Source organism: Pedobacter sp. SAFR-022, from assembly GCF_051965375.1.
Lineage (GTDB): Bacteria > Bacteroidota > Bacteroidia > Sphingobacteriales > Sphingobacteriaceae > Pedobacter.
Map to the genome: position 1 here is coordinate 229,837 of NZ_JBQCME010000004.1, position 225,342 is coordinate 455,178.

Below are 225,342 nucleotides of genomic sequence, written 5' to 3' on the forward strand. Positions count from 1 at the left end.
TGTTTTTCCTTAACTTCAATCAATCCTAAGCTCATGGCAACAAAAAAGATCATTACCATATTCGGTGCAACCGGCGGGCAAGGCGGCGGACTAGCACAAGCTATCCTTAACGATCCAAATAGCGAATTTGTAGTGCGGGCAATTACAAGGAATGCGGATGCCGAGAAAGTTAAAGCGCTCGCTGCACAGGGGGCTGAGATCGTTATCGCAGACATTGATGATCCAGGCAGTCTAGCGAAAGCGTTCCAGGGCGCTTACGGTGCCTATTGTGTGACCTTTTACTGGGACCACTTTTCTCCGGAAAAAGAGCTTGATCAAGCCAGATCAATGGCAAATGCTGCCAAGGAACATGGGTTAGAACATGTAATCTGGTCCACTTTGGAGGATACACGAAAGTTTGTGCCTTTAACAGACAATCGTATGCCTACACTGATGGAGAACTATAAGGTGCCGCACTTCGATGCTAAGGGCGAAGCCAACAAGTTTTTTATTGAAGCAGCTGTACCAACTACTTTTCTACTCACTTGCTTTTATTGGGATAACTTCATAAGCCTGGGTATGGGACCTAAAAAAGGAAAAGATGGTACATTGGTTTTCTCCTTACCGATGGGTGAAAAACCGCTCAGCGGGATAGCCGTTGAAGACATTGGTAAATGTGCATATGGCATATTCAAGAAAGGATCGGAGCTTACCGGTAAAACGATAGGCCTGGCAGGTGGGCATCTCAGTGGGGCTGAAATGGCGCAGGCATTTGGAAAAGCCCTGAAGCAGGATGTTACTTACCAAAGCATGCCCTTTGATAATTATCGGGCGCTTGACTTTCCTGGAGCGGATGATCTTGGTAATATGTTTCAATTCTATCACGACTTTGCCGATGAGTTTCAGCAAAGACGCAATATTGAATATGTCAGAACACTAAATCCTGATCTACAGTCGTTTGAAGTCTGGCTTCAACGAAACGCAGCTAAGATACCAATGGAATAAATCGCCAGATCTAATTCAGCTTCCATTCCGGTCTTTCAAAATGACAGGTGTAGCCGTACGGGTTTTTCTGTAAATATGCCTGATGTTCTTCTTCGGCATCCCAGAAATCGCCAGCAGGTACAACCTCGGTAACAATCTTACCCGGCCAAATGCCAGAAGCATCCATCTCCTGGATCAGTTGCTCCGCTACTTTTTTCTGTTCTTCGTTTAAAAAGAATATTGCGGAACGGTAAGAAGCACCAATATCATTCCCTTGCCTGTTTCTTGTAGTGGGATTGTGAATCTGGAAGAAATATTCCAATAGTTTACGGTAGGATAACTGTTTAGGGTCAAAAGTTATCGCAATCGCTTCAGCGTGTGTACCGTGGTTTCGGTAAGTGGCATTCGGAACATCTCCACCAGTGTATCCAACTACTGTTGAAAGAACGCCAGGATATTGACGGATCAATTCTTCCACACCCCAAAAACATCCGCCCGCTAAAATCGCTTTTTCAGTTTCCATATTCATTTTTCTGTAACACAAAAATACAAGTTATCGAGCTAACAACATTTAAGATCCGATTGTTCGGACTGGTTTCTGGACCAGATGTCATCTAAATTGACAAAGCGTCCAGAATCCTTCCTGCTGCTTTGTAGTGTTTCATCGTTAGCGGTGCTGGGAATAAGCGGGGAATGCGAATTTTCCTTATCTTGTTTTAAGAACTGCAACGTACAATGCTGGTAAAATGATTTATACGGCTACCAATTTTTTAAAACTTACAATTATGGAGCAAAACTACATCTTCAAAGAACAGCAAAGATTCAGACAATGGTGGCTCTGGTTAATCATCATTGGAATCGATAGCCTGTTGATTTATGGTTTCGTTCAACAGGTGATGCTTGGAAAACCTTTTGGTGACCAACCAATGAGTGACAGCGCCTTAACCCTTGCTGCTGTGCTGAGCCTGGCAGTCACCTTATTTTCTTTATCCATTCGCCTGGAAACACGAATAACCAGGGATGGCGTTGCCGTACGGTTTTTTCCTTTACACTTTAAATATAAGCAGTATGCCTGGGAGACTTTCAGTAAATCCTATGTACGTAAATATGCGCCACTGTCCGAATATGGTGGTTGGGGCTTAAGGTTCGGTATGTCTGGTCAAGGAAGGGCATACAATGTGTCGGGGAACAAAGGACTTCAACTCGAATTTACAAATCAGAAGAAATTATTGATAGGAACCAGGAAGCCTGAAGAACTTTCATTGGTTTTGGATGAAATTGGACAATTGAAAACCTGATGATTATTTAACCATCAATCCAATAAAGCAGTTAAAAAGGCGTTGGAATTTCCCGGGTTCTTACCTATCTTTTGGGATTAATAACCTAATAATCCTGAGCCCTACTTTGAAACCATACGCTAAGTCAATCAAAATCTTCGCAAGCGCCACACTTATAGTTACTTCGCTGTTTTCTAGCCAAAGCATTTCTGCACAGGTCATCATCCCGGTGGAAACGAAGAACACCGCTTTAGTACTGCAAAGTGATGCCAAAAACAATCTTGGTTTAATTTACTTTGGGCGAAAACTTAGCCAGCCTACTGAATATAACGCAATCTCCGCCATGTACAAACAGACGGAAGACTATACAGGTGTAGCTAATGCCGCATATACCAGTTCTGGATCCCGGAACCTTTTCGAGCCTGCCATCACGGTTCGCCATGCCGACGGCAACAACTCTTTGGATCTAAGATATCTGCGGCATACTGTGGAGAAACTTGACAGCAACGTATCACTTATAACCGTCTTCTTAAAAGATCCGGTATATGCATTCGACGTAAACTTATTCTATAAAGTTTATTTTAATGAGGATGTTGTAGAGCAATGGAGTTCCATTAAGAACAACGAAAAGGGTAATGTTGTCCTGAAGAAGTTTGCTTCAGCGAACTTATACTTCAAAGGAGAGGGCTTCTGGCTAAATCAGTACCATGGCGACTGGGCGAAAGAAATGCGGCCGGAAGAGTCCAAGCTCACCCATGGTATCAAAACCCTTGACACAAAGCTGGGCACCCGTGCAAATCTCTTTCAGCCCTCTGTATTTATGATATCGATGGATAAGCCGGCAACAGAGGATGAAGGCACGGTATTATATGGCGCATTAGAGTGGAGCGGTAATTTCCGAACCGATCTGGAACTCGATAACCAGGATAACCTCAGGATCATCTCCGGTATCAACAACTACGCTTCTGATTATACGCTCAAAGCAAAGGAGCGCTTTACCACACCTGCCTTTCTCTATACTTTATCGACCGCCGGTAAAGGTCTGGCCAGCAGGAATCTGCACAATTGGGCAAGGAACTATAAATTGCTCGACGGAAAAGGGGACCGGTTAACCTTGCTGAACAATTGGGAAGCGACCTACTTTGACTTCAATGAAAATAAGCTTTTCGAGCTGATTAAAGATACCAAAAAGCTTGGCGTAGACTTATTTCTTTTAGACGACGGTTGGTTCGCAAATAAATATCCTCGTAATGGTGATGGGGCAGGTTTGGGTGACTGGCAGGAGAATAAACAGAAATTGCCGAATGGTATTGCATCGCTGGTTAAGGAAGCGGATAAAAACGGCGTTAAGTTCGGCATTTGGATAGAGCCTGAAATGGTAAATCCAAAAAGTGAGTTGTATGAAAAACATCCGGACTGGATTGTAAAGCAGCCCAAAAGGGAGGAGTATTATTTCAGAAATCAGCTGGAGTTGGATTTAACCAATCCTGAGGTACAGGACTTCGTCTTTGATGTTGTCGATGGCCTGTTTACGAAGAATCCTAATTTATCTTACATCAAGTGGGACTGCAATGCTGTAGTTTATAACGCATACTCCGCAACGCTAAAGGATCAATCGCATTTCTACATTGAGTATGTGCGTGGTTTGTATAATGTATTGAAGCGGATTCGGACGAAATATCCTACGGTGCCGATGATGCTATGTTCTGGCGGCGGGGGTAGAGTAGATTATGCGGCACTGCAATATTTCACCGAATACTGGCCAAGCGACAACACGGATCCTATGGAGCGCATCTTTATTCAATGGGAGTATTCCTATTTCTATCCTGCTATCGCGAGCTCGAACCATGTTACCGACTGGGGAAAGCAGCCGATCAAATTTCGTACTGATGTAGCAATGATGGGTAAACTGGGTTTCGATATCGTTGTAAGTGAATTAGGCGATGCTGATCTTAAATTCTGTCAGGATGCGATTAAAACATACAACAGCCTGAAACCTGTAATCTTCCATGGTGATCAATACCGGCTTTCTGACCCTAAGACTTCCGCCGTGGCATCCATCTCCTATATTGATGCAAATAAGTCCTCGGGTGTGATCTTTAATTATTTGGTGAATAACCGATATGGAGAAAACAGCAAGTTACCGATCCGCTTGAAAGGTCTTGATGCAACAAAAAGCTATAGACTAACGGAGCTTAATCTGTATCCTAGTTCAAAGTCGTCCATTGATTCATCTAAGACATATACTGGGGATTTCCTGATGAAAATTGGCTTTAATCCGGATGTTCGTGCTTCCAGGACCAGTGTTATCTTGAAAGTTGACGCGATATAAGGGTTGTGTTTAGATTTAAGGATTATACGCACCCCAAAATGCAGGGTAGGTACATGACCTGCTCTACATCAAATTTAGTAATGGTGTGGTGGTACAGAATCCACAGTAAGAAATATCGAGTAAAAAGAAAGGCATCCCGGAAATGGGATGCCTTTTCAGTTATATAGTTGTTGGTCGGTTATTTCGCCAGTGCGTACCTGATGTTAGAGATCGCTAATCCCTGCAGTTCTGGTTTATAGTTCTCCAGGTAAATGGTTACTTTTTTAAAAGGCGTCTCTGATTTCACGGCAATCAATCTTGCACCTGAAGGTGAGCTTATGGTCTGATTGACGCTGAACAACTCATTTTCTACGCTTGATTCCTCCTCCTGATAACCTACAGAAACATTAAGGTTGATGCCAGTGGCATTTGGTGCGACTTCAAAGCCAAAGGTGGTTACTTTCTTACTAAAGTTTAGCACAAGAAAGTTTGACACATAGCCGTCTTCTCCTTCAGAAAAAAGCACGTTAGGGTACTCAGACGCTGTGTACGGGCTATAGTTCCAGTGGGTCCACCAGCCTTTAGGGCCGTTGTTTAATTTCTTGAAACCTGTAGTGGAGGATACCGTGATTTTTTTGTCTTTAATGTCGTATGCAAATTCACCATCCTTTAGTTTAGAAAGGTCAAGCTTGGTTGTACCTTTTACATATTCCTCGCACACCGAGTCGATCACCTTTACCTTAACATCGTAATAGTTGGTTAGTCTGGAAGCTGGTAAATCTCTGCGTGGCAGGATGCTGGTAGACATCTCATTCCCCTCTAATGGGAATACCTTTTCGGAGATGATGCCGGTCTTTTTGTCAGATAGTTTTTCGAGATCTGCGACTTTTTTTTCGCAAGAGGAGAGGGTTGCTGCGAACAGGGCAGCAAGTAAGGTCGTTCGGTAAAATGCCTTCATAGGAACTGATTGAATTTTGAGATGTGGCGCTAAATTAAGGCATTAACGTAGAAGCGCTGAGGGAACTTTCAAAACGGGAAATTTCGTATAATTCTATACAGGACTTGAGAAATGAAATGAGTATTTACGTCGTCTTTGCCTTGATTTCCACAATGGGACGCGGCTTAGCGGTAATTTCCTGGATAGAATTTGTAATTTGGGCTTCAATTCAGATACGATGAAAAGAACAATATCCAGCGAAGAAGCAATTGCCCTTGAAGATAAATATGGCGCCCACAATTATCATCCACTGCCAGTAGTGCTGGACAGGGGACAGGGTGTTTATGTATGGGATCCGGAGGGTAAACGGTACTTTGATTTTCTTTCCGCTTATAGTGCGGTGAACCAGGGGCACTGCCACCCCAGGATTATTGCTGCCCTGACGGCACAAGCTAGTCAGCTGACGCTAACCTCACGTGCCTTCTACAGCTCCAAGCTTGGCGAGTGCGAGCAATATATCACAAGCTACTTTGGCTACGAAAAAGTTTTAATGATGAACTCGGGCGCTGAAGCTGTGGAAACTGCAATTAAGCTTGCCAGAAGATGGGGTTATGTTAAAAAGGGCATTCCGGACCAGAAAGCAACGATTATCGTTGCAGATGAAAACTTTCACGGCCGTACTACGGGTATCATTTCCTTTTCTTCCGACCCAAGTGCTACGAACAACTTCGGACCGTATATGTCGGGCTACGTTTCCGTGCCGCACAACAACCTGGAGGCTTTGGAGCAGCAGTTGCGCAATCCCGATGTTTGTGCGTTTCTGGTTGAACCAATCCAGGGAGAGGCGGGTATAAAGCTGCCGGATGATGGCTATTTGGCTAAAGCCCAAGCGCTGTGTAAACAACATGATGTGCTGTTCATCGCTGATGAAATTCAAACCGGGATCGCCCGTACAGGGAAACTTCTGGCCTGTGATTATGATGAGGTACGCCCTGACGTGTTGATTTTAGGGAAAGCTTTGTCGGGCGGTGTACTTCCGGTATCGGCTGTTCTGGCAGATGATGAGATTATGTTGACGATAAAACCAGGTGAACATGGCTCAACTTTCGGGGGTAATCCACTTGCCTGCGCGGTGGCCATGGCAGCGTTGGAAGTTGTAAAGGAAGAAGATCTGGCAGGGAATGCAGCTGCAATGGGTGGGTTATTCAGGGCAGGCTTGCAAAAGCTGCAGGAGCAGTTTCCGGATATTATTTCGGTTGTTCGTGGACGTGGCTTGTTAAATGCCGTGGAAATTATGGAACAGGCTGATGGGCGAAGTGCCTGGGATCTATGTGTGGCCTTGAAAGATATGGGGCTGCTTGCCAAGCCTACGCATGGGCATATTATCCGCTTTGCACCGCCATTGATCATTACAGAAACACAGATGCAAGAAAGCCTGGAAATTATTCGGCGAACTTTGGAAGGTTTTAGAACGACTTAGCGCCACCACTATGAGAAATCTTTTCAAATCCATATTTATGATGATGCTGATGGCTTCTTTCAGCGAGTGTGTTCCGCCCGAAAATAGTTCAAATAATCGGCCTAAGGATTCCCTCACACAAGCTACAGCTCCGAACGCAGTAGACACGATCAGTGAACCATCGTCGGATGTAGCGCCGGAAATACCAAATGAAGAACCTGAACCCATTCGGCCATCAGAGAGGGCTAAAAGCAATTCCGTAGCTGAGGTGAAGCCGGTGCCAAGCTTGGAAACCAAACCCTCAACATCGCCGAATACAGTACCAGCATCACGATCTCGTGTTTCCAAGAAAGAGCTCAAGAATGTACTGCCCTTTAAACTCGGAGCCGCTGTGAAGGCTTCTGGTATGTTAAGGGACAAGTCGCACAAAGCAGTTTTTTATAAATACTTCAACAGCATTACGCTTGAAAATGCAATGAAGATGGGTCAGTTGCAGCCTCGGAAAGGCTACTTTGATTTTAAAACTGCTGACGCTATTGTTAATGATGCACTTAAAAAAGGCGTGCGCGTACATGGCCATTGTCTGGTCTGGCGTAATGTTCCTGCTTGGGTAAAGAACTTTAAAGGTGATAAAGCCGACTGGGAGAATTTGCTAGAGACGCATATCAAAACTGTGGTTAAGCATTTTAAAGGTAGGGTAACATCCTGGGATGTTGTGAATGAATTTTTCAAAAAGGGCGGTGGTCTTGAGGCTGCCAATAGGAACATCTGGATTGAGAAGATCGGTGAAGATGTGATCAACAAAGCTTTCATTTGGGCGCATGAGGCTGATCCGGATGCATTACTTTTTTATAATGACTTTGATCTTCAGTATACCAACAAAAAGACACAATCTTGCTACGATTGGGCGAAAAGCTGTAAAGCTAAGGGTATTCCGCTTCATGGAATTGGCAATCAGATGCACACCGATGTTAACCTAAATTTAGGAGAGTTCGAGCGAAACACGAGACGGTTTGCCAATTTAGGTTTACTAATCCACCTATCTGAACTTGACGTACGGGCGGGCGCTGCAACACTTAACCCTGCACAAGAGCAAAAAAAGGCTAAAACCTATTCTGAGATTTTTCGGATATATAGTAAGGTAGTTAAGCCAAAGCAACGATATGGAATTACGACCTGGGGCGTAGGAAAAGCTGACTGGTATTTGAATGCCGATGCAGGTAAAGGCAAATCGGTTGACGATCCGCTGCTACTGAGTGACAAAATGGAAGAAACGCCAGCATACATGAAACTTCTTAAGGATTTCGGTAACTGACATGTTCTTGCTTTCGGCAGGGCTGGAAGCGGCTACAACGTGCTTCGTAATTGTCGTTCATTAAACATTCTTTAGATGAATCATCGTTGATGTAGATAGGCCAGAACACTAACTAGATATATTCTCATCGACTTACGAAGTCCAGTTAAAAAAAAAGACACCCGTTTTGCGAGTGTCTTTTTTCCGTGAGTCTTGTGGAGCCGAAGGGGTTCGAACCCTTGTCCAGTTGTGTGATAAATTATGCCTTCTACATGCTTATTTTCCATTTTCTTGTCGGGATCAGACGGGCCGGAAACCTACCTTGCCTTTCTCCTTAGGTACTTTATCTCACGGCTGCCCCGTACCTGGCAGTCGCCAGCATTGTTATTTCGATGCTCCTGATTCTAACCTAACAATGCAGCAGTTAGAGGAACAAAAGCTAGCGTAATTCTAAATTAGGCAGCTAAGGCGTAGTTATTTTCGCCAATTATAGTTTGAACGTTCTCTTTTAAGTGCTCTCCGTACAACGCACTGCATGCTAACATACTTAGCTCCACCCTGTCAAATCCAAAACGGCCCCAGTATGTTTGTAAAGGGTAAGGTTAACTATTCCTAGCCTTTACAACTGCAAATATACCACAATTGTGCCAGAATTCTATACTACCAATTATACGCTTATTGTAAAATGAATCTGGAATTTGCAACAGTCTGTCAGCATTGCCTTGCTAGTTGTTGCCATCGTCTATATAGGAGGGCAGGAAAGAAAGCTGTTTTTCTGGCGCTTAGAAGAATATTTTGAGCTTCTCCTGCCGGGATGCAGCTTCTACAATCTCCTTGATTCTTCTTTGCCGGGTTTCCGGGCGTTTTGCAAGTACCAGCCATTGCAACATCTGTTTTCTCAGGGATTTACTTAAGCTTAGAAAGAAATCTTTTGCGCCAGATTGCATGGCGAGGGCATTGTCGAGGTCTGCCGGGACAATGAGTTCTTCAACTTCATCTAAAATTGACCAGGAGCCATTCTGTTTAGCAAGTTCAATGCATTTAAAACCAGCAGGGGTCATTAAGCCCGCGGCTGTTAACCGCGTTATCTTTTCTTTGTTTACTTTAGACCATCCACTTTGTGGCTTTCGCTTGCAGAAAAACTGCGTAAATTGATCTTCTCCAAGGGATTTACGGGTACTATCAATCCATCCGAAGCAAAGTGCCTCATCAACAGCATCGCTGTAGCTTATACTTGCTGCGTTGCTCTTTTTCTTGTAGTAGATGAGCCAGACGGCTTGCTTCGTTTGGTGGTTTTCCTCGAGCCAGGTTCTCCATTCCTTGCGACTTGCGGGGCAAAAAGTTTCTTTTTCCATCTTTAACAAAGCATCAGGTTGTTGTGAAATTCTCTGATTAAGTCTAACCGCTTGATTTCTTGCTTAGTACCTTTCAGCGCAGCTTTACGCATTTTCTACTCAGAGATCGAGGTTGTATTGCAAGATACAGCTTGTGTAACAAAACCCAGTGGTGTCGCTCTAATTTGTAAATATCTAAACGCTAAATTATGTTCGCACGCAAAGCCTCCATTGCAATAGTTACCATTTTATCATTGCCTTTGTGCCTTCTGGCGCAAAGTGTTTCTACTTCCGACAGTGTAGATCTGTTTATCAGCCGTGTTATGCAGGAGAAAAAGATTCCCGCGTTGCAGTTGGCAGTGGTCCGTGATGGAAAAGTAGTTAAGCATGCCACATACGGGATGGCTAACCTGGAGCATAATATCAAAGCAACAGAAAAGAGTATTTTCTCGATCAATTCTATTACTAAAGCTTTCACCGGCGTGGCAATTATGCAACTAGTGGAGGCTGGTAAATTGAATATCAAAGATCCCTTGTCGAAACACCTGGATAGCTTGCCGCAGGCCTGGCAACAGATTACCTTGCAGCAGGTACTGACACATACTTCGGGCTTACCCGACATGGATGGCTCTGATGGAATGATCATGGGTAAAGGAGACGAACGTTTAGCCATGGAAGAGATTACGAAACGTCCAATAGATTTTAAGCCCGGTGAAAAGTTCAGTTACAACCAGACCGGTTACGTACTATTAGGACAGATCATTACCAAATTAAGTGGAATGCACTTTACAAAGTTCATTGAAAGCAGGCAATTTGCTGTTGCAGATATGAAGTTGACGCGATTTGGTGATTCCTATGACGTTATCCCAAATAGTGCGGGTTCTTATACGCTTACGAAACAGAAGGGCGAACAGTTTGTGCGTAACGACAAACCTGGTGTAGCCTATATCCAGTTTCCGGAGTTCTACAGGACTGCCGCTGGGATATTGTCGACGGCAACGGATATGGCGAACTGGGTTATCGCACTGAAAACGGGTAAACTGTTGAAAGACAAAGCAAGCATGGAAATCATGTGGACGCCTGCAGTATTGAACAACGGGAGAATTGGTGGCTTTAACAGGCTGACTAACGGTTATGCATTGGGTTGGCCGACGGTTTCGAGAGCAGAACATCCGGCAGTTGCGCCAGTTGGTGGTGGGCGTTCTTCAGTTTTTGTATATCGCAATGATGACCTTTCCATTATTGTGCTATCTAACTTAATGGGCGGTAATCCTGACCAGTTTACGGATGAGATTGCGGGTTTTTACATCCCCGATATGAAGGCTGAAAACGGCTTTGGCTTATCACCGGGTTTGAAGAAGCTGAATGCCGCCTTGCGGAAAACGGGGTTTGAGCATACAGGTAGTGCCATGGCTAGCTTGAAAAAATTGGACCCGGCTTTTACATTGAGTGACGATGAACTTAATGGATGGGCTTATCAGCTTCTGGCTCAGAAAAGATTTAAAGAGGCACTGTCAATCTTTCAGTTGAATGTTAGCCTGCATCCTAAAAGTGCCAATGCTTTTGATAGTTTGGGTGAGATGTATGAAGTGCTGGAACAGCCGAAAGAAGCACTTGCGAGTTATAAGAAATCACTTGCTTTGAATCGGGAAAACAAGAATGCAGCGGGACGGATAAAGGCATTAACATCGAAATAGGTCCGGTGTTAACGCCGGGTGCTTCTACCTTGCGGAGGTAAATAGGAATGGGACAAAGGCAAATAAGCCTTTAATGTAGGTGGTTCATCATGAAAAAAGCCGCTGTTACTAGACTGACCTCAAATAGTATTTAACTTTGGGGGCAGTTTAGTAACAGGGGCTTTTATTGTATAATAGGATGAGCTGCTTTATGATAAGATGAGCTGGGCTTCAAAATGATGTGCGCTGCTCTGAACTTCGGCGTACTCCCTATATTGTGCGTCCTGGATATTGCTTCAAGGCAACTTCAAGGCAGTTCATGGCAGACTCCAAGTCAGCTGTATTTAATACATACGCCATACGAACTTCGTTCTTTCCAAATCCAGGGCTGGAGTAGAAGCCCGTAGCAGGAGCCATCATCACGGTTTCACCATTATGATCAAAGCTTTCCAGCATCCATTGGCAGAATGCATCTGCGTCATCGATCGGTAACCTTGCTACTACATAGAAAGCACCACCTGGATTAGGGCAGAAAACACCTTCAATGGCGTTCAATCTGCTCACCAAAGTGTCTCTTCTTAAAGTATATTCTTTATTTACTTCTTCAAAATAACTATCCGGGGTATCTACTGCAGCGGTTCCGGCAATCTGTTCCACCATGCCCGGGCTTAGTCTCGCCTGTGCAAACTTTAATGCAGATTTAATAACCTCTTTGTTTTTAGTGATCAGACAGCCAAGTCGGGCACCACATGCGCTGTAACGCTTTGAGACGGTATCCATGATCACCACATTTTCTTCTAAACCTTCCAGGTGCATTGGAGAGATGAATGTACGGCCATCATAGCAAAACTCGCGGTAAGCTTCATCGGAGAATAAAAACAAGTCGTACTTAAGGCAAAGCGCTTTTAACGCATCCAGTTCTTCTTGTGAATATAAATACCCTGTCGGGTTATTTGGATTACAGATGATGATTGCCTTGGTCTTGTCTGTAATTAATTTCTCGAATTCAGAGATCGCCGGCAAGGCAAATCCGTTCTCAATATACGAAAGGATAGGTTTCACAACTACGTTGCTCATACAAGCAAAACCATTGTAGTTGGCATAAAAAGGCTCTGGGATAATGATCTCATCGCCTTCATTTACGCAGGTCTGCATCGCAATTGTGATTGCTTCAGAACCACCTACTGTGACTAAAATGTCTTCGGGCGTAATGTTGTAACCAAGTTTGTTGTAGTATTCTGCAAGCTTGCTGCGGTAGGTAAGGGTACCTTCAGAAGAGGTATAAGCCCAAACATCGAAATCGATGTTTTTAATGGCATCCAGCATTCCGCTTGGCGTAGCGATGTCTGGCTGACCTATGTTTAGGTGGTATACTTTTTTACCCGCTCTTTTTGCCTGATCTGCAAATGGCGTTAGTTTTCTGATCGGTGAGGCGGGCATTTGAATTCCCTTTTCTGATATATTAGGCATGGTGCAAAATTAAAAAACCCCGCTAAAAAACGGGGTCTTTGTGAAATTATCTTTCAATAGTTTGGATTCGTAATTCTTTAAGCCCTGCGCTCCTCATCCAGCCTTATTTGCCAGAACCCGGCTAAGGGTGGGAAAGCGCCATCATTACTTGGCAACAGTCTCCCCTTTGATATACAAGACTTTTGTGGAGGTTTTAGCATTCGAATTAACAGTAACTATTTTACTAAACGGCAAAGGTGCTCCCGCCGGATTGAAGGTTACTTTTACAAAGCCTTTTTCTCCTTTTTTCACCGGAGTTTTAGTGTATTCAGACACCGTACATCCACAGCTTGATTCCACTTTAGTGATCTGAAGCGGTACGTCACCAGTGTTGGTATACACAAAATCAACAGAAACCGGCGTGCCTAGAGTAACTTTACCAAAGTTGTGTGATTCTTTCTCAAACTTAAATTCAGCAGGTGCTGATTGTGCATTTGCAAGAAAAGTAGCGCCGGTTAGTAAGGTGAATAGTAATAAAATCTTTTTCATATCTCCGTGTGTTTAATTCAAAAATAAGTTATTCTAATTGATTTTAAAAGGGCTGTACAGATATATTACAAAGCACGGTTAATCCGAACTTTATAAAAATTGTATCTTTGCCGGGTAATTCTATTGCTTATGACGCCAAATATGAACCTTACGACTAACCCAATCGACACTGCTGAATTAAGTTTCACTGACTTCAAGTCGATCGTAATTCAGGACTACAAAATCGCTGTCGAGAGCAGGCAAGCCAGTTTGCTCGGCCGTAAGGAGGTATTATCCGGAAAAGCCAAGTTCGGTATCTTCGGAGACGGAAAAGAAGTTCCACAGATCGCGATGGCCAAGGCTTTCAAGAAGGGCGACTGGCGGTCAGGATATTATCGGGACCAGACTTTCGCCTTTGCTACCGGCATTGCTACCATCAAAAGTTTTTTCGCACAGCTCTACGCTAATCCTGATCTGGAGGCAGATCCCGCTTCTGCCGGGCGCCAGATGAACTGTCACTTTGCCACCCGTTCTTTAAATGAGGACGGTAGCTGGAAAGATCTTACCCAGATGAAGAACAGCTCTGCTGATATTGCGCCCACCGGCGCACAGATGGCGAGGTTGGTGGGCTTGGCTTACGCTTCAAAGCTTTATAGACAAAATCCTGAGCTTGCATATCTGAAGAATTTCTCGGTAGAAGGAAATGAAGTAGCATTTGGTACAATCGGAAACGCCTCTACCTCAGAAGGTGTTTTCTTTGAAGCGATAAACGCTGCCGGCGTACTACAAGTACCAATGGCCGTTTCCGTCTGGGACGATGGTTATGGTATCTCGGTGCCTGCTAAATATCAGACCACTAAAGAAGATATATCTGAGATCTTAAAAGGCTTTCAGCGGAATGGTAGCCAGAATGGCTATGAGATCTACAAAGTGAGAGGATGGGATTACCCTGCATTATGTGAGACCTACCAGAAAGCGATAGATGTTTGCCGGGAACAGCACGTCCCTGTACTTATTCACGTTACTGAGGTTACGCAACCACAGGGCCACTCGACCTCGGGATCTCACGAACGCTACAAAGATAAAGCCCGGTTAGAATGGGAAAAAGAATACGATTGTATTCTTCAGATGCGTAAATGGATGATTGAATCGGCCATTGCCACAGAAGAGGAAATCACAAACATTGAAAATGAAGCGAAAGCTTTTGTGCGTAATGCGCAGAAAGAGGCTTGGAATGAGTTTTTAAACGTCATCAAGGAAGATAAAAAGACTGTCACGAACCTGATCAATGCCTTGGATGAACGTGATCCTGCTATCCTGCGGATTACTTCGAAGTTGTCCAGCACGCCAGATGCGCTGCGTAAAGACCTTCTTACTGCTGCAAGAAAAGCTTTGAGGATAACGATTAATAATCCTTCGCCAGCGAGACAAGCTTTACTGGAATGGGTGAATGCCAGCTTAGCAGACAATGCTGAAAAATATAACACTAAACTATTTACGGAGGGTAGGGATACCCCATCGGCGGTTGTCTCCAACCCCGTGGAATATTCTGATGATGCTAAGATGGTGGATGGACGTGAGCTCTTGAACGCCTGTTTTGATGCCAACTTTGGGCGGGATCAGCGTTTAGTGGCCTTTGGTGAAGACTTAGGAAATATCGGAGATGTGAATCAGGGCTTCGCAGGTTTACAAGCCAAATATGGTGAACTGCGAATCAGTGATACCGGGATTCGTGAAATGACCATTATCGGCCAGGGGATAGGATTAGCCATGCGTGGCTTGCGGCCAATTGCGGAAATCCAGTACCTGGATTATCTGCTTTTCGCGCTGAACATCTTAAGTGATGATCTTGCTACACTTTCCTATAGAACAAAAGCCGGTCAAAAAGCGCCAGTTATTGTGCGTACACGCGGTCACAGGCTAGAAGGTGTTTGGCACTCTGGTTCTCCGATGGGTATGATCCTTGGGTCCCTAAGGGGTTTGCATATATGCGTTCCGCGTAACATGACGCAGGCTGCCGGTATGTACAACACCCTGTTTCGTGCTGATGAACCTGCATTGGTGATCGAGTGTTTGAATGGCTATCGTTTGAAAGAGAAGATGCCAGACAATGTCGGAGCGTATACCGTTCCGCTTGGAAAAGCAGAAGTGCTTAGGTCCGGTACTGATGTTACGCTGGTTTGCTATGGTTCTACACTGAGAATTGTAGAAGAAGCAGTGGAAGAACTGGCAGCGATGAATATTTCTGTGGAAGTTATTGATCCACAAACACTATTGCCATTCGATATCGACGCACTTTGTGCGAAGTCTCTGCAAAAAACAAATAAGCTTTTAGTTGTTGATGAGGATGTTCCAGGCGGTGCAAGTGCATACATCCTGCAGCAGATCATGGAAGTTCAAAAAGGATACTATTACCTGGATTCACAGCCACGAACCCTTACCGCCAAGGCACATCGCACTCCATACGGTTCTGATGGTGATTACTTCACCAAGCCATCCGTAGATGATGTTGTTGAAACTGTGTACCAGATGATGCACGAGTATAATGCAAATAAATATCCTTCAATATATTAACCGATAACGTTCGATGGGGCTTTTGAATGTAGGAAGGTAATTACACTTACCTGTTAAAGGCACAAAGAAGACTCCGATAAAACGAACAAATAGAAACAAAAACAGCCGGTGGATTAATCCAACCGGCTGTTTTTATTTCTTAATAGCTGATCTGCGAGAACTAATGCTGCCATCGCCTCAACGATCACAACCGCCCTTGGCACCACACAAGGATCATGGCGTCCCTTGCCTTTTATTTCTGAAGCCTCACCAGCAGCATTGATCGTTTGCTGGTTGTGCATGATGGTTGCTACAGGCTTAAATGCCACCCGGAAATTGATTTCCATGCCATTTGAAATTCCGCCTTGTATACCACCAGAGAAGTTGGTCAGCGTTTTAGGTTGGTCTCCATCAGGGACGAAGATATCGTTATGCTCCGAGCCACGCATTTCACTGCCACTAAAACCAGATCCGTACTCAAAGCCATGCACGGCATTAATGCTCAGCATTGCCTTTCCAAGCTCGGCATGAAGTTTATCAAATACCGGTTCACCAAGTCCGGCAGGGCAGTTCCTGATGATACAACTCACCTTGCCACCAATGGTATCACCCTCTTTCCTCACCTCATCAATGCAGGCAATCATCTGATGTGCCGTTGCAGGATCTGCACAGCGCACGATGTTCTCTTCACGCTGCTGGTACAACTCCTGAATGCTAAGGTCAGCCAGGTTCGGCGCTTCGATGGTGCCCACAGCAGACACATGAGCAAAGACTTCAATGCCATGTTCCTTGAGCAGCAACTTTGCGATTGCACCAGCTGCTACACGCGCTGCGGTCTCCCTGGCTGAAGACCTTCCGCCTCCGCGGTAATCCCGTATACCATATTTAGCGTCATAGGTGTAGTCGGCATGAGAAGGGCGGTAGACGTCCTTGTTATGCGAATAGTCTTTGGAGCGCTGGTCCTCGTTTGGAATGAGCAGCGCGATGGGTGTTCCCGTACTCCTGCCTTCGAAGATACCGGACAGTACTTGTACCGTATCGCTTTCTTTCCGCTGTGTGGTGATCTTCGACTGCCCAGGACGCCTTAGGTCCAGCTCAGCCTGTATATATTCCAGATCTATTGGCAGGTTGGCGGGGCATCCATCGATGATAACACCAATGCCCACACCATGTGATTCTCCGAAAGTTGATATTCTAAAAAGCTGCCCGTAGGAGTTGCCTGCCATATTAATAATCCTTATTGCTGTAAATAAACAATGTTTGTTTGTATTCTTTTACGAGTATATTTTACTTCACCAAGAAGCCCGCTTTCTCCAGGTCCTTCCAGAAATCCGGATACGATTTCTCCACCACATCCATGTCCTCAATTTCAAGCGCCTTCACAAAGATGCTTAACGGCGCAAAGGCCATCGCCATCCGGTGATCGTCATAAGTCCTGATGCTTACCCGCTCAGGGAAATGCAGGTTCTGACAATTAAGCGTATAGATGAAGTTGTCTTCAACAAGCTCAACACCAATTTTTGCCAGCTCATTCTGTAAAGCTTTTACGCGGTTTGTCTCCTTGATCTTCAAGGTCTCTAATCCAGTGAAGCGCAGATTGAGCCCCTTCGCAGCGGCACACACAATGATCGTTTGTGCAAGGTCGGGACAATCTTTCAAATCAATGACGTCTGTTATGTTATCGCTATTTGATCCAGGCACTGAATTGCCGGGCATTGAACCCTCGACCAAACCTGTCTCATCCTCCAACATCGCAACCTGGTTTGCACTGGCACTTGACTGTAGCAACACGCCATTTTCTGTCCTGCTGGTTTCAACGCCCAATGGACGCATCAACTGCTGAATACGGCTATCGCCCTGCAAGCTGTGCTCTTTAAGGTTGGGAAGGGAAATGTTCGCGCCCGGAACCAGTGCTGCGATGCTGTACCAGTAAGAAGCAGCACTCCAGTCAGGCTCTACAATTAAACGACCAGGTGTGAAATCCTGATGTTCAATTTTGATGACGTTCTGAGTCCAGGTATGTTTAATGCCAGCTTCTTCCAGCATTTTTAAAGTCATACGCACATAAGGCTCGGAGGTTAGATCATCTACGATCTGCAAGCTCAAGCCTTTCTCCAGCGAGGCACCAATCATCAGCAAGGCCGAAAGATACTGGCTACTCACATCACCTTTAATCTGTACGGCATCTGTCACCTGCTTAAACCCACCAGTAATCTGCAGCGGTGGATAACCATTTTCTTCCAGGTAGGAGATGGAAGCACCTAAAGTCCATAAAGCTTCTACCAGAAGCTTTATCGGACGTTCCTTCATGCGTTTGGATCCAGTAAGTTCGAAAGAACCTCCCACAGTAGTCAGGTAAGCGGTTAAGAAGCGCATCGCTGTGCCAGCATGCCCCACGTCAATGGGCGACGCCCCAGCGGGATCTTTAGCAAGCTGCTCCAGGATACGGTTCAATGTCACCGTATCTGCAGCGTCTGATAGATTGTCTACGGCAATGACACCTTTGCTCAATGCGGCAATAATCAGTGCACGATTACTTTCACTCTTAGAACCTGTTAACCGTATGGTTGCATCAATTGTAGCCCCTTTCGGGAAACTAACCAAAGCCTCGTGTTTATTCATTTTTGTAGCTGACAAGGGTTAGGCTTGAACAGGTGGTGCAACTTCTACAATGGTTTCTGCAGTTTTATCTTTATTCATAATCAGCGTCTGCTTTCTGATCGACTCGCTGTGGATCAATTCCAGGAACTTCTCTGTGAAGTTTGGATCAAGTTTCAAGGCTGAAGCGAAGGCACCACGTCTTTTCATGATCTCATCCCAACGGTGTACCTGCAAGATCGTTACGTTATTATCACGTTTAAATTCACCGATCTTTTCCACGATAGCCATACGCTCTCCAAGTTTCTGAATAACCAGGTCATCGATCTTGTCGATCTGTCTTCTAAGGTCAGCCAACTTATCTGCAAATGCTTCATTCTGCGATTCCGGCTGACGAATAGAGAAGCGCTCCACAAGCTCTGCCAGTGCTGCAGGGGTAACCTGTTGTTTAGCATCAGTCCAGGCAACAGAAGGATCAATATGTGATTCGATCATCAAGCCTTGCATGTCAAGGTCTAGCGCTTTCTGCGCGATGTATGGGATCAGCTCACGGTTACCGCAGATGTGACTAGGGTCGTTAATAATCGGTAATTCCGGGCAGTGCGTTTTCAGTTGGATTGCAAGCTCCCACATTGGTTCGTTACGGAAAGAGCTTTTTTCGAAAGATGAAAATCCGCGGTGAATTGCACCAATTTTGGTGATGCCCGCATTGTTAATACGCTCTAATGCACCAATCCATAAGGAAAGATCCGGATTCACAGGGTTTTTAACCAGTACAGGTACATCATGACCTCTAAGTGCATCTGCAATTTCCTGTACAGAGAATGGGTTCGCAGTGGTTCTTGCACCAACCCACAGAATGTCCACGCCTGCAGCTAATGCCTCTTCAACATGTTTCGCTGTTGCAACTTCAACGGCAGTTGGCAAGCCAGTTTCCTCTTTCGCTCTTTTTAGCCACTCCAGGCCGATACTGCCGATACCTTCGAACTCTCCCGGACGGGTACGCGGCTTCCAGATTCCTGCTCTCAATACCGAAACTTTACCGGTACTCTTTAATAAATGCGCTGTAGAAAGCAGTTGCTCTTCCGTTTCTGCACTGCAGGGACCGGAGATGATCAAAGGTTCGTTGGTTACAGATATCCAGCTACTTAATGGTTGGATGTTTAAATTCAATTTCATGTTGTTTATGTTTTTGGGGGTTATTAATATTGTTAGTTGTGCAGCTCGATCGTTCAATGGAGCCTGCTGCGATTTGCTCGTTTATACCTGGTCGTTTTTTACGTACTCGCCCATGATATTAAAGTTTACGGTGTGCTTAAGTACCATCCGGAGTGCCCGGTCATACTTCTCGAGGTCGTCCCACTCAATATCTACGTAAAAGTTGTATTCATTCCTTCTGCCCAAAACAGGCATTGACTGGATCTTAGATAAGTTGATTCGTTCCTCGGCAAAGATGTTCAGCACCTTAGCGAGTGTGCCAACAGCGTTTCCAACCTGGAAACATATGGAGGCTTTGTTAAAAGATCTACTTTCTTCGGAGGCTTCACGCGTTAAAATCAGGAACCTGGTAAAGTTCTTACGGTTAGATTCTATCCTGCGCTCAATAATGTTCAAGCCATAAAGTTCAGCAGCTAAGGTGTTTGCGATGGCTACCGTGTCGGTTAATTGCTCATCACGAATTTTCTTCGCACATGCTGCCGTATCGCTGCTTTCAATCACCTGCAAATGCGGAAACTGATCAAAGAAGTCTATACATTGACGGATCGCAATAGGATGGGAGGTCACATACTTGATGTCTTCAAATTTAACCCCCGGCAGGGCCATTAGATGTAGTTGAATCGGCAGATAAACCTCACCAGCAATGGAAAAATTGTAATCCCGAAGCAAGGTGTAGTTTGGCAACAGACTTCCTGCAATGGAGTTCTCAATGGCCATGACCACGTAATCTGCTTCATCATGCTGCATGCTTTCGCAGGTTTGCTTGAAAGAATCGCATTCAACAGTTTCGATATCCTTACCGAAAAACTTAAATGCTGCTGCTTCATGAAATGAGGCTTTTGTACCTTGGATGGCAACTCTTGGTGCTTTCATTATTTGATGATTTGTCTTATTTGCGTTTTCATTTTCAACTGGCTAAAAACAAAAAAAGTCCCGGCGTATTGCCGGGACTTCTATATACAGTATATCTTATCAGATTGCATATTAGTCCCGGCTCTTACTAAAGTAGTAAAAGTAACCAAACCAATATGTGCTGTTAATTATCATTTCTTGTTCTTATATATCCAAATGTAGTAACAAAATTTAATTTGTCAAGGGTTAAATTAAAAAAATAATTAATCGTAAACGCTTTTATACTTAGCATTTCTCCAAATTTATGAACTCAGGAAATGGTCTATATTTCGCTTTAGTATAATTTGCTGATCAAATGTTCCAGCGCATCCCTGGTAAGCCCAATAAGGTTTTTTAATTTACCTGTTCTATACTCAAATTAGAACTCAACCGGTATAGACCTGATTAAAGTACTTCAAACTTTCCAGCAGATCTTCATCAGTAACTTTACAGTTGTACTCGCATTTTCCGATTTCAGCCAACAAGGAGAATAACACAAAACCATGTTCATTCTTTTTGTCGGTTTTAACCAATGCTAAGATCTCATTAAAGCTTGCTTCAGTAATGTGGTATGCGGGATAAACAGCTTTGATATAAGTTGTAATCTCTTGCAACGATTGCTCAGCCAATCCGCAGTATTTTACAGAAAGGTAAGCTTCGCAGATCATACCAATAGCTATTGCTTCACCGTGGGTAAGCGGTCGTTCATCGTTGCTTAAAGCATAACTTTCCACGGCATGGCCGATAGTATGCCCGAAGTTCAGGATCTTACGTAAACCTTTCTCCAATGGGTCTTTTGTTACGACCTCATGCTTAATTTCTACAGAACGATAGATCTGCTCCGCAGTCACGGAACGATAATCCACTAACTTCAATGCCTCGAAATAAGCTTTATCCATGATCAAACCGTGTTTGATCATCTCAGCAAATCCAGATAACAGCTCTCTTTCTGGTAAGGTCTGCAGAAAAGCAGACTCAATAAACACGGCCTGTGGCAAACTGAACGTGCCCACCATGTTTTTCACGTTATCCACGTCGATGCCCGTTTTCCCGCCAACAGAGGCATCAACCATAGACAACAGCGTTGTCGGAATATTAATGAAATCAATGCCGCGTTTATAGGTAGAAGCTACAAATCCACCAAGATCTGTAATGACGCCACCCCCAAGATTGATCATCAGGGATTTTCGATCGGCTTCAAAGTCCAGCAACGTTTTCCAGATGCCGATACAGAAATCAATGTTCTTGTTTTCCTCGCCCGGATCCGTCTCGATCAGATCAAACCCGGTATAATCGCCAAGCATGGCCTGAAAAACGGGTAAACAAACTTCAGAAGTATTGCCATCTGCAAACACGAAAACCTTGCTGTACTTTTGATCTGCTAAAAATGACTGAAGTGGTTCCAGTGCCGTGTCAAAGTAGATGCTGTGCCCATTGCTTAGAATTTCTGCCATTAGATCACCTTTATTTGTTGACCCATAAAATCAACTACATCGCCAACCCTGACCTTCAGGCGCTTACGATGGTCCACCTGTCCATTATACTTGATCAAACCGTCTTCAACAACAGTTTGGGCCTCGCCGCCACTTTGAACCAGTCCGGTTGCTTTCAGCAATTGTATGAGCGGAATAAATTCGCCTTCTAATTTAAATTCTATCATGGTTTAGCAAATTTACAATTTATTACAAAGGGATTTACCTTTCGCAGCATCTGAATTCATATTTTTGCCTCCGTTTTCCAAAACCTAAGGCAGCGCAACGAATCATAAAGCAGACTTTTGTTCATTGGAAGCAACTTGAATCTTATACACAAACGAGCTAAACACAAATAGATGGAAATTTCCCCGAAAAGAACACTGAATTTTGATGATACGGAGATTGCTTTCCGAAGTAAAAGCAATGCGGAGCTGAATGCAGCCTATTTGTTGTTTAAAGTGATCAGCAGCAATTTCCTGACTAAAGTTGGTCCCCCGATCACCAATTTCTTTTTAAACGTAGGCCTACCCATCCAGCCTGCCATCAAGGCAACGATATTCAAGCAATTCTGCGGTGGAGAAACCATTGCGGAATGCGAAGCCACGATTGCGCAGCTTGCAAACGCAAATGTTGGAACCATCCTCGACTACTCGGTAGAGGGCGAAGAAAAGGAAGAAGTTTTTGATTTTACCTGCGAAGAGATCATCCGCACCATCCTTCGTGCTGCAGGTGATCCACGTATACCGATCACCGTATTTAAAGTAACTGGTATTGCCAGATTTGCTTTGCTGGAGAAACTTGATGCTAAGCAAGCATTAAGTCCTGCGGAAACAGCAGAATTTGAGCGCGTAAAAGCCCGTTGCGAGAAGATCTGCCGTACTGCATACGAGAAAGACGTTCCGGTGATGGTTGATGCCGAGGAATCCTGGATCCAGGAAACCATTGATGAGTTGGCGATCGACATGATGCGCCTGTTCAATAAAGAAAAAGTTATCATTTATAACACCTATCAGCTATACAGACACGATAAACTGGCGGACCTGAAAGCCGATCATCTTATCGCAAGAGAGATGGGCTACCTGTTGGGCGTAAAGCTCGTACGCGGTGCCTACATGGAAAAAGAGCGCAAGCGTGCAGAAGAACGTGGCTATCAATCTCCCATCCAGCCAGATAAAAAAGCTACAGATCAGGACTACAATGCCGGTTTAAACTACTGCATCACCAACATCAAAGAAATTGGACTGGTATGCGGCACGCACAATGAAGATAGCTGCAGATTGTTAGCGCAGTTACTGGATCAGCATAATATTGCACACAACCACCCACATGTATACTTCTCCCAATTACTAGGCATGAGTGATAATTTGAGCTTTAACCTGTCGGATGCGAAGTACAACGTGGTCAAATACGTTCCTTATGGTCCAATAAAGGCGGTAATGCCCTATCTGTTCAGAAGAGCACAGGAGAACACTTCTGTTGCTGGCCAAACCAGTAGAGAACTGAACCTGATCTTAAAGGAAAAGAAACGAAGAAGACTATAATCGTTCAATGCCTCTTGAGGTTTATCCGTAAAAAGTACCATTTATAGTGGGTTTATTACCATAAACCCGCTATTTTTTTGGGTATCTTTGGATGTGAGAACAGAAATACCGATTTACGATATCAACAACTTCCGGGAATATAAAACCCAGGGGATCGTGGCAAGTAGATTCGGACACTATTCCAAAACGCATGCACATTTGCATAGTGCCCACCGGCACTCGTTTTATCACCTGGTGTTCTTTACACAGGGCAGTGGTCATCATCATATCGATTTCAAACAATTCGAGGTAAAACCTGGAAGTGTGTATTTTATGATTCCAGGACAGGTACACAGTTGGTCCTTTGATGAAGAACCAGATGGCTACATTATCAATTTTTCAAAAGATTACTTCAATTCTTTTTTAAGTAATGCTGGTTATCTTCAAAGCTTTTCCATATTCAGCGGCATTGCCGACCAGCAGGTCATCACGGTTCCCGATGATACCGCATCCGAACTGGCATACTGCTTTGAAGAGATCCTCAAAGAAGGTGCGCTAAAGGGGCCGTTCGGAGATGATCTGGTTCGCACGCTGTTATTGCAAATTTTTATCAAAGCGGAACGCTCAACTGGCCACAAAATTGAGGCAGCTGCAAGTTCTTACAATCAAACGATCTTTAGAAACTTTCAAAAGTTGATTGCAGAACATTACCGGACCTTGAAATTGCCGAAAGCATATGCAGAACTACTCTACATCACGCCAAACCACTTAAATGCTTTATGCAAGGACATCATCGGCTTATCTGCCGGTGAGTTGATCCGGGAGCAGGTGATTCTGGAAGCCAAAAGGTTGTTGATCAACCTGGATCTGAGTATCGCTGACATTGCAGACAAGCTTAATTTCAGTGATCATTCTTATTTTATTAAGTTCTTTAAAAAACATGAAGGCATAACGCCTGAAAAATTCAGAAAATCAAATATCAAGCAACATGGAAAATAACGTAGCCCACAACAACATACCTAAAGTTTCGCAATGGTCTGGACTGGTAAATTGCAAATGTCCGAGATGCCGTGTAGGCAATGTCTTTACTGGCTTCACGTACAGCCCTAAAAGCCAAAAAATGCAGGAAGTCTGCAGTGCCTGCGGACTGAAATTCGAGCGTGAGCCCGGCTATTTTTATGTTGCCATGTTCGTAAGTTATGCGCTGAACTGTGCGGAGATGATTGCGGTATGTATTGCCGCCTATATTCTCGGTCTTGAACTCACTAAAGAGCACATCTGGTACTATGTCGGATTGATCATTGCTACATCTCTGGTTTTCGCGCCATTCAATTTCCGTTATTCCCGTATGATCCTCCTTTACTGGTTATCTCCGGGACTGCATTACGAACCAAGCCGGATAAAACACATGAAATCCTAGCTGTTTTAGAGAACATACTTTATTGCCCGATATCTAACAAAACGTTCGATATCGGGCATTTTTTTATTTTCTGTAAATTGTAAACAACTAATAATCAGTAAGTTAACATTGGTATTCCTCTTGTAAAACCCAGTCCAAAAAGAATCTAATGGACCGGAGTATAGAAATAGAGGTAACAGCTACCAGAAAGAAGAGGCGACTAATCATCATTATTGCTGTCGTGCTAAGTTTGCTTTTAGCCATATGGCTGATTCGCAGCTTGCTAAAACCCTCTTTATATGCCAGTGATATCATCGTTTCTAATGTTGAGCTTGGTGCGGTAGAGAATACAATCAGCGCGACGGGTGAAGTGCTTCCGGAGTTCGAGGAGATCATTGCCAGCCCAATCCAGGCCTCCATCCAGGAAGTGCTGCTAGAACCCGGCAGGAACGTGGTCAAGGGACAATCTATCTTGCGTCTGGATAAGTCAGCAACCCAGTCTGAATATGAACGCTTGCAGTTCCAGATGGAATCTAAAGCAAACGAGATCAGTAAGCTTAAACTTACCCTGGAGAAAAGCTTCTACGATATTAAATCCAACAACAGCATCAAGGAACTTCGCATCAGCAACCTGAAGGATAATGTGTCTGCTGCACAGCGCCTGCTGAAAGCTGGTGGAGGCACCAGGGAAGATGTGGAGAAAGCTGCACTAGACCTGAAGGTGGCCCAGCTGGAGAAACAACAGCTGGAAAACGAGATCCGCAGCAAGCAGCAGACTATGAAGATCGAGATTCGCGAAGCGGAAATCGCCCTGGCCATTCAGAAGAGCGATCTGCAGGCACTTAAACGTAAACTCGATCGTGCAGAGATTGTCGCATCCCGTGAAGGTGTTGTCACTTGGGTAAACAAAAACATCGGCGCAAGCATCAACGAAGGGGAGGCCCTGGTCAGAATTGCCAACCTCAGCAGTTTCAAGGTCGCTGGAAGTATGTCCGACAATATGCTTGATCAGATCTACAATTCCATGCCAGCAGTCATCCGCATTGGTGAAAATCAACTTAAAGCGAGTATTGCCAACATATCCCCGGCCATAAACAATAACATTGTCTCTTTTGACCTTCGCCTGGATGATAAAGCGGCAAAGACGCTTAGACCAAACCAGAAAGTAGACGTATTCCTGATCACGGAAACCCGGCCAAAAGTGATGCGTGTTTCGAACGGTCCTGCATTTAACGGCGCCGGTAAGCAAGATGTTTTTGTACTGAACAAAGGCCTAGCGGAACGCAGAACCGTGGAAACCGGCTTGAGTAATTTCGACTACATCGAAATAAAAAGCGGATTAAAGCTTGGAGATCAGGTGATCACCACGGATATGACTGCCTACAAGCATTATCAGGCAATTCCAGTCCTAAGCAAATAACAATAAGATCATGATCAAATTACTATTCATCGGTTTTAGCATGTTATGGCAACCCGCTGCAAAGCAGGAGAGCGATACTTTGAAATTGAGCCTCCAGCAGGTGGTGGCGCTTGCAAAAACAAATTCTATCGCTTCCAAGCAGGCCGCAACCATCAAAGAAACCAAGTTCTGGGAATGGCGGACCTTCAAGTCAAACTACCAACCGCAGCTCGCGTTAAGCGGTATTTTGCCGGGCTATACCAAGACCTATGTACAGGTACAGCAGCCAAACGGTTCCATCTTGTTCCAACCCGTTCACAATGATAATTCTTCGCTTACGCTGGACTTTACACAAAGTATTGCTGCAACAGGTGGAACCATTTATGGCACCACACAGCTACAGCGTTTTGACGATTTCGACCGTAATAATGTGTTGTACAATGGTATACCATACGGCATCGGCTATACTCAACCCATATTGCAGTTCAATGAATTGAAATGGGACAAAAAGATAGAACCGCTGAAGTTCAATGAGAGCAAGCAGGCTTACATTGAAAGTCAGGAGAAAATTGCTGTCAACGTAACTGATTACTACTTCGACCTCCTGCTTGCGCAGGCTAACGTAGACATGGCCGAAACCAACCTGAGCAATACCCGGCGCATTCTGGCAATTGCAGAAACCAAGTTCGACCTGGGAAAAATTACTAAAAACGAAATCCTGCAGTTACAATTAGAGGTACTCAATGCCCAGAAAGCTTTAGGGAGTGCTAATCGCGATGTGGAAATCGCAACACTGAACCTGATTAGCTACGCCGGTATAGACGCCAGCAGCAAAATACTTTTGGAGATGCCTGCAGCAAATGCAAACATCGAGGTCTCCAGCGACTTGGTGCTGAAAGAAGCATTGGAAAATAGATCAGATGCCATCGCCTTTGTAAGGCGGCTTGCGGAAGCGAAACGTGATGTTGCAAAAGCAAAAGGAGAGAACGGACTTAAAGCCACCCTGCGTGCAAACCTTGGTTTCTCCAATGCAGGCACAAAAATCTGGGATGTTTACCGCTCGCCAAAAAGCCAGCAGTCTGTAGAGATCCAACTGTCCATACCTGTGCTCGACTGGGGCCGCTCTAAATCACGAACAAAGACGGCACAGGCAAACGAACAGTTCACCACCTATTCCGTGCAGCAGGATCAGCAGATCTTCCGGCAGCAGATCATCACGGAAGTGACGCTGTACAATATGATGAAGGAGCAGATCAAGCTTACCGCAGAAGCGGAGCGCATCGCGGTAGAGAAATATAAAATCGCCAGTGAACGCTATGTGTTAGGAAACCTCAGCATCACGGACCTCAGTATCGCCTTTCAGGAGAATGACCGCGCTAAAAGGGACTACGTTACCTCCATGCGCGACTTCTGGACCGCCTTTTACCAGTTACGCTATCTATCATTATATGATTTCGAGAAAAATCAAAAGATTACCTATTGATCAATACTTATTATTAAATATACATTATGATTCGCTTAGAAAACATTGAAAAGGTCTACCGTACAGACACGGTAGAAACCCTGGCCATCAACGGCATCAACCTGCACGTACAAAAAGGAGAGTTCCTCTCCATCATGGGTCCTTCCGGATGTGGTAAAAGTACACTGCTCAACATCATGGGCTTGTTGGATGAGCCTTCCAGGGGGCAGATCCGGATCGACAATCAGGATATCAGTCGCTACTCCGACAAACAGATGGCGAATTTCCGGAACGAGAAACTTGGCTTTATCTTCCAGAGCTACCATTTGATCAACGACCTGCAGGTGCTGGACAATGTGGAACTACCATTATTGTACCGCAACAGTTCTGCTCAAAGCAGGCGAAAGCTGGCAGCTGCGGCACTGGAAAAAGTCGGGCTGAGCAATCGGGTTAAGCATTTCCCTACACAGCTTTCCGGCGGACAGCGGCAGCGAGTGGCTATCGCGAGGGCCATTGTAGGCGAGCCGCAGATCATCCTCGCGGATGAGCCGACGGGAAACCTGGACAGCGCCATGGGCAATGAGATCATGGACATCCTGATCAACCTCAACAAAAATGAAGGTACCACCATTGTGATGGTTACCCACGATGAAACTATGGCGCATAAAACAGATCGGCTCGTGCGCTTATTTGACGGTTCACAAGTTCAATAATCATCGCCATGCTTAAGAACTATTTTAAAATCGCAATCGCTGTATTGAAACGAAGAAAGTTCTTCACCTTCATCAGCTTATTTGGCATCAGCTTTACCTTGATGGTGATCACGGTAGCAGCGGCCTTTCTGAACAAACTCATCAACGAAGACTATCCGGATTATAAGCGGGAACGCTCGCTGTATGTTGCTATGATGGAGATGAGAAATACCAAAGAAGGCTGGTTGAATAGAAGTGATGTCTCCTTTTATTTTCTTGATCACTACGTATCAAAATTGAAGGCGCTCGAAAAAATGGCCATCTCCACCAGAGCCGAGGCGTCCAATGCCTTCGTGAACAACAAAAAACTCGTGATCGAGTACAAGTACACGAACGCAGATTACTGGAATGTGCTGGAATACGACTTCATTGAAGGCAAGCCCTATGGTCCGCAGGAAATCGCAAACGCAAGTATGGTAGCGGTAATCTCAGAAGAAACCAGAGATGATTATTTCGGCCCGAATGTTCCGGCCGTTGGAAAGTACATTTCTGCCGACAATATCAACTATAGGGTAATCGGTGTGGTGAAGAACGTCTCAAAAACCTTGTACAACTTTGCCGGAGATATGTATATCCCTTACACCGTATCTAAGCAGGATTGGAATGAGGTTGCATTGCTGGGAAACTGTAATGCTATTTTGCTGGCACGCAGTCCGGAAGATGTCCCGAAACTGAAAAGGGAGTTTGAGTCGATGATGACTAAGGTTAAAACACCTGACAAGGAGTTTGACAAAGTCTCCTCCCATGCAGACTCTTTCTTTGAGAGCTTAACCAGGCGCAGCCCAGCTGGCGATGGGGAAAACTCCGGTGCCAGTAGCGTGATCAGGTTATTAGTTGGCCTCTTATTTCTTTTTTTACTGTTACCCACCATAAACCTGGTCAGCATCAACATTACCCGGATATTGGAGCGCTCTTCAGAGATTGGTGTGCGTAAGGCATTTGGCGCTTCATCAAGTACCCTGGTTTATCAGTTCGTTATAGAAAATCTCATTTTAACGATCATCGGTGGTATCCTCGGAATAATCCTCTCGGCACTGGCCATTTACTTTATCAATAGTGCCAACCTGATATCTAATATGCACTTGTCCTTAAGTCCGATTGTGATAGGTTACAGCCTACTGGCTTGTCTGCTTTTTGGATTGATCTCAGGGGTATACCCAGCCTGGCGCATGTCCCGACTAAATGTCGTTAGCGCCTTGAAAGCTCAATAATTTTTACCATTTCAATTTAAAGTCATGTTTAAACATCTTTTTAAACTTATGTGGAACAAGCGGAAGCAAAACTTCCTTTTACTTTCCGAGATACTGATCTCCTTCATGGTGATCTTCGCCTTATCTTCCTTTCTCGTTTATTATTTTCAAAATTACCGGAAGCCCGCCGGTGTTGATCATGAACGTGTATGGTCGGTCGTATACGACAACAGGCATTTAACCAAAAACGTGGACTCCGCTATTTTGTTCCATGATAATCTGGAGAAGTCATTGAAAGCGATGCCCCAGATTAAAGAGGTTGCTTATACCAGCCCCAATTTCCCGTATTCTGAAAGTAATATGAATACCAACCTTAACCTTGATAACCGCGAGATCTATTCTGTTAATCGATACGTGGCCGGAACGGACTATCATAAAGTATTAAATATGAAACTGGTTGAAGGGCGCTGGTTCAAACCTGAAGATAGGGTGGCTAATGCTAAACCAATCGTTATCAATGAGACACTAAAAGCGGAAGCCTTCGGTAACAAGAGTGCTGTGGGTAAGTACTTTGACAATCATGATAAAACGGACCGCCTCAAGGTCGTTGGTGTTGTTCAGGATGTAAAGGTTAACGGCGACTACCTGCCTGCAGGAAAGGCGATGTACAATCAGATGGACACCACAGACGTGAAGTGGAACAGCTTCATTCTGCTTAAGGTAAATGAAACTGCAGATGCGAATTTCGAAGGCAAGCTATATAAGTTCCTGGGACAAACATTCCATAACGCGCGGGTTGAAATCAGCTATATGGATGATCTTCGTGATGCCAAAAACGAGATGACGATCATTCCAATGATCATCTTCATGATCGTTGCTGGCTTTCTGATCATCAACGTGGCACTTGGACTTTTCGGCGTGCTTTGGTACAACATCAGCCGACGCCGGAGTGAGATTGGGCTGCGGAGGGCCATCGGTGCGAGTGGTACCTCCGTTTCCAGTCAGCTCGTGGCAGAGTCGCTCATCCTTGCCACCTTATCGATCATCGTTGGATGCTTTTTCGCCGTACAGTTCCCACTATTGAACGTCTTTGATGTTGATGCGGATGTATACCTCTATGCAATAGTGCTTTCAATGCTTTTCATCTACCTGCTGGTTATTGCCTGCTCGGTATACCCGGGGCGCCAGGCTGCCGCAATACACCCTGCAACTGCTTTACATGAAGAATAATTCAATACTTTTATAAAATGATACTGATCGTAGATGATGATATCGCGGTAAGAACCTCCATGTCCCTGCTGTTGAAAACAGCGGGGTATGTTGTTGATACTGCCGACAATGCTGAAGGTGCTTTTCAGAAGGTCATCAATGCTCATCCGCAGCTGCTTATCCTTGACCTGAACTTTTCTAACGATACCTCCGGGAAGGAGGGTATGTCGCTCCTGGAAAAGATACGTCAGGTAGATACCGGCGTACCCATTATCTTGATCACTGGATGGGCAAGTATAGAACTGGCTGTGCAAGGTATGAAAGCGGGTGCCAACGACTTTGTCAACAAACCATGGAACAACGAACATGTGCTGCAATCGGTAGAGACGCTCTTGAAACTCAAGGATCAGCGGCAGGTATCTAAAACCAGGAAAGATCTCGATCGTAAATACAATTTCCGCCAGATCATAGGGGAGGACGCGGGATTGCTCGATATTCTGGAAACCATTGGAAGGGTGGCACCCACAAACGCTTCGGTGCTCATCACCGGGGAAAGTGGAACGGGCAAGGAGCTGATCGCAGAAGCTATTCACCTGAACAGCACCCGCACCTCTAGGCCCTTTGTCAAGGTAAATCTGGGCGGTATTTCTTCTTCTCTATTCGAAAGTGAGATGTTCGGGCATGTTCGCGGTGCTTTCACCGATGCACGGGTCGACCGGATGGGTCGTTTCGAGATGGCTAACAAAGGCACAATATTTTTAGATGAAATCGGCGACCTTGAAGCCAGCAGCCAGGTGAAGCTCTTGCGCGTGCTACAGGATCGAACATATGAGGTACTCGGAAGTAGTCGCACAAAAACGGTAGATACTCGTGTAGTCTGTGCCACCAATAAAGACTTGAACCAAATGGTCTCTTCTGGCTTATTCCGGGAGGATCTGCTTTACCGGATTAACCTGATCAGTATTCATTTGCCGGCATTGCGTGATAGAAAAGAGGATATTCCTCTGCTTGTTAATTTCTTCATTGATAACCTCAAAGAAATATACAATCGACCGTTGCTGAAGGTCAACGCCGCGGCGATGCGATGGTTGAAGAACTTACCGCTACCAGGCAACATCAGACAGTTGAAAAACCTCGTTGAACGTACAGTACTGATCAGTCGCCGGGACGAGCTAGCCATTGAAGACTTTCAGTCGCAGCTGAATCCTGCACCTAAAGAAAACAGGAACAAGCTGCCCGAAGTGGGGGTCATGACGCTGGAGCAGGTAGAAGCAGAAATGGTAAGGCAGGCGATGAAGTACCACAACAACAGGATCACCCGTGCTGCAGCCTCCCTAGGCATTACCAGAAATGCTTTATATCGCCGCCTGGAGAAATACCAGATCCCTTACGATGAAAACGAATCCTAGATGAAGCTGAAGGTAAAATATATCCTGTTCATTTCAGCTCTGCTGGCCATCTGCCTGGTGTTAAGCTATTTTATCTTTGAGGAACAGAAGATGTTGTTCATCCTTTCTGAAGTGCTGATCATCGGTTGTGCAGTCCTGGCCATCAAACTTTACAAACAACTCATTCAGCCACTCACAAACCTGCAGCAAGGGATCACCGCCATTAAAGATCAGGACTTCAATGTTAAATTCCGCTCCACCGGTCAGCCGGAGGTAGATGAACTGGTGGAGGTTTATAACCGGATGATCGATGCGCTGCGGGTAGAGCGAACCATGCAGCAGGAGCAGCATTTCTTTCTTGAAAAACTGATTCAGACTTCACCAACAGCCATAATCATCATGGACTTCGATGGTAACCTAAAACAAACGAATCCTAAAGCCGCGGAAATTCTGAAATCGGCACCTGCATTGGAATCAGAACTTTCTGCGCTGGATACCGGAGCCTCCAAGGTTATCCGGATAGATGGACTTCGGACTTATAAGATCCAGAAGTCCAAGTTTATAGACACCGGATTTGAGCGCCGGTTCATTATGATGGAGGAGGTGACCGCAGAAATTTTCGAAGCAGAAAAAAATGTCTATAGTAAGGTGATCCGGATGATGGCGCATGAGGTCAATAATACGGTAGGTCCGGTGAACTCGATTATCGCTTCCGCACTTGCGAGTAAGGATATGTGGCGTAATCCGGATGCGGAACTGCTGCGACAGGCCTTACAGGTGGCTATCGATCGGAATCAGAACCTGAACCACTTCATGCGTAACTTCGCAGATCTCGTTAAGTTGCCTCCGGTTAATAAGCAACAGGTAGATATCACCGCAATCACGAAGTCGGTCGTTTCACTAGTGCAATTTACCGCCCAGGCCAGGAACATCGATTTTGAACTTGACCTTGGCGAAACACCTTGCTTAGTCCTTGCCGATGCGCAACAATTCGAACAGGCATTGATCAATGTGCTCAAGAATGCATACGAATCGATCGGTCAGGACGGGAAAATAAAGCTCGTACTTGATCCTGCAATTCCCGAGTTAAAGATCATTGATAACGGACCAGGGATTCCCGAAACAGATCGTGACTTGCTGTTCAGCCCATTCTACAGCACCAAAAAAGATGGACAGGGAATAGGACTCACCCTGGTCAGGGAAATCCTGCTGAACCACGGCTTTGACTTCTCCCTCAAAACGATTGCGCCCAATCAAACGGTATTCAGCATCAAGCTGCACTAGTGGATCTTTTATAAACAATGTCACCAGCAGGGTGTTAGCTTAAAAAAGTTAACGATGCTGCACGAAAAGACCATAGACCACCTGCTTCAAATCAAAGAGATTTATCTCGAACCCGCAGTTTACCAGATGCCGCGTGGCAAGGAGATCCTGGCCAAATATCCTGATGCTAAACACATAGAGGTAGCTTCTCATTGGAAGATCCCTGAATTGTTCGGCTTCGAAGGTTCGGTAGAGGACTGGATCAGTAATAAACGTAATGTACTGATCCTGGGCATTAAGAAGTCGCTAAGTGCCAGAGCAAATAGCAGAAGCTCACACTGGATTGCACCATCAGAGTCAAATGGCTGCACCATGTCCTGTTCGTATTGCTATGTACCCCGGCGTAAAGGCTTCGCAAACCCGATCACCATCTTTGTTAATATTGAACAGATCATCCGCTACCTGCAGCGCCATGCAGCCCGGCAGGGTCCGAAACTTCAACCCGATTTCATCGATCCGCAATATTGGGTGTATGAAATTGGCGAAAATGGTGACTGCTCTGCCGATGCCGGTATCTGCGATAACGTAAAAGATATGATCCATGCTTTCACCAAGATCCCTAATGGTAAGCTCACCTTTGCAACGAAATTCGTAAACCGCGAGCTGTTGACTTATGAGCCGCAACTAAAAACGCGTATACGTTTCAGTCTGATGCCACATCAGATGAGCAAACTCGTCGATGTACGCACTACACCGATCAGTGACCGCATTGATGTGATGAATGAATTTGTGGAAGCGGGATACGAAGTGAACGTAAACTTTTCGCCGATCATCTATTATGAAGGCTGGATAGATGATTGGGTGGTATTATTCGAAGAGCTAAACGATAAGCTAAATGAAAAAACGAAAGCGCAGCTCATTGCTGAGATCATCTTTTTGACCCACAATGAGCAGCTGCATGAAGTGAATATGAACTGGCACCCAAAAGCCGAAGAAGTATTGTGGCGGCCCGAGATCCAGGAAGTAAAATACAGTCAGACCGGGGGCCGGAATGTCCGTTATAAAAGAGGTTTCAAGAAAGACCTGGTCGATACCTTTACAGATCTGGTGGAGTTACATTTGCCATATTGCAAGATCAGGTATGCTTTCTAGGCATACCTGATCTTCGCGGGATAGACGGTTCTTCCAAATTTATATGCTGATCTTTTGCTTTTGTCCGCTTTTAACAGCAGCATAGATCGCTTCAATCACCTTTAAATCTCTGACACCCTCTTCGCCGTCAACCGGCACCACCGGCTGTTTACCCTGAAGAATAATATCTGCCATCTCGTCCATCTGTACGGTCTGGTGCGTCACAATAGGTTGGTTCAAAGGACCCTTATGCGATCGGCCCTGAATAGGACCGTAGTTTGTTGATGGCCACATCTCCACATAGCCGTCTGTGCCATTCAGGAAAAAGCGGTCCAGGTTGTTCATGTTGTAAGTAGAAAGACACGAGGCAACCGCTCCACTTGGGAAGCCAAGTTGAAATTGTATCGTTTCATCCACACCTTCTTTGAAAATTTCAGGTTTTGTTTTAGTCTCCTGTGCTGTTACCCATACCGGCTCTTCACCAACCATATATCTGGCGCCATTAATGGAGTAGATACCAATGTCCATCATAGACCCTCCGCCAGCAAGTTTCTTATCTACACGCCATATATTTGGATCATTGATGGTGAAACCCGTAAGGCCTTGAAAAAAGGTGATCTTGCCAAGTTCTCCTGCCTTTCTCATCCGGATCACTTCGAGCGTTTGTGGTTCAAAGTGCATCCGGTAACCCACCAATAACTTCACGTTTGCTTTTTTACAGGCATCCACCATTTCCTGACCCTCTTTAACACTAATGGCCATGGGCTTTTCACAGATCACGTGTTTGCCCGCACGGGCCGCTCTTATGGTGTTATCATGGTGCAATGCGTTGGGGGTAATAACATATACGGCATCAATGTCCTTGTTGTTTTTGATGCTGTCGAAGTTCTCGTAATTATAACAGTTCTTCTCTGGGATATTAAAGCGGCTTTGCCAATCCTTGATCTTCGAGGGCGTACCACTGATCACTCCAACCAGCTTGGCCTTTTTACAATCTTTCATAGCATCGGCAACACGGTTAGCATAGCCACCAAGTCCCATGATGGCCACTCTTAACACCGGTCCCTGATAAGGTTCTTCCTTTTTAACATTTGATGCCCATGCGGCCATAGGCGCAAGTTGCATGGCCAATGCGCTGCCTCCAAGTTTCTGTAAAAATAAACGACGTGAGTTCATAAGTTTTTTTTTCGGATTACTGTTTCATTTAGAACCGTTTAAGTACTGCGAATGTTTTTCAATTGTTATTGATGCACTTTATCACATCGGTTACGGTTAGTACCTGAAATTTAGCGCCATGAAAACCAACCAGCGTTAAACAGGTTTGTTAAGATAACCAGAATTTCAGTAAAAACTAAAATTTAGAACTATGGAAAGTCAACAGGAAAACCAACAAAGGGATATGGAAAATGATGGCACAACGCACGACTCTACCGGAAAAGAGTTCGGCAAAATGCCACCTGAAGATTATAACGATACCGGTTTTGCGGGTACCACAAATGCGGTAAGTGCAGGGGAGGATGGTCACGACGATAAACTGGCCATTGAGGATACCATGATCGGCTATGATGGCAATGATGAGCAAATGGATATGGACCTGAATGTAGATGATGGACCGAATGACCTGGGTGACCCAGGCGTGGATGATAATGACTAGTGATCAGCGCAGACCTGAGACACACCTCGCGCACACCTGACCCACACCTCAGCCACGTAAGCTGTGCGTTTGGTGTGTTTGAGCTGTGTCTCAGCGCATGTTGAAGTCATTATTAAACACAGACTCCATACGATCCTGTGAATGCTTAATTATTGGAAAAAGGGGACTGCTAAAAACTAAGGCAGTCCCTTTTTGTTTCTGTTATTTTTCCACATATTTGATACAAGTAGAGCAACTTAATCCCTGTAAAGTTTTGACCGACCATACCGACGAATTCTACCAGAATGCGCAGTTTCAAAGATTTTTTCAGAAGTCTGCGAATTCCCTGATTATTAAAGCGAACCCGCCGCATTTCACCATACTGGCGGTGAGTGATCAGTTTTTAAAAATTAGCAAGCGACAGCGTGCCGATATCCTGGGGAAGGATTTGTTTTCGGCCTTTCCGGATCGTTTAATTGAGGGAAGGGAGCGGGAGATGGTCATCGCCACGTTTGAGAAGACTATCGCAACAAAAGCGGGGGTGGAGTGGCCTAACTACGGCTATGAGGTTCTTAATGAGCAAACCGGACAGCTAGAAATGCAGTATTGGAGCAGCCTTCAGGAACCTTTGCTTGATGAAACCGGGCAGGTGACCCACATCATTAACACCACCTTGAACATTACAGAGGCTATTGCAAATACTGCTGAGGCTAAAACCGCCATGCAACGGCTTGTTGCCAGTGAAGCAAACATAAGGCGCATGGTGAAAGAAGCGCCGGTTGGCATGTGTATATTAAAGGGTGATCCACCCTTTGTGGAGGAAATAAACGATTATCATGTACGACTTACCGGCAAGCCATACCATGATTTAATTAGTAAATCTTACTGGGAGGTAAATCCGGAATTGGAAGCGGTGTACAAACCCATCTTTGAGGAAGTGTTCCGAACCGGTGAGGCGTATCATGCTAAAGGACGTGCCGTAAACCTGATTCGCAATGGCCGGGAAGAAACCGTTTATATAGACTTTGTCTTTCATCTGATGCCAGACTATGATGATTCTAAGAAGGTTATTCTAATTATAGCGAACGACGTAACCGACCAGTTTCAGGGCCACAAAAATCTTGAAAATGCCTTTGAGCAGCTCCGGCTTTCCAAGCAGGCAGCACAGCTCGGTACCTTTGATATGGACATGAGTAACCATGAATTGATCTGGGATGAAAGAACCAGAATCTTGTTTGGTATTGATCATTCCGGACCAGTGGAGTATGAAGCAGATTTTGTCAGGAACTTGCATGAAGATGATCGTGAGCGGGTGTTAAAAATTATTGCTCAGTTAATGAGACATCAAATGCCAGACGACCGGTATGATGTGGAATATCGGACAGTGTCGCCCAAAGATGGTACCATCCGCTGGGTGCGGGCCATCGGCAAATTATACTTTGATGATGCGGAAAGGCCCTTGCGATTCATTGGCTCTGTGCTTGATATTACCGGACAGAAGATGGATGAAGAGCGTAAGAATGACTTCATCGGTATGGTAAGCCATGAACTGAAGACCCCTTTGACGTCGATGCTTGCCTATCAGCAGATTTTACGGAAAAAACTGAAGGGTAGCACGGATGAATTTACACAATTGGCATTGGATAAATCCAATCAGCAGATCCGAAAAATGACCTCCATGATCAATGGATTTTTGAATATTTCGAATCTGGAATCCGGAAAGATTAAGCTGAAAAAAGAAACTTTCGATCTAAGGATGCTTTTGGAGGAGCTTATCGAAGACTTCCGGATGTTTACGAATACACATGAGATTATGCTACATACCTGTGAACATGCCAGATTGTATGCAGATCGTGAAAAGATATCTTCTGTGATCTCAAATCTGATAAGCAATGCGATTAAGTATTCTCCACATGGAAGAATGATCGAGGTAAGCTGCCGATCCATTGGCGCAAATATTCAGGTAAGCATCAAAGATGAGGGCATGGGTATCAAAGAAGAAGATCAGAAACGACTTTTTGAGCGTTTCTACCGGATTTCAACCTCTCACCGCGAGAACATTTCCGGTTTCGGCATTGGACTTTACCTGTCTAAGGAAATTGTGGAGCGCCATGCGGGCAAGATCTGGGTGGAAAGTGCGTCCGGTAAGGGCAGCACTTTTACATTCTCTTTGCCGGCTGCTGATTAGCTGCGAGGTCGGGATCTTTTACCTCATTTCAGAGCTGCGAGGGTGGTACACCAAAATGTTTTTTGAAAACATAGGAGAAATGTGACAGGTCTTCAAATCCGACCTCCAGATATACTGCTGATGCGGATCTTCGCTTTTTCTTAATGAGGTAGTAGGCTTGTTCCAATCGCTTTTGCATCAACCAACGACTTGGGGCTGTTTGAAAGGTACGTTCAAAATCCCGTTTGAAAGTAGAGAGGCTTCTTCCGCTGAGGTAAGCGAATCTTTTTAGTTCAACATTGAAGCGATAATGTTGAAGCATGAAAGGTTTCAGCTCAACTTTCGGCGGATTTGAAAAGTCAAAAAGGATCTGCTTCATTTCGGGATTTTCCATGAGCAATGTTATAATGGCTTCTTTCACTTTTACAATAAGCAATTCCTTTGAGTTTTCTTGTTTAAAGATTTCCTTGTAAGGCAATAAAGACCTCATGTAATTGAGCAACAAGGGACACTCCGTCAGCTTCAAAAAACTGCGCTCCGTAGTGGAATGCTGTTCGGCATGGTTGAATTCATGTGCGAAGGTTTTAAGTACGGTTTGCGGTAGTGCAATGGAGATCTCCTGGTATTTACCTGAGGGGTCTGGGTAGCTGCGCTGTTTAATGAGGCTTTTGGCGCTACAGAAACACAGATCACCGGATTGAAACCTGGTTGTTCCTTTCAGATCACTGAGCTCCAGCGTACCAGATTTAATGAGCACAATGGTGTGTTCTTCATTTTTCATTTGGCGCTAAAATTACCAAATTCTCAAGGTTGTTTGCTCAAACTAATCGCCTAAGCAACCTTAGTTCAGCAATCTGTCATTTCCAATTACCAGGATCTGAACGGGCCGTTGTGTAGGTTTCAAACTATTGTGCTGATTTTAGACTATCTTTTGAGTATCTTAACTAAAGCAACTTACCTCATTTTCTATACATCATTTAACAAAATTCAAGATGAAATTAGCTAAGCTCCTTTTAATTTTCCTATTTCCACTAGGCCTTCATGCCCAGACGGACAATGCTGAACTGCAAAAGATGTATAATGAAGACCAAAGTTCAAGAATGGAAAAGCATATTGATTGGTCCATTTTGTCAAAGCAAGATATGGAAAGGGAAAAGCGAGTATATGAGTTGATTGAAAGTGGAAAGATTGTAACTGGGAAAGACTACTACAACTCTGCCATGATCTTTCAGCACGGTAACGACACCATTGCATCTTCAATGGCCGTTAAACAGATGAAGAAAGCAATTGAATTAGATACGACAATAAACAAGTGGCTCCTTGCGGCAGCGATTGATAGAGATCTGATGAGAAGGCAGAAGCCGCAGATATACGGGACACAATATGTGAAGAACAATGGCGAAACCAAATGGAGAAGATACGAGATTGATACGACGAAGGTCACTGATGCAGAACGAAAACAATACGGCGTAGAGACACTGGCGGAACAGCTTGTGAAAGAACGGAATATGAACCTTAAATCGATCTCCGAATTTCATGCTAACGGAAACTCCATAAGCAAGACGCTCGATTTCATCAAATCTGAAAAGAAAAAAGAGGAGGACTCCGCGTATAACCTAAGTGAAGATGGGCTAAACATATTTGCTTATGAATTATTAAACGCTAAAAAGCTTAATGATGCATTGGTAATATTCAGGTTGAACACAGCGCTGTATCCAGAAGCTTATAACGCCTTTGACAGTTTAGGGGAGTGTCTGTTGCTATTAGGTAAAAAAGATGAGGGTTTTAAAGCTTACAAAAGATCACTGGAGCTGAACTTGAAAAACGAGAATGCCAGGAAGATCCTTGCAGGACCAAAAAGCAAAGGCTAGAAACCTAAAAAGGTGTTACTACTATATCGCAACAATGGGAACCTTACTAGATTCATCAACTTATCCCTACGAAAAAGGGTATTCCTCTGTTAATGGGATTAACATGTATTATGAGAAATATGGTACTGGTAAACCCCTGGTTTTAATACATGGCGGTGGATCAACAATTCAAACCACTTTTGGTACGATCATTCCCCTGCTGGTCAAGCATAGGAATGTCATCGCAATGGAGCTGCAGGCACACGGACGAAGTTCGGACCGCAATCAAGACTCGAGCTTTGAGCAAGATGCAGATGACGTCGCAGGGCTTTTGAAAAATTTGAACATTGAAAAGGCTGAGATCTTTGGCTTTAGTAATGGAGGGACAACTGCAGTTCAGATGGCAATTCGTCATCCGAAGCTCGTGGTTAAACTTGTTTTAGCCGCTGCGTTGTGTACCCGTGATGGGGTAGCGCCCAGCTTTTGGGACTTTATGAAACATGCCAGTTTGGAGAATATGCCCCAACAATTGCAAAATGCGTTCCTTGCAGTCGTGCCAGATACTGAAAAGCTAAAGATTATGCACAATCGGGACGCAAAACGCATGGTTAATTTTGAAGACATCCCGAATGAAAATATCAGCGTAATAAAGTCGCCTGCGTTGATCATCGTGGGAGACAAAGATGTTATTAAGCCAGAGCATGCAATTAAAATGTTCAGGCAAATGGAAAACGCGGAGTTAGTTATAATCCCAGGGATACATGGTGAGTATATCGGTGAGATTACGACATTGCATCTGGGCTCAAACCTCACTCCGTTGGTTGTTCCTTTGATTCTACATTTTCTAGACAAATGATCAAACAGCTTGTGTTAAATGCACATATAAAGTCCAGGTTCCCAAGCTTGGTATTTTGTTAAGGGAAACAATTTTTTATTTTCAATGGTAAATTGCATTCCCGTCTTGCTAAAATTAACCTCAAAAGTTCAATATAAAACCTGTGAAAAGGGGGAATTTCACGAAATCGCTCTGCGTAGTCTCGATGATAAGCAGGAACTGCTATTAAACTTTCCACGGGTAGCGCGAGCGGCATCTGACTTCCGTGGAGCTTACTTGTCCTTCGATCACCGTTGAGCATCCCGGTATGCCTTATACTACCTCAGTGCAAGCAAGAAAATTTACTTCAGGGCTGTAAATACTTTAGAGGAGGCTTCATTTGCAATTAAGCAGTTTTTTGAGCAGCCTGCGCTTCTACATGAAGGCTCGAAGTATGGATTCGTCTTCAAGCCCTTGACCTATTTACTGCCTAATTCATCCTTAGTGTGAAACTAAAGTTTAACTTTTCGCAATACCTGATGGTCAATGTAGAAGGTGCCAAAAGGAATCATACACGCTAGAAGCACCTTCCAGGTGGTCTCTCTAAATTTCCAATGCTGTTCAATGGCAACCATTAATGTGTTTAGAATAAACCACAGAAACAAGGCACCGTGAACAGGTCCGACTGCCTTGACGAGTGCAGGGTTCTGGCCAAAGTACTTCAAGGGTACAGCAATGAATAACAATATCAGCAAGGAGGTCCCTTCCAGATAACTTATAATTCGTAAACGCCCGAGTTGGGATTTGAAAATTGAAAACATATTCTGTCGTGTTTGATCAAATTAGCGGAATAAAGGTCTGCTTGCGAAAGGCGAAAAAGGCCAGGGAATGGCGATCAGGATCAGGATCAGCGCCACTGTATACCAGATCAGAATGGTTTTATGCTGAGCGGAAGCGGTTGAAGCCCGTTTTGCCTTTGCAGATCCTACGGTTAACACCACGATAGCAAGGAGCATGAAAGCGATATGCAGATACTTGAAAAATGCATGTTGACTCATCAGTGCCCTGCTGCTAACAGGCATAGAATACTTCAATATTGGGCTGTAAAAATATAACACCATACCGAGCATCAACTGGATGTGAGCAAATGTTGCAGTCCAGTGTCTGATGCTGTTTGCTAAAGGCGTAAAGGCCAGTTTAAGCTTCCAGCCATTGTAGGCAACATAAATACTAGTCAACATCATGAGCAGTACGAGCCATCGAAATATAGAATGAAGTGGTAGGAGAGAGGAATACATAAGAATAAATACTAGTTGGTATGTTTTTGCTGAAAAAATTATTTAAGGGTTTTCAGGTAAATTTTAAACTGCTTGAGGAACTCAACGTAGGAAGGTCTTCCGAACACTTTACCAATGTTTCGTACGCCACTATAGTTTGCTGTGATGTAAAGTGCAATTTGCTTGGGCTCAAATGCCGGGTTTAATTGCCCATTTGCCTGTGCAGTTTTAAGACTTTTTTCAATTGCCGCCTGCCATTCGACCATGATGATCATCAATGCTTTTCGGAACGATTCATTCAAAGGCGCCATTTCATCAATCAGATTAACTGCCGGACAACCATATTCTACTTTGAAAAAGGGATTGTACAAGAGTAATGCTTTGATCATGTTGTAAATGTCTTCTATAAGATCGTCTGTACGCCCCAGCACATCAATCATGTAGGGCACCAGACCTGGATACATAACTTCTTTTATCATTGCCAGGCCCATCTCTTCTTTATTCTTGAAATGATAGAAGAAGGCTCCCTTAGTTACTGCCGTGCTTGCGATGATTTCATCGATACTAGTTGCCTGATAACCTTTTAGGTAAATTAACTTAAATGCATTTTCCAGAATATGGTTTCGCGTTGCCGCTGCCTTTGACATAAAATACTATTTGGTATGTTTTTCAAAAGTAGAAAAAATTTTGGATGCAGTCCTAATGTTCATGTCAGGTCTTCGTCAAGCTATTTGGAAGGGTTAAGATTTAGCGATAACTAAAGATTAGACGAAATAAGAAAATAGTTGTAAAGTTTCCGGTTGTTCAATGACTCTGGAGCCTGTTCTTTTGTACCATGAATTAGCGTAAAAGAATTTGTATCTTAAATTAATGGCAATGAACGAGACTTTAGATGATGTTTATTACAAAGCATTGATAGAAAAGGATAGCCGATATGAGGGCAGCTTTATTGTTGGTGTAAAAACGACCGGTATATTGTGCCGTCCGACCTGCACCGCCAGGAAGCCTAAACGGGAGAATGTTGAGTTCTTCCCAACAACAAAGGAGGCCATGCTAAAGGGTTATCGACCATGTAAGATCTGCAGGCCTTTAGAGCAGTTGGGTGAGACACCTTTGGCAATCAAAAAGATTTTAGATGCTTTGACTGCTGATCCTTCCAGGAAATTTAAAGATTGGGATCTGCGTCAGCAAGGTATTGATCCAGCTATGATGCGGCGCTGGTTTTTAAAACATCACGGTATTACCTTCCATGCCTACCAGCGGGTTTATCGAATTAATTCGGCTTTTAAACGCATTAAAAATGGAGAAGGAGTAACAAGCACTGCCTTTGATGTAGGCTTCGATTCTTTAAGCGGTTTTGGGGATTCCTTTAAGGCGATCTTCGGCGTTTCCCCTAAGCTAAGTAAAGCACAGACCATCGTCGATCTTTGCCGATTGGAAACCCCTCTTGGGACCATGTTTGCCTGTGCAACGGAACAAGGTATTTGCCTGCTTGAATTTACAGATCGTAAGATGCTGGAAACCGAGTTTAAAACCCTTGCGAAAATGTTGAATGCACATATCCTTCCCGGAAACAATCCACATTTCACCGTATTGAAGCAGCAGTTGGCTGAATACTTTGCAGGATTGCGAACGGAATTTACGGTTCCAATCTTCAGTCCGGGTACGAGCTTTCAGCAGGAGGTTTGGGCTTGTTTACGAAAGATTCCTTATGGGCAGACCAGATCTTATGCACAGCAAGCTGCGGCCATCCATCAGCCTGCTGCGGTTAGAGCCGTGGCGAACGCCAATGGGATGAACCGGCTTTGTATTTTGATTCCTTGTCACCGGGTAATTGGTACCGATGGAAGTTTAACTGGATTTGGCGGCGGACTTTGGAGAAAGCGCTGGTTGCTTGATCTGGAAAGCAAGAAGACCAACCCTGGTTTATTTTAATTGGGTTGTAAAAATTAAACAATAGCGTGTTGAACTAGCTCAGCCTCAGCGACTCTTTGTAAGAAGAATATTGCATGGCTGCCATCTAGGAAGCCAGACAGCACACTTTATTCCGCTGATTTCAAACTTGGATCACCGTTTGAAAAATTTGAAAATACCGACCTTCGTAAAAAGCCCTTTCGCTATTTAGGTAATGGCAATTATGAAGGCATGTTTTTGAACGGCTTGCACACCACGCCCGCTGGTGCAGTGATCAATGGTGGGGAGGAATACAAAGATCAGCCGCTTATATTCAGGGATCAAGTTGCCAGGTTCTCTGAAGTTGGTCCTGGTAAAAAGTACGCCTCCATCGCTCAGTTAGAATCTAAGATGTCTTCGGGCGAGGAGAATACAGGCGTAAGGCCAGTGAAAGTACCAATTCCACCATTGGCGGAGAACACGTTGCGCTGGGGCGCCGATAATCCGGTAATCCGCCTTGCTGAGATCTACTACATGCTTGCGGAGTGCAAGTGGCGGGCAGGGGATCGGGCAGGCGCTGCTGATTTGGTCAATGCAGTTCGTAAACGCAACTTCCCGAACGGTGTTGATCCCAATCCAGCAACTGCTGCAAACCTGGATCAAAACCGGTTCCTGGATGAATGGAGCATCGAGTTCCTTGCTGAGGGTAGAAGAAGAACCGACCTCATTCGATGGAAGGTGTTTACTTCTGCAAACTGGTGGGATCATCAGGCATCCGGTTCAAATCATTTGAACAGGTTCCCTGTACCTACTGAAGCAATATCCGGAAATAACAACCTGGCTCAGAATCCAGGATACTAGTTGATATTCGATTCAAAAAAATAGTCTGGACTTACCTGCATTTGAACTTCCAATGAAGAACATGCAAGTAAGTTCAGACTTTTTTGTTTCTATTTGTTTTGTACAAAGATTAGTTTTAAGAAAAATTAACTCAATGAATTTGTAACCAAAAAGATTCTGAATAGGTAATGAATCAAAAAACCGCCTACGAATTTCGTTAGGCGGTTTTTTTTGTGGGCCCAGCTGGGCTCGAACCAGCGACCAAAAGATTATGAGTCTTCTACTCTAACCAACTGAGCTATAGGCCCGCGTAAAATCTATGTTGATTTTGCGAGTGCAATGTTACATATTTACATTCAATTTTGAAAACAGTTTTTATGCAAAACATTAAAAATATCATATTTGACTACGGTAATGTTATCTTCGAAATAAACTTTAAAAAAGCGCAGGAAGCTCTTGCTCAGCTAGGTATTGCGAACATTGAAGACTTTTTTGCCCACAAAACACATAATACCTTATTTGATGATTTTGAAACTGCCGCGATTTCAGAAGCACAATTCAGAGCGGGGATAAGAGCTGCCGCGAACAATCAGAATTTAACCGATAAAGAAATTGATGCGGCATGGAACAGCCTTCTTGTTGGTGTTCCTCCAACGATTCATGACACACTCCTGGAAGTCAGAGCCAAATACCGCACTTTTCTGCTAAGCAATAATAACGTTATTCATTATAAATACATCATTAGCTATCTGGATCGTGAATTCGGGATGCCGGATAACAGCAGTCTTTTTGAAAAAACATACTATTCCCAGGACATGTTCTTGAGGAAGCCGAATGTGGAAATATTTAAGAAGGTGATTACAGAAAATGATCTCGTGCCGGAGGAAACGTTGTTTATTGATGATAGTCCACAACACTTGGTTGGCGCGAAGCAAGCGGGATTTCATACGTTGTTGATGGATGTTCACCCGCGTGAACTGGGTTCGTTTCTCAAAAAACATGGAATATTATAATTCCCGGACCAAGACATTCGCGATATCGCTTAATTTTGCAATAAGTTAATATACACCTATGGAAGAGAAGAAGTACAAGACCTTAGCCGAATTTTACCCATTTTACCTTTCAGAACATCGAAATCTAACCAGCAGGGTTTTACATTTTATCGGCACTGGTCTAGTGATTCTCTGCTTTATAACCGCGATTTTATTTCATACCTATTACTTCTTGCTAGCTATGCCCGTTGTTGGGTATGGATTTGCCTGGGTGGGACATTTCTTCTTTGAAAAAAACAAGCCAGCGACTTTTAAATATCCACGCTTTAGCCTGGCTAGTGATTTCATCCTTTTTTGGGATTTGCTATCTGGCAAACAGCCCTTCCGGGTTAAATAGTCCAAATCCTTGGTCTTGATTTAGATTAGTACGCTTTTTGCTGAAAGTTTAGCAACCAATCGAATTGCTGGCCGTCCATTAGTACGATCACAATACACTAGCTAAACTTGTATGAAAAGACCCTGGATCAATAAAGAAGACTTTAACGCCCTTGGCATCAATGATGCTAAGTTACAGACGAAGTTTCAGCAGGTATGCAATGGCTTACTGAAGAAGAATGATATCTCGAAGGCAGAACTACTCTCTAAGCTTGAAGAAGTTGTAGATCATCCGCTCGTTTTCGCGGAAGAAAAGGGTAGTAAGTTTCGGTTCCTTGCAGAACTATTACTCGCGAAAAAAAGGCAGGAGGCAGCACCACAGACCGATGCTAAGGCTTACGATCTTAAAGAGCAAGTACCGGACTTTCCAATTTATGGCGCAGAAAACATTGACGAGAAGGCCATTGGGCAAATGAATGCCGCGATGCGTCTTCCGATTTCCCTTGCTGGCGCATTAATGCCGGACGCACATTCAGGTTACGGGCTGCCTATCGGAGGGGTGCTTGCAACAGATAGCAATACCATAATTCCATTTGCGGTAGGGGTAGACATTGCATGCAGAATGTGTCTGAGCATTTACGATATCTCGGATCGCGCCTTTGACAAGGACGGTAGTCGTTTGAAGTCGATCTTAAATGAAAACACGGTTTTTGGGATGGGCGCAAAGAGCAAAAACTACTACGATACGAGTATCTTTGACCGGCATGAGTGGTCTGCCACGAAGTTGATTAGAAGCTTAAAGGATAAAGCCTATGCGCAGCTGGGTACATCTGGAACTGGTAATCATTTCGTAGAGTGGGGCACATTTAGCATTAAGGATGGTATGCTGGATGATCTCCCAGCTGGGAATTACCTGGCGCTACTTTCGCATTCCGGTTCACGGGGCTTCGGAGCCAGTATTGCTAACTATTATTCAAAGCTTGCAATGGAAAAAACGATCCTGCCCAGAGAAGCAAAGGAACTTGCATGGCTTGACCTGGATAGCGCCGAGGGGCAGGAATATTGGATTTCTATGAATTTGGCTGGCGACTATGCATCTGCAAATCACCATGAGATACATAATAAGATTTCAACCAAGTTACAGGCGCAGCCAATCATGCGCATTGAAAACCACCACAACTTCGCTTGGCAAGAACGATTGCCTGATGGAAGATCGGTGATGGTGCACCGGAAAGGTGCAACACCCGCAGGGGAAGGTGTACTTGGTATAATACCGGGGTCAATGGCAACGCCCGGATTTTTGGTTCGCGGCAAGGGCAGTCCAGCTTCTATTGATTCCGCATCTCATGGCGCCGGCCGGTTAATGAGTAGAAATCGTGCATTCAAGGAGATTAAGCACGACGCTGTGCAAGAACTTCTTAAACAGCATGGTATTAGCCTGCTAGGCTCTGGGTTAGATGAAGCCCCAATGGTGTATAAAGATATTCACGCGGTGATGAAAGCGCAGGAAAGCCTTGTTGAGGTTTTAGGATCCTTTATGCCCAGAATAGTTAAAATGGCAGATCCGCGGGAGCGCCCGGAGGATTAATCTTTTTTCTCAATCAAATAATTCAAACCTACTGATAATTTGGTTGTTATCTAATTAACTAAATATATGATTATGGAAAGAGAATATATGCTAGAAATGCTGGAGACCATTGAACATCAGGAAAGTTCGTCGATCCTGGGTGGAATGGAGCATGAGTATGAGGAATTGGAGCGCCTGGGCTATGTGACCATACACCGGGAGCACGTTCAGCATTATGCTGTTTTAACTGCACTGGGGAAACTTAAAATCCAGCAGCTGCGAGATGAGCAGGTATAGCTTATAGGTGTGTAACCGTATTAACACTTTTATTCATGTTGTATATACTGTTAATCGAAAATTCATAAACAAAATACCTGAAACCCTGTAATATATAGCAAAAGAACCAAATTAATTAATCATCTAATCGGAGGACTAAACTATGGAATTACAAGACAATCCGCAACACAAAGAAGGACCTGTTGCAAGAACAATTGAAGAACAAACTGCTAAACTTCCATCAGACTTATTCTTATGGGCTGCATTAGGCTCTATGGGTGTTTCCTTAACACTTAAATGCCTAGGCCAGAAACATACTGCACTTTTCGTTGGACAATGGGCTGCTCCATTTTTACTTTTAGGTATTTACAATAAACTTGTGAAACTTGAGGGTCACGATAACCAGAGCTAGACAATTTCAATGATTTCTAATATCAGAATCCCAAATGCTCATTTGGGATTTTTTTATGTTTAAATATGATTGTAAACTACACAGATGCCGGTTGGCAGATCATTACACAGCGCGCACATGGACTGGTTTCGGCACAAATCTGTGCACGCTGGAAGCATGCTCTACAACCTGTTCGATGGCTGGAGACACTGATTGCTACGGCTGAACATGATGATGTTTATAATGAGTTTGATGATGGTAACTTATTGAATGCTAATGGTGGCCCTGTGAATTTCAAGATGACCGGGTTCCGCAGGGAATTTTGTGAAAGGCAATTGACCATGGCGCTCACCAAGAGCAGGTACATTGCGCTATTAATTGCAAGGCATATTCACTTTGTGCACGGACAGGATCCGGCAGCTAAGGAATTTTGTCAGGCGCTTAAAAAGATGGAAAAGACATGGCTGCTGGAGTCGGGATCTACCAGTCAGGAAGTTGATGCTGCTTATGAGCTGCTGGAATTTTGTGATGCTTTTTCACTATTGATTTGCCAGGGACTTATTCAGCCAGAACAACGTAAAATAGAGATCAGTAATGGGCCGGATGGGAGTTCCTATACTTTCTTTATGGCTGAGGATGGTGCACTCGTAGTGGAAAGCTGGCCTTTTGAACCCAACGAATTCAAGATTTTTTATGAATCCCGAACCCTTTCGCAATTGTCGTTTAAAGATGTGCGCTCTTTTAAAAAAGCTGTAGATTTGGCGAGTGTTAGCAATCATGAGCTAACCATAAGGAAGAACAATGGAAAATGATTTTAGCGCACGAATTCAATCGCTTACGGACGATGAGTTGATGGACATCATCATCGACAAAAGATTGCACTATCAAGCGAATGCTTTAGCTGCGGCAGACCGCGAAATGTATAAGCGGGTAGTGGCTAATCCTGAATTGTCACAAAGCATGCTTCAAAGGCGGGCTGCTCATGCAAATCCTCGTGCGGCCAACGCGGAAGCACTTTGGAAGTCGGCTAAATGGGGCATTTTGTCTTTCTGCATCATTCTGTTTATCTATGAACTAATTGCAAAAAACTACAGCGGTGTTGCCTTCGTAATTCTCTTGAACTTTTTTGCCGGTGGCTTTATTGTCAAGAAACTCATAGCAGAAGGCAGAACTTTCGGCCACCCTTTTGTATTTGGCTTATTCGTGTCTGCCATGCTGTTAGTGGTACGCTTTACACTTGAAATGGTCTACCAGGCTGTATCTAAATAAAGCTAACGGTAACTAATCTTGTAGATCTTACTTTTACCGGCGGCATCGTTCTGGGTAACAGTAGCTGGATAGTTGTTTGTATTGTATTGAAACTCATAGTTCAGATCTACAGCAGGTTGATCTTCGGTTTTTATTGTCTTGACATTTGCATTTGTGTTTAGCATATAGAATGCCTCATGCTCCAGAGATAGTATTTGAAGTTGTGGTACTTGTTTGAAAATTCCAGCATGCTCATCATAGGTGTAGGTTTGGCTTGACGCCTGGCTTCCGCTTGTCTTCAGCCCTGTGAATTGTGCTTTATCATTATAACTGAATGCTTTGGATTTGATCAGCATGTTCCTGAAATCGTACCAATCTACGGTTTCAATTTGTTTAGCATCGCTGTAGTTAACCTCATAAAAACCTATGGGGCTGATCAATTTGCCACCGGCCTCAACCTTATACTGTATACCTTTTGTGACCAGACCATCAGGACTCAGAACATAGTAAACATGGTATAGCAGGTCATCTTTTATATAACGCTTATATTCCTTCAGTTGGTTTTTGTCATTGTATAAGAACATCTCGCGTGTACCATTGGACTGCCGGATTTCCCTGAGATAATTTCCGGTAGTCGCATATTGGAGATCAATTTTTAAATTTTCGGTGCTGATACTTGAGGGTACGAGTGCTTTTATCTCTCCACCGGGACTTATGGGCTTTGTTGGCACCGCAGGAACTGTTTCCGGGCCTTCTGGACTAGCTGGGCTATTTTTTTTCTTACATGCGATTGCAAGAAGAAACAACAATGCAAGGAAAGGAATTAGAGTACTACTCGGCTTTTTCATTTGATTTGGTTTAGGTCGGTTTGTATCAATCTCAATTTAAACAGGAACATTATCAAGGCTTTAACTGAAATCCGACTGAAATTTGTGTTTTAAGAAAACAATTTCATCAATTTGGATATTTTGATGCATGTTTATACCTGAGAATAAATTTATCTATATTCAGACTTTAAATTGTGTTACAATGAATTCTGACATTTCGTCAAAAAAACTATTCGCCTTATTGTTGCTGCTGGTCTTTACCTTGCCTGTATTTGCTGCCAGGGTAGATACGCTTTCTACTTATAGTGGATTGATGAAAAAGAACATCAATGCGGTTGTGATTCTGCCCGAGCAATATAGTAAAGGCGGGCAGTATCCCGTGGTTTACCTGCTTCACGGTTATAGTGACCGTTATTCTAAGTGGGTGAATACAGTTCCAGCTATAAAAAATCAGGCAGACCGCTTGAACCTGATCATTGTTTGTCCTGATGGCAATTATTCGAGCTGGTATTTTGACAGTCCTGTTGATCAAAAATGGCAATACGAAAGCTATATCACGAAAGAGCTTGTACCAGAGATCGACAAGCGGTATAAGACCATCAAAGATAGAAAGGGAAGGGCAATCACAGGATTAAGTATGGGTGGGCACGGTGCTTTATACCTCGCTATTAAACATCAGGATCTTTTTGCTGCAGCAGGCAGTATGAGTGGTGGTGTAGATTTAAGGCCGTTTCCCGACAGCTGGTCGATCAAAGAACGTTTAGGATCCTATGATCAATTTCCAGACAGATGGTCGGCAAACTCGGTTATTGAGATGACACATCTCATTAAGCCTGGGAGCCTTGCTTTGGTCATCGACTGTGGTAGAGATGATTTTTTCTACCGGGTGAATGTTGCGCTCCATGATAAGTTGATGTACCAGAATGTTGCACACGATTTTATCATTCGCCCTGGGGAACATAATTGGGATTATTGGGCAAACTCCATTACCTTTCAGTTGTTATATTTTAGCAATTCTTTCAACAAAATTTAAAAGATGGAAATCATACACTTCAGTGCTGAATGTTACCCTATTGCGAAGGTCGGTGGATTAGGCGATGTAGTAGGTGCATTACCGAAGTATCAAAATAAGATCGGCCATATTGCTAAAGTTGTCATGCCTGCTTACGAGAACAAATTCCTTCATGAAAATGAGTTTGAAGGTGTTTACGATGGCTGGGTAGAAGTAGGCACCAGGAACTTTCAGGTAAGGATTCTCCGCGAGAAGACAAATAAACTAGGCTTCGATCTTTACCTCGTTCATATTCCGGGGCTACTGAACCGGCCTAAGGTTTACGGCTACGAAGACGACACCGAGCGCTTCCTGGCATTTCAGATTGCTGCATTGGACTGGATACATCAGTGGCAACACAAACCAGACGTAATGCATTGCCACGATTACCACACTGGTCTTATCCCTTTTATGGCTTCAAATTGTGCCAGATTCTGGCGCCTGAATAACGTGCCTACAGCGCTTACTATACACAACGCGCAGTACCAGGGGCAGTTTGGTTGGGACAAGCTGCACTTGATCCCTGTTTTTGACTTGCGGAACTCGGGTAAGCTGGAGTGGGATGGAGCGATCAATCCTTTGGCTTCAGCAATAAAATGTGCATGGAAGATATCCACCGTGTCGCCGAGCTACATGGAGGAAATAAGCTATAACGCGAATGGGCTTGAAACTTTATTACAACGTGAAAGGGCAAAGTCGCAGGGGATCTTAAACGGTATTGACAATGATGTCTGGGATCCTGCAATCGATCCGATGCTCCCTAAGAATTTTAACCTGCGTACGGTTGAAGCCGGAAAAAAGGCAAACAAACAGGCATTATGCGATGTTTTCAATCTGGATCCTGCTAAACCACTATTTACTTTTATCGGGCGATTGGTGGGTGAGAAGGGGGCTGACTTGCTGCCGGCGATCTTTGATAATGTACTTACACAAAGCGACGGGGCCATGAACATCCTGATTTTAGGTTCGGGAGAAAGGCATGTGGAGCAGCAGCTAGAGCAGTTGAAGGAGAAGTATAAAGGTGTATATAATACCTACATCGGGTACCATGAACAGTTGTCTCACCAAATATATGCCGGCGCAGATTTTCTGTTGATGCCGTCAAGGGTTGAACCTTGTGGCTTAAATCAGATGTACGCGCTTCGGTACGGAACAATTCCAATTGTGCGTAGGGTTGGAGGATTGAAGGATACCGTTACCGATATTGGGGATGGAGGCTTTGGACTTTGCCACGATCAGGCCACTGTTGGTGACGTTGAACATGCCGTGGGACGGGCGTATCATTTATATCATAATACAAAGGCGCTGAAAGACATTAGAAAATTTATTATGAAACTTGACCATTCCTGGGACAGATCAGCTCAGGACTACATTAATTTTTACCAAATATAAACTTAAGTATATGACCGAAAAAGTATTGGGAGTAATTCTTGGCGGGGGCCAGGGCTCCAGGTTGTCACCGCTCACTCAGACCAGATCAAAACCGGCAGTACCTATTGCGGGAAAATACCGTTTAGTTGATATTCCAATTTCGAATTGTCTAAATTCGGGCATCCATAGGATGTTTGTGCTTACACAGTTTAATTCGGCCTCATTAAACAAACACATCAAGAACACCTATCACTTCAGTCATTTTAGTGATGCTTTTGTCGATATCCTGGCTGCAGAACAAACCCCAGAAAATCCAACATGGTTTCAAGGAACGGCAGATGCGGTTCGCCAGACGATGCACCATTTGCTGAACCACGAGTTTGAATATGTGCTGATATTATCAGGAGATCAACTCTACCAAATGGATTTCAACGAAATGGTAAATGCCCATATTGAGAGTAAGGCTGAGGTGACCTTAGCGACCATTCCGGTTACAGCAAAAGATGGAACGGATTTCGGGATCTTAAAAGCAAACGAAGAAAACATCATCACTTCGTTTACCGAAAAGCCAAATTCTGAACTTATCAAAGAATGGAGCTCTGACACTGGTCCTGAAATGCAGGCAGAGGGAAGGAATTATCTGGCTTCTATGGGTATCTATATCTTCAACAGGGATCTGTTGATCCGGATCTTTGATGAAAATCCAAATGAGAAGGATTTCGGTAAAGAGATCATCCCGATGGTTTTGAACCAATTCCGGGTGCTGAGCTATCAGTATGAAGGTTACTGGACAGACATTGGTAATATATCATCTTTCTTTGAAGCCAACCTAGGCTTAACAGATGATATCCCGAAGTTTAACTTGTTTGATAGTCATCAAAGTATTTTCACGAGACCAAGGATGTTGCCGCCATCTAAGATCCTGGGAACAACATTAAATAAAGCAGTAATTGCTGAGGGTTGTATTCTGCAGGCGGAATTTATCAGCCATGCGGTTATCGGAATCAGATCGAGAATTGGTAGAGGTACAAAAATTGAAAATGCCTATATTATGGGTAGTGACCGGTACCAAACGCTGCAGCAGATACAAGAAGAAAACGACGCGGGACATCCCTTGATCGGTATCGGAGATGACTGTGAGATCTCTAACGCCATCATTGATAAGAACTGCCGGATCGGAAATAATGTTCAGATTAAAGGTGGTGAGCATCTCCCAGATGGAGATTTCGGTTTCTACGCGGTGAAAGACGGCATTGTGGTTGTTAAGAAAGGTGCTGTGGTGCCTTCAGGTACCTCGATTTAAACTAGATTGTTTGCTTATTATAAAGGTAAATGTGATCTGCTTTACAGCAGGGATCATTTACCTTTGTTATTATGAAGAAAACTTTTACTGATCAGCTTGGTGACAGCATTACGTTAGACTTTCCTCCTAAAAAGATCATTTCACTCGTTCCGTCTCAAACGGAGTTGCTATTCGATCTTGGCCTGAACAACGAGGTCGTAGGGGTGACAAAGTTTTGCGTCCATCCAGAAGAAAAGGTGCAATCGAAAACCAAGATCGGTGGCACAAAGAAGTTGGATCTGCAGAAAATACGCTCGTTAAAACCGGATCTGATCATCGGGAATAAAGAGGAGAATGAACGAGCGGACATTGAGGCACTGCAAAAGGAGTTTCCGGTTTGGATGAGCGACATCTACACGCTGGATGACGCGACGAACATGATCCACCATATTGGGGAACTTACTGACCGTTCACCGGAGGCGGCTTACCTGATCCATCTGATAAATGCCGGCTTCGGAGATTTACAAAAGCTAGCGCTCGAGCGGGGAATTTCCCAAAAGGTACTATATATGATATGGAAAAAACCATTTATGGCGGCAGGGCGCAATACCTTTATCGATGATGTGCTTAGACGGATCGGATTAGAGAATGTCTTGTCAGGCACCAGATATCCAAAGTTAGAAGTTGAGGAATTTTCGGGCTTGAAGCCAGATCTGGTGTTGCTATCGAGCGAGCCTTATCCATTTAAGCAGAAAAATATAGAAGAATTCAAGCAATTACTTCCTGATAGTAGGGTGCTCATTGTTGATGGGGAGATGTTTTCGTGGTATGGTAGCAGGTTGGTAAAGGCCATAGGATACCTTTTTGAGCTTCAGAAGCAGCTGTCGACGGGTGCACACGATTTATTGGCAAAAAAAGATTGAAATTTATTGAGCTGAAAACAAAGTAGTTATTCGAATTTTGTAAAAATATGTTGTGCAGGCTTTCCATAAGTAAAAGTAATCTCTATATTTGCAGAACAAAACAATTCCTAAATGATGCGGATGTGGCGTAATTGGTAGCCGCACCAGACTTAGGATCTGGCGCTTCACGGCGTGGGGGTTCGAGTCCCTTCATCCGCACTAATGATTCCCCCGATGTATTTCGGGGGATTTTTTTTATTAAAAAGATTGTAAATTCTGATTCTGAAAAAATGAACATTACACAGGAAAAAATCAACGACCTAAATGCTGTTATCAAGATTAGCATTGCCCCTGAGGATTATACAGAGAAGGTTGAAAAAACAATAAAAGATCAAGCTAAAAAAGCTACCCTTCCTGGTTTTCGTAAGGGAATGGTTCCAGTAGCACACATCAAAAAAATGTACGGAAGAAGCATCCTGGTTGAAGAAATCAACAAAATGCTTTCCGACACATTGAATAATTACCTTTCTGAAAATAAAGTAGAAATTTTAGGTCAGCCTCTGCCTAAAATCGATGATTCTAAAGAGTTTAAATGGGACTTTACTGACGCATTTGAATTCGAATACGAAATTGGCTTGGCACCAGCGGTAGAAGTAAACATCAGCGCTGCTGACGAGTTTAAAGCTTACCAGGTAAAAGCTGACGAGGAAACTCTTGCTTCAAGGATCAAGAACATCCGTAAAAGTTATGGCAAAATGACAAACCCGGAAGTTTCGGCAGACGAAGATGTGCTATATGCTGAATTAGCAGAGCTTTCGGCCGATGGTTCAGTTTTTGAAGGTGGCATTAACCATACTGGTTCGATCCGTTTAGATCAGGTTACTAACGAAAATGTGAAAAAATCAATGATCGGTCTAAAGAAAGATGATGTCGTTCAATTGGATCTTCAACAAGCTTTTGGCAATAATGAGAACGTTATCTCTAAGTTGTTAGATATTACTGAAGAAGCTGCAAAAGAATTAAAATCTACCTTCCAGGTAACTGTTAAGAATGTTAACCGTCTGGAAGAAGCTGATTTGAACCAGGAGTTCTTTGATAAAATATTTGGAGAAGGAGTTGTGACCGACGAAGCTGGTTTTACTGCCAAGATTACTGAAGAAATTGAAGGCATGTTTAAACAGGACGCTGATCGTAAACTTCAGAATGACATGTATACTAAGCTTACTGAAGAAATCAAAATGGAACTTCCAGACGAATTTCTACGTAAGTGGTTGAAAGCTACAAACGAGAAATTGACTGACGAGGAGTTAGCTGAAGGTTATGATGATTTTGCTAAAAATCTTAAATGGACTCTGATCGAGAACAAGATCATTAAAGACAACAACATCGAAATCAAATACGATGAGGTGTTTGCAACTGCTAAAGAGCGCTTGGATGCACAGTTTAGAATGTATAGCCCAGCGCCTATGCCGGACGATCAACTTACGCAGTATACAACAACCTTCCTTCAGGAGAGAGATAATGCAAACAGGATTTTTGAAGAGGTAAAAGCACTTAAGGTGTTTAACCACATCAAATCTGTAGCAACGATCAATGAAGAAGAAATTGCTTATAATAAATTTATAGAGATGAACTAGTTGTTTAAAAACAAAATCTCTAGTAATAATATTTATTTAAGGCGGCCTTATTCAAGGCCGCCTTACTTATATACCAGAAATCAAATTTTACATTGCAACAATTAATTTCCAATTTAGTATTAGTACTATTGGATAAGGACACATAGAAAAACTTACACATGAATATAGACAAAGATGAATTTAGAAAATATGCTGTAAAGCATCATCGTATTAACGGGTTGAATGTGGATCGTTTCATTGGCAGAACCAATAACAATCCGAAAAGCATGACACCTTATATTATCGAAGAGCGTCAGTTGAATGTAGCTCAAATGGATGTTTTCTCTCGGTTGATGATGGATCGTATTATCTTCTTAGGCGATGCTATTCACGATGGTAATGCAAACATTATTCAGGCGCAGTTGCTGTTCCTGCAATCCACAGACAACAACAGAGATATTCAGATTTACATTAACTCACCAGGCGGATCAGTTTACGCTGGGTTGGGGATCTATGATACGATGCAGTACATCAGCCCGGATGTAGCAACAATTTGTACAGGTATGGCAGCTTCAATGGGGGCGGTATTGCTTGTTGCAGGTGCTAAAGGAAAACGTGCTGCATTACCACACTCGCGTGTGATGATTCACCAGCCATCAGGTGGTGCACAAGGTGTAGCATCAGATATGGAGATCAATTTGAGAGAGATGCTTAAATTGAAAAAAGAACTATATGATATCATTTCAAACCATTCAGGCCAAACTTACGAATGGGTTGAGAAAGCCTCAGATCGTGATTACTGGATGAAAGCTGAAGAAGCGAAAGATTTTGGAATGATTGATGAGGTATTGATAGGACACAACAAATAATAAAATGGCTAAACAAACAAAAGAATCTCGTTGCTCATTTTGTGGTTCCAGTAAACAGGATACCTTAATGCTGATTGAGGGGCTTGATGCGTATATCTGCGATAAATGCGTGGTGCAGGCAAATCAGTTGGTATTACAGGAATTTGGAAACCAGAAAAGCAGGAACGTCGATGCTTCATTGAAGTTGCTTAAACCGCTTGAAATAAAGCAACATATTGACCAGTATGTTATTGGTCAGGATGATGCGAAAAAGGTTTTGTCGGTGGCGGTTTATAATCACTACAAGCGTTTAAGCCAAAAGGTGAACAAGGATGATGAGGTAGAAATTGAAAAATCGAACATCATGCTTGTTGGAGAAACTGGAACTGGCAAGACGCTTCTGGCAAAAACTATAGCAAAAATTCTCCATGTTCCATTCTGTATCTGTGATGCAACAGTTTTAACTGAAGCAGGATATGTTGGGGAAGACGTTGAAAGTATTCTTACCCGTTTGCTACAAGCAGCTGACTACGACGTGGCTTCTGCTGAACGCGGTATCGTTTATATTGATGAGGTTGACAAAGTCGCCCGCAAGAGCGATAATCCATCGATCACTCGTGATGTTTCCGGTGAAGGTGTTCAACAGGCACTGTTGAAGATCCTGGAGGGTACTGTGGTTAACGTTCCACCTCAAGGTGGGCGTAAACACCCGGATCAGAAGATGATTCCAGTAAATACCAACAATATTCTTTTCATCTGCGGTGGTGCATTCGACGGTATCGAAAGGAAAATTGCCAACCGTCTTCGTACGCAGGCTGTTGGTTACAAGGTGAAAAAAGATGAAGCGGATCTGGATCTTAAGAATCTGTATAAATACATTACACCTCAGGATTTAAAATCATTCGGATTAATCCCTGAACTGATCGGACGTGTGCCTGTATTAACGCACTTAAATCCGCTGGATAAAGCAGCACTTAGGAATATTCTTACCGAGCCGAAAAACTCTTTATTACGTCAGTATGTGAAGTTATTTGAATACGAAGGTGTAAAGCTGGTTTTCGACGACGAGGTGCTTGATTTCATCGTAGATAAAGCGATGGAGTATAAACTTGGCGCCAGAGGTTTACGTTCTATTTGCGAAGCGATCATGCTTGATGCCATGTTCGACATTCCATCAGACACGGATATAAAAGAATTGAATATCTCACTGGATTATGCGGTCGAGAAATTTGAAAAGGCGGATTTTAAAAAGCTAAAAGCTGCTTAAAAAAAGATCCCCTGAATAGGGGATTTTTTTTACACTAAACTTTTTTTAAACCATTAATAGCTTATATATATGAATGAAGAAATAGACGTAAAAAAGAATTCCGGAACGCCGAAGGTGAAAAAACCCAAGGAGGTAGAATCTCCTGTTAAGTCAGGCTTAAAATCTAAAGATCAGATCGTCAAGAACTGGCTGCCAAGATATACCGGCCGTCCGCTTGAAGATTTTGGGCAGTACATTCTCCTGACCAATTTCAGCAAATACCTCCAGATGTTTTCTGAGTGGAACGACAATGCGCCGATTATGGGTATTGACAAGCCTATGCAGAGCGTGTCTGCTGGTGGCATAACCATCATCAATTTTGGAATGGGTAGTCCCCTTGCCGCAACTATGATGGATTTACTTTCCGCGATTCAGCCAAAAGCCGTGTTGTTCCTTGGAAAGTGCGGTGGATTGAAAAAGAAGAATCAACTTGGTGACTTGATTTTGCCAATAGCCGCTATTAGAGGCGAGGGTACATCAAATGACTATCTTCCAGCTGAAGTTCCTGCATTGCCGTCGTTTGCACTGCAAAAGGCAATTTCGACCACGATCAGGGATCACTCGAGAGATTACTGGACCGGAACCTGCTATACCACAAACCGCAGGGTTTGGGAGCACGACAAGGAATTCAAAAAATATCTTAAAACACTTCGCGCAATGGCGGTAGACATGGAAACTGCTACCATCTTCACGACAGCCTTTGCCAATAAGATACCTACTGGCGCTTTACTACTGGTATCGGATCAGCCGATGATTCCGGAAGGTGTTAAAACCGCTGAAAGCGATAGCAATGTGACCAACACTTATGTGGAAACACATTTGAAGATCGGAATTGACTCCTTGAAGCAGCTGATCAATAATGGACTTACCGTTAAACACCTGAAATTCTAGGTTATCAGTAAGTCAATGATATCAACTGCGTAAGGACTGAAAGTTGATTAAACATGTTGTTTTTGTACGATCTATAGAGCAGGAGCTGCTCCAGGATAGTCAAATAACAACATGCTTCCTTGACTTTTGCTTACCAAACTCCAAGCTTCTATCTCAAAGGTAATCACCACTATCCCGCAGGTCGGCATGGTATAAACACCCTCATCGGCAAGGTATCCCGCTAATGCTGATATTTCCGGGTTGTGGCCGAAGATCGCTGCCGAGTCAGCACCATTATCCAACCCATTTACAACACTTAAAAGTGCCGGAATGCTCGCATCGTAGAGTGTTGATTTCTCCACTATGCTGTGGTGTTCCTTATCCCAAATACCAGCAAATATCTTTGCTGTTGAAATCGCCCTTATGGCCGGGCTACTTACCATCAGATCTGGTATCAACTTTCTATTTCGAAGACGAAAAGCCATTTCTTGAGCCTCATTTACCCCAACGCTGTCCAGTGTCCGATCAAAATCCATTAGTCCAAGGGTGCCGCTCCTTGCGTTTGCGTGTCGTATAAGGATAAGTTGTTTGCTCATATTTTAGGATCTTTCTATCCTAACACCAATAGCGTACCAAAATGCGCCGTTAGTTATTGATGAAGTCTGTTATCATCCCATTTGGAATGTCTTTCATGCATTTGAAGTGTCCTAGTGGACAAGCTTCACGGCCAAACTTAGAGCAGGGGCGACAGGGCAGCTCGATGCCGGCTTCGAGCGAATGTGTTATTTTATATGGAAAAACACCAAGCAATTCTGGGGCAGTACTTCCCCAGATGGAAACTAAAGGCATGTTAAATGCTTCAGCGATATGCGTAAGTCCAGTGTCAAAGCCAATGACCTTTTTAGCCTTTGAAACAATGAACACAGATTGATCCAGGTTGGTCTTACCACATGTCGAGTAAACCTTGTCCCCTAGGGCATTCTGTATAATTTTTGCATTCTCCAGCACATCATTTCCGCCCAGAAGAACAATTGGATCATGGATATCACGGCAAATTTCAATCACCTTTTCCACCGGCATACGTTTAGTGAAATGGGTAGCACCAATTATAAATGCTACGTAAGCTTCTGAATGGCTCTGGGGCAGTAGCTCTTCAATGTTGTATGACTTAGCCACACGATAGTCGATAGGTTTGTCATCGTTCTTTATACCCAGGAACTTTACTGCTTTGAGATACCGATCAACAAGGTGCTCCTTTGGATAAAAGCTGGTCCATTTGAATTTCAAGCCAAGCCATTTTCTAAGACGATCCTTCTTATAAGTAGATGCAGGTAAGCCCGTAGCCAGTTTGATGATGGTTGTGCGTAAATTGTTATGAAGATCGATAATAAGATCAAATCGTTCTGCTTTAATGTCGGATATGGTATCCTTCAACTTTGGTTTAAGCAAGTGCAGTTTATCCAGGTATGGATTGTTTTCGTAGATGTACTTAAACTGTTCCTTCGTCAAGAAGTGAATTTCCGACCCAGGAAGTTGCAACTTAAGGCAACGAACCACAGGAGTAGTATAGATGATGTCTCCCATGGAGCTGAACCTGATTACCAGAATTTTCTTGGGCTGTTTCAATCGTAGAAGTTTTGCTTAACGCAAAGTTATAAAAACATTGTCATTCCTGTTAAGGCGCCGGATACGGTAGTACTCAATCGTCCTAACCAGCTTTGATCTTTTCAATAATCGCACTAGAGGAGTAACCAGGTAAGAAGCTAAGGATTTTAACCTCAGCACCATTAGCCTGAACTTCCCTGGCGCCGGCAATCTGATGCACTTCGTAGTCGCCGCCTTTCACTAGCACATCAGGGTTTATTGATTTGATTAATTCAAGTGGAGTATCTTCTGAGAAAAGTACTACTGCGTCGATGAAAAACATACTCGCCAACATAGCAGAACGGCTGCTTTCATTATTAACCGGTCGATTTGGTCCTTTTAACTGCGATACGGAGCTGTCGCTATTTAATCCGACAATCAGGATATCGCCCAGACTTGCAGCCTCGGACAGATAGGCAATATGCCCTGCATGAAGCAAATCAAAGCATCCGTTTGTAAATACAATCTTTTTGCCTGCAGATTTCCATTCGGCCAGCTTTGCATTCAGAGATTCACCCTCTAGTATCTTGTGTTTTAAAATTTCCGCTGTGTTCATATGCTTTATACAAGTTAATAAAAAAAAGCTGGCCTGAGGTTTCAAGACGCGTTCTTGCCTCGGGTAAGCTTCATCGTTGTTGCAAACCCTTGTAGCAATTTATCGAAACAGCAATAAGGGCGGGGATGATGCTAGCTGGAAAGGGTTATATTTTAATACGCTGCATCAATAGCCTTGCAAAAAATGTGGCCGATCAGGATGTGCATTTCCTGGATTCTTGCTGTTGTATCATCCGGCACCACAATGTTCAGATCACATACATCGTTCATTTCACCACCATCTCTACCAGAGAGTCCCAGGGTAAGGCAACCATATTCTTTGGCCGTATGTAGCGCATGGATGACGTTTTTGCTATTCCCACTTGTAGAAATTGCGATAAACAGATCTCCAGGGCGAGCTAGTGCTGCTATTTGTCTCGAAAAAACATGATCATAACCGTAATCGTTTGAAATCGCCGTTAAAGCCGAAGTGTCCACGGTAAGTGCAATAGCAGGTAGGGCCTTACGTTCCTTTACGTACCGGCCGGTTAGCTCTGCCGCAATGTGTTGTGCATCAGCTGCACTGCCACCGTTTCCGGCGATAAGCACCTTTGATCCCGCTTGTAGTACCTCCGTTAACATGTCCGTGCCCTGTTGAATTGCCGGTATCAGCTGTTCTATAACACGTGTAAGGGTTTGTTGATGGCTTTGCAGTTCTTCCGCGATCATTATTTGGTGTTTTTTATTGCATTTATAATTTCTTCAATAGATGTGGTGGCACTACCAATCTGCCTGATCACAATGGAGGCAGCAAAGTTAGCATATCTACAGGCATCTTCAATGTCGAATCCTAATGACAAGCAGTAGGCAAGTGTGGCCATTACGGTATCACCTGCACCAGTAACATCATAAACCTCTGTAGCTACTACGGGTAAAATCTTCGACCCATCCGGTGTGATGATTGCGATGCCACCTTCAGAAAGCGTTACAATAAGGTACGCAGACGATGTGCATTCAAAAATCACTTCGGCAGCTTTCTCCAAGTCAATCTGAGTATTTACGCTGGCGGTCTTTGCGGCTTCGGCCAGTTCTTTGCGATTGGGTTTTATCAGGTATGCCCCTTGATATTTGCTATAATCAAGCCCTTTGGGATCCACTATAATCTTTTTACCAAAATCGTGGCAACGTGCAATAATCGCGGGCGACAAGTTATGCGTCAATAGTCCCTTGTTGTAATCAGATAAGATTACGATGTCAGCATCCTGGATCGCTTGATCTAAGCCTGATAGAAACGTTTCACTCAACGCATCAGAAATATCATGGGTATCTTCCTTGTCAATCCGTACAATCTGGTGCGTACCAGCAATAACGCGGGTTTTAACTGTGGTGCTCCTGGAATCGTCCTTTAAGATCAGCTTGGTATTGATATGCTTTTCCTGAAGAATCGTAATAATCTCTGAAGCAAAAATATCATCACCCAGCACACCAGCCAAGGTTACCTTAGCGCCAAGGTCAACCAGATTCGAAGCAACATTCGCTGCTCCACCGACTATTTTCCGCTCCCGTTGCACATTGACGACAGGAACCGGGGCCTCAGGAGAAAGGCGCGTAGCACTTCCAAATATATAATCATCGAGCATCAAGTCACCGATAACCAGGATGTTCGGTTTAGGTCTGTTTAAATGTGCCTCGTGTAGTTTCTCTGCAAGCATGCAATTTTGTTAATTTTCAAATATAGAGATTAGAAAGCTGAAAAGCATGCTAAGGTCGTGCAAACGCTACTCAGGGTGCATCCCGTAACTAAGCAGAGGCAAAAAATGCTAACAATCTAGGGCTACCATTTCATTAAAAATCCTGAAGAATATCAGTCTTCGCCTTCCTCAACTGCACCAGGCTATCTATTTCAAAGGGATAATAGGTGCATAAAAATTTAGATCATGGCCTTGCGCTTGTCGAAATATCTGGTAATCTCTTCAAGGCTGAGTGCATTGAGACAGCTTTTTGCCTCAAGTCCACCTTTTCTACCAACATAAACGCCATAATGCATATCCCTGAACTTTTCCATTCTGTGTGCATCAGGATTTATCGACAACAGCACGCCTTTTTCCAGCGCATAGCGATGCCATCTCCAATCCAGGTCCAGGCGCAGTGGATTTGCATTAATCTCAATCACGACCTTGTTTGCAGCACAGGCATCAATCACCTTTGCGTAGTCAATATCGTAGCCTTTTCTACTGAGTAGCAATCTGCCAGTAGGGTGGCCCAGGATCGTGGTATATGGATTTTCAATTGCTTTGATCAATCTGGCTGTTGCTTTCTGCTCATCCATGCGAAGGTTGCTGTGAACCGAGGCAACCACAAAATCAAACGAGCGCAATACCTCGTCACTATAGTCCAGCGACCCGTCGTTCAGGATATCGCTTTCGATCCCTTTAAAAATCTTGAAAGGTCCCAGCTTCTCGTTAAGCGCTTCAATTTCCCGGTGCTGCGCCTCTACACGGGATTCGTATAAACCTTTAGCATAGAAAGCCGACTTGGAATGGTCACAAATGCCGAGGTACTCCAAAGAAAGTTCATCCCGGCAGTATAGCGCCATTTCCTCAAGCGTGTGTACACCATCACTCCATGTCGAGTGATTGTGCAGGCTGCCTTTCAAATCCGAATAGGTGATTAAAGCTGGTAAACTTCCTTGCTGTGCACGTGTGAGCTCGTCCAGACCTTCACGCAATTCCGGCAATATATAGCTCAGGCTTGCTTTTTCATAGATCTCTTCTTCAGTCGAGAATGGCCCCTCACCAACAAGCGCTAAAACCTGGGTAACATGATTCGCTGCACCGGTCAGTGTAAAAAGCTCCAGGGCAAATGCTGCCTTGGTAACAATGTGTAGCTTTATCTTCAAACCAAAGGGGCTGTTGGCGACAAAAACGCCTTCGCTTTCCGCAGTAAAAACAAGCGGACTATATCCGCTGATCTGCTTCCAAGCCAGCCCTGGATCATCTGAACCCACTACAAACACTAGATCTTCAATGATCTCGCAGTAACGACGATAGTCGCCTGCAATATCAATAAGCGCGGCTGGTTCCAGATTACTCAGCCAGAGCGCCAGTTCTTCTTTTATCTCCGTAGCAAGTGGCTCAGCCTGAGCGTATAGAAACTTGCCCATTCCCGCCATATTGAATTCAATAAGCCTTTTTACTTCATCCTGTGTCTTTAAACCAAAGCCCTTGGCCTCAATCAAGCGGTTTTCATTACAGGCATAGTAAAGTTCACCCAGGTTTTCAATGCCTAGTTCTTTCCAAATGGTCAGAATCTTCTTCGGGCCAAGGCCTTTTAAGCTTAGCATTTCAATAATACCTTCGGGGATTTCTGCCGATAAGCGTTCAATATCCGAGAGCATACCGGTTTGTAACAGTTCCCAAACTTTCGCAGCCGTGCTTTTACCCAAACCCTCAATCTGGCTTATTTCTTCCAGCGACTTACTACTGATCGGATAGGGGAGCTTATCTATCTTAATTGCAGCATTTGCAATCGTTTTGATCTTAAAAGAATTCTCCTGCTGCAGCTCCATCAATTGTGAAAGCAGGCGGAAAGTACGAGATATGGTTTTATTTTCCATGAACCGCTAAATTAGAAAAAAAGGCATAAAAAAATCCCCATCTGCATTACAGAAGGGGATTTTCAATCATTATCAAAGCTTAATTTACTCGAATTTCGTAGGGTAATCGTGCTTGTAAACCAGAGTTTAATATTGCCTTTTTCATCTGTTGATAGATCATGTAATTATCCCCAAGCTCTTCCTTAGCAAAGTACACGCGTACTTTATCTTCAGCATTAGATAAAAACTGGTTCAAAGGCGCAATCTTGTCCGGGTATTCAATAACCCTGAAGTTCTTCAATCCCGCCTTCTTTGCAGCAGCATTAATTGCATCCTGGAAGTTGCCCAGACGATCAGCCAGTCCGATTTTCACCGCATCTGTTCCAACCCAAACGCGTCCGCCGCCAATAGAATCAACGGCAGCTTTCGACTTTTTTCTGCCAGAAGCTACGCGGCTAAGGAAAGTATCATATACATGATTGATGTCAGACTGAATCAATTGTCTTTCAGAAGGGGTAAGGGGACGGTAGGTACTCATGATGTCTGCATATTTCCCGGTTTTAACATTGTCGAATGTGATACCCAGTTTATCATTAAGCAGATTCTGGAAGTTCGGAATGATACCAAATACCCCTATAGATCCTGTAATGGTGTTAGGTTGTACAAAAATTGAATCTGCTGCAACACCCATGTAGTAGCCACCAGAAGCTGCCACATCACCAAAAGATGCGATAACGGGTTTTACTTTCTTGCTCAATTCGACCTCACGCCACATTACATCTGAGGCCAGTGCACTTCCACCGCCACTGTTGATACGCAAAACGATCCCTTTAATACTGCTATCTTGTCTGGCCTTTCTAATCTCACGGGAAATCCGTTCCGAGCCAATCGATTCATCAGAACCTTCGCCCCCAATGATGTCGCCATTAGCATAAATCACCGCAATTTTATCTTTGGTTGAGTAGTCAGCGGATGATACATTTTCTGCGTAATCGTTAATAGAAACGGTATTCAAGGTCTTTTTGCCTGCACGGCCACTTAGCTTTTTCAACTCCTCAATCACTTCATCCTTGTAACGTAAGCCATCAACCATCTTGTAAGTTAGTGCATCATCAGCAAGCTGTATTCTGTAGTCATTCGCGTAAGCATATAAGCTGTCTTTTGCAATTTTTCGCGATTCAGCAACTGCAGACAAGAATACATCATACAAACCGCCAACGTATGCATTTACCTGCTTGCGGTTGAAATCACTCATCTTTTCATTTATAAATGGCTCAACCGCACTTTTATAATTACCCACACGGATAATTTGTGCCTCCACGCCAAGTTTCTCCAGGGCGCCCTTGAAGAACATCAGTTCAGAACTGAAACCTTTAAATTCCATAGCTCCCTGTGGATTTAAATAAACCTTATCTGCTGCTGAGGCGAGGTAATAAGCATCCTGGTTATAAAGTTCGCTGTAAGCCACAATGGTTTTTTTGCTTTTACGAAAATCAAGCAATGCATCACGAACTTCCTTTAATGTTGCTTTACCGGTAGCCGGAGCAGAAACATTCAGATAGATACATTTGATGTTGTCATCTGTCTTAGCCTCTTTCAATGCCTTGATCAGGTCGTAGAAACCTATCGACTTACCCGACATGGAACCGAGGAATGGAAGATTATCGAATTTATTATCGGGAGTACGTTCTAGAATAGCCTGATCCAGGTTCAGAATGAGCACAGAATTACTGGTCGTCTCTACTTTTTTATCCTTGCTGATTGTGGACAGCATCCCCGCTAAAATGACGAAACAGAAGATAATCACTAGGACAATTGAGATAACGAATCCCACAACCGTAGCAAAAACATACTTAAAAAATTCTCTCATGTGAAGGTTTAGTATTTAATTTGTAAATATAGTAATAAGGACTTCGGTTTAATATGGTTTTAGAGTACAAAGAGGTCTATATGTTACTGGGAAGTAATTTGGGCGACCGTGAATTAATGATGAGGCAGGCAATTGAAAGGATTGAAGCAGAGATTGGTGATGTATGTTTGCGTTCATCGTTGTACGAAACCGCACCCTGGGGCAACACAGCGCAGCCCGCGTTCCTCAACATGGCAATTATGGTGCAAACTACTTTAAGCGCCTTAGAAGTTCTAGAAAAGGCTTTAAACATTGAAAAGCAACTTGGCAGGCAACGCACAGAGCGCTGGGGCTCCAGAACCATTGATATAGACCTGATCTTCTATGCATCAGCGATTGTAAGTGTTGAAGGTAAACTCACCATTCCGCATCCAGAGATGCAAAACCGCAGATTTGTGCTCGAGCCATTAGCAGAAATTGCCGCAACATACATCCATCCGGTGCTCAACAGCAAAGTAGAAGATTTGTTGCAATCTTTACATGATGATACAGCCGTTAAAAAAATATAATTTCTAATATTGCACTATGATCGATAAAGCAAAAAATGCTGAACCTTTAGATCTATCCTATTTAAGGGATATGTCGGGTGATAGTATAGAATTCATGATTGAGATGCTTGAAATGTTTAAGCAGCAAACTCCAATCTACATAGACGACCTGTCCCGGGCACTTGAAGAAAAGAACTGGCCAAAAGTTTCCAGTTGTGCGCATAAAATAAAACCCACGTTTGCTTACGTGGGTCGTGAGGATGCTAAAAATCATATGCAGCTCATGGAGGTAAATGCACGCGATCAGAAAGATCTGGAAGCATTGCCGGCCGCCCTTGAAGAACTAAACAGCTTTATTGCAATCCTCAATGTGCAAATTGATACTGCAAAGTCAGAATTAGAAAAGCAGCTTTAAACAGCTGCTATTTTAAATTCATAGCTTTCCATAATCAGGTTGGCTAATAATTGCTTACAAGCACGATCAACTTTTTCGCTCGCTTCTGCTTCACTTTCCGCCTCAACTTCCAGGCTGATGTGTTTACCTACACGCACATTGGTGATTTCGCCTAAACCAATATTTTTCATGCTACCAGTTACCGCTTTTCCCTGAGGGTCAAGAATCTCTTTTTTTGGCATTACGTCGATCTGTGCAATAAATTTCATTGGTCTATTTTTTAAATGATGTTAGTTATATGGGTTGTTTCTAAAATGAACAAAAGAACTCAAAATGTAGAGCACCAATACAAATGGTATGGCCACAAATTTAAGAAAAGCAATCAATACTGCCGATATAATCAGAAAAACGAATTTCGTTTTATTATCCGCCCAGGCCATTGTTCCAAACTTCAGGGAGAAAATCCTGATCTCAGAGATCAGCAACCAACTCACCAGTACAGTGATACCAACCAGCAGCAGGGGAGAGCCAATCAGTCCGGGGTATTGCAGCTGAATGAAGGGCAAGGATACAATAAACAGGGTGTTCATTGGCGTATTTAAACCAATAAAGTCCTCTGTTTGCCTTGTGTCGATGTTGAATTTTGCCAGACGTAATGCAGAGAATATGGTAATTAAAAATCCGAAGTAAGGTAGATACGCGATGTCACTTTGTGTTTGTTCAAGCAACTTAAACATCACAGCACCTGGTAAAAAACCAAAGCTTACCATATCCGCAAGGGAGTCGAGCTCTTTGCCAATCGGCGACTTCACATTCAGCATGCGAGCCAAATTGCCATCAAAAAAGTCGAAAATCCCTGAAATCAGCACGGCATAAGCCGCTACGTCCAGCCGGTTATTAAAAGCAAAAACAACCCCAATACAACCAGATAATAAGTTGGCACATGTTAATGCATTGGGGATATGTCTTTTTATCATTCTATTTAGCTATTCATTGAAATAAGGAACTCTTCATTGCTCTTGGTATTTCGGATCTGAGCCTGAACAAATTCCATTGCTTCCTGCGCATTCATGTCAGCTAAATGGTTACGTAAAATCCAAACACGTTGTAACGTATCTCTATCGTGTAGTAAATCGTCTCTTCTGGTACTAGAAGCGGTAATATCAATTGCAGGGAAGATACGTTTGTTCGATAACTTACGATCCAGCTGAAGTTCCATGTTACCGGTTCCTTTGAATTCTTCAAAGATCACTTCATCCATTTTAGAACCTGTTTCGGTAAGTGCCGTAGCTAAAATGGTTAATGAACCACCTTTCTCAATATTACGTGCTGCTCCGAAGAAGCGTTTTGGTTTATGAAGGGCATTTGCATCCACACCACCAGATAAGATCTTGCCTGATGCGGGTGCAGTAGTATTGTATGCCCTGGCCAGACGGGTAATGGAGTCTAACAGTATTACTACATCATGTCCGCACTCAACCAGGCGCTTTGCTTTTTCAAGCACGATATTGGCGATCTTAACGTGTCTTTCTGCAGGCTCATCAAAAGTAGAAGCAATAACTTCTGCTCTCACGCTACGTGCCATGTCAGTTACCTCTTCCGGACGCTCATCAATCAAAAGAATGATCAGGTAAACTTCAGGATGGTTTTTAGCAATTGCATTTGCAACTTCTTTTAACAGGTTCGTTTTACCTGTTTTCGGCTGCGCTACAATCAAACCACGCTGACCTTTACCAATTGGTGTAAAAAGGTCAATGATCCTGGTAGAGTAGTTGTTCGTTTCGGTGAAGAGGTTTAAGCGTTCCTGTGGGAATAACGGGGTTAGATAGTCGAAAGGAACGCGGTCCCTTACGTCTGCCGGTGTGCGACCATTGATGGTTTCCACGCGAACCAATGGGAAATATTTTTCACCTTCTTTGGGCGGGCGGATACTACCTTTTACAGTATCACCGGTTTTAAGTCCGAATAATTTTATTTGCGACTGCGATACATAAATATCATCCGGAGAGGATAGGTAGTTGTAATCTGCAGATCTTAAAAAGCCATAACCGTCGGGCATGATCTCCAATACACCTTCATTGGTGATGGTATTATCGAAATCAAGATTCGAGTAGCTATTTTCCGCTTGTTTAGTATGATTAGGGTTTTTTGGCCTGTTTTCTTCGCGGGCGGGTCTTGCCTCTTTCTGTTTCGCAGGTCTGTTCTGGTTACCGTCAACTTTGTTACGGTGCTGCCCAGGTTTTTCCTCTGTGCGGGCTGCAGCTTGTTCTGCAGGCACGGCTGTGTTTACTTCAGGCACTGCTTCCACGTTCTCTACCGGGCTAGCTGCTTCGGTTACCTGCTCTACTTCAGGCAACACTTGCACGTCATTTTCCCGGGCCAGTTCAGGGGCGAAAAGGCCAGCAGAAAGCGCATTGTCGTCTTTTGCGGCTATTCTGGTACGCTTGCGAACCGGTTTATCTAAAGTTGCAGACTTGGTTAACCGGGCTTTAGGGGCTTTTACTTCAGCCACTGCTTCGGCAGGAGCACCAAGGGTTTCCTGTTCAGCAATCTGCGATATAATTTCAACTAATTCTGGTTTGCGAAGAGTGTCTGTATTTAAAATGCCATTAGCTTTTGCAAGCTCACGCAGTTCAGCCGTAAGCTTTTCATTTAATTCTGTTTTGTTAAACATTATATGGTTGTAGAGAAATTTGTATAAAGGAAGTTTTCAATTGTATAAAGCAATTAAATGCAATTAAAAAGGTAAAATAGTACAGTTTTAAAAATCGAGATTTTCTGATTGTTCAGATGAACTATAGAGAATTATGCTGCAATTGTATGTATAACTTATCTATTCTCCAAAAAAAACTCAAATTAACAGGTACGTTTTTCTCGTTCTACCACCAATTCAGTGCCAATTTACATAGATAAATTGTCATATTTGTGCCCAAAATACCTCATATGAATAAAGATCAACTGTTTGAGCAGATAAAAATTAAGAAATCTTTTTTGTGCATTGGCCTTGATCCGGCACATGAAAAGCTTCCTAAACATTTATTAAAGTACGAAAATCCTGTACTAACGTTCAATAAAGAGATCATTGATGCTACTAAAGATTTGTGTGTAGCTTACAAGCCAAATACTGCATTTTATGAGTGTATGGGTTTAAAAGGCTGGGAAACACTGATTGAAACCTGGAAATATATTCCCCAGGATATCTTTAGTATTGCCGACGCGAAAAGAGGCGACATCGGTAACACTTCTGCCATGTATGCTGAAGCATTTTTTAATCAGGCACAATCAGGGATGAGTTTCGATGCGATTACGGTTGCTCCTTATATGGGAAAGGACTCCGTAGAACCTTTCCTAAAATTTGAAGACAAGTGGGTGATTTTGCTCGCGCTAACATCTAATAACGGTAGTAATGATTTCCAGCAACAACAGGCGGCAGAAGGGAAGCTATATGAAAATGTGCTTCGAACCGCCTCAACATGGGCCAATAGCGAACAAATGATGTACGTTGTGGGTGCAACTAAGGGTGCTGAATTTAAGAACGTGCGCAAATACGCGCCAGATAATTTCCTGCTTGTTCCTGGTGTTGGTGCACAGGGAGGAAGCTTGGATGAAGTCTGCGAAAACGGTCTTAACGATCAGTGTGGATTGCTTATAAACTCGTCCAGAGGTATTATATACGCCGGTGATGGTGAAGATTTCGCCGAAAAGGCCCGTGAGGAAGCACTAAAACTTCAAATTGAAATGGAAGCATGGCTGCGCCGTGCCAATATCCTATGATCTCTACAAAATTAGATGTCAAACTGGCATTTGCGATGCTCGGTGTTGCGGTGATTTGGGGAACTACCTACCTCGGTATCCGCATTGCCGTACACAGCATACCGCCTTGGTTTGTTACAGCGATACGCCAGAGTGCCGCTTCCATTATTTTGCTTGTCTATCTGCTGCAACGAAAGGAACTGGCCTGGATAAGCTGGGCACATGCGCGGCGACAAATGTTGCTTTCCATATTAATGATTGTCGTAGCAAATGGCTTCACAACGGTTGCGGAAAAGAACATCTCCTCGGGCCTTGCCTCACTGCTCAATTCTCTTTCACCCTTATTCGTCTTTGTCGGCAGCGTCATGGTCGGCATCCAAAAACCGTCCGCAAAGGGAATTGCAGGCGTAATACTCGGTCTTCTGGGCATTGCGTTTATTTTCCGCGATGGCTTAAAAGATCTGCTTGATCCCGATTACCGCCAAGGCATTATGATCATGGGCTTTGCGGTTACCGGCTGGTCCATTGGCACCATTTACATCAAAAAACACACGCATAAAACGCCAAATATCTTCCTGGATCTATTCTATCAATTTGCCTTCTCTGCCTTAGTTCAGCTCCTGCTTGCCTTTGTCTTTTCGGGTGATACGGATTTCCGGACCTGGGAAATACAAGGTTTAGCCGCCGTGTTATACCTGGGGGTGTTTGGCTCGGTAATCGGATTTTTCTGCTACCATTATGTTCTGAAAAGGGTAACTGCCATTCAAGCCAGCATACTCTCTTATTTTAACACCATTATTGCGATCTTCCTTGGATGGTTAATTCTAAATGAAGAGATCACCATTGATCTACTATTTGCAACAGCTTTAATCATCACCGGTGTGTTTATCACAAATTACACCAGAAGGGAAAATAATTAACCTTATAAATAATTAATTCTTTTCAGTTAAGTTTACCTTTATGGATTTAAAGGAAGACTTTCTAAGCTTTATCTGGCAGTTCAGGCAATATGTCGCACAGAACCTGGCCACAACAGCAGGTGAGCTGCTGCAGGTGTTACAGGTCGGGCAACCGAACAAACACGCTGGACCTGATTTCTTTAATGCGAAAATCATCGTGGCAGGTACCACCTGGAGCGGAAACGTGGAGATACATGTCCGATCTTCGGAGTGGAATGGCCACGGTCATGAACAGGACCAGGCCTACAATAACGTGATTTTACATGTTGTGCTTGAAAATGATCTGCCGGTAAAACGTGCCGATGGATCCTTTATGCCTACCCTCGAACTCAAATCCATCTTTCACCAGCATATTCTAGAGAACTATAATGGTTTGGTAGAGGTACGTCGTCCCTTTCCCTGTTATGCACAAATGGGATCTGTGGATCAACTTGTGATGCAAGGTGCTTTTTCTAGAGCTTTAGTAGAGCGAATGGAATTTAAGTCGCGGGAAGTTCAGGACAAATTAACACACCATAAAGGCGATTGGGAAGCGACATTCAACTTCTTTCTGGCAAGAAGTTTTGGCTTCAAAGTAAATTCGCTCCCCTTTGAATTACTGGCTACATCTTTTGATATGCAGCTTTATTCCAAATACCGCGATGCCCCGCTTCAAACCGAAGCACTAATCTTTGGACAAGCAGGATTTTTAAATCGTCCCTTCTCCGATCCATACCCGGCACAACTGCGCAGGGAGTACCTGTTTTTGAAGCAGAAACTGAATCTTCAGCCGATAGAGCAATCCCTATGGAAGTTTTTAAGAATGCGACCTACAGGTTTCCCTACGGTACGTATAGCCCAATTTGCGGCCTTAATGAACCGTTCCGAACATTTGTTTTCAAAAGTGCTGCATGGCGGCGATCTCGATTATATGAAAAGTATTTTTATCCAGCTTCCAATACATTCCTATTGGCATGGACATTATCATTTTGAAAAGCAGGCACCTGCCTTTGTGCCGCAGTTGGGTAAGGCTTCGATTGAAAGTATCATCATCAATGCAGTTTGCCTGATCATGTTCAGCTATGGTCGCCTAATGGATCAGGAACACTACATGAATAAAGCCTTGCATTTTCTGGAGCAGCTGGCACCAGAGAACAACCATATATTGCGGCAGTATAAGACTGCCGGTGTTAAAATCGAATCGGCATTCGCCTCGCAAGCCATACTTCAGCTTAATAGAAATTACTGCAGCAAGATGCGATGTTTGCAGTGTGGGATCGGCGTATCAATCTTGAAAAAGGTGTAGACCAGCAATCCTGTTATCGTGGGGTTGACAAGGGGTTAACAGGGGGTTGACAAGGGGTTGACAAGGCTAAAACCTTGTTAACCCCTTGTCAACCCCTTGTGTATACCTCGGGAATATTGAATCTTCCTATATTCGGGAATTGAGTTGGGTCGCCTGCTTAGCACCAGCGGTCAAATTGCTCAACTGGCTTGCGTTTTTCACCTCTAACACTTTAAAGGTTCTTAATCCATTAGGCATTTCCCATTGTATCTCGGCACCTGTTCTGTAGCCGAAAAGTGCTATGCCAATGGGTACATAAATTGATAGTTTCCCTTCACGCATATTCGCCTGATTTGGGTTTACCAGCTGGTAGTTGAACTCCTGTCCAGTTTCCATGTCTTTGAACCGCACTTCAGAATATAATGTGATCACATCTTCGGGCAATTCTTCAGATTTTAGGACAATGGCATTTTTCAACTCGTCTTTTAGCTTAAGCTGATTGAATGCGGATAGGTTTGTGCTTGATTTTAGGTGTGTTTTTAGAAGGTCCAGGTTTTTCCTGGAAATCATCAAAGGTTCCTTTTTCATAAGATTTTAGATTAATAATTTTCGGACAGCAGCTGCCCGGTTTGCAAATGAATATTTATGGTACAGCAAAAATTAGCCATAACAAAATGCTTGAGTATGTACCCCAAGCCAGGTTCTGTTAAGGCCGGGGTTTACTTAATAAAGTCTTTACTGCTTTTAAGAAATGAGTCACCTAAACCGTGCTTTAGGACAAGTACACGGCAGTACATAGCCAGAGCCATGCGCAGGGATCGCGCATAGTGTAAGGTATCTGGGATATGTAGCTTTTCTGGTCTCACAAATGCCAAGATAAGGGATAAAGTTTTAAAAAGCGAATTTTAAAATGGAAATGTGCTTATAATCAGCTTTATACCAAATTTCAGCGCTTGCTTATTTCCTTTTAGCTTACTTGAAAAGATAAATTTGCATGTTTGATGTTGGAATTATTTTTGTTAGATTTAAATAGACCATGCAGGCAAAAGTTAAGCATATTTAGATCACATGTTTCAAAAGCTCATCACCTTTTTTGAAAAACAAAGCTTTGGTGTTTGCACCTATCTTGCTGACAAGCTTGACATGTCAATCAGCAAAATTCGGCTATTCTTTATCTACGCCTCGTTCCTTGCTGTAGGATTTCCAATTGTTTTCTATGTGCTTGCTGCAATTGTCTTAGACATCAGGCATTATGTCAAGAAGATCAGGCTCCGGATTTGGGATCTATAGTTAATGTCCATATTAATTCCCCAGACATACAAGTATATCTTTTATATTTGTTGATCATATTACTTTTTACCTAAAATGGCGCAAAGGGCAAACCAATTTAAGTCTAATTCCTTCAAAAACGATTCTTCAAATAAGCAGTTTTCTAACCGGTTTGCTGGAGAGAAGAAGTCCCGCCTTAGTGTGCTGCCTTCACTTGATCTTCAGGATGGAAGGTTTATCAAGATCCTTGGACTGTTCTTCGTTGTGCTTTCACTATATTTTTTGATTGCCTTTACCTCGTATCTGTTTACCTGGCAGGAAGATCAAAGCTATGTCATTGATGCAAATGGCGGTTGGGGTAACTTATTCAAGACCGCGGAAGAACTGAAAGTAGCGAAAGCTGCTCCAATGGTACAGAACTGGCTTGGTAAGTTTGGCGCACTGTTGTCACACCAATTCATCTATGAGTGGTTCGGCATCGCCTCATTCCTTTTTGTGCTTGTTTTCTTTGTAATCGGCTACCGTTTGCTGTTCAAGGTTAAGATTTTCGGACTTGAAAAAACCTTTGGTTACAGCTTGTTTTTTCTGCTGTTCATATCTTTAAGCCTTGGATTTGGTCACGCTTTCTTCGGCAATGCGCCTCACTACCTGGAGGGAGAATTTGGCTTTTGGACCAACGAATTACTTTCAGCTCAAATTGGGGTGGCAGGTGTTGCAGGTTTGATAGCTTTTCTGGCTTTGTCAATTTTGATCATTGCATATAACATCGATTTCAAAATTCCGGAGCTTAAAGGTCGTGCAAGTGATAAGGACGATACTGAACCTGAGGTGCCCGAAAATATAAATCTGGAAGAAGAGCAACCTTCCAGACCTGTAGAATTCAACGTGAATACCAGTAGGGCACAGCAGACAAGAAGGGCAGAAAATGTGATCATTAACCCAGAAAAGCCCCGGCCAGCTTTTGAGCATGAGATCTTGCCCTCAGCTGCTACTGCCGCCACACTTGCTTCAAACACTTTTGCGCCCACAGCTGCTGCTGCTCCATTGGCAACAACGCTAGAGGCCAATACACCAATCGTGCTGTCTACGACTGTTGATAAGCCAGCCGCAATACGCCCAAACTTGCAATTCGATAAACCGGTGGAGGAGGAGCTTGACAAACCAGTTCCTCAACTTACGATAGAGAAAACAGAAGAGGAAAAAAAATCTGAACAGTTGGTTGAACAATTTGGCACCTATGATCCAACCTTAGACTTAGCAAGCTATAAATATCCTCACCTGGAACTATTGGAAAACTATGGCTCCAATAAGATTTCCGTTAACGCAGATGAGCTTGAAGCAAATAAGAACAAAATCGTTGAAACGCTTAACCATTACAATATCGAGATCGACAAGATAAAAGCCACCATCGGGCCGACCGTAACCTTGTACGAGATCATTCCGGCACCAGGTGTTCGTATTTCGAAGATCAAAAACCTGGAAGACGATATCGCTTTAAGTCTTGCCGCGCTTGGTATCAGGATCATCGCACCAATGCCGGGCAAAGGAACCATCGGTATTGAGGTGCCAAACATGCATCCGGAAATGGTTTCCATGAGAAGCATTCTGGCAACTGAAAAGTTTCAGACTACGACCATGGACTTGCCGATTGCTCTCGGGAAGACGATTTCCAATGAGGTATATATTGCAGATCTTTCGAAAATGCCACACTTACTGGTTGCCGGTGCTACCGGCCAAGGTAAGTCTGTGGGTATAAATGCCTTACTCGTATCTTTGCTATTTAAAAAACATCCATCCCAACTGAAGTTTGTGCTTGTGGATCCAAAGAAGGTGGAGTTGACCTTGTTTAATAAGATCGAACGTCACTTCCTTGCGAAATTGCCCGGAGAAGCGGATGCGATCATCACAGATACGAAGAAAGTAATTAATACGCTGAACTCCCTGTGTATTGAAATGGATCAGCGTTATGACTTGCTGAAAGACGCACAGGTTCGTAATCTGAAAGAATATAATGACAAGTTTATTCGTAGAAAGCTGAATCCGAATAATGCACATCGTTTCCTACCATACATTGTATTGGTGGTGGACGAGTTTGCCGATCTAATGATGACAGCAGGTAAAGAGGTGGAGACGCCCATTGCGAGGCTTGCCCAGCTTGCCCGTGCTGTAGGTATACACCTGGTGCTTGCAACACAAAGACCTTCAGTAAACATCATTACCGGAACCATCAAGGCCAACTTCCCAGCTCGACTGGCATTCAGGGTACTTTCGAAGATCGACTCACGGACCATTCTGGACAGTGGTGGTGCAGATCAGTTGATTGGTAGGGGAGACATGCTGTTATCAACCGGGAACGATCTGATCAGGCTTCAATGTGCATTTGTAGACACGCCGGAGGTAGACCGCATCTCCGAGTTCATTGGAAATCAGCGTGGATATCCGGAGGCCTATCAGCTGCCGGAATACATTGATGAAGCTGCAGAAAATTCTAAATTGGAATTCAGCGCTTCAGAACGGGATGCTATGTTTGAGGATGCTGCAAGGTTGATCGTGATGCACCAGCAAGGCTCTACATCCTTGATCCAACGGAAGCTTAAACTCGGTTACAACAGGGCGGGCCGGATCATTGATCAGTTGGAGGCTGCGGGCGTTGTCGGTCCGTTTGAAGGCAGTAAGGCCCGTGAAGTTTTACTTCCAGATGATTACGCTTTGGAACAGTTCTTGAACAACCTGGATAAAGAAAACTAATATGAAAAAACTTGTTGCGTTGCTGTTTGCCTTCAGTCTTGTAATTGGTACAGTCTATGGGCAAACAGATCCGAAGGCAAAAGCAATCCTGGCAGAAGTAAGCAAGAAATACCGCTCATACAATATCATTAAGGCTGATTTTAGCTTTAGCGTTGACAATAAACAAAACAACTTCAAGCAATCTGAAAAAGGTACTTTATACGCAAAATCTAATAGTAAAAAGTATAAAGTCACCATGACTGAGCGTGACCTGATCAGCGATGGCAAGGTACAATGGACCTATCTGAAGAACGACGATGAGGTGCAGCTGAGCAATGCCGATAACTCAGAAGATGCGCTGAATCCCGCCAATGTTTTCACCATCTTTGAAAAAGGATTCAAGTACATCTACAATGGCGAGCGCAAGGCAGGCGCAAAGGTTTACCAAATGATTGATTTGTCGCCCTTAGATGCGAAGAAGCCTTATTTTAAGATCAGACTCAGCATTGATAAAGCTGCAAAGCAGCTCGCAAACGTTGTCATTTTTGATAAGAATAGTAGCACATACACCTATACGATAACCTCTTTTACGCCGAACGCCAAGGTTCCCGAATCTACTTTCACGTTCAACGCTAAAAACTATCCTGGTGTTGAAATTGTAGATTTAAGGTAACCAGCACAGCATCGTATTTTGAAAATTACCTTTTTAGGAACAGGAACTTCACAAGGCATACCCGTTATCACCTGTAGGTGCGCCGTTTGTACTTCTAAAGATTTTAAGGATAAGCGTTTGAGAACTTCAGTTTTAATTGAAACTGATGATAAAACTATTGTCATTGATAGCGGTCCGGATTTCAGGTATCAAATGCTTCGTGCGGAGGCTACTGACCTGGATGCCATTCTCTTTACCCATGAACATAAGGATCATGTAGCAGGTATGGATGATATCAGGCCATTCAATTACATGCTACATAAGAATATCGATGTTTACGCGGCGCCTCGCGTGCAAGAAGCCTTGAAGCGCGAGTTTTCCTATATTTTTACCAACGTTCAGTATCTTGGATTGCCGAGGATCAATCTCAACACGATTACAGATGCAGCTTTTCAAATTGGTGCAAGCACCATAGTTCCACTGAAGGTTATGCACTACAAGTTACCGATTCATGGCTTCAGAATTGGTGATTTTAGCTACATCACAGATGCCAAGACCATTCCGGAAGAAACCATGAAACAGCTTCAGGGTACCCGCGTATTGGTTGTAAATGCATTGCAGCATACGGATCATATTTCTCATTTCAATCTGCAAGAAGCACTTGAGTTTGCCCGAACGGTTGGCGCTGAGCAAACGTATCTCACCCATGTGAGCCATAATTTGGGTCGGCATGAAGAAGTTGAGAAGGACCTGCCAGCCGGTGTGTCGCTCGCTTATGATACTCTAAGTATCTTTATTTAAAACAAAGAATATATTGCCACTGTTAAAAGTTTTAAAAGAAACTTACTATGGCATATTCTGAAAACAAACCCACAAGAAGTAATTGGCTGCTGATACTGATCGTATTGGTGATTGTAGCCCTGATTGCATTTTATTTCCTTAGAGGTAAAAGCAACCCCGAAGTTGTTGCTGAAGCAGCAAGTGATTCCAGCACCGTAGAAAGTGTGATCAATGCCAACTGGAGCGGTGTAGATCAGATGAACTTACCGATCGAAACCTATGATGAGCTTGAAGATGCAGATATTGAAGTACATGGAAATGCACAGTATGCAATTTATAGCATCTCCGAAGCTGTATTGTTTGACTCCGGTCAAAGTCAGCTAAAATCAGGTGCAGAAGCCAAGTTGGAAAGGGTTGCCAAATCTGCGAAAAAGCGGTATCCTGATACCGACATTAGAATCATTGGACATACTGATGCCAGTGGTGACCAGGCTTCCAATAAGCAACTTGCAGAAGCACGTGCTGAAGCCGTGAAGTCATGGCTTACCAGCGAAGGAGATGTTAAGGCAGAGCGAATCTCCATTAATCCTGTCGGCGAAGCGAAACCTGTGGCAACGAATGCGACCGCTGAAGGCAGGGAGCGAAACCGCCGGGTAGAAATTGCAATCAAGAAGAAATAAGGGATTTATCCTGGAAGGTGCTCTCGCACCACATCTAGTATAATCTTAGGCATCAGAGGCTTTTTCAGCAGTTGAACAACGTATGGATTAGCCTCTGCTCGCTGTATGTCACTAAAGTCAAGCGTTGAGGAAAGCATTGCAATGATACATACATCGATAAGATCTTTCGGCAATCTCTTGTACTGTTCCAGGAACTCAAATCCATTCATATCTGGCATCTGTATATCCAATAAGATGAAGTCAGGAAGCGATACCGGATTCGTCAGATGAGACTTCAGGTGGTTTAAAGCTTCTTCTCCGGATCTGCATACAATTATATCATCGAACAGTTTAGTGATTCGGACAACCTTTTCATTGATCTTTAAATCAATTTCATTGTCGTCAATTAGCATGACTACTTTTGGAGCGTTAATTGGTTTTACCATTAGGGATCGTGATTTTAAATGTCGTACCTACAGCTAAATCTGAAGTAACTTCGATTTTGCCATTGATCTTATTTAAGGCCTCTTTTACAATGAACAAGCCTAAACCACTTCCATGATGGTTCTTGCTTTTAAAGAACTGATTGAATATTTTTTCCAGATGTTCATTTAAGATACCAATACCATTGTCGCTGATCGTAATTTCAGCTCGTTGACCATCTACGTCAATGTCAATATTTACATATTTATTCGGCTCCGTAGATTTCTGATATTTGATCGCATTATTGATCAGATTACCTAGAATAACCTCGATACGGAAAGCATCGTTATAAAAAGGAACTGGTTGGTTGATGTTTACGTTGAACTCGGTTTCTCTATCGGAATAGGAGTATAGACTAATCAGGTCCTGCACCAGACCCCTAAATTCAACTGGACTATGCTCCGCTACGTTCTTGTTGTTCTTGTAATACTGGAGTGTCTTCTGAATATAGAAATCAAGTTTATTTGAGCAGATTTCAATAAGGTTCCAATACTCTCCGCTTGAATTATAGAGCCCTTCCATCTTTACCAGGTTTACAATTCCGATGACCGATACCAATGGTGCACGAAGCTCGTGAGAGATACTGTAGATAAACCTGTTCAGTTCGTCATTGGTCTTTTCCAGTTCAGATATCTTGTTTCTAAGATCGATCTTACTCTTGTAAGCATCATAGGCATTCTTGATGGAATTGTGCAGCTCCAGATCACTCCAGGGCTTAGTGATGTAGCGGTAAACATCGCCGTGATTGATGGCATCAGCAAGGGCTTCAATATCAGTGTAGCCTGTCAGTAAAATCCGTATTGGGTCAGGATGAGAGTCTTTTATACTCTTGAAGAATTGAACGCCGGTTGTTTCCGGCATCTTCTGGTCGGCGATGATAACATTGACTTCTATGTTTTGCAGAATCTTCAGTCCTTCAGCTGCTGAGAGGGCGGTATAGATTTCATACTGCCGCCTGAAGCTTGCTTTGAAGGCTTGTAGATTGTGTTCTTCATCATCAATGTAAAGAACCTTGACAGACGGAGTATCCATGATAAATCCTTTTTCTAATTTACAGGCAATGTAATAATAAATTCAGTACCCTCGCCAACATTCGATAAAACATCGATGTTGCCCTGATGACTTTCAATTATTCTGAAAACAATAGACAGACCCAATCCTGTGCCTTCACCGACATCTTTGGTGGTAAAGAAAGGCTCAAATATTTTCTGCTTGGTTTCTTCAGTCATTCCAGAGCCAGTGTCTTTGATGCTGACCTTAACGGTATCACCATCCTGCCAGGTCCGTACAGCTATCTGTTCCTCCTCGCGTTGTTCTGGTTTGTTTTTGATCGCATGGATACCATTGGAAATAATGTTCATGAAGACCTGGTTAATCTTACCTGGTAAACACTCCACCAATGGAATGTCGCCATATTCTTTTACGACCTTTAGATTTGAAGGAAAAGTGCTTCGAAGTAATACAAACGTCGAATCAATTCCCTCATTCAGGTTAATTGGCTTGGTATCGCTTTCATCCAACCGGCTGAAATTCTTCAGGCTTCTGATGATTTCCGCTGTTCTTTTCGCACCTTCATCAATGCCGGACAAAAGGCCTTTGATTTCCGTCTGCACAAAATCAAGGTCTATCTGTTTTTTGAACTTGTCAATACTGTCTAGTTGTTCCTTAACGTCGGCGTTCGGATCTAGTTTTTCGTATTTGGTGATAATTTCGTTGAGGTCATCAATATCGAGTTGAAGCGGTTTGATGTTGGCTGTAACGAAGTTAATTGGATTGTTGATTTCGTGGGCAATCCCCGCAGTAAGTTGACCCAGACCAGCCATCTTTTCCGATTCTACGAGTTGCGACTGCGCATCCTTCAGCTCGCTCAGGGTTTGCTCCAAAGCTTCATTAGACTGCTGCAACTCCAAGGTTCGTTCGTTCACCTTTTTCTCCAACTCAAAGTTCTGTTCTAAAATGAGTTTCTCATTTTCCAAAGATATCCTAAGTGCCTCTTCCTGTGAGGCCTCTTTCTCTTTTTTCAGGATGTTGATCTTGTCTGCTAAAGCAAAGGAGAGCAAAATCACTTCTAATGCTGAGCCGAAAGGCATCATGTTGTAAGTGACGGTATTATATGGAAGAATATTGTAATCCTTCAACACAAAGATACAAAGGCCAAGCAGGAACACTATCCAGGCCCGGATAAAGAACTTGGCAGACTTATAACCATTATTATAGGTCTTAAAGGCAATAACCAGCATGTATATCGCAATAACCATTGCCGTAATTTGCAGTAGTTGGTAGGAGTACATGAGTTCTCCCATGACCATCAGCAACAATGCGATACCATAGGGAATGTAGAATAAGCTCAGCATTCTGTTATGCTTAGGCAGGATTTCTTTTGTATGCAGAAATTTGCGCATGAACTCCAGCGCAGTCAGCGCTCCTAATGGTGTCAGGATATAAACCGCGTGGGTAGAAAGCCACATATTTCCTGGCCAGAGGTATTTGAATGGAAAACCCTGGAAGTTCGCCTGTAGGAGGCCTATAAAGAACAAATAAACAATGTAATAAAGGTAGGTCTCATCCCGTGTAGATAAGTATAGAAAAAGGTTGTAGACGAACATTACACAGATGATGCCTGCGTATACACCGAAAATGATGTAAGCATCTGAGTTCTTTTGCTGTAAACTTGCCTCTGTCGATAAGGTAAGCGGCACCTGTAGCTGCTCCGATCCCGCTATCCTGATGTAAATGGTATTGATTTCCTTAGGATTGGCATGGAAAAGGAAGGTGCTGAAAGGGTTATCAAATTCCCTGTCATAATATGGCCGCCGATCGCCGATTTTTTCTTCTTTAACGAGCTGGCCATGCTGAGCTACCTGGTAGAAGTCTACAAAGTCCAGCGTTGGAAGTCTGATCTGTAGCGCTAATTGCTTTGCGTCTGTAAGATTTTGAACATGTAATTTCAGCCAGTAAGCATTGTGGTTGATGCCAAGATTAGGCACATCTGTTTCCAGCAGTTCGAAACCGTCTTCTTTGATAACCTCTTTTATGGTTAACTGCTGTTGCGGATCGGTAAGTAGATAAACCTTCTTGCCGAAGTTGTTAAGGGTTTTATCTTCATTTAATTGGATGATCTCCTGTCCGATGGCAGACCAGAGAAGGCCTACCATCAGATAAATAAATGAAAATAATGCTTTGCTATTCATAGTTGGGTATTACTAGATGATAGTCGACTTCTAATTCACCCCTTGGTCCAAGTTCCATCGTTTTCTGCGTTGGGTTAGTACGAAGGTCGAAAATCCGGTCTCTGTCGTATTCGTCAGCTGTTTCCAATGTTTCCGCATTCATTTTCCGTAGCACGCGTGCGATATAGTTTTCATTAGGGTAAATGAACTCGCCTCCATTTCCAAGGGTATCTTCAACGATGAAGCCCACCTTTTTAACCATCGGTAGGGTATAGTCGGCACAAATGGTAAACAAAGATGATAAGTTAATTTGGTTTACAATTGCAATGCCGGCACGAACCAGTAAAATGCTCAGGCCAATTCCGGCAACACTTTTAGCGTTCCATAAGCCACAAAGCTCGCCTGTACCATGCTCCGCATATGCATTTATAACCTTCTCTACATTTGGATCCATATAACCTACTGCGGATTCCACCGGCAGTTTATGAACGCCATCAGCAATGTGCACCCTTACACCGCCTACAATTACCCCATCTTCATTTTCAGCAACCACGCCATGAACTGTAGGAAGGCTCATCCAGTCGCGATTATTGGTCGTGATATTCGTAATACCGTAGTCTACTAGTACCTGTACGTGTTCCTTTAGGTATTCTTCACAGGTTTCTGGATCATTGATGGCAGTAAAGGATCTGAATCTTATTTTTCTCATTTTAGCTAAAGTGCAAGATTTTGTTTACGGGTCTTCTAGAGGTTCTGATGGTTGCTTCATCGGCATAGGATAGTCGGAACATAAACACACCTTTGCTGGCTGAAAGGGAAGGGAAGATTGTATTGATTTGCTTTTCTAGTGCGGTTAATTCCTGTCTCATTTTTTCTGGCATACCTTCACCATTAGTGTTATTCAATATGGAGAACATGAAGAATGGTGCGGTTAGTGGCTGGAAAGATAGTCCTTGGAGGTTTGCGTCCATCCATACCCGTTGTAGGGCCTGCCCACCAATAAGATAGTTCAGCGCGGAGTATTCAGGTAATGTAATCAGGCCAATTGCTGACGATGATGCAATTGGGCCCTTTGAAATTTTTTCAAAAGCTGCCCCACCGCCCCATTTATTCAGGAGTTTAATTACCTCAGGACTGGCGGCAACACGAAGACCTACCTTATCGCTTTCTGCAAGTTCTAACGTTTTAATGTCCATACCTTCTTCCACCGGACCATCTGTTTCGGTGGTCCACTTAAGTTCTTTGGTATAGAAATCGTGATGTCCTTGTGGGAACATAAAGCGAATTCTTTCTACTGCGGAAACAATGTCTGCAATCTTTTTAATTTCCTGCTGATCCTCCAGGATCAACAGATCTGCCTGCTCGGTATAGCGTACGGTCTCTACAAGCTTGTTTAGCACCTCATCACTGATCTTTTCGCCATTACCTTTTTTCCGGTTGGTAAGACGTAGGTTCAAGGCACTTACCAGTTCTGGAAAATAGGCTTCTTCCGGTTGAGTTGTTTGGAGGTAGATAGAGGCAATCAGACGCTTATATTCGGCAGAAGGAAACAGTGTTGCATGAGCTTTCAACCCTAGCGAACCTGCTTTGACTTTCAGGTTTTCAATTGCTGCACCCAGCGCAATATAGGAGGCGTTGTTGTTATAGTTAATCCAGGAAGCCGCCTCTTTTTCGTCATGAAAGAGGTATAACATGCCATTACGATAGAGGAATCTCCAAGGTTGCGTATTTCCACCGGAAGGGGCGAAGCCTGCAGCAGTAACAATCTCGGTTACTTGATCCTGATCTAAGATGGTTAGGCTTTCGTGGTTAGCGATTGGTGTTGCACTTGCTGCGCTTTCCATTTCTTCCCTGGTCAGCTCATCTGCAGTGAGGTCAACCACGCTGTAATCATGATCTTCCTTTGGAGTTTTATCTCCAATAAGTTCTTCGATGTCTATCCAATACCTTCCAGATTCATGGTACTGATCGAGAATGATCCGCCGACAAACATCGGCACACAAGGCACCACCTAGTGTAACAGCTGATGCCAGCTGCGGCCAGGTTGTTATCGACTGACCTACCTCTATCATAGATGCTTTCAATCGGTTTGATAAGGTTTCTACACCGATCATCGCCAATAGAAAAGGTACTTTTTCTTCGTTCGTCTTCAGATATTTAACCTGTGTATGGTCCAGGTGTTCTATTAAGCCGTGCAGAATCGGGCGTTCTGGCTCCAGATCAAATCGTTCAACATCAACTGTTCCGCGATCACTGGCATCCATTACCACAGGGATTCCTAGTGCCTTCGCTTTATGGCGCAACAGAATTTTGATGTCTAAACCATCACATTCGTCTACAATCACATTAAGCTTACCGCCAGCCGTGAAAAAACGATCCATGTTTTCTTCGGTAAGCCCATCATTGAAACAGGTAACCTTCAAGAATGGATCAATCTCTTTGATCTCTCTAGCAACAATGATCACCTTTGGTAAGCCCAGGCTTTGAACGCCGGTACGGATCCGGTTTAAATTAGAAAGTTCGAGTAAGTCGAAATCTGCAAGCCTGATTTCTCCAAATCCCCTTTCCATTGCCATGGTTACAGACACAGACTGGCCTACAGATAAGCCTACCACACCTACGATTTGTTTGCCTAATATATCCCGTTCTTCCGGTGTAATCTTGTAAACATTACGGTTGGTACGCATATCAACGAACTCCTCTTCATCAAGAAGATGTACTAGACGTTCCGACCATGGATAATATACCCATACACCGTAATCTTCCATACTTAGGTCACCTAAGTGCAAAAGCTTAAGTGCCTCAAGCTGTTCTGGCGCTGGTTTTTTCTTTGGGTGCTTCGATTTGATCAACTCATCAAGCTGAGAATTCAGTTCGTCATGGATCTTGATATGCGGTTTAGCATTCAACAGTGCCTCCAGGGCATCACGATCATTGGGCTTATAAATTCTGAAGAACTGGGGCTCGTAGCTGAGATCTTTCTCTACGGAGTGGTTGGCGAGTGTTAACATTTTGACAAAAATAGATTACGGCTTGAAATTTCTAATTTATGCTTACAAAAATAGTTTAATTTAATAGAGAATTAGCAATTATAGATGTAATTACTCACTTTTGCTTCACATTAAATCACATGAACACAAAAGAGATCAATATTTTATATATAGATGATGAAGTTCACAATCTAAACGCGTTCAAAGCTTCCTTCCGCAGGACCTTTAACGTATTCACTGCCGAATCTGGTAAAGACGCGCTGCCGATCTTGGAATCTGAGGATATTCACATCATTTTGACCGACCAAAGGATGCCAAATATGACTGGAGTGGAATTCTTAGCGTCCATTTTAGATAAACATCCTGATCCGATCCGAATACTTTTAACCGGTTACTCAGATTTGACGGCAGTTGTAGATGCAATAAATAAAGGTCAGGTATACTTGTATATCACTAAACCTTGGCAAGAAGAGGAACTTAGACAGAATCTGGAAAAAGCATTTGAGGTTTTTGACCTGAGAAGGCAAAATAAACTGCTTACGGAAAACCTGCTCGTGGTAAATAGCCAACTGGAATTTATGCTACGTCAGAAATTAATATCCTAGTTAGATCCCTTCGCCAAATACTGCATGGGACTGTCCAGGTAAAAGTTTAAAATACATTCCTTACAAAATATAAAATGAGCGCCACTCCAATCAATGTTCTGTATATAGACGACGAAATACATAATCTAAATGCTTTTCGCGCAGGTTTCAGACGTTTGTTTAACATTTTTCTTGCTGAGTCTGCAGCAGAAGGTCGCAGGATTCTGGAAGCCGAACATATTCATGTGATCTTAACGGACCAGAGAATGCCTGTGATGACGGGCATTGAATTTTTAGAATCCATTCTTGATGAGTTTCCCGATCCGATACGTATCTTAATGACCGGATTTGCAGATATCAATGCGGTGATTGATGCGATCAATAAAGGAAAGGTGTATAAGTATATTCAAAAACCCTGGATGGAAGACGACTTACGGATTCATATTCAGAAAGCCTACGACATCTATTCTTTGCGGAAAGAGAAGAAAGATCTGACGCAGCGGATTCTAGAAACAAACAAAAAGATTGAAGAGCTGCTGCAGCAGGATCTTCTACCATAACAACTATGCGCAGCACCTGGCTTTTTTGCATCATTTTCATTCTCTCTTGTTTTGGATTTGCTGCAAAAGGCCAGACAACTTCTAATGAAGGCCTCGACTTCTGGGCTGTCTTTCCGACACACATCCCCACCGGGCCGAATACCTTGGCAAAAATGTCTATCTACATTACCTCCCAGCAAAATAGCTCGGGGAAGGTAACCGTAGCCGGTAACAGCGTTAACTTCGAAGTGCTCGCCAATGAGATTGTGGAGATACCGATCGAATACGCGCAAGCACACCTTGATTATAAGCTTTCGAATACCCTGATCAAGAATAAAGGTATTCACATTGAGGTCGATCCTGGTAAAGCTAAAATTGCGGTATTTGCTTTTATCTCGGCAAGTGCCCGCTCGGAGGCATACTTAGTGTTACCAAAAGACGCGATGGGCCAGCGATACTATGCAATTGGTCATCCAGGCACACCGGTACCTACCGATGCTGAAAGCGGCTACCAGGGTAAACATTATCTGATCATTACGGCAACAGAGGCAAATACTGATGTGGTAATAACCAGGCCGGACGGGTCCTTAGTTACTCAAACACTGCCGGAAGCTGGTGATATCTTTATGTTGACAGGTGATGAGGATTTCTCTGGTACGAAAGTCGAAGCGACTGGATGTTCTAAATTCGCCGTTTATTCTGGTCACTCAGGCATTGCTTTCACCCATGAAGCCCAAATCATAACATCCTTTGACCCACTGGTACAGCAATTATATCCAACCGAGAGCTGGGGCAGACGATATGGGCTAATACCCTTCTCTAAGCGTAAACATTTCTACAAGGTGATTGCTGCAGAAGATGGTACTGAGATCAATATAGATGGCACAGTGCAGGCGAGATTGAATGCAGGGGAGTCGTTTACGCCCTCAAACTTACCCTTAACGCAACCTTCCATATTGAGTGCGAACAAACCCGTGTCCGTAGCACAGTTCGCCTATATTCAGGCTGATCTGAATACCGTTCCGGGCGAGGTGGCCTTCGGCGACCCGGATATGGTGATTCTGAATCCTGAAGAATATAACATCAAAAAGATCACGCTGTTCGCCTCATTTGATCGTACACCGGAGTTTTACCTTAACGTGTTCATGAAAGCCTCGGGCACATCAAGTTTCAAGATAAATGGTGTAGCACCTGAGGGCATATGGCGAAAACTTCCTAGTGACCCCGCATATGCCTATATACAAATTTCCTTCAATCAATATACTCTTGCACAAAGCAGTCTTAGCTTAACCGCTGATGAAGGATTTAATGCCATGGCGTATGGCTTTGGAGAATTTGAGTCCTATGCTTACTCCGCGGGGACAAACCTTGCGGTAAACAACTACCTGCAGTTTACAAACCTGAACGCAAATGTGACAAGCACAAATGCATGCATTAATGAACCCCTTGCTGTTAAAGTAGTTTTGCCGGCCAGAGCCACGAGATTAAACTGGCAGTTCGAAGATGCAAACCTTAACTTTTCAGAAAGTAACCCTGTGGCCAGGAACTTTGTCAATGACGAGGGAGAAACGCAGTATGAGTATGTTTACAACAATGGCGTCGTTCGCTATAATACGCTAGGCATTCACCAGATTTCAGTGATTGCAGAACTTGACCCGGGAACTAATCCCTGCCCTGATGAAGCAGGCAATAAGATCTACACTTACAATTTCGAAATTACTCAGCCAGAATTTAGTGTGCCTGATACCGTAGAGATTCTTGCAGGAGGGACAGCAAAAATCCCGGGTATTCCGGGAACCGGCAATATCGGCTATCGTTGGACACCAGCTTTTGGTGTAAGTGATGCGAGCATCGTGAATCCTGTAGTTACCGCCGAACAGACAACCAATTATACAATTACTGCATACTCCGATCTAGGGTGTTCGATTTCCAAGCAAGTAGTGTTGAAGGTGGTCGACACATTTAATATTCCGAATACCTTTTCGCCCAACGGCGATGGTGTAAACGACGTTTGGAATCTTAAGCTTTTAAGTACATACGAGAATTCACTCGTAGAAATATTCAACCGGTATGGACAATTGGTTTATGCTAACGTCGGTTATCGGATACCATTTGATGGTTATTTTCAGAGTCAGCCTTTACCGATAGGTACCTATTATTACGTCATCTCACCAAGAAACGGGAAGAAAAATTTATCCGGTTCACTAACCATCATCAGATAATGAATTCCAGAAAGCTAATCTTCAGTTTGCTTCTGGTCATACCATTGTACGGCCGCGCCCAGCAAAAACCACAGTATACACAGTATATTTTCAATAACTATTTGCTGAATCCAGCTTTAAGTGGAATGGAGAATTATACGGATTTGAAGATTGGCCACCGACAGCAATGGCAGGGGATTAAGGGTGCGCCGACAACTACCTTCATCTCTGCAAACATGGTGCTGGGCGATAAATATCTTTGGAAGAACGCATTGTCGCTGCCCGAAAATGGGGACCCGCCTATGGGTCGTCTTTATACGCAAAATTACACGGCTTCTCCAGCACATCACGGAATTGGCTTAATTGGTATGAACGACAAAACAGGTCCGCTCTCATTTCTGGACCTTGCTCTCACGTATGCCTATCATTTGAAGTTGAACAACGCACTTAACCTTTCGTTAGGTACTGCGGTTGGTATAAGTCGGGCATCTATAAATGTAAATGAACTGAACTTGGAAAACCCTAGTGATCCTGCTTTAAGCAACGCAGGGAAGGCCCAATTGAATCCTGATCTAAGCGTTGGACTATGGCTTTATGGGGCACGTTTCTTTGCCGGGGCTTCGGTACAACAGTTATTACAACGGGAAATCGGGTTCTCTTCAGTGTCAAACGGCGGAAAAGAAGTTGCCCATTTCTTTGTGACTACCGGCTATAAGCTGTTTATTGATGATGAAATATCAGCAGTCCCTTCAGTGATGATTAAAAAAGTAGGGAATATTCCCATTTCCTATGATGCAAACCTTAAAGTTTCATTTAGGGACAGGTTCTGGGTAGGGGGAAGCTATCGTAAGCAGGACTCGTTTGCTGCACTTGCAGGCGTTAACTTCAGTAATGTCTTCAACATTACTTACGCTTATGATTACGCTACTTCAAGGTTGAGGTCTTATACAAGTGGAAGCCATGAAATCGTTCTTGGCTTCCAACTAGATAATAGATATCGGGTACGCAGTACCCAAAGGATGTGGTAATTTCTAAAGCTCTTTACGAAGCCTTGCAACCGGAATGTTCATCTGTTCACGATATTTAGCCACTGTACGGCGTGCGATGTTGTAACCTCTTTCCTTGAGGATGTCGGTAAGTTTCTCGTCAGCTAAAGGTTTACGCTTGTCTTCATTGCTAATGCAATCTTCAAGAATCTTCTTGACCTCTTTGTTGGAAACCTCTTCACCGCTTTCAGTTTGAATGGCCTCCGAGAAAAAGGATTTAAGCAGGAAAGTGCCGAATTCCGTCTGAACATATTTGGAGTTCGCAACGCGAGAAACCGTTGATATGTCCATATCAATTTTATCAGCAATGTCCTTCAGGATCATCGGGCGCATTTTCCGCTCGTCACCAGTCAGTAAATATTCATACTGATACTGCATGATTGCGTTCATGGTTTTCAGTAACGTCTGTTGTCTTTGTTTAATGGCATCAATAAACCACTTCGCAGAGTCCAGCTTCTGCTTAACGAACTGCACGGCTTCTTTCAGCTTTTTATCCTTCTGCGCAGATTTATCGTAGTGCTCAAACATATCAATATATGATCTGCTCACGCGAAGCTCCGGTGCATTTTTGGAGTTTAGGGTCAGGATCAGTACGCCATCATTATTGGTGATGTGGAAATCTGGAATGACCTGTAACTGCTTTGTTGTTACCTGATTGGAATCACCTGGCTTTGGGTTTAACCGTAGGATCTCGTTGATGACCTCCTTCAGATCTTCACTGCTCAGACCTAATGATTTCTCCAGTTTGTCGTAGTGTTTACGGGTGAACTCATCCAGGTAGTTTTCTACAATTATAATGGCTTTCTGGATAATCGGATTTGAGGCATCCTTGCGTCTAAGCTGCAAAGTAAGGCATTCCTGCAAGTCTCTCGCTGCAATGCCTGGAGGGTCAAAGCTTTGGATCACTTTAAGCATTTCGAGCACATCCTCTTCCTCAACAATCACGTTTTGAGAGAACGCAAGGTCATCTATCATGGAGGTAATCGGCCTGCGTAGGTACCCATCGTCATCCAGGCTACCAATAATCTGCTTGCCAATGATGAAGTCATTGTTAGACAAAGGCACAAGGTCTAACTGTTCCTGAAGACTTTCAAAAAAGGTGCTTTCAATTGCTATTGGAGTCTCCTTTTTTTCTTCATCATCATCACCATTACTATATGAAGTGCTGTAATCATTTACGCTGTCGTCTTGAAGGTAGTCATCAACGTTGAACTCATCCGTATTTTCTTCTTTGGCACTAGCGTCGAAGTCATCGGGGCTATCATTCAAATCATCATATTCATTTACCGGCTCATCCGCCACCATCAAACTTGGATCTTCAAGGGCCGGGTTTTCTTCAAGTTCTTCTTTTATTCGAGTATCTAATGCAACTGTAGGTACCTGCAGTAACTTTATAAATTGTATCTGTTGGGGAGATAGTTTCTGAAGTAATTTTTGTTGTAAATGTTGTTTTAGCATATTGCACAAAAGTATTTTTATACCCGTGCCAAAAATAGGCATTTGGTTTAAGATATAAACTAATTGACGGCTCCTTTATTGTGAACACCGGAATTTGTTGCCTGTTATTTAATTTTTTATTAGTAAATTATAGTTTAAATTGTCAACACACTCATCATTAAACAAAAACACTATGGGCTTTATCAAAGAATTTAAGGAATTTGCCATTAAAGGTAATGTGATCGACCTCGCTGTCGGTGTGATTATCGGAGGAGCATTCGGCAAAATTGTTAACTCAACAGTAAATGACTTGATTATGCCCCCCATTAGCATCCTGATTGGTAACAAAGGTTTCGTGAATTTATTTGTGCCGTTGAACGCGAAGGTGAGGGAATTTGTAGCTGCTCATCCGAATGCATCCCTGGAGGAAGTCCGGGCTGTAGGACCGGTATTTGCCTGGGGGAATTTTGCTACCGAGGTCATTAACTTCCTGATTCTGGCTTTCATTATTTTTCTGATGGTAAAAGCAATCAATACCATGAAGCGTAAACAGGAATCCGAACCCGTTCCGCCTGTTGTTGTTCCGCCAAGTAATGAAGAAGTATTACTGTCGGAAATTCGCGATCTGTTAAGATCAAAACCAAAACTCTAATGCATTTACCGGTAAATTATAGCTGTTTACCGGTACTTTCCTTTCATTCCTGGTCCTGCTATATATAAAACAAGTGTTCTGTTCTACATTTGATTCATATTCAAAGATCATGGAAACTTACAACAGAACACAAAACAGCAGGATCTACCGGGTAGGTGTTGGCTTACTTATTCTCGTAATCGGATTAAACTTCTTACTTAAGAACTTCGGGATTTATACATTCGATTGGCTTTTTAACTGGCACACTTTCCTATTTGTGTTAGGTTTAATAATCGGTGTAAAAAGAAACTTTAGTGGCAGTGGCTGGCTTGCGCTAGTGCTTATCGGAGGATACTTCACCTTACAGGACCTAACGGACTATGAGTTTGGCAGGTTCGCGCTTCCTGTGGGACTTACCATTTTGGGTCTTTATCTAATCTTTTCTCCTAAACATGATCGTCCCTGGCGCAGGCGTTCCAAAAATAAATTAACCGATTTTACAACGGCGAACCCGACTGATCCGAATGCTTCAAGTTTCACGGCTGCGGAGCCCACGACCTCAACGCAGGGGCAGTATATGCCGCCGAACACCGATGATCAGTACGTGATAGACTCGGTAAATGTTTTCAGCGGTGCACACCAGAATATCGTGTCCAAGAATCTTAAGGGGGGTGAGATCGTTTCTGTATTTGGGGGGTGTGACCTCAACCTGACCCAGTCCAATTTCGAAGGTACTATTGTCATTGAGGTTGTTGCCATATTCGGAGGTGTGAAGATCATTATTCCACCTACCTGGGAGGTGAAAAACGAAGTGACAGCGATTTTCGGTGGTATAGATGATAAAAGAGCACTGATGCCTTACCAGGGTGAGCCGAGGAAAGTCGTTATTCTTAAAGGTGTAGCATTATTTGGAGGTGTCGACATCAGAAACTTTTAAACATGACGACCAGGCCCTTATCACTCAAAAAGGTTCAGCAGATTGCAACCCCAGTTCTACTCGTCTGGACTGCACTGATTTTTGTATTATTTCACTATGTGCTGCACCTTAATTTGCGCCATTCAGCCATTGATGCCGCAACAACTAACGTGCTTTTGGCACTTGCATGTATCGTTATCAGCAATATTCTAGGATATTATCAACCAAAAAAGCAAGCTACGTTGTACGTGCTTTTCATTTCTCTGGTCATTACATCAGTCCTGGTAAGCCTTAACCACGTGGTGCTTGATTATCTAATACCAGATCAGAATTACCAGATCTTTCTCGCTTTATCTTTGCCGATTCGGTTCCTTGTATTTCTGGTGTTCCTTTCCTGGTGTGCGCTTGCTAATATTTTATGGTATAAATTAGAGGAACAGGCCTATATGCAGGAGCGCTTTTACCAGGTTCAGAACTTGGCCAAAGAAGCGGAACTGAATAAACTCCGTCACCAGCTGCAGCCGCACTTTCTTTTTAATAGTCTTAATTCTGTATTTGCCTTAACCATTGTTAACCCGAAAGAAGCCGGTACCATGATCACTAAACTTGCGGCTTTTCTTCGAGGTACCCTAAAACGTGACGATGATACCTGGGTTAGTGTTGAAGAGGAGATGGAGTACATCCAGCTGTACCTTGATATCGAAAAGGTACGGTTCAGCCACCGCCTGCAGATCGAAATCACCGTTGATGAAGCCAGTCTTGAGCAGAAACTTCCCGGAACCATCCTCCAGCCTGTCATTGAGAATGCCATCAAATTCGGGCTGTATAATACTTCTGAAGCCATCACCATTTCTGTTGATGTGCGTATTGCCAATCACATGTTGAAGGTTACGGTTAAGAACCCTTATGATCCGGACGTTAAAACCGATGCAGGCACTGGCTTTGGCTTGTCTGCAATTAGAAGAAGATTATATTTGCTCTTCGCAGACAATGATTTAATACAAACAGAAGCTACACCAGAGAAAATTTTTATTACGACCATTAGCATTCCTCAACATGATAAGAACCATTTTAATTGATGATGAGCCCCTTGCAAGAGATATCATTAAGTATTATCTGGCTGATCACCCTGAAATTGAAATCGTTGCTGAATGTAAGGATGGCTTTGAAGGCTTAAAAGCAATTGCGCAATATGAGCCAGATCTGATTTTTCTCGACGTACAAATGCCTAAAATCAGCGGCTTCGAGATGCTTGAGTTGGTGGAACGCCGGCCTAATGTAATCTTCACTACAGCCTTTGATGAGTTCGCCATTAAAGCCTTTGATGTCAATGCGATTGATTATCTGCTTAAACCCATCGAAAAAGAACGTTTCGACCAGGCTCTGAAAAAGCTGATATCCAAAAGCCAAACCGCTACCACAGACACCTCCGAACTACTTAACACACCCGGAAACCCGGCCCATAGCAGCCGTGTGGTCGTTAAAGTAGATCGCAGCATTAAAATTATTCCGACTTCAGATATTCAGTACATTGAAGCAGATGATGATCAGGTGAAGATCAGCACGGCTGATGGTGCCTATTTCAAGAACAAAACCATGAGTTTTTTTGAGCAAACCCTTGATGCCAACCAGTTTATCCGTGTCCACCGTTCCTACATTATAAACCTGAACCAGGTATCGAAAATTGAGCTTAAAGAGAAGGAAAACTACGTGGTGCTTCTGAAATCAGGGCTTTGGTTGCCCGTTAGTAAAAACGGATATATGAAGCTAAAGGCATCCTTAGGCATTTAAACTCCTATAAAATTTACCAGGCTTGTTAATCTATTTGCATTTAAAATAAAATCCGACTATATTTGCACTTCTTATTTAAAAAATACAGTTAAGATATCATACAGTTATGAAAAGAACATTCCAACCTTCGCAAAGAAAGAGAAGAAATAAACACGGCTTCCGCGAAAGAATGGCTACAGCAAACGGTAGAAGAGTATTAGCTTCTCGCCGCGCAAAAGGAAGAAAGAAATTATCAGTGTCTGACGAGCGTCGCCACAAAGCATAATTTGATTGCAGCACGCATAGTGTAACGCAGGTCTTTCGTATCTGTACTATCGCGATCAAAGCATGAAAACATTTATTAAAGAAGAACGGTTATGTAGCAGGAAATATTTAGACCTGCTATTTAAAAACGGTTCTTCTTTTTTATTATACCCCTTTCGTGTTTCTTATCTTTTTGTTGAGGACAAACAGGTATACCCTGTGCAGGTAGTTATCAATGTTCCCAAAAAGCGGTATAAACATGCCGTAGACCGAAACTTACTAAAACGTCGGATCAGAGAAGCCTACCGTCTACAAAAACAGGAGGGACTTTATGATCATCTTCCGCAATCCAAGGGCCTGTTACTGCTGTCACTGCAGTTTGTAGGTAAGCAGAAATACGAGTTCCCATTTATCGAAAAGAAGCTTAGCGCTGTGCTCAAGAAACTCCTCAGCAGTATAGACAATGATCAACACACTTAAAACCATCATTTCCTGGTTTTTCTTAACCCTGATCAGGATCTATCAATTGGTGATTTCTCCATTGCTTGGATCTAACTGCCGGTTTACCCCAACATGTTCCCAGTATGGAATAGAAGCAATAAAAAAACACGGACCATTTAAAGGTGGCTGGTTAACCCTTAAAAGAATAGGTCGTTGCCACCCTTGGGGTGCACATGGGCATGATCCGGTTCCATAATAAACGTACCTTTGCTTTATGATTACCATCTTACAAATTGAAACTTCTACTCAGTACTGTTCGGCAGCAGTATCCAGAAATGGTGAAACGTTAAATCTTAAGATTGCAGCTGGTCAGAATCTCCATGCCGGCTCCTTAACTTTATTTATTGACGAGGTAATGTCGCAGTCTGGACTTCAATACGCAGATCTGGATGCAGTTGCGGTGAGTAAAGGTCCAGGATCATATACCGGACTGCGTATTGGTGTTTCTACTGCTAAGGGACTTTGTTACGCAGCAGATAAGCCGCTTATTGCAGTGGATACACTTAAAATGATGGCCGATGGGTTCTTAAAAGCACATCCTGAACACAATGATCTCGTTTGTCCGATGATTGATGCCAGAAGATTAGAAGTTTATACATCCTTGTATTCTCCCTTAGGTGATGAACTCGAACCGATATCGGCACGTATCATCGATGAAAACTCCTATGCTGCGGAGCTGAGGGCTTCAAAAATAACTTTTATTGGAGATGGCGCAGCAAAATGCGAACCCATACTCAATAATCCTAATGCAACTTTTCTTACCGAAAATTTCAATACTGCAGCAAATATGTCTGCTTTAGCATATCAGCGTTTTCAGGCGGGTGCATTTGAGGATGTTGCCTATTTTGAGCCTTTCTACCTCAAAGACTTCATGATCACGGTATCAAAAAAGAAACCATTTTAAGCGCTACCGTACAAGCAGGCTGTCAGCTTCAACGCGCAGGGTTGCAGTTGTAGCAGGAGGAAGGCTAAAAAGCACATTTGACTGAAAGGTTCCCTGATCACCACTCAACTGGTAAACAAAGCTGTCAAATGCCTTCAGGCCGTTTTCCGAACGGAACTGATTGTAATACTCCGGATAGATGGTGTTGATGATGATGTTCTGGGCTTTTCTATTGTTGAGATAAAACAGAATGTTGGCGCTTAGTGGCAGTTGTTTGTAGACCTGACCATAGGTTTTATCAAGGACCAGAAGGTTATTATTCTGGTAACTGTTTCTAAAATCCAGCAGAGAACTTGGGTAAGCAGCAAAGATGATGTAGTTATTGATGATCAGGTAATAAGGCTTTTTGAAGCTTTTAAATGGCTCTCCAAAATAGTAGTAAAGCAGGTCTGGCTCCGTCAGCTCCCTGATCTCACCATCATAATCCTCGCTTAGGTCCAATAGCAGTTGTTCTACCTTTTCGCCGCTGTTTAGCTTAATAGCGGCTAGCTTCTGTTTATTCTGCAGTTGAACGGTGATGGCCTGCGAGCTCGTATACCTTAGAAATACCTCATCAAGATTTAACCTGTATTTCTCGTTTATTGCTTTTATCTTCCCTTGTACATTCTTATCCTCCTTTTTAGTGGCAAACCATTTTTGTAAGCCGGTATGAAAGGTTTTGTAATCGCCAAAGGCGAATAGAGTATAGCTTGCTGTATTTGCCGGAAGCACTTTATCCAACTCTATTTTCTCGGGTTTAAGGTTGGCAAATAAAGAAAAGTAGCTGTCGGAATTTAACACCTTAGTTTCCCCGCTAAAGAATACTTTTTCCTTACTGAAGTTGTAGGTTAGTCTAGCATAAGCATGCTGCTTATTGAGCAGCGCCAGTTCAGCCCGGTTAAAATAAGGGGTAATGGATCTCATCAAAGATCCTAGCTGTTTGAAGTTGATATACAGGTTTGCGAGGCTGTTTTTACCCAGTCTGTCGCTCTTTTGAATGAAGCTGATGAAGTCTGCTTCTGAATTGTCTTTCGGACTGGCAATTAGCTTGTCTATCACACTTGATGCACTTGCAATCAAAACCACGCGTTGCTGTATCAAAACATAATAAGTTTGATTCGCAGAAAGTTGTACCTGCTGATAGGTAGCATAGGGCTTAAGCGCTAATCCCGACCGCTTCAGGCTTTCGTTCAACAGTTTTTCGTTGGCCTCCGGACTGAGCTGAACCGCAACCATAAAATCGAGCCTTTTCTGTTCCGAAGGATAAATGCCCAGGTATACGTCTTGCCCTTCAAACAAGGGCGCCATTTCCTTGTGCTGTAATGCAGCTTGCAAGCCTTGCAGCGCCACAACCTTTTCTTCACCGACAAGATTGTTCAGCAACGCTTGTCCACTCAGGATATTTCTGACACTCTTATCATTCTGAAAGCTGAAAATAAATCCAGCGTTTTTGCTGACCAATTCCAGGCTTAAATCTGCTTGTACGCCCGCCTTATTCAAGGTTGAGAAATACATATAACTCATCCCTGAAATCAAAATTACTAGAGTTGCCAGTATAAAATATATTTTCTTCATCGGTGTGTAAGCAAATTTAATTTTAATAGTTGGAATACAGAGATACTGCCATGGTTTTCTTAATTTAGGCAGCTAATAAGCGCTATAAATGAATAAAAATATAGTTTTAACCGCTTCTGTATTTGGCGTAATGGCGGTGATTTTAGGTGCTTTCGGTGCCCATAGCCTGAAGGACAGTATCGGTGAAAATGCACTCGCCATCTGGACCAAGGGCGTAGAATACCAGTTCTATCATGTCTTCGCATTACTATTTCTGTCTAACCTTCCTGAACAAAGCCGCTTAACCAGACTGGCACACGTGTTCTTTGGTCTCGGCATTGTCCTGTTCTCGGGTTCCCTATATATACTGGCAACCCGGGAGATCCACCATCTGCAGCTCGCATCCTATATTGGCCCTGTAACACCCGTTGGTGGGCTATTCTTCATCCTGGGCTGGATGATGTTATTTTTCACAGCAGCAAAAAAGAAATAAATGGAGCAAAACTTTGATACCGCTTTTCAGGAAAGAGAAACGTTGTTTGTAGAGGTCATTCTTCCGTTATCGTTATCAAAGAATTACATCTATCGTGTACCCTTCGAAATGAATGAAGAGGTTGCACCAGGGAAGCGGGTGATCGTACAGTTTGGTAAAAATAAAATCTATACAGCCCTTATTCGTTCTATTACAACCGAGGCACCGGTGGTCTATGCCGCTAAGTACATCATCGATGTCATTGATGCCTTCCCGGTTGTAAATGCTAATCAGTTTAAATTCTGGAACTGGATGTCTACTTATTACATGTGTAATGAGGGGGAGATCATGACTGCAGCTTTGCCCGCAGGTTTAAAACTGGCAAGTGAAACCATCATCGTGCTTAAAGAAGATGCAGACCTGGAACATGCGGTGTTGAAAGATAAGGAACAGCTGATTATTGAATTCCTGAAGAAGCAGGAAAAGCTTAGCATTGCGGAAATCGCAAAGATACTCGGGCAAAAAACCGTCATCTCCCTGGTTAAGTCCTTGCTGAGCAAAGACCTGGTCTATGTCGCGGAAGAAGTGGTGGAGAAATACAAGCCCCTGCTGAAGACCTTCATTTCGCTAAACCCTGTTTACCAGAACGAAGATAAACTTAAAGAACTCTTTGAGATCCTGGAGCGGGCGCCCCGGCAATTAGATGCACTCCTGGCTTTGATCCATCTTTCTAAGTCCACAAAAGAAGTGCTGAAATCAGATATTCTGAGTAACAGTAATTGTGGCCAGGCCTCCATAAAAGCATTGATCGATAAAGACATATTTGTGCAACGTAAAAAGCCTGTAAGCCGGCTGTCGATGGACGAAACTGACGAAATCCGGAACTATGAGCTTTCTGCGGCACAAACTACCGCGATTACTGCCGTGAAGGACGCATTTCAGGAAAAAGAAGTTGTACTGCTTCATGGTGTAACGGCTTCCGGTAAGACACAGATTTACATCAAGCTCATCGAAGAAGCCATTGCCGAAGAGGGGCAAGCGCTGTTCCTGCTGCCGGAGATTGCTTTGACAACTCAGATTGTGGAGCGCATAAAACATTACTTTGGCGATGCAATAGGCGTTTATCATTCGAAGTTCAACGATTTTGAACGTGTAGAGATTTGGAATAAGGTGTTGAATGGAAGCTTCAAGATCATTCTTGGTGCACGGTCGGCGGTTTTTCTGCCATTTCAAAACCTCAGGTTCATCGTTGTGGATGAAGAGCATGAAGCTTCTTACAAGCAGCATGAACCTGCGCCGCGCTATCAGGCAAGAGATTGTGCCGTTTACCTGGCCCATTTGCATAAGGCTAAGGTGATCCTGGGATCAGCAACACCATCCATCGAGAGCTATTACAACGCTTTAACACAGAAATATGGCTTGGTAACCCTCACAGATCGGTTTAGTGGTGTCGAATTGCCAAATCATCAGGTTGTAAGTCTTGCAGAAGAGACAAAGCGAAAGAAGATGGTTTCCTATTTTTCAAGTGTGCTGATTGAAGATATACAAGCTTGCCTGGAAAACCAGGAACAGGTGATCCTCTTTCAAAACAGGAGGGGGTACGCGACTATCCTGATATGCGCGACTTGCGGCTTTGCTCCAAAATGTGTGAATTGCGATGTAAGTTTAACTTTCCATAAGAGTAGTGGGAAACTGCATTGTCACTATTGTGGTTATCATCAGAACACCTTGAACATCTGTCCTGCTTGTGGTTCTGTGCATATTGAGCAGAAAGGGTTTGGTACCGAACGCGTGGAAGAAGAATTAGCGCTGCTATTCCCTGAAGCCAAAATCGCGCGTTTAGATGTAGACAGTACCCGTACAAAGAACAGCCTGCGGAAGATCATCTCCGACTTTCAGGATGGTACCACCAATATCCTCATCGGTACGCAGATGGTCGCTAAAGGATTAGACTTCGATAATGTCAGTCTTATCGGGATCATCAATGCGGATACCTTATTGAACTATCCTGATTTTCGGGCATTTGAACGGAGCTATCAACTGCTCGCACAGGTATCCGGACGTGCCGGCAGGCGTGACAAACAGGGAAAAGTTGATATTCAGGCATACGATGATAATCATCGTATTATCCAGCAGGTTGTGGAAAACAGGTATGAGGAGATGTATGAAGACGAAATTGCCGAACGCAAGCAGTTTAATTATCCTCCTTTCTCCAGACTGATATTCCTTAACCTGAAACATAAAGATCCGGATGTATTGAATTATGCTTCGCGGATGCTGGCCAACGGCCTTCGGGCACAACTCGGCAAACGGGTACTTGGACCCGAACAGCCTTTGGTCTCCAGAGTGCGTAATTATTTTCTGATGCAGATCATCGTTAAAGCAGAGCGGGATACCGCCATTCAGAAAGTTAAAAATCTGATTACGGAAACCATCCTTCAGGTTAATGTAGACCCGGCGTTCAAAGGCGTCATCATTCAGATTGACGTAGACCCTTATTAGCGATTATTTCCGAAGTGAAACTGCAGACCCGTAAAGATCGGATTTAGCAGGAACTGTGACTGGTAATTTTTATTGATATTTCTCGCCTCGCTGCCAGCAGGTGTTATTTCCTGTTTGTTCTGGAAATAAAAGAACTCCACATTTCCTTCGGCAAAAAACGTGAGCTGTCTGAGCACATTAAGCTTCAACCCGAATCCAGGTGCAAGGGTAAAACCGTGTTTAGTAACTTTTGCAGCCGTAGCGGTGCTAATCAGCCCTTCAAATTCATGTGAACGGTAGCCAAGGTCGGTTAAAAAGTAGGGTTGTACCACACCATAGTTAAAGTTCTTTTCAAAACCCATTTTTATGGTATAATCCCGGATCGTGCCACGACCGTTATTCGATTCCATCACGTCAATGTCGTCATTTAAGTAACTGCCAGATAGGCGGTAACTGATTTGATTATCATTAAACTTTAAGGTTATCGAATTCAGGTAACTGTTAACGTAGTTATCTTTCTTGGATTCATTCTGAATTTTTGGGACCTGCATGATTCCAAATGCACGTACACTCACAGAGTTGTTAAAGCTGCCATCAATTTGTGCCATGGTTAGGTAGCTCGTCAGCATTAAGATGCATAGAATAAGTATTTTCTTCATAAATCTCGTGGCACTTAAAAATTGGTGTCCAAAAGTAGTTTTTAAACAGCTTTAATACAAGGAAATGTTTAGAACGTTGTGAAAATAATATTGATTAAGTGCAAGTTAGATATTGCTCGCTAAAATATTCATTAAAGTCTTGAAGCAGATCGAGGGGAAAGCCTTATTTTTGGAGCAAATGGCATACAAGTTTGTTGACAATTACCGGGAACGAGGCGCAAGGAAGAAGCTGGTTGAACACCTTAAATCAAGAGGTATTACTGACGTAAATGTTTTGAACGCTATTGGAAAAATTCCACGTCATTTTTTCTTTGACGAAACTTTCTGGAACCAGGCTTATAAGGACATTGCCTTTCCAATAGGTGATGGTCAGACCATATCCCAACCGTATACGGTTGCATATCAGACCGAGTTGTTACACATTACACCTGGAGATAAAGTTCTGGAAATTGGAACAGGCTCCGGCTATCAAACCTGTGTATTGATGGAGCTTGGCGCAAACGTGTACACCATCGAGCGGCAGGAAAATATTTACAAGCACACCATAAAGGTGTTACCTGGTATGGGCTATAATGCCAACTTCTTTTTTGGCGATGGTTCAATGGGAATTCCTGCACACGCACCGTATAATAAGATCATTGTAACCGCAGGGGCACCCTTTGTACCTGAAGTGTTGTTGAAGCAGCTTAAAATAGGGGGTATACTGGTTATTCCGGTCGGTAATGAACAAAGCCAGACAATGGTTACCGTAATCCGCATCAGTGAAACGGAATTTGAAAAGATTGAACTGGACCAGTTCAGATTTGTACCGCTTGTGGGCGACCAGGCTTGGTAGTTACACCTTCATTGCCCGGTCAAGTTCTCTTTTAGATTCCCTGTCTTTAATACTATCCCGTTTGTCGTATTCCTTTTTACCTTGCGCAAGTGCGATCTCGATTTTCGCAAATCCACGCTCATTGGTGTAAATTCTCAATGGAACGATGGTATAGCCTTTTTCCTCGCTCTTAGCTTTTAGCTTCCGCAGTTCCTTTTTATGTAGCAGTAATACACGGTCACGTTTGATATCGTGGTGGTGAAAAGAACTGTGGCTGTACTCAGAGATGTGCAGGTTTCTTACATAAAGGACATTTCCGATGAACATACAGAAAGCGTCCGACATGTTCGCTTTACCCTGACGAATAGCCTTGATCTCTGTTCCCAATAATGCAATCCCAGCATTGAAATTCTCCACAATGTGGTAGTCAAAGTAGGCTCTTTTATTTTTTATTTGTACGTCGTTCTTCATAATTATTAAGCGAATATCCGAATTTCTTAACTATTCATCGGGCAATAGCTGCAATATTCCTACCGTACAATCAAAACCGGAATAGAAACCTGGTGCCTCACCGAATTTACGGTAGTGCCTAGAATTAGATCTTTCACACCCTTATGGCCGTGGGCGCCCATAACAAGTAAATCCAGGTTGTTCTCTCTGCTCAGGCGTGATATTGAATTTGCCGGCTTTCCAAAGCCGATGCAAGGTGTAGCCCGGTATCCCAGCTCCCGGAGGTTGATGCAGTAGGCGTCGAGGTTATCAGCATCCGATTTGGTCTCGTGGTCCATAGCAGAGGTACCGTGGTAGGTGGCCACCGCAGTTTCCACAATATGTATGATAAAGTAGTCGGCGTCCTTGCCACCTTGTACCAGACCATGTCTGATCGTCTTTAAATCATTTTTCGAGAAATCTACTGAAATGCCAATACGCTTATACGCCAGATGTTCAATCGGACCGATTTCCAGGGCGTTACCATGGGGTACATTAGAACCAATCCGCTGATCTTTAAGGAGCGGATAGATGAAGACAAACAGCAGCAAGAATCCGACAAGGACGGCTATCGGCACAACAAGGCCATAGATCAGGAGGGTGCTGGCTGAATTTGCCCAGGAACTAATCTCCTCGATAACGAGCTTAACATTCAGGATTACGATCACCAGGGCGCTTGTCCAAGCTAATATCTTCACCCAGTTTTTTAATGCAAACTCCTTCATTTGCTTCTTGTCGGAAGTAATATGGATTAAAGGGATCACCGCAAAACCCAGCTGCAAACTGAGTACTACCTGGCTCAGGATCAGTAAACTTCCAAGGGCATCTTCTCCAAAGTAAAGAATGGTGAAAAATGCAGGCAGGATGGCCAGGATCCTCGTGATCAGACGTCTGAGCCATGGCTGTATCCGCAGGTTCAGGTGGCCTTCCATAATGATCTGTCCGGCAAGGGTACCAGTTACCGTAGAACTTTGTCCGGCTGCAATCAGCGCAATTGCGAACAATGCAGGTGCAACATTACCGAATATATTGCCCAGAAGCTTATGTGCATCCTGAATTTCAGCGACTTCATGCAGGCCGTTCTTATAAAAAGCTGCTGCGGCTAAGATCAGGATTGCAGCATTCACGAAAAATGCCAGGTTAAGTGCCACGGCGGTATCAATGAAGTTAAACTTCAAAGCTTCTTTGATGCCTTTACTATCACGTTCAAATTTTCTGGTTTGTACGAGTGAGGAATGCAGATACAGGTTATGTGGCATCACTGTGGCACCAATGATACCGATAGCGATATACAATGCTTCGCCCGAAAGTAAACTCGGTTCAAAACCCTTCGCAACTTCAATCAGGCTAGGCTCAACGATAAACATTTCAACAAGAAAGGAGATGCCGACAATGAAAACCATTGATACAATAAATGCTTCCATCTTACGCATGCCCTTGTTCATCAGAAAGAGTAACACAAAAGTATCCAGAATGGTAATGCTGATGCCATAGAGCAGAGGCAGATCAAACAGCAATTGCAAACCTATCGCCATACCGATGATCTCCGCGAGGTCGCAGGCGATAATAGCCGTCTGTGCAAGGATAAACAAAGGGATATTCACCCATTTTGGATAAGTGTTTTTCGATGCTTGCGCCAGATCAAGCCCACGAACGATTCCCAGTCGCGAGCTAAGCGACTGTAACAGCAGCGCTATTAAGTTTGACATGAGCAATACCCATATCAGCGAATAGCCAAACTTACTCCCACCGGCAAGGTCAGTTGCCCAGTTTCCAGGATCCATATAACCTACACTTACAAGATAGGCTGGTCCTATGAAACTTAAAATTCTTCGCCATCCGGTTCTTTTGTTGGTCTCTACACTTTGATGCACCTCGGCCAACGACTCACCATCTCTCCTCATTGTCTTATCCGCCTGCATATCAAGAAACCGTATCCTTGTAGTTTTTTCCCATATTATTATTTGTGCGTAATTACTCCAAATATCATACCCGTAAGTTAGCAAATATAATTTTGTACAGGCCCTTTGCACAAAAAATTGCGGCTGACAGCAGGGTTAACCGGCTGCAGCGGATAAAAGCTTAACCAGCTAAGGCTCGGTCATCAGCCCACTGGCATGTTCAACACTTCAGCTAAATCGGTTTAGTATGAACACATTTCCAATTTATTACCAGATTTAGAGCGCTGTTGTCTTCGTTAAGTACAGGCAAATCTTTTCACTTCAGGTAAAGTGCAGCCCAAAAAAGGAGGTTATTAGCAAATCTCGTTGAAAAATTTTCTATTAAAAATATGGTTTTATAAGAATTTAATTTTGTGGAGAGCGATTTCTAATTACCTTTGAAAGTAAACAACCTAACATATGGCCGCAGAATTAGATAAAATTGACTTAAAAATATTAAGACTCCTGCAGGAGAATGGAAGAATAACAAACTTGTTGTTATCTCAGGAGATCGGACTTTCGCCTGCACCGACTTTAGAGCGGGTTCGTAAACTTGAACAATCCGGATACATCAAAAGTTATCATGCACTAGTAGATGAAGAAAAACTTGGCTTAGGTATTAAAACCTTTATCCAGGTGCAACTGGATTTCCACAAGAACAACACGATCCAAACTTTTCTGGACGAAGTAAACCAAATCAAAGAAATTACGGAATGTCACCACGTTACCGGTCAGGCTGATTTTCTTTTGAAGGTTTATGTACATGACATCAAAGCCTACGAACGCCTGATCATGGAAAAGATCAGTAAAATTACCGTCGTTAAGACTTTTCAGACCATGATGATCATGTCTACCACTAAAAAAGAACCGATCATACCTTTGGAATACTAGATCTTAAGCAACTTTATAAAATCTGCCAATCGATAGGGCTCTGGCCTTGTGCCTGCAAGATGTCGTTGGTTTTAGAAAAATGGCGGCACCCTAGAAATCCGTTGTGAGCAGACAGGGGAGATGGGTGCGCCGCTTTTAACAGACTGTGTTTTGTGCCATCAATGAGCTGTGCCTTGTTCTGCGCGAATTTACCCCAAAGTAAAAATACCAGTCCCTGTTTTTCTGCCGACAAGGCGCTGATCACGTGATTGGTGAAGGTCTCCCAGCCTTTTCCCTGGTGTGAACCGGCCTGATGCGCCCGCACGGTCAAGGTAGCGTTTAACAAGAGGACGCCGTGATCGGCCCATGCCGTAAGATCCCCATGTGCCGGGATCTTAAAGCCAGGGATATCATTTGCCAGTTCTTTGTACATGTTCCGCAGTGAGGGAGGAATTGCCACGCCTTTCTGTACGGAAAAGGAGAGGCCATGAGCCTGCCCTGGACCATGGTAAGGATCTTGCCCCAACAGCACCACTTTTACGCGCTCCAAGGGGGTGTGTTTAAAAGCATTAAATACATCAGCTGATTTCGGAAAAACTAGTTGACCACTTTCCTTTTCCTGTTTTAGGAAATTTCGAAGCGACTGCATGTAGTCTTTCTCCAACTCTTTTTCAAGAATTCCCTGCCATCCAGGCTCAAACGTAGTCGCCATCAATTACTTCTTGCTTAGTAGTTCTAAGGCATCCTTTTCTAAGGTGTCTTTTGGAGACTCTACGATCCGGCCAATTTCTTTACCTTCTTTATAAAATATAAACGTTGGTACACGTTCAATATTCATGTTATCAATTAAGCCATTTTCAGCTTTCTTTTCTCCATCAACACAGATTAGCGTCATGTCTTGCTCAGTGATACCAAGCTGATCAGTGATCTTGTAGAAATGAGGTACCTGCAACTTGCTGTCACCGCACCAGGTTCCCATTACGATGGTTACCTTTACACCATCCATCAGTGGCTTCAGTGCCGTAATGGTTTCCGCATCCGGTGCATAGCTTTCGTACATGGTATCGTAAATTGTCTTAAACTCCGGGAAGTTACACACACTTTCTCTTGTGCAGTTGTTGATCATGATTTCTTTATTTCGGTAAGTATCCTGCTTTTTCTTATTTAGTTCCTGTGCACTTGCTTGAAAGCCCAGGAAAAGGACTAAAAGCGTTAATAATTTGTTCATCGATTAGGGGATAATTGTTTTATTAATTTTTGAATTTAGAAGTTTAAATCTGATTTTAAGTATATAAACACGATATTTGCACAAAATTTACAATTGATTTATGCCAAACATTTTTCGTTTAATTATAGGGTTTTCAATCCTGGGTGGTGCCATAGCACTGATGGTTTTTGGATACTGGGGCTGGGGCATTCTTGCTGTGTTAATCAGTATAATCGTACTTGCAACATATTTCTACAATGAAAACATGTTGCTGGCACAATGGTTTTTGAGAAAAGATGATATGCCGAAAGCAGAGTCTTTTCTGAAAAGAATCACCAACTATGAAACACAACTGGTAAAAATGCAGCATGGGTACTACAACCTGCTGGTAGGACTAATTGAATCCCGAAAAGCACCAATGCAATCTGAAAAGTACTTCAAGAAAGCACTTTCTTTAGGTCTGCAAATGGATCATAACATCGCTCTTGCAAAACTTAGCCTTGCAGGTATTGCTATGGGAAAACGCAACAAGCGCGAAGCCCAGATGTATTTGACGGAAGCTAAGAAAGCTGACAAGAATAAATTGCTTGCCGACCAGATCAAGCAGATGAAAGATCAGATGGTGATGTTAGACAAACAACAGATCAGATACAGGTAGATCTTTCAGAACAGATAATAAGAATTACAGAAGCGGCATCAGCAATGATGCCGCTTTTATTATGTCTCAGAATTACGGCACACCAGACAAAGACCTGAAACACATCAAACCCACACATTCCGTGGGTAAGGTGTGGGCGAGGTGTGGGTGAGGTGTGCCTGAGGTCTGGTTCATAATTGTTCGAGGAGTGCTTCAGTGGCAGCACTTTTGTTTGCTCATTGCCTTAAACCTGCGAGCTCCTAAAATGAAAAAGCCGCATTATCATTCGATAATGCGGCTTCGTTATAGATATAATCTTTATAACCTATGCAAACCAGGACATCACATCCTCTTTGCCGGGCATTGGTAAATCAAGCTTTAATTTTTTGCGCATACCACCAAGGTCATTGAACACCTTGTTCGGGTTTGCAGCTTTTAAGTCTTCAATAGTATTGATGCCCATTTTGCGGATCGCCTGTACCCATTCTGCAGGGATACCTGCGTCAACGAAATCCTGATCTTCAGTAATCTTCACTTTTTTCTCCGGACGCATTTGCGGGAAGAACAAAACTTCCTGAATCGTGGATTGGTTTGTCATTAACATCACCAAGCGGTCGATACCGACACCTAGCCCTGAGGTTGGTGGCATACCATATTCCAATGCTCTTACAAAATCCTCATCCATGGCCATTGCTTCGCTATCGCCTCTTGCAGCAAGCTTCAGTTGATCTTCAAAACGTTCCTTTTGATCAATCGGGTCATTCAACTCTGAGTACGCATTTGCAATTTCCTTTCCGTTAACGAAAAGCTCAAACCGTTCTACCAGACCTTCCTTACTGCGGTGTTTTTTCGCAAGTGGCGTCATTTCTATCGGATAGTCCGTGATGTATGTCGGTTGGATCAGATTGGCTTCCACTTTCTCCGAAAACAGTTCGTCAATCAGTTTACCGCGACCCATGCTTGCATCAATTTCAATTCCTAACTGCCTGCAGGTATCTGCAATTTCTGTTTCGCTCATCGCAGAAACGTCAATTCCCGTGTATTTTTGGATGGACTCATACATGGTAAGCTTTTCGTATGGTCCAGCAAAGTTAATTTCGTTCTTACCTACAGTAACAACTGGTTTACCGTGAATGGCAGTAGCAACACGTTCAAGGCATTCCTCAACCATAGCCATCATCCAGATATAATCCTTATAGGCTACATAGATTTCCATTGCCGTATATTCCGGGTTGTGCGTACGGTCCATACCTTCATTTCTGAACATTTTACCGAACTCATATACGCCATCAAAACCAGCAACGATCAACCTTTTAAGGTAAAGCTCATTCGCAATTCTCAGGTACAGAGGCATGTCCAGGGTGTTATGATGCGTTGCAAAGGGTCTTGCAGCTGCACCACCATGGATCGGTTGTAGGATCGGGGTTTCTACCTCCATCCAGCCTTGCTCATTGAAGTAATTGCGCATGGTGTTGATTACCTTCGAACGATTAATGAAAATCTGTTTGAAGCCAGGGTTTACGGTTAAGTCAACATAACGTTGTCTGTAACGGAGTTCAGGATCGGTGAATCCATCATAGATATTACCTTCTTCGTCACGTTTTACGATTGGAAGCGGTTTTAAGGATTTGGATAATAACTTGAACTCGGTAACATGGATAGAAATCTCGCCGGTTTGGGTGGTAAAAGCATAACCTTTGATGCCAATGTAGTCACCAAGGTCTAATAACTTTTTAAATACGGTATTATAAAGTGTTTTATCCTCGTCCGGGCAAAGTTCATCCCGTTTCAGGTAGATCTGGATCCTGCCGGTAGCATCCTGAAGCTCCACGAAAGCAGCACTTCCCATGATTCTGCGGGACATGATCCTTCCGGCAAGACTGATGCTCTTATACGCCTCTTGTTTAGCCTCAAAGTTTGCAAGGATATCTGCAGCATTGGCATTGATGTCGAAACTTTCTGCAGGATATGGATCGATACCTAATTTCCGTAGTTCGGATAACGCACTACGGCGTAATATTTCTAATTCTGATAAGCTCATATGGATATATGTTCCGGCATTTACCGGCGACGTTTTACTGAGTTAAATGACTGCAAAAATAGTAAATCTAATCTGCTTCTACGGCCATTTTGTACATCTCGTTGATAGGTTCGGCATACTTACGCTCAATCACCTTTCGTTTTAGTTTCATGCTCGGCGTCATTTCGCCTTCTTCCATGCTGAAAGGACTGCGCTTCAATTTGAAGTTCTTGATGCGCTCGAATTTCGCAAGTTCATTCGACAGCTTCCGGATGTCCTGGTTAATCCAGCTTAAAATCTCCTGATCTTCAATGAACAGCTCAGGCTGATTGAAGTATGCATCCGGCAAATTAAACTGCTCCTGGAGGGTTTCCCGGTTAGGAACAATCAGCGCTGTGAGGTATTCTCTTTTGTCTCCAATCAGGAATATGGATTCAATCTTTAAACTCTTCAGGTAGATGTTTTCTACCGGTGTAGGATAAACATTTTTCCCGTATGCATTAACGATCATGTTTTTGATCCGGTCTGTGATCTGCAGGTTGCCCTTGTAGAAACGACCAATATCACCAGTGTGGAACCAATTGTCACAATCTATCGCTTCAGCAGTCTCGGCAGGTTTGTTGAAATAGCCCTGCATCACACAATGACCACGAACTACAACTTCACCTTCTTCACATTCGAAATCTTCATTAAAGCTCTCGTGTGTTTGAATGCTGATGAAGTTTTTGGTTTCTACATCTTGTATACCCACTTCAATGCCCGGAATGATCCGGCCGACAGTCCCATAAACCTGGCGGTGATATTCCGTCACGGACATTACGGGCGAAGTTTCGGTAAGTCCGAATCCTTCTAATATTTTAATACCAAGATTTCCAAAGAACTCGCCGACATTTTTCGGAAGCGCTGCACCGCCGGAGATCATGAACTTCAACCTGCCGCCGGTCTTCTCTTTAATTTTACTGAACACCAGCTTGTCTGCAGTATTCTGTTTAAGCCCTAAAAGAATACCTGGGTTATGGCCAGCTTCTTTTTTGTTGCGATACGCTTGTCCCGTTTCCAAAGCCCACATGAAGATTTTCGCTTTCATACCACCTGCAGCAGTTCCACTTTTTATGGCTTTGTCGTGTATGCGTTCCAAAAGTCTGGGCACACAGCTCATCACCGTTGGTTTTACTTCAGCCATGTTTTTAGCGAGTAGTTCCAGGCTCTGCGCATAGGCAATGGTACAGCCTTGTGCACAGCAAACATGGTAGGTTGCTGTACGTTCGAAAACGTGCGACAGTGGAAGGAAAGATAAAAACAGGTCATCTTTATCGATAACCGGGATCTGTTGCAGGCACACTTTAACATTTTCCACGAAGTTGCTATGCGAGAGCATAACGCCTTTTGGTGTGCCGGTTGTTCCGGAGGTATATATCAAAGAGGAGAGATCTTTAGGTCTTAAAGCATTACGTAGAGCCGTGATCTGTTGTACTTCTTCTATAGTAATATTTTCAGCTGTATTCAGCACCTCATCGAAATGAATGATCTCTTTAGGGAAATCTGATGGAACGGCAATTTTATCTACGTCATTAAAGGCCGGAATCACGTATAATAACTCACGACAGTTCCTGGCGATCTTTAATATCTTTTTAAAAAGGAAAGGGCTGCCGACGAGGATGGATTTAATGCCAGAGTCATTAATGATGTATTCAACCTCATGTTCGGACAGTGTGGGATATATGGAAACATTTATTGCACCAATTTGCTGGATACCCTGATCGTAATAGACGTACTCTGGAGAGTTTTCTATGATGAGCCCCATTCGATCACCTTTATTGATCCCCTTTCTTAGAAAGAATGCGGAAACGGCATCGGCATTTTTGAGTGTAGTGCCGTAAGATATCTCTTTCCAGTCGTTGCCTTTCTTTTGCTTCAGGAAGGTGTGGTCGGGATTGTGGATGTTTTCTACTACGTTTCTTAAAAGACTGGGAACGGTAGAAAATTCATTGAAGGTTACCATATAACTGTTTGTTAATTTGGGAGAGCAATGATAGAGTTTTCGAGGTAAAAATGCAACCTGAAATTGTTGCAGACATTTTGGGTATAAAAAAAGGGGCGGATGCCCCTTTTAACACTTTAATTAATGTATTTAAACAGAAAAACTTTCTCCGCAACCACAAGAGCGGCTAGCGTTCGGGTTGTGGAAATTGAAACCTTTACCATTTAAGCCGTCTGAAAAGTCTAATTCAGTTCCAGCCAGGTAAAGGAAAGATTTCATATCCAATGCAATTTTGATCCCTTTATCTTCAAAAAACTGATCGCCGGTTTTTGTCTCATTATCGAAGTCGAGGTTGTAGGACAAGCCGGAACATCCGCCACCTTTAACAGAAACACGTAGGAAATATTCATTATCCATGTTGGCATCCTGCATCAAGTGATCAATCTTGCTTTTAGCTTTATCAGTTATTGTAATCATTGTATCTTGTTTTATATACTAACTTCATGTTCAGGGACGCTAAAGAGAACGCCCCATTTAAAAATTAGTGGTGTGATTTAGCCAGTTCAATTGGCTCCATACCATTTTTTACACGGTAATCGTTGATTGCAGATTTGATTGCATCTTCTGCCAATACGGAACAGTGAATCTTAACCGGTGGTAAAGCCAGCTCTTCAACGATGTCCATATTGTCGATAGCCAAAGCTTCGTCAACAGTTTTACCTTTTAACCATTCTGTAGCCAAAGAAGATGAAGCGATAGCAGATCCACAACCAAAGGTTTTGAATTTTGCATCGGTAATCACGTTGTTTTCATCTACTTCAATCTGAAGACGCATAACGTCACCACATTCAGGTGCGCCTACAAGTCCTGTACCTACAGATTTACTGTCTTTATTTAACGTACCAACATTTCTAGGGTTGGTATAGTGTTCCATTACTTTTTCTGAGTATGCCATTTTATTTTCCTCCCGGCCATTCAAGGCCTGTTAATATCTTTGTTATCTGACAGTGCTTAGTGCTCTGCCCATTCAATTTTACTTAAGTCAACACCTTCTTTGAACATCTCCCATAGTGGTGAAAGGTCCCGCAAATGAAGTACCGCTTTTTTAGTGTTCTCAATTGCGTAGTCGATCTCTTCTTCAGTTGTAAATCTACCTAAACCGAAACGGATAGAAGAGTGTGCAAGATCATCAGATAAACCTAAGCTCTTTAATACGTAAGATGGCTCAAGGGATGCTGATGTACATGCAGAACCTGAAGATACTGCAAGGTCCTTCATCGCCATCATTAATCCTTCACCTTCTACATATTTGAAGGAGATATTGGTTACGTGTGGCAGACGATGCTCGCGGTTACCATTTACATAACTTTCTTCAAGAACCGTTAATGCACTTTCCAGTTTGTCTCTTAAAGCAGACAATCTTGCGGCTTCAGAATCCATTTCTAATCTGCATAGTTCGCATGCTTTACCCAAGCCTACAATACCTGGAACGTTAAGTGTTCCTGAACGCATACCGCGTTCGTGACCACCACCGTCAATTTGAGCGGTAACTTTAACCCTTGGGTTTTTACGACGTACGTAAAGTACACCAACACCTTTAGGTCCGTACATTTTGTGTGCACTGAATGCCATTAAGTCAATTCCGTCAGCATTTACATCTACAGGAATTTTACCAACTGCCTGTGTAGCATCGGTCATGAATAAGGCACCGTATTTATGTGCAATAGCAGAAATTTCTTTGATTGGCTGAACAACACCGATCTCGTTGTTTCCATACATGATGGTTACCAGGATGGTTTGTTCGGTCATTGCAGCTTCCAGTTCCTGAAGATCAATCAGACCATCTTCCTTAACATTCAGGTAGGTTACTCTAGCACCAAGCTTTTCCAGGTGTTTACAGGTATCTAAAACAGCTTTGTGTTCTGTAGTTGCAGTGATGATATGATTACCACGATCCTGGTACATTTCAAACACACCTTTAATACCAAGGTTGTCTGCTTCAGTAGCACCAGAGGTGAAGATAATCTCTTTCTCTGTACAGCCAATTAACTTAGCCACCTGCTCACGTGCATAATCTACACCTTCTTCAGCAACCCAGCCAAAAGCATGGTTACGGCTCGCAGCGTTACCAAACTTGTTGGTAAAATATGGGAGCATCGCTTCTAATACCCTTGGATCAAGGGGAGTCGTTGCATTATTATCTAGATAAATAGGAAGTTCCATAAAATATTGGGTCTTGTTTTATACACAAAGATAAGAAAAAAGATTGCCAGCGTATATTTGTGGCCTTTTGTATACTGATTATTCCCGTATTTTTACAATTGTATAACCTTAAAAGAATGAATAAAATTGAACATATCGGTATCGCAGTAAAAAACATGCAAACAGCCAATCTGGTTTTCGAAAAGATTCTGGGTGTTTCTCCCTATAAAGAAGAGTCCGTACCAAGCGAACAGGTGAATACTTCCTTTTTCAAGGTTGGAGATAATAAAGTGGAGTTGCTTGAGGCCACCGGTCCGGAGAGTGCAATAGCGAAGTTCCTGGCCAAGAAAGGGGAGGGGATTCATCATATCGCTTTTGATGTAGAAGATATTGTGGCTGAAATGGCGAGATTAAAAAAGGAAGGTTTCGTCTTGTTAAATGAAGTGCCTAAGTCAGGTGCAGATAACAAGCTCGTGTGTTTTGTACACCCGAGAGAGACTAATGGTGTACTTATAGAACTATGCCAGCAAATATAAAATAGAAATTATCTGCGTATGGTCTTGTATATGTATAATTAAATTTGGATATTTGCAACCTTAAAAATAAGCGACAACTAAGTATATAAATATATTATCATGAAAAAAGATCTGCATCCATCAAACTATAGGTTCGTAGTATTTAAAGATATGTCTAACGACTATTCTTTCTTAACTAAATCTTGTGTAGATACCAAAGAGACTGTTACTTGGGAAGATGGAAACGAATACCCTCTATACAAGTTAGAGATTTCTCATACTTCACACCCTTTCTACACTGGTAAAATGAAACTTGTTGATACTGCTGGTCGTATCGATAAATTCAAAACCCGTTACGCTAAGAAGTAATTCAGAAATAAAGACTTTTATTTTAAGTCCCGTTGCGAGATGCACCGGGACTTTTTTTATTTTTGTCGCTTATGACAATCAATTTATTTGATGATGGTGCATGGAATTCGCTCCGTCCATTAACCTTTACAAGGCCAGTTGCCGATCTCAGGCTTGGCATACTAACCATCGCTGAGAAGTGGTCAAAATACTTGAATGCTGATGCAGGCTTCAAGACTCAAGCATATCTTTCCACGAAATACCCTTTAAACCAGGAGGCAGAATTATACATCAATGGTTCTATTTGTCCGGATGTACAGCTTGTTGAAGCAATTCTTGGCCTGAAAACAGGCGACGTGCTCATGAAGGATGGTATCACCATCGCCGGGAAGTTTGAACCTGCGGGGGATATAGCGCTATTTCATCCGGCAGGTGCTCCAATAGCTTACGAAGCAGACTTTATTAAAATAAACTATCCGGAGGATATCTTTAAGTTCAACGATGTTGAGCTGCGCAAAGATTTCCAGTTGTTAACTACAGGACGTACTTCAGCTAGTCTTAGTGCTACGAATACCTTGATCGGAGATCAAATTTTTGTGGAACAAGGTGCTTCTGCAGAATGTTCAACGTTTAATTCCAAGAACGGTCCGATTTATTTAGGGCGCAATGCTCAGGTATGGGAAGGCAGTAATATCCGGGGTTCATTCGCGCTGTGCCATGACTCACAGGTAAAAATGGGCGCCAAAATTTATGGTCAAACTACCATAGGACCATTTTCCCGTGTAGGTGGCGAGATCAATAATGCTGTAATATGGGGCTATTCATCCAAAGGACACGAAGGTTATCTCGGTAATTCTGTGCTTGGACAATGGTGTAACATTGGCGCTGACTCCAATAATAGCAATCTCAAAAACAACTATGCTGAAGTTCGCTTGTGGGATTATCAAAAAGAAAGTTTCCGAAGGACAGGGCTCCAATTCTGCGGACTGATCATGGCTGATCATGCCAAATGTGCCATCAACACCATGTTTAATACCGGGACGGTTGCGGGCGTAAGTGCCAACATCTTTGGTGCTGGATTTCCAAGGAACTTTATTCCTGACTTCTCCTGGGGTGGCTCCCATGGTTATGAGGTGTATACGCTAAAAAAGATGTTTGAAACGGCGACGAAGGTATTTGAAAGAAGGAACCTTCCTTTTGATGCTACAGAAAAAGAAATTTTGCAACAAGTTTTTGAATTAACTGCTGTCAACAGAAACTTTAAATAAATTGCAAGGCCTTAGGGCATTGCTTAACCTAAACTAAAAATACCTAATATCATGAGGAAAAAAATTGTAGCTGGTAACTGGAAAATGAATATGGATTATGCTGAAGGCATTTCCCTATTCTCAGAAATTGTAAACATGGTTAGAGATGAGAAAAAAGGCGATCAGCAAGCGATCATTTGTGCGCCATTTATTCATTTGAACAGCCTGGCTAAATTAGGCGGTACGACCGTTCACATTGGTGCGCAAAACTGCCATCAGAATGCGTCTGGAGCTTATACCGGAGAAATCTCAGCTAAGATGATCAAATCTGTTGGTTGCAGCTTCGTAATCATCGGTCACTCTGAACGTAGACAATACTTCGCAGAGACGGACGCCCTATTGGCTGAAAAAACAAAAGCAGCACTTGCAAATGGACTTACTCCGATTTTCTGTATAGGCGAGACATTGGATGAGCGTAACAACGGTGATTACTTTAATGTAATTAAATCACAGCTTACCAATGGTATTTTTGGCTTATCTGCTGAAGATTTTGCTAAGATCGTTATTGCTTATGAACCAGTTTGGGCTATTGGAACAGGTTTAACTGCTTCTTCTGATCAGGCGCAGGAAGTTCATGCTTTCATCAGAGCCGAGATTGCTACACAATTCGGATCGGAAATTGCTGAGGGTGTAAGTATCCTTTACGGAGGTAGCTGTAATCCAAAGAATGCTGCAGAACTTTTTGCACAGCAGGATATCGATGGGGGCTTAATCGGTGGAGCGTCACTTAAATCCCGTGATTTTACGGATATCGTTAAAGCATTCAACGCCTAATGCAATATATACAAGTCACATTTGAATTTAAAAACATTGAAGAATATCAGCGGGATCTTTTAATAAGTGATCTCGCTGATATTGGTTTCAATACCTTTGAAGATACCGAGAATGGCTTTTCGGCATTTATAGATCAGGATAGCTATAAAGAGTCATCATTAAAGACGGTTTTGTTATCCTATGATGAAGAATTGGAATACAGCTATGCTGTGAACGAGATTGCCGGTGAAAACTGGAATGAACAGTGGGAAAAGAATTTTGAACCGCTTGTGATCAGTGATCAGTGTTATGTCCGTGCGACTTTTCACCCAGCAAAGCCAGAATATCCATATGAGATTGTAATAGATCCGAAAATGGCCTTTGGCACGGGACACCATCAGACAACCACGATGATGATGGAATATATCCTTTCCATGGACCTGAATGGTAAAACAGTGTTAGACATGGGATGTGGTACAGGCATCCTTGCTTTTCTGGCGGCAAAAAAAGGGGCCTCTCAACTTACCGCAATCGACTACGATCAGGTTTGTTATGACAGTACCGTGGAGAATGCGGCGTTAAACAAGATCAGCAACATCGACATCATCTGCGGAGGTAAGGAAGTTATTCCAGGCTTATCGTTTGATGTTATTCTGGCCAACATCAACAGAAATATTCTGCTGGATCAGATCGGTAGATATTCAGAAGTACTAAAAGCTGGGGGAGAGATCGTTTTCAGCGGGTTCTATGAAAGCCCGGATCTTGATATGATTAAAGAGGCTTGCTTAAAAGCAGGCATGCAGTACCAGGATCATAAAAAGATTAATGATTGGGTTGCTGCCCGGTTTATCAAACAATAACAATTATGCGTATACATTTCATTGCAATTGGAGGTAGTGCGATGCACAACCTGGCAATCGCTTTACATAAAAAGGGATTTCAAATCACTGGCTCTGATGATGCCGTGTTTGAGCCTTCCAGCAGTAGGCTTGCAAGATTTGGCTTGTTGCCAAGCGTAATGGGCTGGGATGCAAATAAGATCACTGCCGACTTGGATGCGGTCATTTTGGGCATGCATGCTTTTCCGGATAACCCGGAATTATTGAAAGCTCAGGAACTTGGGCTTCGGGTTTATTCGTATCCCGAATATATCTATGAACAAACAAAGGATAAGCTGCGTGTAGTAATTGGCGGCAGTCATGGTAAGACAACCATTACCTCCATGATCCTGCATGTACTAAACTACTATCAGAGAGATTTCGACTACCTGGTTGGAGCACAACTTGAAGGTTTTGATACGATGGTGAAAGTGACGGATGAAGCTCCTGTGATCATCATTGAAGGCGATGAATACCTCGCTTCGCCAATAGACCGGAGACCGAAGTTTCATTTATATAAAGCCAATGTCGCTGTTATCAGTGGAATTGCCTGGGATCACATCAATGTGTTTCCAACTTTCGAAAGCTATGTTGAACAATTTGACATCTTTATCAATACCATTCAACCTGGAGGTCACCTGATCTACTGTGAGCTGGATGCGGAAGTTAAAAAGGTTGTTGAAGCCTCTACTGCAGGTGTAGAGAAGATTCCGTATCGGATTCCAGCCCATGTGGTTAAGAATGGTATTACCACCTTGCTGCCCGATGGTACGGCCCTGAATGTGTTCGGCGACCACAACCTGATGAATTTAAGTGCAGCGCGGCATGTTTGTGCAAGCCTAGATATAACTGAAGAAGCGTTTAACAAAGCAATAGCGTCGTTTAAAGGTGCAGCAAAGCGGTTGGAACTCATTGGCCATACCGAAACGTCTAACGTGTATAAAGATTTTGCACATTCGCCTTCGAAGTTAAAGGCTACCATTGCTGCTGTCAAGTCACAGTTTCCTGACAGGAAGCTGGTCGCTTGTATAGAGTTGCATACATTCAGTAGCCTGAATAAAGAATTTTTACGTCAATATGATGATACAATGGCGATGGCAGATCATGCAATCGTATACATTGACAATGCGACATTTGAGCACAAAAAGATCAGGCCGTTTACTGAAATCGATGTCCAGGAGGCATTTAAAGATGAAAACTTAATCTTCTTTAACGAGAAGAGCGCCCTGGAAAACTACCTGTTGGCAATGAATTTTACTAATACGAACTTATTGCTTATGAGTTCAGGAAATTTCAGTGGTTTAGATCTTATTAAACTGGCACGCGAGTTGAAGGTCTAGACCAAGAAACACACAGTTAAAAAACTATCATGAACATTATCGGTAAAAATATTCGACAGCTACGACAGAAAAATGGATGGAGCCAGGGGGAAGTAGCAAAAAGATTGAAGATTTCCATACCTGCATTTTCCAAAATAGAAACGGGCATTACAGACATAAATATCTCCAGATTAGAACAAATTGCAAATCTCTTTGAGGTTTCGACAATGGACATTATTTCTAAGGAAGGAGAAAACCCACAATCGGTAAACTTCGAAGAGATCAACAGTCTGAAAGAAAAGTTATCCGCAAGAGAAGAAGAGATCATTAAACTTCAGAAAAAGGTTATTGATCTTTATGAAGAAATCAGAGGAGAAAACTAGAAAGTTTTACGCAACGTCATGTGCCGCTTGCCAAAAGCGGCACCCGTTGCTTCATGAATTGCCAGCATTTTATCGTTAAAATCTCCTACCCAAGACATTTCAAGTTCCCTGTACTGATTTAGCGGCAGGACATACTTGCCTAGGGTGATAAATAGGGCAGACTCCAATCCATGTTTTTGATAGGCTGTTTTAGTACCCATTACAATGGCACGCATCCGGGAAACGCCTCTCCAGCGTTTATAAACGAAGATCAGCTTCTGCAGCAAACCTAACTTTCCTTTGAAACCTTTGATCATCTGATTTGCATCGGGAATGGTCACGAGGAATGATGCGGGCTCGCCATTCACATAGGCAAACCAAATGAGCTGCTCGTCCATAATGGTTTCCATCTTTTTGAAGGATTCCATCAGGGTTTCTTTTTTAATTGGTACAAAGTTTTTGAAGTCTTTCCATGCATCATTATAGATTTCCATCAGATCGTTAACATACTTCTCCGAGTTCTTTTTGGAGAAGTGCTCGAAAGTATAGCCGGGCTTATTGGCTACCCAGTTGGCGATTTTGGAAAAGCGCTCAGGAAAAGGCTTGGTGATGTCCAGGTGATTGGTGATTTGCTCGTAAGAAGTTTCAAAGCCGTAAGCAGTAAAGAGTTTGTGGTAATATGGCGGGTGATAGTTCATGCCATAGGACGGCGGGCTGAAGCCTTCTACCAGCAAGCCCCAGAAAGAATCATTTTCACCGAAGTTAATCGGCCCTTCCATAGCCTCCATTTTTTTCGCTTTTAACCAGGATTCGGCGGTTGCAAATAGCAATGAAGCAGCTGCCTGATCATCAATGCACTCGAAGAACCCCATTCCACCGGTAGGTACCTCGTACTGATGTGCTTTTTTAAAGTTTACAAATGCTGCAACACGTCCGATAACAAGCCCCTGATCATTTCTTAAGATCCATCTGGTGCAAACGCCATGGCTATAGAAAGGATTCTTAGTTGCGTCAAAGATCTGTTCAATGTCCTGATCAAGCGGACAGATCCAATTTTCATCTCCTTTATATATCAGGTGTGGAACATTTAAAAATGCTTTACGGGTACTCTTGCTGTTAACTTCAATAATCTGCATGCGCGCGCTGAACGGGTGTAAAATTAAAAAGCATCCCTATTTAGGATGCTTCAATATTAAGTTTTTTTTACCAGTTAATAATCATCTTCGTCGTCAGAATCAAAAGTATCTAGCGTATCCAGATCATCCAGAGGCAAATCAAAGTCATCATCCTCGTCGTCGAAAGGAGCTGCTTTGCTAAAGCCAGTGGTCTGAATTCCATCTAGATTGTCATCTTCAAAACGGGTATCATCAACAGAACTTTTCTTGGTGAATTTCTTAGTTGTTGTCATACAAATAAAATAAAATGGCTGGTTACGAATGCTAATTTAAATATACAAATTGATTATCTAAGGGGCGGTACGTGTTGTACAATGCAAAATTAAAAAATAAATAAATCTTCCAAGCTGAATTTTAAAACTTGCATTTAAATATTCGAACCCGCAGAATTATGCGCAAAAAAAAAGTGGTAAAGATTTTGGCTTTACCACTTTTAACACACAAATGAAACCCTGAATTGAGATACTGTTTTTAGGTTAGGTGAACATATCTTTGGTCAATTCTATAAGAACGCGCTTTAACAAACCATGTTTGTTTAATTTCTAATACAAGTTTAAGGCAAAGCTTGGCTCTATTTTTTTATTCTTAGCCAATGGTAGAAAATATTGAGTAAACGGTCAATTGTGATCAAATTGGAACTTGTATGGTCACCATGGTGCCCGAATTTCCACGTTGATTGATCGAGATCTGGATCGAAATCGACTCAATCTGATTAAGCAACTGTACCCTTTCTTGCGTTAAGCTCATACCTTTGCTACTATGGCTATCCCGCTTCAGTCTTTGTGAATTATCTATACCCACGCCGTCATCGATAATATATATCAGTAGTATTTCTTCATCAATAACTTCCATGGTGATCTGAATATTTCCACCTTCTTCTTTTGGCATGATCCCATGCCAAATTGCATTTTCTACATAGGGTTGCAGCAGCATCGAAGGAATAAAAACCTCTTCTTTATCAATCTTAGGATCTATTTTGAAGGTATAGTTGAACTTTTCACCAAAACGCTTCTTTTCAAGCCCTAAGTAGAGCGTAAGGTATTCGAGTTCCTCTTCCAAGGAAATAAAGCTTTTGGTACATATTTCCAGGTTCTTTCGGATCAGGCGTGCGAAACCTGTTAAGATCTTATTGGCTGAGGAAGTATCCTTGGTGTTGATGTAGTGTTGAATTGAATTCATCACATTAAAGATAAAATGTGGGTTCATCATTGCGAGCAAGGCACGTTGTTCCAGGATTAAGATCTTGTGCTTTAACACCAATTGCTTTTGTTCCTGGTTTTTCCGCCAATTGGTAATGATTACGGCAATTTTATAGAAGGAGAAACTGGCGGCAATGAGCAGCACCAGAATAAACCAATTGCGTTGCCAGAAATGTTCTTCAAGCTTAAACTTGATCTTTGTAGGATCACTCCATTCGGTATTGTTGGATTTGCTGCTGATTTCGAAAGTATAATCGCCGGGAGAAAGCGCTGAAAACTCCAGTCTCCTGTTCCGGGTTTCAGTCCAGTTATCTAGAGGATTCAATCGAAATCTATAAACAAGGTCCTGTTTTTCGAAGTCAATTGCGCTATAAATGAAGGTGATGTTATTTTTTGATGGATCAAGTGAAACCAGTGTATCCTCAACAGCGAGGGAATTGTTGTTATTCAGGATACTGGAAACGATGACTTTAGGTGCCTTGCTTTTCTTGGTAAATGCTTTTTTTGGAATGAAAATCAATCCATTGTTCGTCGCAAAATAAGCTGTTTTGCTACTAATGTAAAGGTCATTAACATCGTTTTTTAACATTGCATTGGTATATTCAAAGCTTTGTATTTCTACCTTAGCTCCATCGATGTGGACGTTGTTAATCCCATTGTTTGTAATTACCCAAAGGTGATTACCGTCAACGAATAGTTTCTTACATATGTTGTCGGCTAATCCGTCTAAGATGGTAACTGTCCTGATGATCTTGCCATCTTTAATGTAAGTCAGACCGTAACCGTCAGTAGCAAGTACAAGCATACCGTTTCCAAGTTCCTTGATGTCGTTAACCCGTTTGTCTGCAAGGTACTCGATGTCTTTTGCGCTCTTTAAACCTTCGCCACCAACCGAACTTAAGCCTTCGGTATTCGAGTACCACAGTTGTCCGGTACTATTGAAATGAACCGAATAGGCCCGATTGGCAAAGAAGTTCTTTCCATTTCTAACCTTTAAAGCATGAAAATGGAATTGCTCCCGGGGGTTGTCAATCAGGAATACTCCGGATGCGGAAGCAATCGCCAATTGGTTTTTAGCGCTCAGGCTGAAATCTTTAACCGCGAGTACTGAACCTGTAGCTTCCCTCAGTAATTCTGCTTGTTGTTGTTGATAGATATTTTTAATTCGACCTAAGACAAAGTCTGTACTGAAATAAATGGAACTGTTACCACTATCCAGGTGTAGCTGTTTGATGTTGTTTTTAAATCCGAGTTTAGCGAGGCCGATCTTTTGAATAGCTCTGGACTTCAGGTCAAGAACATTCAACATCCCCTTATCCAAACCCAGCCAGAGGCGGTTGTTCTTATCTTTGGTGATGCTCTTGATGTAATTGCTGGACAAGCCTTGTTCCTGATTCAAGATGTACATCCGGTTTTCCTCGCCAGGTAGCATGTAGATACCATTAGAGGTCGTAAACCACATGTTTTGGTGCTTATCCCTGATAACCTGACTTGCAGGAATGTTGTGTAGGTATTGCACTGAAGGCTTACCTTTTTCAAACTTGAAGACGCCTTCATTATTGCTAAGCCACAATTCGGTAGATGTTGCATGAATGAACCCCAGTTTGTTGTTCAGCATTTCTGCAGGTACCTTGATGTCGATCGCTTTCACTCCATGCTCAAAGCGCTTCAAGCCATCATTGTCAAGGTATAAAAGGTTGTGCTTTGGTCTGATATCGACTGTCTTGTAGGACAAGGACTTTGGCATCCCGTCGGCGTGATAAAATGCATTATTTTTGAAGACCATACCTGCATTCTGATTGAGCACCCATATATTTCGATCTTGATCTTCATAAACGGAAGCATCTGTGAATTGCCGGTTCATGTCTTTCGATTGAAAATTTACCAACCTTTCGCCGTCAAATAGGTAGAGCAGGTTTTTGTTTGTTCCTAACCAGAATCGTCCTCGGCTATCTTCGAAAAATGAGATAATGATTTCGGTAATATTCAGCTTGCGGAGTAGAGGGGAATTGGATTTGTTGTAAATTTTACCGTTGTGAAAATAACTGAGCTTGCCACTGAAACTCAGAAACCAGATACGTCCGTTCTTATCCTCTTTGATCTGGAGGATCTGATTGTCGGGAAGACCATCGTCAATGCTGAAATTGCGGAAGTATTTGCCGTCGAAACGACTTACGCCCGCGTCAGTGCCAACCCAGATGTAGCCCTTGCTGTCTTGGAAACTAAAAAAGCAAGTATTGCTGGGCAATCCGTCCCTCACGTCGAAATGTTCGATGTAGGTGGTTTGCGCCTGAAGAAGCTGCGTGGAGGATAAGAGCACAGCGCAGAGGATATATAGGAAGTATTTGTATAACACTGGAATGTTGTTTATAGCTGCGTGTAGTTTCTTATCCGTTCCAGGAAATCGCTTGCTCGTCGCCGGGAAACCGCAATTCGCTGTCCATTTTTTAGTGTAAGTTCGAGTCCATTCCTGGAATTATATTCTTGCAGATAGTTTAGATTTACAATACTTGATTTATGAACCCGCACGAACTGACTTTCTGGAAGGATCTCTTCGTATTCTTTCAAAACTTTAGAGACTGTTATTTTTTCATTATCATGAAGATGGAAGATCGAATAGTTACTGTCCGCCTCCACATGTACAATATGATCAAGATCCACCAGTGTATAGCCCTGGCCGTTTGGTAGGCTGATTTTCCGGACATTTTTTTGATCAAGGTCATTTTTTAAGCTTAACAGGCGGGCGCTGCTCGAGGTATCCGATTTTTTTGACGAAATAAACTTTACCGCTTTCTCGACACTTTCCTTCAGTTCATCAATGTCAATCGGTTTTAGCAGATAGTCAAGGGCGTTGGCCTTAATTGCTTTTACGGCATATTGGTCATATGCGGTAGTGAACACCACATGTGCGTTATGCTGCTCAGCTGTGCTAATTAACTCGAATCCATTCTCTCCCGGCATTGCAATATCAAGAAAGATTAAGTCTACCTGATGCTTCTGTAAAAGAAGTTTTGCCTCGGCGACGGATTTGGCTATCCCTGTGATATGCACCACTTTACAGTTCTCTTGTAACAGGAAATATAGCGAGGATCTCGCAAATTCCTCATCGTCAACTATTATGGCATTAATTGTGTTACTCATTCCATTCGGGTTGTGTTAATATACTAGAAATCAAGTGTGTAGCTATGTGAAATCACTACACATTTTCTTTCACAGTCTATCATATATCTGGTTTAATCGTAGTACTTAATCTAACTTGCAAAATAGTTAATCTAAATTTCCATGAAGAATTTAATACAAGAAGAAAAAGAAGTAACTCACGATAGTGAGCGTATTTTAAATTCAGTTTTGCCTCGCCGTTCGTTCCTGCAATTTGCTGGTGCCGGGGCGGTAGGCGTTGCCCTGATGGCGGCAGGATGCAGCAAAGATAAAGATTACGTTGGTCCAACCGACCCAATTGTTCCTGGAGAGAACAAAGTGGAGCTAGGTTCGGGAGACCCCGGCATTTTAAACTATGCATATGCGCTGGAACAATTGGAAGCGGCATTCTACACGAAGGTGGTGGAGTCTTTTTGGTCCGGCATTAGCGAAAAGGAGCGTGACTTCATTACAGATATTCAATTGCATGAGGTTGCACATCGTGAATTATTCAAAAACTTGTTAGGAGATAAGAAGATTGGAAACCTAGCCTTTGATTTTAGCAAAGTAAACTTTAGTGATAAAAACTCCGTATTGACTGCAGCCAAGGATCTTGAAGATATTGGCGTGGCGGCCTATAATGGCGTGGCACCTCTACTTAAGTCAAAAGATGCATTAATTACAGCTGCAAAGATTGTGTCAGTGGAGGCACGTCATGCAGCGTACATCCGTGAAATTTTAAAGCAAAATGATTTTGCTGCAGGGGTGGTTGATGCAAAAGGGCAGGATCGCTCATTAAAACCTTCAGAGGTACTGAACTTCGTAAAACAATATATCACCACCGAAATCAACGCCAGTAATTTACCAACTGCTTAAACAGAACCCTTATGAATTTTTTAAATATACTTAACGAAATAGAAAAGGCCGACAGTGAGATTTATGATCGCATAAATCCACGCAGGGCTGCAATGAAAGATTTCTTCAGCTTTGGCAAGAAAGTAGCCGCAGCGTCTGTACCACTTGCAATAGGTACTATGTTCAAAAAAGCTTATGGACAAACCGCAAGTCCGGCGGTGATTAATGCTTTGAACATTGCGCTTGCGATAGAACATTTCTCCGCAGCATTTTACACCAAAGGCTTCAATGAAGCACCATTTGGTAGTGTCTCTACAGCCGCTGCGGACAAAGCCGCCATTGGAATTATTAGAGATCATGAGCTGGCTCACGTGAAATTTCTTCAGGATACCATTTCAGAGGCAGGAGGTAAGCCAGTTCCAGCACCAAAAGTTGAATCGTATGACTTTACTGGTAAAGGAGAATTTGCACGTCCGTTCCAAAATCTGGATAGCTTTTTGAAAATTGCTCAAGGCTTGGAAGATGTTGCGCTACGTGCGACCAAGGGGGTAGCAGAAGATTTGATGGGTAGTCCATACTTAACTGCTGCATTAAATATGCATGCGGTAGAGGCAAGGCATTCGACCAAAATCCGACTAATCCGTCTTTCCAGGAATCTTTCACAGAGCTTACAGCCTTGGATTTCATTAAACGATGAGACCGACGCACGTCCTGGTGCGGGTGCATACTCCGGAGAAGAGAACGTAACGCAGCAAGGCCAGACTATTACAGGTATCAATGGTAATTCATCAGTTGATGCTGCAAGGGCGACTGAAGCATTCGATGAACCGATCAGTAAAGCAGGTTTAAAGGAAGTGTTGGCACAATTCAAGGTGTTTATCTAATAATTTTGTTTGAAAAGAAAACGGCGATAGAATAATTCTACCGCCGTTTTCTTTTATACCGATTTTTAAATATACCGGTAAAGCTTTAATATGTAATTACTTGTTCTTCCATTTCCTTAGGCAGTTCGCGGTAGTTATACTGCTGTCCACGTAGCTGCGGCACAAAGCCAGCTTCCATGATGGCCTGCTGTATACCTTTCGCGGTAAACCGGTGCGGTGCACCAGCTGCTGACACCACGTTCTCCTCAATCATAATTGATCCGAAGTCGTTGGCACCGGAGTGCAGGCAGATTTGTGCAACAGATTTGCCAACAGTGAGCCAGCTTGCCTGTATATTCTTAATGTTTGGCAACATGATCCTGCTTAACGCAAGCATACGAATGTATTCATCACCGGAAACATTGTTGCTGATGCCCCTTAAGCGCTTCAACAGCGTGCCATCATCCTGAAAAGGCCAAGGAATGAAGGCTAAAAATCCTTTTGCATCTGCTGGTTTTTCGGACTGAACTTCGCGGATCCAGACGAGGTGTTCAAAACGCTCTTCAATCGTCTCCACATGACCAAACATCATGGTTGCTGATGTGGTAATATCCAGTTTATGCGCTGCACGCATCACGTCCAGCCACTCCTGACCGCCACATTTACCTTTAGATATCAAGCGTCTAACGCGGTCATTCAGAATTTCTGCACCAGCCCCTGGCAGTGAGTCCATACCAGCAGCTTTAAGTGTGCTGAGTACTTCTGTATGACTGATACCTTCGAGTTTGGCTACGTGGGCAATTTCTGGTGGTCCTAAAGCATGTAGTTTCAGGTCTGGATAAAGTTCTTTTAACTTTTTAAACAGGTCTGCGTAAAACTGCAGGCCCAAATCCGGGTGGTGTCCACCTTGTAAGAGCAGCTGATCACCCCCTAAGCGAAAGGTTTCCTCAATCTTCTGCTTATAAGTTTCGATATCGGTGATGTAGCTTTCTTCGTGGCCGGGGCGCCTGAAAAAGTTGCAGAACTTACAATTTGCAATACATACATTGGTTGTATTCACATTGCGGTCAATCTGCCAGGTTACTTTTCCGCTAGGCACTTGCTTTTTACGTAGTTCATTGGCCACGTAAGCGAGTTCTGCTGTTGCCGCATGGTGATAGAGATAAACGCCTTCTTCCTGTGTTAAGAAGTCAAAATTCAAGGCCCGTTCCAGTAAATTGGCAGTATTCATGTCGCAAATATACCATTCCCTGCGCTATTATTATTTCACAAGAATATCACATTTCCCCTGCCTGTAATACCTATATTTGCCGGAACTTTTTTATATTTTATGGTAGATTTCAACCGTTTTACATTAGCCAATGGCCTTCGGGTTTTGGTTCATGAAGATGATACAACACCAATGGCCGTATTAAACATCCTGTACGATGTAGGTGCCAGAGATGAAGAACAAGGTAAAACCGGCTTCGCCCATTTGTTTGAACACCTCATGTTTGGAGGGTCCATTAATATTCCCAGTTACGATGAACCTCTGCAAAGGGTCGGTGGCGAGAACAATGCCTTTACCAGTAACGATATTACCAATTACTACATCACATTGCCTGCAACAAACCTGGAAACTGCCTTCTGGCTTGAAAGCGACCGGATGTTGAGTCTTGCCTTTTCTGAAAAAAGCTTGGAAACCCAGCGTAACGTAGTGTGTGAAGAATTTAAGCAACGTTACCTGAACCAGCCTTATGGTGATGTTTGGTTGAAACTGCGTCCACTCGCTTATGAGCAGCACCCTTACAAATGGGCCACCATCGGTCAGGATCTTAAACAGATCGAAAATGCAAGGATGGAAGATGTGAAAGCGTTTTTTAAAAAGCATTACAATCCGATGAACGCCATCATGGTTGTTGGCGGTAACGTTAAAACGGAGGAGGTAAAGCAGCTTGCTGAGAAATGGTTTGAACCGATTCCTTCCGGTGAGAAGTATGTCAGAAACCTTCCAAAAGAGCCGGCGCAGACCGCTGCTAGAAAGGAATTTGTTTATGCGGATGTGCCATTAAATGCAATTTATATGGCTTTTAAAATGCCAGCCCGACGAGATCCCGCTTATCAGTCGTTTGATCTCATGTCAGACGTGTTGTCGCAGGGACAATCTTCCCGATTATATAATAGTCTTCTAAAGGAGCAGCAACTATTCAGTGATATTCATGCATACATTACCAGCAGCATGGACGAGGGTTTATTTGTGATAGAAGGTAAGCTTGTGGAAGGCGTATCGGTGGAAGATGCGGAAGCAGCCATCTGGCGTGAACTGGAGTTATTAAAAATCCAGGGCGTGAGCAATGATGAAATCACAAAAGTGAAGAACAAAACGGAGTCGATCATGGTCTTTGCGGAGTTGAACCTTTTAGACAAGGCGATGAACCTGGCCTATTACGAACTATTGGGCGATGCTAATCTGCTCAATGCAGAGATTGACAAGTACCTTGCTGTGACGCCAGAAAAAATCCAAATGGCTGCACAATCTACTTTCCTTCCTGAGAAATGTTCCACATTGTATTATTTGATTAAAAAAGATGCTTAACAGAACGATAACACCTGAATTTAAACAGGTCATTGATATTAATTTTCTGGTGCCAAACAAACAACAGCTGGACAACGGCATCCCGGTATTTACCATAAACGCGGGGCAACAGCACCTGGTTCGAATTGAGTTTATTTTTGAAAATGTAAACTACAATGCCCTAAAGCCGCTACAGGCAATAGCCGTGAACCAGTTGATCAACAATGGGACACCTTCGTTAAGCGCAAAGGAGATTGCAGAGCGTGTGGATTATTATGGAGCATTCCTGCAAACCGAATATGGAGCTGATCAAAGCAGTGTCCGTGTGTATACGCTGAATAAGCACCTGGCAGCTGTTCTTCCGATTTTAAAATCAATCATCACAGAAAGTATTTTCCCCGAGCAGGAGCTTGCAATTTTTGTTCAGAATCAGAAACAATCGTTACAGGTTAGCATGCAGAAAAATGACTACCTGGCAAGGAAGCAATTCGCCAATGAAATTTTCGGCAATACCAGCTATGGTTCCAGCATAGAACCCGAGCACTATGATGCTATATCAAGACAAGAGTTGCTGGATTATTTCCATGCAGCTTATAAGCCAGAAAACTGTACCATCTTTGCTGCAGGGAAATTCGATGCAGATGCTTTTGAAATCCTAAACCGGAACTTTGGCGGTAACTGGGGCGAGCAGGTGCCATTTCAGATTAATAAATTTGACTTCAAAATAAAGGATCGCAAAGAGATTTTTATCGAGCGACCGGAAGCGGTACAATCGGCCATAAGAATGGGACGATTGGCAATTAACCGTAGCCACCCTGACTTTCCAGGCTTACAAGTACTAAATACACTTTTGGGAGGTTACTTCGGCTCACGTTTGATGGCTAATATCCGTGAAGATAAAGGTTATACTTATGGCATTGGTTCAGCTGTTGTGTCGCTACGTGATGCAGGATATTTCTTTATCGCTACAGAGGTGGGTGCAGAAGTATGTTCTAGTGCAGTAAAGGAGATTGAACTTGAAATTGAGATGCTGAAAAATGAACTCGTTCAAGCACCGGAGCTGGACCTTGTACGAAACTATATACTTGGATCCATGCTTGGTAGTCTGGATAATGCGTTTTCTCACGCGGATAAATTTAAAAACCTACACTTTTCTAATCTTGATTACAGCTACTATGACCGGTACATCAACATTGTGAAAACCATCACACCCGAAGAACTCTTGGTTCTGGCGAATCGCTATTTGCAACAAGAGCATTTTACGAGTGTAATTGTGGGTAAAAAATAAAGCAAATTTACGATCATATACTTTAAAATAGCTGAAACACAAAGGCGGCTTTGCTGTTCTACGCTAAACATTTTTTATGCCTCATACGCCCATAGATAAAAACAAGCTAGTTTATATTTTCAACCCAGACCTGGACAGCATTGACTGGACACACATCTGTGAACTGTTCTATAAAGTTAACTGGCGCACCCGAGTTGAGGACGAGATTAGATTGGCTTTTAGCAAAAGTACCGTGACCTTGTTTGTTTATTTTGAAGCGCAGATCATTGCCTTTGGCAGGACCGTGGATGATGGAAGATACTATGCTCAACTGGCCGACATTATTGTAGATCCTGACTATCAGGGTAATGGGCTTGGAAAAAGCCTGGTCAGTAAAATTAACGAACAACTGGAAAATTATCATTTTGTAACACTCACCGCTGCACCGGGAAAGGGCGACTTCTACAAAAGTCTGGGTTGGAAAAAACAGACGACCGCATTTATCTGGCCGCAAGGACCGAAGCAGCGGCGTCAGCATACGGAGCCTGAAGCCGAATAAATTGTCAGCCGGGGGTTAAAAGGCGCATATAACGAGATGTCTATTGTGTATTCCTTAATATTAATGTAGATTTGCCCGGCAAATAATAACTCCTAAATTATTTGCTATGCAACTCGATCCCCAAAAATTTATTGCTGAAGGACTAACATACGATGACGTATTGCTGGTTCCCGCATATTCAGAAGTTCTTCCACGCGATGTGGATACACAGACCTATCTGACCAAAAAAATCCGCTTAAATGTTCCTGTTGTTTCTGCTGCTATGGATACGGTAACAGAATCCGGCTTAGCCATTGCAATTGCGCAGGCAGGTGGTATCGGGATGCTGCATAAAAATATGAGCATTGAACGCCAGGCTGAAGAGGTTCGTAAAGTTAAGCGTTCGGAAAGTGGTATGATCCAGGATCCGGTAACACTTAGCAAAGATGCTAAAGTCTCAGATGCCTTTCAGATCATGAATAAATACAAGATCGGTGGTATTCCGGTAATTGACGAAGACAATAAACTTGTCGGCATCATTACCAACCGTGATCTTAGATTCCAGAAAAATATGCAGCGCCCCATCTTTGAGGTGATGACAAAGGAAAACCTGATTACTGCTCCAGAGGGAACAACATTATTGCAGGCGGAAGAAATTCTTCAAGATTACAAGATTGAAAAGCTTCCGGTTGTTGATCAGGAAGGCCGCCTTGCAGGACTGATCACCTTTAAAGACATCCAGAAATATAAAAACTTCCCAAAAGCATGTAAAGACGAACATGGTCGCCTTAGGGTGGGTGCTGCTGTCGGCGTTGCTGCTGATAATATAGAGCGTGTAGCTGCATTGGTACAGGCCGGCGTAGACGTCGTAACCGTTGATACTGCACACGGACATTCCAAAGGTGTAATTGATATGGTGATTGCGATTAAGCAACGTTTCCCTGATCTGCAGGTTATCGCAGGAAATATTGCTACCGCAGATGCTGCCCGTGCCTTGGCAGAGGCTGGTGCGGATGCCGTAAAAGTTGGTATCGGTCCTGGTTCGATTTGTACCACGCGTATCATTGCTGGAGTAGGTGTACCCCAGCTCTATGCCGTTTATGAATGTGCACAAGCTTTGAAAGGTACAGGCATTCCTGTTATCGCTGATGGCGGTATCAAACAAACTGGTGATATCGTGAAAGCAATTGCAGCAGGTGCAAGCACCATTATGGCTGGCTCGCTGTTCGCAGGTGTCGAAGAATCTCCAGGTGAAACCATCATCTATGAAGGTCGTAAATTCAAGTCTTACCGTGGTATGGGCTCTGTTGAAGCCATGCAGCAAGGATCAAAAGATCGTTACTTCCAGGATGAAGAAGATGTGGTTACCAAACTTGTACCAGAGGGAATTGTTGGTCGTGTACCGTACAAAGGCACGCTTGGAGAAGTAATATACCAATATATCGGTGGTCTTCGTGCAGGTATGCACTACTGTGGAGCAGCAACGATAGAGGCTCTTCAAAATGCCAAGTTCGTCCGCATTACGGCAGCTGGTATGCGTGAAAGCCATCCACATGATGTATCCATAACCAAGGAGGCCCCTAATTATTCCAGATAGGCCCTTAACAAGGGGTTAACAAGGCTTACACAAGGCCCTGACCTGGCAATTGCCGCGTCAGGGCCTTGTTTGTACCGGGTAAACTGCTTGTTGACTTAAACGGATTAACAACATTTATATATCTTCAAATAAAAATAATATCAATGAAATCAATATGTGTTTATTGCGGCGCCAACTTCAATGGGGATCCGGTGTTAAAGGCTGCTATTGAGAAACTTACAGCCCGTATGTCTGAAAGAGGCATCTCACTCGTTTACGGCGGCGGCAGTGTAGGTGTGATGGGTTTGCTTGCTGATGAAATGCTAAGTAGGGGTGGTGCAGTTACAGGCATTATCCCGCAGTTTTTGATGGACAAAGAAGTCGGTCATAAAGGGTTAACTGAAATGATTGTCACATCTAATATGCACGAACGCAAGAAGAAAATGGCGGACCTGTCTGAAGCCTTTTTAATTCTGCCTGGTGGGTTTGGTACGCTCGAGGAGTTCTTCGAAGTTTTAACTTGGTTACAGCTGGGTCTGCACAATAAAGCCATAGGTGTGTTGAATATTGGGGGCTACTATGATAACTTATTTGCCCAGATGGACGTTATGGTAGAACAACGCTATTTGAAGCAAGCTAATCGCGACCTTGTGTTTAATGAGCAAGATCCGGAGTTGCTGCTGGAGAAAATGATGAACTTTTCGGCAACACCGGATGAGGTCTGGTTTAAAGATCGTAATCTCACCTAAACATGCAATAAAGGCTGCTTAAAAACTTACTTCCTTGAAAATTGTATTTAATCTATAGCAAAACTTTAATAATAGATAGTTACATGGAAAAGATGATTCAAGCCATATTCAACTCAGAAGTTGAGGCATTCAAAGGTTTACAAGCGATTCAGCAGTTGGGGGACACAAAAGATATTTCTGTTGGAGAGACCTACGTACTTACTAAAGATGAGCAAGGCAAAACGTCGATCCGGTCTGCTAAAGACAATGATTCTGGTGCAGGAACCTTAGGTGGTGGTGTACTTGGTGGATTAATCGGCCTGCTTGCTGGTCCACTTGGATTATTGGTTGGCGTGGCTGGCGGTATGATTGCAGGCTCGGCTTCAGAAACGCTGCGGGCGGAAAGTGTATCTGATTATCTGGATGCCGTGTCGGCGAACATTCCAAATGGCAAGTCTGTGTTAGTTGCGCATATCTGGGAGGATTGGGAAGTCCCACTAAACACCGCCTTGCTTGCCCTGACGAATGACTTAAGCCGGTTTAACCTCGATGAGCAGGTCTATGTTCCGGTGCAATCTGAACTGACGAAAGTTTCTGAGGATATAAAAACGGCCGAAACCAGGTTTTTGGAAGCCGATGGCGCGGACAAGGCAGACTGGAATAAAACGTTACAGGAATTACGTACAAAGCGCCAAAACCTGCAAAAGAAGTTGAATATTAATGTGGATCATCAGGAGAAGCAATACCAGGCCTGGATTGACCATCATACGGAGGAGTTGGAGCAGGATGAAGAGTTGAAAGAGCGATTACGGCACCGGGCAGCAGCTCAACGTGCTAGGCTTGAACTCCTGAGGAAAAACAAGTCGGAATACTAAGGAACGAGCATGTTAAAATATATTGACGTTGTAAAATTTGTTAATCACGGCAATCCGGCACCCGACTGGATACTAAATAAAACAGAGGCAGAATGGAAGGCGCAACTTAGCCCTGAGGTGTACCAGGTGACGCGTCTGAAAGGTACAGAACGGGCCTACAGCTCAGAAATGTGTAGCTTGTTTGAGCCAGGTCTTTATGCCTGTGCATGCTGCGGAACACTGCTGTTTGACGGACGAGAGAAGTTCGAGTCTGGCACCGGCTGGCCTTCATTTACACAGCCGATAAAAGAAAATGCTGTTGCCTATGTGCGTGATGATTCTTCCGGCATGCGTAGGATTGAAGCTCTATGCAACACTTGTAAGGCCCACCTGGGCCATGTGTTTCCGGATGGGCCGGCACCCAGCGGCTTGCGATATTGCATGAATGCTTTGTCGCTAGAAAAAATAAAGACGACGTTCGAAAAAGCTGTTTTTGGTGGTGGTTGTTTCTGGTGTACCGAAGCAATTTTTGATGAATTGAAAGGTGTAGCGGTTGTGGAGAGTGGCTACAGCGGCGGTGCTATCGCAAACCCAACGTACCGCGAGGTTTGTTCTGGAAGAACGGGACATGCAGAGGTTATCCAGGTGACCTTCGATCCTGCGGAGATTTCTTACGAGGATTTACTGCGTATTCACTTGAGCACTCATAATCCAACGACACCAAACCGGCAAGGTGCAGATGTTGGTACGCAGTATCGAAGTATCATCCTGGTAAGTAATGATCAACAGCGGGCAAGTGCTGAAAAGATCCTATCGGAGTTACAAGCGTTTTATAAGCAGCCGATCGTTACAGAAATTAAACCACTGGAGGCCTTTTATATTGCTGAGCCGGAGCATCAGAAATTTTACATTAACAATCCAGAGCAAGGTTATTGTCAGGCCGTCATTGATCCTAAACTCGAGAAGTTCCGGGAATTATTCTCTTCCTTGAGGAAATAGCCGTGGTTATTGGTTATTTGGCTGATAAAATCATTATTTTAGGCCAAACAATCAATATAAATGAAGAACGGTTATTGGTTCGCGTTGCTGTTTTGCCTGGTGTCTGCCGGCTGTCAGGAACGGAACGAAGAAGATAAAGTCAAAGAAGTTGAAAAGGATGGTTCTGTGGAGATGAAGGTTGAAATTACGCATCTTGACACACTGCATGACGTAATGAAAACGGAGAAGATTTTCTGGGTGAAAGGACAGCAGGAAAAAACCGTTATCGACCTGGATACGGTGCCCTCATTAGGTATGACCACACAGACTGTTAAAACCAGTTCTGGGTCGGATACCACGGCGCAGATCAACAAAAACTATAAAATATTTATCACGGTGAAGTAGCATGAAGAGATCGAAATATGTGACACTTGTTTTAATTACTTCTGCCTTAGCTGCATGTAATAAGTCGGAACCAGAACCAAGCTGGGATAGCAATGAAGTATACATGCGTTCTGACAGCACCGCCGAGTATACGCACACGCAGGGATCATACTTGCCATTGTTCTTGTGGTACTATGCATTCAGGCCTTATGGGATGTTCGGCGCAAACGGTTTCAGGCATTCAGGTTATTACTCCGGGGCATTAAGTAAAAGTTCAAATATTGGAACCTCGGCAAGTAAAAGCCGGGCAATAAGGGGAGGTTTTGGCGGCTCAAGTTCATCTAAGGTAGGCGCATAAAATGAAGCGAATTGGAGTTACGCCGCGGAATAACTGGCAGGCAGCTGTAGAAAAACTGGGTTTTGGATTTCATACTGACGATGTACCATATTGGAAGGAGGATGCTTATTATCAGCTTTCCAGCCAGGATGTGACCAAAATAGAACTGGCTACCGCTGAGCTCTGGCGAATGTGCCTGATTGCGGTTCAGCATGTTATCGACCATAAATTGTATCCGCTATTCTCCATTCCCCAGAAAGCGATTGGCCTGATTGAACAAAGTTGGGAAGCTGATGAGCCATCCATTTACGGGCGCTTTGACTTGGGCTTTGACGGCGAGCAGATCAAATTATTCGAATTTAACGCCGATACGCCCACCTCGCTTTTTGAGGCGGCGATTGTGCAATGGTTCTGGCTACAAGATTTTAACCGGGAAGGTGATCAATTTAATATGCTGCATGAGCAGCTGATCGCATACTGGAAGCACTTGAAGCTGTATCTATATGACGGACCGCTACACTTCGCCTGTATCAAAGGCTCCCTGGAAGATCTTACAACCGTAGAATACATGCGTGACTGTGCCATTCAGGCTGGTTTAGAGACTAAACTCATTTTTATGGATGATCTGGGGTGGGATGAACAAACAGCGACTTTCGTGGACATGGAAGATCAGCCTGTCAGGAACATTTTTAAACTCTATCCATGGGAGTGGATGGTAGAAGAGCCCTTCTTCGATCAGCTATTAGTGACAAAGGACATGCACTGGATCGAACCAGCCTGGAAAATGATTCTCTCGAACAAAGCGATTCTGCCGGTGCTTTGGGAGTTATTCCCAGACTCGCCTTATCTGCTTGCAGCCTATACCGAAGCGGAAAATACACTAAGCAATTATGTGCGTAAGCCGATACTGAGCCGGGAAGGTGCAAATATTCAAATTATCAGAAATGGGTATATTGAAGCACAAACGAAAGGAGAATACGGCGCCGAAGGATTTATTTGTCAGGCATTCTTTGAAATACCTAAATTTACTGGTAAGACGCCGATCATTGGCTCTTGGGTAATCGGGCAGGAGGCTTCAGGCATTGGCATACGGGAGAGTAGTTCGGTGATCACTGAAAATACCTCCAACTTTATACCGCATTTAATCAAAAACTAAACCAGATATAAAATGAAAAAAGCAATCAGTGTTCTCCTTTTAGCAGGATGCTTCATCGTGGGGAAGGCCCAGGTGAACATTATTCCTAAACCTGCAGAACTTACCACTCAGCAAGGAACATTTTTAATTAATGCCAAAACGAAAATAGTTGCCAAAGATGCTGCGGTTCAACATTCAGCGAATTTTCTTAATGAATTTCTACAGGATATCTACGGATTCAAACTTGCGATCAGTAAGGTAGCAAGTCCAAATGCCATTGACCTTAGTGTTGGCGGTAATAGCAGTTCGACCGCCGGAGCCTATCAGTTTCAATCGACCAAAAATGGCGTAAAGATTAATGGAGCAAATCCCGAAGGTGTCTTTTATGGCGTTCAGACATTGATCCAACTTCTGCCAACGGAAAAAGCTGCGTCCCTCTCCATTCCTTTGGTGCAAGTTAAAGATGAACCGAGATTTGGATACCGCGGTATGCACCTGGATGTAGGAAGACATTTCTTCCCGGTTTCGTACATCAAAAAATACATCGATTACATCGCGCTACATAAAATGAATTACTTCCACTGGCATTTGACTGAGGATCAGGGCTGGAGGATTGAAATTAAGAAATATCCAAAACTGACCAGTGTTGGTGCTTACAGGAATGGAACCATCATTGGACGTTTCCCTGGCACTGGCAATGATAACCAGAAATATGGCGGATTTTACACGCAGGAAGAAATTAAAGAAGTTGTACGTTACGCTGCTACAAGATATGTGACCATTATTCCTGAGATCGAGATGCCGGGACATGCTTCTGCAGCAATTGCCGCCTATCCTGAACTGAGTACATTTCCGGAAGAGTCAACAACCTTCCCACCGAAAACTGTTTGGGCAGGTCCAACCACAGGTAAGCAGGTTCAACAGACCTGGGGTGTATTTACAGATGTTTTTAGCCCGTCAGAAAAAACTTTCAAGTTTCTTGAAGATGTTATTGATGAGGTGGTAGCCCTGTTCCCTGCACCGTACATCCATATTGGAGGTGATGAAAGTCCTAAAGACAATTGGAAGCGTTCAGAATTTTGTCAGCAGCTGATTAAAGAGAAAGGGCTTAAAGATGAGCATGAGTTACAGAGCTATTTCATTCAGCGCATGGAAAAATACATTAACTCTAAAGGGAAAAAGATCATCGGCTGGGATGAAATTCTGGAAGGTGGCTTAGCACCAAATGCGACAGTAATGAGCTGGAGGGGAGAGAAGGGTGGCATTGAAGCGGCAAAGCAAAAGCATAATGTTATCATGACCCCAACAACTTATGTCTACTTTGATTATGCACAAACTAAAAAAGAAGACTCCGTAACGATCGGTGGATTTATTCCATTGCGGAAGGTGTATGACTACGAGCCTATTCCAGCGGAATTAAATGCCGATGAGCACAAATATGTTTTAGGTGCACAGGCGAACTTATGGACCGAGTACGTTAAGAATGGCCGGAAAGTAGAGTATATGGTTTTCCCAAGAATGACGGCATTAAGTGAAGTGCTTTGGAGTAGGAAAGAAGATAAGAACTGGGAGGATTTTCAACCAAGGTTAAAAACGCAGCTTAAGCGCTTTGACCTGTGGAATATAAATTACAGTAAAGCAGACTGGAATACTGAGGCGGAGGCAGCAAAGACTACAAACTAATATGATTTATACAGCATCACCTGAACGATACGATCGGATGGAATACCGCAGATGCGGGAGAAGTGGCATTAAGTTACCATTGATATCATTAGGCCTGTGGCACAACTTCGGAGACGTTGATGTACCTGAGAACTTCAGAAAAATTCTTCATCTGGCTTTTGACAGCGGAATTACGCATTTTGATCTTGCAAATAACTATGGTCCACCTTATGGATCGGCCGAAAGCAATTTCGGGAAGATACTTAAACAGGATTTTCTGCCCTACAGGGATGAGCTTATCATTTCCACAAAGGCCGGCTACGACATGTGGCCGGGCCCTTATGGGAACTTCGGTTCAAAAAAATACCTGACTGCCAGCCTGGATCAGAGTTTAAAACGAATGGGCTTGGAGTACGTCGATATCTTTTATCATCACCGTCCAGACCCGGAAACGCCGCTGGAGGAAACAATGGCTGCGTTAGACCTTATCGTGCGGCAAGGGAAGGCGCTATACGCAGGGATTTCGAACTATCCTGCTGATCTCGCTGCCAAGGCCTTTGATATTTTGAAAGACCTTGGTACACCATGTTTAATCCACCAGCCGAAATACTCCATGTTAGATCGCTGGGTGGAAGACGGGCTTCTGGATTTACTGGAAGAACGTGGCGTGGGTTGCATCCCATTTTCACCACTGGCGCAAGGCTTGCTAACAAACAAGTACTTAAATGATATTCCTGAAGATTCGCGGGCGGCAAAGTCTACCGGACATTTGCAAACCACGGAAATTACGGCAGCGAAGGTTCAGCAGTTAAGGGCATTAAACGAAATCGCAGCTTCCAGGGGTCAATCGCTTGCACAAATGGCCTTATCATGGTTGTTGAAAGATCCGCGGGTCACATCGGTGTTAGTTGGCGCAAGTAAACCTGCACAACTTGCAGATTCACTGAAGTGTATGGATAGGCTCGACTTTAGGGGTGAGGAACTTGCCCGGATTCAAAGGATTCTAAAATCTGCAATTTAGGATTAGCAATAATGATTCCCCTATACCGAAGCCCGGATCAGACTATAGTTTGATTGATTTAAGACATATCTTGCCCGAATGAACATAGAATTTAATAAGAACGAAGATATTAATAAGCAGCTTGTTTTTCAGGTGAAGAACAGGCTGCAAAAAATATACAAAGGTGGTGGGGAAAAGAGTGCAGCCAAACAGAAGGAAAAAGGTAAGCTGCTTGCCCGGGAGCGTATAAACTACCTGATTGACGAAGGCAGCGACTTTTTGGAGATCGGTGCTTTCGCTGCCGAAGGTATGTATGAAGAACAGGGTGGCTGCCCATCAGCCGGTGTCGTTTGTGGAATCGGGTATGTTTCGGGGCGCCAATGTATGATCGTTGCCAATGATGCGACGGTGAAAGCAGGCGCCTGGTTTCCAATGACTGCGAAAAAGAATTTGCGGGCGCAGGAAATTGCGATGGAGAACCGGTTGCCCGTGATCTACCTGGTGGATAGCGCGGGTGTTTACCTGCCCATGCAGGACGAGATATTTCCCGATAAGGAACACTTTGGTCGTATGTTCAGAAATAATGCGATGATGTCTGCCGAAGGCATAGTACAGATTTCCGCAATTATGGGCTCCTGTGTTGCCGGAGGTGCTTACCTGCCGATCATGAGCGATGAAGCGATGATCGTGGAAGGCACAGGCTCGGTCTTCCTGGCGGGGTCCTATCTGGTAAAATCTGCCATAGGCGAGGATATAGACAATGAAACCTTAGGGGGAGCAACAACCCATTGTGAAATTTCGGGTGTGACGGACTATAAACATCCAAATGATGAGGCCTGCCTGGATAGTATCAAAAAGATCATGAGCATGTTAGGTGCTCCTGAACAAGCCGGTTTTGACCGCATCAGCCCTGTATTGCCTAAGCTGGATCCGGAGGAGCTTTATGGTATTCTACCTGACAATCGCGAAAAACCTTATGAGATACTGGATGTTATCCATCGGTTGGTTGATGGCTCCGAATTTGAGGAGTATAAGCAGCTATATGGACAAAGCATTGTATGTGGACTGGGACGTATTGATGGCTGGGCTGTAGGTATTGTCGCAAATCAACGCAAAGTTGTGAAGTCAAAAAAAGGAGAGATGCAGTTTGGGGGGGTGATTTATTCGGACAGCGCAGATAAAGCAGCAAGGTTTATCATGAACTGTAATCAGAAAAAGATACCGCTGGTATTCTTACAGGATGTTACTGGCTTTATGGTCGGCAGCCGTTCAGAGCAGGGAGGCATTATTAAAGACGGTGCAAAAATGGTAAATGCTGTCGCGAATTCCGTGGTTCCCAAGTTCACCATCATTATCGGTAATTCTTATGGGGCTGGCAACTATGCCATGTGCGGAAAAGCCTATGATCCGAGGCTGATCTTTGCCTGGCCTACGGCGAAGATTGCAGTTATGGGCGGTTCTCAGGCCGCGAAAACGCTGTTGCAAATTCAGGTTGCTTCTTTAAAAGCAAAAGGAGAAACCATTACGCCGGAGAAAGAGGCGGAATTATTAAAAGAGACAACGGACCGTTACAATAGTCAGACAACGCCATATTATGCTGCATCCAGGTTGTGGGTTGATGGTATTATTGCTCCTGCTGAAACTAGAAAGGTCATCTCCATGGGTATTGAAGCCGCAAATCAGTCGCCAATTAAAAAGTCCTTCAGCGTAGGGGTTATTCAAACTTAGGCGTTTATTTAAGATCATTATGAAAAAGATATTGGTATTCTTGGTTTTGCTGATGAGCGCTGCTGCAAGCATGGCGCAGGTGAAAACCGTGTATTTTAACGAGGAAGATGAGATTGTAAAAGATTCCACGCAAGCAGTTTCTTATGCGTTGGTTGGACGTGTCACCGGGGATACCGTGTATACGGTGAAGAAATTTGACGCAGATGGTTATATGATGATGACCGGCGCCTACAAAGACGATGAATTTAAAGTTCCGCACGGTAATTTTGTATACTATGATTGGGTCGAAGCAATCTCACCGCTCGGTAACTACGTTGTTCCGCCAGGTGGAAAAGAGCGGTTCATTAATCTGAGAGGTACTTTCAGGAACGGGTTACGGGAAGGTCGCTGGATTGCCTATTATCAAAGTGGAAGCATTAAGGATGCAATAAATTATAAACATAATCTGATGCATGGTGAGTACAGGAACTTCGATTATAAGGGAAACCTGGAAACGCTAGGCAACTTCGTTAATAACAAAAAGGAAGGTACCTGGATTACCAAAGGCGGCCGGGTAACTTATGTATTCAAAAACGACAAGGTTATATCTACTACAAAGAAATCCAAGAAGCAACTAGAGGCGGAGCGTGCTGCTGCAGCCAAGAAATAATATAATCAATTTATCACATTACGGCATCCGGATGCGGCATATTTGTACATGCTGCGGCGAAAACGTAATTTTGCATTTCAAAACAAATACTATGTCTCAAGAAATAGAACACGTTCAATGTTTAATCATCGGATCCGGTCCGGCAGGATATACTGCAGCAATCTACGCTGCCCGTGCGGATCTAAAACCAGTGTTGTATACTGGAATGGAAGCAGGTGGACAATTGACACAGACTACTGAAGTAGATAATTTTCCTGGTTATCCGAATGGAATCACTGGTCCGGAGATGATGGAAGATTTTCGTAAGCAGGCAGAGCGTTTTGGAACTGATATCCGTTTTGGATACGTAAGCTCGGTAGACTTCTCTTCATTGCCACATAAGGTTGTTGTAGATGAGGTTAAGACGATCACTGCTGATACCGTGATTATTTCTACCGGTGCGACTGCCAAATGGCTTGGTCTGCCCAGCGAGCAGCAGTACAATGGATTCGGCGTATCGGCTTGTGCGGTATGTGATGGCTTCTTTTTCAGAGGTCAGGATGTTGCGATTGTCGGAGCAGGGGATACTGCTGCGGAAGAGGCGACCTACCTGGCAAAACTTTGTAAAAAGGTATACATGCTTGTTCGTCGGGATGAGTTCCGCGCGTCGAAAGCCATGGTTCACCGGGTGTTGAACACACCAAACATTGAGGTCATTTACAATACAGAAGCTAAGGAAGTTTTAGGGAATGGTAAAAACGTTACCGGACTTCGCGTAGTAAATAATCAGACTGGTCAGGAATCTGACCTTGCCGTTGAGGGATTCTTTGTAGCAATAGGGCATAAGCCAAACACGGATATATTTAAAGGTTGGCTGGAAATGGATGAAACCGGCTATTTGAAGACTGTTCCTGGAACTACAAAAACCAATGTGGAAGGTGTTTTTGCATGTGGTGATGTGCAGGACCACTACTACCGTCAGGCGATCACCGCTGCGGGATCTGGCTGTATGGCTGCTTTAGATGCTGAGCGCTATCTTGCTGCGAAAGAGGATGAAGTAAAGGTTAGTGTTTAAAATATTTATTTTTTGCTTAGATTGCTTCGGTAAAAAGCAATCTAAGTAAATGAAATATACAAAATCAATTCTACTTCAATCCGCATTTTTGCTCGGACTACTTTCATTATTTTCCTGTACCAATGAGCAGGCGGAAGTTAAGCAACCTGCAAGTGAAAGCAAGGCCGCTAAATCCGCACCTAATCCATTTCCATTCTATAAGGAGCTTGCCGTTACCCCGGGCTTCGGCTTTGAGGTTGTAAGCTGGGGAAAAGGCGTAGATAGTCTTGGTGGCTACCTGATTCTGATGTCAGATTCAGTTAAGAATAATTTCAAATCTTTTGCTGTAGAACGGGAGGGCATCATTACAGATGCCTGGAATATGGATCTGGATAATGACGGCAATCCTGAGATTTACGTGGAATTAAAAACAGCGCAGACCAAGCACGACTTAAACGTTTTTGAGTATTCAAGGGGTAATTTTCAGAAGATCAGTTTTCCAGGACTTCCTTCGAAGTTGAAAGAGGTTTATGATGGAAATGACAAGTATTTCATCAAAGAAGGGGAGTTATTTCGGTCCTTTCCCATCGTCAATCCACAGGATACGACAGAAAAGGCCGGTAATATCAAAGTTGTAAGATATAGCTTAAGGGGTAATCAGTTTTCGACTTCGGAAGTTGAAGAAACGGCTCAACCCTAATCTTTAAACTGGGTGCTCAGACGCTCAAACTTTTCGATAAGGAGTGCTATGCGCTCCTTTTCTCGTTTCATGGCAACCTTTCGCACGAGTGCCGAACAGAAGATTACCCAGGCAAAGCTGAACAAAACAACCACATACTGAATCCACACCTCTAAACGGGCAAGCATCTCGAAGAAGCACAGGATCAATCCAATGCTTAGTGCAACCGTATATATCCAGTAAAGTTTGTTATAGAGGCTGTACCGGTTGATCTGGTACAGTTTAAGATTTTCCAGAAAGGCTTTCGGGTGGATGGTAAAATCGTTATTGGCGATAAGTTTATGTCCCTGATACATCAGGAAGGTATAAACGCCGATAGAGGTTATGATGATGGTGAGACCGGCATGTGTGGCCCAGGATTGTACATCATAGAAAGTCCAGATGGAGGTGATGGCCAGAAATGAAAATACCATTCCTGCCAGGTTCAAAAGAGATTTTAGCCTGATGCTGTTTACCTCCTTTTTCGACTGTCTGAGCATTTCATCTGATGAAATTTTCACTTCAACCTTATGCGTGTCCCAGAGTGATTGTATATGCTCAAATTCTTGCATGCTGATTATATATTTCGGTGAGACGTTGTTTGATACGATGAATTTTAACTCTAAGATTACCTTCGGAGATGCCGGAGATTTCAGCAATCTCAGCATAGGGTAGTTCATCCAGAACCATGGTGATGATTAGCCTGTCGTTTTCTTCCAATTTAGATATTGACTTGTAAAGCAGTGCGATCTGCTCATTTTTCTCCGAGTACTCCTCGGCTCTTGACTCGATGATGTTTTCCGTGAGCTCATCTTTGGCCTGACGCTTTTCAGATCTGAGATAAGTAAGGCAGGTATTTACAGCAATCCTATAAATCCAGGTAGATATCAGGGATTTATTTTTAAACTTATCCAGATTCTGCCAAACTTTCAGGAATGTTTCCTGCAAAAGATCATTAGCCGCGTCAGCATCTCCGGTATAACCGTAACAAAGATGAAATATCTTTTTCGAATTGGTATCGAAGATCTGTTTGAAAAGCTGGTCTTTTTGTGCCACTTACGCTGATTTGATATGTGTTTAGACACTGTTAGTACAGGAATGTTACAGCCTTATTGAACTTTAAAGGGCCTAAACTATATTTCAAGAGTAACATAATTATTGTAGTTTTACGGAATTTTATACGCTTAATTTAAAGTGGATGTCTAAACAAAACAGATTAACTTTTTTCATTTTCTTAGCATTAGTTCTCGGGGTCGCTTTAGGTTACTACCTCAATGTTAAGTCTTTCAATACTTACAATAACACGATTTATGCAGCCGAATTAAAGATTAAAGAAATTGATGGTGAATTGCTTAAAGTTACCGATAGCAGTTCAGTGGTATATAAGAATCTGCAGCTTGATAAGCAACAAGCCATATCAAACAGCCAGGCTACGGAGAAAACCCGGGATAAAGCTTTAGAGCCGCTTACTTTACTAAGCGATATTTTCCTTCGGTTAATCAAAATGATTGTTGGTCCCTTAGTGTTCACAACCCTTGTAGTAGGCGTAGCGAAGGTAGGAGATATCAGCGCTGTAGGGCGAATTGGAGGAAAAACCATGCTGTGGTTTATTAGTGCCTCCTTCTTATCCTTGCTGCTAGGTATGATCATGGTAAACATCTTCAAGCCTGGTGAGGCAATGAATTTGCCACTGCCACCAAGTAACATTGATACCGGTGTTAAAGGCGTTGCTGTGTCCATGAAAGATTTCATATCGCATATTGTTCCGAAGAGTTTTGTGGAATCCATGGCGACGAACGAGATTCTTCAAATTGTAGTTTTTTCATTGTTCTTCGGTGTGGCGACTGCTGCGATTGGGGAGAAGGGGCATGTTGTAATCAGTTTCTTTGATTCTGTGTCACATGTCATTCTTAAAATTACCGGTTATGTAATGAACTTTGCACCTTTCGCAGTATTTGGTGCAATGGCGGCCATTGTGGCGAAGCAGGGGCTTGGAGTACTATCGACGTATGCCGTTTTTGTCGGGGAGTTCTACTCGAGTATGTTGCTCCTTTGGGTGTTGCTCATTTTTATTGGATATCTGATCTTAAAGAAGCGGGTATTCAACTTGATGAGTCGGATGAAGGAGCCGGTTCTGTTAGCTTTTAGTACCGCTAGTAGTGAAGCTGCATACCCTAAAACCATGCTCCAACTTGAACGATTTGGTTGCAAAGATAAGATCGTAAGTTTTGTACTTCCATTGGGCTATTCTTTCAATCTTGATGGATCGATGTTGTATATGACCTTCGCCTCGTTGTTTATTGCACAGTCGTATGGAATCGATTTGTCATTTGAACAGCAAATTACCATGTTGCTGATTCTAATGCTTACAAGTAAGGGGATTGCTGGTGTCCCACGTGCATCCCTGGTTGTTATTGCTGGTACCATTGCAACATTTAACATTCCGGAAGCGGGTATCGCGTTATTAATCGGTATAGATCCATTACTAGATATGGGTAGATCGGCTACCAACGTTATCGGAAACAGTTTAGCAACAGCTGTGGTGAGTAAGTGGGAGGGTGAATTGACGGAAGCTAATGACTAAACTAATTATAAAATTCTATGAGTAACAGAGCCAGGAAGATCTTTATTGTCGTAACAGTAATTATTCCTTTTCTAATTTATTGCGTGGTTTATTACACGCCTATACTTAAAAATGCACCTTTCAAATCCGCTGAATTCGTGTCCTTGAAATACAAATGGGGAGTAGGAGAAACGTTGGACAACTCCTATGATTCTGCAACTGGCGAATACCAGTACTTGAATGCGAAAGATTCCCTAGTGAAGACTAACGTAAAACTTCGTAAGGATGATATCATCTATCTGCATAACAAAGCTACGGAGATTGGCTTCTGGAATTTTCCAGATCTAATAGCGAACAATGCAGCTGATACGATTAGTCCGAAGATACTTCGCTACGAGCTCGAGTTTAATTATAAACGCGTGTCTAAGAAGGTGGTATACTTAAGTGATTATAGTGAAACGCCGAAGCTGCGTGATCTTGCTGTACAAATGAAAACGCTTGTAGAGCAAACAATTGCTGCTGCGGATGAACGATATGGAAAGAAAAACTAATCTCTTATGATTTTAGCAAAAATAATTCTATATTTGCACCTCAATAAATAAAACAATTTAAAATAATAATTATTAAACAATGTACGCAATAGTAAATATAGCAGGGCAGCAATTTAAAGTTGCAAAAGACCAGCATCTTTTTGTACACCGTTTGCAGGGAGATGAAGGCGCTAGTATTGAATTTGACAATGTATTGTTGGTTGAAGATGGTGGTAACATTTCTGTAGGAGCTCCTGCACTTAGTGGCGCAACTGTATCAGCTAAAATCGTGTCTCATTTAAAAGGTGATAAGGTTATCGTTTTCAAGAAGAAACGTAGAAAAGGTTACAAAAAGAAAAACGGACACCGTCAGTATTTCACCAAGATCCAGATTGAAAATATCAGTTTGTAATTAATATTTGTTTAATTAAAAGGTTAGGTTTCTAATCTTTAAAATATAAGTAAAATGGCACATAAAAAAGGAGCCGGTAGTTCCAGAAACGGACGTGAATCGCATAGCAAGCGCCTTGGTATTAAAGTATTTGGTGGACAGGTCGCTATCGCTGGAAACGTTTTAGTACGTCAGCGTGGTACAAAACACCACCCAGATAAAGGTGTTGGTATTGGCAAAGACCATACTTTATTCGCTTTAGTAGATGGTACTGTAGTATTCAAAAAGAAACGCGATAACAAATCTTATGTTTCTATCCTACCTTTAGAGGTTGAGAACGAAGTTGCTGCACCAGTAGCTGAGATCGCAGAATAATTATTATTCAAGCATAAAAAAAAGGTCATTGTATTTACAATGACCTTTTTTTATGCCCGGGGATTTTAACGTTCCCGGTTCATAAGCTCATTTGCCAGTTGGATAAGCTGTGACTTCTGCGACTCAGGTATATCGATCTGATCTAGGGCGTCGAAGGCCTTCGTCAGGTACCGTTGCATCTCTGCAGTTGCAAGTTCTTTGATCTGATACTGGTTGTATAGATTGGTTACATTCTGAACTTTGGAATCTGTCTCATTTGCAAACTGATCTGCTAGAATTGCTTGATCCTGGTTAGAAAGACGTTGCTGCAAGGACAGGAGCAGGAAGGTTTTCTTATTCGATTTGATATCACCGCCAACCTGTTTGCCAAATTTCTCCGGGTCTCCATATACATCCAGAATATCGTCCTGAAGCTGGAAAGCGATGCCAAGGTTTTCCCCGAAATCATAGATGCGCTCCGCATGTTCAGGGGTTGCTCTTGCGATGATAGCACCCAGCTTCATTGCTCCACCTACAAGTACAGCTGTTTTGAGCCGGATCATGTCAATGTATTCCGGTATACTGACGTTGTCACGTGTTTCAAATTCCATGTCCAGCTGCTGACCTTCACATACTCCTTGTGCAGTTGCATTAAATGTATTCAGTACATCCTTGAGAATGCTGCTGTCTACCTGGGCAAGTTGCTTATTCGCTTCCACCATCATGACATCTCCACTAAGAATGGCATTATTGGTTCCCCATTTTTCATGAACTGTCAGTTTGCCTCTTCGTAGCGGAGCATTATCCATAATGTCGTCATGGATTAAGGTAAAGTTGTGGAAGGTCTCGATCGCCAAAGCTGCAGGCATAGCCTGCATAATATCTCCATTGAACATATCCGTAGCGATAAGAACCAGTGCAGGCCGCAACCTTTTACCTCCAAGGTTCATGATGTATGTCAGCGGCTCATAGAGGTTCTTCGGGTGACTCGGGTATTTAATATTGGGGATTGCTTTTTCTATGAGCTGCTGCAGCTCATAGACCGTATGCATTTGTTCTTTCGTATTTGATAGCATCTTAAAATTAATCTTGTACCAGTGCGAAGTCGATCTGACGTTTTGAAAGATCTACTTTTTTAACTTTAACTTTTACTTCGTCACCGAGCTGATATACTTTCTTCTTCCGCTGTCCGATAATGCAGTAGTTCTTCTCGTCCAGTACATAGAAGTCATCAGCGATGTCGCGTAAACGCACCATACCTTCACATTTGTTTTCGTTCAGCTCAACGTACATACCCCATTCGGTAACGCCCGAGATGATGCCCATAAACAACTTACCAACATTCTCTTCCAGGTACTCTACCTGCTTGTATTTAATTGAGGCACGTTCTGCATCAGCAGCACGTTTTTCCATTGCTGAGGAGTGAGAAGCAGCCTCTTCGTACTCATTCTCATTAGCTGACTTCTGTTTGCCTAAGTAGGCAGCCATTAGTCGGTGCACCATTACATCCGGATAACGTCTGATGGGAGAGGTAAAGTGGGTATAGTGATCAAAAGCTAATCCATAATGGCTCGTTTTTTTAGTGGTGTAAATTGCCTTTGCCATCGATCGGATTGCAAGTTGTGTAAGCACGTTCTGCTCCTTTTTACCCTCCACGTCTTCCATGAGATAGTTCAGCGATTTTGCAATCTCTTTATCAGACTTCATGTTGATTTTATAACCGAAACGGGCGGCAAAAAGAGCGAAGTTGCCCAGATTCTCCAGGTTTGGAGAGTCGTGAGAGCGGTATACGAAAGTATACTTTTGTTTACCTTTCCCTTTTTTAGCCGCAAACTCCGCCACTTTTCTGTTGGCAAGCAACATGAAGTCTTCTATCAGTTTATGGGCATCTTTACGTTCCTTTACGTACACGCCCACAGGTTTACCTTTCTCATCCAGCTGGAATTTAACTTCTGTGCTTTCAAAGCTGATGGCGCCATTTTTGAACTTTCTGTCGCGTAGCACGTATGCCAGTTCATTAAGTTTCAGCAGTTCTTCTGCATAGTCTCCAGCCTTATTTTCGATAACCTCCTGTGCCTCTTCATAACTGAACCGCCGGTTGGAGTGGATTACCGTTCTGCCAAACCACTCATTGACTACATTAGCTTCATTATCCAATTCGAAAACTGCGGCAAAGCAAAGCTTGTCTTCATTAGGGCGGAGCGAGCATACGCCATTGCTCAGGCGCTCTGGTAGCATAGGGATTACACGATCTACCAAGTACACAGAAGTGGCCCTTGAGTATGCTTCTTTATCCAAGGCAGAGCCGGGCGTTACATAGTGCGAAACGTCGGCTATGTGAACACCTATCTCATAGTTTCCATTATCAAGCTTTTTAAAGGAAATAGCATCATCAAAGTCTTTGGCGTCTGCCGGATCAATGGTGAAAGTGATGGTATCCCGGAAGTCCTTACGTCCTTTAAGATCCTCAGCAGTGATTTCTTCAGGAATAGCATTAGCTTCTTTTTCCACCTCCTCAGGAAAGCTCAGGGGAAATCCAAACTGTGCTAAAATGGAGTTCATCTCCGTATCATTCTCACCTTGTTCGCCCAGAATATTCGTGATCTTTCCAATTGGGTTTTTGGCCCCTTCCGGCCAGTCGGTGATGGCGACCTGAACCTTCTGTCCATTCTTCGCCTCATTCAGATCAGTAAGCGGCACAAAGATGTCATGCAGCATCTTACGGTCATCTACCATCACAAATGCAAAGCGCTCGGAAATCTTAATTACGCCGATGAAGTCGGTCTTGTATCTTTCGATGATCTCTACAACCTCGCCTTCGTTCTTCCTTCCGCTCTTTTTTGCATAGATGTAGACCTTAACCTTGTCTCCATGTAATGCGGTGTGCAGTTTCCTAGCAGAGACAAACACATCCTTTTCCAGATCATCATCAGGAATGATGAAAGCAGCGCCGTCCGCCGTCATGTCGACTTTACCGATAATGAACGTTTTCAGTTCTTTAAGTCGGAACTTACCACGTTGCGGCTCTTCAAAAACACCTTTCGTCGTTTGTTCTTCTAATATTTCTAGGATTGTTTCTTTTGATTCGATATCAACTAAGTTGAGTTTAGCAGAAACCTGTTTGTAGTTTAGGGCTTCATTTTTGTTTTTGGTAAAAACATCGCTAATCAGTTGAGTTAAAACTTGTTTTAACTGATGTGATTTCTTTTTTGCCATAGTACGTTTGTGTATCACCCGAAGGTAACACTTTGTTATGATTTACATGCCCAAACGCTACAATTTTGACTTAGAGCCGGGTATTGCGGCAATCAGATTGCGGGTGTATAGCGCTTTGGGATTATTATATATTTCCTCAGGAAAGCCCGCCTCTTCAATCTTTCCTTTATTCATAACAATCATTCTATCCGAAATGTGTTTAACGACGGCAAGATCGTGTGAGATAAATATATAACTCAGGCCGAAGTCTGATTGCAGCTCTTTTAGCAGGTTCAATACTTGCGCCTGTACGGAAACATCCAAGGCAGACACGGACTCATCACAGATGATGAACTTCGGTTGTAATGCTAGCGCGCGTGCGATCACGATACGCTGGCGCTGTCCGCCGGAAAACTCATGCGGAAAGCGGTTGAAGTGCTCGGGCTTAAGATCTACCCGTTCCAACAGTTCAAGTACAACTTTCTTTCTTGCAGCGTAGCTTTTATGTAGATGATGTACTTCAAGCGGCTCCAGAATAGCTTGGCCAACCGTTACTTTGGGATTCAAAGCAGAATATGGATCTTGAAAGATAATCTGAATATCGCGCCTGGCTTTTCTCATCTCCGCCTTGTTTAAGGCACGCAGATCTCGCCGCTCGAAAAGCAGCTGCCCTGATGTTGGCTCAATTAAGCGTAGAATACTTCTCCCAAGGGTCGTTTTACCGCATCCGGACTCACCAACAAGCCCGAGGGTTTCACCTGGATAAACTTCCAGAGAGATGTCGTTTACCGCTTTCACATAGTCCTTAGCTTTCCCGAACATGCCCTGCTTAATTGGAAACCAGGTATTCAGGTTCTTTACCTTAAGAATTGGTTGCTGACTATATAGATGCGTTCTTCGTGCTTTTATTTCCAATGCGGAATATTGCTCTAAATGCACACTATGCCTGGCAGCATCAGGTTGAAGGAAGTCCGCTACGATCGGAAGCTTTTTCAAGAGCCTGCCCGGATCTGGTCTGCAGGCAAGTAGTCCACGGGTGTAAGGATGTTGGGGAGCAGAGAATATTGCTGTTGCAGGACCTTGTTCTACGATGTCACCTTTGTACATCACTGCAACATCATCTGCAATATCCCGAATTACCGCCAGGTCATGGGAAATGAAAATCATCGCCATGTGCCTTTCCTCTTTAATGCGTAGTAGCAGTTCAAGGATCATCTTCTGTACCGTTACATCCAGTGCGGTCGTTGGTTCATCGGCAATTAAAAGATCAGGATTGCAACTTAATGCCATAGCGATCATCACCCGCTGCTTCTGGCCGCCAGACAGCTGGTGCGGATAGCTGTTGTAAATCCCCTCCGGCCTTGGAAGCTGCACTTCAGAGAACAAGTCCAGTGTTTGCGCTTTTGCCGCTTCCCTGGTGCTGCGCTGGTGTAGCAGAATTGCCTCCTGCACCTGTTCCCCGCAAGTAAATACCGGATTAAGGGAGGTCATCGGTTCCTGGAAGATCATGGATATTTTGTTGCCGCGATAAGCCCGCATTTGATCTGTAGAGAGATCAAGCAAATTCACGTTGTCAAACTCGATTTTTCCACTGATTTGTGCTGTAGATTCGTCGAGCAGGCGCATGATGGAAAAGGAGGTTACTGACTTTCCGGAGCCGGATTCGCCCACGATCCCGAGCACTTTTCCTTTGTTGATTCTTAAGTTGACGTTTTTAACAGCTTTGATCAGGGACTTATCTTCCTGATTCAGAAACTGTATGTTCAAATTCTCTACGTTTACCATCAGCAACCCAAGATAGAAAATATAATGGTTACAAATTCGTGAGTTTCTGTTAATTTTGCAGCATGGAGAGAGAGATTCTGGATACTAAACGTAAAGCCTTAAAGATTAATTTAAACCCTAATATTTATGGAACCTTTGCGGAAATAGGAGCGGGGCAGGAAGTTGCCAGAAACTTTTTTACTGCAGGTGCTGCCTCCGGTACGGTGGCAAAAACCATGTCGGCTTATGACATGACTTTCAGCGACGCGATTTATGGCGCCGAGGAAACCGGACGCTACGTTAGTCAGTCCAGGTTGAGAAAAATGTTGAAATATGAGTTCGGCTTGCTACAGCAGCGGCTGCTTGGTGCCAAGTACGATTCGAGAACCTTCTTCGCTTTTGCGAATACGGTAACCACGCTGAACTATAATAAGTCTAACGACCCGCATGGCTGGGTAGGCATTCAGTTCCAATCACAACCCGGGGGCGAGCCCAATGAGATATTCTTCCATGTTCGTTTACTCGATACAGACGCTGCACTGCAACAAAATGTGCTTGGAATTATTGGCGTAAATCTGGTTTATGCCGCTTATTTCTATAATCAGGATCCCAAAACGATGATCGAGTCTTTGGCAGATAACCTGACCATAGGCTCTGTGGAGATCGACTTAATTTCCGTGAAGGGACCGGCATTTAAAGGAATCAATAACATCCTGCTGAACCTTTACCTCATCGTTAAAGACTTTTCAAGTGCTGCGATCTTCGATGCCTCGGGAAATCCAGTGCTACCAAAGGACTTGCTATATAAGAAGGATATCATGATCCTGCGCACTAAATACGCGCAAAAATCACTGCCCAACTTTAGCATGCTCAACAAAGCTGTCGACCAGTTTAAACGAACCGAGAACGTGAAAGAAGAAAATCTAAGCGTTTTGATCGAGGTGTTATTGTCTAACGTTTTAACTCCAGAAGCAGCAAGTCCTGAAATTGATCTGCATGCTATCGCTGTAAGGGCGGAAGAAATGTGTAAAACAGGCAATACGGTTATCGTTTCTAACTTTGCAAGACATAATAAACTGGCGAAGTATTTAGACCGCTGTAAGCCAAAGAGCGTGGGTATCTCAACCAACATTAACAACTTAAAATTTGTATTCAACTCCAGTAATTTCGGTGAAAACTATACCAGTATGTTACTGAGTTATGTTAGCGACATGTTCAGTAAGAACGTTAAGCTTTTTGCTTACCCCTTCCTGGACAAGAAAACCAATACGGTAATTACCTCAGCGAATATGCCGGTAACACCAGACGCTAAACCTTTATTCGACTTCCTGATTTTGAATGGTTACATCACCGATATCAAGGAGTATAGTGAGGAAGATGTGCGCACGGTTTAAAGCTCCCACAACATTTAGTTGCCTAAGGCATAAGGGTCTTTAATCACCACGGCCATGAAGTTTGCGGGATTTTCGATGGGCTTAAATCCAAACTTTTCATAAAGGCTATGGGCATCCCGGGTAGAAAGCATATAGCGCCTTAGCCCCTGCAGATCGTTATGAAACAACATCAGCGACATGAGCTTTTTCATCAAACCCTGACCTTGAAATTCAGGTAAAACATATACGTCAGCGAGATAGGCAAAAGTAGCTTTATCCGTAATCCACCGTGCAAAGCCTATTTGCACGGTGTTTTTGTATATTCCGAAGCAGAGCGAATTATCAATTGAACGTTGTACCGTTTCAAATGGGATTCCAGCTGCCCAATACGATCCATTACGGAGAAAATCGTAGATGGCAGTAACATCCAGCTTATTTACATCGTCGGAAAAGATAAAGCCGTTCTCTGAGATCTCCATGTTTAACTGAATTTAGCTTCGCATATTGATGAACTGCAAGGGTTGACCAAAGTCTTCTTTTCTGCAAAGCGCAATGACTGCTTGAAGATCATCGATGTTTTTCCCCTGTACACGGACCTGGTCTTCCATAATCGAACCCTGGACCTTTAAACCACTACTTTTAATCTTGGCAACGATCTTCTTTGCAATTTCCTTATCAAGGCCTTCTTTAATCGTAATTTCTTTGCGGATCATATTTCCGGAAGCATACTGCTCTTTACCAAAATCTAAACTGGCAGCGTCCAGGTTTTGCTTAATCATCTTCGAGATGATGGTGTCCTGAATTGCTTTTAGTTTCATGTCGTCTTCCGTTACAACAGTGATGACATTGGTTTTTTTATCATGATCGATGGTACTTTTTGAGGTACTGAAATCATAGCGGTTCAGAATTTCCTTCTTCGCATTGTTCATCGCATTATCGAAGGTCTGTGCGTCTACTTTACTTACAATATCGAAACTGGGCATGATTATAGCTTTTAAATGAAAATTATATTAGATTTAGTAAAAATCTTTGTTGTTGTACAAATCAACGAAAAATAACTTGAGTATAGAAAGTACCCATTTAATTTATTGCTGCTCACTCTGGTTAATTTTTTTACCATTTCCCATCGCATTATGAAAGCAAATAAGACTGATAGTCAAAAGAAAGCCGCAAAAAAGGCCGAGAAAAAAGCCCTTGAAGAAAGCCTTACAACAAAGTTGTTTGAAGCTGTAAAAAGTTTAGGGCATGATGCAGAGAAAATAGGGGAAGACCTTATACTGGTAAGTAAATTCGTAGCAAAGAAGATTTCTAAACGGATGAAATCCACCAAGGCTGAAGCTCCTAAAGAGCCTAAAGAACCTAAGCTGAAGCCCCAGGTTGCGGTGAAAACAAAACCAGCGGCCATCAGTAATAAAGAAAATACTGCTGCTCCGCTTGCCACCGAAACTATACCCGTAAAAATAGCCAAGCCTCGCACTAAATCGACCAAAGCAGTTAAAGCTCCTGCGAAGAAAGCGAAACCTGCCGCCACCACTGATAAAGAGCATATCAATTAGCGCTGCCTAACATAAAGTTAATATTGTTTTAACATTAGAATAGGCAGTTTTGTTATTCAGTGTGTATTGGGTGATTTAATAGCGATATATGAATAAAAAGAAAGTTCCTTTCTTAAACAGGGAAATTAGCTGGTTGTATTTCAATGAGCGAGTCTTGCAGGAAGCAGCAGACGAGAGCGTTCCCCTGATCGAAAGAATTAAGTTTTTATCCATATTCTCCTCCAACCTGGACGAATTCTACCGTGTACGGGTAGCCACAATGTCCAGATTGTCGAATTTAAATGAGAAAGCGAAAGAACTATTAGGGTTTAACCCAAAAAAGGTACTCAACGAGATTAAGAATATCGTTGTTAAACAGGAACGCAAATTTGAGGACCTCTTCCAGGAAACGCTAATCAATGGCCTGGCAAAGAACAGGATCTTCATTCTTGATGATTCACAACTAAACGTCTCGCGAGGAGCTTTTGTCCGTGAGCATTTTCAAGATAAAATCCTTTCGAATTTAGTACCAATCATCATTGATCTCGATCAACCTTTTCCCGAGCTTAAAGACCGCCGTTTGTATTTCTTCGTACGCCTGCTTAAAACGGGCACGAAAATCACGGAGAAGTTTGCATTGATTGAAATCCCAAGTACCCTGCCAAGGTTCCTGGTCTTACCGGAAACAAACGACCTCAAGTTTATCATTCTGGTTGAAGACATCATCAAGTACTGTCTGAATGATATTTTTTATGTTTTCAACTACAATGAGCTGGAGGCATATACAATTCAAATTACACGGGATGCCGAACTGGACATTGATAAACGGGTCAGCGAAAAATTTATAGATGAGCTCAAGGCAAGTCTGGATAAACGCAAAAAAGGGAAGTTGATACGGCTGCTGTATGATACGGCAATGCCCTTTGATATGTTATCAATTCTGGTGTCTAAAATGAAGCTCGATGCGGAAGGCTTGATCCCTGGCAACCGTTACCACAGGTTTGGCGACTTCATCAAGTTTCCAAACGTTGGTCCTAAATCTTTGGAGTATCCAACCACTGTACCCTTGAAAGTTAAAGGGCTACATCCCACGGAAAGTATCATCAATAAACTGGCGGAGCGTGATTACCTGATCAACCTCCCTTATCAATCTTACGACTACATCATTCTGTTCCTCCGCGAGGCTGCCATCGATCCGAAGGTCACCGAAATTCACATTACCCTATATCGGCTTGCTGAAAACTCCAAGGTGATCAATGCCCTGATCAATGCTGCTAAGAACGGCAAAAAGGTGCACTGCCTCGTAGAATTGAAAGCGCGTTTCGATGAGGAAGCAAATATCTTCTGGTCAAGCCGACTACTTGAGGAAGGTGTGAATGTTAATTACGGACTTACCGACTACAAAGTGCACTCCAAAATATGTCTGGTCAAGCGCATGGAAAAAGGGAGAGCAGTCTATTACGCCAACCTCGCCACCGGAAATTTCAATGAGAAAACGGCGCGGATATATTGTGATCACAGCATTTTCACCTCCAGGAAGGAGATTACCAAAGATCTGCTTAAACTCTTTACGGCCTTGAATAAGAAAACGATCGCAAAGGGCTTCAAACATCTTATTGTTTCCCCATTAGAAAGCAGGAGCAAGCTTTATCAGCTTATAGATCGGGAAATCCGGATCGCAAAGAGTGGAAAACCTGCATACCTCATCTTTAAGGTTAACAGCCTCGCGGATGAAGGCATTGTAGAAAAGCTCTATGAAGCGAGCAATGCCGGGGTAAAGATCAAAATGATTGTACGTGGTATTTGCTGCCTTATTCCAGGGATAAAGGGCTACAGCGAGAACATTACGGTAATCAGTATTGTAGACAAGTTCCTGGAACATGCCCGGATATTTATTTATGGTAATCAGGGGAATGAAGAAATGTATCTTTCCTCAGCAGATCTGATGACCCGGAATTTCGAACACCGGGTGGAAGTGGGGTTCCCGGTCTTAGATAAAGAGGTTAGAAAAGAGATCCGGGATATCATAGACTTTCAGCTTCAAGACAATGTGAAAGCCCGTGATATCACCAGGCTTAATAATAATAAATATCACAAAAACCGCTCTGCAATTAAGGTTAGGGCACAAGTTCAAACATATAACTACCTTAAAAACAAGCATCAATAATTATGTTGAGATACGCCGCAATAGATATCGGTTCCAATGCTGTACGACTGCTGATTGCAGACATCAGCCTCGGCAACCAACGTTATGAGTTCAAGAAAAACACCCTGATCCGGGTTCCCTTACGACTGGGTGATGATGCCTTTTTAAACAAAGAAATCTCCGAAAGGAAGATTGAGGATATGGTTAAGACCATGACTGCCTTTAAAAACCTGATGGATGTATATCAGGTGAGTCATTATATCGCCTGTGCAACATCTGCCATGCGCGAAGCTGGCAATGGCAAGGAAATCGTAAAGATCATCAAGCGTAAAGCTAATATCAACCTGGAGATCATTGAAGGTCAGCGGGAGGCCAGCATCATCGCCGCCAACCATATTGAAGAAACACTGGACGAAAACCGCGGCTACCTTTACATTGATGTGGGTGGCGGAAGTACCGAGCTCACCATCTTTGTCAACCGCAAACAAGTAGCCTCCAAATCATTCAACATCGGAACCATCCGTATACTTGATAATCAGGACAAACCCGAAACCTGGGACGAGATGAAGGACTGGGTTAAAGTTCAGACGAAAAACTATAAGAATCTTGCTGCTATCGGTACAGGTGGAAACATCAACAAACTGTTTAGGATGTCTGATGAGAAAGACGGAAATCCCATGTCCTTTACCAAGCTCAAAAATCTCTATAATGACCTAAATAGCTACTCTTTGAAAGAAAGGATCCGCGTTTTCAAGCTTAATGCAGACAGGGCCGACGTGATTATTCCAGCATCAGAGATCTATCTTACCTTGATGAAATGGACAGGTATCAAGCAGATATATGTGCCACGAGTGGGTATGGTTGACGGTATAATCAACCTGCTGATTGAAGAGAATTTGCCTAAAATATAAGCGCAAGATACCGGCCATGGTGACTTACACTTAGAGGAGCCATGGCCTTGTAGTCTATACCTGCAGTTAATGGATACATACATAGATTAAGGCCATCCAAATTCGGCGGCACCTGAGAAGCGATGCTGTGAACATAGTCACCTGACTTGATTTCGCTCCTGGTTACGTAAGCACATCCATTGATCTGTACTTCTCCATGATATTCTGCAGTTTCTACCGAGGATAGCTTACAACCCAACTTATGTGGCGCAAATTCCCGCACACCAGACTGCCTGTTGTAAATTTTGTAAGCAGCTTCCTTCATACTCCATAACAGCCAGACCATTTCTGATGGCTTTGTCGCAAGCATAATATATTGCTGTTCTTGTTTACTGAAAAGCTTGTGCAAAAAGCCCCGTCGCATCCAGTTGCTTTCCCTGGAAGCATGCTGCAGGTCTACCAGGTCATTGCCAATCATTTCTCCTGAATTTTACCTCGAATAATATCCATAGATGCTTGAACCGTAAGCATTTTCTGCATGGAATCATTGTCAATCTCGATATCAAATTCCTCCTCTACATCCAAGATAACATCAACCAGGTTGGCTGAATTAATCTTAAGATCATTAATGAAGTCGGTCTCTGGGGCCATACGCTCCAGTGCCGCTTTGTCCTGTGCATACATTGCTACAATCGGTTTCAAACGACTAATTAGTTCCTGATTCTCCATCTTTATACTTTTTAAAAACGATGCATGAATTTACATCGCCGAAGCCAAAGCTTGCTTTTACTAAAATATTGAATTCCCGGTGTAATAAAGCCTGCGGAATGCAACTGCTGTCAATCGTTTCCAGCACTTCCGGATGCAGATCTTCGCAGTTGATGTTTGGAAAGATAAACCCTTCATGAAGCTCCAAAACAGCGGCGACAGATTCGATGCTGCCGGCAGCACTAAGGCAATGACCAACCATGCCTTTAAGGGTATTGATCATAGGGAAATCCTTGCCAGATCGTTTCAGTGCTTCGCTCCAGTTTCTGATCTCAAGTCCGTCCATTGCTGTCGCCGTAAGATGACCGTTGATTACGTCCACATCCTCCGCAGAGATCCCGGCGTTCGTCAGGGCAGTGGTGATACATCGTTGTACGGCTACCGGGTTCGGCGCCGTCATGGAGCCTGCACCACGTTGCCCACCAGAGTTGCTGTTGCCACCTAAGATCTCCGCATAAATCTTTGCCCCACGCGCTAAGGCATGTTCCAGCGACTCCACCACAAAGGCCCCAGCACCACTGGAGGGCACAAAGCCGCTTGCGGAAGCACTCATGGGCCTGGAGCCCATTTCAGGGCTCTGGTTATGCTTATACGTGCACACCTTCATGGCATCGAAGCCGCCCCAGATATAGGGACCGCTGTCGCTGGTTGCGCCAGAGAGCATGATGCTCGCCTGTCCGGATTTAACACGTTCATAACACATCAGCAGGCTTTCTGTTCCGGTGCAGCAGGCAGAGGAGTTGCTGTAAACCTGATTGCCCAGTCCAAGCTTTCCCGACAAGTACGCACTCACACCGCTGTTCATCGTTTGTACCACTACGGTGCTGCCCAGGCGCCTGGCTTGCAGTTCATCAATTTTGTAAATGGCTTCCCGGAAGCGGTCGATCCCCGACGTACCGGCGCCAAAGATCATTCCATAGTCCCAGGATGGTTCATCTGAGGTGTTTACTGCTAATCCGGCATCCGCCCAGGCATCCATCCCGGCAATAACGCCGTAAAGAATGCCCGTGCTATTGAAGTTTCGAAGCTCCAGTGGGCTAAAGTCACGGGAGATCAGCTCCGCAGTAAGTACCGGCTTACCGGCAATCTGACACGAAAACTGAAGGGCTTCCAGCTGAGTATCAAACTGAATACCCGAGCGCCCGGCCATTATCGCTGCACGGAAATCCTGCAAGCCAAGGCCATTTGGCGCTACCACGCCCATCCCCGTTATAACAACCCTCTTAGCCATTTAACTTGGTAGTCACCATGCCAGACAAGGTTCCTTTGCAAACGATATCACCAGCTTCATTTTTCATTTGCACATTACAATGCAACTTCTTAAACCTGAAGTAGATCTTTTCCGAGCTTACCGTCACTTTTTCTCCTGGGAAAACCGGCTTCATAAAATCGATGGCTGTAGATGTGAGCATAACGTGCCCGGTTGCGCCTTCAGCAGTATTTCCGAGCAAAAAGAAGCCGAGACAAACCAAGCCTATCTGCGCCATGGTTTCCGTAAGTATTACACCCGGTGTAACCGGGTGATCTTTAAAATGTCCCTTGTAGAAATCCAGTTCAGGATTGAAGGTAAATGTTCCTCTTGTACCATTTTCATCGATGTGATCCAGGCTGTCTACAAAATGGAAAGGTGCAGCGTAGGGCAGCTGACTTAAAATTTCTTCTTTATTCATAATTAACTTATTTGTTCGCCGCCGTCTACAGGCAGCACAACACCATTGATCCATGCCGCTTCATCTTTGCAAAGCAGGTAAACGACCTTGGCGACATCCTCCGGTGTTGTTAGTCTATTAAAAGGGTTTCTGTTTATGCTATGTGTTTTTAGTGCTTCACTTCCTGGTATTTTCCTGAGGGAGAGGGTATCGGTCACTCCTGCCTGGATGCAATTTGCGCGAATCCCAAAGGGCGCATACTCCAAGGCTATGCTTCTGGTGATCGCTTCCAAAGCTGCCTTGGCTGCCGATACTGCAGCATAATACTTCCATGCTCTTGATGAACCTTCACTGGTAAAAGAGATAACCCTGGCGTCATCAGCGAACAAACCGGCCTGGTGTAGCGCAGCAGTCCAGTCGCTTAAACTGATGGCCATGTTCTGCATGGTAAGCAAGAAATCCTCCGTGCCTAAAGCGTTTTCCGGACCACTAAGCGACTTGAGATTTCCCTTTGCAATGCTATGCAGCAGGCAACGTACGCGCCCGGTGTCAGCCTTTACCTCAGCAAGTTTTTTGATTACAATATCGCGGCTTTCGGATCGGGTTACATCCAGGTTAAAGGTAGTCAACGATACGCCAAAAGCACGTATTTGCCTGAAAGATGCCTCAATAGCTTCCATTTGCGTACGGCTGTTCCTGTGAATCAGGCAGATGTTCATACCTTGCTCAGCCAGCTTTATTGCAGATGCAAGCCCCAGGCCGCTGCTGCCGCCCAGTACCACCGCCCAAAAACCCCTGCCTTCAAATTCTTTTACCATTTAAGTAATACTCTTTGTGCCGAAAAGCCAGGTCCAAAGCTCAACATCAATCCTAAGTCGCCTGCCTTAGCGCGACCTGGTTCCATAAAACGCTCCAGAACATACAGCACTGTTGCGCTCGACATGTTTCCAAACATCCGCAAAATTTCTTTTGTATCATCAATGTTTTTCCCCATAGTACCGAATAATTCTTCAACAAGCTGGACGATCTTCTTTCCGCCGGGATGAAAAACCAAATGGTCAATGTCCGCGATATTGAGGTTCTGTTTAGCTAAAAAAGGATGTATGATCAGGGGAAAGTGCTCCGCAATTGTATCCGGCACTGCAACATCTAAGACCATCTTCAAACCACCATTGGTTAGATCAAAACCCATCATGTGCTCGGCCTCATAAAAGTGATACATTTCCCCGGCGATAATTTCTGGCCCCTGGTCGTCTTGATGCGAAGACAATAAAACGCATGCTGCGCCATCACCGAATATGGCTGCACTCACCATGTTGGACATCGAAAAATCGTCTAACTGAAAGGTAGCAGACGGAGATTCAACCGCTACCACTGCCGCGCGTTTTCCGGGATTGGATTGCAAAAAATTCTTCGCATAAATAATTCCGGAAACGCCAGCTGCACAGCCCATTTCTGTTACTGGCAATCGCAGCACATCCTGTTTCATGTGTAAGCGGTTGATCAAATAGGCGTCCAAAGAGGGAATCATAATTCCCGTGCAGCTTACCGTGATTAGAATCTCGATGTCTTCCGCATGCCAGCCCGCTTTTGATACAGCCTCACTTAAACACTGCGCACCCAGGTTGATGCTTTCCCGCATATATATCCGATTCTTTTCTTCAAAGGAAGTCTTGCTGAAAACCTCCTCGGGCGACATGATCGAATAGCGTTTATCTACTGCAGCATTCTCGAAGATCTTCTTTACTTTTCTGAGGAACCGGCCATCCTGACCATCAAGCCATGCATCCAAGTAGGGGATGATCTCTGCTGTTGTCCTGGAATACGGTGGTATCGCTTTGCCGACGGCTGTGATTTTTACGCTCATAAAGAAGAAATAATCCATTGATAACGAAAAGCCCAGCGCCATTTAATGCTGACTTTCCTAAACTGTAGTGCTTTTGTGTACTGCTCGAGATCCCGCCTCTTGAAGCCCCTCAAGATGGAAACAAGGCCATCTTCACGCGACATCTCATTTAATCCGAATACATAACACAATGCGGTGAATAGATAATACGCTAGTTTGCTGCGGTGTAAATCATTGATTACAATACCCAATTTCGCATGTGCATGAAAGAAGCCGAGCAGGTTCAAAATCTCGTTATCTTTGAAGTGGTGCAGGGTAAGCGTACACAATATAATGTCAAAGTTTGGAGCGGGTAAGTTCTCCATGAAAATATCCTCACAATGGTAGCTGATGTTGGGGTATTCCGCAGACAAACCCGACGCATGTTCAATGGTGAAAGCGTTTGCATCTATACCATATAACCTGAAGTTATAACCTGAACGTAGGCCATAATCGGCGAGGGTCCTGAGCATATCACCGTTCCCACAGCCGACATCCAGTATATGAATGGTTGCTGTTTTGTCAATACCTCTTAATAGCGCTGTCACGCCATCCAAGGTAACTTTGTTGCCACCTAACAGTTTATTGATACTGGCAATCTTATCCAATGCATCACGTAATATTTCACCTTTCATGGCAAAATCATCCATGATTTCGGCTGCGTTGCTTCTATAAGTCGTATCTACCATATTATCGCATCTGTAAAGGGCTGCCATGCGTCATCCTGATCATGGGTTTAAACAGCGCCGGAAAGTTTACCAGTACTTTCATAACGATTTCTGCGGCCGCAGGTTTTAACAAAATGCCTGATAATAATTTCCCTGCCTGTATCCTTGTTCTAAACTGGGCATTCCATTGTTGCACATACTGGTTTTCCAGGGCGGATCTTGAAGTAATTCTGCCTTCCAGATATTCGAGGACCAATGCGGAACAAACCCCCGCCGCATGGATGGCCATACTCATGCCATTGCCGCACAAAGGATGAATCAACCCTGCGGTGTCACCAATCATCAGGACATGGTCTTTGACCTTTTCCTTGGAATCAAAAGCGATCTGACTAATACTGAGCGGCGTTTCATACATCATGGAACTATGCTCCATCAGCCTTTCGAGCTGCGGATTTTGATAAAGCACCTGCTGCTGATGTTCCCGGATGTTCCTGAACTTTTTGAAGGATTCGTAGTTTACCAGATAGCAGATGTTGATGATATCATTTTCGACCTTTGATACGCCACAATAGCCGCCCTGAAAATTATGCAAAGCGACTAGATCCGAGGGATGTGGACCTTTATAGTGCGCCTTTATAGCCAGCCATGGTGAGCGTTGTTTTACAAAGGGACGATTCAGCGCATGGTCCAGCTGTTCGCGCTTTCCAAATGCGCCAAGTACAACTTTTGCATGAAAGGTCCTGTTTGAAGTATGTACCTCAAATTCATCTTGCCTGAAATGTACATCTTTAACCCGGTCATGTATAATGGTACACCCGGCAGCTATTGCTTTCTGGTACAGGTATTCGTCTAATTTGTACCTGCTGATTCCAAAGCCTCCATGGGGAAGATTAGTTTCACAACTGCTTCCCCCAAGGTTGCTCACTTGAAGTCTGGAAATCTGATTTGGAAAAAGTACCGCCGGATCTGCGTTCAGATAGCGCAGATACGGCAGTACTTCGTTTGAGATATATTCACCACAAACCTTATGCTGTGGATAGGTATTCTTTTCTATTAAAATCACCTGCTTGCCTGCGTTGCACAGGTGGATCGCACTACTCAATCCGGCAAGGCCTCCGCCAACGATTAAAACCTCAGCACGGAGTTCCATAGCTGATTTATTTTAGCTGTTGAGCAATGCAGCCGCTTCCTGATCTAAAAACCAGGTAACATGACCATTTGGTGGATTAATCAACTGTGCCGGGTATAAGCTCGTATTTTCCTCTTCGGACTCAATTACGTTTTTAACAGCATCGGCTTTTGATTTACCGAAAACCAAAAACGCAATGTTTTTTGCATTGTTGATCAGGCCAGCCGTCATGCTGATCCGGTAAGTGTTTAGCTTCTCCACAAAAACAGCTTCCACGCCAACTTCAGAACTTTCCAGAATCTCGGTCTCCGGGAACAATGATGCCGTGTGTGCGTCATCACCCATTCCCAATAAGATCAGGTCAAACGAAGGCTGTGCACCATTGAAGTGCAAAAGGATGGAATTCTGATAAGCTGCAGCCGCCTCAACAGGACTCAAATTGGTATCAACATAGAAAATATGATCCTCTTTGATGCCAAGCGGTTTGAGCAAACTTTCAGCCGCCATCAAACCGTTATAATCCTTGTCTGTTGCACTTACATTACGTTCGTCTCCGAAAAAGAAGAACACCTTTTGCCAGTCCAATTGATCCTTATATTTGGTCGCTAGCTGTTGATAGAGCGTCTTTGGAGAGCTGCCGCCGGTTAATACAAAGTTAAACCTGCCGCTTTCCGCAATGGCATCATTTCCGATTTTCAAAATAAACTCAGCGAGGTCTTCCAGCAGTTCGTCTTTGCCGTGGTATATTAATAAATTCATTATTCTTTATTTAAGGGTAGGGTAAACCAGTGAAATCCGTCTCTTGCAATTAGGGCTTCTGCATCTTCAGGTCCCCATGAATCCGCGGTGTAGTTCGGGAAGCTTAACGATTTTTTATTCTCCCAGGCATTGATCACTGGCATCAACAACTCCCATGCACTTTCAACCTGATCTGCACGCATAAACTGCGTTTGATCACCTGTCATAACGTCCAGCAGCAGGGTCTCATAGGCCTCCGGTGTAGAGGTGTTGTAGGTCCCTTTATAGTCAAATACCATGTCAACCGGATTCAAAACCATGTCCAATCCTGGACGTTTGGCCTGTACCTGTAAGCGGATGCTCATCTCTGGCTGGATGCTGATGATCAGCCGGTTTTGTTGCCAGTGCTCGGAAACGCCAGATGGAAAGATATGATGCGGTACATCCTTAAACTGAATCGATATCACTGAGGAGGTTTGAAACAGTCGTTTACCGGTCCTTACGTAAAACGGAATACCTTGCCAGCGCCAGTTATCGACAAAGAACTTCAGCGCTGCAAAGGTTTCGGTGTTCGACTCCGGATCAACATCTTTCTCATGTCTGTATCCAGGTACTTCTTTCCCCTCAACCCAACCTTTGGTATATTGGCCGCGCACGGTGGCAAAGCGGATAGCCTCCGCATTAAATGGGCGCATGGCTTTTAACACGTCGACCTTTTTATTTCTAATTTCATCGGCATCAAAGTTTACCGGCGTTTCCATCCCGATCAGACATAATAGCTGAAGGATGTGATTTTGAATCATATCCCGTAATGCACCTGCACCGTCATAGTAGCCACCGCGGTCACCTACACCCAACTGCTCCGTTACGGAGATTTGAACGTGATCAATGTAAGTACGGTTCCAAAGTGGTTCCAGCAGTGAGTTTGCGAAACGGAACGCCATGATGTTTTGCACCGTTTCTTTACCGAGGTAATGGTCGATCCTATAGATCTGTTTTTCAGTGAAAATACCAGTCAGCAGCTTGTTAAGTGCTCTGGCACTGTCCAGATCCCTGCCGAATGGTTTTTCAATCACGATCCTGCAGGTTTCTTCGTTCCCGGCCAGGTCATACCTGGAAATACATTCTGCGATAAGCGGGAAAAGATCCGGCGCAACTGCGAGATAATAGAGCACCTGCGTCTGCGGGCCAAACTCATCCTGATATTCCTGGATAAGTGTTTTCAATCCTGCAAATGTTTCAGGTGCAGAAACATCAACGGGTGTATAGCGAACATGTTCCGAAAACACATCCCACTTGGCGTCATCAACACGACCGTTTCTGGAGAAGCTATTGACCCCATCTTTAAGCATCTCACGGAATTTATCATCTTCCAGCTTCTTTCTTGAAGTTCCTATAATAGCAAACTGCTGGGGCATGAAATGATCACTATACAGGTTGTATAATGCCGGTGCCAGCTTACGCATATTTAAATCACCGGTACCGCCAAAGATCACTACGATGGTCGGTTTAACATTAATAGATGTCTTCATAATTTTAGGATCAATTTTCGGCATTCCAGTTTGCATGGAAAATACCTTCCTCATCGGTACGTTCAAATGTATGTGCGCCAAAGAAATCTCTCTGGGCCTGGGTCAGGTTACTTGGTAGGTTTGCGGTTCTTAGAGAATCGAAATAGGTCAGGGCGGAGGCGAAGGCCGGTATGCCGATCCCGTGGTTCATTGCGGTACTGCATACCTTGCGGACACCAGAAAGGGTTCCTGCAATTTTCTGCTGTATATTTTGATCTTCAAACAGATGTTCAAGATCAGGTTTTGCCTGATAAGCAGCATAGATATCCTGTAACAGTTCCGCACGGATGATACATCCGCCACGCCATATCTTAGCAATTTCGTCAAGCTTTAGTTCATATTTGTATGCCTCGGAAGCCTGTGTCAACAGATGCAAACCTTGTGCATAGGAAACGATCATGGAGAAATACAATGCGTTTTCCAGATCAACGATGAATTGTTCCGGATCGTCAATTTTGGTTTCAGGTTTCTCAAATGCTTCAGATAGCGCAACGCGCAGTTTTTTCAGCTTGGATAAATCGCGCGTACTTACGGCCTCGTTAATGGTCGGGATCGGCAAGTAAAGATCCATGGAAACCTGAGAGGTCCATTTGCCAGTACCCTTTGATTTTGCCTCGTCTTTAATCAGGTCAATGAGCAGTTTTCCGGTTTTTTCGTCTTTAAATTTAAATACATCCGCGGTAACCTCCATCAAAAAGGACTTCATACGTCCTGCATTCCATTCTTTGAAGGTGGCTTCAATTTGCTCATTGTTGTAAGCCAGGCTATTCTTCATAATATCATAGGCTTCCGCAAGCAGCTGCATCATTGCATATTCAATTCCGTTATGCACCATTTTCACGAAGTGACCTGCAGCACCCGGACCGATGTAAGTTACACAAGGCTCGCCGTTCACCTTTGCAGACACCGCCTCAAGAACTTCCTTCATTGCACTATAGGCCTGTTTATCGCCACCAGGCATCATACTTGGCCCAAAACGTGCACCTTCTTCACCGCCGGAGATACCCATGCCGAAGAAGTGTATGTTTGTTTTTGATAAGTCTTCGGCTCTGCGGCTGGTATCGGTAAAGTGGGAGTTACCACTATCGATAATCATATCACCGGCTTCCAGTAAGGGCTGTAGCTCTGAGATCACACTATCAACGATTGGACCCGCGGGAACTAAAAGCACAATCCGGCGTGGAAGTTCCAGGCTTTGAACAAATTCTTCAAGCGAGGCATGGCCTTTTAAATTCTTATCTTTCCCATCTTCCTCAAGTTTGGCAAGCATCTTCGGATCCTTGTCATACCCGGTAACTTCGAAGCCGTGGTCGGCCATGTTTAGCAATAAATTTCGGCCCATGGTTCCAAGGCCAATCATTCCTAAGGTGTATTTTTTCATTTGTTATTTTATTGTATGCCTGTTCATGCAGGCAGGTGATTGCTTGTTTAGTGTGTTGGATATATTGTACGGATCTGGTATTGTTCTTTTGTCTTCCAAAGCTTAGCCCCACCTTTTATGCCTTCACGATTATTCACCCGGCGAATATTCTCGTCGAGCTCTAAGTCTATTTCCTTAGCGTTTCCACCACCAATATACAAGCGGTCATAGTTGAAAACTGTTTTATAGATTTCAATTACCCGCTGTACGCGATCATTCCATTCCTTTTTGCCGATTTTTTCAAAGGCTCGATCTCCAACATAATCATCGTAATCTTTATCCTTGCTTACCGGAAAATGTGCGAGCTCCAGGTGCGGCAATAGTTGCCCATCATACAACAGGGCGGTTCCCATTCCCGTACCTAGTGTAATGACAATTTCAAAGCCCTCGCCATCCACCACGCCAAGGCCTTGTTGGTCTGCGTCATTTACTAAACGTACCGGTTTGTGAAAAGTGTTACTGATCTCCTGAGCAAAAGGTATATGTTTCCATTGCTTTTTAGCGAGGTTCGGTGCTGTCTCTACAATGCCAAACTTTACATATCCCGGAAATCCTACGGAAACGGCATCAAAGTCTCCCATCGTTGAAGCAAGCATCTTAATCACCTCGAGTACAGCTTCCGGTGTGGACTCTTCCGGAGTCGGTAATTTGGTGTATTCCGACAGTACCTGACCTTCGGCATTTAACATGCAGGCTTTGATACTGCTGCCCCCTATATCTATTGATAATATTTTCGTTATAACATGGTTTTCCTGAATGCTTGGCATAATGGGTGTTTTAAACACTTAAAATTAACTTCTGGTAGTATATATATAATAGTTAAAGAACAATTCGTGTATAGTAATGTTTGTAAAACTAATCTAATCTTGAGGCTTGTGCTTCCACCTGCGGTGACTCCATAACCAGTAGGCTGGTTCTTCTTTTATGATCTGTTCCAGGTAATTAACATGTAAGTTGGTGATCTCATGTGCTGCAGTTTCTGCCGGATTCAGGCAGAGCGGAACACATTCCACTTCATAATAGCCTCTTTCTAATACCCGCACACGCATATAGAACACCGGGCGGTTCGTTCTTACCGCAATTTTTTCCAGCCCCAGCAGTATGGCTGTTGGTTGGTTCAGAAAGTTCAGCCAATAAGTGGATTCTTCCCGCAGGGGAGTTTGGTCATTGCCGAAGCAAAATATCGTCGGAACGTCTTTGCTTGCATGAAGCGCACGTAAAGTTTGCCGCATCGGGATCAGCTGATTTCCAAAGCGGCTCCTTATGCGTTTGAACCAGCCGCCAAAAGCCTCGTTCGAAACCGGTTTATAGATTGGGTAAACAACAGCAGTGGTGTTCAATCCTAAGGCTAGTGTACCCCATTCCCAGTTACCATAATGCGCTGAGCATATTAGTGTGCTTTGGCCACGCTCATGATAGTCATTCATGAGGTGTAAATTCTTGAACGTAAACCGTCTCTTTAGCTCCGATGGTGAAATACTTGCCATTTTGATAATCTCCACCATGAGGTTCGAAAGGTGTTTGTAGTATTTCTTTGCAATTTGTTCAATCTCGGCATTATCCTTTTCAGGAAATGCATTGTGCAAATTTTCGTAAACAACCTTCCGCCGGTAACGGATCAGGTGGTACAGGAGCAGGTAAGCGCCATCTGCCAAAAAATAGAGTATACTTAAGGGCAACAGTGACAAGCTGTTTAAGAAAAATATACCCGTATTTGACAACAGTTTTTTTACCATTACTTACCCGATTATCTCGCTAAAATAGGCTTTGATACCGATTTTCTCCTATAAAATTCTTTATTTAGCCCGCTCAACCATTTAACCAATGAAATTTAGTAAGATTATTCCTTGCTTTCTCGGCATTACCATGTGCCTTGGAAGCAACGCCATTGCACAAGTTCAAACCAAGGCCACTAAATCTAGTGCTCCAAACCTTAGCCAGTTTGTAGATCCATATATTGGTACAGGTGGTCATGGCCACGTATTCCTGGGCGCAAGTGTTCCATTTGGTGCTGTACAGCTCGGACCAACCAACAGATCTCAAGGCTGGGACTGGTGTTCAGGGTACCATTATTCAGATTCTACGATTGTTGGCTTTTCCCATACGCATCTAAGTGGTACTGGAATAGGTGACCTTGGCGATATTTCGATTTTACCCGGCATTGATGATAAACTGGCGCTATACACCCATGATAAAGAAGTGGTGAAACCAGGATATTATGGAGTACGCATGTCGCCGAGCAATATCCACGCAGAACTAACCGCATCTGAAAGGGTAGGCTTTCACCGCTACACCTTCCCAGCCTCCACCGCTGCAAAAATCCGGATAGACCTACGTCAGGGCATTGGCTGGGACATTGCCACAGACACCTATATCAAAAAGATCAATGATACCACCATTGCGGGCTATAGATATTCTAAGGGCTGGGCTAATGATCAACGAATCTTTTTTACTGCGATCTTCTCCAAACCCTTTGACAAGTTTGTTGCTTCAGACTCTTCCGCGGTACTAACGGGTTCCAAATACCGTGGTAAAAAGCTGGTAGCTACCGCATATTTCAACACCAAAGCGGATGAACAAATTCAAATCCGTGTGGGCATTTCCCCGGTAAGTATGGAGAATGCCGCAATGAATATCAAAGCGGAAATCCCGGGATGGAATTTCGACGAGATTGTAGCTAAAGCAGATGCCTCCTGGAATAAAGAACTTGGAAAGCTTGAAATTAAGACCGCAAATCTGAAGGATAAGCGGAATTTCTACACCGCGCTATATCATACCATGATCGCGCCTTCTACCTTCAACGACCACAATGGTGATTATCGTGGAACCGACAAGAATGTCTACAAAAATGCAAACTTCACGAACCTGACGACCTTCTCTTTGTGGGATACCTATCGTGCTGCACATCCCTTGTATACCATTATTCAGCCAAAGCGTGTAAATGATATGATCAACACCATGCTTGCCATCTATCAGCAGCAGGGGAAACTACCAGTTTGGCACCTGATGGGGAATGAAACCAATACCATGGTGGGAAATCCGGGCGTTATCGTCGTTGCAGATGCCGTGCTGAAAGGTTTCAGCTCCTTTGATCATAAACTTGCTTTCGAAGCCATGAAAAAGACGGCAATGCTGGACGAAAGAGGACTCAACTTCGTGAAAAAGTATGGGTATATTCCTGCAGACAGTACTGTGGAGTCTGTAGCGATGGGCCTTGAATATGCGATTGCCGACTGGAGCATTGCCAAAGTTGCCCAGAAGATGAATAAACCAGAAGACTACAAGTATTTCCATAAACGTGGGCTCAATTATCAGAACTACTTCGATAAAAGCACCCAGTTCATGCGCGCGAAAGTTGGTCCCGGCAAATGGAGAACACCATTTGATCCGGTAAAATCTATTCACCGCGCAGACGACTATACAGAAGGAAATGCATGGCAGTACACCTGGTTGGTGCCTCAAGATCCTGAAGGTTTAATTAACCTGATGGGTGGAAGAAAGCAATTCACCACAAAATTAGATTCGCTGTTTCTTGTGGAAGGCCACCTTGGTGATGATGCCTCACCTGATATCAGCGGCCTTATAGGACAGTATGCACATGGAAATGAGCCAAGCCATCATATCACCTATTTATATACCTATGCTAAACAGCCTTGGAAAACCGCTAAACATGTTCGTCATATCCTGAATGACCTATACACCGATGCTCCAGATGGTCTTTCCGGTAATGAGGATGTTGGACAAATGTCTTCCTGGTACATTTTCTCGTCCCTGGGCTTCTACCCGGCCAATCCGATCAGCGGGGAATATGTATTCGGCAGCCCTTTGTTTGATGAGGCTACCATCAATCTGGAAAGTGGTAAGAAGTTCAACATTAAAGTGGAAAACAATTCCCAGGAAAATATTTACATCCAGGGCGTAACCCTCAACGGAAAACCCCGGAACAGCAGCTTCCTTAAACACCAGGAGATTACCGCAGGTGGTAATCTGGTTATTAAAATGGGAAGTCAGCCATCAAAAACCTGGGGCGTTAAGTAAGTAATCTAGAAATTCAGACATAAAAAAAGCGGCATTGCCGCTTTTTTTATGTCATCAGTTTTCGCTACTTCAGTGTACCTTGAATTTCCATTGCCATCTTAGCATGACCTTCAATGATAGGAAGCGTCTTGGTTGCAAAAGCACTTACATCTGCGTCCGAATTTTTACTGCCTGCCTGAAACAGGGAGACGGTTTTGTCGTGATCCTGTACCATCATGCCCATGTAGTGCTTATCGAATTCCGCACCAGACATCTTTTTCATGGCATCAAGGTGCTGTTGCTCGTTAGCCGGTAAACTTGCAGGTACGGTTACGGACTTTTTGCTGGCTATGCCCATCAACTCCTTGTTTGCAGCACTATGATCTTTTACCATCAATGCCGCGAAATCTTTAACTCGTTGGCTGGATGCCTGTGTTTGCGCAATCTTTCCGGCCTCAACCTCCATCATACCTCCAATCGCTGCTTGTTCCATAAACGCTTTAGGGTCAGACGAGGCAGGGTTCTGCCCACTGGTATCCGTTGCCATGTCGGATGTGCTGCTCATTTCAGTGGAATCCATAGAAGTCGAGTCAGTGGTACCATCCGTGCTTTGGCCGGAATTACATGCCTGAACCATTAAGGCTGCAACCAGAGTTGCCGCTAAAAACACTTTTTTCATAATAATTGATTTAAATTAAGTTTGAAGTTGCATAGCTAACAACCAGGATGCACCTCTTGTTTATAAAAACCATTCGCTGAAGGATTTAGCGAAGTTGGTATCCTTAGTTTAGGATATAGGGCTGCCGATGATATTCCGGGTCAACCTTCTCAAAATATAAGGCGCGGAGCGATTGCTTCAACACCGCAAATTCTGCGCGGGTAATTGCCAGTGAGGTTCTGTAAATCTCTTCAGGGACATTATGCTTGTTGTATGTCTCAAAAATTACATTGAAATATTCGAGTCCATTTCTTTCACGGGAGGGCGCGAGAGAAATGTTGAGCGCCCGTTTTATAGGCTGGGCCTCCGGTTGGGTCGTATATAGGCCATACATGTACTGGTAGCTGATCGATTTCGTGTTGATGATGAGCTTTTCTTTCCCAAAGCCGTACCAAAGTGTGAGCCATCCGAACAGTGCCATAAGCAGTATTCCGATCACAAATAAGGCAAGCAGCCAGTCGACCAAAGACAAGAGGACTATGGCCAGGGTACAGATATTGAAAAAGATCAAAATACCCTTAACGACATTTGATGTTTCGGCTTCGATCAAAACATGCAAATTCACATAATCTTTCTTGAGTTCGACTTTCATAATTGGTAAGCCTGAAGCTTTTTCTGGTGTCGTTAAATTCCTGAATCCAAGGCACGGTCTTCATCGCTGATTTCTTTTTCCGGTGAAGCTACTTCGTGAAAACTTTCTGAAGAGCTACCGGTACCAGTACCCGGATTAGCTTTGCGGCCCTCACCAGTTCCCGTATAACCGGCGTCTTGCAAAGAATCATAACCCTGCGTTCCGGTATTATCGTGTCCGTCCCGCGCTTGTTCTTTTTCTTCCTGATTTGCGTTCATGTCTAAAAATTTAAGTTATAACAGTTCATTCAAATTGTAGTTTTAAAAGAAAATGTAAAAGTATCATGAATTTTAGCCTCAAACTATTGTAGCCCCAGGGCGGTTAATTTTATTATATATAGAACGATATGAAAGCAGTAATTATTTCTGAACCTGGAGCAGCTTCTGTTTTAAGAATTACAGAACGTCCGGATCCCATAGCAGGTACAGACGAAGTATTGATCGCCGTTGAAGCTGCAGGTGTAAACCGTCCCGATATCGCGCAAAGATTGGGCAACTATCCGGCACCTGAAGGTGTATCTGCAGATATCCCCGGATTGGAAGTCGCCGGGATTGTGGTAGCATGTGGACCGGGTGTAAAACGATGGAAGACCGGTGACCGGGTTTGCGCCTTGATCGCTGGTGGTGGATATGCCAGCCTTGTTGCCGTAAACGAGGGTCAATGCCTGCCCATTCCTGAGAACATGGACTTTGCTGCCGCAGCGGGATTGCCAGAAACCATATTCACGGTTTGGCACAACGTGTTTCAGCGCGGTAAGCTTCAGCCAGGTGAGACTTTGTTGCTGCACGGTGGAAGCAGTGGTATCGGCATCACAGCGATCCAACTTGCCAAAGTTTTCGGAGCCAAGGTCATCGTCACCGTCGGCACAAACGAGAAAGGGGAGGCATGTCTAAAACTCGGCGCGGATCAGTTCATCAATTATAAAACCCATGATTTCGAAGCAGAGATCCCCCGGGATAGTGTGGATGTGGTGCTGGACATGATTGGAGGAGATTACTTCAGCAAGAACATCAATCTGCTCAAACCGGAGGGCCGCCTGGTGTACATCAATGCCATGCAAGGCAGCCAGGTGTCACTGGAACTATGGAAAGTGATGCAAAAGCGGATCAGCATCACGGGAAGTACGCTGCGGGCGCGGGATTCTGGCTTTAAAATTGCACTTGCCGCAGAGATTGAAGAAAAAGTATGGCCTGTAATTAGGTCAGGAGCATTTAAGCCGGTTATTTACAGAACCTTTCCGTTTTCAATGGCCTCCGTTGCGCATGAAGTTATGGAAAGCAGTGAACACATTGGTAAGATCATCCTGATCAACGAATAGGCCAGCCATTGTTCAATTCTTAAAGAATTTCCTAAATTTAGCCTGCTCTTGCGATAATATACATATGCCAAACTCAACACATCCTGTTAGAACCATTGGAGGTTATATGGGCCTTCAGCTTCCTGGAGGTAAACCATACTACCCTGACCTTATTCAGCTGAATACCGCAAGAAACAGCTTGGAGTACATTCTCCTCACACAGGGTTACACCACCATCTATCTGCCTTATTTTACTTGTGAGGTATTGTTAGAGCCTATAAAGCGCTTGCAACTGCAGTACCACTTCTATAAAATCGATGAGCAGATGGATCCCGTTATTGACTTTGAAGTGGATGATCATTCCTGCATGCTCTACACGAATTACTTTGGTGTTAAAACCGATACGGTTCGGGCCCTAAGTAAAACGCAAAAAAATCTGATCATAGACAATGCGCAGGCATTTTATGCTGCGCCAATCATCGGCATCGACACTTTTTATTCCTGCAGAAAATTCTTCGGCGTACCTGACGGTGCTTATCTGTATGCGCGCAGCTCCAGGCGACTGGAACTGAGCAAAGATAGCTCTGTAGATCGTATGAGCCACCTGGTGAAAGCTGCAGATCTAAATGTTGAGGCAGGGTATGCAGATTACGTTCGAAATAATGATGTACTCATCAATAATGAGATCAAAGTAATGTCGAATCTAACCCAGCAATTAATGGCTGCGGTGGAATACGATGATTGTGCCAAAAAACGGCGTGAGCACTTTGCTTTTCTTCACGAACGCTTCAAAGACATCAACGAATTCAAGTTCCATTATAGTCCGGAGGATACGCCGATGGTGTACCCATTGTTGATAGCTAAGGATCATTTAAAATCACAGTTGATTGAACGGAAGATCTTTGTCGCTACCTATTGGCCGAACGTTTTTGAATGGACCTCGCCAGACGCCTTGGAGTATCACTTTGCGCAGCACATGATATCATTGCCAATAGATCAGCGCTACAATCTTGATGACATGAAATATTTGGTAGAGACCGTTGAAAGTCTCCTCGTTAAAACCTGATGCTGCTATGATGTTGATTTACACGATTGAAGATAAAGCGGCATGGACGGACCTTATTAACCGGGCGGCTGCCTATGATTTTTATCATACCTGGTACTATCATAAGCTCGACAGTCCTGAAGCTGCCCGACTGTATGTTTTTCAGGAAGGAGAACACTTTATTGCCTATCCGCTAGTGAAACGTGCCATATCAGGCAGTAGTTATTTCGACCTTACCTGCGTTTATGGCTATACCGGTCCAATCTCTGATCGCCCGTTTGATGCGCAGGATAAAGATTTCCTTTCCCGCTTCAAGGCCGCTTTTCTGGAAATCTTGGAAGCCGAAGGAGTGGTGTCTGTGTTTTCAAGGCTGCATCCTTTTTTCAACCAGGATCTGCTGCTTGAAAGCTTTTCCGGGTTGTTCCCTAATGGAAAAAGTGTCGCCATAGACCTTCGCGTACCCATTGAGCTGCAGCGTGCAAACTACCACAAAAGTTATCGGCAGCAAATCCGTATCCTTCGGGAGAAAGGCTACGAGGTACGGGAATCAAAATCTGCGGAAGCCATTCAAACCTATGCGGAGATCTATACAGAGAACATGAAGCGTGTCGGAGCTTCAGATTACTATCTTTTCACGCCAAGCTACTTTGAACAACTCCTGGATTCTGAGGAATATGAAAGTAAGCTGATGCTGGTTTATTTGAACGATGAAATTGTGAGTGGAGGTGTGGTGATCTGTACCAACAAGATCATGCAGGTCCATTTGATGAGTACCAGAACCGAACACCTGAACCTATCGCCTCCTAAACTGGTGGTTGATGAAACCAGCATACTGGGAAGATCACTAGGTTATGAATTCATAAACCTTGGCGGAGGCTTGAACTTTAAAGAAGATAGCCTGTTCAAGTGGAAAGCTGGATTTACCAAATTGTTTATGGACTACAACAGCTGGCGCTATATTGCGAATCAGCGGGTCTACGAGGAGTTGCTCGCAGATAAAGGGCTGCATGCAGACATGGACATTGATTTCTTTCCGTTGTACCGCTATCAAAAGCCGGACTGATTATTTTGATGCTGCCTGCGATACCGCAATCAGGACGGCGCCGGCAATCATCACCGTTACTCCAAGCCCAAGCTGCCAGGTGAATTTCTCTTTTAAAAAGACGATTGACAAGATGACTGCTATAACCAGCGAGAGACGCTCCACAGTTGTGACGTATGCCGCTGGTCCAATAGAAAGTGCCTTGTAGGAGAATACTGTAGACAAGGTCGTAGCAATTCCCGCCAGAACAAGCAGAATCCATCCTTTTTGATCAATTTCTTTCAATGCAGCGAAATTACCTTGAACGGTCACAATGCCCCAGGTGATACAGAAAATGAAAACAGCCTGAATGGCAAATGCAAGGTTGGAATCAACATTCTTGAGTCCGGCTTTGGTCAACACTACAACTAATGCTGCGGAAAACGCAGCGGCTAAGGCCCATAATATCCACATGTTACGCTTTTTTAAGGGATAACAGCATTCGCAGAAAAAAGATTGGAAGATCCGAACATTAACTTATTTTCATGCAGCAAAATCTTCCAAACCAAATATTTTAACTGATATGAGCAAAAATGCTGTACTCGCCTGGTCTATTGTGGTAGCCTTAGGCGGATTTCTATTCGGATTTGACACCGCAGTAATATCCGGTGCCGAAAAGTCCATTCAAAAGTTTTGGAACTTAACTGTATTTGAACATGGTCTCACCATTTCTATTGCACTGATCGGTACGGTGATCGGGTCACTGGTGGGTTCCAAGCCCTCAGACCAATATGGTCGAAAGAATACGCTGTATTTCGTGGCTGCTGCATATCTGCTTTCCGCCCTCGGTACTGCGCTGGCACAGGACTGGTACGTTTTTCTGGTGTTTCGTTTGCTCGGTGGGCTGGGCGTCGGTATATCTTCGGTAACCGCACCAATCTATATTTCAGAGATCGCACCTGCAGATAAAAGGGGACGCCTGGTTGGTTTATTTCAGTTCAATGTCGTATTGGGTATCCTGATTTCTTATTTGTCCAATTACCTGATCGGCGCCGAAGGCGAAAATTCCTGGCGATGGATGCTTGGTGTACAGGCCTTTCCGTCCTTACTGTTCCTCGTATTAATTTATTTTATTCCGGAAAGCCCACGCTGGCTGATTCTGAAAAAGGGTGCAGAAGAAGCTGCATTGAAGGTTTTACGGATCATTAATCCCGCGAACTGTGATCAGGAACTGATCTCCATAAGAAATTCGGTACATAGCGGACAGGAGAGCAGGGCACATGACCGTCTCTTCTCCGGCCAATACCGCAAACCGGTAATGCTTGCGATGCTTTTTGCATTTTTCAACCAGGTATCCGGCATCAACGCCATTATTTATTACGCACCCAGGATCTTTGAAATGGCCGGCCTGGGCGCACATTCCTCCTTGTTGTCTACCGTTGGTATTGGCATTTTCAACTTTGCATTCACCCTGCTGGCTATAAATTTTATTGATCGCGTAGGCCGGCGGAAGTTAATGCTCATCGGGTCCTTTGGGTTGATTGCCTCCCTGTTCCTGGTTGGCTACACCTTTTACATAGAAGACTTTAGCGGCTTTGCCGTTCCCATTTACATGATGTTCTTCATCGCGTTTTTCGCTTTTTCACAAGGGGCGGTTATCTGGGTATTTATTTCAGAGATCTTTCCCAACCAAGTGCGTGCAAAAGGACAAACACTCGGCAGTTCCACCCACTGGGTAATGGCAGCTTTAGTGGCCTTCGGCTTCCCATACTTTGCGGAAACCTTGGGAGGCGCAACTACATTCTTTTTCTTTGCAGCCATGATGGTACTGCAATTGTTATTCGTTTGGCGCTGGATGCCTGAGACTAAGGGGCGTTCTCTGGAACAGATCGAAGACAATATCATTTTACATTAAATCATAAACATGGAAAATAATACAAGCAATGCAGTAGTCTGCTTTGGGGAGATCCTCTGGGACATCCTTCCCGATGTAAAGAGGCCAGGTGGTGCACCAATGAATGTGGCATATCACCTGCAAAAGCTTGGTATAAATAGTAAGTTGATCAGTAGTGTTGGTGATGATCCTCTGGGCCAGGCTTTACTGGATTTTGTGGGCGATATCGGACTTTCCGCTGAAACCATTCAAGTTCATGCGCAGCAACCTACGAGCGAAGTAATCGCGACCGTAAATGCGGAACATGAGGTGCGGTATGAGATCGTGTACCCGGTAGCCTGGGATTTCATTTCTTGGTTACCAGCATATGAAAACTTATTGGAAAGTAGTAGCGCATTGGTTTATGGCAGCCTGGCCTCCAGAAATGATCTGAGCGCAGCTACGCTGCTGAGGATGCTGCAGTTTAATCATTTGTATAAGGTATTTGATGTAAACCTGCGTGCGCCCCATTACAGTCGAGAAGTGATCGACCGATTGCTTAAAGCTGCAAATCTCCTTAAGGTAAATGCAGCGGAACTGGGCATTATCTCCAGCTGGTATGATGCAACAACTGATAGCGAAGTTGCTCAGGTCGAATACCTTTTCAAAAATTTTGAGGTGAATGAAATCGTAATTACTAAAGGGGCAGCAGGAGCGACCTACTATGCACGTGAACATCAGTTTACACAGCAGGCGTTTGCTGTTGAAGTGAAAGATACCATCGGTAGTGGAGACTCTTTTCTTGCAGCATTCTTAAGTAAGCGGCTACAACATACCGATCCTGCAAGCACATTGGAATATGCTGTGGCAATGGGTGCTTTCATTACTGCTCAATCCGGAGCATGCCCGGTTTATCAGAAAGTTGAGTTCGAAGCTTTCTTGCAGGAAAAGCGCCCCAAGTAATTCCAAGTTCCGGCCCTAAGCTGAAAACAGCTTCTTCAAACCTGTTGATTGTGTGGTATATACGGAAGCTCATGTGATTCTACTTGATCTGAGACCTAATTGAAATATCCTGAAACCATTTTGACGCTAGGCGTATTAAGGAGGGAAAAAACAATGGTTTAACAACAATAGAAATTCATACGATGGAGCAGAACGAAATGAACAACGAACAAAATCCATTAGAAAAGCATCCAACACCGCCCTTTAAAGAACAAGAGCAGGAAGAACCGGGCAAGGAAGCGCCTCTGGATCCAAAAGCGGATCACGGCGAGGAAAGTTACAAAGGCTCTGGAAAACTGGAAGGTAAAAAGGCAATCATCACTGGTGGAGACTCTGGGATTGGCCGTGCCATAGCGATTGCATTTGCGCGTGAAGGTGCCGATGTGCTGATCTCTTACCTGAATGAACATGAGGATGCACAGGAAACCGCCAGTTTTGTGGAAGCCGCGGGCCGCAAAGCAGTGTTGGTGTCCGGGGATATCAGTGACGAATCGCATTGCAGGCAGATTATTCAGAAAGCAATAACAGAATTCGGACAGCTGGATATTTTGGTCAACAATGCGGCTTTTCAAATGTCCAGAGATTCCCTTCAGGAAATTTCCAGTGAAGAGTGGGACAAGACATTCAAAACAAACATTTACCCATTATTCTACCTCTGCAAAGAAGCGGAGCAATACCTCAAGCCAGGCAGCACCATTGTAAACACCACGTCGGTAAATGCCTATAAGGCACCACCACAACTTATTGCATACTCCGCAACAAAGGCCGCTATACAGAATTTTACCGCCAGTATGGCTCAGCTCTGGGCCGAAAAGGGCATCCGTGTAAACTGCGTAGCACCTGGACCGATATGGACACCGCTAATTCCGGCAACAATGCCACCAGAAAAGGTGAAGTCTTTCGGACAGGACGTGCCTTTAAAAAGAGCAGGGCAACCCGCAGAGCTCGCACCTGCATTTGTGCTGCTGGCTTCCCAGGATTCCAGTTACATGACGGGATCGACAGTTCAGGTTACGGGAGGTTACCCAACGATCTAACATTTATGAAGGCAGATGAAATTAAACTGGAGGACTGGCAAAGGATTCTCTTTGGGAATACTTCGCCAGAATTCCTTCTTGAAGTATTTATACGAACGCTCATCATCTACGTGGCACTGCTGCTTGCGGTAAAATGGCTCGGAAAGCGCATGAATGGGCAACTTACCATCATCGAGATGACCGTGATGATTACCTTGGGTGCTATAGTCTCCGTGCCGATGCAAATGCCCGATCGCGGTATATTACAAGGGTTACTGATCCTGATTACAGCCTTGTTGCTACACCGCGGCATCACACACCTGGGTTATCGTAGCCCAAAAGCGGAGGACATCATCCAGGGGAAACCAACGGTTATTGTTAAAAATGGGGTGTTGCAGCTTAAAGAAATGCATGCATCACGTGTATCTAAACAACAGCTATTTTCTGAGCTTAGAAGTAAGAAGATCTTCCACCTGGGTAAAGTACGACGCGTGTACCTTGAGCCATCTGGCGCATTCAGCATTCTCCTCGCTGATGAAGCACATCAGGGGCTCCCCTTATTTCCGCCCAGCGACCGGGATATTTTCAAAACCATGAAAGTAGACTACAAGCAATCACTGGTTTGCAAAAATTGTGGTATGATGAGCGATAAGGAAGAGATAGACACCTGTGAAGGATGTCATGAACATGAATTTATTAAAGCGATAGCGTAGAGAAGGGGTATTGAAGCATAATGAAAACCGAAGATTTCAAGTTAACAGACATACATAGAATATTGATTGGAGATGTACCTGCTGCATTTTTTATAGAAGTTATCATAAGAACGATCCTGATTTACTTTTTACTGATCTTAGCCATCCGGTTGATGGGAAAACGTATGGCCCTGCAATTGAATGTGACAGAGCTTACGGCAATGGTGGCTTTGGCTGCGGCAATTGGAGTACCGATGCAGGCTCCCGATCGGGGTATTCTCCCCGCTGCGGTGATTGCTGTAGTTGTTGTGTTGGCGGAAAGGGGAATCACCCGTTTTACGCTGCGGAACCAAACCGCAGAAACCGTATTCCATGGTGATATCAACGTCTTGATTGAGGATTCCGTCATAAACTATAGTTGCCTCAAAAATGTATCCCTATCTAAAAGCCTGGTCTTGCAGCAACTCCGTTCGCAGGGTATTGATCATCTCGGCGAAGTAAAACGTTTATACATGGAATCCAGCGGCGCATTTTCTTTGGTAAAAAACGAAGAAACGCGGCCAGGACTTTCGGTGATTCCTGAGGGAGATGAAGATTACTGGGAACCCCATGAAACTTGTACTGGCCTTTACGTTTGCGGTAATTGTGGTAACCAAGATTCGGCTGAAAACCGGACATCGAATACGCAAATACCAGAAAAAGATTGTGAACGCTGTGGTACAAACAGCTGGAAGGAGGCCGTGAAGTAATACTTAATTATCTTCGAAGCTCAAATAGTATAATTTAACGCTATTAAATCAAATTTTTATGGGAGGTTTTATAAAAAGATCAGAAAAAACGTAGAAAAAGTTAATCATACAACAATTTGGTCGTGTTTTTGACGTTTTAAAAAAAGTGAATTGAAGAAAACGATGATTGTATAACCTAGTATTTTGGTAATCGTCGAACTTAATTAGTTTCGAAGACATAATATACCGCAGTGGCATAACGCCATTAGGTATTCTTAAAGAAAAACCCGTTCATACAGGTTTATATTTGGTTAGAAAAGGGATTGTCTCTGGATGGAGCAACCCTTTCTTTTTTTAAAGCTAATTTTATTTTCTGAAGCTGCATAATATATGGAGCACAATATTGCCTTTAATTTGACATTTATATTAAATTGGGTATTAATACGAGTGACTTCTACGTAAATACCTTTAATTTTCTGGAAAGCTTTTGCGGAGTATTGCAGTAAGACAAGTATTTATAACTCGTTTAGGCTTAGGCACCCGGCGCATCTTATGAAGCTTTTCACCGGTGCAATTCGTAACAAATTACCGGATTTGTGGAACGGGCTTTGTCAAGTTAAAGGTGTAGCGTTAGTCCTGAATACAGGAGCAGATTCTCACAGAATTGTTAAAATAGTGTTAAAATGTTAGTGTATGTTTTACACTAAGAATATTTAGCCTATATTTGAATCATCAAAGGCAGTTAATTGTAATTGCCGATTAAAAAAGATTATATGTTCTACGGTTAACATACGTTGACCGGATGAAATAAAGGAAAACCCGTTCATACAGGTTTATATTTGGTTAGAAAAGGGATGCGTCTGGATGGAGCAGCCCTTTCTTTTTTTACAGGCTTTCCCCATTATTTTCGCTATGCTGTTATCCATCCGGGATGCGGCAATTCTAATAAAGATTTTCAGGATTTTACAACTGGCTACCGGCCGGCGTTAATTTCGCCATGCCGACGATTTCGAGCAGGGGTATGCGACCGCGTTTTCGGGTGTCTGGTAGGGGCTTGCCAGGGCTTTGCTTCGTCTCCATACGTAGGAAGTACGTAGCAAGTACCTGGCAAGTACCTGGCAAGTACGATGCAAAATCGAAGCAACTAAAAGCGTCTTTGGGCTTTGCCCTTTGCTGTTTTTAGTTGAAACTAATCTTTAGTATTATTGTAATTAGTACGGGGTTTTCGCCCAAATCAATGTAACGGCTATGAAGGAAATCAAAGATATTATTGCAGCGCAGCATCAGGCACAGTTGGCAGGTAAAAGGACTGCGCTGGCCACTGTGGTACAGGTTGAAGGCTCCTCTTACCGACGGCCTGGCGCTCGGATGCTTGTTACCGAGGATGGCCTGCTCACCGGGGCGATCAGCGGTGGCTGCCTGGAAGGGGATGCGCTTCGAAAGGCGATGCTAGCAATCAATGAGCAAAGGAATAAGATTGTAACTTATGATACCACTGACGAAGACGATGCACGTTTTGGTGTACAACTTGGCTGTAATGGCATTGTCCATATTCTTTTTGAACCTATTGATCCGGCAGATCCAATGAACCCAGTCGCGCTGTTAACGTTGCTGCAGGCACAGCGGCAGCATATGGTTTTATGTACCCTGTTCGCACTGGACCAACGTGGGGAGCAACCCGGTACGCAATTCCTGTTTGGGGGTGATGAAAAGTTGTCTGCCAGCACAACCTGGTTTCAGCAACATGCACCAAGCGAGCTCATCGCTGAGGTGCAACTTGCATGGACAGATCAAAAAACAAGATTCAGGGATATTACCGTTGGATCGATATCATTAAAAGCCTTTATAGAGGTTATTCCACCTGCTATTGCGCTCTATGTGTTTGGTGCTGGAAACGATGCAATGCCACTGGTGGCCATGGCCGACATCCTCGGTTGGGAGGTGCATGTCGCCGATGGCCGGCGCAGCCATGTAACCGCGGAGCGCTTTCCAAAATCAACCTCCCTGATCTTGCAAAAGTCGGAGACGGCATTAACCGGCATCCGCTTCGATAAGCGTACTGCGGCTGTACTGATGACTCACAATTACAACTATGATCTTGAGGTTTTGAGTCAGATCACGAAGACCAATTGCCCTTATATCGGGCTGCTTGGGCCAAAGAAAAAGATGCAGCGCATGTTAGATGAATTGGCTGCTGCAGGTAAAGCAATTTCTGACGTTGAATTTGAAAATGTATATAGTCCGGTAGGCCTGGACCTTGGTGCGGAAACCGCTGAAGAAATCGCCTTGTCGGTCACTGCGGAGATAAAGGCGGTGCTTTCGGGTAAGCTCGCCGGATCACTTCGCCACAAAGAAGAACCCATTCATAGCTAATGTCAAAATACGGGATCGTTATTCTGGCTGCCGGCAGTTCTTCGAGGCTCGGCAGACCCAAACAGCTGCTTGAGCTAAACGGCAGTACATTTATCGCGCATATCGTGCAGCAAGCCTTGGATGTGGCAGAATCCGCAACGGTAGTGGTTAGTGGCGCGGCAGATTCAGGCATCCGGAAGGCCTTGTCCGGGTTTGATGTGCCGGTAAATTTCAATCCGGACTGGGAACATGGTATGTCTACTTCTATAAGGAGCGGTCTGCGGGCCTTGTTGCTTGCGCAACCCACTCTTGAGGCCTGTATACTGCTGGTATGTGATCAGCCTTATGTTACCACCAGCCTTTTCAGGGAAATGATCAGGCAATATGAATCGGCTGCAGCTGGTATCCTGGCTTGCAGTTATGGCGACACCCTAGGGAGCCCTGCGATTTTCGGCAGGGCGTTTTTCGATGAATTGCTGAAGCTCGAAGGGCAGGAGGGTGCAAAGAAAATTATAAAGAAGTATCAAACAAATGTTTTGTCTTTTCCATTTCCTAAAGGATCAGTAGATATTGATACTGCAGAAGATTACGTTACATTTATGTCCGGGCAGCAAGAGCAGATTATTGATGCAGGAAAAGGAAATTAGATATGATTATTGATAGCTACAACCGTGTTCACGATTACCTACGCATTTCGCTGACGGACAACTGTAATCTGCGGTGTTTTTATTGTATGCCGGACGAGGAGTACAATTTCAGTCCACCTTCCCGCTTGATGCAACAGGAAGAGATCTTTTCACTGGCTTCGCTTTTTGTTGCCGAGGGGGTAAAAAAGATCAGACTTACCGGTGGTGAACCGTTTGTTCGTAAAGACGCTGCAAAGATTATTACCGGTTTATCTCAGCTGCCCGTGGAGTTAAGTATTACAACTAACGGCACCAGGTTGCATGACTTCATTGATGTACTGGTTGATGCGGGTATTAAATCGATCAACGTTAGTCTGGATACGCTTGATCCCGACAAGTTTACCCTCATCACGCGGCGCAACCTGTTTTTGCAGGTGCAGCAAAATATCGAGCTTCTTTTATCCCGGGGCATTGAAGTGAAAATCAATGTAGTGGTGATGAAAGATCTGAATGATATGGAAATCAATGCGTTCATTGCCTGGACTAAAAATGCTCCGGTACACATCCGATTTATCGAATTCATGCCTTTCAGTGGAAACCGCTGGACCAGTAATAAAGTCGTTTCCTCTGCAGAGATCCTGGAGATTGCCGCCCAGCAGTTTGATTTCATTGCATTGCCTGGCAGTGTTCATGATACCGCAAGAAAGTATGCAATTCCCGGCCACCAGGGTGATTTCGCCATCATCAGTACCATGACTGCCCCCTTCTGTGGAGGCTGTAACAGGATGCGTTTGACCGCAGATGGAAAGCTTAAAAACTGTCTTTTCTCCAGTGCAGAGACGGATTTACTCGGTCCGCTGAGAGCTGGTGAGCCGATATTACCGCTGATCAACCAAAACATAAAGTCGAAAGCCAAAGAACTTGGCGGCCAATTTACGACGGCCATTCAGCAGATAGAAGCCTTAAATATTGAGAATCGCAGTATGATCACCATTGGAGGATAAATAAAGATGATAAGCGTAAACGAAGCAAAAGACATCATCACTGAATCTGTGAAGCGCCTACCGTCACAACGACTGCCTTTAGGGCGGGTGTTAGGTTTGGTGCTTGGAGAAGATGTTTATGCGCTTACGGATATCCCCAATTTCAGACAATCCTCCATGGATGGCTATGCCATCCGGTTTGAGCCTGGAAGAACGGTATTCACACTTGCGGGCGAGATGGCCGCAGGGAGCACAGCGGCCTTGGATATTGACCCTGCTGAGGCCGTAAGGATTTTTACAGGAGCCCCCTTGCCTGCTGGCGCCGATACTGTAGTGATGCAGGAAAAAGTGAGCCTTGAAGCTGGCCGGGTAATGGTTGAGGATGGAGGAATGCAGGCCTTTCAGCATGTCCGTGAAAAGGGCGCTGAAATTAAGCGGGGTGCATTAGCGATGCAGGCAGGTACCTTGCTCAGCCCGGCGGCGATAGGCTTTCTTGCCGGGATTGGTATTCCGGAGCTGCAGGTGATCCCTGCACCGAAAGTATCGATCATTCTGACCGGGAACGAATTGCAGGAGCCTGGAAAACCGCTTGCTTTTGGTCAGGTTTATGAGGCCAACTCGGTGATGCTTAGCGCTGCATTACGACAGCTTGGGGTAGAAGATGTTTCGGTGTTACGGGCAGTGGACGACCTGAAGGTTCTGCAGGATGTGTTGAGCCAGGCATTGCTGGAGGCTGATCTTGTGTTGCTAACGGGCGGGGTAAGTGTCGGCGACTACGACTTTGTTGTTGCAGCAGCAAAAAACTGTGGTGTAAAGCAGGCCTTCCACAAGATCAGGCAAAAACCTGGTAAGCCTTTGTTTTTTGGCTCCAAATATCAGAAGATCGTGTTCGGGCTACCCGGCAATCCATCATCTGTCTTAAGTTGTTTCTATCAATACGTGCTGCCGGCAGTTGGTCGTATGATGGACAAAAACCTTAGACTACAGGTTACGAAGGGGATTTTAACGCATGATTACGCTAAGGTATCGGGCTTGACCCACTTTCTTAAAGCCAGCTTTAACAACGGTAATGTTACACCTTTACATGCGCAAGAGTCGTTCAGACTGCATTCTTTTGCAGAAGCCGACTGCCTGATTGTGCTTGATGAAGCTAAAGGTAATTACCAGGCAGGTGAACAGGTGGAAGTACATTTGCTGCCAAGGTTATAGCATGGAATTTTTTTACATCATACTTTTTGTTGTTGCTTTTTTATACGCTTCTGTAGGGCATGGAGGTGCAAGTGGATATCTGGCTTTGATGGCCATTTACGGTATTGCCCCCGAGGTGATGAAGCCTACTGCCTTGTTGTTGAATTTGTTTGTCTCGGGATCGGCATTCCTGCAGTTCTATCGTGGAAAACACTTCCTGAAGAAGATATTTATACCACTTGCCGCGGCATCCATCCCAATGTCTTTTATAGGTGGCATGCTCATCATTGAAGATCATATTTATAAAAGAATATTAGGCGCTTTGCTGCTTCTACCTGTTATCCGCCTTTTTTTCTTTAAAAATACGGAGTCTTCAGCTTTAAAGGCGTCCCGGTTCGATCTCTCGCTGCTGGTTGGCGGAGGTATCGGCCTGCTATCGGGCATGATCGGCATCGGTGGCGGAATTATCCTGTCGCCAGTTTTATTGTTATTAAAGTGGACGGATCAGAAGCAAACGGCCGCCATCAGTGCTTTGTTTATTTTTGTGAATTCTGTAGCCGGACTTGCGGGGCAGTTTACCAAGGGCATTGCGTTCAATAACAATATGCTGATGTATGTTGTTGTAGCCTTTAGTGGAGGCTTATTGGGTGCCTATTACGGCGCATCAAAATTCAACCAGAATGTGCTTAAAAATGTGTTGGGCCTGGTGTTGTTTATGGCGGCATTTAAGCTTTGGTTTGTTTAGCTAGCAGGTTAAAGTGCTGTTTAATTTTTTATAGATGAATTTAATTAATGTTATGCCTTTTGGGCAAATTGCGGAAATCACGGGGCTGGATCCTTTTCAGTTAACCGCTGCAGATACAGACGAAATCCAGCGGCTGCTAACCAGCAGGTTTCCTGAATTGGGAAATAAGCAATATGCTATCGCTGTTGACAAGGTGATTGTTAAGGAAAATACAGTGTTAACTTCGGGTGCAGTGGTTGCGCTGCTCCCTCCATTTTCGGGAGGCTAGCATGGAAGAGCAAGCTTATAAAGAACGATATAGCCGTCATCTTCTGTTAAAGGGTTTTGGAGCTGCGGCACAGCAAAAACTCCTGGCCGCAAAGGTGCTGGTTATCGGTGCGGGAGGCTTAGGCTGCCCGGCATTGCAGTATCTTGCTGCGGCAGGCATTGGGCAGATCGGAATTGTTGATGATGATGTTGTTTCGCTTAGCAACCTGCAAAGACAGGTGATCTATAAAGCCGCGGATGTGGGACAGCAGAAAGCAAGTATTGCTGCTGCCCGGCTGTTGGAACTAAATCCACATATCCGGATCATTCCTTATCTGTTCAGGGTAGATACGAGCAACGCCCTGTCGCTTTTCAGTGCGTATGACATTATCGTAGATGGTACGGACAACTTTGCTTCAAGGTACCTCATTAATGATGCCTGCGTGCTATTGGATAAACCACTTGTATTTGCTGCCGTATTCCAGTATGAAGGGCAGCTTGCCGTGTTTAACGTTGCTGATCAAAAAGGTGTAAAGACCAATTATCGGGATCTGTTTGAAAGTCCTCCCGCTGCTGAAGATGCCCCAGATTGCAATGAAGCTGGTGTGTTGGGCATATTACCGGGTACAATGGGGGTGATGCAGGCTACTGAAGTGATCAAATTGATCACTGGCCTTGGAAAACCACTCGTCAACAGATTGCTGATCTACCAGTCACTGGACGCTGAAAGCTACACGGTCCAGTTAACGCCTGGAAAAAACACGCTGCAGGCTGCACCGCAAACAAGGGAAGCATTCGTCAATACCAACTATGAGTGGCTTTGTAATGTAACACCTACAGCAGTTGAGGAACTCGAGCCTGACAGATTCGAAGAAATTGCGGAACAGGCGGACGTCCGGGTTATTGATGTTAGAGAGTTTGGCGAATATCCGGAGGCAGACTTCGAGCATGTACAGATTCCACTTTCTGCACTGCTGCGAGATACCCCGGAATTCAAGGAATCTAAGATCCTGGTTTTCTGTCAATCCGGAAAAAGAAGTATGCAGGCAGCAGCACTGATCAAAGAAAAGCTAAAAACGCATCAGGAAGTTTACAGTCTTAAAGGCGGTATTCTCAATCTATAGAAATATATGAAGGATAGAAAAATCAAGGACATCTTTGTCGAGGGCGCAATTTCCGCCGCATTTGTGGGGGAGAGCATTCAAAAGCATAGCAGTAAAACGACTATTGGCGCACACAGCATTTTCCTGGGGCAGGTGCGGGCAGATGAGCTGCTGGGCCGCAACGTGGCTGCCATTGACTATACCAGTTATAAGGAAATGGCTTTGGAGAAGATGTATGAGATCAGGAAGAGCATCTTCGCGAAGTACGACCTGACCTGTATGCACGTTTACCATAGCCTGGGCAGGGTGGCAGCAGGTGAGATTTGCCTGTTTGTATTCACTTCCTCGAAACACCGGAAGTTTGCCATTGATGCATGTACAGCAGTCGTGGAACTGATCAAAGCGGAATTGCCGGTTTGGGGTAAGGAAATATTTGAAGATGAAAGCTACGTCTGGAAAACGAATCGTTAAAGTATGGTAGACATTACACATAAGAATTCCACCCTCCGAAAGGCGGTGGCAACAGCCAAGGTGCGCACATCAAGTCTGGAAACAATTGCGGCCCTGGAACAACGGCGGGTACCGAAAGGCGATGTATTTGAGTTTGCAAGGGCAGCGGGTTTACTTGGAATCAAGAAAACAAGTGATGTTATTCCCGATTGCCATCCCTTACCTATTGAATTCGCTTCAATTACCTATACCATTTCAGATCTGGATATCGTGATTAGGGTAGAGGTGCATACCATTTATAAAACAGGCGTTGAAGTTGAGGCCATGCACGGTGCATCTGTTGCAGCATTGGTGATGTATGATATGCTGAAGCCGATAGATAAAGGTGTTGTAATTGAACAAGTACGACTGGAGCAGAAGTCGGGCGGGAAGTCGGATTTAAAACCCGCAAGCTTAGCCTTGAAAGTCGCTGTAGTCGTCTGCTCTGACCGCGTCTCCAGAGGAGAAAAACAAGATACTGCTGGAAAATTCATTGTTTCGGCACTTTCAAAGTATCAGCTGGAATGTGCGGCCTATGAAATTGTTGCGGACGAAGTAGAACAAATACAGGCAATGGCGCTGAGGTTTGTTGACCGCGAATTCGATATGGTTATCTTGACCGGGGGTACTGGCTTGTCGGCCAGGGACGTTACACCGGAAGCCATAAAGCCATTGATAGATCGCGAAATCCAAGGATTAATGGAAAGTGCCCGAGGCTATGGCCAGCAAAGAACACCTTATGCGATGCTTTCAAGAGGTGTAGCAGGGTTCATTAAGCAAACTTTAGTGATGACATTCCCAGGCTCGGCAAATGCGGTAAGAGAATATATGGATTCATTATTTCCGGCTATTCTGCATGTTTTTGCCTTAAATAATGGAGATCCGCACTAAATTTTGTTGTTTTTGACATTTTCGGGATTGTTTAGTTGGTATTTAAGCAATATCACCGGAAATTAGGTGTTTTCTGCTGCTTAAAATCCCGTTATATGGATCTTTAAGCATGTAAATGGTTGTTTTTGTAGGTAATTACTCCTTCGGATTTGGTTTTTAGATCGATCTATGTTAATATTGTGTTAAATCTTTGTAAATAATTGTAAGTGTATATGGTACACTAACAATTATTATATATATTTGTATTGTTAAACAACAGCAAAGGCCTGGAGTTTAAAGGCAAGCCCAACAACTTTCAGGTTGGAGATACGAATACAAAATTGAAGCAATAAAAAGACGAAGCATTTCAGCGATCGCTTATGCAAGAGATTTAAAAGTTAACCCGTTCATACAGGTTTATATTTGGTTAGAAAAGGGATGTGTCTGGATGGAGCAACCCTTTCTTTTTTAAAACTACAGGTAAATCTTCAACTAACCAAACAGACTGCTCAAAAATTATCATTATTTTCTTTAAAATAACCTATCCGATTCCCATTATTTACTCTTGGGGTAATTCTTTTTTCTTCCTTTTAATTCATTAACCCGGCTTTAAAAACACCTGAATTGAGCCTGTGTTATTTACTTTCTATTAAGAGGAAAGTACGTTTGCGATTGTCATCTATTTGTAATTAATCTGTAATGATTACGGTAAATACTTTAATATGCAAGTAGTTAACACATACCTTTGTTCTATTGGTTGACAATGAACAAATCGTAATAACATGATTTTAGAAAAAAACACACTAGCTGTTGTATTGAACGGGAGTTCGACACAAGGCATGAATGCTGCTAAAAACCTTTTACATCAATATAACCGAGTATTATTAGTGGGACATGACCGTCATGAGCTGAAATCTTCCCTGCGGGAGCTTTCTACACAATGTCCTTCGGAAAAAATATTATACGTTGAGGCGAACCTCACCAGGAAAGCAGAACTGGCGAAGTTTATTTGTTTGGTAAAAGATAAGTTCGGGGGCGCTGACCTTGTAGAAAACTGCATGCAGATTGAAGACGCGGCAGAACTTGCAGCTTTTGAAATTGCGTTAAAGGCTTTCGAAGAAGCCGCTGTAAATCAGCTGGAAGTAGCTTAAACAGCAGAGGAATAATCCGGCTTTCGGGCTGACATTGCCTTCAGTATAGACGATCTATATGTTTATACTGAAGGCATTTTTCGTAACCTAATTTTTTCCCCTGCTCCGCTGTTTTTAGAACGCTTCACCAAGATTTAGAAATATCGAGCTGAATCCCTTACTTACACCATAATCGATGCCGATATTGGTGTTTGATGCTTTGTTAAACTTAATTCGGAGACCAGTGCCAGCGGCAGGGTGCCATGACGTCAAGAAGTTGCCACTTCCACTAACAGTTGTTGCGTTTGCAAATACGACAAAGCCCAGCAGACCGTTGTTGGTGATATCCCGTCGATATTCTGATTCCAGGTACATCAGGCTTTTGCCGCGGTATCTGTTTTGGTCTATGCCTCTTCCTGAACGGTTGTTTGGATCCCAGCCTATGCTTGGAAGATCCAGGTAAGGTGCATTGCCTTCAAACACTGTCCAGAAATATGACCAGAAGGCTAAGGTGTTCTGCTGATTCTTCTTGTTCGGATTCATGTACACGTATTTTCTGGCGTCAAGATATAGTGATCGCCAGTCCTGGTTGCTGCCCAGAAAGGTAGGGTTGATCCGGTATACCGCATTGAAATAGGCCCCTGGTAATGGGTTAATTGCATTATTTCTGGTATCATACAGCAAGTTCAAGCTTAGACCCGAAGCAAAGGAGTTCCCGTCAGTTCCATAAGCGTAGTTGGTGAATTCAGGGAGTTCAATGTTGGGTTCATCACTGTTGATGTTGAAATGGTAATCCAGGTTGTAGCCCAAACCAGCATATAAATAAGGCTTAATCCTTTTTAAGGCTGTTTGATAGAACCTGATGTACTTGTAATTTACAAAGGATCTTCGATCGTCCTGCCCATTACCCAAACCCCAGGTAAACTGTGGGTAGACTAAAAAGCGCGTATCACCCTGTATGGTCCAGGTGTTCTCCGGTAACCAGATACTTGTTCTTAATGGTAAGCCGAACCGCGCACCTAAGTTCCAGTATGGTGCAAATGAGGCGGTAGAGATGTTGGTCGTGCTGCGTGGACCGAAATAGATACCGGCAGTGGTGCTGGTGACCAAGGCACGGCCGGTACCACCTGGCACGTTAGTTCCGAATGGCAGAAAGGAAAAGGTGACCCGTTTATCGGATCTGGCTTCTATTCTCTTTGGCTTGATTTTGAAAAATGCCTTACCAATGTCGATCAGATCTGTTTGCCTTGCGGTATCTTTTAGTTCTTGTTCCTTTGGAGGAATAATGGTATTTGCATTCTGTGCAACGCTTATTGCCGGGGAAAACAGCAGAATGTAGATGATTAACCTGTAGCCTAATTTCATGTGCGTTATGCGGCCTTCTTGGCCGGTATCTATTAAACAGCAAAAAGCCCAAAAAGTTAAACAAATGCCAACTTTAAGGGCTTTTCTCTATTTCGGCAGGGTAGGCCTGATCTCGATTTTACTTGGAAGTGTTCTTTCATGCATATTCAGCATGTCGACAATTAACTTTCCAATATCTTCAGGTTGAATTTTCCAGGCATCTTTCTCCTGATCCGGCTCATGCTCATTGAAATGTGTTGCAACGGAGCCCGGCATGATGGTGCTTACCTTTACATTATATTTTCGCAGATCCAGCATCATTGCCTGGCTGAATCCGGTGAGGCCGAACTTGCTGGCATTATATGCTGCGCCACCGGCGAAGAAGTTGGTGCCCGCTAAGCTGGAGATGGTGAAAATGTAACCTTGTGCGGATTTAATATGCTCTACGGCTGCTTTAACGCTGTAGAATACACCCGTTAAGTTGGTATCGATGGTCTCTTGCCATAACGTTTCGTCCAACTCATCGATTGGCGCGAAGTGGCCCACTCCGGCGTTCGCGATGAGCACATCCAGTTTGCCCCAGCGCTCAATCACTTTTTGCACAGCTTGTTGCTGTGACTGCAGGCTTTTTACATCTGCCGCAAGGCCAATGATGTCGCCTGATGCCTTTAGCTGTTCAACTGCTTTGTCGGCAGCTTCTTGCGAACGGCTGGTAATGGCAACTTGATGCCCTTGTTTTAATAGTGCTTCTGCGACACCAAACCCGATACCTTTACTTCCCCCGGTGATCAGGATCACTTTGTTGTTCTGCTTTTCCATGACTGTATAACGGTCACAGGTGCTTTAAAGTTTTAGGATGTACAGTTCAGGCGGACCTGTGGTCGATATACTGTTGGGGAACTATGAGCTGCAGTTATCCTGGTTGAAAGCGGAAGAAAAAATTCTGTAAACAAAAGAGAAAAGCTACAGTTTATTTAAGATAAACCAGGCTTCATGGAAAATTTGAGATCGGAAAATAATGCACAACAGCAAGACATTCAGTTAACTATAAATGGAAAGCCGTGTTCATTGAAGATTGCGCCTTGGGTGAGTCTGCTGGATGCGCTTCGTGATCACCTTGGCTTAACGGGTACCAAAAAAGGATGTGATCATGGGCAGTGTGGTGCATGTACAGTTTTAGTTGATGGTAAACGAATCAATTCATGTTTAACGCTGGCCATCATGCGTGATGGTGCGGAGATTACAACCATAGAAGGGTTGGCCCAAGGGAAGGACCTTCATCCATTGCAACAGGCATTTATTGACCATGATGCTTTTCAGTGTGGATACTGCACGCCGGGGCAACTTTGTTCAGCTATTGGTTTGATGAACGAGGGACACGCGAAGCACATGGAAGATATACAGGATTTGATGAGTGGGAACATTTGCCGTTGTGCAGCCTATACCAACATCAATGCAGCCATCGCTGAAGTTATGGGTATCAATAAGGAGGGTGGCATATGAACCGGATCACCTATACACGTGCACAGAACGTAAAAGATGCTTTGCATCAGCTCAGCACCAACAGCAATGCAAAGTTCATTGCAGGTGGGACGAACCTGCTGGATCTAATGAAGGTTAATGTGCTGAAACCAGATCATCTGGTGGATGTAAACCATATCGGCTTCAAGGCCATTACAGCTGAAGCGGATGGTGGCTTGAGGCTCGGCGCGCTGGTTACCAACGCAGATACGGCTTATCACGAAAGTGTAGTTGACCAATATCCTTTACTTTCAGAGGCCATGTTGTCTGCAGCATCCGCCCAGCTGAGGAACATGGCAACCAACGGCGGAAATCTACTGCAACGCACCAGGTGTTACTATTTTTATGACACGAGTACTGCATGCAATAAACGGGAGCCTGGTTCCGGATGCTCGGCCATCAATGGTTATAATCGGATGCATGCCATTCTTGGTGCATCGGAACATTGTATTGCGGTGCATCCTTCAGACATGGCTGTAGCGTTGACTGCCTTAGATGCGACAATCTGTGTTTCTGGTCCCGACACGGAACGCGAAATTCCGATAACATCATTCTACCGCCTTCCAGGCGATGAACCCCATATTGATAATCACCTAGGGGCAGATGAAATCATCACTTCAATAAAACTACCGCCCTCTGGGTTTTCAAAGCATTATACTTATTTGAAGCTGCGTGACCGGCCCTCATACGCTTTCGCGCTGGTCTCGGTAGCTGCAGCGCTTGAGCTTGATGCGCAAAACAACATCATCAAAGCGCGGATTGCACTTGGCGGCGTTGCGCAAAAACCCTGGCGGATGCCGGAAGTGGAGACGATGCTGGAAGGCAAGCCTGCCGTTTCCGAGAGTTTCTTAGCTGCGGCGGAGCTGTTGCTTGCAGGTGCAGTGGGTTATGGACATAATGATTTCAAGATTGCGCTTGCCAGACGGGCCGTTATTCGTGCGCTGGAACAAGCTGTAAATAAGCAAAAAGAACCATGAAGACAAACTACATAGGAGCAGCAATAAACCGGGTGGATGGTGAGCTTAAGGTTAGGGGTGAAGCCAAGTACGCGGCAGAATACCATGCAGAAGACCTTTGTTTTGGCGTAGTGGTATCATCTACCATAGCGAAGGGTAAGATCGTGTCCATTGATGCCTCGAAGGCCTTGCAGATGGAAGGTGTGCTTCAGGTATTTAGTCATGAGCACAGAACGAGTCTGCCATGGTTCGACCGGAGTTACAAAGATGAGGATCAGCCACCTGGCTCACCCTTCAGGCCATTTTATAGTGCAGAGATTCAATTTAACATGCAGCCTGTAGCACTCGTTGTTGCGAAAAGTTTTGAACTCGCACGATATGCTGCATCACTCGTTGAGATTACCTATAAGGCGGATGAATTTGATGTAGACTTCATGGCGAATGAAGATAAAGCATTCGAAGCGAAAAAAGGAAAAAGTGGCTGGAAGCCGCCGAAGCCCAGAGGCAATGCCTCCAAGGCTTTGAAGAAAGCAGACGTGGTTATTGAAGGGGCTTACTTTCATCCTGCGGAGCACCATAATCCACTTGAGCTGCATGCAAGCACGGTCGTGGTGCAGCAAGACGGCGGATATACCGTGTACGATAAAACACAGGGTGTGTTCAATTCACAGCAATATATTACCAATGTGTTTGGCTTGTCAAAGGAGGAGGTGCATGTGAAAGCGCCCTTTATCGGTGGTGCTTTTGGTTCTGGCCTACGTCCGCAATACCAGTTGTTTATGGCTTTTATGGCTGCGAAATCACTCAAGCGTTCCGTACGTGTTGTGCTTACCCGCCAGCAAATGTTTTCCTTTGGCCATCGTCCAATGACAAACCAGCTTATTACCTTAGGTGCTTCTATCGAGGGCAAATTACTGGGTATTAAACACCAGGCCATTGCCGAAACCTCCATGTTCGAGAATTATACGGAAAATGTGGTCAACTGGTCTGGAATGTTGTATGACTGTCCCGATGTGGATCTTAGCTATAAGCTGCTGAAACTCGATACCTATACACCACTGGATATGCGTGCGCCTGGTGGTGCGACGGGTGTATTTGCCTTTGAAACTGCTATTGATGAACTCGCCTGTAAGGTCGGGATAGATCCGCTTGAATTCCGCCTCTTGAACTATGCAAATGCGGAGCAAAATGAAAAGCTGCCCTTCTCGAGTAAGGAGTTGGAGGCATGTTACCGCCTGGCGGCGGCGAAGTTTGGTTGGGATAAGCGGCGTTCGCTGCCTGGGCAGCTACGTGAGGGCAATAACCTAGTTGGTTATGGCCTAGCTACTGGCGTGTGGGAGGCGCAACAGCAGCCCGTAATGGCGAAAGCGCAATTATCTCCAGACGGCAAGCTCCAGGTGCGCTGCGGCACAGCAGACATCGGCACGGGGACCTATACCGTGATGACACAAATTGCCGCGGAAACCTTAGGTCTTCCACTTGAGCAGGTTGAATTCCTGCTTGGTGATTCTGATCTGCCAATGGCGCCGCTTCAGGGTGGCTCCTGGACCGCAAGTTCGGTTGGACCTGCTGTACTTGCTGTTTGTGAGGGCATCAAATCCACACTGATAAAGGAAGCAGGTAAGCTGCCGAAGTCTGGCTTTAAGGGCGCAAAAGATGATGAGGTGGTTTTCTCTGATGGGATGATGAGCTTGAAGGACAATCCTGCGGTTGCAATCTCTATAACGGAGTTGATGAAGCAAAGATTATTGAATGTCCTGGAGTTCGAGACAGCTTCAGTTCCCAATCCAAAGCAAAGCCAGTTTGGCAAGTACACGCATTCGGCCGTGTTTGTGGAGGTAAAGGTGGATGCAGAGCTGGGAAGTGTACAGGTGAGCAGGGTTGTTGTGGGCGTTGCTGCCGGTCGGATCCTGAATCCCAAGACAGCTAGGAGTCAGGTGCTCGGCGGGGTAGTATGGGGTATTAGTATGGCTCTTGAAGAGGATTCTGTGATGGACAAGCAATATGGCCGCTTCATCAACCATGATCTGGCAGAATATCACGTGGCGGTAAATGCAGACGTTCATGATATTGACGTGATCTTTGTGGAAGAGCAGGATGATGTCGTTAATCCGCTCGGGGTAAAAGGATTGGGTGAAATTGGGATCGTGGGTGTGCCTGCGGCGGTTTCCAGTGCCATCTTTAATGCAACTGGTAAGCGGTTGCGCGATTTACCTTTTACGCTCGACAAGCTGCTCCTTTGACCTTTGTGGAAGGGCGCTCATTTTCTTGAAAAATGCGATAGATTAACTTTAAAAAAGTACAATATGAATGTAAGTGATTTTGTTGTTCAGCGCCTTTCAGAATGGAACGTAAAAAGTATTTTCGGCTATCCGGGAGACGGAATAAACGGTTTACTGGGGGCGCTTAACCGTTTTGAGCAGATAAAGTTCATTCAGACACGCCATGAGGAGATGGCGGCCTTTATGGCCTGTGCTCATGCAAAGTTTACTGGTGAAGTGGGTGTGTGTCTTGCGACTTCCGGACCAGGGGCCATACATTTATTAAATGGTCTATACGATGCCAAACTTGATCATCAACCGGTGGTTGCGATTGTAGGGCAGCAAAAACGTAGTGCGCTCGGCAGTAGTTATCAGCAGGAAATAGATCTGGTGTCCGTTTTCAAGGATGTTGCTTCCGAGTATGTGCAGATGGTAACTGATCCCACGCAGGTGAGGCAGGTTATTGACCGTGCTTTCCGCATTGCTAAGGCTTCCCGCACCGTGACCTGTGTAATAATTCCGAACGATGTGCAGGAGGAGGATGCCGTAGCGGAACCATCGAGGCAGCACGGAAATGTCGTTTCTGGTCTTGGGCATTCCGGCAGTAGGCTATTGCCTGCGGAAAAGGAACTTCAGGCGGCGGCAGAGATCCTGAATGCCGGGCAGAGGGTTGCTATTCTGATCGGAGCAGGTGCTTTCGGCGCTGCGGAGGAGGTTAAGCAAATTGCGGAGCTTCTCGGCGCTGGGGTAGCAAAGGCTTTACTCGGAAAGGCGGTATTGCCTGATGATCTACCATATGTTACCGGCGCAATCGGGATGTTGGGTACCAAGGCGAGCTGGGAACTTATGGATGGCTGTGATACGTTGCTGATGATCGGGAGCAGTTTTCCTTATGCGGAATACCTGCCTGAACCAGGGAATGCCAGGGGTGTACAGATCGATGTTGATGGTCGGATGCTCAGCATCAGATATCCTATGGAGGTAAACCTTTTAGGGCATAGTAAGGAAACTTTACAGGCGCTGATTCCGATGCTGAAACGGAAGGAAGACCGAAGCTGGCGGCAAACAGTCGAAAAGAACATATCGGATTGGTGGCAGACGGTAGATGACCGCGCTAACCAGTCGGCGGACCCAATTAATCCACAGTTGATTCTGCAGGAATTATCACCGATGCTGCCAGACAACTGCATTCTTACTGCAGATTCCGGTACTTCGGCGTTCTGGTATGCCAGGAATATCAAGATCAGAGCCGGTATGCTTGCTTCACTATCGGGAAACCTGGCCACCATGTGTCCGGCTGTGCCCTATGCGGTTGCGGCTAAATTTGCTTATCCGGACCGTGTGCCAATTGCGATCGTTGGTGATGGTGCGATGCAGATGCTGGGCATGAACGAGTTAATAACCATATCCAAATATTGGGAAACTTGGGCGAACCCGGTCTTCCTGATCATTGTGTTGAACAACCGAGATTTGAATATGGTTACCTGGGAGCAGCGGATGCTGGCGGGGGAACCTAAGTTTGAAGCTTCGCAGGACATTCCGGATGTGCCATATTCCAGGTTTGCTGAATTACTTGGATTAAAGGGTATAAGGATTGAAAGGCCTGAAGGCATTGAGGCTGCGCTAAAAGAAGCTTTTCATGCAGATCGTCCGACCGTACTGGATTTTGTTGTTGACGGTAATGTTCCGATCTCCCCACCACATTTGATAAAGGAACAACTGATGAATTTTAGTAAGGCAATGCTTAAAGGAGACCCGGAGTCGACCAAGCTTGTTCGGCAGAGTATCAGAGATATGATGCAGGGCGGAACCAGCTTATAGTTTATAAAAAAAGAGGGTGTATGTTAATACACCCTCTTTTTACGTGCTGAAAAAACAGCTTATTTTTTAGACACTTTATATAGTCTTCCTGCGTCGGTAACGGCATACAGCGCGCCATCTTTACCTACGGTCAGGGCTCGGAAACGTTGCCCCTCGTCAGCCAGTAAACGCTCTTCGCCAACCACTTTGTCATCTTTGATAACCAGGCGCGCGATGTGCATACTGCTTAAGCCGCCCACAAAAAGGTTGTTTTTCCACTCGGGGATGACATCGCTGTTGTAAAAAGTAATGCCGGCGGGTGAAAGCACCGGATCCCAGTAGTAAACTGGCTGCTCCATGCCTTCCTTCTGCTGAATACCGGTAAGAACTTTACCTCCCGCATATTCAATTCCGTAGGTGATCACTGGCCATCCGTAGTTCTTGCCTGGGCGAATGATGTTGATCTCATCACCACCACGGGGACCAAACTCCGATTCCCACAGATCACCCGTCGCTGGATTAAATGCCAGTCCATTTGGATTACGGTGGCCGTAAGAATAGATTTCAGGCCTTGCATTTGAGGTGCTCGCAAATGGACCGTTTGGCACCGCTTTACCCTCCGTGGTGATATGAATGATTTTACCCAATGAGGAGTTAAGTTGCTGAGCCTGCTCGCGTGTTTCAGTTGAAGAACGCTCACCAGCACTTAGAAAGATGTTGCCTTCTTTATCGAATACAATACGTGAGCCGTAGTGCAGGGTGCCGTCAAATGCAGGTGTTACCCTGTATATTACTTTGATGTCTTCAATCTTGGTTTCATCTGCAGATAGTTTTCCTTTAGCAACTGCAGCAAGATTTCCCCCTGGGTTCTTTTCTGAGAACGTCCAGTAAACGAGACGGTTGCTTGCAAATTGAGGGTCGATGTTGACGTCCTGCAGTCCGCCTTGCCCTTCGGAATTTACCTCAGGAAGTCCGGTGATTTTTTTCTGCGGTTTACCATCTGCCGTTAAGATTCTCATCGTACCTGTTTTCTCGGTCACGAGGAATCGCCCATCCGGCAGGTTAACAATACCCCAAGGGTGGTCTAATTCTGAAGTGAGTACGGTGATGTTGATGGGGGTTTTTGTTTTTACCCCAGGGGCCCGGGTTTGACCTTCAAAAGCCGGTTTATATTTACTATTTGGTTCTTTGGTTTCTACCGGTGCATAGGTGCTGTCTGGCATAGGGCTTTCTTCGCCAGCGGTTTCGGTATGGTCAGAACCGCTCTTGCATGCTGGGATTGCTGCTACCAGGGCTGCTCCAACAAGTAGTGCTTTGATGTGATTGGTGATCATAGAACTCGATTAAATTTAACAGATTTAAATATCGGTGATGAAAATAGAAAAAAAGCCTTACGTTCTGTAAGGCTTTTGAAAAAACTAGAATTTCCCCAGGATGTTTCCCAGTCCGCCAGCCAGTCCGCCACCGCCCAGACTTTTGGTAATGGACTCCAGGTTTACGCTTTTATCACCCGGGTCGGTTGCTTTTTGAGCAAACTTCTGAAGAATTCCAGGTAAGGCGCCGGCAATTGCTCCAGCTACAGCAGGTGGAAGACCAAACTTACTAGCTAGTGAGGATACCAGTCCGCCTTCTATTGCACCGGTTAGTGGATTTCCAGAACCTGCAGCTCCGGTTAAACCCCAAAGCAGGCCGCCGATTCCGCCTGAAGAGGAGGCTTGCCCCTTCAGCCCTTGCTCAATGTGGCTGGCCACTTCTTTGTGTACATCATCTGCCTTATCTGCGGGAATGGCTGCCGCCGCTTGTGGGTGATTAGCCATTTGTTCTTTTACAACATTTAGAATTTGATCAAACATATCTTTTCTTTTTACAAGTTAACTATCAGACCTGTGCGAACACCGTCTGTAATACTTAACAGCAGTCGGGCGCTCGTGTTTGTAATTCTTTTCAATCGGCTGATAAACAGGTGCTAGGCTGTGGTGTTAATTTCAATTTTATGCTTGATGGCTGGTCTTCTGGCAAACATCTTGCGGAAGGTCTGAAAAACCTAGCTATGAAAAAAGGAGATAAGGTAGAGTGGAACTGGGGTAAGTCCCAGGCTTCTGGAACCATCGAGAAAAAGCATGTTGAGCCGGTAAAAAAGACGATCAAAGGCACAGCCGTAAAAAGGAATGCATCAAAAGATAACCCTGCTTATGAAATATCTATGGAAGCAGGGAAGAAGGTGCTTAAATCTGAATCGGAACTTAAACCTGATAAATAAAACCTGAACGATTATGAGTACACAAAGGAACAGTGCCCAGCATGGAGTTGACGGCACAAAGACCAGCGAAAAAGGCGAAAGCCAACAAAGTAAGCAAAAAGGTGCGCCAAGTGTGAGTGGCAAGAACATGAAGCACACTAAAGATGAATCGGGCGGCGGCAGCAGTAAGAATACCACTAAAAAGCAGCAAAATAGCATTTAGCGCTGTACGACGTTGATAAAAAAAGCGACCAGTCCTTGTGAGACTGGTCGCTTTTTAATTTAAGTGTTAGTTGTCTGTAATCAGTGAGTTGTATAGTAACTCTTCACCTGAAATTGGCCAGATGTACCTTGGATCTGTAGTTGGTACCGCAGGCACCGTTCCTTTTCCAGGAATGTCGCTTAAGGTGCGCATCAGGTCAATATTTCGAAGTCCCTCTCCTAAGAATTCAATATTCCTTTCCTGCAGGATCGCATTTACCAATGCGGTTCCGTTGCTGAAGCTTGCGCTAGTGAAAACGGTTGATGCATCTGAGCGGCCCCGCACGGCATTCAGCAATGCAATTGCCTGTGCATCTACGCCGTTTAAACGCGCCCTTGCTTCCGCCAGGTTCAGCAACACTTCAGCATAACGCATCACAGGAGCATAATCTGGATACGGACTCGGTGTGTTGAACTTCGTCAGGAAGGTGCGGTCGCCATTTTTAAAAAGTAGCGCTGTTCTTCGTTGATCCGTTGCCGTCCAGTTCGGGTCGCTGATCACACCCGCGGGATTGAGGTAAAACTCTGCCAGACCGGGCGTACTACCATTCTGAAAGAAGTAGTGCGCCAAGGCATTCTGTCCGCCGGGTGTTTCCGTTGTTGCGTTAAATGGCAGTGAAAAAACGGATTCCGTTGTGGTGTATGGCGTTCTGAATACATTTACAATGTTCGGCTGTAATGCAAAGTTTACGCCACCACCAAGTGTGCCGCCTGCAGCGGTAAAGGGGGCAGATGGGCTCACGATCTTATTTGCTTCTGTAATAACCTCCTGATAATTGCCCATGGTTAGCAATACCCGGGTTTTAAGTGCGATAATGGCATTGCGGTGTGTGCGTGTAACATTGGTTACAGCATCGGTATAAGTTAACGGAGCTGCTGCCTCCGCTTCATTCAGGTCTTTAAGAATTTGAGCGTATACTTCAGCCACTGAGCTTCTTGCGATGCTAAAATCCTTGTAGGATGACTGCCCTGTTAGGCGTAGGGGTACTCCAGGTCTGCTGCCATTTGCGTCAGCATAGGGGCGGGCATAAAGCTGCAGTAAACAGTAGTAGGAAAGCGCCCTGACGAATTTGGCTTCGGCTACGTAGTGCCCGCCTTCAGTGGCCCCCACAAGTGCGGTGCCGCTGGCATCCATACCCTCAATGAAGAGATTGGCGTCGTTAATGGCTCTGTAAGCCTGTGCCCAGACGTTCTGTACCTCATCGCTCGTGGTGTTCACATTCTGGCTCCAGGTGTTTGATGCTGTGATCTGGTTGTTGGAATAATTGATCCAGTTTTCAGCTTTTACATCGTTATAGACCTGAAACCTGCCGCCTAGAAATTGTCCGTTCCGTAATCGGCCATAAAGGGCAAGTGCTTGGCTCTGGATACGTGCGGCTGTGCTGAATGGTTGCTGATTTTGGTCGGAAACCTGGGTCTCAGACTCTGGATACAGTAGATCCTTCTGACAGGAGGTATTTAGCATTAGCCCCATCCCCAATATTACAAGATATGTCTTTTTCATTTTCTCTTTATTAAAACTTAACACTGAATCCACCGGTTATGGTGCGCTGATTTCCGGCGGTATTTCTATCTACACCTTGTGCGGTATTCGAAGCCGCACCGTTTGATGAAACCTCAGGATCTGGCCCCGGGTAGTCTGTGAAGGTGAATAGATTGTAGCCACTTACATAGAACCTGAGGTTTGACATGCCCAGTTTACTCACCAGGGTTTTTGGCAAAGTATAACCAAAGCTCATGCTTTTTACTTTCAGGAAATCACTTTTAAATACGTTTTCCGAAATCGGCATTGATGATCCGTTCGAAACGTTGTCATTTGCGTAAAGCTTAGGAATATTTGTTTGCTGCCCAGGGCTTGTCCAGCGGTTTAGGATGTCGGTGGAGTTGTTCCAGAAGCGTTGGTCACGCAGTCCTGCATTGGTTCCGTAATAGGTCCATCCGCCAAGCTGATAGGTCAACAGCACGTTTAGGTCAAAACCCTTGAAGGTAAAGGTGTTGTTAAATCCACCGTATGCCTTCGGTGCCGTCTGCTTGTAGTTTACGGCATCGGCACTTTGGGTAATTGCAGGTGCTCTGGTACCGTCAGCGTACTCCCATTGGAAACCGCTAGGCACACCATCAGCCTGTGGTACAACGTGCTGATAGAGCACCTGACGGCCTTGTGCATCAAGGAATATCCTTCTTCCAGTTGCCGGATCAACACCGTCCGTACGCACGATATATAGGTTTCCGATCGGGTGGCCAACCTCGGTAATGTTGGTGGTTTCACTTCCTGAGGTTGCTGTTGTAAGTCTTGTTACCCCTTCAGCAAGTGAAGTAACTTCATTATGGTTGAATGTGATGTTGAATGAAGGTGACCAGGAGAAGTTGTTTGTTCTTACTGCTTCTGCATTCAGGGCAAGTTCCACACCCCGGTTAAACATGGATCCGATATTTACAGATGGCCTGCTTGGCAAGCCTGAGGAAGGTGCTATTGGTACCTGTAAGATCAGATCGTCGATGTTTTTCTTGTAGTAAGTCGCCTCGAGTGTAAGGCGGTTGTTGAAAAAACCAATGTTGGCTCCAAGATCCAGCGTCTTGATATTTTCCCATTGTAGGTTCGGATTCCCAGTTTGATTGAAGAACAAGGTTCCATTTCCGTTATAAAGTCCGGTAGAGTATAATCCATAGGAGTCATAAGCACCGAGGCTATTGTTACCTACTTTACCATAACTGGCTCGTAGTTTAAAGCTGCTAAAGATCTTTTCAGCGTTGATGGACTTCCAGAATTCCTCGCGGGCAACTTCCCAGGCAACGGCACCTCCAGGAAAATATCCGCGCTTGTTGTCAAGACCGAACTGCGAAGCCTCATCTTGCCTGATGGTAGCGCTCAAGAAGTATTTTTTATCAAAATCGTAGTTCAAACGACCGAAGAAAGAGGCAATATAGCTGTCGGTATAAAGCATCCCAGAGGCTGTATTGGTGCTATAACCTGCCTGAATAACGTCAAATGCAGGATCGGAAATAACGGTTCTGTTAATACCGAATCCTCTTGTGGTGAGTCTGTTCTGTTCGTTACCTACCAACACGCTCAAGTTATGGACTTCAGCAAAGCTGCGATCATATTGCAAAGTGTTGTTCCATACCCAGGATTTGTTTTTTGCAAAGGTGCCGGTAGCTGAAGCATTCGGGTTTCCATCACCTTGTAAAGGGTTCGCATAGGTGTCGATATCTCTGAATAGATAGTCAATGCCATACTGGCTTTTGAAGATTAAGCCGGCAAATGGCTTTATCTGGATGTAAACATTTGAATTTACCTGGTTCAGCTCATTATTCGAGCGGTTGAGATCTAGCAGTGGTACGATGTTATAATAACTAACACCAATGCCTCTGTTCGCACCTACCCCTAAGGCATTTCCATTCAGATTGTAAGAACCATCACTATTATAAGGACTCACGTTCGGTGGAAGTACCAGTCCGATGCGGCCGAGCCCGGTAATACTGAATGCATCTCCGCCTGCTGAACCAGAGCCGGTAGCCGCATAGTTTTGTGAATTTGAATAGTTAATCTTCGTTCCAACCGTCACGTACTTACTGAGCTTATGATCAACGTTGGCAAGGATTCCTTTTCGCTCGAAAGAGTTGCCTGCAAGCAGACCTTCCTGGTTGCTCCAGTTTGCGGAAACATAATAATTGGTATAGTGATTTGCTCCGGAAATACTTGCAGAGGTATTGTATGATGTACCGGTGCGATAAATATAATCCAGCCAATTGGTGTTTACCAGGTTGCCATTTGGATCCGTATAGGTGGCGTAAAAACGGTTTGCATTAGGCGTAGCGGGATCATCATTGTAAATTCCGGCGTTCCTCAGGCCTTCATTTTTGATGCCTGTATATTGGTTGGCATCTAATAGTTCAGGTAAGTTGAAGTTTTTGCTCATACCGGTCCATGCGTCCAGACTTACAACAGCTTTTCCCAGTTTTCCTCGTTTGGTTGTGATAAAAACGACACCGTTAGCAGCCCTACTACCGTAAATTGCTGTAGCAGCAGCATCTTTCGCGATATCAACGCTTTCAATGTCCTCGGGGTTAATACTGCTCAAGGGGCTGGCTGATGCTGCAGTACCTCCGTTTTCATTGCCGCTATATACTGGTACACCGTCTACAACGTAAAGTGGCTGGGAGTTGTACGAAATAGAGTTTGTACCCCTGATTCGGATTACAGGCGTGGAGTTCATCAACCCACTTGGGTTACTAACCTGGGCACCGGCAATGCGTCCGCCCAGCGATTGCTGAATGTTCTGTACCGGTTGCTGAGCCACTTCGGTACCTTTGATGGAGCCGATGCTTCCAATGTTGTCGCTACGTTTCTGTGTTCCGTAACCAATAACAACAACATCGCTGAGTAAATTTGCTGTACCTTCTAAAGTCACATTCAGCGGGCCAGATCCAGGCTTTAGCGTTACGGTATTATAACCGATAGAGCTAAAGGTGAGTGAGGCGCCGGGCGCAGCCTTGATCGTGTACGTGCCATCTGAGCTCGTCTGGGTGCCGGTTTGTGCACCTACAACTCTAATGCTGACCCCTGGAATAGGTAGTCCATCATCTTTTCCAACAACTTTTCCTGAGATTGTTCTGGTTTGAGCATAGGTAAATGAGCCTATGAATACCAAAATTCCCAGAATTGCGAGTAGTTTTTGTTTCATAAAGTGATTTTTAGGTTTAATAATGGCTTAAACTACTAAAAAAGAGGAATAAAAATTATAATAACATAAAAATATTGCAATCAGTGCTGTTAAAATGTAGTACATAGGGTTAATTGGACAAGTTTTTTGTCCTTTTATGTGGGTAAAATGATGTTTTTAGAATTTGTCTGCTTTATTATCAAGTATTTATGCAAATAACCTCGAGATTTTAGCTGTATCAGTTGCTTTTCTTATTAAAATCTGTTGATTTTTGATGCTTTTATTGGTTTTTAGTCAAATAATCTTGGGCGTTGTTTGTTTCTTTCGGCGTCATTGCATCAGCTTTAGTATATATTGGAGAACGGTACGGATTATACATCTTCCAGCCACTGATACTTATTTAGCAAATTATAACTCGATCGCTACTCAGGTGTATTATCGCGCTGAACTTTGTTATTTTGCAACGAAATAGGTATTTAGATAAATAGCATTCTTCCATGAAAGTCAGGACTTCCCTTATACTACTATCACTATGTGTGGCGCAGTTCGGTTGCGCACCTTTAAAGTCAACCAGTACAGCTGTAGATACGCTATCTGCGGCGCAGCTTAATCCGTTTGGCAGGTTTATACTTCATGAACAACGCGGGCTCGAACTCATTAGTTCCGCAGTACATTTTGGATTCAGCTTTGAAGGCCCGACTTGTAGGATTTATGCGAATATCCCTTCCCGAACAGGGCACAATTACCTGCAGTACGAACTCGACGGGCTTTATCAGAAACGCATTAAAATTGAGGGCAGTTCAACCGAACCTATCGAAATTCAAGTACCAGAGGGAAAACACGAGCTAAAGATCTTCAAAGCGACCGAGGCCCATACAGGTCCGATCTTCATTTCCAAAGTTGAGGCTAAAGAAATCAAATCAACTCCGATAGAAGCTGCCCCAATGATAGAATTTATAGGAAACAGTATTACGTGTGGCGCTGCTGCAGATGCATCTGAGCTTGCTTGCGGAGCGGGTGAATACCACGATCAGCATAATGCGTATATGGCTTACGGTCCCCGTTTGTCAAGGATGCTGAACGTCAACTTTATGTTAAGCAGCGTAAGTGGTATCGGTATATATCGCAATTGGAATAGTGAAGGCCCATCCATGCCTCAGGTTTACGAAAAGGCAAACTTCCAGGAAAACGGTACTACCCTGTGGGATTTCGGTACATACCGTCCTGATGTTGTCAGCATAGCCTTAGGTACAAACGACTTCAGCAATGGCGATGGTAAAACACCAAGAAAACCATTTGATGCTGAGGCCTTTGTAAGCAATTACGTTAAGTTCGTTAGTTTGGTTAAAAGCAAGTACCCTGAGGCGAAGGTTGCCCTACTCAGTAGTCCAATGGTCAAAGGTGCGGCTCGTACGAAACTTCAGGATTGTCTGAACAGAGTACAGGCGCAGATCGATGCTATGTATCCAAATGACAAAGTAGTCAAATTCTTCTTTGAGCCAATGGAGGCGAGGGGATGCACCGGCCACCCCAGTGTGGAAGATCACCTGATCCTTGCAGAACAGCTGAAGCCCTTTTTTAAATCTCTGATCAAATAGGTTAGGGGTTTATGCCCAAAGCATAAAGGATAATATTGACCCCAAACTTGGTATTGTCTTCTGCAAGGAACCGCTTGTTGCGGAAGTCATAATCCCATTCACAGCCATAATCTTTATTACTATATAATACACCGATCCGGCCATTCACCTGGATGGCCTTTAAATAATCATGTACCAGGTCATCGCCCCAGCCGTTTAGTTCGAAGGAGGTCGTTGGGGGACCTTTCTCAAATTTGAAGAAAGTAGAATATAAGGGATGGTCATTCGGAATTTTCTTCAAGGCTGCAGGGCCGAATAAGGCTGTCATTTGCGCTTCAAAGGATTTGGCAAACAACCCATCAATATCGTGATTGCAGTCATCCACGAACACGAAGCCGCCTTGTTCAATGTATTTTTTAAAGTTTGCAGCTTCCTGCTTGTTAAACTGGACAAGTTTATGTCCGCTGAGGTAGCAAAATGCATAGTTAAAGATCTCCTTGGTATTTAAGTCAATGATCTTTTCCTCCTGCTCCAGGGGTATAGTGGTATATTCCAAAAGCGAATTAAGCATGTTCGCAGGCATACGCTGATCCGTGTCCCAATCTCCGGAGCTGTATTTCAATCGGGCAAAGACAAATTTATTCCTTAGCATCTTCCTAAAATAGGGGATTATTCTTCAATGTTGTATTAATTACACTATGCTTAGTGTAATTTTCCTGATATCCTTTTAAAATTTTAAGCATTTATAGCTTAAACCATCTATATTGAGAACGTAAAACATCGTTTCATCTCTAAAAAGCTTATTAAATCTTGGAAATTTCGGCGAATAATGTGGAATTGCTTATCGGAAAGCTTTCCCTCTTGAAAAAAGAAATACAAAAGGTCATTGTTGGCCAGGATGTCGTAATTGAAGAAATGCTGATTGCATTGATGGCCGGTGGCCACTGTTTACTCGAAGGGGTGCCAGGATTAGCAAAGACGCTCATGGTACGAACCATGTCGCAAGCACTGGATCTTTCCTTCCGCAGAATTCAGTTTACGCCAGACCTTATGCCAACAGATATCCTGGGTACAGAAATTCTGGAGGAAGATCACATTACCGGCAAGCGCTTTTTCAAGTTTAACAAGGGGCCCATATTCGCGAATATTATCCTGGCGGATGAAATTAACCGTACGCCGCCGAAGACCCAATCGGCATTGTTGGAAGCCATGCAGGAGTTTGAGGTTACGTATGGCGGCCAGACCTATCCCTTAGATAAACCTTTCTTTATCCTGGCTACGCAGAACCCGATAGAACAGGCGGGTACATATCCCTTGCCCGAGGCGCAACTTGATCGATTTCTTTTATATGTAAAAATTGGATACCCATCTGTTGAGGAAGAAATCGAGGTGCTTAAAAGTACTACCGGTGTGAAGAAGACGCCGGTACAAGCCGTTATAGGTGCTGATGATATCAAACAATTGCAGTCGCTGGTACGCGAAGTAACCATTAGTGATGATCTGGTTGCTTATGTAACGGAGATCATTCGTGCAACGCGGCCAGATACCACGGCACATAATTATGTAAAAGAATGGGTACGCTGGGGCGCAGGGCCACGTGCAGGGCAGGCGCTTATTCTTACCGCCAAAGCCCGGGCGCTCTTTCTTGGCCGTTATGCAGTGATTCCTGAAGATATTAAAACCATGGCATTCCCCGTATTGAGACATCGTATTCTGATGAACTTCAAGGCCGAAGCGGAGAACGTGAGTGCCGACCGTGTTACTGAAGAGCTGATCAGACTAATTGCTATACCAAGCTGGAAATGAGCAAACTCCTCGATCCAAAGATCATGATGGCCATCAAAGAGCTTTCACTCGCTGCCAAAACAACGATTGAGGGCTTTATGCAGGGCATTAATAAAAGCGCAGTCAAAGGACCGGGTATGGAGTTCAGTCAATACAGGAGCTATCAACCGGGCGACGATCTTCGGCTTTTAGACTGGAAGATGTTTGCGCGTTCTGACCGATATTATATCCGCGAGTCTGAGATAGAAACGAATATCACCTTGAGGTTGGTAGTCGACGCAAGTGCCTCGATGAATCATCAGGATGGCGCCTTTAAAAAGATTGACTATGCACGCTATCTGGCTGCTTCGCTGGCATATCTTGGCAATTTGCAGGGCGACGTCATAGGACTAAATATTTTTCAGGAGAAGGAAGTTATAGCGCTTCCTGCAAAGCAGGATTTCCAACATCTTTCCCGCCTGTTTTATCAGTTGGAGCAAATCAAACCTGAAGGCACATTTACCCCTGCAAATATATATAAGCCGCTTTATGTCGCAGGTGGCACTAAGGAGCTTACTATTTTTATCTCAGATCTTTATCAGAACACGGATGAGATCTTTGACATGCTTGATGTGGCCGGGACAATGAAACACGAAGTCATTGTATTTCACTTGATGTCAAAAAATGAACTTGAACTTGATTTTAAAGGTTACTCCAACTTTGAAGACCTGGAATCCGGCGAGACCATTCAAGTGGACCAGGGCTCCATTCGGAAAACCTATTTGGCTAATCTACAAACTTACCTGGAACAAGTGAAAAAGCGTGCGCTCGACAAACGCATTTTCTACCGGATGCTCAGTACGGATGAGCCTTTGGACCTTGCAATAAGAGATTTCCTGAACCAACGTAAAAAGTTAAAAGTATAGCAAAGGAACCAGCGTATGTTTCAAATCTTATATCCTTTAGGTTTACTAGCTGCTGCCGGAATAGCGATCCCGATCATCATCCATCTGTGGAACATCAGGTCGGGTAAGACCCTGAAGATCGGTAGTGTTTTTCTGCTTGGAAAACCTACAAACCAGCGCTCCAGGAGTTTCAGACTGCAGGACTGGCCACTACTCCTAATCCGTAGCTTGTTGATCCTGCTTATTGCCTTTTTATTGGCAAGCCCTGTATATGTTAAAACCATTCGTGCAACAGCCAAGCAGGGCTGGATATTGCTCGAAAAAGAGCATTTCTCGAAATTATGGAAGCTCCAGCGCAAGAAATTGGATTCCTTAGTTAAAGCAGGGTACGAAATCCATGACTTCGCGCCTAATTTCAGTAAGATTGATATAAAAGATACGGCCACTCTTTTCTCAACACGCTCCTCGGGCAAGCTCCCATATTATGCTTTGATCCGTCAACTGGATGTTCAGCTACCTGCGGGAGCAAGTGTTTACATCTTCGCCGACAAACAGCAATACAACTTTGAAGGTGAAAAACCCAAAACCAAGTTGAAACTGCGTTGGCATTACTTGCCTGTAGATAGCGCTAATACGCACTGGACCGCTGCCGCCTATGCGCTTCAGGATGGGGGTATAAGAAAGCTTGAAGCACAATTGAGCGATAAAGGCATTTATTATAAAGCTTCGAATGGTAATATGGCGGATGATGAGCCAATTGTAGACACTGCCACGATCGGCATACAGATCTATGGAGGCGAAAACAAAATTGATGTTGCTTATGTACATGCTGCTACCCAGGCAATTGCACAGTTTACCCAAAGAAAAATACGAGTTGAAAATATCGGAGCTATTGACGCAGTTAACCGGAATACGAGGCTGCTGTTTTGGCTATCTGAAAAGCCGCTTACAAGCTCAGACATTAAGAAATTGCCCCGTGAGGTAAAATTGTTTAGCTACGCCGGTAGCAAAGCCGAGCGGTTCAGGTCTGAAATCGTGGATCTCCAGGTTACTGCCATGCGTAACGTAGCCCTGTATAGGAAAACAGCGCAGGCGGATCATGATGGCGAGCCGGTCTGGCTGGATGGTTCAGGAACACCGGTTTTATCGATAAGCGACAGCCTTGGCGTAAAGCATTATAGATTTTATAGCCGTTTTAATCCTGAATGGACCAATATGGTGTGGTCAGATCAAATGGTGTTTTTTATGATGCCCTTGGTATTGCCCGAAAGTGGCGCAGCTGAAGGGTTCAGGGATGCTGTAAAACTGCCGGTTACAGCAGATGAGCAAAATGGGATTGACACAGATTCAACCAAGCTCCAAGTGGAGCCGCAGGTTATAGAACAAGATTTAAATCCCTATCTCTGGGCTTGCTTGTTGGTGCTGTTTTTTGTTGAACGTTGGATCACTTTTACCAAAAGAAAAGTTGCTTTATGAGTGTGTTTAAGGGAAAGATCTGGTTAGAAAAGCTTCGAAGACGCTGGGTTGTTTTAACAGCGGTACGCCTGCTTTTATTTTCGATAGCGCTTGCGATAATAACCACAGTCTTATTAAATTTCTTCTTTAATGCTGATTTAGCTGTATTCTTTATACTGTTGATCATCAGCTTTGTTATGTTGTCTTTTTTAAACAAATACTGGCAGTTGTCACTGCACCAGGTTGCCAGTTTTGTGGACCGGAAATTCCCGGAAGTTGAAGACAGTTCAAGTCTTTTACTCCTTTCGCCTGAAGATCTTTCCGGCTTGCAGCGCTTGCAGGCAGAAAAGATAAGCCAGACGCTTTCAAGCCATGAATTGCCCATGGAGCCAGTGCATCAACTTCGGGTGCCGGTGATCGTTATGGCTTGTAGCATCTTCTTCTTTGTATTGTTTCCCAGACTGTCTAAAACGGGGCAGGACCTTGAACATACCGTACATGCACCCGCTGAGAAAAAGATCGTTAAGGAACTGGTGCCAACAAAAATATCCGAGTACAACATTGCGATTGTACCACCTGCATATACCGGAAAAAAGACACGCCAACAGGAGCAGTTCACGCTAAGTGCTGAAGCCGGTTCAAAGGTGAGCTGGAAGCTGGAAACTTCCGGACCGGTGGAGGATGTTCAGTTCATCTGGAATGATAAGCAAAGCTTTAAACTCCGGAAGTTAGACCAGGCGGGTAAGTCCTGGACCTTCGAGAAAGTGCTGAATCAACCTGGCTTTTATCAGGTAATGCTGGATGGAAAGAGATCTGATTTCTACCAGGTGGAGCTTATTGAGGACCAAGCGGTGGCCATCAAGATTCAACGCCCGGAGCAGCATAGCACCATTGATTTCGGACAGCCACACCGGGTGGACCTCCAGGTGCTTATGACGGATGACTATGGTATTTCCAGTGCCGCTATTTATGCGACAACGGCAAGTGGTAAGGGAGAGGCTGTGAGCTTTAAAGAGCACAAGCTCAGCTTCAATACCGCCATAAACAATCAAAGATCGCTGAACCTTAAACAGCAGTTGTCACTTGCAAGCCTCGGTATGAAGCCAGGTGATGAACTATACTTCTACGTCAATGCTACGGACAACCACGGACAGCAGAGTCGCTCTGATATGTACTTTGTGTCCATACAGGATACTGCGGCTTTGATGAGCATGGCGGGAATCGACAACGGCGTGAATCTGGTTCCCGAATATTTCAGGAGTCAGCGGCAGATCATTATCGATACGGAGAAGCTTTTACGGGAACGAAGTTCACTATCAGAGAGTGATTTCAAGAAGCGCAGCAATGAACTGGGAATTGATCAGAAAATGCTCCGTTTGCGCTATGGGAAGTTTCTGGGTGAAGAAGAAGAAACCAACATTGGTGGAAAAGGGGAAGAACACGAAGAGCATAGTGCCGATGATGGACACGGGCATGGGGCACAGGAAGCCGCACCAGCCTATGGCGACGTTCAGGGGCTTATGGATCAGTATGCACACAAGCATGATCAGGCAGAAGATGCAACATTCTTTGAGCCCGAGCTTAAAGCCCAACTAAAAGCCACCCTTAACGAAATGTGGAGTGCTGAACTACAATTGCGAACATACGACCCTCAAAAGGCGTTGCCTTTTGAATATAAGGCATTGCGCTTATTGAAGGATCTCCAGCAAAAATCACGTGCTTATGTGGCAAAAACTGTTGTGAAAACTACACCGCTGAAAGCAGAAAAAAGGTTAACCGGAGAACTTACAGAAATACAGCAGACGGCAGCTAAAAGTAAAAACACCGATGCTAAAGACAGAACTTCAGATCTAAGTGCCAGCCTGTCGCTGTTGGAGGCGCGGAAAGCTGGGGCTAAAGGAAACCCTCTAGATCTAAGGGTGCTGCGCGTTTCAGAACAAGCGCTCGTGAATGCGGCTTCCACAGCACCAGCTAAATATCTGCCGGCCTTAAAAGCGATGAAGCGCATTGTGGCCTCCTGGACTGTCCAAACCGATTTGACTGCGGAGCTTGCCATTGCTGAGCGTGGCATAAACGCCCTTGTTGGTGCAAGCCAGGCCAGGCCATATAAACAAGCTGGAAGTTCCAACGACCTCAGCAAAGCATACTTCAACCAATTAAACCGAACCATCCGCTGATATGCCGAACCTGTATCTTTACACCATTCCCGTTTTACTTTTAGCAACTTTCATGGTTTACCATGAAGTAAGAAGAGCAAACCGGAAACGTCTGATCTTAAGGATTCTTGCTGTTCTATTTAGCGCAGCTGCATTGCTGTTCCTGATCATTCCACTTAAATACGATGTAGCGCGCAGCACAACTGCAAAGTCCATGAATTTCCTAACTGAAGGTGTGTTGGATAAGGATCTTTCAGGGGACAAATATTTCACTTCGGAGACTAAGATTGTACAGGCACTAGGTAAGGACCGGGTCAGCTACATTCCCGATCTTCAATACCATTTGGCTACCCATCCGGAGATTTCCTCGCTAAATGTATATGGCTATGGGCTCCCAGAATACGTGTTAAACAGGCTGCAGAATACTAATATCATCTTTCACCCTGTAGACCTGCCAATAGGTTTTACCGCTTGTAATTGGGCTGAAACCTTGCCTGCATCTGAAATTCAACGTGTTCAGGGGAGTTTTAATAACAGCAGTAACCGTCCTGTGAAAGTATTGCTGGAAGGGCTAGGTACGCGGTTGGATTCTGTGACCATCCCGGCAGGCAAACACCAGTCATTTACCCTTTCCTGTACCCCGAGACAAACCGGCCGGGCGGTATATCAGCTGCAGGCTTTTGCAGGAGCAGAAAGGGTAGCCAGCGAAGAAATTCCTTTTGAAACAATCGAGCAGCCAAAGACCAAGATCCTGGTGCTGGCCTCCTTTCCGGATTTCGAGTTCAAGTTTTTGAGGAACTGGCTGCTTGAGCACCGATACCCAGCACTATTCCGGACCAGGATCAGTAAAGATAAGTTCAGTACGGAGCAAGTGAATCTGGAAGGTTCTGAAAGCTCCAATCTTACACCGGCGACATTCAGGAAATACGATCTGGTCATCGCTGATGATGAAGAGCTGGCCAGTTTAGGAACGCTAAACGGAGCGTTACAGCAAGAAATCCGGGCAGGTTTGGGCTTGGTGCTGCGCTTGAACGAAGCCAAAGCACTGTCAGCCTTCAGCAAAGGCTTCAACATCCGGAGTACCACGGATAGCATTACCACCGCTGTGCAACCTGTGCTCAGCGAAAATAACCAGCAATTAACGGCTGTGCCAGTAAGTCAGCCAGTTTACCTGGCGGCAAACAATACGCAGCAAGTATTGGTACAGGATCCAAAAGGTAAAGCGCTTGTGAACACGGCACTACAGGAAAATGGAAGGGTTACCGCAACTGCAATTCCCGCAACATTCAACTGGGTGCTCAATGCTGCCACCGCCGACTATTCAAATTATTGGTCAACACTGATCAAACAGACCGCACGCAAGACCACCAACAATTTCTACTGGAATGTGGAACCTAAGAAGCCGACGATTGGGGAACAGGTGAAGCTCAGTTTCCAGAGCGGAAGCGATGTGATGCCATCGCTAGAAGTGAACAAGCAGCATTTGGCGGTACAGCAGCATCTGGTTCTACCATTCTACTGGCAGGCTGGTTTTCGTGCGGAGCGTAAAGGCTGGAATACATTCTCCACGACAGCGGGCAAAGAGCAGGCTTTATATGTCTATGATGAATCGGCATGGCAGGCGCTTAAAGCGGAAAAATTGACAACAGACAACGCTTCCTTCGAGAAATTACAAGGTAAAAAGAAGGGTTCATCTGAGAAAGTAGTGCAACACGTAGAGAAATCCGTTTCTAAGTGGATATTTTTCGTTGTTTTTCTGCTAAGTGTTGGCTTTTTATGGTTTGAAACGAAAATATTGCAATAGCGAATTGCAATAAATACTAAATTGAGACACATAAACTAAAAAACGAACTGCATTGAAAAGAAAAGATTTTATTAAACTGTCGGGGATGGGCTTAGGAGCGATGTTCCTTCCGAACCTTGCGGCTTACGGAACGCCTATCGATCCGCTGCAAGCCCTGGATCGTGTAGATCCAAAAGTTAAAAAACAACTGGCGGATGTTGCGCTAAATGCAGCCAAGTCTAAAGGCGCCAGCTATACCGATGTACGTATTGGACGTTATCTAAACCAATTTGTCGCAACCCGCGAGAAAAGGGTCCAAGGTGTGGCCAACACGGAGTCTTACGGTATCGGTATCCGCGTAATTGCGAACGGCTGCTGGGGCTTTGCAGCAACGAACAATGTTACCGCTGATGGTATTGCCAAAGCCGCAGAACAAGCTGTTGCGGTTGCGAAAGCAAATGCTAAGATCCAGGGTGAGCCGGTTAAACTCGCACCGCAAAAAGGATACGGCGAGGTAAGCTGGAAAACACCTTTGGAGATCAATTCCTTCGAGGTTCCCGTAAAAGAGAAAGTAGATCTTCTTCTAAATGTAAACGATATCGCGCTTCAAAATGGCGCAAGCTTCGTCAACTCTGTGATCTTTGCCGTTAACGAGCAGAAGTACTTTGCATCTACGGATGGTTCTTATATTGACCAGGATGTACACCGCATCTATCCTTCATTCACCGTTACCCGTATCGATCGAGCTTCGGGCAAGTTCCAAACCAGGAGTTCACTGAGCTCTCCGATGGGAATGGGCTATGAGTATATGCATCCAAAGGCTGAAGAAAAGGTTGCTGGTATTTTACCGCGTTACAAAGCAAGATATGACATCCTGGAGGATGTGAAGTTCGCAGCCTTGAACGCTGCAGAGAAGGTAAAGGCGAAAACGGTTGAACCGGGTAAATACGACTTGGTGCTTGATCCATCGCACCTTTGGTTAACCATCCACGAATCTGTTGGACACCCGACGGAGCTCGACCGTGTACTTGGATACGAAGCCAATTATGCAGGTACCAGCTTCCTGACGCTTGATAAATGGCAGAGTAAAAAGTTCCAGTTTGGAAGCAACAAGGTTAATGTGGTAGCCGATAAAACCCAGGTTGGATCTCTGGGTGCTGTAGGATATGACGATGAAGGTGTGAAGTGTAAAAAATGGGACATCATCAAAGACGGTGTCCTGGTGAACTACCAGGCCATCCGCGACCAGGCGCACATCATTGGGCTCGAAGAATCTCAGGGCTGCTGTTATGCACAGGGCTGGGACGATGTTCAATTCCAACGCATGCCGAACGTATCCCTGCAACCGGGTAAGGAGAAATTGAGTGTGGATGACATGATCAAGGATGTGGAGAAAGGCATTTACATCAATGGAAACGGCAGTTTCTCCATCGATCAGCAGCGCTACAATTTCCAGTTTGGCGGTCAGACATTCCATGAAATTAAGAATGGTAAGATCGTAGGCATGCTTAACGACGTGGCTTATCAGGCAAATACCCAGGAGTTCTGGAATTCCTGCACCGCCATCTGCGATGCAAGTGATTACCGTTTGGGTGGTTCCTTCAATGATGGTAAAGGTCAGCCATCCCAAAGCTCTGCAGTATCTCACGGCAGTGCAACGACCAGGTTTAATGGAATTAATGTTATCAATACAGCAAGAAAAATATAATTATGGCGATATTAAGTAAAGAAGAAGCCCAGGCGATCTTAAAGAAGGTGATCTCTTTTTCCAAAGCAGATGCCTGCGAGGTGAGTTTAAGTGGCTCTGATGGCGGTAATATCCGCTATGCCCGGAATGCCGTTTCAACAGCGGGGCAGATCAGTGTCATGAGTCTGGGTGTAAGTTCAACCTTTGGCAAGAAAACCGGTACAGCAACGATCAACGAGTTTGATGATGCCTCACTTCAAAAGGTGGTGCAAAGAGCTGAAGAGCTGGCCAAGCTGGCGCCGGAAAACCCGGAATATATGGCACCACTGGGGCCGCAAACCTACGCGGAATCGACCACTTTTAATCAGGCTACAGCAGCAATGACGCCAGATACACGGGCGGAAATGGTTGGTAAAAGTCTTTCTGTGTCGAAAGCTGCAAATCTCGAAGCAGCGGGATTCCTGGAGAATTCCACCAGGTTCAATGCTATTATGAACTCCAAAGGACTTTTCGCTTATAACAAAGGTACTGATGTATCTTTCTCTGTAACGGTGAGAAACCAGGAGGGCACGGGCTCCGGCTATGTAGATCAAAGTTTTAATGATCTCAATAAAATGGACACGCTTGCCCTAAGTAAAATCGCTGCAAGTAAAGCAACAAAATCTGCAGGTGCAAAGGCGATTGAGCCTGGTAAGTATACGGTAATTCTGGAGCCCCTTGCGGCCAGTGATATCATAGGCAACATGTTCAGGGGTTTTGATGCCAGAAGTGCAGACGAAGGCCGTAGCTTCATGAGCAAAAAGGGTGGTGGTACCCGCCTTGGCGAGCAGTTATTCTCTGAAAATGTGAACATCTATTCAGATCCATTAAATCCGGAGCTGCCATCATCAACCTGGGACGGCGATGGACTTCCGATCAAAAAGACGCAATGGGTGCAGAACGGTGTCGTGAAAAACCTCGCTTACTCGAGATACTGGGCGGATCAGAAAGGGGTACAACCCTTATCCATGGGTCGGAGCCTCGTAATCGAAGGTGGCAACCAATCGCTTGAAGACCTGATCAAGAGCACTGAAAAGGGCATCCTGGTGACCCGCTTCTGGTACATCCGCTCTGTAGATCCTCAAACATTACTACTAACCGGTCTTACCCGTGACGGTACTTTTTACATCGAGAATGGTGAAATCAAGTTTCCGTTGAAGAACTTCAGATTCAACGAGAGCCCGGTGATCATGCTGAACAACGTAGAAGCACTCGGAAAACCTGTGCGTACAGGCTCAGGCATGATCCCGCCGATGAAGATCCGTGACTTCACCTTCACTTCACTATCTGACGCTGTTTAGGCTTCGAACAACAAAAACAATAGCAATGAAAGCTCATTGCTATTGTTTTATCTAAAATTATAAGCAATTGAGAAGAAGAGATTTTTTATACATGACCGGGGTAGGTGCGGCTACAGGGCTCCTTCCTGCAATGCCAGCTTTCAGCCGTGAAATTTCTATAGAGGAAGCATTGACGCCAGTTGATGTGAAACTAAAAAAGCGCATGGCAGACGTCGCGCTAAACGCGGCCAAATCCAAAGGGGCAACCTACACTGATGTTCGTATTGGCAGGTACCTGCGACAAGTCGTTGCAACCCGGGAGAACCGGGTGGATAATATTGCAAATGGCGAATCTTATGGCATCGGAATACGGGTGATTGCAGCCGGGAGCTGGGGTTTTGCCGCGACCGACAAGCTGGATGATGCAAATATTGCAAAAACCGCAGAGATGGCCGTCGCAATTGCCAAAGGTAATGCCAAACTGATGACGGAGCCGGTGAAACTTGCACCGCAAAAGGGCCATGGCGAGGTAAGCTGGAAGACACCAATTGAGGTGAATGGCTTTGAAGTGCCCATTGCCGAGAAAGTGGAACTGCTGCTGGGTGTTAACGCTGCGGCCATGCAGGCAGGTGCAAAGTATGTAAACTCCAACATGTTCCTGGTGAACGAGCAAAAGTATTTCGCTTCGAGTGATGGTTCATACATCGATCAGGACATCCATCGGATCTGGCCAACATTTACCGTAACCAAGGTGGATGCAGCAGGAGGAAAGTTTGAAACACGGAATGCCTTAAGTGCGCCGATGGGCATGGGCTATGAATATCTTCGTCCAAAAGCTGACCAGAAGATCAAAGGTGGACCCCTGACCATGTATAAGAACAACTATGATATTCTGGAGGATGTAAAGGAAGCTACGGCACATGTAGATGAAAAGCTTAAGGCTAAGCCGGTCCAGCCGGGTAAATACGACCTTGTACTGGATCCCTCACATTTATTCCTGACAATTCACGAGTCAGTAGGCCACCCGACTGAGCTTGACCGTGTACTCGGTTATGAAGCGAACTATGCCGGTACCAGTTTCCTGACGCTGGATAAATGGGAAAGCAAGAAGTTTAACTTCGGTAGTAAAGAAGTGAACATTGTAGCGGATAAAACCACGCCAGGTTCTTTAGGTGCCGTTGGTTACGACGATGAAGGTGTAAAGTCTGGCAAATGGGATATCATCAAAGATGGTATCCTCGTTAACTATCAGACCATTCGCGATCAGGCACACATACTTGGCTTGAAAGAATCACAAGGCTGTTGTTATGCTGATAGCTGGGATAGTATACAGTTCCAGCGTATGCCGAATGTTTCTCTTGCCGCGGGCAATGCGCCACTTTCGGCTGCTGAGATGGTAAAAAATGTAGAAAAGGGAATTTACATGTTCGGGCGTAATTCCTATTCGATCGACCAGCAACGTTACAACTTTCAATTCAGTGCACAGCTCGCTTACGAAATCAAAGACGGAAAGCTAGTCGGCATGCTGAAGGATGCCGCTTACCAGGCAAATACACAGGAGTTCTGGAATTCATGTGTGCAGCGTTGCGATAAGAACGACTACCGCCTTGGCGGAACTTTCTCTGATGGTAAAGGGCAGCCAAGTCAGGCGAGCGCTGTTTCACATGGCAGTCCAACCACAAGGTTCAATGGCGTGAATGTAATTAACACGGGACGTAAGCTCGGATAATCGCTTGATTTATAAAACATAAAGAGCCCTGCTATTTGATTAGCAGGGCTCTTTATGTTTTATGAAGCTGGCAGTTGCTTATGCCTGGGTTCCGCCCGGAACAGGGGCATGCTGTTCGATCAGCTTTGCCTGTTTCAAGTCTGCCCACAATTCCGAAGGAATTTTCGCCGCCATCGCCAGTGCATTGCTGCTGGCCTGTTCGGCGGTACTCGCGCCGGGTATCACGGACGCAACCACGGGATGTGCAGCTGCGAATTGTAAAGCCACCGTTCTGAGGTCAACATTGTACTTCCCGATTACTGCATTGATTTTCTTTCGTTTTTCCAGCATCTCTGCAGGAATGGTATCGCCATAATTGAACCGGTCACGGTTTGCCAGAAACCCAGCATTCAATGGTCCACCGATGACCGCTTTAACCTTCTTTTTCTCCATGGCAGGGAATAGCTTGTCCAATGCGTTTTTATGGTCAACAAGAGAATACTGTATGGCTACCAGGCATACATCCGGATCAGCCACTTCCATGGCTTTCAAGATTGGTTCCGGGGTATTTACCCCCATGCCCCAGCCCTTGATTATGCCTTCCTCTCGCATTTTCGTAAGTTCAGGAAATGCACCTTTCGCCGCGATATTGAACTGCTCCATCCATTTGTTGCCAAGTTCACCCGTGTCGGGAGAGAGGTCATGGACGTATACGATATCGATGGATGATAAACCTAAGCGCTGTAAACTATCTTCAATGGATCGGCGTACGCCTGCTGCCGTATAGTCAAACCGGTATTTAAAATTTAACTTGCCCTTCCATAGGCTTTTCGGATCTGATTTGAAGGCAGGATCGGCATCAAATACACGCCCAATTTTGGTCGAGAGTACGAACTCGTCCCGGTTCTTTTCAAACAGGAAATGACCCATTCTCCGTTCACTCAGCCCAAAGCCATAAAAGGGTGAGGTGTCAAAATACCGCACGCCGGCATCCCATGCAGCAGATATGGCCATTTCAATTTGTTGATTACTGTTTACATGCCAAGCATTACCTGCAGCAACGCCACCGAGGCCAAAATTCTTTTTCAGTTTAAATTCTTGTATTTGTTTATCGGACATCTTTGGAGAGTTTTGGTGTTCATCAAAAGGAAAGGACTTCGCAACCAGGCCCGAGCTGCCGGCAGTAACTACAGCAGCTGTTGCGATTGTGGCCTTTGCGATGAAAGCCCTTCTGCTTTCCTTTTCTGAAGCATCGTTTTCAATGTTATTCATAGTTTATCGAGATTACGATGATGATATAACACTTGTCGCCGTTTTATGTTCCTGATTAAATCAATTGATTCTACCAAGGTACTGGCTGGTAGAAACGGCTAACCTGTCGTCGGATACAAAGCCAAGGTAAACCTCCATGCGCTTGTTGAGGAATGACGCTGGCAGCGGTAGTACATCTTGTCCCGCCATCCTTCGTGCGCCGCTTGTCTGGTAAATGCCGCTTTCCTCATCCGGAAAGTAGGCCATCATCATTGCCTGATCATGCTGGATGCTCCAACCGAGTGTTGCATCTGCCTGCCAGCTAAAGGTCAATCCTGTCGGGTTCAAGGATACAGCTGCTTCTTCTGCAGCCGGGGAACTGCCTTCGCTCAGCCTTACTTTAGTGTAATCGATCACATAGCTGCCCTCTTCCAGCTTTAAAGCATGCCGCAAGTTATAGGACATCGCCAGATTGAAATACGACCTCACGGTACCACGACTCTGATTGATATAGCCGGCTTTCAACATTGGCTTAATACGAGTCAGAAAGTTCATCAGGGTTTTCATGGAACCGCGGGCGCTCAGTTGCGCCGCAGTTGGCTTGTCCTTAAATGTTGCTTTCTTGCGAACGACCGTCTGCCCGTTTAATTCGTAAAAGGTGAAGTTGCCCACACTTCCGTTTGCCGGACCTAGAATACCATCTGGTGCTTTTGCCATTTTGTTTAAGAGGTTAATTCAACATTATTGTTGTTTATACAATGTCAGTAAAATTTATACCATTAATTACAAATGGAGTGATTTATTTCTGTGTAGAACAGTAGTCGAAAGAAAGTCGCTACGTCGTTCCTACGTCTCCATACGTAGGAAGTACGTAGCAAACACCTACCAACTTCCTTGCAAGTACGGTCCAACAGAAAGTGTAGTATAAACATGCACTTCCGTGTAGTATACTGGTATTTGTTTACAGTGGAAAGTCTGTTTACTATATGTTGTTTACAATTAATACTTTATTACTGGA

The 225,342-nt window shown here is 44.0% G+C and carries 216 protein-coding genes, 2 tRNA genes and 1 other RNA gene; 134 read left to right on the forward strand and 85 right to left on the reverse strand.

Annotation, left to right across the window (positions count from 1 at the left end; translation table 11 throughout):
* Positions 1-33 precede the first annotated feature (33 nt).
* The gene (locus ACTHQF_RS11620) at positions 34-984 is read left to right on the forward strand and encodes an NmrA/HSCARG family protein (RefSeq protein WP_440430386.1); all 951 of its coding nucleotides are present in this window, start codon (positions 34-36) and stop codon (positions 982-984) included.
* 10 nt (positions 985-994) lie between these two features.
* On the opposite strand, the gene msrA is transcribed toward ACTHQF_RS11620, so the two are convergent.
* Positions 995-1,486, reverse strand: a complete 492-nt coding sequence (gene msrA, locus ACTHQF_RS11625) for a peptide-methionine (S)-S-oxide reductase MsrA (RefSeq protein ID WP_440430387.1) — start codon at positions 1,484-1,486, stop codon at positions 995-997.
* 262 nt (positions 1,487-1,748) lie between these two features.
* Between msrA and ACTHQF_RS11630 the strand changes: the two genes are divergently transcribed.
* A complete protein-coding gene (locus ACTHQF_RS11630; protein WP_440430388.1) occupies positions 1,749-2,261 on the forward strand; it encodes a hypothetical protein in 513 nt (170 codons plus the stop codon).
* A 106-nt stretch (positions 2,262-2,367) separates the two neighbouring features.
* On the forward strand, positions 2,368-4,572 hold the full coding sequence (locus ACTHQF_RS11635) for an alpha-galactosidase (RefSeq protein WP_440430389.1): 2,205 nt from the start codon (positions 2,368-2,370) through the stop codon (positions 4,570-4,572).
* Between the two features lie 178 nt (positions 4,573-4,750).
* On the opposite strand, the gene ACTHQF_RS11640 is transcribed toward ACTHQF_RS11635, so the two are convergent.
* Positions 4,751-5,509 carry a hypothetical protein gene (locus tag ACTHQF_RS11640; protein ID WP_440430390.1) on the reverse strand — a complete coding sequence of 253 codons (759 nt, stop codon included), beginning with the start codon at positions 5,507-5,509 and terminating at the stop codon, positions 4,751-4,753.
* A gap of 217 nt (positions 5,510-5,726) precedes the next feature.
* Between ACTHQF_RS11640 and rocD the strand changes: the two genes are divergently transcribed.
* Both rocD and ACTHQF_RS11650 read left to right on the forward strand, forming a co-directional pair.
* Positions 5,727-6,968 (forward strand): ornithine--oxo-acid transaminase, encoded by a 1,242-nt coding sequence (rocD, locus tag ACTHQF_RS11645; RefSeq protein ID WP_440430391.1) that lies wholly within the window; start codon positions 5,727-5,729, stop codon positions 6,966-6,968.
* 10 nt (positions 6,969-6,978) lie between these two features.
* Positions 6,979-8,262 (forward strand): endo-1,4-beta-xylanase, encoded by a 1,284-nt coding sequence (locus ACTHQF_RS11650; protein ID WP_440430392.1) that lies wholly within the window; start codon positions 6,979-6,981, stop codon positions 8,260-8,262.
* A 192-nt stretch (positions 8,263-8,454) separates the two neighbouring features.
* Here ACTHQF_RS11650 and ssrA read toward each other — a convergent pair.
* Both ssrA and ACTHQF_RS11660 read right to left on the reverse strand, forming a co-directional pair.
* Positions 8,455-8,821, reverse strand: a transfer-messenger RNA (tmRNA) gene (gene ssrA, locus ACTHQF_RS11655).
* A gap of 202 nt (positions 8,822-9,023) precedes the next feature.
* A complete protein-coding gene (locus tag ACTHQF_RS11660) occupies positions 9,024-9,596 on the reverse strand; it encodes a YdeI/OmpD-associated family protein (RefSeq protein WP_440430393.1) in 573 nt (190 codons plus the stop codon).
* Between the two features lie 188 nt (positions 9,597-9,784).
* Between ACTHQF_RS11660 and ACTHQF_RS11665 the strand changes: the two genes are divergently transcribed.
* The gene (locus tag ACTHQF_RS11665; RefSeq protein ID WP_440430394.1) at positions 9,785-11,272 is read left to right on the forward strand and encodes a serine hydrolase; all 1,488 of its coding nucleotides are present in this window, start codon (positions 9,785-9,787) and stop codon (positions 11,270-11,272) included.
* Between the two features lie 249 nt (positions 11,273-11,521).
* Here the strand turns inward: ACTHQF_RS11665 and ACTHQF_RS11670 are convergent, their stop codons facing one another.
* Both ACTHQF_RS11670 and ACTHQF_RS11675 read right to left on the reverse strand, forming a co-directional pair.
* Complete coding sequence (locus ACTHQF_RS11670) at positions 11,522-12,721, reverse strand: pyridoxal phosphate-dependent aminotransferase (protein WP_440430395.1); 1,200 nt, start codon at positions 12,719-12,721, stop codon at positions 11,522-11,524.
* Positions 12,722-12,865: 144 nt separating this feature from the next.
* Positions 12,866-13,249 (reverse strand): DUF1573 domain-containing protein, encoded by a 384-nt coding sequence (locus ACTHQF_RS11675; protein WP_440430396.1) that lies wholly within the window; start codon positions 13,247-13,249, stop codon positions 12,866-12,868.
* A gap of 141 nt (positions 13,250-13,390) precedes the next feature.
* Between ACTHQF_RS11675 and ACTHQF_RS11680 the strand changes: the two genes are divergently transcribed.
* The gene (locus tag ACTHQF_RS11680; protein WP_440430397.1) at positions 13,391-15,802 is read left to right on the forward strand and encodes an alpha-ketoacid dehydrogenase subunit alpha/beta; all 2,412 of its coding nucleotides are present in this window, start codon (positions 13,391-13,393) and stop codon (positions 15,800-15,802) included.
* 113 nt (positions 15,803-15,915) lie between these two features.
* On the opposite strand, the gene aroC is transcribed toward ACTHQF_RS11680, so the two are convergent.
* The 6 genes from aroC to ACTHQF_RS11710 form a co-directional block, all read right to left on the reverse strand.
* The gene (gene aroC / locus ACTHQF_RS11685) at positions 15,916-17,007 is read right to left on the reverse strand and encodes a chorismate synthase (protein ID WP_440430398.1); all 1,092 of its coding nucleotides are present in this window, start codon (positions 17,005-17,007) and stop codon (positions 15,916-15,918) included.
* A 61-nt stretch (positions 17,008-17,068) separates the two neighbouring features.
* Positions 17,069-18,403 (reverse strand): 3-phosphoshikimate 1-carboxyvinyltransferase, encoded by a 1,335-nt coding sequence (aroA, locus tag ACTHQF_RS11690; protein ID WP_440430399.1) that lies wholly within the window; start codon positions 18,401-18,403, stop codon positions 17,069-17,071.
* Between the two features lie 18 nt (positions 18,404-18,421).
* A complete protein-coding gene (locus tag ACTHQF_RS11695; RefSeq protein ID WP_440430400.1) occupies positions 18,422-19,558 on the reverse strand; it encodes a chorismate mutase in 1,137 nt (378 codons plus the stop codon).
* A gap of 81 nt (positions 19,559-19,639) precedes the next feature.
* The gene (locus tag ACTHQF_RS11700) at positions 19,640-20,470 is read right to left on the reverse strand and encodes a prephenate dehydratase (RefSeq protein ID WP_440430401.1); all 831 of its coding nucleotides are present in this window, start codon (positions 20,468-20,470) and stop codon (positions 19,640-19,642) included.
* Between the two features lie 404 nt (positions 20,471-20,874).
* Positions 20,875-21,942 carry a 3-dehydroquinate synthase gene (gene aroB, locus ACTHQF_RS11705; RefSeq protein ID WP_440430402.1) on the reverse strand — a complete coding sequence of 356 codons (1,068 nt, stop codon included), beginning with the start codon at positions 21,940-21,942 and terminating at the stop codon, positions 20,875-20,877.
* Positions 21,942-22,148, reverse strand: a complete 207-nt coding sequence (locus ACTHQF_RS11710; protein ID WP_440430403.1) for an RNA-binding S4 domain-containing protein — start codon at positions 22,146-22,148, stop codon at positions 21,942-21,944. Before ACTHQF_RS11710 ends, aroB begins: the two co-directional genes overlap by 1 nt.
* Positions 22,149-22,319: 171 nt before the next feature.
* Here ACTHQF_RS11710 and ACTHQF_RS11715 point away from each other — a divergent pair, with 171 nt between their 5' ends.
* The 11 genes from ACTHQF_RS11715 to ACTHQF_RS11765 all read left to right on the forward strand — a co-directional run bounded on the left by ACTHQF_RS11715 (position 22,320) and on the right by ACTHQF_RS11765 (position 34,697).
* Positions 22,320-23,504 carry a proline dehydrogenase family protein gene (locus ACTHQF_RS11715; RefSeq protein ID WP_440430404.1) on the forward strand — a complete coding sequence of 395 codons (1,185 nt, stop codon included), beginning with the start codon at positions 22,320-22,322 and terminating at the stop codon, positions 23,502-23,504.
* A gap of 93 nt (positions 23,505-23,597) precedes the next feature.
* The gene (locus ACTHQF_RS11720) at positions 23,598-24,482 is read left to right on the forward strand and encodes an AraC family transcriptional regulator (protein ID WP_440430405.1); all 885 of its coding nucleotides are present in this window, start codon (positions 23,598-23,600) and stop codon (positions 24,480-24,482) included.
* The gene (locus ACTHQF_RS11725) at positions 24,472-24,903 is read left to right on the forward strand and encodes a DUF983 domain-containing protein (RefSeq protein ID WP_440430406.1); all 432 of its coding nucleotides are present in this window, start codon (positions 24,472-24,474) and stop codon (positions 24,901-24,903) included. The genes ACTHQF_RS11720 and ACTHQF_RS11725 overlap by 11 nt, the downstream gene beginning before the upstream one ends.
* A gap of 148 nt (positions 24,904-25,051) precedes the next feature.
* A complete protein-coding gene (locus tag ACTHQF_RS11730) occupies positions 25,052-26,302 on the forward strand; it encodes an efflux RND transporter periplasmic adaptor subunit (RefSeq protein WP_440430407.1) in 1,251 nt (416 codons plus the stop codon).
* A gap of 10 nt (positions 26,303-26,312) precedes the next feature.
* The gene (locus ACTHQF_RS11735; RefSeq protein WP_440430408.1) at positions 26,313-27,764 is read left to right on the forward strand and encodes a TolC family protein; all 1,452 of its coding nucleotides are present in this window, start codon (positions 26,313-26,315) and stop codon (positions 27,762-27,764) included.
* A 26-nt stretch (positions 27,765-27,790) separates the two neighbouring features.
* Complete coding sequence (locus tag ACTHQF_RS11740) at positions 27,791-28,456, forward strand: ABC transporter ATP-binding protein (protein ID WP_440430409.1); 666 nt, start codon at positions 27,791-27,793, stop codon at positions 28,454-28,456.
* Between the two features lie 8 nt (positions 28,457-28,464).
* Complete coding sequence (locus ACTHQF_RS11745; protein WP_440430410.1) at positions 28,465-29,706, forward strand: ABC transporter permease; 1,242 nt, start codon at positions 28,465-28,467, stop codon at positions 29,704-29,706.
* A 48-nt stretch (positions 29,707-29,754) separates the two neighbouring features.
* On the forward strand, positions 29,755-30,915 hold the full coding sequence (locus tag ACTHQF_RS11750) for an ABC transporter permease (protein ID WP_440430411.1): 1,161 nt from the start codon (positions 29,755-29,757) through the stop codon (positions 30,913-30,915).
* Positions 30,916-30,932: 17 nt separating this feature from the next.
* Positions 30,933-32,303, forward strand: a complete 1,371-nt coding sequence (locus ACTHQF_RS11755; protein ID WP_440430412.1) for a sigma-54-dependent transcriptional regulator — start codon at positions 30,933-30,935, stop codon at positions 32,301-32,303.
* Entirely contained in the window at positions 32,304-33,566 is a 1,263-nt protein-coding gene (locus ACTHQF_RS11760; protein WP_440430413.1) for a sensor histidine kinase, read from the forward strand.
* Positions 33,567-33,620: 54 nt separating this feature from the next.
* Positions 33,621-34,697: a spore photoproduct lyase family protein gene (locus ACTHQF_RS11765; protein ID WP_440430414.1), complete on the forward strand. Its 1,077-nt coding sequence runs from the start codon at positions 33,621-33,623 to the stop codon at positions 34,695-34,697.
* Positions 34,698-34,736: 39 nt separating this feature from the next.
* Here ACTHQF_RS11765 and ACTHQF_RS11770 read toward each other — a convergent pair whose 3' ends face one another.
* Complete coding sequence (locus ACTHQF_RS11770; protein ID WP_440430415.1) at positions 34,737-35,852, reverse strand: Gfo/Idh/MocA family protein; 1,116 nt, start codon at positions 35,850-35,852, stop codon at positions 34,737-34,739.
* Between the two features lie 190 nt (positions 35,853-36,042).
* Between ACTHQF_RS11770 and ACTHQF_RS11775 the strand changes: the two genes are divergently transcribed.
* Both ACTHQF_RS11775 and ACTHQF_RS11780 read left to right on the forward strand, forming a co-directional pair.
* Positions 36,043-36,330 carry a hypothetical protein gene (locus tag ACTHQF_RS11775; RefSeq protein WP_440430416.1) on the forward strand — a complete coding sequence of 96 codons (288 nt, stop codon included), beginning with the start codon at positions 36,043-36,045 and terminating at the stop codon, positions 36,328-36,330.
* Positions 36,331-36,583: 253 nt separating this feature from the next.
* Positions 36,584-38,497 carry a PAS domain-containing sensor histidine kinase gene (locus ACTHQF_RS11780; RefSeq protein ID WP_440430417.1) on the forward strand — a complete coding sequence of 638 codons (1,914 nt, stop codon included), beginning with the start codon at positions 36,584-36,586 and terminating at the stop codon, positions 38,495-38,497.
* A gap of 28 nt (positions 38,498-38,525) precedes the next feature.
* On the opposite strand, the gene ACTHQF_RS11785 is transcribed toward ACTHQF_RS11780, so the two are convergent.
* Entirely contained in the window at positions 38,526-39,257 is a 732-nt protein-coding gene (locus tag ACTHQF_RS11785) for a helix-turn-helix domain-containing protein (RefSeq protein ID WP_440430418.1), read from the reverse strand.
* 211 nt (positions 39,258-39,468) lie between these two features.
* Between ACTHQF_RS11785 and ACTHQF_RS11790 the strand changes: the two genes are divergently transcribed.
* Both ACTHQF_RS11790 and ACTHQF_RS11795 read left to right on the forward strand, forming a co-directional pair.
* A complete protein-coding gene (locus ACTHQF_RS11790) occupies positions 39,469-40,347 on the forward strand; it encodes a hypothetical protein (RefSeq protein ID WP_440430419.1) in 879 nt (292 codons plus the stop codon).
* A gap of 34 nt (positions 40,348-40,381) precedes the next feature.
* Positions 40,382-41,182 carry an alpha/beta fold hydrolase gene (locus ACTHQF_RS11795; RefSeq protein WP_440430420.1) on the forward strand — a complete coding sequence of 267 codons (801 nt, stop codon included), beginning with the start codon at positions 40,382-40,384 and terminating at the stop codon, positions 41,180-41,182.
* Positions 41,183-41,652: 470 nt separating this feature from the next.
* Here the strand turns inward: ACTHQF_RS11795 and ACTHQF_RS11800 are convergent, their stop codons facing one another.
* From ACTHQF_RS11800 to ACTHQF_RS11810, 3 genes are all read right to left on the reverse strand, one after another.
* Positions 41,653-41,961, reverse strand: coding sequence for a DUF3817 domain-containing protein (locus tag ACTHQF_RS11800; protein WP_440430421.1), 309 nt, complete (start codon positions 41,959-41,961; stop codon positions 41,653-41,655).
* 21 nt (positions 41,962-41,982) lie between these two features.
* Positions 41,983-42,384 carry a hypothetical protein gene (locus tag ACTHQF_RS11805; RefSeq protein ID WP_440430422.1) on the reverse strand — a complete coding sequence of 134 codons (402 nt, stop codon included), beginning with the start codon at positions 42,382-42,384 and terminating at the stop codon, positions 41,983-41,985.
* Positions 42,385-42,476: 92 nt separating this feature from the next.
* Positions 42,477-43,064 carry a TetR family transcriptional regulator gene (locus ACTHQF_RS11810; protein ID WP_440430423.1) on the reverse strand — a complete coding sequence of 196 codons (588 nt, stop codon included), beginning with the start codon at positions 43,062-43,064 and terminating at the stop codon, positions 42,477-42,479.
* Positions 43,065-43,293: 229 nt separating this feature from the next.
* Here ACTHQF_RS11810 and ACTHQF_RS11815 point away from each other — a divergent pair, with 229 nt between their 5' ends.
* Both ACTHQF_RS11815 and ACTHQF_RS11820 read left to right on the forward strand, forming a co-directional pair.
* On the forward strand, positions 43,294-44,352 hold the full coding sequence (locus ACTHQF_RS11815) for a bifunctional transcriptional activator/DNA repair enzyme AdaA (protein ID WP_440430424.1): 1,059 nt from the start codon (positions 43,294-43,296) through the stop codon (positions 44,350-44,352).
* Positions 44,353-44,562: 210 nt separating this feature from the next.
* Entirely contained in the window at positions 44,563-45,171 is a 609-nt protein-coding gene (locus ACTHQF_RS11820) for a RagB/SusD family nutrient uptake outer membrane protein (RefSeq protein ID WP_440430425.1), read from the forward strand.
* 213 nt (positions 45,172-45,384) lie between these two features.
* On the opposite strand, the gene ACTHQF_RS11825 is transcribed toward ACTHQF_RS11820, so the two are convergent.
* Positions 45,385-45,458 (reverse strand) — tRNA-Ile (locus ACTHQF_RS11825).
* Between the two features lie 69 nt (positions 45,459-45,527).
* On the opposite strand from ACTHQF_RS11825, the gene ACTHQF_RS11830 reads away from it, so the two are divergent.
* From ACTHQF_RS11830 to ACTHQF_RS11860, 7 genes are all read left to right on the forward strand, one after another.
* Positions 45,528-46,163: an HAD family hydrolase gene (locus ACTHQF_RS11830; RefSeq protein ID WP_440430426.1), complete on the forward strand. Its 636-nt coding sequence runs from the start codon at positions 45,528-45,530 to the stop codon at positions 46,161-46,163.
* Between the two features lie 58 nt (positions 46,164-46,221).
* Entirely contained in the window at positions 46,222-46,539 is a 318-nt protein-coding gene (locus ACTHQF_RS11835; RefSeq protein ID WP_440430427.1) for an Mpo1-like protein, read from the forward strand.
* 111 nt (positions 46,540-46,650) lie between these two features.
* A complete protein-coding gene (locus ACTHQF_RS11840; RefSeq protein ID WP_440430428.1) occupies positions 46,651-48,105 on the forward strand; it encodes an RtcB family protein in 1,455 nt (484 codons plus the stop codon).
* 72 nt (positions 48,106-48,177) lie between these two features.
* Positions 48,178-48,381 (forward strand): hypothetical protein, encoded by a 204-nt coding sequence (locus ACTHQF_RS11845; RefSeq protein WP_440430429.1) that lies wholly within the window; start codon positions 48,178-48,180, stop codon positions 48,379-48,381.
* Between the two features lie 142 nt (positions 48,382-48,523).
* Positions 48,524-48,772 carry a hypothetical protein gene (locus tag ACTHQF_RS11850; protein ID WP_440430430.1) on the forward strand — a complete coding sequence of 83 codons (249 nt, stop codon included), beginning with the start codon at positions 48,524-48,526 and terminating at the stop codon, positions 48,770-48,772.
* 65 nt (positions 48,773-48,837) lie between these two features.
* Entirely contained in the window at positions 48,838-49,563 is a 726-nt protein-coding gene (locus ACTHQF_RS11855; RefSeq protein WP_440430431.1) for a DUF3891 family protein, read from the forward strand.
* Positions 49,553-50,020: a hypothetical protein gene (locus tag ACTHQF_RS11860; RefSeq protein ID WP_440430432.1), complete on the forward strand. Its 468-nt coding sequence runs from the start codon at positions 49,553-49,555 to the stop codon at positions 50,018-50,020. The genes ACTHQF_RS11855 and ACTHQF_RS11860 overlap by 11 nt, the downstream gene beginning before the upstream one ends.
* A 2-nt stretch (positions 50,021-50,022) precedes the next feature.
* Here the strand turns inward: ACTHQF_RS11860 and ACTHQF_RS11865 are convergent, their stop codons facing one another.
* Positions 50,023-50,847, reverse strand: coding sequence for a hypothetical protein (locus ACTHQF_RS11865; protein ID WP_440430433.1), 825 nt, complete (start codon positions 50,845-50,847; stop codon positions 50,023-50,025).
* Positions 50,848-51,028: 181 nt separating this feature from the next.
* On the opposite strand from ACTHQF_RS11865, the gene ACTHQF_RS11870 reads away from it, so the two are divergent.
* The 9 genes from ACTHQF_RS11870 to ACTHQF_RS11910 all read left to right on the forward strand — a co-directional run bounded on the left by ACTHQF_RS11870 (position 51,029) and on the right by ACTHQF_RS11910 (position 60,093).
* Positions 51,029-51,859 (forward strand): alpha/beta hydrolase, encoded by an 831-nt coding sequence (locus ACTHQF_RS11870; RefSeq protein ID WP_440430434.1) that lies wholly within the window; start codon positions 51,029-51,031, stop codon positions 51,857-51,859.
* A 3-nt stretch (positions 51,860-51,862) separates the two neighbouring features.
* Positions 51,863-53,269 (forward strand): glycogen synthase, encoded by a 1,407-nt coding sequence (locus ACTHQF_RS11875; RefSeq protein WP_440430435.1) that lies wholly within the window; start codon positions 51,863-51,865, stop codon positions 53,267-53,269.
* Positions 53,270-53,279: 10 nt separating this feature from the next.
* Positions 53,280-54,551 carry a glucose-1-phosphate adenylyltransferase gene (locus ACTHQF_RS11880; protein ID WP_440430436.1) on the forward strand — a complete coding sequence of 424 codons (1,272 nt, stop codon included), beginning with the start codon at positions 53,280-53,282 and terminating at the stop codon, positions 54,549-54,551.
* A gap of 71 nt (positions 54,552-54,622) precedes the next feature.
* On the forward strand, positions 54,623-55,453 hold the full coding sequence (locus tag ACTHQF_RS11885) for an ABC transporter substrate-binding protein (protein ID WP_440430437.1): 831 nt from the start codon (positions 54,623-54,625) through the stop codon (positions 55,451-55,453).
* A 116-nt stretch (positions 55,454-55,569) separates the two neighbouring features.
* A tRNA-Leu gene (locus ACTHQF_RS11890) sits at positions 55,570-55,651 on the forward strand.
* Positions 55,652-55,722: 71 nt separating this feature from the next.
* Entirely contained in the window at positions 55,723-57,069 is a 1,347-nt protein-coding gene (tig, locus tag ACTHQF_RS11895) for a trigger factor (RefSeq protein ID WP_440430438.1), read from the forward strand.
* 158 nt (positions 57,070-57,227) lie between these two features.
* Entirely contained in the window at positions 57,228-57,917 is a 690-nt protein-coding gene (gene clpP, locus ACTHQF_RS11900; RefSeq protein WP_440430439.1) for an ATP-dependent Clp endopeptidase proteolytic subunit ClpP, read from the forward strand.
* A 4-nt stretch (positions 57,918-57,921) separates the two neighbouring features.
* Positions 57,922-59,163, forward strand: coding sequence for an ATP-dependent Clp protease ATP-binding subunit ClpX (gene clpX, locus ACTHQF_RS11905; RefSeq protein ID WP_440430440.1), 1,242 nt, complete (start codon positions 57,922-57,924; stop codon positions 59,161-59,163).
* A 69-nt stretch (positions 59,164-59,232) separates the two neighbouring features.
* Positions 59,233-60,093 carry an AMP nucleosidase gene (locus ACTHQF_RS11910; RefSeq protein ID WP_440430441.1) on the forward strand — a complete coding sequence of 287 codons (861 nt, stop codon included), beginning with the start codon at positions 59,233-59,235 and terminating at the stop codon, positions 60,091-60,093.
* 71 nt (positions 60,094-60,164) lie between these two features.
* Here ACTHQF_RS11910 and ACTHQF_RS11915 read toward each other — a convergent pair whose 3' ends face one another.
* The 7 genes from ACTHQF_RS11915 to sppA all read right to left on the reverse strand — a co-directional run bounded on the left by ACTHQF_RS11915 (position 60,165) and on the right by sppA (position 67,715).
* Positions 60,165-60,668 (reverse strand): SixA phosphatase family protein, encoded by a 504-nt coding sequence (locus ACTHQF_RS11915; RefSeq protein ID WP_440430442.1) that lies wholly within the window; start codon positions 60,666-60,668, stop codon positions 60,165-60,167.
* Between the two features lie 49 nt (positions 60,669-60,717).
* The gene (locus ACTHQF_RS11920) at positions 60,718-61,698 is read right to left on the reverse strand and encodes a glycosyltransferase family 9 protein (RefSeq protein ID WP_440430443.1); all 981 of its coding nucleotides are present in this window, start codon (positions 61,696-61,698) and stop codon (positions 60,718-60,720) included.
* An 82-nt stretch (positions 61,699-61,780) separates the two neighbouring features.
* On the reverse strand, positions 61,781-62,272 hold the full coding sequence (gene rfaE2 / locus ACTHQF_RS11925; RefSeq protein ID WP_440430444.1) for a D-glycero-beta-D-manno-heptose 1-phosphate adenylyltransferase: 492 nt from the start codon (positions 62,270-62,272) through the stop codon (positions 61,781-61,783).
* 152 nt (positions 62,273-62,424) lie between these two features.
* Positions 62,425-62,979 (reverse strand): D-sedoheptulose 7-phosphate isomerase, encoded by a 555-nt coding sequence (gene gmhA, locus ACTHQF_RS11930; RefSeq protein WP_440430445.1) that lies wholly within the window; start codon positions 62,977-62,979, stop codon positions 62,425-62,427.
* Positions 62,979-63,962 carry a D-glycero-beta-D-manno-heptose-7-phosphate kinase gene (gene rfaE1, locus ACTHQF_RS11935; RefSeq protein ID WP_440430446.1) on the reverse strand — a complete coding sequence of 328 codons (984 nt, stop codon included), beginning with the start codon at positions 63,960-63,962 and terminating at the stop codon, positions 62,979-62,981. The genes gmhA and rfaE1 overlap by 1 nt, the downstream gene beginning before the upstream one ends.
* A gap of 218 nt (positions 63,963-64,180) precedes the next feature.
* Positions 64,181-65,866 carry a helix-hairpin-helix domain-containing protein gene (locus tag ACTHQF_RS11940; RefSeq protein ID WP_440430447.1) on the reverse strand — a complete coding sequence of 562 codons (1,686 nt, stop codon included), beginning with the start codon at positions 65,864-65,866 and terminating at the stop codon, positions 64,181-64,183.
* A 79-nt stretch (positions 65,867-65,945) separates the two neighbouring features.
* Positions 65,946-67,715 carry a signal peptide peptidase SppA gene (gene sppA / locus ACTHQF_RS11945; protein WP_440430448.1) on the reverse strand — a complete coding sequence of 590 codons (1,770 nt, stop codon included), beginning with the start codon at positions 67,713-67,715 and terminating at the stop codon, positions 65,946-65,948.
* A gap of 53 nt (positions 67,716-67,768) precedes the next feature.
* Here sppA and folK point away from each other — a divergent pair, with 53 nt between their 5' ends.
* Both folK and ACTHQF_RS11955 read left to right on the forward strand, forming a co-directional pair.
* Entirely contained in the window at positions 67,769-68,263 is a 495-nt protein-coding gene (gene folK, locus ACTHQF_RS11950) for a 2-amino-4-hydroxy-6-hydroxymethyldihydropteridine diphosphokinase (RefSeq protein WP_440430449.1), read from the forward strand.
* A 16-nt stretch (positions 68,264-68,279) separates the two neighbouring features.
* A complete protein-coding gene (locus ACTHQF_RS11955) occupies positions 68,280-68,657 on the forward strand; it encodes an Hpt domain-containing protein (protein WP_440430450.1) in 378 nt (125 codons plus the stop codon).
* Here ACTHQF_RS11955 and purS read toward each other — a convergent pair.
* The 3 genes from purS to rho are packed head-to-tail and all read right to left on the reverse strand — an operon-like array spanning position 68,654 to position 71,310.
* On the reverse strand, positions 68,654-68,905 hold the full coding sequence (purS, locus tag ACTHQF_RS11960) for a phosphoribosylformylglycinamidine synthase subunit PurS (protein WP_440430451.1): 252 nt from the start codon (positions 68,903-68,905) through the stop codon (positions 68,654-68,656). The genes ACTHQF_RS11955 and purS overlap by 4 nt on opposite strands.
* 21 nt (positions 68,906-68,926) lie before the next feature.
* Complete coding sequence (gene pssA, locus ACTHQF_RS11965; RefSeq protein WP_440430452.1) at positions 68,927-69,613, reverse strand: CDP-diacylglycerol--serine O-phosphatidyltransferase; 687 nt, start codon at positions 69,611-69,613, stop codon at positions 68,927-68,929.
* Positions 69,614-69,618: 5 nt separating this feature from the next.
* Positions 69,619-71,310 carry a transcription termination factor Rho gene (rho, locus tag ACTHQF_RS11970; RefSeq protein WP_440430453.1) on the reverse strand — a complete coding sequence of 564 codons (1,692 nt, stop codon included), beginning with the start codon at positions 71,308-71,310 and terminating at the stop codon, positions 69,619-69,621.
* 269 nt (positions 71,311-71,579) lie between these two features.
* Here rho and pyrF point away from each other — a divergent pair, with 269 nt between their 5' ends.
* From pyrF to ACTHQF_RS11985, 3 genes are read left to right on the forward strand one after another with little or no spacing between them, the layout of a single operon-like run.
* On the forward strand, positions 71,580-72,410 hold the full coding sequence (gene pyrF, locus ACTHQF_RS11975; RefSeq protein ID WP_440430454.1) for an orotidine-5'-phosphate decarboxylase: 831 nt from the start codon (positions 71,580-71,582) through the stop codon (positions 72,408-72,410).
* Complete coding sequence (locus ACTHQF_RS11980; RefSeq protein ID WP_440430455.1) at positions 72,407-73,309, forward strand: DMT family transporter; 903 nt, start codon at positions 72,407-72,409, stop codon at positions 73,307-73,309. The genes pyrF and ACTHQF_RS11980 overlap by 4 nt, the downstream gene beginning before the upstream one ends.
* Positions 73,310-73,349: 40 nt before the next feature.
* A complete protein-coding gene (locus tag ACTHQF_RS11985; protein ID WP_440430456.1) occupies positions 73,350-74,633 on the forward strand; it encodes a DUF2851 family protein in 1,284 nt (427 codons plus the stop codon).
* A gap of 126 nt (positions 74,634-74,759) precedes the next feature.
* Here the strand turns inward: ACTHQF_RS11985 and ACTHQF_RS11990 are convergent, their stop codons facing one another.
* Positions 74,760-75,200, reverse strand: coding sequence for a GreA/GreB family elongation factor (locus ACTHQF_RS11990; RefSeq protein ID WP_440430457.1), 441 nt, complete (start codon positions 75,198-75,200; stop codon positions 74,760-74,762).
* Between the two features lie 480 nt (positions 75,201-75,680).
* Here ACTHQF_RS11990 and ACTHQF_RS11995 point away from each other — a divergent pair, with 480 nt between their 5' ends.
* The 5 genes from ACTHQF_RS11995 to ACTHQF_RS12015 all read left to right on the forward strand — a co-directional run bounded on the left by ACTHQF_RS11995 (position 75,681) and on the right by ACTHQF_RS12015 (position 80,720).
* The gene (locus ACTHQF_RS11995) at positions 75,681-75,902 is read left to right on the forward strand and encodes a PspC domain-containing protein (RefSeq protein WP_440430458.1); all 222 of its coding nucleotides are present in this window, start codon (positions 75,681-75,683) and stop codon (positions 75,900-75,902) included.
* A 75-nt stretch (positions 75,903-75,977) separates the two neighbouring features.
* Positions 75,978-78,629 carry a DNA translocase FtsK 4TM domain-containing protein gene (locus ACTHQF_RS12000; protein WP_440430459.1) on the forward strand — a complete coding sequence of 884 codons (2,652 nt, stop codon included), beginning with the start codon at positions 75,978-75,980 and terminating at the stop codon, positions 78,627-78,629.
* 1 nt (position 78,630) lies between these two features.
* Positions 78,631-79,281 carry a LolA family protein gene (locus ACTHQF_RS12005; RefSeq protein ID WP_440430460.1) on the forward strand — a complete coding sequence of 217 codons (651 nt, stop codon included), beginning with the start codon at positions 78,631-78,633 and terminating at the stop codon, positions 79,279-79,281.
* Between the two features lie 18 nt (positions 79,282-79,299).
* Positions 79,300-80,061 carry an MBL fold metallo-hydrolase gene (locus ACTHQF_RS12010; RefSeq protein WP_440430461.1) on the forward strand — a complete coding sequence of 254 codons (762 nt, stop codon included), beginning with the start codon at positions 79,300-79,302 and terminating at the stop codon, positions 80,059-80,061.
* A 47-nt stretch (positions 80,062-80,108) separates the two neighbouring features.
* Positions 80,109-80,720 (forward strand): OmpA family protein, encoded by a 612-nt coding sequence (locus ACTHQF_RS12015; RefSeq protein ID WP_440430462.1) that lies wholly within the window; start codon positions 80,109-80,111, stop codon positions 80,718-80,720.
* Between the two features lie 5 nt (positions 80,721-80,725).
* Here ACTHQF_RS12015 and ACTHQF_RS12020 read toward each other — a convergent pair whose 3' ends face one another.
* Genes ACTHQF_RS12020 through ACTHQF_RS12040 form a run of 5 tightly spaced genes read right to left on the reverse strand, consistent with a single transcriptional unit; the run spans position 80,726 to position 87,363 of the window.
* A complete protein-coding gene (locus tag ACTHQF_RS12020) occupies positions 80,726-81,145 on the reverse strand; it encodes a response regulator (protein ID WP_440430463.1) in 420 nt (139 codons plus the stop codon).
* On the reverse strand, positions 81,129-82,214 hold the full coding sequence (locus tag ACTHQF_RS12025; RefSeq protein ID WP_440430464.1) for a hybrid sensor histidine kinase/response regulator: 1,086 nt from the start codon (positions 82,212-82,214) through the stop codon (positions 81,129-81,131). Before ACTHQF_RS12025 ends, ACTHQF_RS12020 begins: the two co-directional genes overlap by 17 nt.
* Positions 82,215-82,228: 14 nt before the next feature.
* Entirely contained in the window at positions 82,229-84,337 is a 2,109-nt protein-coding gene (locus ACTHQF_RS12030; RefSeq protein ID WP_440430465.1) for a sensor histidine kinase, read from the reverse strand.
* 28 nt (positions 84,338-84,365) lie between these two features.
* Positions 84,366-85,061, reverse strand: a complete 696-nt coding sequence (locus ACTHQF_RS12035; RefSeq protein ID WP_440430466.1) for a hypothetical protein — start codon at positions 85,059-85,061, stop codon at positions 84,366-84,368.
* 1 nt (position 85,062) lies between these two features.
* The gene (locus ACTHQF_RS12040) at positions 85,063-87,363 is read right to left on the reverse strand and encodes an Rv1355c family protein (protein WP_440430467.1); all 2,301 of its coding nucleotides are present in this window, start codon (positions 87,361-87,363) and stop codon (positions 85,063-85,065) included.
* A 119-nt stretch (positions 87,364-87,482) separates the two neighbouring features.
* On the opposite strand from ACTHQF_RS12040, the gene ACTHQF_RS12045 reads away from it, so the two are divergent.
* The 4 genes from ACTHQF_RS12045 to ACTHQF_RS12060 all read left to right on the forward strand — a co-directional run bounded on the left by ACTHQF_RS12045 (position 87,483) and on the right by ACTHQF_RS12060 (position 91,694).
* Positions 87,483-87,947: a response regulator gene (locus ACTHQF_RS12045; protein WP_440430468.1), complete on the forward strand. Its 465-nt coding sequence runs from the start codon at positions 87,483-87,485 to the stop codon at positions 87,945-87,947.
* A 74-nt stretch (positions 87,948-88,021) separates the two neighbouring features.
* Positions 88,022-88,486, forward strand: coding sequence for a response regulator (locus tag ACTHQF_RS12050; protein ID WP_440430469.1), 465 nt, complete (start codon positions 88,022-88,024; stop codon positions 88,484-88,486).
* Between the two features lie 5 nt (positions 88,487-88,491).
* Positions 88,492-90,687, forward strand: coding sequence for a gliding motility-associated C-terminal domain-containing protein (locus tag ACTHQF_RS12055; protein ID WP_440430470.1), 2,196 nt, complete (start codon positions 88,492-88,494; stop codon positions 90,685-90,687).
* The gene (locus ACTHQF_RS12060) at positions 90,687-91,694 is read left to right on the forward strand and encodes a PorP/SprF family type IX secretion system membrane protein (protein ID WP_440430471.1); all 1,008 of its coding nucleotides are present in this window, start codon (positions 90,687-90,689) and stop codon (positions 91,692-91,694) included. Before ACTHQF_RS12055 ends, ACTHQF_RS12060 begins: the two co-directional genes overlap by 1 nt.
* 3 nt (positions 91,695-91,697) lie before the next feature.
* Here the strand turns inward: ACTHQF_RS12060 and rpoN are convergent, their stop codons facing one another.
* Positions 91,698-93,170: an RNA polymerase factor sigma-54 gene (gene rpoN, locus ACTHQF_RS12065; RefSeq protein WP_440430472.1), complete on the reverse strand. Its 1,473-nt coding sequence runs from the start codon at positions 93,168-93,170 to the stop codon at positions 91,698-91,700.
* 172 nt (positions 93,171-93,342) lie between these two features.
* On the opposite strand from rpoN, the gene mscL reads away from it, so the two are divergent.
* The 8 genes from mscL (at position 93,343) to tsaB (ending at position 98,135) form a co-directional block, all read left to right on the forward strand.
* The gene (mscL, locus tag ACTHQF_RS12070; protein WP_440430473.1) at positions 93,343-93,801 is read left to right on the forward strand and encodes a large conductance mechanosensitive channel protein MscL; all 459 of its coding nucleotides are present in this window, start codon (positions 93,343-93,345) and stop codon (positions 93,799-93,801) included.
* A 109-nt stretch (positions 93,802-93,910) separates the two neighbouring features.
* Positions 93,911-94,717 carry a LiaF transmembrane domain-containing protein gene (locus tag ACTHQF_RS12075; protein ID WP_440430474.1) on the forward strand — a complete coding sequence of 269 codons (807 nt, stop codon included), beginning with the start codon at positions 93,911-93,913 and terminating at the stop codon, positions 94,715-94,717.
* Between the two features lie 2 nt (positions 94,718-94,719).
* Entirely contained in the window at positions 94,720-95,775 is a 1,056-nt protein-coding gene (locus ACTHQF_RS12080; protein ID WP_440430475.1) for a sensor histidine kinase, read from the forward strand.
* Positions 95,753-96,487 (forward strand): LytR/AlgR family response regulator transcription factor, encoded by a 735-nt coding sequence (locus tag ACTHQF_RS12085; RefSeq protein ID WP_440430476.1) that lies wholly within the window; start codon positions 95,753-95,755, stop codon positions 96,485-96,487. The genes ACTHQF_RS12080 and ACTHQF_RS12085 overlap by 23 nt, the downstream gene beginning before the upstream one ends.
* Before the next feature lie 106 nt (positions 96,488-96,593).
* Complete coding sequence (gene rpmH, locus ACTHQF_RS12090; RefSeq protein WP_008241331.1) at positions 96,594-96,752, forward strand: 50S ribosomal protein L34; 159 nt, start codon at positions 96,594-96,596, stop codon at positions 96,750-96,752.
* Between the two features lie 62 nt (positions 96,753-96,814).
* Positions 96,815-97,210 (forward strand): ribonuclease P protein component, encoded by a 396-nt coding sequence (locus tag ACTHQF_RS12095; protein WP_440430477.1) that lies wholly within the window; start codon positions 96,815-96,817, stop codon positions 97,208-97,210.
* Positions 97,194-97,427: a membrane protein insertion efficiency factor YidD gene (gene yidD, locus ACTHQF_RS12100; protein ID WP_440430478.1), complete on the forward strand. Its 234-nt coding sequence runs from the start codon at positions 97,194-97,196 to the stop codon at positions 97,425-97,427. The genes ACTHQF_RS12095 and yidD overlap by 17 nt, the downstream gene beginning before the upstream one ends.
* 18 nt (positions 97,428-97,445) lie before the next feature.
* Positions 97,446-98,135 (forward strand): tRNA (adenosine(37)-N6)-threonylcarbamoyltransferase complex dimerization subunit type 1 TsaB, encoded by a 690-nt coding sequence (gene tsaB / locus ACTHQF_RS12105; RefSeq protein ID WP_440430479.1) that lies wholly within the window; start codon positions 97,446-97,448, stop codon positions 98,133-98,135.
* 3 nt (positions 98,136-98,138) lie between these two features.
* Here the strand turns inward: tsaB and ACTHQF_RS12110 are convergent, their stop codons facing one another.
* Entirely contained in the window at positions 98,139-99,728 is a 1,590-nt protein-coding gene (locus ACTHQF_RS12110; RefSeq protein ID WP_440430480.1) for a hypothetical protein, read from the reverse strand.
* Between the two features lie 88 nt (positions 99,729-99,816).
* Between ACTHQF_RS12110 and ACTHQF_RS12115 the strand changes: the two genes are divergently transcribed.
* Together ACTHQF_RS12115 and priA are read left to right on the forward strand one after the other, a co-directional pair.
* Positions 99,817-100,200 carry a DUF423 domain-containing protein gene (locus ACTHQF_RS12115; protein WP_440430481.1) on the forward strand — a complete coding sequence of 128 codons (384 nt, stop codon included), beginning with the start codon at positions 99,817-99,819 and terminating at the stop codon, positions 100,198-100,200.
* Complete coding sequence (priA, locus tag ACTHQF_RS12120; protein WP_440430482.1) at positions 100,201-102,681, forward strand: replication restart helicase PriA; 2,481 nt, start codon at positions 100,201-100,203, stop codon at positions 102,679-102,681.
* On the opposite strand, the gene ACTHQF_RS12125 is transcribed toward priA, so the two are convergent.
* Positions 102,678-103,319 (reverse strand): hypothetical protein, encoded by a 642-nt coding sequence (locus ACTHQF_RS12125; protein ID WP_440430483.1) that lies wholly within the window; start codon positions 103,317-103,319, stop codon positions 102,678-102,680. The two genes, priA and ACTHQF_RS12125, sit on opposite strands and share 4 nt — an antisense overlap.
* 178 nt (positions 103,320-103,497) lie before the next feature.
* On the opposite strand from ACTHQF_RS12125, the gene ACTHQF_RS12130 reads away from it, so the two are divergent.
* The gene (locus ACTHQF_RS12130; RefSeq protein WP_440430598.1) at positions 103,498-104,154 is read left to right on the forward strand and encodes a protein-L-isoaspartate(D-aspartate) O-methyltransferase; all 657 of its coding nucleotides are present in this window, start codon (positions 103,498-103,500) and stop codon (positions 104,152-104,154) included.
* Here the strand turns inward: ACTHQF_RS12130 and smpB are convergent, their stop codons facing one another.
* Together smpB and ACTHQF_RS12140 are read right to left on the reverse strand one after the other, a co-directional pair.
* Entirely contained in the window at positions 104,155-104,604 is a 450-nt protein-coding gene (gene smpB, locus ACTHQF_RS12135) for an SsrA-binding protein SmpB (protein WP_440430484.1), read from the reverse strand.
* 59 nt (positions 104,605-104,663) lie between these two features.
* Positions 104,664-106,526: an Nramp family divalent metal transporter gene (locus ACTHQF_RS12140; protein WP_440430485.1), complete on the reverse strand. Its 1,863-nt coding sequence runs from the start codon at positions 106,524-106,526 to the stop codon at positions 104,664-104,666.
* A gap of 456 nt (positions 106,527-106,982) precedes the next feature.
* Here ACTHQF_RS12140 and ACTHQF_RS12145 point away from each other — a divergent pair, with 456 nt between their 5' ends.
* Positions 106,983-107,453, forward strand: a complete 471-nt coding sequence (locus tag ACTHQF_RS12145; protein WP_188625786.1) for an Lrp/AsnC family transcriptional regulator — start codon at positions 106,983-106,985, stop codon at positions 107,451-107,453.
* 13 nt (positions 107,454-107,466) lie between these two features.
* Here ACTHQF_RS12145 and ung read toward each other — a convergent pair whose 3' ends face one another.
* Both ung and ACTHQF_RS12155 read right to left on the reverse strand, forming a co-directional pair.
* Positions 107,467-108,144 carry a uracil-DNA glycosylase gene (gene ung / locus ACTHQF_RS12150; protein ID WP_440430486.1) on the reverse strand — a complete coding sequence of 226 codons (678 nt, stop codon included), beginning with the start codon at positions 108,142-108,144 and terminating at the stop codon, positions 107,467-107,469.
* A gap of 3 nt (positions 108,145-108,147) precedes the next feature.
* Positions 108,148-108,660, reverse strand: a complete 513-nt coding sequence (locus ACTHQF_RS12155; RefSeq protein ID WP_440430487.1) for a thioredoxin family protein — start codon at positions 108,658-108,660, stop codon at positions 108,148-108,150.
* Between the two features lie 100 nt (positions 108,661-108,760).
* On the opposite strand from ACTHQF_RS12155, the gene ACTHQF_RS12160 reads away from it, so the two are divergent.
* Positions 108,761-109,297 carry a DUF2892 domain-containing protein gene (locus ACTHQF_RS12160; protein WP_440430488.1) on the forward strand — a complete coding sequence of 179 codons (537 nt, stop codon included), beginning with the start codon at positions 108,761-108,763 and terminating at the stop codon, positions 109,295-109,297.
* 304 nt (positions 109,298-109,601) lie between these two features.
* On the opposite strand, the gene lysS is transcribed toward ACTHQF_RS12160, so the two are convergent.
* The 5 genes from lysS to ACTHQF_RS12185 form a co-directional block, all read right to left on the reverse strand.
* Positions 109,602-111,317, reverse strand: a complete 1,716-nt coding sequence (gene lysS, locus ACTHQF_RS12165) for a lysine--tRNA ligase (protein WP_440430489.1) — start codon at positions 111,315-111,317, stop codon at positions 109,602-109,604.
* Between the two features lie 67 nt (positions 111,318-111,384).
* Positions 111,385-113,298: an AMP-dependent synthetase/ligase gene (locus ACTHQF_RS12170; protein WP_440430490.1), complete on the reverse strand. Its 1,914-nt coding sequence runs from the start codon at positions 113,296-113,298 to the stop codon at positions 111,385-111,387.
* A 129-nt stretch (positions 113,299-113,427) separates the two neighbouring features.
* Positions 113,428-113,754, reverse strand: coding sequence for a HesB/IscA family protein (locus ACTHQF_RS12175; RefSeq protein ID WP_440430491.1), 327 nt, complete (start codon positions 113,752-113,754; stop codon positions 113,428-113,430).
* A 64-nt stretch (positions 113,755-113,818) separates the two neighbouring features.
* The gene (gene iscU, locus ACTHQF_RS12180; protein ID WP_188625793.1) at positions 113,819-114,232 is read right to left on the reverse strand and encodes a Fe-S cluster assembly scaffold IscU; all 414 of its coding nucleotides are present in this window, start codon (positions 114,230-114,232) and stop codon (positions 113,819-113,821) included.
* A 56-nt stretch (positions 114,233-114,288) separates the two neighbouring features.
* Complete coding sequence (locus ACTHQF_RS12185; RefSeq protein ID WP_440430492.1) at positions 114,289-115,500, reverse strand: IscS subfamily cysteine desulfurase; 1,212 nt, start codon at positions 115,498-115,500, stop codon at positions 114,289-114,291.
* A 116-nt stretch (positions 115,501-115,616) separates the two neighbouring features.
* Between ACTHQF_RS12185 and mce the strand changes: the two genes are divergently transcribed.
* The 7 genes from mce to ACTHQF_RS12220 all read left to right on the forward strand — a co-directional run bounded on the left by mce (position 115,617) and on the right by ACTHQF_RS12220 (position 120,982).
* The gene (mce, locus tag ACTHQF_RS12190) at positions 115,617-116,015 is read left to right on the forward strand and encodes a methylmalonyl-CoA epimerase (RefSeq protein ID WP_440430493.1); all 399 of its coding nucleotides are present in this window, start codon (positions 115,617-115,619) and stop codon (positions 116,013-116,015) included.
* Between the two features lie 99 nt (positions 116,016-116,114).
* Positions 116,115-116,363, forward strand: coding sequence for a type B 50S ribosomal protein L31 (locus ACTHQF_RS12195; protein WP_440430494.1), 249 nt, complete (start codon positions 116,115-116,117; stop codon positions 116,361-116,363).
* A gap of 71 nt (positions 116,364-116,434) precedes the next feature.
* Positions 116,435-117,610 (forward strand): GlmU family protein, encoded by a 1,176-nt coding sequence (locus tag ACTHQF_RS12200; RefSeq protein WP_440430495.1) that lies wholly within the window; start codon positions 116,435-116,437, stop codon positions 117,608-117,610.
* Between the two features lie 51 nt (positions 117,611-117,661).
* Positions 117,662-118,423, forward strand: a complete 762-nt coding sequence (tpiA, locus tag ACTHQF_RS12205; RefSeq protein ID WP_440430496.1) for a triose-phosphate isomerase — start codon at positions 117,662-117,664, stop codon at positions 118,421-118,423.
* Positions 118,423-119,262, forward strand: a complete 840-nt coding sequence (gene prmA / locus ACTHQF_RS12210; RefSeq protein WP_440430497.1) for a 50S ribosomal protein L11 methyltransferase — start codon at positions 118,423-118,425, stop codon at positions 119,260-119,262. The genes tpiA and prmA overlap by 1 nt, the downstream gene beginning before the upstream one ends.
* Positions 119,263-119,267: 5 nt before the next feature.
* A complete protein-coding gene (locus ACTHQF_RS12215; protein WP_440430498.1) occupies positions 119,268-120,620 on the forward strand; it encodes a UDP-N-acetylmuramate--L-alanine ligase in 1,353 nt (450 codons plus the stop codon).
* Between the two features lie 29 nt (positions 120,621-120,649).
* Positions 120,650-120,982, forward strand: coding sequence for a helix-turn-helix domain-containing protein (locus ACTHQF_RS12220; protein WP_440430499.1), 333 nt, complete (start codon positions 120,650-120,652; stop codon positions 120,980-120,982).
* Here ACTHQF_RS12220 and ACTHQF_RS12225 read toward each other — a convergent pair.
* From ACTHQF_RS12225 to ACTHQF_RS12240, 4 genes are all read right to left on the reverse strand, one after another.
* Positions 120,979-122,097 (reverse strand): GNAT family N-acetyltransferase, encoded by a 1,119-nt coding sequence (locus ACTHQF_RS12225; protein WP_440430500.1) that lies wholly within the window; start codon positions 122,095-122,097, stop codon positions 120,979-120,981. The genes ACTHQF_RS12220 and ACTHQF_RS12225 overlap by 4 nt on opposite strands.
* Positions 122,098-122,171: 74 nt before the next feature.
* Complete coding sequence (locus ACTHQF_RS12230; protein ID WP_440430501.1) at positions 122,172-122,369, reverse strand: hypothetical protein; 198 nt, start codon at positions 122,367-122,369, stop codon at positions 122,172-122,174.
* 394 nt (positions 122,370-122,763) lie between these two features.
* Positions 122,764-125,691 carry a ligand-binding sensor domain-containing protein gene (locus tag ACTHQF_RS12235; protein WP_440430502.1) on the reverse strand — a complete coding sequence of 976 codons (2,928 nt, stop codon included), beginning with the start codon at positions 125,689-125,691 and terminating at the stop codon, positions 122,764-122,766.
* Positions 125,692-125,702: 11 nt separating this feature from the next.
* Positions 125,703-126,476: a LytR/AlgR family response regulator transcription factor gene (locus ACTHQF_RS12240; protein ID WP_440430503.1), complete on the reverse strand. Its 774-nt coding sequence runs from the start codon at positions 126,474-126,476 to the stop codon at positions 125,703-125,705.
* Between the two features lie 141 nt (positions 126,477-126,617).
* On the opposite strand from ACTHQF_RS12240, the gene ACTHQF_RS12245 reads away from it, so the two are divergent.
* Both ACTHQF_RS12245 and ACTHQF_RS12250 read left to right on the forward strand, forming a co-directional pair.
* Entirely contained in the window at positions 126,618-127,349 is a 732-nt protein-coding gene (locus tag ACTHQF_RS12245) for a ferritin-like domain-containing protein (RefSeq protein ID WP_440430504.1), read from the forward strand.
* A gap of 11 nt (positions 127,350-127,360) precedes the next feature.
* Entirely contained in the window at positions 127,361-128,212 is an 852-nt protein-coding gene (locus ACTHQF_RS12250; protein ID WP_440430505.1) for a ferritin-like domain-containing protein, read from the forward strand.
* An 85-nt stretch (positions 128,213-128,297) separates the two neighbouring features.
* On the opposite strand, the gene mqnC is transcribed toward ACTHQF_RS12250, so the two are convergent.
* On the reverse strand, positions 128,298-129,422 hold the full coding sequence (mqnC, locus tag ACTHQF_RS12255; RefSeq protein WP_440430506.1) for a cyclic dehypoxanthinyl futalosine synthase: 1,125 nt from the start codon (positions 129,420-129,422) through the stop codon (positions 128,298-128,300).
* Positions 129,423-129,521: 99 nt separating this feature from the next.
* Between mqnC and ACTHQF_RS12260 the strand changes: the two genes are divergently transcribed.
* The 16 genes from ACTHQF_RS12260 (at position 129,522) to ACTHQF_RS12335 (ending at position 145,314) form a co-directional block, all read left to right on the forward strand.
* Positions 129,522-130,766 (forward strand): M16 family metallopeptidase, encoded by a 1,245-nt coding sequence (locus tag ACTHQF_RS12260; RefSeq protein ID WP_440430507.1) that lies wholly within the window; start codon positions 129,522-129,524, stop codon positions 130,764-130,766.
* Positions 130,759-132,033 carry a M16 family metallopeptidase gene (locus ACTHQF_RS12265; RefSeq protein ID WP_440430508.1) on the forward strand — a complete coding sequence of 425 codons (1,275 nt, stop codon included), beginning with the start codon at positions 130,759-130,761 and terminating at the stop codon, positions 132,031-132,033. Before ACTHQF_RS12260 ends, ACTHQF_RS12265 begins: the two co-directional genes overlap by 8 nt.
* A gap of 76 nt (positions 132,034-132,109) precedes the next feature.
* A complete protein-coding gene (locus tag ACTHQF_RS12270; protein ID WP_440430509.1) occupies positions 132,110-132,571 on the forward strand; it encodes a GNAT family N-acetyltransferase in 462 nt (153 codons plus the stop codon).
* 106 nt (positions 132,572-132,677) lie between these two features.
* The gene (gene guaB, locus ACTHQF_RS12275) at positions 132,678-134,147 is read left to right on the forward strand and encodes an IMP dehydrogenase (RefSeq protein ID WP_440430510.1); all 1,470 of its coding nucleotides are present in this window, start codon (positions 132,678-132,680) and stop codon (positions 134,145-134,147) included.
* 143 nt (positions 134,148-134,290) lie between these two features.
* A complete protein-coding gene (locus ACTHQF_RS12280; protein WP_440430511.1) occupies positions 134,291-134,875 on the forward strand; it encodes a TIGR00730 family Rossman fold protein in 585 nt (194 codons plus the stop codon).
* Positions 134,876-134,958: 83 nt separating this feature from the next.
* A complete protein-coding gene (locus ACTHQF_RS12285) occupies positions 134,959-135,729 on the forward strand; it encodes a hypothetical protein (protein WP_440430512.1) in 771 nt (256 codons plus the stop codon).
* 9 nt (positions 135,730-135,738) lie between these two features.
* A complete protein-coding gene (locus ACTHQF_RS12290; RefSeq protein WP_440430513.1) occupies positions 135,739-136,707 on the forward strand; it encodes a bifunctional methionine sulfoxide reductase B/A protein in 969 nt (322 codons plus the stop codon).
* 60 nt (positions 136,708-136,767) lie between these two features.
* Positions 136,768-137,091 (forward strand): hypothetical protein, encoded by a 324-nt coding sequence (locus tag ACTHQF_RS12295; protein ID WP_440430514.1) that lies wholly within the window; start codon positions 136,768-136,770, stop codon positions 137,089-137,091.
* Position 137,092: 1 nt separating this feature from the next.
* A complete protein-coding gene (locus ACTHQF_RS12300) occupies positions 137,093-137,428 on the forward strand; it encodes a hypothetical protein (protein WP_440430515.1) in 336 nt (111 codons plus the stop codon).
* A gap of 1 nt (position 137,429) precedes the next feature.
* Positions 137,430-138,563: a glutathionylspermidine synthase family protein gene (locus tag ACTHQF_RS12305; RefSeq protein WP_440430516.1), complete on the forward strand. Its 1,134-nt coding sequence runs from the start codon at positions 137,430-137,432 to the stop codon at positions 138,561-138,563.
* Between the two features lie 12 nt (positions 138,564-138,575).
* Complete coding sequence (locus ACTHQF_RS12310) at positions 138,576-140,225, forward strand: beta-N-acetylhexosaminidase (protein ID WP_440430517.1); 1,650 nt, start codon at positions 138,576-138,578, stop codon at positions 140,223-140,225.
* 1 nt (position 140,226) lies between these two features.
* Positions 140,227-141,225 carry an L-glyceraldehyde 3-phosphate reductase gene (gene mgrA, locus ACTHQF_RS12315; protein ID WP_440430518.1) on the forward strand — a complete coding sequence of 333 codons (999 nt, stop codon included), beginning with the start codon at positions 140,227-140,229 and terminating at the stop codon, positions 141,223-141,225.
* Between the two features lie 78 nt (positions 141,226-141,303).
* Complete coding sequence (locus ACTHQF_RS12320; protein WP_440430519.1) at positions 141,304-142,932, forward strand: acyl-CoA carboxylase subunit beta; 1,629 nt, start codon at positions 141,304-141,306, stop codon at positions 142,930-142,932.
* 19 nt (positions 142,933-142,951) lie between these two features.
* The gene (locus tag ACTHQF_RS12325; protein WP_440430520.1) at positions 142,952-143,581 is read left to right on the forward strand and encodes a toxin-antitoxin system YwqK family antitoxin; all 630 of its coding nucleotides are present in this window, start codon (positions 142,952-142,954) and stop codon (positions 143,579-143,581) included.
* 91 nt (positions 143,582-143,672) lie between these two features.
* The gene (trxB, locus tag ACTHQF_RS12330) at positions 143,673-144,635 is read left to right on the forward strand and encodes a thioredoxin-disulfide reductase (protein WP_440430521.1); all 963 of its coding nucleotides are present in this window, start codon (positions 143,673-143,675) and stop codon (positions 144,633-144,635) included.
* A 49-nt stretch (positions 144,636-144,684) separates the two neighbouring features.
* Positions 144,685-145,314 carry a hypothetical protein gene (locus ACTHQF_RS12335; protein ID WP_440430522.1) on the forward strand — a complete coding sequence of 210 codons (630 nt, stop codon included), beginning with the start codon at positions 144,685-144,687 and terminating at the stop codon, positions 145,312-145,314.
* Here the strand turns inward: ACTHQF_RS12335 and ACTHQF_RS12340 are convergent.
* Entirely contained in the window at positions 145,311-145,904 is a 594-nt protein-coding gene (locus ACTHQF_RS12340; protein ID WP_440430523.1) for a hypothetical protein, read from the reverse strand. The two genes, ACTHQF_RS12335 and ACTHQF_RS12340, sit on opposite strands and share 4 nt — an antisense overlap.
* Complete coding sequence (locus ACTHQF_RS12345) at positions 145,891-146,388, reverse strand: RNA polymerase sigma factor (RefSeq protein ID WP_440430524.1); 498 nt, start codon at positions 146,386-146,388, stop codon at positions 145,891-145,893. The genes ACTHQF_RS12340 and ACTHQF_RS12345 overlap by 14 nt, the downstream gene beginning before the upstream one ends.
* 142 nt (positions 146,389-146,530) lie before the next feature.
* Between ACTHQF_RS12345 and ACTHQF_RS12350 the strand changes: the two genes are divergently transcribed.
* From ACTHQF_RS12350 to rpmA, 4 genes are all read left to right on the forward strand, one after another.
* Positions 146,531-147,916 (forward strand): dicarboxylate/amino acid:cation symporter, encoded by a 1,386-nt coding sequence (locus ACTHQF_RS12350; protein ID WP_440430525.1) that lies wholly within the window; start codon positions 146,531-146,533, stop codon positions 147,914-147,916.
* Between the two features lie 17 nt (positions 147,917-147,933).
* Complete coding sequence (locus tag ACTHQF_RS12355; protein ID WP_440430526.1) at positions 147,934-148,446, forward strand: hypothetical protein; 513 nt, start codon at positions 147,934-147,936, stop codon at positions 148,444-148,446.
* A 79-nt stretch (positions 148,447-148,525) separates the two neighbouring features.
* Positions 148,526-148,837, forward strand: a complete 312-nt coding sequence (gene rplU, locus ACTHQF_RS12360) for a 50S ribosomal protein L21 (RefSeq protein ID WP_440430527.1) — start codon at positions 148,526-148,528, stop codon at positions 148,835-148,837.
* A gap of 54 nt (positions 148,838-148,891) precedes the next feature.
* Positions 148,892-149,191 (forward strand): 50S ribosomal protein L27, encoded by a 300-nt coding sequence (gene rpmA / locus ACTHQF_RS12365; protein WP_440430528.1) that lies wholly within the window; start codon positions 148,892-148,894, stop codon positions 149,189-149,191.
* A 65-nt stretch (positions 149,192-149,256) separates the two neighbouring features.
* Here the strand turns inward: rpmA and ACTHQF_RS12370 are convergent, their stop codons facing one another.
* The 3 genes from ACTHQF_RS12370 to ACTHQF_RS12380 are packed head-to-tail and all read right to left on the reverse strand — an operon-like array spanning position 149,257 to position 154,132.
* Positions 149,257-150,222 (reverse strand): polyprenyl synthetase family protein, encoded by a 966-nt coding sequence (locus ACTHQF_RS12370; protein WP_440430599.1) that lies wholly within the window; start codon positions 150,220-150,222, stop codon positions 149,257-149,259.
* Between the two features lie 31 nt (positions 150,223-150,253).
* Complete coding sequence (gene rnr / locus ACTHQF_RS12375) at positions 150,254-152,386, reverse strand: ribonuclease R (protein ID WP_440430529.1); 2,133 nt, start codon at positions 152,384-152,386, stop codon at positions 150,254-150,256.
* Positions 152,387-152,443: 57 nt separating this feature from the next.
* Complete coding sequence (locus ACTHQF_RS12380; protein WP_440430530.1) at positions 152,444-154,132, reverse strand: ABC transporter ATP-binding protein; 1,689 nt, start codon at positions 154,130-154,132, stop codon at positions 152,444-152,446.
* Between the two features lie 80 nt (positions 154,133-154,212).
* On the opposite strand from ACTHQF_RS12380, the gene ACTHQF_RS12385 reads away from it, so the two are divergent.
* Entirely contained in the window at positions 154,213-155,523 is a 1,311-nt protein-coding gene (locus ACTHQF_RS12385) for a nicotinamide mononucleotide adenylyltransferase (protein ID WP_440430531.1), read from the forward strand.
* A 14-nt stretch (positions 155,524-155,537) separates the two neighbouring features.
* Here the strand turns inward: ACTHQF_RS12385 and ACTHQF_RS12390 are convergent, their stop codons facing one another.
* Positions 155,538-155,981, reverse strand: coding sequence for a GNAT family N-acetyltransferase (locus tag ACTHQF_RS12390; RefSeq protein WP_440430532.1), 444 nt, complete (start codon positions 155,979-155,981; stop codon positions 155,538-155,540).
* Between the two features lie 12 nt (positions 155,982-155,993).
* Entirely contained in the window at positions 155,994-156,485 is a 492-nt protein-coding gene (locus ACTHQF_RS12395; RefSeq protein ID WP_440430533.1) for a YajQ family cyclic di-GMP-binding protein, read from the reverse strand.
* 150 nt (positions 156,486-156,635) lie between these two features.
* Between ACTHQF_RS12395 and ACTHQF_RS12400 the strand changes: the two genes are divergently transcribed.
* The 3 genes from ACTHQF_RS12400 (at position 156,636) to ACTHQF_RS12410 (ending at position 160,094) form a co-directional block, all read left to right on the forward strand.
* Positions 156,636-157,058 (forward strand): hypothetical protein, encoded by a 423-nt coding sequence (locus ACTHQF_RS12400; RefSeq protein WP_440430534.1) that lies wholly within the window; start codon positions 156,636-156,638, stop codon positions 157,056-157,058.
* Between the two features lie 88 nt (positions 157,059-157,146).
* Positions 157,147-159,204: a polyphosphate kinase 1 gene (gene ppk1 / locus ACTHQF_RS12405; RefSeq protein WP_440430535.1), complete on the forward strand. Its 2,058-nt coding sequence runs from the start codon at positions 157,147-157,149 to the stop codon at positions 159,202-159,204.
* A 2-nt stretch (positions 159,205-159,206) separates the two neighbouring features.
* Positions 159,207-160,094 (forward strand): Ppx/GppA phosphatase family protein, encoded by an 888-nt coding sequence (locus ACTHQF_RS12410; RefSeq protein WP_440430536.1) that lies wholly within the window; start codon positions 159,207-159,209, stop codon positions 160,092-160,094.
* Here the strand turns inward: ACTHQF_RS12410 and ACTHQF_RS12415 are convergent.
* The 13 genes from ACTHQF_RS12415 to ACTHQF_RS12475 form a co-directional block, all read right to left on the reverse strand.
* On the reverse strand, positions 160,084-160,551 hold the full coding sequence (locus tag ACTHQF_RS12415) for a 4'-phosphopantetheinyl transferase family protein (RefSeq protein ID WP_440430537.1): 468 nt from the start codon (positions 160,549-160,551) through the stop codon (positions 160,084-160,086). The genes ACTHQF_RS12410 and ACTHQF_RS12415 overlap by 11 nt on opposite strands.
* Positions 160,548-160,802, reverse strand: coding sequence for a phosphopantetheine-binding protein (locus tag ACTHQF_RS12420; protein WP_440430538.1), 255 nt, complete (start codon positions 160,800-160,802; stop codon positions 160,548-160,550). The genes ACTHQF_RS12415 and ACTHQF_RS12420 overlap by 4 nt, the downstream gene beginning before the upstream one ends.
* Positions 160,780-162,072, reverse strand: a complete 1,293-nt coding sequence (locus ACTHQF_RS12425; protein ID WP_440430539.1) for a beta-ketoacyl-[acyl-carrier-protein] synthase family protein — start codon at positions 162,070-162,072, stop codon at positions 160,780-160,782. The genes ACTHQF_RS12420 and ACTHQF_RS12425 overlap by 23 nt, the downstream gene beginning before the upstream one ends.
* A complete protein-coding gene (locus ACTHQF_RS12430) occupies positions 162,065-162,511 on the reverse strand; it encodes a 3-hydroxyacyl-ACP dehydratase FabZ family protein (protein WP_440430540.1) in 447 nt (148 codons plus the stop codon). The genes ACTHQF_RS12425 and ACTHQF_RS12430 overlap by 8 nt, the downstream gene beginning before the upstream one ends.
* Before the next feature lie 2 nt (positions 162,512-162,513).
* Positions 162,514-163,308: an SDR family oxidoreductase gene (locus ACTHQF_RS12435; protein ID WP_440430541.1), complete on the reverse strand. Its 795-nt coding sequence runs from the start codon at positions 163,306-163,308 to the stop codon at positions 162,514-162,516.
* Positions 163,302-164,357, reverse strand: a complete 1,056-nt coding sequence (locus tag ACTHQF_RS12440; protein WP_440430542.1) for a type III polyketide synthase — start codon at positions 164,355-164,357, stop codon at positions 163,302-163,304. Before ACTHQF_RS12440 ends, ACTHQF_RS12435 begins: the two co-directional genes overlap by 7 nt.
* Positions 164,354-165,064, reverse strand: a complete 711-nt coding sequence (locus ACTHQF_RS12445) for a methyltransferase domain-containing protein (protein WP_440430543.1) — start codon at positions 165,062-165,064, stop codon at positions 164,354-164,356. Before ACTHQF_RS12445 ends, ACTHQF_RS12440 begins: the two co-directional genes overlap by 4 nt.
* 1 nt (position 165,065) lies before the next feature.
* Positions 165,066-166,193, reverse strand: a complete 1,128-nt coding sequence (locus ACTHQF_RS12450) for an NAD(P)/FAD-dependent oxidoreductase (RefSeq protein ID WP_440430544.1) — start codon at positions 166,191-166,193, stop codon at positions 165,066-165,068.
* 12 nt (positions 166,194-166,205) lie between these two features.
* Positions 166,206-166,931 carry a 6-phosphogluconolactonase gene (gene pgl / locus ACTHQF_RS12455; protein WP_440430545.1) on the reverse strand — a complete coding sequence of 242 codons (726 nt, stop codon included), beginning with the start codon at positions 166,929-166,931 and terminating at the stop codon, positions 166,206-166,208.
* Positions 166,931-168,442: a glucose-6-phosphate dehydrogenase gene (zwf, locus tag ACTHQF_RS12460; RefSeq protein ID WP_440430546.1), complete on the reverse strand. Its 1,512-nt coding sequence runs from the start codon at positions 168,440-168,442 to the stop codon at positions 166,931-166,933. Before zwf ends, pgl begins: the two co-directional genes overlap by 1 nt.
* A 10-nt stretch (positions 168,443-168,452) precedes the next feature.
* Positions 168,453-169,862 carry an NADP-dependent phosphogluconate dehydrogenase gene (gene gndA / locus ACTHQF_RS12465; protein WP_440430547.1) on the reverse strand — a complete coding sequence of 470 codons (1,410 nt, stop codon included), beginning with the start codon at positions 169,860-169,862 and terminating at the stop codon, positions 168,453-168,455.
* A 47-nt stretch (positions 169,863-169,909) separates the two neighbouring features.
* Positions 169,910-170,668 carry an ROK family protein gene (locus ACTHQF_RS12470; RefSeq protein ID WP_440430548.1) on the reverse strand — a complete coding sequence of 253 codons (759 nt, stop codon included), beginning with the start codon at positions 170,666-170,668 and terminating at the stop codon, positions 169,910-169,912.
* 93 nt (positions 170,669-170,761) lie between these two features.
* Positions 170,762-171,637, reverse strand: coding sequence for a lysophospholipid acyltransferase family protein (locus ACTHQF_RS12475; protein WP_440430549.1), 876 nt, complete (start codon positions 171,635-171,637; stop codon positions 170,762-170,764).
* An 88-nt stretch (positions 171,638-171,725) separates the two neighbouring features.
* On the opposite strand from ACTHQF_RS12475, the gene ACTHQF_RS12480 reads away from it, so the two are divergent.
* Entirely contained in the window at positions 171,726-173,939 is a 2,214-nt protein-coding gene (locus ACTHQF_RS12480) for a GH92 family glycosyl hydrolase (protein WP_440430550.1), read from the forward strand.
* A gap of 64 nt (positions 173,940-174,003) precedes the next feature.
* On the opposite strand, the gene ACTHQF_RS12485 is transcribed toward ACTHQF_RS12480, so the two are convergent.
* From ACTHQF_RS12485 to ACTHQF_RS12495, 3 genes are all read right to left on the reverse strand, one after another.
* Positions 174,004-174,597, reverse strand: coding sequence for a DUF4142 domain-containing protein (locus tag ACTHQF_RS12485; RefSeq protein ID WP_440430551.1), 594 nt, complete (start codon positions 174,595-174,597; stop codon positions 174,004-174,006).
* A gap of 103 nt (positions 174,598-174,700) precedes the next feature.
* The gene (locus ACTHQF_RS12490) at positions 174,701-175,228 is read right to left on the reverse strand and encodes a hypothetical protein (RefSeq protein ID WP_440430552.1); all 528 of its coding nucleotides are present in this window, start codon (positions 175,226-175,228) and stop codon (positions 174,701-174,703) included.
* Positions 175,229-175,260: 32 nt separating this feature from the next.
* A complete protein-coding gene (locus ACTHQF_RS12495; RefSeq protein ID WP_440430553.1) occupies positions 175,261-175,485 on the reverse strand; it encodes a hypothetical protein in 225 nt (74 codons plus the stop codon).
* A 128-nt stretch (positions 175,486-175,613) separates the two neighbouring features.
* Here ACTHQF_RS12495 and ACTHQF_RS12500 point away from each other — a divergent pair, with 128 nt between their 5' ends.
* From ACTHQF_RS12500 to ACTHQF_RS12510, 3 genes are all read left to right on the forward strand, one after another.
* Positions 175,614-176,585, forward strand: a complete 972-nt coding sequence (locus tag ACTHQF_RS12500; protein WP_440430554.1) for an NAD(P)H-quinone oxidoreductase — start codon at positions 175,614-175,616, stop codon at positions 176,583-176,585.
* 64 nt (positions 176,586-176,649) lie between these two features.
* Entirely contained in the window at positions 176,650-177,630 is a 981-nt protein-coding gene (locus tag ACTHQF_RS12505) for a hypothetical protein (protein WP_440430555.1), read from the forward strand.
* 7 nt (positions 177,631-177,637) lie between these two features.
* Positions 177,638-178,672 (forward strand): GNAT family N-acetyltransferase, encoded by a 1,035-nt coding sequence (locus ACTHQF_RS12510; RefSeq protein ID WP_440430556.1) that lies wholly within the window; start codon positions 177,638-177,640, stop codon positions 178,670-178,672.
* On the opposite strand, the gene ACTHQF_RS12515 is transcribed toward ACTHQF_RS12510, so the two are convergent.
* Complete coding sequence (locus ACTHQF_RS12515; RefSeq protein ID WP_440430557.1) at positions 178,673-179,104, reverse strand: EamA family transporter; 432 nt, start codon at positions 179,102-179,104, stop codon at positions 178,673-178,675.
* 109 nt (positions 179,105-179,213) lie between these two features.
* On the opposite strand from ACTHQF_RS12515, the gene ACTHQF_RS12520 reads away from it, so the two are divergent.
* The 15 genes from ACTHQF_RS12520 (at position 179,214) to ACTHQF_RS12590 (ending at position 193,694) form a co-directional block, all read left to right on the forward strand.
* Positions 179,214-180,545: a sugar porter family MFS transporter gene (locus ACTHQF_RS12520; RefSeq protein WP_440430558.1), complete on the forward strand. Its 1,332-nt coding sequence runs from the start codon at positions 179,214-179,216 to the stop codon at positions 180,543-180,545.
* 9 nt (positions 180,546-180,554) lie between these two features.
* Positions 180,555-181,466, forward strand: coding sequence for a carbohydrate kinase family protein (locus ACTHQF_RS12525; RefSeq protein WP_440430559.1), 912 nt, complete (start codon positions 180,555-180,557; stop codon positions 181,464-181,466).
* A gap of 182 nt (positions 181,467-181,648) precedes the next feature.
* Positions 181,649-182,542: a glucose 1-dehydrogenase gene (locus tag ACTHQF_RS12530; RefSeq protein WP_440430560.1), complete on the forward strand. Its 894-nt coding sequence runs from the start codon at positions 181,649-181,651 to the stop codon at positions 182,540-182,542.
* A gap of 5 nt (positions 182,543-182,547) precedes the next feature.
* The gene (locus ACTHQF_RS12535) at positions 182,548-183,234 is read left to right on the forward strand and encodes a DUF421 domain-containing protein (RefSeq protein WP_440430561.1); all 687 of its coding nucleotides are present in this window, start codon (positions 182,548-182,550) and stop codon (positions 183,232-183,234) included.
* A gap of 20 nt (positions 183,235-183,254) precedes the next feature.
* Positions 183,255-183,962 (forward strand): DUF421 domain-containing protein, encoded by a 708-nt coding sequence (locus ACTHQF_RS12540; RefSeq protein WP_440430562.1) that lies wholly within the window; start codon positions 183,255-183,257, stop codon positions 183,960-183,962.
* 1,227 nt (positions 183,963-185,189) lie between these two features.
* Positions 185,190-186,314 carry an XdhC family protein gene (locus ACTHQF_RS12545; RefSeq protein ID WP_440430563.1) on the forward strand — a complete coding sequence of 375 codons (1,125 nt, stop codon included), beginning with the start codon at positions 185,190-185,192 and terminating at the stop codon, positions 186,312-186,314.
* A complete protein-coding gene (locus ACTHQF_RS12550; RefSeq protein ID WP_440430564.1) occupies positions 186,314-186,940 on the forward strand; it encodes a nucleotidyltransferase family protein in 627 nt (208 codons plus the stop codon). Before ACTHQF_RS12545 ends, ACTHQF_RS12550 begins: the two co-directional genes overlap by 1 nt.
* A gap of 2 nt (positions 186,941-186,942) precedes the next feature.
* Positions 186,943-187,923 (forward strand): GTP 3',8-cyclase MoaA, encoded by a 981-nt coding sequence (gene moaA / locus ACTHQF_RS12555; RefSeq protein ID WP_440430565.1) that lies wholly within the window; start codon positions 186,943-186,945, stop codon positions 187,921-187,923.
* Between the two features lie 6 nt (positions 187,924-187,929).
* Positions 187,930-189,111, forward strand: a complete 1,182-nt coding sequence (locus tag ACTHQF_RS12560; RefSeq protein ID WP_440430566.1) for a molybdopterin molybdotransferase MoeA — start codon at positions 187,930-187,932, stop codon at positions 189,109-189,111.
* Between the two features lies 1 nt (position 189,112).
* Positions 189,113-189,835, forward strand: a complete 723-nt coding sequence (locus tag ACTHQF_RS12565) for a sulfite exporter TauE/SafE family protein (protein WP_440430567.1) — start codon at positions 189,113-189,115, stop codon at positions 189,833-189,835.
* A gap of 34 nt (positions 189,836-189,869) precedes the next feature.
* Positions 189,870-190,103, forward strand: a complete 234-nt coding sequence (locus tag ACTHQF_RS12570; RefSeq protein ID WP_440430568.1) for a MoaD/ThiS family protein — start codon at positions 189,870-189,872, stop codon at positions 190,101-190,103.
* A gap of 1 nt (position 190,104) precedes the next feature.
* Entirely contained in the window at positions 190,105-191,205 is a 1,101-nt protein-coding gene (locus ACTHQF_RS12575) for a ThiF family adenylyltransferase (protein WP_440430569.1), read from the forward strand.
* Between the two features lie 6 nt (positions 191,206-191,211).
* The gene (locus ACTHQF_RS12580; RefSeq protein WP_440430570.1) at positions 191,212-191,655 is read left to right on the forward strand and encodes a molybdenum cofactor biosynthesis protein MoaE; all 444 of its coding nucleotides are present in this window, start codon (positions 191,212-191,214) and stop codon (positions 191,653-191,655) included.
* Positions 191,656-191,658: 3 nt separating this feature from the next.
* Positions 191,659-192,564, forward strand: a complete 906-nt coding sequence (gene moaCB / locus ACTHQF_RS12585) for a bifunctional molybdenum cofactor biosynthesis protein MoaC/MoaB (protein ID WP_440430571.1) — start codon at positions 191,659-191,661, stop codon at positions 192,562-192,564.
* 761 nt (positions 192,565-193,325) lie between these two features.
* Positions 193,326-193,694, forward strand: coding sequence for a hypothetical protein (locus tag ACTHQF_RS12590; protein WP_440430572.1), 369 nt, complete (start codon positions 193,326-193,328; stop codon positions 193,692-193,694).
* Between the two features lie 114 nt (positions 193,695-193,808).
* On the opposite strand, the gene ACTHQF_RS12595 is transcribed toward ACTHQF_RS12590, so the two are convergent.
* Both ACTHQF_RS12595 and ACTHQF_RS12600 read right to left on the reverse strand, forming a co-directional pair.
* Positions 193,809-195,038 (reverse strand): BamA/TamA family outer membrane protein, encoded by a 1,230-nt coding sequence (locus ACTHQF_RS12595; protein ID WP_440430573.1) that lies wholly within the window; start codon positions 195,036-195,038, stop codon positions 193,809-193,811.
* 87 nt (positions 195,039-195,125) lie between these two features.
* Positions 195,126-195,836: an SDR family oxidoreductase gene (locus ACTHQF_RS12600; RefSeq protein WP_440430574.1), complete on the reverse strand. Its 711-nt coding sequence runs from the start codon at positions 195,834-195,836 to the stop codon at positions 195,126-195,128.
* Positions 195,837-196,010: 174 nt separating this feature from the next.
* Between ACTHQF_RS12600 and ACTHQF_RS12605 the strand changes: the two genes are divergently transcribed.
* From ACTHQF_RS12605 to ACTHQF_RS12620, 4 genes are all read left to right on the forward strand, one after another.
* Complete coding sequence (locus tag ACTHQF_RS12605) at positions 196,011-196,520, forward strand: (2Fe-2S)-binding protein (RefSeq protein WP_440430575.1); 510 nt, start codon at positions 196,011-196,013, stop codon at positions 196,518-196,520.
* Positions 196,517-197,515: an FAD binding domain-containing protein gene (locus ACTHQF_RS12610; protein WP_440430576.1), complete on the forward strand. Its 999-nt coding sequence runs from the start codon at positions 196,517-196,519 to the stop codon at positions 197,513-197,515. The genes ACTHQF_RS12605 and ACTHQF_RS12610 overlap by 4 nt, the downstream gene beginning before the upstream one ends.
* A complete protein-coding gene (locus ACTHQF_RS12615) occupies positions 197,512-199,737 on the forward strand; it encodes a xanthine dehydrogenase family protein molybdopterin-binding subunit (protein WP_440430577.1) in 2,226 nt (741 codons plus the stop codon). Before ACTHQF_RS12610 ends, ACTHQF_RS12615 begins: the two co-directional genes overlap by 4 nt.
* 63 nt (positions 199,738-199,800) lie before the next feature.
* Positions 199,801-201,576: a thiamine pyrophosphate-requiring protein gene (locus ACTHQF_RS12620; protein WP_440430578.1), complete on the forward strand. Its 1,776-nt coding sequence runs from the start codon at positions 199,801-199,803 to the stop codon at positions 201,574-201,576.
* Between the two features lie 59 nt (positions 201,577-201,635).
* Here the strand turns inward: ACTHQF_RS12620 and ACTHQF_RS12625 are convergent, their stop codons facing one another.
* Both ACTHQF_RS12625 and ACTHQF_RS12630 read right to left on the reverse strand, forming a co-directional pair.
* The gene (locus ACTHQF_RS12625; protein ID WP_440430579.1) at positions 201,636-202,889 is read right to left on the reverse strand and encodes a PQQ-dependent sugar dehydrogenase; all 1,254 of its coding nucleotides are present in this window, start codon (positions 202,887-202,889) and stop codon (positions 201,636-201,638) included.
* Between the two features lie 84 nt (positions 202,890-202,973).
* Complete coding sequence (locus ACTHQF_RS12630; protein WP_440430580.1) at positions 202,974-203,408, reverse strand: hypothetical protein; 435 nt, start codon at positions 203,406-203,408, stop codon at positions 202,974-202,976.
* Between the two features lie 197 nt (positions 203,409-203,605).
* Here ACTHQF_RS12630 and ACTHQF_RS12635 point away from each other — a divergent pair, with 197 nt between their 5' ends.
* Positions 203,606-203,815, forward strand: a complete 210-nt coding sequence (locus ACTHQF_RS12635; RefSeq protein WP_440430581.1) for a DUF2945 domain-containing protein — start codon at positions 203,606-203,608, stop codon at positions 203,813-203,815.
* Between the two features lie 13 nt (positions 203,816-203,828).
* Positions 203,829-204,017, forward strand: coding sequence for a hypothetical protein (locus tag ACTHQF_RS12640; protein ID WP_440430582.1), 189 nt, complete (start codon positions 203,829-203,831; stop codon positions 204,015-204,017).
* Positions 204,018-204,083: 66 nt separating this feature from the next.
* Here the strand turns inward: ACTHQF_RS12640 and ACTHQF_RS12645 are convergent, their stop codons facing one another.
* Both ACTHQF_RS12645 and ACTHQF_RS12650 read right to left on the reverse strand, forming a co-directional pair.
* A complete protein-coding gene (locus tag ACTHQF_RS12645; protein ID WP_440430583.1) occupies positions 204,084-205,559 on the reverse strand; it encodes a RagB/SusD family nutrient uptake outer membrane protein in 1,476 nt (491 codons plus the stop codon).
* A 10-nt stretch (positions 205,560-205,569) separates the two neighbouring features.
* On the reverse strand, positions 205,570-208,740 hold the full coding sequence (locus ACTHQF_RS12650; protein WP_440430584.1) for a SusC/RagA family TonB-linked outer membrane protein: 3,171 nt from the start codon (positions 208,738-208,740) through the stop codon (positions 205,570-205,572).
* 476 nt (positions 208,741-209,216) lie between these two features.
* Between ACTHQF_RS12650 and ACTHQF_RS12655 the strand changes: the two genes are divergently transcribed.
* Entirely contained in the window at positions 209,217-210,317 is a 1,101-nt protein-coding gene (locus ACTHQF_RS12655; protein WP_440430585.1) for a GDSL-type esterase/lipase family protein, read from the forward strand.
* Position 210,318: 1 nt separating this feature from the next.
* On the opposite strand, the gene ACTHQF_RS12660 is transcribed toward ACTHQF_RS12655, so the two are convergent.
* The gene (locus ACTHQF_RS12660; RefSeq protein ID WP_440430586.1) at positions 210,319-210,948 is read right to left on the reverse strand and encodes a DUF4159 domain-containing protein; all 630 of its coding nucleotides are present in this window, start codon (positions 210,946-210,948) and stop codon (positions 210,319-210,321) included.
* A gap of 209 nt (positions 210,949-211,157) precedes the next feature.
* Between ACTHQF_RS12660 and ACTHQF_RS12665 the strand changes: the two genes are divergently transcribed.
* The 8 genes from ACTHQF_RS12665 (at position 211,158) to ACTHQF_RS12700 (ending at position 223,094) form a co-directional block, all read left to right on the forward strand.
* Positions 211,158-212,102 (forward strand): AAA family ATPase, encoded by a 945-nt coding sequence (locus ACTHQF_RS12665; RefSeq protein WP_440430587.1) that lies wholly within the window; start codon positions 211,158-211,160, stop codon positions 212,100-212,102.
* Complete coding sequence (locus ACTHQF_RS12670; RefSeq protein WP_440430588.1) at positions 212,099-212,986, forward strand: DUF58 domain-containing protein; 888 nt, start codon at positions 212,099-212,101, stop codon at positions 212,984-212,986. The genes ACTHQF_RS12665 and ACTHQF_RS12670 overlap by 4 nt, the downstream gene beginning before the upstream one ends.
* Positions 212,987-213,001: 15 nt before the next feature.
* The gene (locus ACTHQF_RS12675; RefSeq protein ID WP_440430589.1) at positions 213,002-214,441 is read left to right on the forward strand and encodes a BatA domain-containing protein; all 1,440 of its coding nucleotides are present in this window, start codon (positions 213,002-213,004) and stop codon (positions 214,439-214,441) included.
* Between the two features lie 176 nt (positions 214,442-214,617).
* A complete protein-coding gene (locus ACTHQF_RS12680; RefSeq protein WP_440430590.1) occupies positions 214,618-216,597 on the forward strand; it encodes a hypothetical protein in 1,980 nt (659 codons plus the stop codon).
* 1 nt (position 216,598) lies between these two features.
* Positions 216,599-218,380: a hypothetical protein gene (locus ACTHQF_RS12685; protein ID WP_440430591.1), complete on the forward strand. Its 1,782-nt coding sequence runs from the start codon at positions 216,599-216,601 to the stop codon at positions 218,378-218,380.
* 52 nt (positions 218,381-218,432) lie between these two features.
* Entirely contained in the window at positions 218,433-220,067 is a 1,635-nt protein-coding gene (locus tag ACTHQF_RS12690) for a TldD/PmbA family protein (RefSeq protein ID WP_440430592.1), read from the forward strand.
* Positions 220,068-220,069: 2 nt separating this feature from the next.
* Positions 220,070-221,386 carry a TldD/PmbA family protein gene (locus ACTHQF_RS12695; protein ID WP_440430593.1) on the forward strand — a complete coding sequence of 439 codons (1,317 nt, stop codon included), beginning with the start codon at positions 220,070-220,072 and terminating at the stop codon, positions 221,384-221,386.
* Positions 221,387-221,453: 67 nt separating this feature from the next.
* A complete protein-coding gene (locus ACTHQF_RS12700; protein ID WP_440430594.1) occupies positions 221,454-223,094 on the forward strand; it encodes a TldD/PmbA family protein in 1,641 nt (546 codons plus the stop codon).
* A 78-nt stretch (positions 223,095-223,172) separates the two neighbouring features.
* Here the strand turns inward: ACTHQF_RS12700 and ACTHQF_RS12705 are convergent, their stop codons facing one another.
* On the reverse strand, positions 223,173-224,345 hold the full coding sequence (locus tag ACTHQF_RS12705; protein ID WP_440430595.1) for an aldo/keto reductase: 1,173 nt from the start codon (positions 224,343-224,345) through the stop codon (positions 223,173-223,175).
* A gap of 60 nt (positions 224,346-224,405) precedes the next feature.
* Positions 224,406-225,041: a DUF6266 family protein gene (locus ACTHQF_RS12710; RefSeq protein WP_440430596.1), complete on the reverse strand. Its 636-nt coding sequence runs from the start codon at positions 225,039-225,041 to the stop codon at positions 224,406-224,408.
* Positions 225,042-225,342 lie beyond the last annotated feature (301 nt).

Excerpts from the sequence above, each read along its gene's own strand:
- ACTHQF_RS11620 (WP_440430386.1), top strand. The coding sequence starts at position 34 with ATGGCAACAAAAAAGATCATTACCATATTCGGTGCAACCGGCGGGCAA.
- msrA (WP_440430387.1), bottom strand. The coding sequence starts at position 1,486 with ATGGAAACTGAAAAAGCGATTTTAGCGGGCGGATGTTTTTGGGGTGTG.
- ACTHQF_RS11630 (WP_440430388.1), top strand. The coding sequence starts at position 1,749 with ATGGAGCAAAACTACATCTTCAAAGAACAGCAAAGATTCAGACAATGG.
- ACTHQF_RS11640 (WP_440430390.1), bottom strand. The coding sequence starts at position 5,509 with ATGAAGGCATTTTACCGAACGACCTTACTTGCTGCCCTGTTCGCAGCA.
- rocD (WP_440430391.1), top strand. The coding sequence starts at position 5,727 with ATGAAAAGAACAATATCCAGCGAAGAAGCAATTGCCCTTGAAGATAAA.
- ACTHQF_RS11650 (WP_440430392.1), top strand. The coding sequence starts at position 6,979 with ATGAGAAATCTTTTCAAATCCATATTTATGATGATGCTGATGGCTTCT.
- ACTHQF_RS11660 (WP_440430393.1), bottom strand. The coding sequence starts at position 9,596 with ATGGAAAAAGAAACTTTTTGCCCCGCAAGTCGCAAGGAATGGAGAACC.
- ACTHQF_RS11665 (WP_440430394.1), top strand. The coding sequence starts at position 9,785 with ATGTTCGCACGCAAAGCCTCCATTGCAATAGTTACCATTTTATCATTG.
- ACTHQF_RS11670 (WP_440430395.1), bottom strand. The coding sequence starts at position 12,721 with ATGCCTAATATATCAGAAAAGGGAATTCAAATGCCCGCCTCACCGATC.
- ACTHQF_RS11675 (WP_440430396.1), bottom strand. The coding sequence starts at position 13,249 with ATGAAAAAGATTTTATTACTATTCACCTTACTAACCGGCGCTACTTTT.
- ACTHQF_RS11680 (WP_440430397.1), top strand. The coding sequence starts at position 13,391 with ATGAACCTTACGACTAACCCAATCGACACTGCTGAATTAAGTTTCACT.
- aroC (WP_440430398.1), bottom strand. The coding sequence starts at position 17,007 with ATGGCAGGCAACTCCTACGGGCAGCTTTTTAGAATATCAACTTTCGGA.
- aroA (WP_440430399.1), bottom strand. The coding sequence starts at position 18,403 with ATGAATAAACACGAGGCTTTGGTTAGTTTCCCGAAAGGGGCTACAATT.
- ACTHQF_RS11695 (WP_440430400.1), bottom strand. The coding sequence starts at position 19,558 with ATGAAATTGAATTTAAACATCCAACCATTAAGTAGCTGGATATCTGTA.
- ACTHQF_RS11700 (WP_440430401.1), bottom strand. The coding sequence starts at position 20,470 with ATGAAAGCACCAAGAGTTGCCATCCAAGGTACAAAAGCCTCATTTCAT.
- aroB (WP_440430402.1), bottom strand. The coding sequence starts at position 21,942 with ATGGCAGAAATTCTAAGCAATGGGCACAGCATCTACTTTGACACGGCA.
- ACTHQF_RS11710 (WP_440430403.1), bottom strand. The coding sequence starts at position 22,148 with ATGATAGAATTTAAATTAGAAGGCGAATTTATTCCGCTCATACAATTG.
- ACTHQF_RS11715 (WP_440430404.1), top strand. The coding sequence starts at position 22,320 with ATGGAAATTTCCCCGAAAAGAACACTGAATTTTGATGATACGGAGATT.
- ACTHQF_RS11725 (WP_440430406.1), top strand. The coding sequence starts at position 24,472 with ATGGAAAATAACGTAGCCCACAACAACATACCTAAAGTTTCGCAATGG.
- ACTHQF_RS11730 (WP_440430407.1), top strand. The coding sequence starts at position 25,052 with ATGGACCGGAGTATAGAAATAGAGGTAACAGCTACCAGAAAGAAGAGG.
- ACTHQF_RS11735 (WP_440430408.1), top strand. The coding sequence starts at position 26,313 with ATGATCAAATTACTATTCATCGGTTTTAGCATGTTATGGCAACCCGCT.
- ACTHQF_RS11740 (WP_440430409.1), top strand. The coding sequence starts at position 27,791 with ATGATTCGCTTAGAAAACATTGAAAAGGTCTACCGTACAGACACGGTA.
- ACTHQF_RS11745 (WP_440430410.1), top strand. The coding sequence starts at position 28,465 with ATGCTTAAGAACTATTTTAAAATCGCAATCGCTGTATTGAAACGAAGA.
- ACTHQF_RS11750 (WP_440430411.1), top strand. The coding sequence starts at position 29,755 with ATGTGGAACAAGCGGAAGCAAAACTTCCTTTTACTTTCCGAGATACTG.
- ACTHQF_RS11755 (WP_440430412.1), top strand. The coding sequence starts at position 30,933 with ATGATACTGATCGTAGATGATGATATCGCGGTAAGAACCTCCATGTCC.
- ACTHQF_RS11760 (WP_440430413.1), top strand. The coding sequence starts at position 32,304 with ATGAAGCTGAAGGTAAAATATATCCTGTTCATTTCAGCTCTGCTGGCC.
- ACTHQF_RS11765 (WP_440430414.1), top strand. The coding sequence starts at position 33,621 with ATGCTGCACGAAAAGACCATAGACCACCTGCTTCAAATCAAAGAGATT.
- ACTHQF_RS11770 (WP_440430415.1), bottom strand. The coding sequence starts at position 35,852 with ATGAACTCACGTCGTTTATTTTTACAGAAACTTGGAGGCAGCGCATTG.
- ACTHQF_RS11775 (WP_440430416.1), top strand. The coding sequence starts at position 36,043 with ATGGAAAGTCAACAGGAAAACCAACAAAGGGATATGGAAAATGATGGC.
- ACTHQF_RS11785 (WP_440430418.1), bottom strand. The coding sequence starts at position 39,257 with ATGAAAAATGAAGAACACACCATTGTGCTCATTAAATCTGGTACGCTG.
- ACTHQF_RS11790 (WP_440430419.1), top strand. The coding sequence starts at position 39,469 with ATGAAATTAGCTAAGCTCCTTTTAATTTTCCTATTTCCACTAGGCCTT.
- ACTHQF_RS11795 (WP_440430420.1), top strand. The coding sequence starts at position 40,382 with ATGGGAACCTTACTAGATTCATCAACTTATCCCTACGAAAAAGGGTAT.
- ACTHQF_RS11800 (WP_440430421.1), bottom strand. The coding sequence starts at position 41,961 with ATGTTTTCAATTTTCAAATCCCAACTCGGGCGTTTACGAATTATAAGT.
- ACTHQF_RS11805 (WP_440430422.1), bottom strand. The coding sequence starts at position 42,384 with ATGATGTTGACTAGTATTTATGTTGCCTACAATGGCTGGAAGCTTAAA.
- ACTHQF_RS11810 (WP_440430423.1), bottom strand. The coding sequence starts at position 43,064 with ATGTCAAAGGCAGCGGCAACGCGAAACCATATTCTGGAAAATGCATTT.
- ACTHQF_RS11815 (WP_440430424.1), top strand. The coding sequence starts at position 43,294 with ATGAACGAGACTTTAGATGATGTTTATTACAAAGCATTGATAGAAAAG.
- ACTHQF_RS11820 (WP_440430425.1), top strand. The coding sequence starts at position 44,563 with ATGTTTTTGAACGGCTTGCACACCACGCCCGCTGGTGCAGTGATCAAT.
- ACTHQF_RS11830 (WP_440430426.1), top strand. The coding sequence starts at position 45,528 with ATGCAAAACATTAAAAATATCATATTTGACTACGGTAATGTTATCTTC.
- ACTHQF_RS11835 (WP_440430427.1), top strand. The coding sequence starts at position 46,222 with ATGGAAGAGAAGAAGTACAAGACCTTAGCCGAATTTTACCCATTTTAC.
- ACTHQF_RS11840 (WP_440430428.1), top strand. The coding sequence starts at position 46,651 with ATGAAAAGACCCTGGATCAATAAAGAAGACTTTAACGCCCTTGGCATC.
- ACTHQF_RS11845 (WP_440430429.1), top strand. The coding sequence starts at position 48,178 with ATGGAAAGAGAATATATGCTAGAAATGCTGGAGACCATTGAACATCAG.
- ACTHQF_RS11850 (WP_440430430.1), top strand. The coding sequence starts at position 48,524 with ATGGAATTACAAGACAATCCGCAACACAAAGAAGGACCTGTTGCAAGA.
- ACTHQF_RS11855 (WP_440430431.1), top strand. The coding sequence starts at position 48,838 with ATGATTGTAAACTACACAGATGCCGGTTGGCAGATCATTACACAGCGC.
- ACTHQF_RS11860 (WP_440430432.1), top strand. The coding sequence starts at position 49,553 with ATGGAAAATGATTTTAGCGCACGAATTCAATCGCTTACGGACGATGAG.
- ACTHQF_RS11865 (WP_440430433.1), bottom strand. The coding sequence starts at position 50,847 with ATGAAAAAGCCGAGTAGTACTCTAATTCCTTTCCTTGCATTGTTGTTT.
- ACTHQF_RS11870 (WP_440430434.1), top strand. The coding sequence starts at position 51,029 with ATGAATTCTGACATTTCGTCAAAAAAACTATTCGCCTTATTGTTGCTG.
- ACTHQF_RS11875 (WP_440430435.1), top strand. The coding sequence starts at position 51,863 with ATGGAAATCATACACTTCAGTGCTGAATGTTACCCTATTGCGAAGGTC.
- ACTHQF_RS11880 (WP_440430436.1), top strand. The coding sequence starts at position 53,280 with ATGACCGAAAAAGTATTGGGAGTAATTCTTGGCGGGGGCCAGGGCTCC.
- ACTHQF_RS11885 (WP_440430437.1), top strand. The coding sequence starts at position 54,623 with ATGAAGAAAACTTTTACTGATCAGCTTGGTGACAGCATTACGTTAGAC.
- tig (WP_440430438.1), top strand. The coding sequence starts at position 55,723 with ATGAACATTACACAGGAAAAAATCAACGACCTAAATGCTGTTATCAAG.
- clpP (WP_440430439.1), top strand. The coding sequence starts at position 57,228 with ATGAATATAGACAAAGATGAATTTAGAAAATATGCTGTAAAGCATCAT.
- clpX (WP_440430440.1), top strand. The coding sequence starts at position 57,922 with ATGGCTAAACAAACAAAAGAATCTCGTTGCTCATTTTGTGGTTCCAGT.
- ACTHQF_RS11910 (WP_440430441.1), top strand. The coding sequence starts at position 59,233 with ATGAATGAAGAAATAGACGTAAAAAAGAATTCCGGAACGCCGAAGGTG.
- ACTHQF_RS11915 (WP_440430442.1), bottom strand. The coding sequence starts at position 60,668 with ATGAGCAAACAACTTATCCTTATACGACACGCAAACGCAAGGAGCGGC.
- rfaE2 (WP_440430444.1), bottom strand. The coding sequence starts at position 62,272 with ATGAACACAGCGGAAATTTTAAAACACAAGATACTAGAGGGTGAATCT.
- gmhA (WP_440430445.1), bottom strand. The coding sequence starts at position 62,979 with ATGATCGCGGAAGAACTGCAAAGCCATCAACAAACCCTTACACGTGTT.
- rfaE1 (WP_440430446.1), bottom strand. The coding sequence starts at position 63,962 with ATGCTTGCAGAGAAACTACACGAGGCACATTTAAACAGACCTAAACCG.
- ACTHQF_RS11940 (WP_440430447.1), bottom strand. The coding sequence starts at position 65,866 with ATGGAAAATAAAACCATATCTCGTACTTTCCGCCTGCTTTCACAATTG.
- sppA (WP_440430448.1), bottom strand. The coding sequence starts at position 67,715 with ATGAGAGAATTTTTTAAGTATGTTTTTGCTACGGTTGTGGGATTCGTT.
- folK (WP_440430449.1), top strand. The coding sequence starts at position 67,769 with ATGGTTTTAGAGTACAAAGAGGTCTATATGTTACTGGGAAGTAATTTG.
- ACTHQF_RS11955 (WP_440430450.1), top strand. The coding sequence starts at position 68,280 with ATGATCGATAAAGCAAAAAATGCTGAACCTTTAGATCTATCCTATTTA.
- purS (WP_440430451.1), bottom strand. The coding sequence starts at position 68,905 with ATGAAATTTATTGCACAGATCGACGTAATGCCAAAAAAAGAGATTCTT.
- pssA (WP_440430452.1), bottom strand. The coding sequence starts at position 69,613 with ATGATAAAAAGACATATCCCCAATGCATTAACATGTGCCAACTTATTA.
- rho (WP_440430453.1), bottom strand. The coding sequence starts at position 71,310 with ATGTTTAACAAAACAGAATTAAATGAAAAGCTTACGGCTGAACTGCGT.
- pyrF (WP_440430454.1), top strand. The coding sequence starts at position 71,580 with ATGAATAAAGATCAACTGTTTGAGCAGATAAAAATTAAGAAATCTTTT.
- ACTHQF_RS11980 (WP_440430455.1), top strand. The coding sequence starts at position 72,407 with ATGATCTCTACAAAATTAGATGTCAAACTGGCATTTGCGATGCTCGGT.
- ACTHQF_RS11985 (WP_440430456.1), top strand. The coding sequence starts at position 73,350 with ATGGATTTAAAGGAAGACTTTCTAAGCTTTATCTGGCAGTTCAGGCAA.
- ACTHQF_RS11990 (WP_440430457.1), bottom strand. The coding sequence starts at position 75,200 with ATGAAAAAGGAACCTTTGATGATTTCCAGGAAAAACCTGGACCTTCTA.
- ACTHQF_RS11995 (WP_440430458.1), top strand. The coding sequence starts at position 75,681 with ATGTTTCAAAAGCTCATCACCTTTTTTGAAAAACAAAGCTTTGGTGTT.
- ACTHQF_RS12000 (WP_440430459.1), top strand. The coding sequence starts at position 75,978 with ATGGCGCAAAGGGCAAACCAATTTAAGTCTAATTCCTTCAAAAACGAT.
- ACTHQF_RS12005 (WP_440430460.1), top strand. The coding sequence starts at position 78,631 with ATGAAAAAACTTGTTGCGTTGCTGTTTGCCTTCAGTCTTGTAATTGGT.
- ACTHQF_RS12015 (WP_440430462.1), top strand. The coding sequence starts at position 80,109 with ATGGCATATTCTGAAAACAAACCCACAAGAAGTAATTGGCTGCTGATA.
- ACTHQF_RS12020 (WP_440430463.1), bottom strand. The coding sequence starts at position 81,145 with ATGGTAAAACCAATTAACGCTCCAAAAGTAGTCATGCTAATTGACGAC.
- ACTHQF_RS12025 (WP_440430464.1), bottom strand. The coding sequence starts at position 82,214 with ATGGATACTCCGTCTGTCAAGGTTCTTTACATTGATGATGAAGAACAC.
- ACTHQF_RS12030 (WP_440430465.1), bottom strand. The coding sequence starts at position 84,337 with ATGGTAGGCCTTCTCTGGTCTGCCATCGGACAGGAGATCATCCAATTA.
- ACTHQF_RS12035 (WP_440430466.1), bottom strand. The coding sequence starts at position 85,061 with ATGAGAAAAATAAGATTCAGATCCTTTACTGCCATCAATGATCCAGAA.
- ACTHQF_RS12040 (WP_440430467.1), bottom strand. The coding sequence starts at position 87,363 with ATGTTAACACTCGCCAACCACTCCGTAGAGAAAGATCTCAGCTACGAG.
- ACTHQF_RS12045 (WP_440430468.1), top strand. The coding sequence starts at position 87,483 with ATGAACACAAAAGAGATCAATATTTTATATATAGATGATGAAGTTCAC.
- ACTHQF_RS12050 (WP_440430469.1), top strand. The coding sequence starts at position 88,022 with ATGAGCGCCACTCCAATCAATGTTCTGTATATAGACGACGAAATACAT.
- ACTHQF_RS12055 (WP_440430470.1), top strand. The coding sequence starts at position 88,492 with ATGCGCAGCACCTGGCTTTTTTGCATCATTTTCATTCTCTCTTGTTTT.
- ACTHQF_RS12060 (WP_440430471.1), top strand. The coding sequence starts at position 90,687 with ATGAATTCCAGAAAGCTAATCTTCAGTTTGCTTCTGGTCATACCATTG.
- rpoN (WP_440430472.1), bottom strand. The coding sequence starts at position 93,170 with ATGCTAAAACAACATTTACAACAAAAATTACTTCAGAAACTATCTCCC.
- mscL (WP_440430473.1), top strand. The coding sequence starts at position 93,343 with ATGGGCTTTATCAAAGAATTTAAGGAATTTGCCATTAAAGGTAATGTG.
- ACTHQF_RS12075 (WP_440430474.1), top strand. The coding sequence starts at position 93,911 with ATGGAAACTTACAACAGAACACAAAACAGCAGGATCTACCGGGTAGGT.
- ACTHQF_RS12080 (WP_440430475.1), top strand. The coding sequence starts at position 94,720 with ATGACGACCAGGCCCTTATCACTCAAAAAGGTTCAGCAGATTGCAACC.
- ACTHQF_RS12085 (WP_440430476.1), top strand. The coding sequence starts at position 95,753 with ATGATAAGAACCATTTTAATTGATGATGAGCCCCTTGCAAGAGATATC.
- rpmH (WP_008241331.1), top strand. The coding sequence starts at position 96,594 with ATGAAAAGAACATTCCAACCTTCGCAAAGAAAGAGAAGAAATAAACAC.
- ACTHQF_RS12095 (WP_440430477.1), top strand. The coding sequence starts at position 96,815 with ATGAAAACATTTATTAAAGAAGAACGGTTATGTAGCAGGAAATATTTA.
- yidD (WP_440430478.1), top strand. The coding sequence starts at position 97,194 with ATGATCAACACACTTAAAACCATCATTTCCTGGTTTTTCTTAACCCTG.
- tsaB (WP_440430479.1), top strand. The coding sequence starts at position 97,446 with ATGATTACCATCTTACAAATTGAAACTTCTACTCAGTACTGTTCGGCA.
- ACTHQF_RS12110 (WP_440430480.1), bottom strand. The coding sequence starts at position 99,728 with ATGAAGAAAATATATTTTATACTGGCAACTCTAGTAATTTTGATTTCA.
- ACTHQF_RS12115 (WP_440430481.1), top strand. The coding sequence starts at position 99,817 with ATGAATAAAAATATAGTTTTAACCGCTTCTGTATTTGGCGTAATGGCG.
- priA (WP_440430482.1), top strand. The coding sequence starts at position 100,201 with ATGGAGCAAAACTTTGATACCGCTTTTCAGGAAAGAGAAACGTTGTTT.
- ACTHQF_RS12125 (WP_440430483.1), bottom strand. The coding sequence starts at position 103,319 with ATGAAGAAAATACTTATTCTATGCATCTTAATGCTGACGAGCTACCTA.
- ACTHQF_RS12130 (WP_440430598.1), top strand. The coding sequence starts at position 103,498 with ATGGCATACAAGTTTGTTGACAATTACCGGGAACGAGGCGCAAGGAAG.
- smpB (WP_440430484.1), bottom strand. The coding sequence starts at position 104,604 with ATGAAGAACGACGTACAAATAAAAAATAAAAGAGCCTACTTTGACTAC.
- ACTHQF_RS12140 (WP_440430485.1), bottom strand. The coding sequence starts at position 106,526 with ATGAGGAGAGATGGTGAGTCGTTGGCCGAGGTGCATCAAAGTGTAGAG.
- ACTHQF_RS12145 (WP_188625786.1), top strand. The coding sequence starts at position 106,983 with ATGGCCGCAGAATTAGATAAAATTGACTTAAAAATATTAAGACTCCTG.
- ung (WP_440430486.1), bottom strand. The coding sequence starts at position 108,144 with ATGGCGACTACGTTTGAGCCTGGATGGCAGGGAATTCTTGAAAAAGAG.
- ACTHQF_RS12155 (WP_440430487.1), bottom strand. The coding sequence starts at position 108,660 with ATGAACAAATTATTAACGCTTTTAGTCCTTTTCCTGGGCTTTCAAGCA.
- ACTHQF_RS12160 (WP_440430488.1), top strand. The coding sequence starts at position 108,761 with ATGCCAAACATTTTTCGTTTAATTATAGGGTTTTCAATCCTGGGTGGT.
- lysS (WP_440430489.1), bottom strand. The coding sequence starts at position 111,317 with ATGAGCTTATCAGAATTAGAAATATTACGCCGTAGTGCGTTATCCGAA.
- ACTHQF_RS12170 (WP_440430490.1), bottom strand. The coding sequence starts at position 113,298 with ATGGTAACCTTCAATGAATTTTCTACCGTTCCCAGTCTTTTAAGAAAC.
- ACTHQF_RS12175 (WP_440430491.1), bottom strand. The coding sequence starts at position 113,754 with ATGATTACAATAACTGATAAAGCTAAAAGCAAGATTGATCACTTGATG.
- iscU (WP_188625793.1), bottom strand. The coding sequence starts at position 114,232 with ATGGCATACTCAGAAAAAGTAATGGAACACTATACCAACCCTAGAAAT.
- ACTHQF_RS12185 (WP_440430492.1), bottom strand. The coding sequence starts at position 115,500 with ATGGAACTTCCTATTTATCTAGATAATAATGCAACGACTCCCCTTGAT.
- mce (WP_440430493.1), top strand. The coding sequence starts at position 115,617 with ATGAATAAAATTGAACATATCGGTATCGCAGTAAAAAACATGCAAACA.
- ACTHQF_RS12195 (WP_440430494.1), top strand. The coding sequence starts at position 116,115 with ATGAAAAAAGATCTGCATCCATCAAACTATAGGTTCGTAGTATTTAAA.
- ACTHQF_RS12200 (WP_440430495.1), top strand. The coding sequence starts at position 116,435 with ATGACAATCAATTTATTTGATGATGGTGCATGGAATTCGCTCCGTCCA.
- tpiA (WP_440430496.1), top strand. The coding sequence starts at position 117,662 with ATGAGGAAAAAAATTGTAGCTGGTAACTGGAAAATGAATATGGATTAT.
- prmA (WP_440430497.1), top strand. The coding sequence starts at position 118,423 with ATGCAATATATACAAGTCACATTTGAATTTAAAAACATTGAAGAATAT.
- ACTHQF_RS12215 (WP_440430498.1), top strand. The coding sequence starts at position 119,268 with ATGCGTATACATTTCATTGCAATTGGAGGTAGTGCGATGCACAACCTG.
- ACTHQF_RS12220 (WP_440430499.1), top strand. The coding sequence starts at position 120,650 with ATGAACATTATCGGTAAAAATATTCGACAGCTACGACAGAAAAATGGA.
- ACTHQF_RS12225 (WP_440430500.1), bottom strand. The coding sequence starts at position 122,097 with ATGCAGATTATTGAAGTTAACAGCAAGAGTACCCGTAAAGCATTTTTA.
- ACTHQF_RS12230 (WP_440430501.1), bottom strand. The coding sequence starts at position 122,369 with ATGACAACAACTAAGAAATTCACCAAGAAAAGTTCTGTTGATGATACC.
- ACTHQF_RS12240 (WP_440430503.1), bottom strand. The coding sequence starts at position 126,476 with ATGAGTAACACAATTAATGCCATAATAGTTGACGATGAGGAATTTGCG.
- ACTHQF_RS12245 (WP_440430504.1), top strand. The coding sequence starts at position 126,618 with ATGAAGAATTTAATACAAGAAGAAAAAGAAGTAACTCACGATAGTGAG.
- ACTHQF_RS12250 (WP_440430505.1), top strand. The coding sequence starts at position 127,361 with ATGAATTTTTTAAATATACTTAACGAAATAGAAAAGGCCGACAGTGAG.
- mqnC (WP_440430506.1), bottom strand. The coding sequence starts at position 129,422 with ATGAATACTGCCAATTTACTGGAACGGGCCTTGAATTTTGACTTCTTA.
- ACTHQF_RS12260 (WP_440430507.1), top strand. The coding sequence starts at position 129,522 with ATGGTAGATTTCAACCGTTTTACATTAGCCAATGGCCTTCGGGTTTTG.
- ACTHQF_RS12265 (WP_440430508.1), top strand. The coding sequence starts at position 130,759 with ATGCTTAACAGAACGATAACACCTGAATTTAAACAGGTCATTGATATT.
- ACTHQF_RS12270 (WP_440430509.1), top strand. The coding sequence starts at position 132,110 with ATGCCTCATACGCCCATAGATAAAAACAAGCTAGTTTATATTTTCAAC.
- guaB (WP_440430510.1), top strand. The coding sequence starts at position 132,678 with ATGCAACTCGATCCCCAAAAATTTATTGCTGAAGGACTAACATACGAT.
- ACTHQF_RS12280 (WP_440430511.1), top strand. The coding sequence starts at position 134,291 with ATGAAATCAATATGTGTTTATTGCGGCGCCAACTTCAATGGGGATCCG.
- ACTHQF_RS12285 (WP_440430512.1), top strand. The coding sequence starts at position 134,959 with ATGGAAAAGATGATTCAAGCCATATTCAACTCAGAAGTTGAGGCATTC.
- ACTHQF_RS12290 (WP_440430513.1), top strand. The coding sequence starts at position 135,739 with ATGTTAAAATATATTGACGTTGTAAAATTTGTTAATCACGGCAATCCG.
- ACTHQF_RS12295 (WP_440430514.1), top strand. The coding sequence starts at position 136,768 with ATGAAGAACGGTTATTGGTTCGCGTTGCTGTTTTGCCTGGTGTCTGCC.
- ACTHQF_RS12300 (WP_440430515.1), top strand. The coding sequence starts at position 137,093 with ATGAAGAGATCGAAATATGTGACACTTGTTTTAATTACTTCTGCCTTA.
- ACTHQF_RS12305 (WP_440430516.1), top strand. The coding sequence starts at position 137,430 with ATGAAGCGAATTGGAGTTACGCCGCGGAATAACTGGCAGGCAGCTGTA.
- ACTHQF_RS12310 (WP_440430517.1), top strand. The coding sequence starts at position 138,576 with ATGAAAAAAGCAATCAGTGTTCTCCTTTTAGCAGGATGCTTCATCGTG.
- mgrA (WP_440430518.1), top strand. The coding sequence starts at position 140,227 with ATGATTTATACAGCATCACCTGAACGATACGATCGGATGGAATACCGC.
- ACTHQF_RS12320 (WP_440430519.1), top strand. The coding sequence starts at position 141,304 with ATGAACATAGAATTTAATAAGAACGAAGATATTAATAAGCAGCTTGTT.
- ACTHQF_RS12325 (WP_440430520.1), top strand. The coding sequence starts at position 142,952 with ATGAAAAAGATATTGGTATTCTTGGTTTTGCTGATGAGCGCTGCTGCA.
- trxB (WP_440430521.1), top strand. The coding sequence starts at position 143,673 with ATGTCTCAAGAAATAGAACACGTTCAATGTTTAATCATCGGATCCGGT.
- ACTHQF_RS12335 (WP_440430522.1), top strand. The coding sequence starts at position 144,685 with ATGAAATATACAAAATCAATTCTACTTCAATCCGCATTTTTGCTCGGA.
- ACTHQF_RS12340 (WP_440430523.1), bottom strand. The coding sequence starts at position 145,904 with ATGCAAGAATTTGAGCATATACAATCACTCTGGGACACGCATAAGGTT.
- ACTHQF_RS12350 (WP_440430525.1), top strand. The coding sequence starts at position 146,531 with ATGTCTAAACAAAACAGATTAACTTTTTTCATTTTCTTAGCATTAGTT.
- ACTHQF_RS12355 (WP_440430526.1), top strand. The coding sequence starts at position 147,934 with ATGAGTAACAGAGCCAGGAAGATCTTTATTGTCGTAACAGTAATTATT.
- rplU (WP_440430527.1), top strand. The coding sequence starts at position 148,526 with ATGTACGCAATAGTAAATATAGCAGGGCAGCAATTTAAAGTTGCAAAA.
- rpmA (WP_440430528.1), top strand. The coding sequence starts at position 148,892 with ATGGCACATAAAAAAGGAGCCGGTAGTTCCAGAAACGGACGTGAATCG.
- ACTHQF_RS12370 (WP_440430599.1), bottom strand. The coding sequence starts at position 150,222 with ATGCATACGGTCTATGAGCTGCAGCAGCTCATAGAAAAAGCAATCCCC.
- rnr (WP_440430529.1), bottom strand. The coding sequence starts at position 152,386 with ATGGCAAAAAAGAAATCACATCAGTTAAAACAAGTTTTAACTCAACTG.
- ACTHQF_RS12385 (WP_440430531.1), top strand. The coding sequence starts at position 154,213 with ATGGAGAGAGAGATTCTGGATACTAAACGTAAAGCCTTAAAGATTAAT.
- ACTHQF_RS12390 (WP_440430532.1), bottom strand. The coding sequence starts at position 155,981 with ATGGAGATCTCAGAGAACGGCTTTATCTTTTCCGACGATGTAAATAAG.
- ACTHQF_RS12395 (WP_440430533.1), bottom strand. The coding sequence starts at position 156,485 with ATGCCCAGTTTCGATATTGTAAGTAAAGTAGACGCACAGACCTTCGAT.
- ACTHQF_RS12400 (WP_440430534.1), top strand. The coding sequence starts at position 156,636 with ATGAAAGCAAATAAGACTGATAGTCAAAAGAAAGCCGCAAAAAAGGCC.
- ppk1 (WP_440430535.1), top strand. The coding sequence starts at position 157,147 with ATGAATAAAAAGAAAGTTCCTTTCTTAAACAGGGAAATTAGCTGGTTG.
- ACTHQF_RS12410 (WP_440430536.1), top strand. The coding sequence starts at position 159,207 with ATGTTGAGATACGCCGCAATAGATATCGGTTCCAATGCTGTACGACTG.
- ACTHQF_RS12415 (WP_440430537.1), bottom strand. The coding sequence starts at position 160,551 with ATGATTGGCAATGACCTGGTAGACCTGCAGCATGCTTCCAGGGAAAGC.
- ACTHQF_RS12420 (WP_440430538.1), bottom strand. The coding sequence starts at position 160,802 with ATGGAGAATCAGGAACTAATTAGTCGTTTGAAACCGATTGTAGCAATG.
- ACTHQF_RS12425 (WP_440430539.1), bottom strand. The coding sequence starts at position 162,072 with ATGGCTAAGAGGGTTGTTATAACGGGGATGGGCGTGGTAGCGCCAAAT.
- ACTHQF_RS12430 (WP_440430540.1), bottom strand. The coding sequence starts at position 162,511 with ATGAATAAAGAAGAAATTTTAAGTCAGCTGCCCTACGCTGCACCTTTC.
- ACTHQF_RS12435 (WP_440430541.1), bottom strand. The coding sequence starts at position 163,308 with ATGGTAAAAGAATTTGAAGGCAGGGGTTTTTGGGCGGTGGTACTGGGC.
- ACTHQF_RS12440 (WP_440430542.1), bottom strand. The coding sequence starts at position 164,357 with ATGAGCGTAAAAATCACAGCCGTCGGCAAAGCGATACCACCGTATTCC.
- ACTHQF_RS12445 (WP_440430543.1), bottom strand. The coding sequence starts at position 165,064 with ATGGTAGATACGACTTATAGAAGCAACGCAGCCGAAATCATGGATGAT.
- ACTHQF_RS12450 (WP_440430544.1), bottom strand. The coding sequence starts at position 166,193 with ATGGAACTCCGTGCTGAGGTTTTAATCGTTGGCGGAGGCCTTGCCGGA.
- pgl (WP_440430545.1), bottom strand. The coding sequence starts at position 166,931 with ATGAATTTATTAATATACCACGGCAAAGACGAACTGCTGGAAGACCTC.
- zwf (WP_440430546.1), bottom strand. The coding sequence starts at position 168,442 with ATGAAGACATCTATTAATGTTAAACCGACCATCGTAGTGATCTTTGGC.
- gndA (WP_440430547.1), bottom strand. The coding sequence starts at position 169,862 with ATGAAAAAATACACCTTAGGAATGATTGGCCTTGGAACCATGGGCCGA.
- ACTHQF_RS12470 (WP_440430548.1), bottom strand. The coding sequence starts at position 170,668 with ATGCCAAGCATTCAGGAAAACCATGTTATAACGAAAATATTATCAATA.
- ACTHQF_RS12475 (WP_440430549.1), bottom strand. The coding sequence starts at position 171,637 with ATGGTAAAAAAACTGTTGTCAAATACGGGTATATTTTTCTTAAACAGC.
- ACTHQF_RS12480 (WP_440430550.1), top strand. The coding sequence starts at position 171,726 with ATGAAATTTAGTAAGATTATTCCTTGCTTTCTCGGCATTACCATGTGC.
- ACTHQF_RS12485 (WP_440430551.1), bottom strand. The coding sequence starts at position 174,597 with ATGAAAAAAGTGTTTTTAGCGGCAACTCTGGTTGCAGCCTTAATGGTT.
- ACTHQF_RS12490 (WP_440430552.1), bottom strand. The coding sequence starts at position 175,228 with ATGAAAGTCGAACTCAAGAAAGATTATGTGAATTTGCATGTTTTGATC.
- ACTHQF_RS12495 (WP_440430553.1), bottom strand. The coding sequence starts at position 175,485 with ATGAACGCAAATCAGGAAGAAAAAGAACAAGCGCGGGACGGACACGAT.
- ACTHQF_RS12500 (WP_440430554.1), top strand. The coding sequence starts at position 175,614 with ATGAAAGCAGTAATTATTTCTGAACCTGGAGCAGCTTCTGTTTTAAGA.
- ACTHQF_RS12505 (WP_440430555.1), top strand. The coding sequence starts at position 176,650 with ATGCCAAACTCAACACATCCTGTTAGAACCATTGGAGGTTATATGGGC.
- ACTHQF_RS12510 (WP_440430556.1), top strand. The coding sequence starts at position 177,638 with ATGATGTTGATTTACACGATTGAAGATAAAGCGGCATGGACGGACCTT.
- ACTHQF_RS12515 (WP_440430557.1), bottom strand. The coding sequence starts at position 179,104 with ATGTGGATATTATGGGCCTTAGCCGCTGCGTTTTCCGCAGCATTAGTT.
- ACTHQF_RS12520 (WP_440430558.1), top strand. The coding sequence starts at position 179,214 with ATGAGCAAAAATGCTGTACTCGCCTGGTCTATTGTGGTAGCCTTAGGC.
- ACTHQF_RS12525 (WP_440430559.1), top strand. The coding sequence starts at position 180,555 with ATGGAAAATAATACAAGCAATGCAGTAGTCTGCTTTGGGGAGATCCTC.
- ACTHQF_RS12530 (WP_440430560.1), top strand. The coding sequence starts at position 181,649 with ATGGAGCAGAACGAAATGAACAACGAACAAAATCCATTAGAAAAGCAT.
- ACTHQF_RS12535 (WP_440430561.1), top strand. The coding sequence starts at position 182,548 with ATGAAGGCAGATGAAATTAAACTGGAGGACTGGCAAAGGATTCTCTTT.
- ACTHQF_RS12540 (WP_440430562.1), top strand. The coding sequence starts at position 183,255 with ATGAAAACCGAAGATTTCAAGTTAACAGACATACATAGAATATTGATT.
- ACTHQF_RS12545 (WP_440430563.1), top strand. The coding sequence starts at position 185,190 with ATGAAGGAAATCAAAGATATTATTGCAGCGCAGCATCAGGCACAGTTG.
- ACTHQF_RS12550 (WP_440430564.1), top strand. The coding sequence starts at position 186,314 with ATGTCAAAATACGGGATCGTTATTCTGGCTGCCGGCAGTTCTTCGAGG.
- moaA (WP_440430565.1), top strand. The coding sequence starts at position 186,943 with ATGATTATTGATAGCTACAACCGTGTTCACGATTACCTACGCATTTCG.
- ACTHQF_RS12560 (WP_440430566.1), top strand. The coding sequence starts at position 187,930 with ATGATAAGCGTAAACGAAGCAAAAGACATCATCACTGAATCTGTGAAG.
- ACTHQF_RS12565 (WP_440430567.1), top strand. The coding sequence starts at position 189,113 with ATGGAATTTTTTTACATCATACTTTTTGTTGTTGCTTTTTTATACGCT.
- ACTHQF_RS12570 (WP_440430568.1), top strand. The coding sequence starts at position 189,870 with ATGAATTTAATTAATGTTATGCCTTTTGGGCAAATTGCGGAAATCACG.
- ACTHQF_RS12575 (WP_440430569.1), top strand. The coding sequence starts at position 190,105 with ATGGAAGAGCAAGCTTATAAAGAACGATATAGCCGTCATCTTCTGTTA.
- ACTHQF_RS12580 (WP_440430570.1), top strand. The coding sequence starts at position 191,212 with ATGAAGGATAGAAAAATCAAGGACATCTTTGTCGAGGGCGCAATTTCC.
- moaCB (WP_440430571.1), top strand. The coding sequence starts at position 191,659 with ATGGTAGACATTACACATAAGAATTCCACCCTCCGAAAGGCGGTGGCA.
- ACTHQF_RS12590 (WP_440430572.1), top strand. The coding sequence starts at position 193,326 with ATGATTTTAGAAAAAAACACACTAGCTGTTGTATTGAACGGGAGTTCG.
- ACTHQF_RS12595 (WP_440430573.1), bottom strand. The coding sequence starts at position 195,038 with ATGAAATTAGGCTACAGGTTAATCATCTACATTCTGCTGTTTTCCCCG.
- ACTHQF_RS12600 (WP_440430574.1), bottom strand. The coding sequence starts at position 195,836 with ATGGAAAAGCAGAACAACAAAGTGATCCTGATCACCGGGGGAAGTAAA.
- ACTHQF_RS12605 (WP_440430575.1), top strand. The coding sequence starts at position 196,011 with ATGGAAAATTTGAGATCGGAAAATAATGCACAACAGCAAGACATTCAG.
- ACTHQF_RS12610 (WP_440430576.1), top strand. The coding sequence starts at position 196,517 with ATGAACCGGATCACCTATACACGTGCACAGAACGTAAAAGATGCTTTG.
- ACTHQF_RS12615 (WP_440430577.1), top strand. The coding sequence starts at position 197,512 with ATGAAGACAAACTACATAGGAGCAGCAATAAACCGGGTGGATGGTGAG.
- ACTHQF_RS12620 (WP_440430578.1), top strand. The coding sequence starts at position 199,801 with ATGAATGTAAGTGATTTTGTTGTTCAGCGCCTTTCAGAATGGAACGTA.
- ACTHQF_RS12625 (WP_440430579.1), bottom strand. The coding sequence starts at position 202,889 with ATGATCACCAATCACATCAAAGCACTACTTGTTGGAGCAGCCCTGGTA.
- ACTHQF_RS12630 (WP_440430580.1), bottom strand. The coding sequence starts at position 203,408 with ATGTTTGATCAAATTCTAAATGTTGTAAAAGAACAAATGGCTAATCAC.
- ACTHQF_RS12635 (WP_440430581.1), top strand. The coding sequence starts at position 203,606 with ATGAAAAAAGGAGATAAGGTAGAGTGGAACTGGGGTAAGTCCCAGGCT.
- ACTHQF_RS12640 (WP_440430582.1), top strand. The coding sequence starts at position 203,829 with ATGAGTACACAAAGGAACAGTGCCCAGCATGGAGTTGACGGCACAAAG.
- ACTHQF_RS12645 (WP_440430583.1), bottom strand. The coding sequence starts at position 205,559 with ATGAAAAAGACATATCTTGTAATATTGGGGATGGGGCTAATGCTAAAT.
- ACTHQF_RS12650 (WP_440430584.1), bottom strand. The coding sequence starts at position 208,740 with ATGAAACAAAAACTACTCGCAATTCTGGGAATTTTGGTATTCATAGGC.
- ACTHQF_RS12655 (WP_440430585.1), top strand. The coding sequence starts at position 209,217 with ATGAAAGTCAGGACTTCCCTTATACTACTATCACTATGTGTGGCGCAG.
- ACTHQF_RS12660 (WP_440430586.1), bottom strand. The coding sequence starts at position 210,948 with ATGCTAAGGAATAAATTTGTCTTTGCCCGATTGAAATACAGCTCCGGA.
- ACTHQF_RS12670 (WP_440430588.1), top strand. The coding sequence starts at position 212,099 with ATGAGCAAACTCCTCGATCCAAAGATCATGATGGCCATCAAAGAGCTT.
- ACTHQF_RS12675 (WP_440430589.1), top strand. The coding sequence starts at position 213,002 with ATGTTTCAAATCTTATATCCTTTAGGTTTACTAGCTGCTGCCGGAATA.
- ACTHQF_RS12680 (WP_440430590.1), top strand. The coding sequence starts at position 214,618 with ATGTTGTCTTTTTTAAACAAATACTGGCAGTTGTCACTGCACCAGGTT.
- ACTHQF_RS12685 (WP_440430591.1), top strand. The coding sequence starts at position 216,599 with ATGCCGAACCTGTATCTTTACACCATTCCCGTTTTACTTTTAGCAACT.
- ACTHQF_RS12695 (WP_440430593.1), top strand. The coding sequence starts at position 220,070 with ATGGCGATATTAAGTAAAGAAGAAGCCCAGGCGATCTTAAAGAAGGTG.
- ACTHQF_RS12705 (WP_440430595.1), bottom strand. The coding sequence starts at position 224,345 with ATGAATAACATTGAAAACGATGCTTCAGAAAAGGAAAGCAGAAGGGCT.
- ACTHQF_RS12710 (WP_440430596.1), bottom strand. The coding sequence starts at position 225,041 with ATGGCAAAAGCACCAGATGGTATTCTAGGTCCGGCAAACGGAAGTGTG.